The sequence below is a fragment of the Mesorhizobium sp. WSM4836 genome, from assembly GCF_055811815.1.
The window spans coordinates 1-220,742 of sequence record NZ_JBVVQF010000003.1; the positions used below are offsets into that span (position 1 = coordinate 1).

General features: G+C 62.6%; 225 protein-coding genes, 2 tRNA genes and 7 pseudogenes (1 of these 234 running past the window's edge). 122 read left to right on the plus strand and 112 right to left on the minus strand.

The window, feature by feature from the left end; genetic code table 11:
* Positions 1-104 (plus strand): annotated as a pseudogene (locus tag AC0L2P_RS04140) (IS110 family transposase); the annotation flags it as partial.
* Between the two features lie 285 nt (positions 105-389).
* On the opposite strand, the gene AC0L2P_RS04145 reads toward AC0L2P_RS04140, so the two are convergent.
* The 5 genes from AC0L2P_RS04145 to AC0L2P_RS04165 form a co-directional block, all read right to left on the minus strand.
* Positions 390-686, minus strand: a complete 297-nt coding sequence (locus AC0L2P_RS04145) for an HPr family phosphocarrier protein (RefSeq protein WP_023677551.1) — start codon at positions 684-686, stop codon at positions 390-392.
* Positions 683-1,084 carry a PTS sugar transporter subunit IIA gene (locus AC0L2P_RS04150; protein ID WP_473499986.1) on the minus strand — a complete coding sequence of 134 codons (402 nt, stop codon included), beginning with the start codon at positions 1,082-1,084 and terminating at the stop codon, positions 683-685. Before AC0L2P_RS04150 ends, AC0L2P_RS04145 begins: the two co-directional genes overlap by 4 nt.
* A gap of 164 nt (positions 1,085-1,248) precedes the next feature.
* Positions 1,249-1,695, minus strand: a complete 447-nt coding sequence (locus AC0L2P_RS04155; protein WP_473499987.1) for an HPr kinase/phosphorylase — start codon at positions 1,693-1,695, stop codon at positions 1,249-1,251.
* A gap of 31 nt (positions 1,696-1,726) precedes the next feature.
* Complete coding sequence (locus tag AC0L2P_RS04160; protein WP_473499988.1) at positions 1,727-3,511, minus strand: stimulus-sensing domain-containing protein; 1,785 nt, start codon at positions 3,509-3,511, stop codon at positions 1,727-1,729.
* 141 nt (positions 3,512-3,652) lie between these two features.
* Positions 3,653-4,354, minus strand: coding sequence for a response regulator transcription factor (locus AC0L2P_RS04165; protein WP_473499989.1), 702 nt, complete (start codon positions 4,352-4,354; stop codon positions 3,653-3,655).
* Between the two features lie 342 nt (positions 4,355-4,696).
* Here AC0L2P_RS04165 and AC0L2P_RS04170 point away from each other — a divergent pair, with 342 nt between their 5' ends.
* From AC0L2P_RS04170 to AC0L2P_RS04180, 3 genes are all read left to right on the plus strand, one after another.
* On the plus strand, positions 4,697-6,307 hold the full coding sequence (locus AC0L2P_RS04170; RefSeq protein WP_473499990.1) for a phosphoenolpyruvate carboxykinase: 1,611 nt from the start codon (positions 4,697-4,699) through the stop codon (positions 6,305-6,307).
* A 79-nt stretch (positions 6,308-6,386) separates the two neighbouring features.
* Positions 6,387-6,824: an alternative ribosome rescue aminoacyl-tRNA hydrolase ArfB gene (gene arfB, locus AC0L2P_RS04175; protein WP_473499991.1), complete on the plus strand. Its 438-nt coding sequence runs from the start codon at positions 6,387-6,389 to the stop codon at positions 6,822-6,824.
* 131 nt (positions 6,825-6,955) lie between these two features.
* A complete protein-coding gene (locus tag AC0L2P_RS04180) occupies positions 6,956-7,573 on the plus strand; it encodes an alpha-ketoglutarate-dependent dioxygenase AlkB family protein (protein WP_473499992.1) in 618 nt (205 codons plus the stop codon).
* Positions 7,574-7,766: 193 nt separating this feature from the next.
* On the opposite strand, the gene AC0L2P_RS04185 is transcribed toward AC0L2P_RS04180, so the two are convergent.
* The 12 genes from AC0L2P_RS04185 to hisB all read right to left on the minus strand — a co-directional run bounded on the left by AC0L2P_RS04185 (position 7,767) and on the right by hisB (position 15,688).
* A complete protein-coding gene (locus tag AC0L2P_RS04185) occupies positions 7,767-8,069 on the minus strand; it encodes a GtrA family protein (protein ID WP_473499993.1) in 303 nt (100 codons plus the stop codon).
* A 66-nt stretch (positions 8,070-8,135) separates the two neighbouring features.
* Positions 8,136-8,828, minus strand: coding sequence for a class I SAM-dependent methyltransferase (locus tag AC0L2P_RS04190; RefSeq protein ID WP_473500309.1), 693 nt, complete (start codon positions 8,826-8,828; stop codon positions 8,136-8,138).
* On the minus strand, positions 8,828-9,868 hold the full coding sequence (locus tag AC0L2P_RS04195; protein ID WP_473499994.1) for a glycosyltransferase family 2 protein: 1,041 nt from the start codon (positions 9,866-9,868) through the stop codon (positions 8,828-8,830). The genes AC0L2P_RS04190 and AC0L2P_RS04195 overlap by 1 nt, the downstream gene beginning before the upstream one ends.
* 78 nt (positions 9,869-9,946) lie before the next feature.
* A complete protein-coding gene (gene coaA, locus AC0L2P_RS04200; protein WP_473499995.1) occupies positions 9,947-10,906 on the minus strand; it encodes a type I pantothenate kinase in 960 nt (319 codons plus the stop codon).
* An 18-nt stretch (positions 10,907-10,924) separates the two neighbouring features.
* Positions 10,925-11,251, minus strand: a complete 327-nt coding sequence (locus tag AC0L2P_RS04205; protein ID WP_473499996.1) for a phosphoribosyl-ATP diphosphatase — start codon at positions 11,249-11,251, stop codon at positions 10,925-10,927.
* 36 nt (positions 11,252-11,287) lie between these two features.
* A complete protein-coding gene (gene hisF / locus AC0L2P_RS04210) occupies positions 11,288-12,082 on the minus strand; it encodes an imidazole glycerol phosphate synthase subunit HisF (protein ID WP_473500310.1) in 795 nt (264 codons plus the stop codon).
* Entirely contained in the window at positions 12,079-12,915 is an 837-nt protein-coding gene (locus tag AC0L2P_RS04215) for an arginase family protein (protein WP_473499997.1), read from the minus strand. Before AC0L2P_RS04215 ends, hisF begins: the two co-directional genes overlap by 4 nt.
* A gap of 3 nt (positions 12,916-12,918) precedes the next feature.
* Complete coding sequence (gene hisA, locus AC0L2P_RS04220) at positions 12,919-13,662, minus strand: 1-(5-phosphoribosyl)-5-[(5-phosphoribosylamino)methylideneamino]imidazole-4-carboxamide isomerase (RefSeq protein WP_473499998.1); 744 nt, start codon at positions 13,660-13,662, stop codon at positions 12,919-12,921.
* Between the two features lie 2 nt (positions 13,663-13,664).
* Positions 13,665-13,955 (minus strand): DUF1330 domain-containing protein, encoded by a 291-nt coding sequence (locus AC0L2P_RS04225; RefSeq protein WP_352717187.1) that lies wholly within the window; start codon positions 13,953-13,955, stop codon positions 13,665-13,667.
* Positions 13,956-13,958: 3 nt separating this feature from the next.
* Positions 13,959-14,609 (minus strand): imidazole glycerol phosphate synthase subunit HisH, encoded by a 651-nt coding sequence (hisH, locus tag AC0L2P_RS04230; RefSeq protein WP_473499999.1) that lies wholly within the window; start codon positions 14,607-14,609, stop codon positions 13,959-13,961.
* 1 nt (position 14,610) lies between these two features.
* Positions 14,611-15,084, minus strand: coding sequence for a DUF2628 domain-containing protein (locus tag AC0L2P_RS04235; protein WP_473500000.1), 474 nt, complete (start codon positions 15,082-15,084; stop codon positions 14,611-14,613).
* Between the two features lie 4 nt (positions 15,085-15,088).
* A complete protein-coding gene (gene hisB / locus AC0L2P_RS04240; protein ID WP_473500001.1) occupies positions 15,089-15,688 on the minus strand; it encodes an imidazoleglycerol-phosphate dehydratase HisB in 600 nt (199 codons plus the stop codon).
* A gap of 225 nt (positions 15,689-15,913) precedes the next feature.
* Here hisB and hslV point away from each other — a divergent pair, with 225 nt between their 5' ends.
* The 7 genes from hslV (at position 15,914) to AC0L2P_RS04275 (ending at position 20,738) form a co-directional block, all read left to right on the plus strand.
* Complete coding sequence (hslV, locus tag AC0L2P_RS04245; RefSeq protein ID WP_352490478.1) at positions 15,914-16,465, plus strand: ATP-dependent protease subunit HslV; 552 nt, start codon at positions 15,914-15,916, stop codon at positions 16,463-16,465.
* Complete coding sequence (locus tag AC0L2P_RS04250; protein ID WP_473500002.1) at positions 16,455-16,997, plus strand: GNAT family N-acetyltransferase; 543 nt, start codon at positions 16,455-16,457, stop codon at positions 16,995-16,997. Before hslV ends, AC0L2P_RS04250 begins: the two co-directional genes overlap by 11 nt.
* Before the next feature lie 4 nt (positions 16,998-17,001).
* Entirely contained in the window at positions 17,002-17,598 is a 597-nt protein-coding gene (locus tag AC0L2P_RS04255; RefSeq protein ID WP_352780865.1) for a DUF2585 domain-containing protein, read from the plus strand.
* A 4-nt stretch (positions 17,599-17,602) separates the two neighbouring features.
* Positions 17,603-18,916, plus strand: a complete 1,314-nt coding sequence (gene hslU / locus AC0L2P_RS04260) for an ATP-dependent protease ATPase subunit HslU (RefSeq protein WP_473500003.1) — start codon at positions 17,603-17,605, stop codon at positions 18,914-18,916.
* A 183-nt stretch (positions 18,917-19,099) separates the two neighbouring features.
* Positions 19,100-20,059: a DUF1402 family protein gene (locus AC0L2P_RS04265; protein ID WP_473500004.1), complete on the plus strand. Its 960-nt coding sequence runs from the start codon at positions 19,100-19,102 to the stop codon at positions 20,057-20,059.
* 121 nt (positions 20,060-20,180) lie between these two features.
* Entirely contained in the window at positions 20,181-20,438 is a 258-nt protein-coding gene (locus AC0L2P_RS04270) for a type II toxin-antitoxin system ParD family antitoxin (RefSeq protein ID WP_473500005.1), read from the plus strand.
* Positions 20,439-20,738 (plus strand): type II toxin-antitoxin system RelE/ParE family toxin, encoded by a 300-nt coding sequence (locus tag AC0L2P_RS04275; protein ID WP_473500006.1) that lies wholly within the window; start codon positions 20,439-20,441, stop codon positions 20,736-20,738.
* A 48-nt stretch (positions 20,739-20,786) separates the two neighbouring features.
* Here AC0L2P_RS04275 and AC0L2P_RS04280 read toward each other — a convergent pair whose 3' ends face one another.
* The 3 genes from AC0L2P_RS04280 to AC0L2P_RS04290 are packed head-to-tail and all read right to left on the minus strand — an operon-like array spanning position 20,787 to position 23,504.
* On the minus strand, positions 20,787-22,016 hold the full coding sequence (locus tag AC0L2P_RS04280; protein WP_473500311.1) for an NAD(P)/FAD-dependent oxidoreductase: 1,230 nt from the start codon (positions 22,014-22,016) through the stop codon (positions 20,787-20,789).
* Between the two features lie 2 nt (positions 22,017-22,018).
* Entirely contained in the window at positions 22,019-22,333 is a 315-nt protein-coding gene (locus AC0L2P_RS04285) for a MocE family 2Fe-2S type ferredoxin (protein ID WP_473500007.1), read from the minus strand.
* A gap of 40 nt (positions 22,334-22,373) precedes the next feature.
* Positions 22,374-23,504, minus strand: coding sequence for a fatty acid desaturase family protein (locus AC0L2P_RS04290; RefSeq protein WP_473500008.1), 1,131 nt, complete (start codon positions 23,502-23,504; stop codon positions 22,374-22,376).
* A gap of 133 nt (positions 23,505-23,637) precedes the next feature.
* On the opposite strand from AC0L2P_RS04290, the gene AC0L2P_RS04295 reads away from it, so the two are divergent.
* The 7 genes from AC0L2P_RS04295 (at position 23,638) to AC0L2P_RS04325 (ending at position 31,707) form a co-directional block, all read left to right on the plus strand.
* Positions 23,638-24,669, plus strand: coding sequence for a LacI family DNA-binding transcriptional regulator (locus AC0L2P_RS04295; RefSeq protein ID WP_473500009.1), 1,032 nt, complete (start codon positions 23,638-23,640; stop codon positions 24,667-24,669).
* 307 nt (positions 24,670-24,976) lie between these two features.
* Positions 24,977-25,918: a sugar ABC transporter substrate-binding protein gene (locus AC0L2P_RS04300; RefSeq protein WP_352901580.1), complete on the plus strand. Its 942-nt coding sequence runs from the start codon at positions 24,977-24,979 to the stop codon at positions 25,916-25,918.
* 114 nt (positions 25,919-26,032) lie between these two features.
* Entirely contained in the window at positions 26,033-27,109 is a 1,077-nt protein-coding gene (locus tag AC0L2P_RS04305; protein ID WP_473500010.1) for an ABC transporter permease, read from the plus strand.
* Between the two features lie 2 nt (positions 27,110-27,111).
* Entirely contained in the window at positions 27,112-27,879 is a 768-nt protein-coding gene (locus AC0L2P_RS04310) for an ATP-binding cassette domain-containing protein (RefSeq protein WP_254815918.1), read from the plus strand.
* A gap of 67 nt (positions 27,880-27,946) precedes the next feature.
* Positions 27,947-28,939, plus strand: coding sequence for an inositol 2-dehydrogenase (iolG, locus tag AC0L2P_RS04315; RefSeq protein WP_473500011.1), 993 nt, complete (start codon positions 27,947-27,949; stop codon positions 28,937-28,939).
* A gap of 373 nt (positions 28,940-29,312) precedes the next feature.
* Entirely contained in the window at positions 29,313-30,107 is a 795-nt protein-coding gene (locus AC0L2P_RS04320) for an SDR family oxidoreductase (RefSeq protein WP_473500012.1), read from the plus strand.
* A gap of 508 nt (positions 30,108-30,615) precedes the next feature.
* Positions 30,616-31,707, plus strand: coding sequence for a 3-deoxy-7-phosphoheptulonate synthase (locus AC0L2P_RS04325; RefSeq protein ID WP_473500013.1), 1,092 nt, complete (start codon positions 30,616-30,618; stop codon positions 31,705-31,707).
* A gap of 219 nt (positions 31,708-31,926) precedes the next feature.
* On the opposite strand, the gene AC0L2P_RS04330 is transcribed toward AC0L2P_RS04325, so the two are convergent.
* Entirely contained in the window at positions 31,927-33,036 is a 1,110-nt protein-coding gene (locus tag AC0L2P_RS04330; protein WP_473500014.1) for a Gfo/Idh/MocA family protein, read from the minus strand.
* Positions 33,037-33,189: 153 nt separating this feature from the next.
* On the opposite strand from AC0L2P_RS04330, the gene AC0L2P_RS04335 reads away from it, so the two are divergent.
* Positions 33,190-34,035, plus strand: a complete 846-nt coding sequence (locus AC0L2P_RS04335; RefSeq protein ID WP_473500312.1) for a MurR/RpiR family transcriptional regulator — start codon at positions 33,190-33,192, stop codon at positions 34,033-34,035.
* Here the strand turns inward: AC0L2P_RS04335 and AC0L2P_RS04340 are convergent.
* The gene (locus AC0L2P_RS04340; RefSeq protein ID WP_473500015.1) at positions 34,032-34,901 is read right to left on the minus strand and encodes an AraC family transcriptional regulator; all 870 of its coding nucleotides are present in this window, start codon (positions 34,899-34,901) and stop codon (positions 34,032-34,034) included. The two genes, AC0L2P_RS04335 and AC0L2P_RS04340, sit on opposite strands and share 4 nt — an antisense overlap.
* A 157-nt stretch (positions 34,902-35,058) precedes the next feature.
* On the opposite strand from AC0L2P_RS04340, the gene AC0L2P_RS04345 reads away from it, so the two are divergent.
* From AC0L2P_RS04345 to phnN, 9 genes are all read left to right on the plus strand, one after another.
* The gene (locus AC0L2P_RS04345; RefSeq protein WP_473500016.1) at positions 35,059-35,787 is read left to right on the plus strand and encodes an SDR family oxidoreductase; all 729 of its coding nucleotides are present in this window, start codon (positions 35,059-35,061) and stop codon (positions 35,785-35,787) included.
* Positions 35,788-35,987: 200 nt separating this feature from the next.
* Positions 35,988-37,922: a bifunctional 5-dehydro-2-deoxygluconokinase/5-dehydro-2-deoxyphosphogluconate aldolase gene (locus AC0L2P_RS04350; RefSeq protein WP_473500017.1), complete on the plus strand. Its 1,935-nt coding sequence runs from the start codon at positions 35,988-35,990 to the stop codon at positions 37,920-37,922.
* A 35-nt stretch (positions 37,923-37,957) separates the two neighbouring features.
* Positions 37,958-39,802, plus strand: coding sequence for a 3D-(3,5/4)-trihydroxycyclohexane-1,2-dione acylhydrolase (decyclizing) (iolD, locus tag AC0L2P_RS04355; RefSeq protein WP_473500018.1), 1,845 nt, complete (start codon positions 37,958-37,960; stop codon positions 39,800-39,802).
* 46 nt (positions 39,803-39,848) lie between these two features.
* Positions 39,849-40,766 carry a myo-inosose-2 dehydratase gene (gene iolE, locus AC0L2P_RS04360; RefSeq protein WP_473500019.1) on the plus strand — a complete coding sequence of 306 codons (918 nt, stop codon included), beginning with the start codon at positions 39,849-39,851 and terminating at the stop codon, positions 40,764-40,766.
* A gap of 44 nt (positions 40,767-40,810) precedes the next feature.
* Positions 40,811-41,029 carry a DUF3329 domain-containing protein gene (locus tag AC0L2P_RS04365; RefSeq protein ID WP_473500020.1) on the plus strand — a complete coding sequence of 73 codons (219 nt, stop codon included), beginning with the start codon at positions 40,811-40,813 and terminating at the stop codon, positions 41,027-41,029.
* Between the two features lie 2 nt (positions 41,030-41,031).
* Complete coding sequence (gene iolB / locus AC0L2P_RS04370) at positions 41,032-41,844, plus strand: 5-deoxy-glucuronate isomerase (protein ID WP_473500021.1); 813 nt, start codon at positions 41,032-41,034, stop codon at positions 41,842-41,844.
* A 146-nt stretch (positions 41,845-41,990) separates the two neighbouring features.
* On the plus strand, positions 41,991-42,698 hold the full coding sequence (locus AC0L2P_RS04375) for a DUF1045 domain-containing protein (RefSeq protein WP_473500022.1): 708 nt from the start codon (positions 41,991-41,993) through the stop codon (positions 42,696-42,698).
* 80 nt (positions 42,699-42,778) lie between these two features.
* A complete protein-coding gene (locus AC0L2P_RS04380; RefSeq protein WP_473500023.1) occupies positions 42,779-43,918 on the plus strand; it encodes an alpha-D-ribose 1-methylphosphonate 5-triphosphate diphosphatase in 1,140 nt (379 codons plus the stop codon).
* Complete coding sequence (gene phnN, locus AC0L2P_RS04385; RefSeq protein WP_473500024.1) at positions 43,915-44,544, plus strand: phosphonate metabolism protein/1,5-bisphosphokinase (PRPP-forming) PhnN; 630 nt, start codon at positions 43,915-43,917, stop codon at positions 44,542-44,544. Before AC0L2P_RS04380 ends, phnN begins: the two co-directional genes overlap by 4 nt.
* Positions 44,545-44,625: 81 nt before the next feature.
* Here the strand turns inward: phnN and AC0L2P_RS04390 are convergent, their stop codons facing one another.
* From AC0L2P_RS04390 to AC0L2P_RS04405, 4 genes are all read right to left on the minus strand, one after another.
* Positions 44,626-45,150: a DUF2231 domain-containing protein gene (locus AC0L2P_RS04390; protein ID WP_473500313.1), complete on the minus strand. Its 525-nt coding sequence runs from the start codon at positions 45,148-45,150 to the stop codon at positions 44,626-44,628.
* A 142-nt stretch (positions 45,151-45,292) separates the two neighbouring features.
* On the minus strand, positions 45,293-46,297 hold the full coding sequence (locus AC0L2P_RS04395) for an ABC transporter permease (RefSeq protein ID WP_473500025.1): 1,005 nt from the start codon (positions 46,295-46,297) through the stop codon (positions 45,293-45,295).
* Positions 46,298-46,320: 23 nt separating this feature from the next.
* On the minus strand, positions 46,321-47,865 hold the full coding sequence (locus AC0L2P_RS04400) for a sugar ABC transporter ATP-binding protein (protein WP_473500026.1): 1,545 nt from the start codon (positions 47,863-47,865) through the stop codon (positions 46,321-46,323).
* Between the two features lie 112 nt (positions 47,866-47,977).
* The gene (locus tag AC0L2P_RS04405) at positions 47,978-48,940 is read right to left on the minus strand and encodes a sugar-binding protein (protein ID WP_473500027.1); all 963 of its coding nucleotides are present in this window, start codon (positions 48,938-48,940) and stop codon (positions 47,978-47,980) included.
* 454 nt (positions 48,941-49,394) lie between these two features.
* Between AC0L2P_RS04405 and AC0L2P_RS04410 the strand changes: the two genes are divergently transcribed.
* The gene (locus AC0L2P_RS04410) at positions 49,395-50,501 is read left to right on the plus strand and encodes a LacI family DNA-binding transcriptional regulator (protein ID WP_473500028.1); all 1,107 of its coding nucleotides are present in this window, start codon (positions 49,395-49,397) and stop codon (positions 50,499-50,501) included.
* 68 nt (positions 50,502-50,569) lie between these two features.
* Entirely contained in the window at positions 50,570-51,712 is a 1,143-nt protein-coding gene (locus tag AC0L2P_RS04415; protein ID WP_473500029.1) for an alpha-hydroxy acid oxidase, read from the plus strand.
* Positions 51,713-51,835: 123 nt separating this feature from the next.
* Here AC0L2P_RS04415 and AC0L2P_RS04420 read toward each other — a convergent pair whose 3' ends face one another.
* Together AC0L2P_RS04420 and AC0L2P_RS04425 are read right to left on the minus strand one after the other, a co-directional pair.
* Complete coding sequence (locus AC0L2P_RS04420; protein WP_473500030.1) at positions 51,836-52,084, minus strand: hypothetical protein; 249 nt, start codon at positions 52,082-52,084, stop codon at positions 51,836-51,838.
* A gap of 155 nt (positions 52,085-52,239) precedes the next feature.
* A complete protein-coding gene (locus tag AC0L2P_RS04425; protein WP_473500314.1) occupies positions 52,240-53,139 on the minus strand; it encodes an AraC family transcriptional regulator in 900 nt (299 codons plus the stop codon).
* A 170-nt stretch (positions 53,140-53,309) separates the two neighbouring features.
* Between AC0L2P_RS04425 and AC0L2P_RS04430 the strand changes: the two genes are divergently transcribed.
* Positions 53,310-54,269 carry an aldo/keto reductase gene (locus AC0L2P_RS04430; RefSeq protein ID WP_473500031.1) on the plus strand — a complete coding sequence of 320 codons (960 nt, stop codon included), beginning with the start codon at positions 53,310-53,312 and terminating at the stop codon, positions 54,267-54,269.
* A gap of 322 nt (positions 54,270-54,591) precedes the next feature.
* Here AC0L2P_RS04430 and AC0L2P_RS04435 read toward each other — a convergent pair.
* Both AC0L2P_RS04435 and AC0L2P_RS04440 read right to left on the minus strand, forming a co-directional pair.
* Positions 54,592-54,668: transfer RNA gene (locus AC0L2P_RS04435), tRNA-Arg, on the minus strand.
* Positions 54,669-54,991: 323 nt separating this feature from the next.
* The gene (locus AC0L2P_RS04440) at positions 54,992-56,479 is read right to left on the minus strand and encodes an ATP-binding protein (RefSeq protein ID WP_473500032.1); all 1,488 of its coding nucleotides are present in this window, start codon (positions 56,477-56,479) and stop codon (positions 54,992-54,994) included.
* A gap of 334 nt (positions 56,480-56,813) precedes the next feature.
* Between AC0L2P_RS04440 and rpmH the strand changes: the two genes are divergently transcribed.
* The 5 genes from rpmH (at position 56,814) to yihA (ending at position 60,601) form a co-directional block, all read left to right on the plus strand.
* Positions 56,814-56,948 (plus strand): 50S ribosomal protein L34, encoded by a 135-nt coding sequence (gene rpmH / locus AC0L2P_RS04445; protein ID WP_008833937.1) that lies wholly within the window; start codon positions 56,814-56,816, stop codon positions 56,946-56,948.
* A gap of 23 nt (positions 56,949-56,971) precedes the next feature.
* Positions 56,972-57,325: a ribonuclease P protein component gene (rnpA, locus tag AC0L2P_RS04450; RefSeq protein ID WP_473500033.1), complete on the plus strand. Its 354-nt coding sequence runs from the start codon at positions 56,972-56,974 to the stop codon at positions 57,323-57,325.
* 13 nt (positions 57,326-57,338) lie between these two features.
* Positions 57,339-59,162, plus strand: a complete 1,824-nt coding sequence (gene yidC, locus AC0L2P_RS04455; protein WP_473500034.1) for a membrane protein insertase YidC — start codon at positions 57,339-57,341, stop codon at positions 59,160-59,162.
* 144 nt (positions 59,163-59,306) lie between these two features.
* The gene (locus tag AC0L2P_RS04460; protein ID WP_473500035.1) at positions 59,307-59,945 is read left to right on the plus strand and encodes a CatB-related O-acetyltransferase; all 639 of its coding nucleotides are present in this window, start codon (positions 59,307-59,309) and stop codon (positions 59,943-59,945) included.
* Positions 59,942-60,601, plus strand: a complete 660-nt coding sequence (gene yihA / locus AC0L2P_RS04465) for a ribosome biogenesis GTP-binding protein YihA/YsxC (protein WP_473500036.1) — start codon at positions 59,942-59,944, stop codon at positions 60,599-60,601. The genes AC0L2P_RS04460 and yihA overlap by 4 nt, the downstream gene beginning before the upstream one ends.
* A gap of 21 nt (positions 60,602-60,622) precedes the next feature.
* Here yihA and AC0L2P_RS04470 read toward each other — a convergent pair whose 3' ends face one another.
* Positions 60,623-61,372 carry a TetR/AcrR family transcriptional regulator gene (locus AC0L2P_RS04470; RefSeq protein ID WP_473500037.1) on the minus strand — a complete coding sequence of 250 codons (750 nt, stop codon included), beginning with the start codon at positions 61,370-61,372 and terminating at the stop codon, positions 60,623-60,625.
* A 142-nt stretch (positions 61,373-61,514) separates the two neighbouring features.
* Here AC0L2P_RS04470 and AC0L2P_RS04475 point away from each other — a divergent pair, with 142 nt between their 5' ends.
* Together AC0L2P_RS04475 and AC0L2P_RS04480 are read left to right on the plus strand one after the other, a co-directional pair.
* The gene (locus tag AC0L2P_RS04475; protein WP_473500038.1) at positions 61,515-62,693 is read left to right on the plus strand and encodes an HlyD family secretion protein; all 1,179 of its coding nucleotides are present in this window, start codon (positions 61,515-61,517) and stop codon (positions 62,691-62,693) included.
* 22 nt (positions 62,694-62,715) lie between these two features.
* The gene (locus AC0L2P_RS04480) at positions 62,716-64,314 is read left to right on the plus strand and encodes a DHA2 family efflux MFS transporter permease subunit (RefSeq protein WP_473500039.1); all 1,599 of its coding nucleotides are present in this window, start codon (positions 62,716-62,718) and stop codon (positions 64,312-64,314) included.
* Between the two features lie 213 nt (positions 64,315-64,527).
* Here AC0L2P_RS04480 and msrB read toward each other — a convergent pair whose 3' ends face one another.
* The 4 genes from msrB to AC0L2P_RS04500 form a co-directional block, all read right to left on the minus strand.
* Entirely contained in the window at positions 64,528-65,028 is a 501-nt protein-coding gene (gene msrB, locus AC0L2P_RS04485) for a peptide-methionine (R)-S-oxide reductase MsrB (protein WP_473500040.1), read from the minus strand.
* A gap of 176 nt (positions 65,029-65,204) precedes the next feature.
* Positions 65,205-65,762 (minus strand): fasciclin domain-containing protein, encoded by a 558-nt coding sequence (locus AC0L2P_RS04490; protein ID WP_352565646.1) that lies wholly within the window; start codon positions 65,760-65,762, stop codon positions 65,205-65,207.
* Between the two features lie 203 nt (positions 65,763-65,965).
* A complete protein-coding gene (locus tag AC0L2P_RS04495) occupies positions 65,966-66,664 on the minus strand; it encodes an anti-sigma factor (protein WP_473500041.1) in 699 nt (232 codons plus the stop codon).
* Positions 66,661-67,200 carry a sigma-70 family RNA polymerase sigma factor gene (locus AC0L2P_RS04500; protein ID WP_473500042.1) on the minus strand — a complete coding sequence of 180 codons (540 nt, stop codon included), beginning with the start codon at positions 67,198-67,200 and terminating at the stop codon, positions 66,661-66,663. Before AC0L2P_RS04500 ends, AC0L2P_RS04495 begins: the two co-directional genes overlap by 4 nt.
* Before the next feature lie 126 nt (positions 67,201-67,326).
* Here AC0L2P_RS04500 and AC0L2P_RS04505 point away from each other — a divergent pair, with 126 nt between their 5' ends.
* Both AC0L2P_RS04505 and argB read left to right on the plus strand, forming a co-directional pair.
* On the plus strand, positions 67,327-68,823 hold the full coding sequence (locus AC0L2P_RS04505; protein WP_473500043.1) for an amidase: 1,497 nt from the start codon (positions 67,327-67,329) through the stop codon (positions 68,821-68,823).
* A gap of 155 nt (positions 68,824-68,978) precedes the next feature.
* Positions 68,979-69,872, plus strand: a complete 894-nt coding sequence (gene argB, locus AC0L2P_RS04510) for an acetylglutamate kinase (RefSeq protein WP_473500044.1) — start codon at positions 68,979-68,981, stop codon at positions 69,870-69,872.
* A gap of 212 nt (positions 69,873-70,084) precedes the next feature.
* Here the strand turns inward: argB and AC0L2P_RS04515 are convergent, their stop codons facing one another.
* Positions 70,085-70,561, minus strand: coding sequence for an Lrp/AsnC family transcriptional regulator (locus AC0L2P_RS04515; protein WP_473500045.1), 477 nt, complete (start codon positions 70,559-70,561; stop codon positions 70,085-70,087).
* Positions 70,562-70,699: 138 nt separating this feature from the next.
* Between AC0L2P_RS04515 and phhA the strand changes: the two genes are divergently transcribed.
* A complete protein-coding gene (phhA, locus tag AC0L2P_RS04520) occupies positions 70,700-71,533 on the plus strand; it encodes a phenylalanine 4-monooxygenase (protein WP_473500046.1) in 834 nt (277 codons plus the stop codon).
* Here the strand turns inward: phhA and AC0L2P_RS04525 are convergent.
* Complete coding sequence (locus AC0L2P_RS04525; protein ID WP_473500047.1) at positions 71,528-72,028, minus strand: MarR family winged helix-turn-helix transcriptional regulator; 501 nt, start codon at positions 72,026-72,028, stop codon at positions 71,528-71,530. The two genes, phhA and AC0L2P_RS04525, sit on opposite strands and share 6 nt — an antisense overlap.
* Before the next feature lie 92 nt (positions 72,029-72,120).
* Between AC0L2P_RS04525 and AC0L2P_RS04530 the strand changes: the two genes are divergently transcribed.
* Positions 72,121-72,276: a hypothetical protein gene (locus AC0L2P_RS04530; RefSeq protein ID WP_473500048.1), complete on the plus strand. Its 156-nt coding sequence runs from the start codon at positions 72,121-72,123 to the stop codon at positions 72,274-72,276.
* Between the two features lie 70 nt (positions 72,277-72,346).
* On the opposite strand, the gene AC0L2P_RS04535 is transcribed toward AC0L2P_RS04530, so the two are convergent.
* Positions 72,347-73,108 (minus strand): GGDEF domain-containing protein, encoded by a 762-nt coding sequence (locus AC0L2P_RS04535; RefSeq protein ID WP_473500049.1) that lies wholly within the window; start codon positions 73,106-73,108, stop codon positions 72,347-72,349.
* A gap of 161 nt (positions 73,109-73,269) precedes the next feature.
* On the opposite strand from AC0L2P_RS04535, the gene AC0L2P_RS04540 reads away from it, so the two are divergent.
* On the plus strand, positions 73,270-73,980 hold the full coding sequence (locus AC0L2P_RS04540) for a pyrimidine 5'-nucleotidase (protein WP_473500050.1): 711 nt from the start codon (positions 73,270-73,272) through the stop codon (positions 73,978-73,980).
* A 76-nt stretch (positions 73,981-74,056) separates the two neighbouring features.
* Here AC0L2P_RS04540 and AC0L2P_RS04545 read toward each other — a convergent pair whose 3' ends face one another.
* Positions 74,057-74,902, minus strand: coding sequence for an LOG family protein (locus AC0L2P_RS04545; protein ID WP_473500051.1), 846 nt, complete (start codon positions 74,900-74,902; stop codon positions 74,057-74,059).
* 145 nt (positions 74,903-75,047) lie between these two features.
* On the opposite strand from AC0L2P_RS04545, the gene dapD reads away from it, so the two are divergent.
* The 3 genes from dapD to AC0L2P_RS04560 all read left to right on the plus strand — a co-directional run bounded on the left by dapD (position 75,048) and on the right by AC0L2P_RS04560 (position 76,820).
* Complete coding sequence (gene dapD / locus AC0L2P_RS04550) at positions 75,048-75,902, plus strand: 2,3,4,5-tetrahydropyridine-2,6-dicarboxylate N-succinyltransferase (protein WP_473500052.1); 855 nt, start codon at positions 75,048-75,050, stop codon at positions 75,900-75,902.
* 30 nt (positions 75,903-75,932) lie between these two features.
* Positions 75,933-76,310 (plus strand): DUF805 domain-containing protein, encoded by a 378-nt coding sequence (locus AC0L2P_RS04555; protein WP_473500053.1) that lies wholly within the window; start codon positions 75,933-75,935, stop codon positions 76,308-76,310.
* Between the two features lie 174 nt (positions 76,311-76,484).
* Positions 76,485-76,820: a GGDEF domain-containing protein gene (locus AC0L2P_RS04560; RefSeq protein WP_473500054.1), complete on the plus strand. Its 336-nt coding sequence runs from the start codon at positions 76,485-76,487 to the stop codon at positions 76,818-76,820.
* Here AC0L2P_RS04560 and AC0L2P_RS04565 read toward each other — a convergent pair.
* Positions 76,810-77,838: a 2-dehydropantoate 2-reductase gene (locus tag AC0L2P_RS04565; protein ID WP_473500055.1), complete on the minus strand. Its 1,029-nt coding sequence runs from the start codon at positions 77,836-77,838 to the stop codon at positions 76,810-76,812. The two genes, AC0L2P_RS04560 and AC0L2P_RS04565, sit on opposite strands and share 11 nt — an antisense overlap.
* 129 nt (positions 77,839-77,967) lie before the next feature.
* Here AC0L2P_RS04565 and dapE point away from each other — a divergent pair, with 129 nt between their 5' ends.
* Positions 77,968-79,167 (plus strand): succinyl-diaminopimelate desuccinylase, encoded by a 1,200-nt coding sequence (gene dapE / locus AC0L2P_RS04570; RefSeq protein WP_473500056.1) that lies wholly within the window; start codon positions 77,968-77,970, stop codon positions 79,165-79,167.
* Between the two features lie 2 nt (positions 79,168-79,169).
* Positions 79,170-79,778 carry a transporter gene (locus AC0L2P_RS04575; RefSeq protein WP_473500057.1) on the plus strand — a complete coding sequence of 203 codons (609 nt, stop codon included), beginning with the start codon at positions 79,170-79,172 and terminating at the stop codon, positions 79,776-79,778.
* On the opposite strand, the gene truA is transcribed toward AC0L2P_RS04575, so the two are convergent.
* From truA to def, 5 genes are all read right to left on the minus strand, one after another.
* Positions 79,760-80,515, minus strand: coding sequence for a tRNA pseudouridine(38-40) synthase TruA (gene truA, locus AC0L2P_RS04580; protein WP_473500058.1), 756 nt, complete (start codon positions 80,513-80,515; stop codon positions 79,760-79,762). The genes AC0L2P_RS04575 and truA overlap by 19 nt on opposite strands.
* Before the next feature lie 18 nt (positions 80,516-80,533).
* Complete coding sequence (locus tag AC0L2P_RS04585) at positions 80,534-81,043, minus strand: GNAT family N-acetyltransferase (protein ID WP_473500059.1); 510 nt, start codon at positions 81,041-81,043, stop codon at positions 80,534-80,536.
* Positions 81,040-81,969, minus strand: a complete 930-nt coding sequence (fmt, locus tag AC0L2P_RS04590) for a methionyl-tRNA formyltransferase (protein ID WP_473500315.1) — start codon at positions 81,967-81,969, stop codon at positions 81,040-81,042. The genes AC0L2P_RS04585 and fmt overlap by 4 nt, the downstream gene beginning before the upstream one ends.
* A gap of 76 nt (positions 81,970-82,045) precedes the next feature.
* On the minus strand, positions 82,046-82,342 hold the full coding sequence (locus AC0L2P_RS04595; RefSeq protein WP_473500060.1) for a plasmid stabilization protein: 297 nt from the start codon (positions 82,340-82,342) through the stop codon (positions 82,046-82,048).
* Positions 82,343-82,355: 13 nt separating this feature from the next.
* On the minus strand, positions 82,356-82,886 hold the full coding sequence (def, locus tag AC0L2P_RS04600; protein WP_352477028.1) for a peptide deformylase: 531 nt from the start codon (positions 82,884-82,886) through the stop codon (positions 82,356-82,358).
* 103 nt (positions 82,887-82,989) lie between these two features.
* Between def and AC0L2P_RS04605 the strand changes: the two genes are divergently transcribed.
* Positions 82,990-84,252: a DNA recombination protein RmuC gene (locus AC0L2P_RS04605; protein WP_473500061.1), complete on the plus strand. Its 1,263-nt coding sequence runs from the start codon at positions 82,990-82,992 to the stop codon at positions 84,250-84,252.
* A 46-nt stretch (positions 84,253-84,298) separates the two neighbouring features.
* On the opposite strand, the gene AC0L2P_RS04610 is transcribed toward AC0L2P_RS04605, so the two are convergent.
* The 3 genes from AC0L2P_RS04610 to AC0L2P_RS04620 form a co-directional block, all read right to left on the minus strand.
* Complete coding sequence (locus AC0L2P_RS04610; protein ID WP_376702363.1) at positions 84,299-84,703, minus strand: GFA family protein; 405 nt, start codon at positions 84,701-84,703, stop codon at positions 84,299-84,301.
* A gap of 65 nt (positions 84,704-84,768) precedes the next feature.
* Positions 84,769-85,731 (minus strand): cation diffusion facilitator family transporter, encoded by a 963-nt coding sequence (locus tag AC0L2P_RS04615; RefSeq protein ID WP_473500062.1) that lies wholly within the window; start codon positions 85,729-85,731, stop codon positions 84,769-84,771.
* A gap of 124 nt (positions 85,732-85,855) precedes the next feature.
* Positions 85,856-86,665 carry a transglutaminase-like domain-containing protein gene (locus AC0L2P_RS04620; protein ID WP_473500316.1) on the minus strand — a complete coding sequence of 270 codons (810 nt, stop codon included), beginning with the start codon at positions 86,663-86,665 and terminating at the stop codon, positions 85,856-85,858.
* 215 nt (positions 86,666-86,880) lie between these two features.
* On the opposite strand from AC0L2P_RS04620, the gene AC0L2P_RS04625 reads away from it, so the two are divergent.
* The gene (locus AC0L2P_RS04625; RefSeq protein WP_013528464.1) at positions 86,881-87,006 is read left to right on the plus strand and encodes a hypothetical protein; all 126 of its coding nucleotides are present in this window, start codon (positions 86,881-86,883) and stop codon (positions 87,004-87,006) included.
* Between the two features lie 224 nt (positions 87,007-87,230).
* On the opposite strand, the gene AC0L2P_RS04630 is transcribed toward AC0L2P_RS04625, so the two are convergent.
* Positions 87,231-87,659, minus strand: coding sequence for a DUF6481 family protein (locus AC0L2P_RS04630; protein WP_473500063.1), 429 nt, complete (start codon positions 87,657-87,659; stop codon positions 87,231-87,233).
* Positions 87,660-87,889: 230 nt separating this feature from the next.
* On the opposite strand from AC0L2P_RS04630, the gene AC0L2P_RS04635 reads away from it, so the two are divergent.
* The 3 genes from AC0L2P_RS04635 to AC0L2P_RS04645 all read left to right on the plus strand — a co-directional run bounded on the left by AC0L2P_RS04635 (position 87,890) and on the right by AC0L2P_RS04645 (position 91,374).
* Entirely contained in the window at positions 87,890-88,951 is a 1,062-nt protein-coding gene (locus AC0L2P_RS04635; protein ID WP_473500064.1) for an LLM class flavin-dependent oxidoreductase, read from the plus strand.
* A 107-nt stretch (positions 88,952-89,058) separates the two neighbouring features.
* Positions 89,059-90,219: an AI-2E family transporter gene (locus AC0L2P_RS04640; protein ID WP_473500065.1), complete on the plus strand. Its 1,161-nt coding sequence runs from the start codon at positions 89,059-89,061 to the stop codon at positions 90,217-90,219.
* A 153-nt stretch (positions 90,220-90,372) separates the two neighbouring features.
* Positions 90,373-91,374 carry an LLM class flavin-dependent oxidoreductase gene (locus tag AC0L2P_RS04645; RefSeq protein WP_473500066.1) on the plus strand — a complete coding sequence of 334 codons (1,002 nt, stop codon included), beginning with the start codon at positions 90,373-90,375 and terminating at the stop codon, positions 91,372-91,374.
* 156 nt (positions 91,375-91,530) lie between these two features.
* Here the strand turns inward: AC0L2P_RS04645 and AC0L2P_RS04650 are convergent, their stop codons facing one another.
* Entirely contained in the window at positions 91,531-92,154 is a 624-nt protein-coding gene (locus AC0L2P_RS04650) for a L,D-transpeptidase (protein WP_473500067.1), read from the minus strand.
* 207 nt (positions 92,155-92,361) lie between these two features.
* Positions 92,362-93,381, minus strand: a complete 1,020-nt coding sequence (locus AC0L2P_RS04655; RefSeq protein WP_473500068.1) for a LacI family DNA-binding transcriptional regulator — start codon at positions 93,379-93,381, stop codon at positions 92,362-92,364.
* 217 nt (positions 93,382-93,598) lie between these two features.
* On the opposite strand from AC0L2P_RS04655, the gene AC0L2P_RS04660 reads away from it, so the two are divergent.
* The 3 genes from AC0L2P_RS04660 to AC0L2P_RS04670 are packed head-to-tail and all read left to right on the plus strand — an operon-like array spanning position 93,599 to position 97,454.
* Positions 93,599-95,182, plus strand: a complete 1,584-nt coding sequence (locus AC0L2P_RS04660; protein WP_473500069.1) for a sugar ABC transporter ATP-binding protein — start codon at positions 93,599-93,601, stop codon at positions 95,180-95,182.
* Complete coding sequence (locus AC0L2P_RS04665) at positions 95,179-96,492, plus strand: ABC transporter permease (protein WP_473500070.1); 1,314 nt, start codon at positions 95,179-95,181, stop codon at positions 96,490-96,492. Before AC0L2P_RS04660 ends, AC0L2P_RS04665 begins: the two co-directional genes overlap by 4 nt.
* Positions 96,489-97,454 (plus strand): substrate-binding domain-containing protein, encoded by a 966-nt coding sequence (locus AC0L2P_RS04670; protein WP_473500071.1) that lies wholly within the window; start codon positions 96,489-96,491, stop codon positions 97,452-97,454. Before AC0L2P_RS04665 ends, AC0L2P_RS04670 begins: the two co-directional genes overlap by 4 nt.
* A 69-nt stretch (positions 97,455-97,523) precedes the next feature.
* On the opposite strand, the gene AC0L2P_RS04675 is transcribed toward AC0L2P_RS04670, so the two are convergent.
* The 6 genes from AC0L2P_RS04675 to AC0L2P_RS04700 are packed head-to-tail and all read right to left on the minus strand — an operon-like array spanning position 97,524 to position 104,585.
* On the minus strand, positions 97,524-97,985 hold the full coding sequence (locus tag AC0L2P_RS04675) for a MarR family winged helix-turn-helix transcriptional regulator (RefSeq protein WP_352490575.1): 462 nt from the start codon (positions 97,983-97,985) through the stop codon (positions 97,524-97,526).
* A complete protein-coding gene (locus AC0L2P_RS04680) occupies positions 97,982-98,566 on the minus strand; it encodes an amino acid synthesis family protein (RefSeq protein WP_473500072.1) in 585 nt (194 codons plus the stop codon). The genes AC0L2P_RS04675 and AC0L2P_RS04680 overlap by 4 nt, the downstream gene beginning before the upstream one ends.
* Complete coding sequence (locus AC0L2P_RS04685) at positions 98,559-99,434, minus strand: UPF0280 family protein (RefSeq protein ID WP_473500073.1); 876 nt, start codon at positions 99,432-99,434, stop codon at positions 98,559-98,561. Before AC0L2P_RS04685 ends, AC0L2P_RS04680 begins: the two co-directional genes overlap by 8 nt.
* A complete protein-coding gene (locus AC0L2P_RS04690; protein WP_473500074.1) occupies positions 99,431-100,975 on the minus strand; it encodes a 6-hydroxynicotinate reductase in 1,545 nt (514 codons plus the stop codon). The genes AC0L2P_RS04685 and AC0L2P_RS04690 overlap by 4 nt, the downstream gene beginning before the upstream one ends.
* On the minus strand, positions 100,972-103,725 hold the full coding sequence (locus AC0L2P_RS04695) for a molybdopterin-dependent oxidoreductase (protein WP_473500075.1): 2,754 nt from the start codon (positions 103,723-103,725) through the stop codon (positions 100,972-100,974). The genes AC0L2P_RS04690 and AC0L2P_RS04695 overlap by 4 nt, the downstream gene beginning before the upstream one ends.
* On the minus strand, positions 103,725-104,585 hold the full coding sequence (locus AC0L2P_RS04700) for an FAD binding domain-containing protein (RefSeq protein WP_473500076.1): 861 nt from the start codon (positions 104,583-104,585) through the stop codon (positions 103,725-103,727). The genes AC0L2P_RS04695 and AC0L2P_RS04700 overlap by 1 nt, the downstream gene beginning before the upstream one ends.
* A gap of 271 nt (positions 104,586-104,856) precedes the next feature.
* On the opposite strand from AC0L2P_RS04700, the gene pncA reads away from it, so the two are divergent.
* Positions 104,857-105,456, plus strand: a complete 600-nt coding sequence (pncA, locus tag AC0L2P_RS04705) for a bifunctional nicotinamidase/pyrazinamidase (protein WP_473500077.1) — start codon at positions 104,857-104,859, stop codon at positions 105,454-105,456.
* A gap of 40 nt (positions 105,457-105,496) precedes the next feature.
* A complete protein-coding gene (locus AC0L2P_RS04710) occupies positions 105,497-106,924 on the plus strand; it encodes a sodium:proton antiporter (RefSeq protein ID WP_473500078.1) in 1,428 nt (475 codons plus the stop codon).
* On the opposite strand, the gene AC0L2P_RS04715 is transcribed toward AC0L2P_RS04710, so the two are convergent.
* The 8 genes from AC0L2P_RS04715 to gcvA (AC0L2P_RS04750) form a co-directional block, all read right to left on the minus strand.
* Positions 106,925-107,644 carry an ABC transporter ATP-binding protein gene (locus AC0L2P_RS04715; protein WP_473500079.1) on the minus strand — a complete coding sequence of 240 codons (720 nt, stop codon included), beginning with the start codon at positions 107,642-107,644 and terminating at the stop codon, positions 106,925-106,927. It abuts the gene before it with no gap.
* Entirely contained in the window at positions 107,637-108,365 is a 729-nt protein-coding gene (locus tag AC0L2P_RS04720; protein WP_473500080.1) for an ABC transporter ATP-binding protein, read from the minus strand. The genes AC0L2P_RS04715 and AC0L2P_RS04720 overlap by 8 nt, the downstream gene beginning before the upstream one ends.
* Complete coding sequence (locus AC0L2P_RS04725) at positions 108,362-109,324, minus strand: branched-chain amino acid ABC transporter permease (RefSeq protein ID WP_473500081.1); 963 nt, start codon at positions 109,322-109,324, stop codon at positions 108,362-108,364. The genes AC0L2P_RS04720 and AC0L2P_RS04725 overlap by 4 nt, the downstream gene beginning before the upstream one ends.
* Entirely contained in the window at positions 109,321-110,202 is an 882-nt protein-coding gene (locus AC0L2P_RS04730; protein ID WP_473500082.1) for a branched-chain amino acid ABC transporter permease, read from the minus strand. Before AC0L2P_RS04730 ends, AC0L2P_RS04725 begins: the two co-directional genes overlap by 4 nt.
* A gap of 86 nt (positions 110,203-110,288) precedes the next feature.
* A complete protein-coding gene (locus AC0L2P_RS04735) occupies positions 110,289-111,593 on the minus strand; it encodes an ABC transporter substrate-binding protein (protein ID WP_473500083.1) in 1,305 nt (434 codons plus the stop codon).
* A gap of 163 nt (positions 111,594-111,756) precedes the next feature.
* Positions 111,757-113,196 (minus strand): hypothetical protein, encoded by a 1,440-nt coding sequence (locus tag AC0L2P_RS04740; protein ID WP_473500084.1) that lies wholly within the window; start codon positions 113,194-113,196, stop codon positions 111,757-111,759.
* Between the two features lie 170 nt (positions 113,197-113,366).
* Positions 113,367-114,671: a nicotinate phosphoribosyltransferase gene (gene pncB, locus AC0L2P_RS04745; protein ID WP_473500085.1), complete on the minus strand. Its 1,305-nt coding sequence runs from the start codon at positions 114,669-114,671 to the stop codon at positions 113,367-113,369.
* Between the two features lie 192 nt (positions 114,672-114,863).
* The gene (gene gcvA / locus AC0L2P_RS04750) at positions 114,864-115,838 is read right to left on the minus strand and encodes a transcriptional regulator GcvA (RefSeq protein ID WP_473500086.1); all 975 of its coding nucleotides are present in this window, start codon (positions 115,836-115,838) and stop codon (positions 114,864-114,866) included.
* Between the two features lie 185 nt (positions 115,839-116,023).
* On the opposite strand from gcvA (AC0L2P_RS04750), the gene speB reads away from it, so the two are divergent.
* The 4 genes from speB (at position 116,024) to AC0L2P_RS04770 (ending at position 119,346) form a co-directional block, all read left to right on the plus strand.
* Positions 116,024-117,085: an agmatinase gene (gene speB / locus AC0L2P_RS04755; protein WP_473500087.1), complete on the plus strand. Its 1,062-nt coding sequence runs from the start codon at positions 116,024-116,026 to the stop codon at positions 117,083-117,085.
* Positions 117,086-117,217: 132 nt separating this feature from the next.
* On the plus strand, positions 117,218-118,027 hold the full coding sequence (locus tag AC0L2P_RS04760; RefSeq protein ID WP_473500088.1) for a transporter substrate-binding domain-containing protein: 810 nt from the start codon (positions 117,218-117,220) through the stop codon (positions 118,025-118,027).
* Positions 118,028-118,033: 6 nt separating this feature from the next.
* Positions 118,034-118,702, plus strand: a complete 669-nt coding sequence (locus AC0L2P_RS04765; protein WP_473500089.1) for an amino acid ABC transporter permease — start codon at positions 118,034-118,036, stop codon at positions 118,700-118,702.
* Positions 118,699-119,346 (plus strand): amino acid ABC transporter permease, encoded by a 648-nt coding sequence (locus tag AC0L2P_RS04770; protein WP_473500090.1) that lies wholly within the window; start codon positions 118,699-118,701, stop codon positions 119,344-119,346. Before AC0L2P_RS04765 ends, AC0L2P_RS04770 begins: the two co-directional genes overlap by 4 nt.
* A 16-nt stretch (positions 119,347-119,362) precedes the next feature.
* Here AC0L2P_RS04770 and AC0L2P_RS04775 read toward each other — a convergent pair whose 3' ends face one another.
* A complete protein-coding gene (locus tag AC0L2P_RS04775; RefSeq protein WP_473500091.1) occupies positions 119,363-120,766 on the minus strand; it encodes an MATE family efflux transporter in 1,404 nt (467 codons plus the stop codon).
* Positions 120,767-120,998: 232 nt separating this feature from the next.
* Between AC0L2P_RS04775 and AC0L2P_RS04780 the strand changes: the two genes are divergently transcribed.
* On the plus strand, positions 120,999-121,580 hold the full coding sequence (locus AC0L2P_RS04780; protein WP_473500317.1) for a histidine phosphatase family protein: 582 nt from the start codon (positions 120,999-121,001) through the stop codon (positions 121,578-121,580).
* Positions 121,581-121,594: 14 nt separating this feature from the next.
* Here AC0L2P_RS04780 and AC0L2P_RS04785 read toward each other — a convergent pair whose 3' ends face one another.
* The 9 genes from AC0L2P_RS04785 to gcvA (AC0L2P_RS04825) form a co-directional block, all read right to left on the minus strand.
* On the minus strand, positions 121,595-123,181 hold the full coding sequence (locus AC0L2P_RS04785) for an FGGY-family carbohydrate kinase (protein ID WP_473500092.1): 1,587 nt from the start codon (positions 123,179-123,181) through the stop codon (positions 121,595-121,597).
* On the minus strand, positions 123,178-123,861 hold the full coding sequence (locus tag AC0L2P_RS04790) for an HAD family hydrolase (RefSeq protein ID WP_473500093.1): 684 nt from the start codon (positions 123,859-123,861) through the stop codon (positions 123,178-123,180). The genes AC0L2P_RS04785 and AC0L2P_RS04790 overlap by 4 nt, the downstream gene beginning before the upstream one ends.
* Positions 123,862-123,876: 15 nt before the next feature.
* Positions 123,877-125,355, minus strand: a complete 1,479-nt coding sequence (locus tag AC0L2P_RS04795; protein ID WP_473500094.1) for a mannitol dehydrogenase family protein — start codon at positions 125,353-125,355, stop codon at positions 123,877-123,879.
* A 71-nt stretch (positions 125,356-125,426) separates the two neighbouring features.
* Positions 125,427-126,197 (minus strand): L-iditol 2-dehydrogenase, encoded by a 771-nt coding sequence (locus AC0L2P_RS04800; RefSeq protein ID WP_473500095.1) that lies wholly within the window; start codon positions 126,195-126,197, stop codon positions 125,427-125,429.
* On the minus strand, positions 126,194-127,198 hold the full coding sequence (locus tag AC0L2P_RS04805; protein WP_473500096.1) for an ABC transporter ATP-binding protein: 1,005 nt from the start codon (positions 127,196-127,198) through the stop codon (positions 126,194-126,196). Before AC0L2P_RS04805 ends, AC0L2P_RS04800 begins: the two co-directional genes overlap by 4 nt.
* A gap of 51 nt (positions 127,199-127,249) precedes the next feature.
* Positions 127,250-128,074: a carbohydrate ABC transporter permease gene (locus AC0L2P_RS04810; protein ID WP_292662404.1), complete on the minus strand. Its 825-nt coding sequence runs from the start codon at positions 128,072-128,074 to the stop codon at positions 127,250-127,252.
* A gap of 11 nt (positions 128,075-128,085) precedes the next feature.
* On the minus strand, positions 128,086-128,958 hold the full coding sequence (locus AC0L2P_RS04815; protein WP_473500097.1) for a carbohydrate ABC transporter permease: 873 nt from the start codon (positions 128,956-128,958) through the stop codon (positions 128,086-128,088).
* A 113-nt stretch (positions 128,959-129,071) separates the two neighbouring features.
* Entirely contained in the window at positions 129,072-130,382 is a 1,311-nt protein-coding gene (locus tag AC0L2P_RS04820; RefSeq protein ID WP_473500098.1) for an ABC transporter substrate-binding protein, read from the minus strand.
* A 213-nt stretch (positions 130,383-130,595) separates the two neighbouring features.
* Complete coding sequence (gene gcvA / locus AC0L2P_RS04825; protein WP_473500099.1) at positions 130,596-131,507, minus strand: transcriptional regulator GcvA; 912 nt, start codon at positions 131,505-131,507, stop codon at positions 130,596-130,598.
* A 110-nt stretch (positions 131,508-131,617) separates the two neighbouring features.
* Here gcvA (AC0L2P_RS04825) and AC0L2P_RS04830 point away from each other — a divergent pair, with 110 nt between their 5' ends.
* Complete coding sequence (locus tag AC0L2P_RS04830) at positions 131,618-131,803, plus strand: hypothetical protein (protein WP_473500100.1); 186 nt, start codon at positions 131,618-131,620, stop codon at positions 131,801-131,803.
* A gap of 75 nt (positions 131,804-131,878) precedes the next feature.
* On the opposite strand, the gene AC0L2P_RS04835 is transcribed toward AC0L2P_RS04830, so the two are convergent.
* On the minus strand, positions 131,879-132,838 hold the full coding sequence (locus tag AC0L2P_RS04835; RefSeq protein ID WP_473500101.1) for a sugar-binding transcriptional regulator: 960 nt from the start codon (positions 132,836-132,838) through the stop codon (positions 131,879-131,881).
* Between the two features lie 260 nt (positions 132,839-133,098).
* Between AC0L2P_RS04835 and AC0L2P_RS04840 the strand changes: the two genes are divergently transcribed.
* Positions 133,099-133,731 (plus strand): HAD family hydrolase, encoded by a 633-nt coding sequence (locus AC0L2P_RS04840; protein ID WP_473500102.1) that lies wholly within the window; start codon positions 133,099-133,101, stop codon positions 133,729-133,731.
* Between the two features lie 20 nt (positions 133,732-133,751).
* Here AC0L2P_RS04840 and AC0L2P_RS04845 read toward each other — a convergent pair whose 3' ends face one another.
* The 8 genes and pseudogenes from AC0L2P_RS04845 to ureC form a co-directional block, all read right to left on the minus strand.
* Positions 133,752-134,519, minus strand: a complete 768-nt coding sequence (locus AC0L2P_RS04845; protein WP_473500103.1) for a class II aldolase and adducin N-terminal domain-containing protein — start codon at positions 134,517-134,519, stop codon at positions 133,752-133,754.
* An 82-nt stretch (positions 134,520-134,601) separates the two neighbouring features.
* Positions 134,602-135,243, minus strand: a complete 642-nt coding sequence (gene ureG / locus AC0L2P_RS04850) for an urease accessory protein UreG (protein WP_352492195.1) — start codon at positions 135,241-135,243, stop codon at positions 134,602-134,604.
* Positions 135,240-135,680, minus strand: coding sequence for a DUF3995 domain-containing protein (locus AC0L2P_RS04855; RefSeq protein WP_473500104.1), 441 nt, complete (start codon positions 135,678-135,680; stop codon positions 135,240-135,242). The genes ureG and AC0L2P_RS04855 overlap by 4 nt, the downstream gene beginning before the upstream one ends.
* Positions 135,677-136,372: an urease accessory protein UreF gene (locus AC0L2P_RS04860; protein WP_473500105.1), complete on the minus strand. Its 696-nt coding sequence runs from the start codon at positions 136,370-136,372 to the stop codon at positions 135,677-135,679. The genes AC0L2P_RS04855 and AC0L2P_RS04860 overlap by 4 nt, the downstream gene beginning before the upstream one ends.
* Complete coding sequence (gene ureE / locus AC0L2P_RS04865; RefSeq protein WP_473500106.1) at positions 136,359-136,943, minus strand: urease accessory protein UreE; 585 nt, start codon at positions 136,941-136,943, stop codon at positions 136,359-136,361. The genes AC0L2P_RS04860 and ureE overlap by 14 nt, the downstream gene beginning before the upstream one ends.
* An 87-nt stretch (positions 136,944-137,030) precedes the next feature.
* Positions 137,031-137,281, minus strand: a pseudogene (locus AC0L2P_RS04870) (hypothetical protein); the annotation flags it as partial.
* A 39-nt stretch (positions 137,282-137,320) separates the two neighbouring features.
* Positions 137,321-137,809: a DUF29 domain-containing protein gene (locus AC0L2P_RS04875; RefSeq protein ID WP_473500107.1), complete on the minus strand. Its 489-nt coding sequence runs from the start codon at positions 137,807-137,809 to the stop codon at positions 137,321-137,323.
* Positions 137,810-137,999: 190 nt separating this feature from the next.
* Positions 138,000-139,712 (minus strand): urease subunit alpha, encoded by a 1,713-nt coding sequence (gene ureC / locus AC0L2P_RS04880; protein ID WP_473500108.1) that lies wholly within the window; start codon positions 139,710-139,712, stop codon positions 138,000-138,002.
* A 179-nt stretch (positions 139,713-139,891) separates the two neighbouring features.
* On the opposite strand from ureC, the gene AC0L2P_RS04885 reads away from it, so the two are divergent.
* Both AC0L2P_RS04885 and AC0L2P_RS04890 read left to right on the plus strand, forming a co-directional pair.
* The gene (locus AC0L2P_RS04885) at positions 139,892-140,275 is read left to right on the plus strand and encodes a hypothetical protein (protein ID WP_023677006.1); all 384 of its coding nucleotides are present in this window, start codon (positions 139,892-139,894) and stop codon (positions 140,273-140,275) included.
* Between the two features lie 126 nt (positions 140,276-140,401).
* Entirely contained in the window at positions 140,402-140,896 is a 495-nt protein-coding gene (locus AC0L2P_RS04890) for a hypothetical protein (RefSeq protein ID WP_473500109.1), read from the plus strand.
* Between the two features lie 26 nt (positions 140,897-140,922).
* Here AC0L2P_RS04890 and AC0L2P_RS04895 read toward each other — a convergent pair whose 3' ends face one another.
* From AC0L2P_RS04895 to AC0L2P_RS04910, 4 genes are read right to left on the minus strand one after another with little or no spacing between them, the layout of a single operon-like run.
* Positions 140,923-141,228: an urease subunit beta gene (locus AC0L2P_RS04895; RefSeq protein ID WP_254815823.1), complete on the minus strand. Its 306-nt coding sequence runs from the start codon at positions 141,226-141,228 to the stop codon at positions 140,923-140,925.
* 29 nt (positions 141,229-141,257) lie between these two features.
* Positions 141,258-141,512: a DUF1272 domain-containing protein gene (locus AC0L2P_RS04900; protein WP_473500110.1), complete on the minus strand. Its 255-nt coding sequence runs from the start codon at positions 141,510-141,512 to the stop codon at positions 141,258-141,260.
* Between the two features lie 19 nt (positions 141,513-141,531).
* The gene (locus AC0L2P_RS04905) at positions 141,532-141,834 is read right to left on the minus strand and encodes an urease subunit gamma (protein WP_023677011.1); all 303 of its coding nucleotides are present in this window, start codon (positions 141,832-141,834) and stop codon (positions 141,532-141,534) included.
* A 28-nt stretch (positions 141,835-141,862) separates the two neighbouring features.
* Positions 141,863-142,705, minus strand: a complete 843-nt coding sequence (locus AC0L2P_RS04910; protein WP_473500111.1) for an urease accessory protein UreD — start codon at positions 142,703-142,705, stop codon at positions 141,863-141,865.
* A gap of 201 nt (positions 142,706-142,906) precedes the next feature.
* Here AC0L2P_RS04910 and AC0L2P_RS04915 point away from each other — a divergent pair, with 201 nt between their 5' ends.
* From AC0L2P_RS04915 to AC0L2P_RS04930, 4 genes are all read left to right on the plus strand, one after another.
* Entirely contained in the window at positions 142,907-143,161 is a 255-nt protein-coding gene (locus AC0L2P_RS04915) for an acyl carrier protein (RefSeq protein WP_023677013.1), read from the plus strand.
* Between the two features lie 4 nt (positions 143,162-143,165).
* Positions 143,166-144,374, plus strand: coding sequence for a beta-ketoacyl-[acyl-carrier-protein] synthase family protein (locus AC0L2P_RS04920; RefSeq protein WP_473500112.1), 1,209 nt, complete (start codon positions 143,166-143,168; stop codon positions 144,372-144,374).
* Positions 144,375-144,508: 134 nt separating this feature from the next.
* Entirely contained in the window at positions 144,509-145,213 is a 705-nt protein-coding gene (locus AC0L2P_RS04925) for a glutathione S-transferase family protein (RefSeq protein ID WP_473500113.1), read from the plus strand.
* Between the two features lie 124 nt (positions 145,214-145,337).
* Positions 145,338-145,646, plus strand: a complete 309-nt coding sequence (locus AC0L2P_RS04930) for a hypothetical protein (protein WP_473500114.1) — start codon at positions 145,338-145,340, stop codon at positions 145,644-145,646.
* A gap of 43 nt (positions 145,647-145,689) precedes the next feature.
* On the opposite strand, the gene AC0L2P_RS04935 is transcribed toward AC0L2P_RS04930, so the two are convergent.
* The gene (locus AC0L2P_RS04935; protein ID WP_473500115.1) at positions 145,690-146,310 is read right to left on the minus strand and encodes a nucleoside triphosphate hydrolase; all 621 of its coding nucleotides are present in this window, start codon (positions 146,308-146,310) and stop codon (positions 145,690-145,692) included.
* Positions 146,311-146,653: 343 nt separating this feature from the next.
* The gene (locus AC0L2P_RS04940; RefSeq protein ID WP_473500116.1) at positions 146,654-147,760 is read right to left on the minus strand and encodes a hypothetical protein; all 1,107 of its coding nucleotides are present in this window, start codon (positions 147,758-147,760) and stop codon (positions 146,654-146,656) included.
* A 250-nt stretch (positions 147,761-148,010) separates the two neighbouring features.
* Here AC0L2P_RS04940 and AC0L2P_RS04945 point away from each other — a divergent pair, with 250 nt between their 5' ends.
* A complete protein-coding gene (locus tag AC0L2P_RS04945) occupies positions 148,011-148,904 on the plus strand; it encodes a D-alanyl-D-alanine carboxypeptidase family protein (protein ID WP_473500117.1) in 894 nt (297 codons plus the stop codon).
* A gap of 37 nt (positions 148,905-148,941) precedes the next feature.
* Here the strand turns inward: AC0L2P_RS04945 and AC0L2P_RS04950 are convergent, their stop codons facing one another.
* Positions 148,942-149,748 carry an AraC family transcriptional regulator gene (locus AC0L2P_RS04950; RefSeq protein WP_473500118.1) on the minus strand — a complete coding sequence of 269 codons (807 nt, stop codon included), beginning with the start codon at positions 149,746-149,748 and terminating at the stop codon, positions 148,942-148,944.
* Positions 149,749-149,911: 163 nt separating this feature from the next.
* Here AC0L2P_RS04950 and AC0L2P_RS04955 point away from each other — a divergent pair, with 163 nt between their 5' ends.
* The 4 genes from AC0L2P_RS04955 (at position 149,912) to AC0L2P_RS04970 (ending at position 153,187) form a co-directional block, all read left to right on the plus strand.
* Positions 149,912-150,832 (plus strand): zinc-binding dehydrogenase, encoded by a 921-nt coding sequence (locus AC0L2P_RS04955; RefSeq protein WP_473500119.1) that lies wholly within the window; start codon positions 149,912-149,914, stop codon positions 150,830-150,832.
* A gap of 162 nt (positions 150,833-150,994) precedes the next feature.
* A tRNA-Arg gene (locus tag AC0L2P_RS04960) sits at positions 150,995-151,071 on the plus strand.
* 96 nt (positions 151,072-151,167) lie between these two features.
* Positions 151,168-151,890 (plus strand): recombinase family protein, encoded by a 723-nt coding sequence (locus AC0L2P_RS04965; RefSeq protein ID WP_473500120.1) that lies wholly within the window; start codon positions 151,168-151,170, stop codon positions 151,888-151,890.
* Between the two features lie 436 nt (positions 151,891-152,326).
* A complete protein-coding gene (locus tag AC0L2P_RS04970; protein WP_473500121.1) occupies positions 152,327-153,187 on the plus strand; it encodes an adenylate/guanylate cyclase domain-containing protein in 861 nt (286 codons plus the stop codon).
* A gap of 1,032 nt (positions 153,188-154,219) precedes the next feature.
* Here the strand turns inward: AC0L2P_RS04970 and AC0L2P_RS04975 are convergent.
* From AC0L2P_RS04975 to AC0L2P_RS04985, 3 genes are all read right to left on the minus strand, one after another.
* Complete coding sequence (locus AC0L2P_RS04975; RefSeq protein WP_473500122.1) at positions 154,220-154,513, minus strand: hypothetical protein; 294 nt, start codon at positions 154,511-154,513, stop codon at positions 154,220-154,222.
* A gap of 264 nt (positions 154,514-154,777) precedes the next feature.
* Positions 154,778-155,119, minus strand: a complete 342-nt coding sequence (locus tag AC0L2P_RS04980) for a hypothetical protein (protein WP_473500123.1) — start codon at positions 155,117-155,119, stop codon at positions 154,778-154,780.
* Complete coding sequence (locus tag AC0L2P_RS04985; protein ID WP_473500124.1) at positions 155,116-155,493, minus strand: CBS domain-containing protein; 378 nt, start codon at positions 155,491-155,493, stop codon at positions 155,116-155,118. Before AC0L2P_RS04985 ends, AC0L2P_RS04980 begins: the two co-directional genes overlap by 4 nt.
* A gap of 291 nt (positions 155,494-155,784) precedes the next feature.
* Between AC0L2P_RS04985 and AC0L2P_RS04990 the strand changes: the two genes are divergently transcribed.
* The 8 genes and pseudogenes from AC0L2P_RS04990 to AC0L2P_RS05025 form a co-directional block, all read left to right on the plus strand.
* Positions 155,785-158,250, plus strand: coding sequence for a phosphoketolase family protein (locus tag AC0L2P_RS04990; RefSeq protein ID WP_473500125.1), 2,466 nt, complete (start codon positions 155,785-155,787; stop codon positions 158,248-158,250).
* Positions 158,251-158,293: 43 nt separating this feature from the next.
* Positions 158,294-159,310, plus strand: coding sequence for a class I fructose-bisphosphate aldolase (locus AC0L2P_RS04995; protein ID WP_473500126.1), 1,017 nt, complete (start codon positions 158,294-158,296; stop codon positions 159,308-159,310).
* A 90-nt stretch (positions 159,311-159,400) separates the two neighbouring features.
* A pseudogene (locus AC0L2P_RS05000) lies at positions 159,401-159,601 on the plus strand (phosphoketolase family protein); the annotation flags it as partial.
* Positions 159,602-159,651: 50 nt separating this feature from the next.
* Positions 159,652-160,221, plus strand: a complete 570-nt coding sequence (locus AC0L2P_RS05005; protein WP_473500127.1) for a histidine phosphatase family protein — start codon at positions 159,652-159,654, stop codon at positions 160,219-160,221.
* A gap of 82 nt (positions 160,222-160,303) precedes the next feature.
* A complete protein-coding gene (locus AC0L2P_RS05010; RefSeq protein ID WP_473500128.1) occupies positions 160,304-164,215 on the plus strand; it encodes a GH36-type glycosyl hydrolase domain-containing protein in 3,912 nt (1,303 codons plus the stop codon).
* A gap of 547 nt (positions 164,216-164,762) precedes the next feature.
* A complete protein-coding gene (locus tag AC0L2P_RS05015; RefSeq protein ID WP_473500129.1) occupies positions 164,763-165,728 on the plus strand; it encodes a phosphate acetyltransferase in 966 nt (321 codons plus the stop codon).
* 5 nt (positions 165,729-165,733) lie between these two features.
* Positions 165,734-166,939 carry an acetate/propionate family kinase gene (locus AC0L2P_RS05020; RefSeq protein WP_473500318.1) on the plus strand — a complete coding sequence of 402 codons (1,206 nt, stop codon included), beginning with the start codon at positions 165,734-165,736 and terminating at the stop codon, positions 166,937-166,939.
* Positions 166,940-167,043: 104 nt separating this feature from the next.
* Positions 167,044-167,453, plus strand: a pseudogene (locus tag AC0L2P_RS05025) (BON domain-containing protein); the annotation flags it as partial.
* Between the two features lie 11 nt (positions 167,454-167,464).
* Here AC0L2P_RS05025 and AC0L2P_RS05030 read toward each other — a convergent pair.
* Positions 167,465-168,791, minus strand: a pseudogene (locus tag AC0L2P_RS05030) (glucoamylase family protein).
* 870 nt (positions 168,792-169,661) lie between these two features.
* On the opposite strand from AC0L2P_RS05030, the gene AC0L2P_RS05035 reads away from it, so the two are divergent.
* The 7 genes from AC0L2P_RS05035 to AC0L2P_RS05065 all read left to right on the plus strand — a co-directional run bounded on the left by AC0L2P_RS05035 (position 169,662) and on the right by AC0L2P_RS05065 (position 176,592).
* Positions 169,662-170,060 (plus strand): GFA family protein, encoded by a 399-nt coding sequence (locus AC0L2P_RS05035; RefSeq protein ID WP_473500130.1) that lies wholly within the window; start codon positions 169,662-169,664, stop codon positions 170,058-170,060.
* Between the two features lie 56 nt (positions 170,061-170,116).
* Positions 170,117-170,443 carry a DUF1330 domain-containing protein gene (locus tag AC0L2P_RS05040; RefSeq protein ID WP_473500131.1) on the plus strand — a complete coding sequence of 109 codons (327 nt, stop codon included), beginning with the start codon at positions 170,117-170,119 and terminating at the stop codon, positions 170,441-170,443.
* Between the two features lie 62 nt (positions 170,444-170,505).
* On the plus strand, positions 170,506-171,732 hold the full coding sequence (locus AC0L2P_RS05045; RefSeq protein WP_473500132.1) for an IS91 family transposase: 1,227 nt from the start codon (positions 170,506-170,508) through the stop codon (positions 171,730-171,732).
* 981 nt (positions 171,733-172,713) lie between these two features.
* Positions 172,714-173,973, plus strand: coding sequence for an MFS transporter (locus tag AC0L2P_RS05050; RefSeq protein ID WP_473500133.1), 1,260 nt, complete (start codon positions 172,714-172,716; stop codon positions 173,971-173,973).
* Between the two features lie 136 nt (positions 173,974-174,109).
* Positions 174,110-174,649, plus strand: coding sequence for a hypothetical protein (locus tag AC0L2P_RS05055; RefSeq protein ID WP_473500134.1), 540 nt, complete (start codon positions 174,110-174,112; stop codon positions 174,647-174,649).
* A gap of 42 nt (positions 174,650-174,691) precedes the next feature.
* Positions 174,692-176,197, plus strand: a complete 1,506-nt coding sequence (locus tag AC0L2P_RS05060; RefSeq protein ID WP_473500135.1) for a restriction endonuclease — start codon at positions 174,692-174,694, stop codon at positions 176,195-176,197.
* Between the two features lie 161 nt (positions 176,198-176,358).
* On the plus strand, positions 176,359-176,592 hold the full coding sequence (locus AC0L2P_RS05065; RefSeq protein ID WP_473500136.1) for a hypothetical protein: 234 nt from the start codon (positions 176,359-176,361) through the stop codon (positions 176,590-176,592).
* 85 nt (positions 176,593-176,677) lie between these two features.
* Here the strand turns inward: AC0L2P_RS05065 and AC0L2P_RS05070 are convergent, their stop codons facing one another.
* Genes AC0L2P_RS05070 through AC0L2P_RS05080 form a run of 3 tightly spaced genes read right to left on the minus strand, consistent with a single transcriptional unit; the run spans position 176,678 to position 178,911 of the window.
* On the minus strand, positions 176,678-176,992 hold the full coding sequence (locus AC0L2P_RS05070) for a hypothetical protein (protein WP_473500137.1): 315 nt from the start codon (positions 176,990-176,992) through the stop codon (positions 176,678-176,680).
* Between the two features lie 36 nt (positions 176,993-177,028).
* Positions 177,029-178,363 carry a cytochrome P450 gene (locus AC0L2P_RS05075; protein WP_473500138.1) on the minus strand — a complete coding sequence of 445 codons (1,335 nt, stop codon included), beginning with the start codon at positions 178,361-178,363 and terminating at the stop codon, positions 177,029-177,031.
* Between the two features lie 26 nt (positions 178,364-178,389).
* Positions 178,390-178,911: a metallophosphoesterase family protein gene (locus AC0L2P_RS05080; RefSeq protein WP_473500139.1), complete on the minus strand. Its 522-nt coding sequence runs from the start codon at positions 178,909-178,911 to the stop codon at positions 178,390-178,392.
* A gap of 210 nt (positions 178,912-179,121) precedes the next feature.
* Here AC0L2P_RS05080 and AC0L2P_RS05085 point away from each other — a divergent pair, with 210 nt between their 5' ends.
* The 5 genes from AC0L2P_RS05085 to AC0L2P_RS05105 all read left to right on the plus strand — a co-directional run bounded on the left by AC0L2P_RS05085 (position 179,122) and on the right by AC0L2P_RS05105 (position 181,700).
* Complete coding sequence (locus AC0L2P_RS05085) at positions 179,122-179,451, plus strand: hypothetical protein (protein ID WP_473500140.1); 330 nt, start codon at positions 179,122-179,124, stop codon at positions 179,449-179,451.
* A 95-nt stretch (positions 179,452-179,546) separates the two neighbouring features.
* Positions 179,547-180,095: a DNA-3-methyladenine glycosylase gene (locus AC0L2P_RS05090; protein WP_473500141.1), complete on the plus strand. Its 549-nt coding sequence runs from the start codon at positions 179,547-179,549 to the stop codon at positions 180,093-180,095.
* Positions 180,096-180,382: 287 nt separating this feature from the next.
* Positions 180,383-181,057: a Crp/Fnr family transcriptional regulator gene (locus tag AC0L2P_RS05095; protein WP_473500320.1), complete on the plus strand. Its 675-nt coding sequence runs from the start codon at positions 180,383-180,385 to the stop codon at positions 181,055-181,057.
* Positions 181,054-181,314 (plus strand): hypothetical protein, encoded by a 261-nt coding sequence (locus tag AC0L2P_RS05100; RefSeq protein ID WP_473500142.1) that lies wholly within the window; start codon positions 181,054-181,056, stop codon positions 181,312-181,314. Before AC0L2P_RS05095 ends, AC0L2P_RS05100 begins: the two co-directional genes overlap by 4 nt.
* Positions 181,315-181,412: 98 nt before the next feature.
* The gene (locus AC0L2P_RS05105) at positions 181,413-181,700 is read left to right on the plus strand and encodes a hypothetical protein (RefSeq protein WP_473500143.1); all 288 of its coding nucleotides are present in this window, start codon (positions 181,413-181,415) and stop codon (positions 181,698-181,700) included.
* 122 nt (positions 181,701-181,822) lie between these two features.
* Here the strand turns inward: AC0L2P_RS05105 and AC0L2P_RS05110 are convergent, their stop codons facing one another.
* Entirely contained in the window at positions 181,823-182,083 is a 261-nt protein-coding gene (locus tag AC0L2P_RS05110; RefSeq protein WP_473500144.1) for a DUF3606 domain-containing protein, read from the minus strand.
* A 169-nt stretch (positions 182,084-182,252) separates the two neighbouring features.
* On the opposite strand from AC0L2P_RS05110, the gene AC0L2P_RS05115 reads away from it, so the two are divergent.
* From AC0L2P_RS05115 to cyoD, 6 genes are all read left to right on the plus strand, one after another.
* Positions 182,253-182,765, plus strand: coding sequence for an EF-hand domain-containing protein (locus AC0L2P_RS05115; protein WP_473500145.1), 513 nt, complete (start codon positions 182,253-182,255; stop codon positions 182,763-182,765).
* A gap of 171 nt (positions 182,766-182,936) precedes the next feature.
* Complete coding sequence (locus AC0L2P_RS05120; RefSeq protein ID WP_473500146.1) at positions 182,937-183,278, plus strand: antibiotic biosynthesis monooxygenase family protein; 342 nt, start codon at positions 182,937-182,939, stop codon at positions 183,276-183,278.
* A gap of 857 nt (positions 183,279-184,135) precedes the next feature.
* Complete coding sequence (gene cyoA, locus AC0L2P_RS05125; protein WP_473500147.1) at positions 184,136-184,996, plus strand: ubiquinol oxidase subunit II; 861 nt, start codon at positions 184,136-184,138, stop codon at positions 184,994-184,996.
* Positions 184,997-184,998: 2 nt separating this feature from the next.
* On the plus strand, positions 184,999-187,005 hold the full coding sequence (gene cyoB, locus AC0L2P_RS05130) for a cytochrome o ubiquinol oxidase subunit I (protein ID WP_473500148.1): 2,007 nt from the start codon (positions 184,999-185,001) through the stop codon (positions 187,003-187,005).
* Positions 187,002-187,655, plus strand: coding sequence for a cytochrome o ubiquinol oxidase subunit III (gene cyoC, locus AC0L2P_RS05135; RefSeq protein WP_473500149.1), 654 nt, complete (start codon positions 187,002-187,004; stop codon positions 187,653-187,655). The genes cyoB and cyoC overlap by 4 nt, the downstream gene beginning before the upstream one ends.
* Positions 187,652-188,080, plus strand: coding sequence for a cytochrome o ubiquinol oxidase subunit IV (cyoD, locus tag AC0L2P_RS05140; RefSeq protein ID WP_473500150.1), 429 nt, complete (start codon positions 187,652-187,654; stop codon positions 188,078-188,080). Before cyoC ends, cyoD begins: the two co-directional genes overlap by 4 nt.
* 55 nt (positions 188,081-188,135) lie before the next feature.
* Here cyoD and AC0L2P_RS05145 read toward each other — a convergent pair whose 3' ends face one another.
* A complete protein-coding gene (locus AC0L2P_RS05145) occupies positions 188,136-188,603 on the minus strand; it encodes a YbhB/YbcL family Raf kinase inhibitor-like protein (protein ID WP_473500151.1) in 468 nt (155 codons plus the stop codon).
* A 166-nt stretch (positions 188,604-188,769) separates the two neighbouring features.
* Here AC0L2P_RS05145 and AC0L2P_RS05150 point away from each other — a divergent pair, with 166 nt between their 5' ends.
* Together AC0L2P_RS05150 and AC0L2P_RS05155 are read left to right on the plus strand one after the other, a co-directional pair.
* Entirely contained in the window at positions 188,770-189,933 is a 1,164-nt protein-coding gene (locus AC0L2P_RS05150; protein WP_473500152.1) for a DUF3182 family protein, read from the plus strand.
* Positions 189,934-190,092: 159 nt separating this feature from the next.
* Positions 190,093-190,314 carry a hypothetical protein gene (locus tag AC0L2P_RS05155; RefSeq protein ID WP_473500153.1) on the plus strand — a complete coding sequence of 74 codons (222 nt, stop codon included), beginning with the start codon at positions 190,093-190,095 and terminating at the stop codon, positions 190,312-190,314.
* Positions 190,315-190,355: 41 nt separating this feature from the next.
* Here the strand turns inward: AC0L2P_RS05155 and AC0L2P_RS05160 are convergent, their stop codons facing one another.
* Positions 190,356-190,679 carry a hypothetical protein gene (locus AC0L2P_RS05160; RefSeq protein ID WP_473500154.1) on the minus strand — a complete coding sequence of 108 codons (324 nt, stop codon included), beginning with the start codon at positions 190,677-190,679 and terminating at the stop codon, positions 190,356-190,358.
* Between the two features lie 111 nt (positions 190,680-190,790).
* Positions 190,791-191,228 carry an Lrp/AsnC family transcriptional regulator gene (locus AC0L2P_RS05165; protein WP_473500155.1) on the minus strand — a complete coding sequence of 146 codons (438 nt, stop codon included), beginning with the start codon at positions 191,226-191,228 and terminating at the stop codon, positions 190,791-190,793.
* 129 nt (positions 191,229-191,357) lie between these two features.
* Here AC0L2P_RS05165 and rocF point away from each other — a divergent pair, with 129 nt between their 5' ends.
* Positions 191,358-192,278, plus strand: a complete 921-nt coding sequence (rocF, locus tag AC0L2P_RS05170; protein WP_473500156.1) for an arginase — start codon at positions 191,358-191,360, stop codon at positions 192,276-192,278.
* 3 nt (positions 192,279-192,281) lie between these two features.
* Positions 192,282-193,349 carry an ornithine cyclodeaminase gene (locus AC0L2P_RS05175; protein WP_473500157.1) on the plus strand — a complete coding sequence of 356 codons (1,068 nt, stop codon included), beginning with the start codon at positions 192,282-192,284 and terminating at the stop codon, positions 193,347-193,349.
* A 16-nt stretch (positions 193,350-193,365) separates the two neighbouring features.
* On the opposite strand, the gene AC0L2P_RS05180 is transcribed toward AC0L2P_RS05175, so the two are convergent.
* Complete coding sequence (locus AC0L2P_RS05180) at positions 193,366-193,527, minus strand: hypothetical protein (RefSeq protein WP_473500158.1); 162 nt, start codon at positions 193,525-193,527, stop codon at positions 193,366-193,368.
* A 271-nt stretch (positions 193,528-193,798) separates the two neighbouring features.
* Between AC0L2P_RS05180 and AC0L2P_RS05185 the strand changes: the two genes are divergently transcribed.
* From AC0L2P_RS05185 to AC0L2P_RS05200, 4 genes are all read left to right on the plus strand, one after another.
* Entirely contained in the window at positions 193,799-195,748 is a 1,950-nt protein-coding gene (locus tag AC0L2P_RS05185; RefSeq protein WP_473500159.1) for a PrkA family serine protein kinase, read from the plus strand.
* Positions 195,749-195,767: 19 nt separating this feature from the next.
* Complete coding sequence (locus tag AC0L2P_RS05190; protein WP_473500160.1) at positions 195,768-197,090, plus strand: YeaH/YhbH family protein; 1,323 nt, start codon at positions 195,768-195,770, stop codon at positions 197,088-197,090.
* Positions 197,090-198,628, plus strand: coding sequence for a SpoVR family protein (locus tag AC0L2P_RS05195; protein WP_473500161.1), 1,539 nt, complete (start codon positions 197,090-197,092; stop codon positions 198,626-198,628). Before AC0L2P_RS05190 ends, AC0L2P_RS05195 begins: the two co-directional genes overlap by 1 nt.
* Positions 198,629-198,722: 94 nt before the next feature.
* On the plus strand, positions 198,723-199,214 hold the full coding sequence (locus tag AC0L2P_RS05200) for a DUF1772 domain-containing protein (protein WP_473500162.1): 492 nt from the start codon (positions 198,723-198,725) through the stop codon (positions 199,212-199,214).
* Between the two features lie 85 nt (positions 199,215-199,299).
* Here the strand turns inward: AC0L2P_RS05200 and AC0L2P_RS05205 are convergent, their stop codons facing one another.
* On the minus strand, positions 199,300-199,545 hold the full coding sequence (locus AC0L2P_RS05205) for a hypothetical protein (protein ID WP_473500163.1): 246 nt from the start codon (positions 199,543-199,545) through the stop codon (positions 199,300-199,302).
* A gap of 44 nt (positions 199,546-199,589) precedes the next feature.
* Positions 199,590-201,590: a protein-L-isoaspartate(D-aspartate) O-methyltransferase gene (locus AC0L2P_RS05210; RefSeq protein WP_473500164.1), complete on the minus strand. Its 2,001-nt coding sequence runs from the start codon at positions 201,588-201,590 to the stop codon at positions 199,590-199,592.
* A 297-nt stretch (positions 201,591-201,887) separates the two neighbouring features.
* On the opposite strand from AC0L2P_RS05210, the gene AC0L2P_RS05215 reads away from it, so the two are divergent.
* Positions 201,888-204,299: a phosphoketolase family protein gene (locus AC0L2P_RS05215; protein WP_473500165.1), complete on the plus strand. Its 2,412-nt coding sequence runs from the start codon at positions 201,888-201,890 to the stop codon at positions 204,297-204,299.
* Positions 204,299-205,501, plus strand: coding sequence for an acetate/propionate family kinase (locus tag AC0L2P_RS05220; protein ID WP_473500166.1), 1,203 nt, complete (start codon positions 204,299-204,301; stop codon positions 205,499-205,501). Before AC0L2P_RS05215 ends, AC0L2P_RS05220 begins: the two co-directional genes overlap by 1 nt.
* Positions 205,502-205,534: 33 nt before the next feature.
* Here AC0L2P_RS05220 and AC0L2P_RS05225 read toward each other — a convergent pair.
* Together AC0L2P_RS05225 and AC0L2P_RS05230 are read right to left on the minus strand one after the other, a co-directional pair.
* Positions 205,535-206,612 (minus strand): annotated as a pseudogene (locus AC0L2P_RS05225) (sensor histidine kinase).
* Between the two features lie 130 nt (positions 206,613-206,742).
* Positions 206,743-206,958: a KTSC domain-containing protein gene (locus AC0L2P_RS05230; protein WP_473500167.1), complete on the minus strand. Its 216-nt coding sequence runs from the start codon at positions 206,956-206,958 to the stop codon at positions 206,743-206,745.
* A 127-nt stretch (positions 206,959-207,085) separates the two neighbouring features.
* On the opposite strand from AC0L2P_RS05230, the gene AC0L2P_RS05235 reads away from it, so the two are divergent.
* Complete coding sequence (locus AC0L2P_RS05235; protein WP_473500168.1) at positions 207,086-207,724, plus strand: alpha-ketoglutarate-dependent dioxygenase AlkB; 639 nt, start codon at positions 207,086-207,088, stop codon at positions 207,722-207,724.
* Positions 207,725-207,743: 19 nt separating this feature from the next.
* Here AC0L2P_RS05235 and AC0L2P_RS05240 read toward each other — a convergent pair whose 3' ends face one another.
* Entirely contained in the window at positions 207,744-208,208 is a 465-nt protein-coding gene (locus AC0L2P_RS05240) for an NUDIX hydrolase (RefSeq protein WP_473500169.1), read from the minus strand.
* 125 nt (positions 208,209-208,333) lie between these two features.
* On the opposite strand from AC0L2P_RS05240, the gene ku reads away from it, so the two are divergent.
* From ku to AC0L2P_RS05260, 4 genes are all read left to right on the plus strand, one after another.
* On the plus strand, positions 208,334-209,167 hold the full coding sequence (gene ku, locus AC0L2P_RS05245) for a non-homologous end joining protein Ku (RefSeq protein WP_473500170.1): 834 nt from the start codon (positions 208,334-208,336) through the stop codon (positions 209,165-209,167).
* Positions 209,168-209,260: 93 nt separating this feature from the next.
* Entirely contained in the window at positions 209,261-210,661 is a 1,401-nt protein-coding gene (locus AC0L2P_RS05250; RefSeq protein WP_473500171.1) for a PAS domain S-box protein, read from the plus strand.
* Positions 210,662-210,735: 74 nt separating this feature from the next.
* Positions 210,736-211,107 carry an avidin/streptavidin family protein gene (locus AC0L2P_RS05255; protein WP_473500172.1) on the plus strand — a complete coding sequence of 124 codons (372 nt, stop codon included), beginning with the start codon at positions 210,736-210,738 and terminating at the stop codon, positions 211,105-211,107.
* 130 nt (positions 211,108-211,237) lie between these two features.
* A complete protein-coding gene (locus AC0L2P_RS05260) occupies positions 211,238-211,654 on the plus strand; it encodes an HD domain-containing protein (protein WP_473500173.1) in 417 nt (138 codons plus the stop codon).
* A 31-nt stretch (positions 211,655-211,685) separates the two neighbouring features.
* Here the strand turns inward: AC0L2P_RS05260 and AC0L2P_RS05265 are convergent, their stop codons facing one another.
* The 3 genes from AC0L2P_RS05265 to AC0L2P_RS05275 form a co-directional block, all read right to left on the minus strand.
* Positions 211,686-212,027, minus strand: a complete 342-nt coding sequence (locus tag AC0L2P_RS05265) for a DUF427 domain-containing protein (RefSeq protein ID WP_473500174.1) — start codon at positions 212,025-212,027, stop codon at positions 211,686-211,688.
* Positions 212,028-212,159: 132 nt separating this feature from the next.
* Positions 212,160-212,459: an alpha/beta fold hydrolase gene (locus AC0L2P_RS05270; RefSeq protein WP_473500175.1), complete on the minus strand. Its 300-nt coding sequence runs from the start codon at positions 212,457-212,459 to the stop codon at positions 212,160-212,162.
* A complete protein-coding gene (locus AC0L2P_RS05275; RefSeq protein ID WP_473500176.1) occupies positions 212,456-213,061 on the minus strand; it encodes an alpha/beta fold hydrolase in 606 nt (201 codons plus the stop codon). Before AC0L2P_RS05275 ends, AC0L2P_RS05270 begins: the two co-directional genes overlap by 4 nt.
* 243 nt (positions 213,062-213,304) lie before the next feature.
* Here AC0L2P_RS05275 and AC0L2P_RS05280 point away from each other — a divergent pair, with 243 nt between their 5' ends.
* From AC0L2P_RS05280 to AC0L2P_RS05300, 5 genes are all read left to right on the plus strand, one after another.
* Positions 213,305-214,120, plus strand: a complete 816-nt coding sequence (locus AC0L2P_RS05280; RefSeq protein ID WP_473500177.1) for an endonuclease/exonuclease/phosphatase family protein — start codon at positions 213,305-213,307, stop codon at positions 214,118-214,120.
* Between the two features lie 63 nt (positions 214,121-214,183).
* Positions 214,184-215,584, plus strand: coding sequence for a phospholipase D-like domain-containing protein (locus AC0L2P_RS05285; RefSeq protein WP_473500178.1), 1,401 nt, complete (start codon positions 214,184-214,186; stop codon positions 215,582-215,584).
* Between the two features lie 496 nt (positions 215,585-216,080).
* Positions 216,081-216,383 carry a hypothetical protein gene (locus AC0L2P_RS05290; RefSeq protein WP_473500179.1) on the plus strand — a complete coding sequence of 101 codons (303 nt, stop codon included), beginning with the start codon at positions 216,081-216,083 and terminating at the stop codon, positions 216,381-216,383.
* 163 nt (positions 216,384-216,546) lie between these two features.
* Positions 216,547-217,518, plus strand: a complete 972-nt coding sequence (locus AC0L2P_RS05295; protein ID WP_473500180.1) for an SDR family oxidoreductase — start codon at positions 216,547-216,549, stop codon at positions 217,516-217,518.
* Between the two features lie 4 nt (positions 217,519-217,522).
* Positions 217,523-219,238 carry an HAD family hydrolase gene (locus tag AC0L2P_RS05300; RefSeq protein ID WP_473500181.1) on the plus strand — a complete coding sequence of 572 codons (1,716 nt, stop codon included), beginning with the start codon at positions 217,523-217,525 and terminating at the stop codon, positions 219,236-219,238.
* A gap of 146 nt (positions 219,239-219,384) precedes the next feature.
* Here AC0L2P_RS05300 and AC0L2P_RS05305 read toward each other — a convergent pair.
* Positions 219,385-220,742, minus strand: a pseudogene (locus AC0L2P_RS05305) (xanthine dehydrogenase family protein molybdopterin-binding subunit); it runs 921 nt beyond the window's last position.

Sequence of the window (220,742 nt, forward strand, 5' to 3'; positions counted from 1 at the left end):
GAAAACCCGCAAAGGTCGCCATCACCGCATTGATGCGAAAGCTCATCATCCTCGCAAACGCTCTCCTCAAGGCGCAGAGAAAATGGGCCCCTAAAACCCCTTGATCAAAACGGATACTTTAGATTCTTGCTTTATGCATGTCGTTATCGCAAAACCGCTGCACACTTGCGCGACATGCATTAAGACCTCAGATCGGCAACAGCTTCAAAGCCAGAAATAAAAAAACCCGCCTCGACGGCGGGTCGATGGAGCCAATTAGCACCATACTCAAATTAGTAGCATAGCTGCCGGCACAAAGCAAGAACAAAATACGCTAGGGTCGCACAAATGCGATTTCCTTCACCGCCGCAAGGCTCAAACATGCCGAGCAGGCGCCATCGGCGAAGCCGTCAGCATTCCTCGCCGAAACGGGAAGCAACCAGTTGCTCCAGCGCATCGATGACCTCTTCCGCCTCCGGGCCGGTGGCGGTGACGCGGATCGAGTAGCCGGGGCTCGCCGCCAGCATCATCAGGCCCATGATGGAGGTGCCGCCGACCTTGACGCCGTCCTTCTCGACCTGGACCGTGGCGTTGAAGCCGCTGGCGATTTGAACGAATTTGGCCGAGGCGCGCGCGTGCAGTCCGCGCTGGTTGACGATCGGAAAGTCGCGAACGATCTTGTCCTTTTCCGGCAACAGCGCGCTCATTTGCTGCTCAGGAGTTGACTGGCGACATTGATGTATTTGCGGCCGGCAGCCTGCGCCTCATCCAGCGCGGCCGTCATGTTGTCGCCTTTGCGGATGCTGGACAGCTTGATCAGCATCGGCAGGTTCATGCCGGCAATGACCTCGATGCGGCCGGATTCCATCACGGAAATGGCGAGGTTGGAGGGCGTGCCGCCGAACATGTCGGTCAAAACGATGACGCCCGATCCCGTATCGACGCGGCCGACCGCGTCGATGATGTCGCGGCGGCGCTGTTCCATATCGTCGTCGGCACCGATCGCCACGGTCTCGAAATTGTCTTGTGGCCCGACGACGTGTTCCACGGCATTGCGGAACTCGGCGGCCAGTTGACCGTGCGTTACAAGCACGAGTCCGATCATTCTTTGGTGGCTCCCGTCATCGCCGCTTCACAGGCGCATTTTATGCTCGCCGACCATTCCAGGCGGCGGGAGCGCTATCTTGTCGACGCAAGGCCCGTTGACAAGCCCAAAATTGCGCCGGCCCAAGCCAATTTGACGCATTGCAGCAAAAAATCGAAAACGGATCACAGGAAAGGCGCAATCGACAGGCGCGACATCACTGCCGACAAGGCCGCCGCGACATTGCGCCCGGCAAGATCGATGCGCGGCACTGGTACGCCGACAACGAGTTCGCTGCAGTCTTCCTGGAAGCGGGCCATTTTGCCGGCTGGCACCAGCCTGATAACGAGGTCGATCACGCAGCTTGGCTCGAACCGTATCGGTTTGGGGCCGAATCCCGGCACCTCGACGAGGCCGGCTATGCTGGCTGGTGCGCGGCAGACCAGCCGCCCCTCGCAATCGGCGGCATAGAGCTGGTCATCGCCGATCAGCCGCGAAAACAGCCCGCGCTGGCTGCAATGATCGATCAAGGCCAGCGCCAGCGTCGTCTTGCCCAAGCCGGACGGTCCGGTGATGAGAATGCCGCGATCACCTATCAGGATCGCGGTGCCGTGAATGTTTTCAGGCTGCACGATCGGACCAGGCGTGATTGGAATTCATCGGTCAGCCTTCGGCTGGCAGGGTCACCACGAAACGCGCGCCCTTGATCTCGCCAGGCTTGGTGCCCGGGATGTTCTCGGCGCTCAGCGTGCCGCCATGGGCTTCGACGATCTGCCTGGATATGGACAGGCCAAGGCCCGAGTTCTGGCCGAACGCCTCGCCGGCCGGCCGGTCGGTGTAGAACCGCTCGAAAATGCGATCGATGTTATCGGCCCGGATGCCGGGCCCATTGTCGTCGACGGTGACGATGTTGAACTTGCCGGCGGGTGCCAGCGATATGGTGATGTGGCCACGTTCCTCGGGGACGAACGAGCGGGCATTCTCGATCAGGTTGGTGATCACCTGGCCGATCCTCAGATCATGGCCGACGACGAAGTAGCCTTTCACGCCCTGCGGCAGTTTGGCGACCTTGAATTCGATCTCGACCGCCTTCTTGTTGCGCGTGGCCTCGCGCGAGACGGCGACCAGATCAGTGATGAACTTCTTCAGGTCGACGGTTCCCGCGTCTTCCCGCGCCAGCTCGGCATCGAGACGGGAGGCATCGGAAATATCGGTGATCAGGCGGTCAAGCCGCCTCACATCGTGCTGGATGATATCCATCAGCCGGCTGCGCGAATTGTCGTTTTTGGCCAGCGGCAATGTTTCCACCGCGCTGCGCAGCGATGTCAGCGGATTCTTCAACTCGTGCGACACATCCGCGGCAAAACTTTCGATCGCTTCGATGCGGGCGTAGAGCGCATTGGTCATGTCGCGCACGGCGATCGACAGATTGCCGATCTCGTCCTGGCGGTCGGAGAAGTCGGGGATTTCCTCACGGTTCTTGACGCCGCGGCGAACCCTGACCGCCGCCGCCGAAAGCCGACGCAGCGGGTTGGCGATGGTGGAGGCCAGCAGCATCGACAGGATGGCGGTAACCAGGGCGGCGATGCCGAACACGCGCAGGATCGCCTTGCGCTCGGCCGCGACGATCTTGTCGATGTCGCCGCCTTCGGTCGACAGCATCAGCACGCCGAGAACGGCACGGAAGCGCTGGATCGGCACCGCCACGGAAACGATCTGCTCGCCCTGCTCCGAGATCCGCACGATCGTCGACGGACTACCGGTAAGCGCCTTGACCACTTCCGGAAACGCGGCACCATTGCCGCCCGGCTGCTCGCGATAGACCGGCAGCTGCTTGTTGCGGAAGAAATCGAAGACGAATTTCTGGATGCGCTCCAGAAGGTCCGGCTGCTCCTCTTCGACCGGCGGCAGGTCGTAGCGAAGGATCTGGCCGCGCGAATAGAGATGGCGGGAATCGAGCAGCAGGTTGGCATCGCGGTCGTAAATGCGGGCACGTGTGCGCGTCGGCGAGATCAATCGCCTGAGCACCGGTGCCACGCGCTCCGGATTGATCGGGAAATCGAGGTTGTCGAGCTGATCGGAGCCCGGGCCGAGGCTTTCGCCGGCCTGCAATTCGAGCAGCTTCTCCGGATCGATGCTGATCGAATCGGTCTCGACCGTCGCCGAGGCGGCGATCGCGCCGGCGATGATCTCGCCCTGGGTCATCAGGCTCTCGACACGGGCGTCGATCAGCCCGTCGCGAAAGGTGTTGAGGTAGAGAATGCCGGTGACCAGGACGGCAAGGCCGGCAAGGTTGAGAAAGAGGATGCGCCGCGTCAGGCTGGAAAAGATGTGATGGCCGAGAAACCGGCGCATCGGCACCGTGATTTTCGACACGAAGGCGGGCAGAATCCGCGGCGGGCGCCTGGCGGCGCCCGACCGTCTCACTCGCTCTACTTCCACTGCCATCGAATAGCAGCTCCCGCTTAGTAATTAGTGAGTAGGCAATAGGGAATAGAGAAATGGCTGGGTGAGATCGCGACGAAGCTGAGGGGCCGTTCGCACCATTCAAAACTGACTACCGACTATTCCCTACTGCCTATTGCCTATTTACGCTTCGCGGAACCGATATCCGACTCCGTAAAGGGTTTCGATCATTTCGAAGTCATCATCGACGGCCTTGAACTTCTTACGGAGTCGCTTGATGTGACTGTCGATGGTGCGGTCATCGACATAGACCTGTTCATCATAAGCCGAATCCATCAGCGCATCACGGCTTTTTACGACGCCCGGGCGCTGGGCCAGGGAATGCAGGATGAGGAACTCGGTGACGGTAAGCGTCACCGGCTCGCCCTTCCAGGTGCAGGTGTGGCGCTCCTGGTCCATGACAAGCTGGCCGCGCTCAAGCGACCGAGCCTGCTGGTTGGGCGCCTTGGTCGCCGCCTCGCGGGTGCTGGCGCGGCGCAGCACGGCGCGGACGCGCTCGACCAGAAGACGCTGCGAGAAGGGTTTGCGGATGAAGTCGTCGGCGCCCATCTTGAGGCCGAACAGTTCATCGATCTCGTCGTCCTTGGAGGTCAGGAAGATCACCGGCAGGTCGGATTTCTGACGCATCCGGCGCAGCAGCTCCATGCCGTCCATGCGCGGCATCTTTATGTCTAGGATGGCGAGGTTCGGCGGGCGCGCCGCCAGTCCCTCCAGCGCCGACGCCCCATCCGTGTAGGTTTCGACCCGATAACCCTCGGATTCGAGGGCGATCGAAACCGAAGTCAGAATGTTGCGATCGTCGTCGACAAGCGCGATTGTTGCCATTTCAAGCGGCTCCCTCATGAGCTGTCCCTTCTTTCGTCGAGAAGGGGCTTTTGCAGGACAAATTAGGTACAAAATGTGGCATAGACGCTATCCGCTGTCACGCGCGGCATGCCGGCGGCCACAATTGTACCTCGACACGGATTGGACGAATGAACATCGCCAATCCTTTGGGCAACCATCAGTGTTTTTGCACATATAAACGATTTAAACAACTTTCAAAATATTTAAATCGATTAATGATTTGATATCATTCGTCTTTTCTGGTTTTGACGTTTTTAGCTCCTGAAATGGGGGTTCCGGAATTCGCCGGTAAAGACGCGGTAAATCGAAGAAGGGACACCCATGTCGGAAGCCGGCAAACGCAATCCTGCATGTGCGATCGATCGGATCGGCCTGAGAACCACGGGCGTGGTGCGCTATAATTTCGGCGCGGCCGCGCTCTACGAGGAGGCAATCCGCCGTGGCGAGGCCCGACTCACCGCGCATGGCGCGCTTGCCGCCGAGACCGGGCAGCACACCGGCCGCTCGCCCAGGGACAAATTCGTGGTGCGCGACGAAAGCACGGCGCCGCATGTGTGGTGGGACAACAACAAGGCGATTTCGCCGATCCAGTTCGATACGCTGCTCGCCGATTTTCGCGCCCACGCGGCTGGAAAGGACCTTTACGTACAGGACCTGATCGGCGGCGCCGACGAGGAGTTGAAGCTGCCGACCAGGGTGATCACGGAGCTTGCCTGGCACTCCTTGTTCATCCGCAATCTGCTGATCCGGCCGGCAGCCGCCGAACTCGAGCATTTCATGCCCGATTTGACGATCATCGACCTGCCGTCGTTCCGCGCCGATCCCGCCCGCCACGGCACCCGCGGCGAAACGGTGATTGCCGTCGATCTTTCGCGCATGATCGTGTTGATTGGCGGCACCTCCTATGCCGGCGAGATGAAGAAGTCGGTGTTCACCGTGCTCAACTATCTGCTGCCGGCAAAAGGCGTGATGCCGATGCATTGCTCGGCCAATGAAGGACCCGCCGGCGACGCGGCCGTTTTCTTCGGCCTTTCCGGGACCGGCAAGACGACGTTGTCGGCCGACCCGTCGCGCACGCTCGTCGGCGACGACGAGCATGGCTGGGGACCGCACGGCATCTTCAATTTCGAAGGCGGCTGCTATGCCAAGACGATCAAGCTTTCGGCCGAAGCCGAGCCGGAGATCTTCGCCACCACCCAGCGCTTCGGCACGGTGCTGGAGAATGTGGCGCTCGACGCATGCCGCGTGCCAGATTTCGACGACGGCGGGCTGACCGAAAACACACGCTGCGCCTACCCGCTCCACTTCATTCCCAACGCCAGCAAGACGGGGCGCGCCAACCACCCGAAGAATATCATCATGCTGACCGCCGACGCGTTCGGCGTGATGCCGCCGATCGCGCGGCTGACCCCGGCGCAGGCCATGTACCATTTCCTGTCCGGCTATACCGCCAAGGTGGCAGGGACCGAGAAGGGCGTTACCGAACCCGAAGCGACATTTTCGACATGCTTCGGCGCACCGTTCATGCCGCGGCATCCGTCGGAATACGGCAATCTGCTGCGCGAGCTCATCGCCCGCCACGGCGTCGATTGCTGGCTGGTCAACACCGGCTGGACCGGCGGCGCCTACGGCACCGGCAGGCGGATGCCGATCAAGGCAACGCGGGCGCTGCTTGCGGCAGCGCTCGACGGCTCGTTGAAAGCGGCCGGCTTCCGGACCGACGCCAATTTCGGTTTCGACGTCCCGGTGACGGTTGTCGGCGTCGACCGCGCCATTCTCGATCCGAGATCGACCTGGATCGACAAGCCTGCCTATGACCGGCAGGCGGCAAGGCTGGTCGGCATGTTCGTCGATAATTTCGAAAAGTTCGAACCCCATGTCGACGCCACCGTGCTCGGCGCCGCACCACGCATGCAGGTCGCGGCTGAATAGCCGTCGCCCCTGGTGATGCTTCAAGGCCCGGCTTCGATCGGGCCTTTTCTTTTTTCGCCCGTCGCGCCATGACTGCGGCATGAACGCCGACGAAAAAATCATCATCACCGACGATGCGGTGATTAGTCCCGGCGACCTGCACGAGGACTTCATCCGTTCGTCGGGTCCGGGCGGCCAGAACGTCAACAAGGTGGCGACGGCGGTGCAATTGCGCTTCGATGCCGCCAATGCGCCGGGCCTGTCGGAGCGGGTGCGCGAACGGACCATCAAGCTCGCCGGCCAGCGCGCCACCAAGGACGGCGTCATCGTCATCGAAGCCGGACGCTTCCGCACGCAGGAGCAGAACCGGGCGGACGCCCGGGCGCGGCTGACGGCACTGGTGGCCAAGGCCGCCGAACCGCCGCCGCCGCCGCGCAAGAAGACCAGGCCGTCCAAGGGCGCGGTCGAAAGACGGCTGAAGACCAAGGCGGGTCGCGGCTCGATCAAGAAGATGCGCGGCCGGGTCGAGGATGACTGACAGCCGAAGCGGCTTTGGATTCCAGATCGCGGGTTAAAGCGCGCAGCCAGCGTCGGAGGCGGCTTTCGGGTCGCCGTTTTCGTTCGACGGTGGCATTCTGATGTCTCCAGACCAACGGATCAAGCGACGCGATGCTCGTACTGCCCAAAGGCGTCCGCCATATGCCCGGCTATCTGTCGCGCGCCATGCAGGAGGCGCTGGTGGAAAATATCCGGAAAGTCGTGGAGGAAGCCCCGCTGTTCGTGCCGGTAATGCCGCGTACCGGCAAGGAGATGAGCGTGCGCATGAGCAATTGCGGCCCGCTGGGCTGGGTCACCGACAAGGAGCAAGGCTATGGCTATCAGCCGACCCACCCGCTGACCGGAAGGCCTTGGCCGCCGATCCCGGAGATGCTGCTCGAACTGTGGCGGGACGTGTCCGGCTATGCGCACCCGCCGCAGGCCTGCCTGGTCAATTTCTATTCGCAGGATGCCAAGATGGGCCTTCATCAGGACCGCGACGAGAGTGATTTCTCCGCGCCTGTCGTGTCGGTGTCGCTCGGCGACGATTGCCTGTTCCGGGTCGGCCAGACGACGCGCGACGGAGCCACCAAATCATTCAGGCTGAAGAGCGGCGACGTCGTCGTGCTCGGCGGCGAAGGGCGGCTTTGCTTTCACGGCGTCGACCGTATCTACCTGTCGACCTCGGCATTGCTCAGGCATGGCGGCCGCATCAATCTGACGCTGCGGCGGGTGACGATGCCGAAATAGGCTGTCCGGGTGGCCGGTGGCCCCGGCGGACTAATCGTCGCCCGTTCCGCAAACCGAGACCAGCACTGGCGAATATCCAGTGGCGAAGCATCACGTAATTGACGAGTGGGATTACGAGGCATGTCGGCACGATCGGAATCTGCGCCTGCAAGCCCAAAGCGCGTTGCGTTCGACCGGCCTCATGCGACGCGCTTTAAGTTCTTGTTTTGATGCATGTCGTTGTCGCAAAACCGCTGCACACTTTTGCGCGACATGCATCAGAACCCCGGACAGCACGGCGGGCAGAACAAAGGACACCGCCAAGCCAGCGAGTGTGAGCACGAAAAAAACGGGGCGCCTCGAAGCGGTGCGCCCCGTTGGAAGCGAAGGTAAAATACTTGTGGCCGGCGTAGGAGAAGAGAGCGGCGACGACGTAAGAGAGCACCGAGCCCGAAGCGGGCCGCATCAATGGCGTTTCCCCCATCGAAAACGCTGCGGCGAGTAGCGCGTAGAGCATGGTAGCGGCAAGCCGATAATCAGAAAACGTGCCGGCCGTCTAGCAATTCGGGGTCCGAAACCGGCGTCAGACACGGCCGCTGCACATATATTGCGCCCCCAGCGGCAGGTGCGCGACCCAGCCCTCGACTTTGCGCGCGATGGAATTTGCAAAAGGAAAGATCAGAAAATGCCTGCTTTCGACCTCAGTCAGGCCGGCTGTCTCCATGAGATGCCCGGTTTGGCGGCGACTGATCAGGACAGCATTTTCATCGAAGGGGCAGCGGAAGACGGCCAGGCGTGTCAATGGATTGAACGGGTTGTGCTCGATCACCGAGACGACGCCGCCGGGCCGGACGACGCGTCGCATCTCCGAAACAAAGCTCGGCCAATGTTCAGGCGGCACATGATGGACGACACAAACCGCGAATGCGACGTCGAATGTGCCATCGGCATAGGGCAGCAGAGGAGCCGTGTAATCGGCATACGTGGCCCAGGGGTTTTCCTCACGCGCCCGGCCGATGGATTCCCGCGAAATGTCACAGCCATGAAGGTCTGAAAAAAGCGGCTTCACGTAGGGATGCAGTGCGCCGACCCCACAGCCAACGTCAAGCGCCCGAACGCAACCGTCACGCCTTGTGATACCACGCTCCGCGATCAGGTCGGCAAGGAGGACTGACTTGGCCTGCAGGAAGAAATCATGCTTCAGCCCGGAGAAGCTGATCGAGTCGTCGACCGTCCTGTTATAGGTGGTGCGATATTGATCAAAGAGTTCGGCCATCAACCAAATCTTCTGTCGCGTGATGCCGACAACATTGCCTCGGTGTTTCGATTGTCGACCTCCGCCCGGAGCGCGTCCTCGAAGCCAGTAAGGCGATCAATGACATAGAGCGGCCGGCGCTTGATCTCGGAGTGGATCCCGCCGACATAGAGGCCGACGATACCGGTCATGAACAGGTTGATCCCGGACAAGAAGGAAACAATAACAACTGTCGACGTCCAGCCTTGGACAACACCGAAACTGAATGCCCAGGAAGCCACGGCGAAGAGCCCGAGCAGCGCAGCCACCCCCGAGATAGCGAGCCCGGCCCAGAGCGCCATACGCAATGGTTTTTCCGAAAAGCCGATGATCCCGTGGACAGCCAGGCGGAGCATCTTCCAGAAAGGATACTTTGTTTCACCTGCGGCGCGCGCCGGCCGCTCGAATGAAACGGACGTCTGCTTGAATCCCATCCAACCGAACATGCCGCGCACGAAACGGTTGCGCTCCGGCATCTGCTTGAAGGTGTCGAGAGCCTTGCGGCCGATCAGTCGGAAATCGCCAACATCGCGCGGAATGTCGACGGAGGTCATCTTCTCCATCAGCCGGTAGAAGATGCTGGCTGTCAGCCGTTTGAACCGCGTTTCGCCTTCGCGCCGCATACGCCTCGCATAGACGATTTCATAGCCCTCCTTCCACTTTTCGACCAGTTGGAGAACGACTTCAGGGGGATCCTGGAGGTCGGCATCCATGACCACCACGGCGTCGCCGGCAGCCGCGTCCATGCCGGCCGTAATTGCAATCTGGTGCCCGAAATTGCGCGACAGTTCGATCAGCCGGAAGCGTGGCTCGTCGGCAACCATCCCACGCAGGTAGATCACACTTGTGTCGGTACTGCCGTCGTCGACGAAGATAGCCTCTGCCGGTGCGTCCAGCGCGTCGAGCAGGGCGACTATTCGCCGGATAAGGAGTGGAAGAACCGCTTCCTCGTTGAGGATCGGAATGACCAAAGAATAGCGGGGCTGCGTCCCACGAACTCCGGTACTGCTCGCGTTGATCACAAACTGCTCCCGACAGATCCGCTGGAATTGCCCATCGAATACTAGCCAGGATAGCCTAAGGCGCCGTTAACCGCGCCGTCACAGTTTCCTGAGCGCCACTTCCTCAACCAGATGGTTGGCGCCCTTGCGCAGGATGAGATCGGCGCGGGCGCGGGTCGGCAATATATTCTCGCGCAAATTCTTCAGGTTGATGTTGGTCCACAGGCCCTCGGCGATGGCGCGGGCCGCATCCTCGGAAAGTTGCGAATAGCGGTGGAAGAAGGAGGCCGGGTCGCGGAAGGCTGTTTCGCGCAGCCGCATGAAGCGGGCGATATACCAGTGATGGATCAGCGCCTCCCCGGCATCGATATAGATGGCGAAGTCGAAGAAATCCGACAGGAAAGGCACGATCTTGCCGTCCTTCGGCAGCTTGCCCGGCTGCAGCACGTTGATGCCTTCGAAAATCAGGATGTCGGGCCGGTCGATGGTCTGGAACTCGCCCGGGATGACGTCATAGGTCAGGTGCGAATAGACCGGCGCGCGGACATTGCGCTGCGCCGATTTGATGCCGGACAGGAAGCGCAGCAACGCGCCGACGTCGTAGCTGTCGGGAAAGCCCTTGCGCTCCATCAGATTGTTGCGGCGCAGGACTTCGTTCGGCAGCAGGAAACCGTCGGTGGTGACCAGGTCGACCTTGGGACTCGACGGCCAGCGCGCCAGCAGCTCCTTTAGCACGCGCGCCGTGGTCGATTTGCCGACCGCCACGGAACCGGCAATGCCGATGATGAACGGTGTCTTGGCCACGTCCAGCGCGTTGAAGAAGGCCTGGCGTTGCTTGAATAGGAGTTGACTGGCTTCGACATGGGCCGACAACAGCCGCGACATCGAAAGGTAGATGCGCTCGACCTCGTGGAGATCGACCGGATCGTTCAATGACCGCAGACGGTGGATCTCGTCCGCGGTCAGCGTCATCGGCGTATCGGCGCGGAACCGCGACCATTGCTCCGCCGAGAAGAACCGATAGGGTGAATACTTCTCGGTAGGAGCGAGTTGGTCCATCGAGTTCCTCCGCAGCGATCAGCCCCGGTCCAGCCGAGACGCCTTTTCGGCGATGCCCGAACGACCGGTGCGGCGTTCAAGCTCGTTGAGCACATCGCTCAGCGGAATGCCCGCTACGCCAAGAACGACAAGCCAATGATAAATGAGATCGGCGCTTTCCGAAACAAGCGCGTCCCTATCGGCGCCGACTGCTGCGATCACCGTTTCGACCGCCTCTTCGCCGAGTTTCTGCGCTGCCTTGCTCATGCCGCGCTGAAAGAGCTTGGCCGTCCACGAATCCGGATCGCCGGAACGTGCGCGTTCGCCAATGATCTTCTCCAGATCGGAGAGCGAGAACTCAGTCATGACGGCGTTTACAGCCTCTTTTTAGCCGGAAAGGCTCTAGGACCGATTACCGGGCGAGTCCAGCCGCATCGGCAGTCCGGCCTGAGCCATATGCAGCTTGGCCTCGGCGATGCTGTAGGTGCCGAAATGGAAGATCGACGCCGCCAGCACCGCGCCGGCATGGCCGTCCCGAATGCCTTCGACCAAGTGGTCAAGCGTGCCGACGCCGCCGGAAGCGATGACCGGCACGCGTACGGCGTCGGCGACCGCACGGGTTAGGGCTATGTCGTAGCCGGCCTTGGTGCCGTCACGGTCCATCGATGTCAGCAGGATCTCGCCGGCGCCGAGATCGACCACTCGCCGAGCGAACTCGACGGCATCGATGCCGGTCTTCTCGCGGCCGCCATGGGTGAAGATCTCCCAGCGATCCCCCTCGCTCGCAGCGGACACTTTCTTGGCATCGATGGCAACGACGATGCACTGGTTGCCGAATTTGTCGGCAGCCTCGGCGACAAAATTTGGGGTCTTCACCGCCGCCGTATTGATCGACACCTTGTCGGCGCCGGCCAGAAGCAGCTTCCTGATGTCGGCGACCTGACGGACGCCACCGCCAACGGTCAGCGGCATGAAACATTGTTCGGCGGTGCGGGCGATGACATCGAAAATGGTCTCGCGGTTTTCCGACGAGGCGGTGATGTCGAGAAAGCAGAGCTCGTCGGCGCCGGCCGCGTCATAGGCCTTTGCCGCTTCGACGGGATCGCCGGCATCGACCAGATCGACGAAATTGACGCCCTTGACGACGCGGCCGTTCTTGACGTCGAGACAGGGGATGACGCGGGCTTTCAGCATCAGATCCTCTCGATCTCCGCAAGAAAGTCGACGAGCATTTGGCCGACGACGGGCGGAACCTCGGCCTGGGAATCAAAGGCCGGGTCGTAGGCCGAGAGCGTCACGCCGACGATCGGGATTGACCTGGCCAGTGCGCAGGCAAGCTGCCGTAGCTGTTCCGGGCTCGGGCCGCCCGGATGCGCGTAGCGGTTCACCTGCAACACAGCCGGATCTAGAACATCCAGGTCAAGATGCAGATGTGCTTGGACGGCCCCTGCCGCTGTGAGCTTTCCGACTCTATCGAGTGCACCGGCACATTCGATGCGCACGATCGGCAAAGTTTCCAGCAGGCGCTTTTCGTCGGGATCGAGGTCGCGGGCATCGACCAGCATGCAGCGCGCCGGGTCTATCGGCCGGAACCCCGGAATCGCTGCCGCCATCGGACGCCAGCAGAGCCCGAGCGTCGCCGCCAGCGCCATGCCGTCGAGAAAGCCGTAGGCGGACGTCTCCGGCGTGTTGAGATCGCCATGCTGGTCGATCCAGATGATCGAATCCGCAACTTCGCCGGCGACCGCACCGGCGGCGGTCAGGCAATTTCCAGCAAGGATAATGGGGAAGCGTCCTCCATCGCGGGCGAGGTTAACCTTGGTCGCGACGGCGTTGCAGACGGCGAAGCCGGTTGCAATTTCGCGCCCCTGCTCGTCTCCGACCTTGCCGATATCTTCGACGGCGACGTCATGGCCAGCCACGGTCAGGGCTTCGACGAGCCCACGGCCGATGATGGCGTCCGGCCCCTGGCCACACCCTTCATGATAGCGCCCGCTGTCATAGGGGGCGAGGATAATCGAGACCTTCACGTTTCACGCCCCTGCCATCGGCTTGCCGCGCAGGATCGCCAGTGCCTCGGCCGGATCGATGCGGCCGTCGTAGAGCGCACGGCCGGAGATCGCGCCTTCGAGCTTCTGCGCATCGGGCGTGGTCATGCGCACGATGTCGGCGATCGAGGCGAGCCCGCCCGAGGCGATAACCGGGATCGACACCGCCTCGGCGAGGTCGATGGTGGCGTCCCAGTTGATGCCGGTCAGCACCCCGTCGCGGTCGATATCGGTGTAGATGATGGCAGCAACGCCGGCGCCTTCGAATTTCCTCGCCAGTTCGATGACGCCGAGGCTCGAGGCCTCGGCCCAGCCTTCGACCGCGACCTTGCCGCCCTTGGCGTCGATGCCGACGGCGATCTTGCCTGGGAACGCCTTGCACGCCTGCCTGACCAGATCCGGATCGCGCACCGCCACGGTGCCAAGAATGACGCGGGCCAGCCCACGGTCGAGCCAGTCCTCGATCTGCGCCAGGGTGCGGATGCCGCCGCCGAGCTGCACCGGATTGCTCGTCGCCTTGAGGATGGCGCCGACCGCGGCGCTGTTGACGCTCTGGCCCTTGAAGGCGCCGTTGAGGTCGACGACGTGCAGCCATTCGAAGCCCTGCTCTTCGAAGGCGCTCGCCTGAGCCGCCGGATCGTCATTGTAGATCGTCGCGGTCGCCATGTCGCCATGCTTGAGGCGCACGCATTTGCCGTCCTTGAGGTCTATCGCCGGAAACAGAATCACCTTCAGGCGCCTTCGACGATGACAAAGTGGCCGGTCGAGCCGGCGAGCCTGTACTTCAAGGCCTCCTGGTATTCAGGTGAGCCGTAGCATTCCATCGCCTTTTCGTAGGATTCGAATTCCACCAGCACGTGGCGATTGCCTGTCGGTCCTTCCGGGCTGGTATACCGCCCGGCGCGCACCGGGAACTTTGCGCCGTATTTCGCGAAAGCCGCGGCATTGGCCTCGATGTACTGCTTGTAGATCTCGGGATCGTGGACATCGACCATTGCCATCCAATAGCCCTTCTTGCTCATGGTTCAGGGCCTCCAGCCTAGGAAATTGGTGATCAGCGCCAGGCCCAGCGCCTGGCTCTTCTCGGGGTGGAATTGCGTTCCGGCCAGGTTGTCCCGGGCGACAGCGGCCGTTACCGGGCCGCCATAGTCGGCAACCGCCAGCACCTCATCCTCCTTGCGTGCATCGAGATGGTAGGAGTGGACGAAATAGGCGTGCAGTCCCTTGCCGCCTGTCGCAATGCCGGAAAACAGCGGATGCTTGCGCTTCAGGTCAATCGTGTTCCAGCCGATCTGCGGGATCTTCAGTGTCGGATCGGCCGGCGTGATCTCCTTGACGTCGCCGGCGATCCAGCCAAAGCCCTTCGTGACGGTCTTTTCCAGGCCCCGCTCCGACATCAGCTGCATGCCGACGCAGATGCCGAGGAACGGCCGAGCTTTGGCGATCGCGACCTCCTCGACCGCTTCCCACATGCCGGCGACCGCGCGCAGTCCAGCGGCGCAATCGGCATAGGCGCCGACGCCCGGCAGGACGATGCGGTCGGCGGTCCTGACCCGCTCGGCATCGGCGATGAGTTCGATCGCGGCGGCAATGCCGGCTTCATGCGCGGCACGTTCGAACGCCTTGGTGGCCGAGCGCAGATTGCCCGACCCGTAATCGATGATCGCGACCCGCATCTCAGGGCTTTCCCGGAATATGGTTCAGCCCCAGCGCCAGGCCCATCTGCGCCGGCCGGGCATGTGCCGCGTCCGGAACGATGCGCTGCACCGTCGGTTGTTCATCCGACTGGGCATCGGCTTCCACCACATAGCGGATGTCGGCGTCGTCGAGCCTGTCGGCCTCGACCACGCCCCATTCATGCCAGCCGCGACGGCGCAGGGCTGCGATCCGCAAGCCCTGCCCTTCCAGTCCGACAAAGAGCATGACAAGCAGGGATAAAAGCGAGCCGGTTGTTTCGAGGCCCAGCCTTTCGCCCAGCATCGACAGCAGGCCCATGGCGACAAACGCCAACGCGGCCTCGACCCACAGCCGTTGCCAGGCCAGCCACAGCGGCGGCACCAGGAAGCCGAGCCAGGCAAAGCCATCGCGGACAAAGATGGCGTCCACTTTTTGGCTGCGGCCTGGCGGCTCCATCACGACATAGATGGCCATGGCGCTACCCTTTCAGGGACCCCTTGGTGGAGGGAACCGCGTCCGGCTGGCGCGGGTCGCGCTCAAGTGCCGAACGCAACACACGCGCCACGGCCTTGAAGCAGGTCTCGGCGATGTGGTGGTTGTTGGCGCCGTAATGATTGGTGACATGCAGCGTGATGCCGGCATTCTGCGCCAGCGCGTGGAAGAATTCGCGCACCAGCTCGGTGTCGAACGTACCGATCTTCGGCGACGAGAAGGAAACATTCCAGACCAGAAAAGGCCGGCCGGAGACATCGATCGCCGCCCGCGTCAGTGTCTCGTCCATGGCGAGATCGATCGAGGCGTAGCGCATGATGCCGCGCCGCTCGCCCAATGCCTTGGCCAGCGCCTGGCCGAGCGCGATGCCCGTATCCTCGACCGTGTGGTGGTCGTCTATGTGCAGGTCGCCCGTGGCCTTCACGGTCATGTCGATCAGCGAATGGCGCGACAACTGGTCCAGCATATGGTCGAAGAAGCCGACGCCCGTCGAAATGGCGGATTTGCCCGAGCCTTCGACCTGAACCGACACGGCGATGTCGGTTTCCCTGGTCTTGCGGCTTATCTCGGCGGAACGGGGCGCCATGACCTCATCCTTATCTCAGATTTGCACGATTCAGGCGTTCACATGCCTGAAAACGAAAGCCTTCTAGCAGCATGATCCGGCGATTGCCAGTTACCGCTGCGGAGCACTATCCGGCCCGGCGGATGGCCGGTTTGCAATCGTCCGGCCTATGCATACATATGGCCGATCAAGTCACTCGTAACGCGCCGATCGCCTTGATGGGATCGGTGCTGATCGGAGCAGAAAATGTCGAATGAACTGACCATGCATGCCACGACCATCCTGACCGTGCGCAAGGGCGGCAAGGTGGTGATCGCCGGCGACGGCCAGGTCAGCCTCGGCCAGACCATCATGAAAGGCAACGCCAAGAAGGTGCGCCGCATCGGCAAAAGCGGCAACGTCATCGCCGGTTTCGCCGGCGCCACCGCCGATGCCTTCACTCTGCTCGAGCGGCTCGAAGCCAAGCTCGAACAATATCCCGACCAGCTGACACGCGCCTGCGTGGAGCTCGCCAAGGACTGGCGCACCGACCGCTATTTGCGGCGGCTGGAAGCGATGATGCTGGTGGCCGACAAGTCGGTGTCGCTGGCGCTGACCGGCACCGGCGACGTGCTGGAGCCCGAATTTGGCGTCATGGCCATCGGCTCCGGCGGCAATTACGCGCTGGCAGCGGCACGCGCGCTGATGGATAGCGACAAGGGCGCAGAGGAGATCGCCCGCAAGGCAATGCAGATCGCGTCAGACATTTGCGTTTACACCAACAACAGCTTCGTCGTCGAAACCCTCGATGCCGCCTGAGCGGAGCCTCCGCTACGGTTTTCGGCCGGTGACCGAGAGGGACCTGCCGATGATCGCCGGCTGGCTTGCCGAGCCGCATGTTGCCGAGTGGTGGGACGATCCCGAGACCGAGATTGCGGAGATTCGCGAGCATATCGACAGCATTTCGGTCGAGCCGCTGATTATCGAGCTCGACGGCAAACCCATCGGCTATCTGCAGTGCTACGATCCGCATCTGGAGGACGGCCATCCCTATAGCGACCAGCCGTTCGGCACGCTCGGCATCGACCTGTCGATCGGCGTGCCGGAGCTTGTCGGGGTCGGCCACGGCTCGGCTGTCGTCCGGCAGTTCGTCGGTCAGCTTTTCGAGGAAGGTGCGCCGCGCGTCATCATCGACCCGGACCCCGCCAATGCACGGGCTATCCGTGCCTATGAAAAGGCTGGGTTCAGGGCTATCGATTGCAGGAAGTCGGAATATGGCGATGCCGTGCTGATGGCGATTGATGCCCCGGAGGGTGATATCGAACAGGGTGACGCAGAAGAGGGGCAATAGCGGCATGAGCGTATCCAGCGACAAAACCGTCTCGGCCTACGAAGACAGCTGGCGAATGGGGCTTCTGCTGGTTCTCGGCCTGGTCATCTTCCAGGCCGGGGCCCTCTACGGCATGGGGCGGACGCCGATCTGCACCTGCGGCTACGTCAAGCTGTGGCACGGCATCGTGCAGAGCTCGGAGAATTCCCAGCATATTTCCGACTGGTACAGCTTCTCGCACATCATTCACGGCTTCCTGTTCTATGCGCTGGCGTGGTTCCTTTTCCCGCGCTCGCCGATCGGGCTCAGGCTGGCCTTTGCAGTGGTGATAGAGGGCGGCTGGGAGCTGCTCGAGAACAGCCCTTTCATCATCGATCGCTACCGCGCCGGCACGATCTCGCTCGACTATTATGGCGACAGCATCATCAATTCAGTGTCGGACACGCTGGCCATGGTGCTGGGGTTTGTCATGGCGCGAAGGCTTCCTATATGGGTGATCGTGACCCTCGCCCTCATCTTCGAATTCGGTGTCGGCTATCTCATCCGGGACAATCTGACACTCAACGTGATCATGCTGCTGCATCCGTTCGAGTCCATTCGGCAGTGGCAAAGTGGAATTTAGTGACATGAGCACCTTCTCTCCCCGCGAAATCGTTTCGGAACTTGACCGCTTCATCATCGGCCAGAAAGACGCCAAGCGTGCCGTGGCGATTGCCTTGCGCAACCGCTGGCGCCGCCAGCAGCTCGAAGGCCAGATGCGCGAAGAGGTGATGCCGAAGAACATCCTGATGATCGGCCCGACCGGCGTCGGCAAGACCGAGATTTCACGCCGCCTGGCACGCCTTGCCGGTGCGCCTTTCGTCAAGGTCGAAGCCACCAAGTTTACGGAGGTCGGCTATGTCGGCCGCGATGTCGAGCAGATCATCCGCGATCTGGTCGAGATCGCCATCGGGCTGGTGCGCGAGAAGATGCGCGAGGACGTCAAGGCGCGTGCCCACATCAACGCCGAGGAACGGGTGCTCGAAGCGCTTGTCGGCAAGACGGCGAGCCCGGCCACCCGTGACAGTTTCCGCAAGAAGCTGCGCGACGGCGAGCTCGACAACAAGGAGATCGAGATCGAAGTGGCCGATACCGGCAATGGCGGCATGCCCGGTTTCGAGATCCCCGGCATGCCGGGCGCCAATATCGGCGTGCTCAATATCAACGACATGCTGTCGAAGGCGATGGGCGGCAAGAAGACCAAGTTGCGCAAGACGACGGTCAAGGAGTCCTACGGGCTGTTGATCAGCGACGAGTCCGACAAGCTGCTCGACCAGGACGAGGTGGTGCGCAGGGCGCTCGAATCGACGGAGAATGACGGCATCGTCTTCCTCGACGAGATCGACAAGATCGCCTCGCGCGAAGGCGGCATCGGCGCTGGTGTTTCGCGTGAAGGCGTGCAGCGCGACCTGCTGCCGCTGGTCGAAGGCACCACGGTCGCGACCAAATACGGACCGGTGAAGACCGACCACATCCTGTTCATCGCCTCGGGCGCGTTCCACGTCGCCAAGCCCTCCGACCTGCTGCCCGAACTGCAGGGCCGGCTGCCGATCCGCGTCGAGCTGCGGGCGCTGGAGAAGGATGATTTCGTCCGCATCCTCACCGAGACGGAAGCCAGCCTGATCAAGCAGTATATCGCGCTGATGAAGACCGAAGGCGTCGACCTGGTCTTCACCGACGACGCGATTGACTCGTTGGCTGGCATCGCCGTCGACCTCAACGCCAGCGTCGAGAACATCGGCGCCAGGCGGCTGCAGACGGTGATGGAGCGGGTGCTGGACGAGATCTCCTATGACGCACCGGACCGCAACGGCACCGCGGTGACCGTCGATGCCGCCTATGTCGAGAAGCATGTCGGCGACCTCTCCAGAAACACGGATTTGTCGCGTTTCATCCTGTAGGAGACGCTCCATCCTCGAAGAGGCCGGGGAATTGCTCCCGGCCTCCGCCTAATTTGGTCCGGCATTCCCGATGTGTGGCCAAATGGAAGCATCCGGCAAGCTTTCGTCCCGTCAGGTGCAGGCGCCTCTCGACTCCCGGTGGAGCATTACCTAGTTTGCCGGCGATTATTTGGGCGGCGGCGCATGAAAAAACTGATCCTCGTCATTTTGGGGCTGACGCTGGCGGCAGCCATGTTCGCCGCGCAAGCGGCAACGATGGTGCCGCCGGGCAACCGCAACACCGAGCAGCCCGACATACCGGGCGCATCGAGCCGGCGCACCCAGGCGACCAACACCACCTTCCAGGCGAAATACCGCAAGGTCTTTGCGCTGCTCCAGAACGATGCCGAACTGCGCGGCAAGATCACGCAGGCAGCCGCGGCCTATGGCATCGACCCGATGCATATCGTCGGCGCCATCGTCGGCGAGCATACCTACAATGTCGATGCCTATGACCGGCTGCAGACCTATTACGTCAAAGCGATCTCGTATCTGTCGAGCAAGCTCTCCTTTGCCTATGATGGCGAGGACATCACCGATTTCGTGCAACGGCCGCAATTTGCGAAATGCGCAGGGAAGTCCGACAGCTACGATCTGTGGGAGTGCCGCGAACAGGTGTGGAACCGATCGTTCCGCGGCAAAACCGTCAACGGCGAGAGCTTTCCCAACGACCGCTTCGGCGCCACTTTCTTCCAGCCTTATTATGCCGGCCAGACTTTTGGCCTCGGCCAGCTCAATCCGCTGACGGCACTGCAGATGAGCGACCTCGTGCACAAGGTTTCCGGCCTGCCGCAGCTCGACGTCGGCGACCCGAACGCGGTCTACAAGACCATCATGGATCCTGACCTGACACTGCCTTATGTCGCGGCGACGATCAGGAAGTCGATCGACGCCTATAGAAGCATTGCCGGCTTCGACATCTCAGGCAATCCCGGCATCACGTCGACGCTCTACAATGTCGGCAATCCCGAACAGCGCGCCTATGCGCTGAAAGCCGAGAACGACAAGCGCCGCGCTGCGGGCGAGCCGGAAAAGCTGCCTGAGGAAAATTACTATGGGTGGCTGGTCAACGACAAGCTGCCGGAGCTGAAGGCGCTGTTTTAGGGCGAGCAAAGGACGCTCTCGGGCTCGTCCGAGCTTAGGGGCACGATAATATCAACTGGCACATTTTAGTTGGCCGACTTATCATAAACTGATATAATCCGATAAGTCGGGAAAGATGACCATGCCGTCAAGCTACAACATTGGCTCTCGTTATGAGACGCTGGTGCGCGAACTGGTCGCGAGCGGCCGCTATGCCAGCGCCAGCGAAGTTCTGCGTGATAGTTTGCGATTGCTGGAGGAGCGCGAGGAGCAGCGGAAAGCCAAGCTTGCCGCGCTTCGTGAGGACATCCGGGCCGGTGTCGAAAGCGGCACCGGTATTCCCGCCAACGAAATTTTTGACAGGCTGGAAGCCAAGTACAGCGGCAAAAGCCGCAAATAGATGGCGGTCATATTCGCGCCTGCCGCCGCACAAGACATTGAGCAAATTGGCGATTATATTCACGCCGAGAACCCTGCCGCTGCCATGCGCTTCATCGTAGCCCTCAGGGAACGGTGTGGCCGTATTGCCGACGCGCCGCGCGGCGGCGCTCCCCGCCCTGACCTCTGGCCCGGCTTACGGTCGGTTGTTTTCCGGAATCACGTGATTTTCTATACTGTTGAAGGCGATGCCGTGCGCATCGAGCGTATCTTCCATGGCGCCCGCGACATCGAAGCCATTTTTGACGAAGGGAATAGCTGACGGGCAAGGCAACTGCCGGCGCAAGGTGCCGACAGCCGCGCCCTCAGTTCAAGCCGCCAGCAGCGACTTTAGCTTGACGGTCTGCGAGCCCAGCGCTTCCGGCGCCGGCTTTGCCTGCTTTGCAATCAGCATCTCGGCCAGTCTTATGTCGCGCGCGACCGCGTTGCCGGGGCCGATCCCGCTTGCCGCAACCAGCCTGCCGTCCTCGGCGAGATGGAACAGGATGAAAGCGCCGTCGCCGAGATCACGGCGAACGATGCTGCGGCCTTCGTCCGACAGGCCTGATATCTGCAAGGTCAGGCCGTACTGATCCGACCAGAACCACGGCACCGCCGCATGGGCCTCGCCGGCGCCAAGCATGTTTTTTGCGGCGAGCGCGCCCTGCTCCTGCGCATTGCGCCAGGCTTCGAGCCGCACGCGCCGGCCGCCATAAATGGCGAGCGGAAACGAACAGCAATCGCCGGCGGCAAAGATGTCCGGGTCGCTGGTGCGAAGCTCGGCGTCGACGGCGATACCATTGTCGATGGTCAGCCCCGCCTCCGCGGCAAGTCCGGTCACCGGCATGGCGCCGATGCCGATCACGGCAAGATCGGCGACAATGTCGTGTCCACCGGCAAGCCCGATGCGCACTTCCGCGCCATTATCGGCGATCGTGGCGATGGCCTCGCCGCACAGGATTTTCACGCCTTCGGCTTCATGCGCCTGATGGATGACCTCGGCGATCTCGGCCGGCACGCCGCGCATCAGAATGCGCGGCTGCGCCTCGATGACTGTGACCTCCGCACCCAGTCTGCGTGCCGCCGCGGCAAGCTCAAGTCCGATAAAGCCGCCGCCAATGATGGCGATGCGATTGCCGCCGCTGAGATGGGCGCGAATGGCCAGCGCGTCGTTGAAGGTCCGGAGGTAGACGCAGCGCCCGCCAAGGCCCGGCATCGGCAGCTTGCGCGGCACCGACCCGGTCGCCAGCAGGAGCTTGTCGTAGGAAAGGGCCGAACCGTCCGCGAGGCGCACGACATGCGCCGCGCGGTCGATCGCCACCGCCTGAACCGAACGGACATGCCTGATCGATCTTTCGGCCAGGATCGCCTCGCTGGCAATCGCCTTGATCAGGGGCGCGGCGGCGACCATCGCGTCTTTCGAGAGCGGCGGCCGCTCATAGGGCAGATGCGGCTCGTCGCCGACCAGCGTCACCGGCCCATTATAGCCGAGCTCGCGCAGCGCCAGGGCGGCGCGCCCGCCGCATTCGCCAGCGCCAATAATGACCATTCCCTTCGTCATCATCAACCGATCCGGACAAGGACTTTGCCGGCGTCGAGTTTGACCGGATAGGTCCTTAGATCAACACAGACCGGCGCGCCCCTGGCACCCCCAGTCTTGTAGTTGAAGCGGCCATTATGCTTCGGGCACTCGATGATGTCGTCCATCACCAGCCCATCGGCCAGATGCACCTTCTCATGCGTGCAAAGCCCGTCGGTGGCGAAATACTCGTCGTCGGGGCTGCGATAAATGGCGAAGGTGCGGCCGCCGTGGTCGAAGCGCATCACGTCCTCTTCGTCGATGTCCCCGGCGTCACAGGCCTCGACCCAGTCGCTCATTTGCGCCTTCCCCGATTCTTGGTGCCCCGGCGTGGGCTTGTCATTCAGCAGCCATCGCAACAGCAGCGCTATCGCGGTGGAAATCCTCGCGATAGGGCCTCGCCGTCGGCGGCAGTTCGCGCTTGATAAAATAATCCTCATTGCGCAGCTGGCGCAGGAAGGCCGGTATCATCTCGCGGTAGCCGGCCAGGATGGACGGCGTCGGCGCCGGCAGATCGTGCTTGATCAGTTCATGCAGCCTGGGCAGCGCATGATAGGGCACCATGGGAAACATGTGATGCTCGACGTGGTAGTTCATGTTCCAGTAGATGAAGCGGCTTATCGGGTTCATGTAGACGGTGCGGCTGTTGAGCCGGTGATCGGTGACGTTTTCAGCCAGGCCGCCATGCTGCAGCAGGCCGACCATGACATGATGCCAGGCACCGTAAAGCCTGGGCAGACCGACCAGCATCAGCGGCAGGAACGAGCCGGTATAAACCGCCAGTGCGACGGCGGCGGCATAGATCGCCGTCCAGATGCGGGCAATGCGGATTGCCTTCGGCCGCTCCTGCTCGGGAATGAAGGTTCTTTCGGCCGGGCTGATGATACCGGCTGCATTGCGCAGCATGTCGCTCATCGCATGCCAGGCGTCGAGAATGCCGACGAAGTTGAGCACGACGCGCAGCAGATCGGGCGGCCGCATCACCGAGATCTCAGGATCGCGGCCGACGATGATGGTATCGGTATGATGGCGCGTATGGCTCCAGCGCCAGGTCACCGGATTGCGCATGATCATGAAGCAGGCGACCTGGTAGACAACGTCGTTCATCCACTGCGTCCTGAATGCGGTGCCGTGGCCGCATTCGTGCCAGCGAGAATCGGTGGAGGAGCCGTAGAGGACGCCGTAGACGAAGAAGAACGGCACGCACCACCAACTGCCCCAGAACCAGGCCGCGCCGGCGCCGCTCAGGATCAGAGCGCCGAGCCAGATGGTGGTATCGCGGATCGCCGGGCCGTCGGAGCGCTGCATCAGCTCCTTCATCTGCTTGCGCGGCCCGTCGGTGTGATACCACTCGGCCGCCGCCAGCCCGCTCTCGACGGCTAGCTTCGCGTCGCGGCCGATCAGGCTGTAGTCGCGTCGGGACGCTGCTGCGGAGGTCGTGTTCCCGGTTCGGAGTCCAATATCCACCATGGCGGAGGCCTCGATTGTGTTCTGCCACGTTCAAAATAACGCCGAGCCCTGATAGGCTCAATATCACAAAGATAGTTTCTATCATTTTCCATCAGAATGGTGTAAAGGAGCCGGACAGTAGAGCGAGGCAGCAATGGCGAAACGGCCGACGATCACCGACCTGGCACGCATTTCGGGGGTCAGCGTTGCCACCGTCGACCGGGTGCTGAACAACCGCTTGCCGGTGCGCGAGGAAACCGCACGCCGCGTCTATGAGGCCGCGATCAGCATCGGCTATCACGCAGCCGGATTGATCAAGCAGCGGATGCGCCATGAATTGCCGGAGTACCGGCTCGGGTTCCTGCTGTTGCGGCGGGAGGACGTGTTCTACAGTGAATTTGCCCGCGAGCTTGAACTGGCGGTATCGCAGTCGCCTCGCTTTCGTGGCGTGGCGACCATCGACTTCGCCGCTTCGCTGGCGCCGGACGAGATCGTCGAGCGGATGCGCAAGCTGGCCGCCAAATCCAGGGCCGTCGCCCTGGTCGGGCCTGATCACCCGACGCTGACGGTCGCCGTCGAGGCGCTCAAAGCCAATGGCGTGCCGGTATTCTCCCTGCTTTCCGACTTTGCGTCCGGTATTCGTGAGGGCTATGTCGGCCTGGACAATCGCAAGGTCGGCCGCACCGCTGCCTGGATGATCTCGAAGGCCGCAAACAGACCTGGCAAGGTTGCCCTCTTCGTCGGTAGTCATCGCTTCCATGGTCACGAGCTTCGCGAGATCGGCTTTCGCTCCTTCTTTCGCGAGCAGGCGCCGGAATTCACTCTCCTCGAGACCTTGGTCAATCTGGAAGCGAACCAGATCACGCATGATGCAATGATCGAGCTTCTGGCCCGCCACCCCGATCTCGCCGGTTGCTATGTCGCCGGCGGCGGCATGGAAGGCGCGATCTCGGCGCTGAGGGAGGCAAAGCCGGCTGAGATGCCGGCGGTCGTCTGCAACGAGATCACGCCCGACTCCCGCGCTGCGCTGGCGGATAATTTCCTGACGATGGTGATCTCGACCCCACTGGCAGCGCTGTGCCGCGAGCTTGTCGGGCTGATGGCGCATGCGATCGAGACCGGCGCCGCGAATGCGCCGGGCCAGACCTTTCTGCCCTTCGACATTTATCTGCCGGAAAACATCTGACGTCGCGGTCATGGCGGCAGACATGATGTAATCTATCAGAACGCTTTCAGGCCTCGCTTGCCTGAGCGCCCGTTTAAAAGCGCTCGAAATGCCGAAAATCCATTCCTCATGGCGAAATCTCGCTTGACGCCCACGCGAAATGGAATAAATATTTCACCAACTGAGCATTTTGGTTCTTTCGTTCCGGAAGATCTGTTTCAGGCAAATGCCTCCGGAACTAAAATGGCAATCGGGAGAGAATTCCCTGCGAGATCGGGGATTCCGGGTAGATCGGTGCAGCCGGACACCAATGTGGAGGAGAAATAAAATGAAAAAACTGCTTTTGGGCGTCGCGTTTGCGGCGCTGATGAGTTCGTCCGCCTTTGCTGCGAAGATCGGCGTGTCGATGGCGTTGTTCGACGACAATTTTCTCACCGTGCTGCGCAACGGCATGATCGAGCAGGCCAAGGGCATGGACGGCGTCGAGCTGCAGGTGGAGGATGCGCAGAACGACGTCGCCAAGCAACTCGACCAGATCAAGAACTTCGCCGCCTCGGGCGTCGACGCCATCATCGTCAACCCGGTCGACACCTCGGCCACCCAGGCGATGTCGGACGCAGCCGCCGCTGCCAAAATTCCACTGGTCTATGTCAATCGCGAGCCGGTCAACGTCGACACGCTGCCGGAAAACCAGGCTTTCGTCGCCTCGAACGAAGCCGATTCCGGCACGCTAGAGACCAAGGAGGTCTGCCGCCTGTTCAAGGAAGCCGGCAAGAAAGAGGCCAACGTCTATGTGATCATGGGCGAGCTGTCGAACCAGGCCGCGGTGCAGCGCACCAAGGACATTGACGACGTGATCGCCACGCCGGAGTGCAGCTTCATCAAGATCATCGACAAGCAGACGTCGAACTGGAAGCGCGAAGAAGCGCAGAACCTGATGACCAACTGGCTGTCGACCGGCAAGCCGTTCGACGGCGTCATCGCCAATAATGACGAAAGCGCCATCGGCGCCATCCAGGCGATGAAGGCCGCCAACATCGACATGAAGTCGGTTGTCGTCGGCGGCGTCGACGCTACCCAGGATGCGCTTGCGGCGATGCAGGCGGGCGACCTCGATGCGACGGTGTTCCAGGACGCAGCCGGCCAGGGCGCCGGCGCGCTTGACGCCGCGCTCAAGCTGGCGAAGGGCGAGAAGGTCGAGCACAAGGTCTACATACCGTTCCAGCTGGTCACGCCGGCAAATATCGACAAGTTTCTGAAGAAGAACTGAGGCGGACCTGTCCGATACGGAGCGGCGCGCCAAAGTAAGACAGCGCCGCTCCGCTTTTTCCCTCTCGGCCTGAACAGCGCCGAGCGGGGACCGTGGCTGACGGAGGAAGCACGATTGGCACAGACATCTCACGGCGTCGGCGGGCTCAGCTATGATGCGAAGCGGCGCGCATGGCCGGCCGAATTCAACGTCTTCCTGGCGCTCGTCATCCTGGTCGGCGCTTTCGAGCTGATCGGCCGGGTTTTCCTGGGCGACAGCTTCCTGTTCAATACCCGCGACAATATCGATGCGACCTTCAACGAAGCGCGCCTGCAGATCATCATCCTGCAGGTGTCGATCGTCGGCATCATTGCCATCGGCGTGACGCAGGTGATCATTACCGGCGGCATCGACCTGTCCTCGGGTTCGATCGTCGGCGCCACGGCAATGATCGCCATGAGCTTTGCCCAGGTGGCGACCGTCAACGGCAACCCGAACCCCAAGGCAATGTTCATCGCCCAGGGCTGGACCGACCTGCCGGTGATCGTGCCGGTGCTGGTCGCGATCGGCTGCGGTCTGCTGGCCGGCCTGGTCAACGGTGCGTTGATCGCCTACACCCGCATCCCACCGTTCATCGCCACGCTTGGTATGATGGTCACCGCGCGCGGCATCGCCAAATGGTGGTCGAAGGGGCAGCCGATCTCGTTTCCGACCGAGAGTTTCGCCGCCATCGGCAAGGGGCTGATGCCGGTCATCATTTTCATATCGCTGGCAGTGCTGTTCCAGCTGATCCTGAGCTACACCAAATATGGCAAGCATTGTTATGCAATCGGCTCGAACGAGGATGCCGCGCGCATGTCCGGCATCAACATCGCCAACCACAAGATCCTCGTCTACGTCATTGCCGGCGTGCTTGCCGCGCTCGCCGCCGTGGTGCTGAGCTCGAAAAATCTCACCGCCCAGGCCGGCATGGGTGTGATGTACGAGCTCGACGCGATCGCCATGGCGGTTATCGGCGGCGTCTCGCTGTCGGGCGGCCGCGGTTCGATTATCGGGACGGTGATCGGCTCGCTGATCTTCGGCGTCATCATCTCCGGATTCACCTTTCTGCGCCTCGACGCCTATTATCAGGAGATGGTCAAGGGCGTGATCATCGTCGGCGCAGTCGTTCTCGACCAGTGGCGCCAACGCCTGCGGGCAATGAGGGCTTGATCATGTCGGACATCGTGCTGAAAACCGAGAACCTGACCAAGTATTATGGCGGCGTCCATGCGCTGGAGGGTGCCAACTTCGAACTGCGCAAGGGCGAGCATGTCGCCATCATGGGCGACAACGGCGCCGGCAAATCGACCTTCGTGCGCCAGATTACCGGCGTCGAGCAGCGCACCAGCGGCAGGATGTGGTTCGACGGCAAGGAAGTGAATTTCGCCGGGCCGATCGAAGCCCGCGAGGCGGGCATCGAGACGGTGTTCCAGAACCTGGCGTTGGCCGACGACCTCGATGTGCCGTCGAACCTGTTCCTCGGCCGCGAGCGGGTGCTGTTCAATCTAGGACCCTTCTCGATCCTCGATCGCAAGTTCATGCGCAAGGCGACCGAGGCCGCCCTGGTCCGCACCGCCGTCAAGATTCCCAATCTTTCCAACACCATCCGCCATATGTCGGGCGGCCAGCGGCAGTGCGTGGCGATCGCCAGAACCGCGACCTTTGCCTCCAAGCTCATCATCATGGACGAGCCGACGGCGGCACTCGGCGTGCAGGAGACGATGCAGGTCGAAAACATCATCCGCACGCTGAAGGAGAATGGCGAGCCGCTGATCCTGATCTCTCACAATATGCGCCAGGTGTTCGATCTGGTCGACCGCATCGTGGTTTTCCGGCGGGGCCGCATCGTCGCCAATTTGCGCAAGCAGGACACCGACGGCAACGATATCGTCTCCTATATCACCGGCGCCAAGACCGGGCAGGCAGAACTTGCGGCGTAACGGCCAACGTCGTGCTACGGGCGCTGACACGGCTTCTCCTTCCAACCATTCTCAAAGGAAATTCTTCATGCCTCTTCGCTTTGCTCTTCTCGGTGCCGGCCGTATCGGCAAGGTCCATGCTCGCGCCGTCGGTTCCAATCCTGAGGCTAAGCTGGTTGCAGTTGCCGACGCCTTCGAGAAGGCGGCGACCGATCTGGCCGGCGCCTATGGCGCCGAAGTGCGCAGCATCGATGCCATCGAGAAGGCCGGCGACATCGATGCGGTCATCATCTGCACGCCGACCGACACTCATGCCGATCTGATCGAACGCTTCGCCAAAGCGGGTAAAGCGATCTTCTGCGAAAAGCCGATCGACCTCGACGCCGCCAGGGTGGAACAATGCCTGGCCGTCGTCGATAAGGCCGGCGCCACCCTGATGGTCGGCTTCAACCGCCGCTTCGATCCGCATTTTGCCGCCGTGCGCAAGGCGATCGACGACGGTGCGATCGGCACCGTCGAAATGGTGACCATCACCTCGCGCGATCCCGGCCCGCCGCCGCTCGACTATATCGGCCGCTCGGGCGGCATCTTCCGCGACATGACCATTCATGATTTCGACATGGCGCGCTTCCTGCTCGGCGAGGAGCCGGTGGCGGTCAGCGCGCATGCTTCGGTGCTGGTCGACAAGAAGATCGGCGAGGCCGGCGATTTCGACAGCGTCAGCGTCATCCTCGAAACTGCCTCCGGCAAGCAATGCGTCATCTCCAACTCGCGCCGCGCCACCTATGGCTACGACCAGCGCATCGAGGTGCATGGCTCAAAGGGCATGATTGCGGCCGAGAACCAGCGGCCGGTGTCGATCGAACTGGCCAATGAGAAAGGCTATACGCGGCCGCCGCTGCACGATTTCTTCATGACCCGTTATCTCGACGCCTATGCCAACGAGATCGCTGCCTTCATCGCGGCGGCGACGTCAGGCAAGAAGGCGGCGCCGAGCGGCAAGGACGGGCTGGTGGCGCTCAGGCTGGCAGATGCGGCGCTGAAATCTGCCAAGGAAGGCCGAACAGTGCGCGTCGACTAGTTCACGGGCGAGTGTTTTGAGGAGGTCAGGTTGTCGGTCGCAGGGTTTGGTGACTAGCCGGAACATCCATCACGTCGTCATCCTATGGCGAAGCAAGGAGCGAAGCGACGCGGCGCAGACCATAGGATCCATGCCGTTACATCCGAGCGATGCTAACGGTGCAGAATTCTGCTCCGCTGCTTTCTTCGGCCGGGGTCACGGCATGGATCCTAGGGTCTTCGCGACGGAGCTTCGCTCCTGCTTCGCCCTAGGATGACGATGCTGAGGAGCTTCGACCAGGTTCTCAACGTTGCCAGAAGGCACTGAAGAAACCGATCGTGACGTCAATGAATCTTTGGAAGTCATTAGTAATTCAAAATACAGGAGCAAGGCGATGAACGGTTCAGCCGGTCGCAATTCCGAAACACGCGCCATCGTCACCGGCGGCGCGCAAGGCATTGGCTTTGCCGTCGCCGAAGCGCTGGCCGATGAGGGCTGCCGGGCGCTGGCGCTGATCGGCCGCTCGCAGGAGAAGGGCGACAAGGCTGTCGCCGCTCTCAAGCGCGCAGGCGTCGATGCCATCTTCATCAGCGCCGACGTTTCAAAGGTGGCCGACTGCAAGCGCGCCATCCAAACCGCGATTGGCCATTTCGGCACCGTCAACGCGCTGGTCAACGCCGCCGCCACTTCGGCCCGCGGCTCGCTGGTCGAGACCTCCGAGGATCTGTTCGACCAGATATTCCAGACCAATGTGCGCGGCCCGTTTTTTCTGATGCAGGGGATGGTGGCGCATCTGCTGGCGCGCCAGGCACCTGGGTCAATCGTCAACGTGCTGTCGATGTCGGCGCATTGCGGCCAGTCGTTCCTGGCGCCCTATTCGTCGAGCAAGGGCGCGCTGGCGACGCTGACCAAGAATGTCGCCAGTGCCTATCGCGGCAATCGCATCCGCTGCAATGCGGTGCTGCCCGGCTGGATGGACACCGAGGGCGAGGCGATCGTGCAGAAGAAATGGCATGACGCGCCGGATGACTGGTTGGAAAAGGCCGAAGCCGCGCAGCCGATGGGCCAATTGGTGAAGCCGGCGCAGCTTGCCCGGCTGATCAGCTACATGATCAGTCCGCAGTCCGGCGTCATGACCGGGTCGCTGGTCGACTACGACCAGAGCATCGCCGGGGCGTCGCCGGAATAACGCCGGCAAGTCTAGCGGAACGCCGCCCATCCATTTCGTCATCCACGGGCGGAGCAAGGAGCGCAGCCACGCGGCGCAGACCCGAGGATCCATGCCGTGACATTAGGCGTCGCTACAATCCAGAATTCAGTTCCGCAGCACTCCTTGGCCAAGGCAACGGCATGGATCCCAGGGTCTCAGCGACGGAGCTTCGCTCCTGCTTCGCCCAAGGATGACGAAGTCAGGGGGGCTTCGGGCTATCCCGGATTGGTGGCAACAGGCCTCCAACCCGTCAGTCCTCTGTGAGCACTACACCTAGCACTATCAGGCACGTGACAAGCGCCTCCGCATCGACTATATCAGCCCTCATGATCAACCCGACCGCCACGTATTGGTACTTTATGAGCTCGCTGGCGGCGGGAGGATTGCGCTCGATCTGAAGATTGCAGCAACAACATCCGAACAGCCGCCAGACCTGGCGGCTTTTTTGTTTCAGCCGGCAGGTCTCCCCAATCAGGAGCAGGAAGCCGTGTTAACCACCACAGACGATCTTCGGGTCAAAGAAATCAGGGAACTGAGTACGCCGGACGAGGTGATGCGGGAGATACCGCGCACGCTGACGGCGACACGGACCGTTGCCGCGTCACGCAACGCCATCCACGCCATGCTGAGCGGAACCGATGACCGGTTGCTTGTCGTCGTCGGCCCGTGTTCGATCCACGATCCGGTCGCGGCCGTTGACTATGCCAGCCGTCTGGCGGCGCTGCGTGAAAGCCTGTCGGATCGGCTGGAGATCGTCATGCGCGTTTATTTCGAGAAGCCGCGCACGACGGTCGGCTGGAAGGGCCTGATCAACGATCCCGACCTCGACGGCAGCTTCAATATCGACAAGGGGCTGCGGATGGCCCGCAACGTGCTCTCGGCGGTCAACAATCTCGGCCTTCCGGCGGCGACGGAATTCCTCGACATGGCCACCCCGCAATACATTGCCGATCTCGTCGCCTGGGGCGCGATCGGCGCGCGCACGACCGAGAGCCAGATCCATCGCGAACTGGCGTCAGGCCTGTCCTGCCCGGTCGGCTTCAAGAACGGCACCGACGGCAATCTCAGGATCGCCGCCGAAGCGGTGAAATCCGCCGCCCAGCCGCATCATTTCATGGCGGTGACAAAAGGCGGGCGCAGCGCCATCGCGACGACCACCGGCAACGAGGACTGCCACGTCATCCTGCGCGGCGGTATTGTCCCTAATTATGATGCGGCCAGCATTGCCGCTGCCTGCGCGGAGCTCGGCCGGATCGGCGTGGCGCCGCGGCTGATGATCGATGTCAGCCACGCCAACAGCAGCAAGAAGCCGGAAAACCAGCCAGGGGTCGCCGCCGACGTGGCTGGCCAGGTCGCGGCAGGCGACGAGCGCATCATCGGCCTCATGATCGAGAGCAACCTGGTCGCCGGCCGGCAGGACGTCGCGCCCGGCAAGCCGCTCGTCTATGGCCAGAGCATCACCGATGGCTGTATCGACTGGGCAACCACCGAGACGGTGCTGCTCGGTCTTGCCGATGCCGTCGAGCGGCGCCGGTCAGCACGACGGAGCATGATAGACAGCCGACAGGGAGCTGCCTGAGAAAGCTCGCGCCTCCCTTCTCCCCTTGTGGGAGAAGGTGGCCGAACGAAGCTCGGTCGGATGAGGGGTGTTGGACGGATCGCTGCTTTCAAATCGTATTTGCCTGAATTGACTAGACATTTTTGACGTGGCGTTTCTTCCAGCACCCCTCATCCGTCTCGGCGCTGCGCGCCGATCCACCTTCTCCCACAAGGGGAGAAGGGGAGACCAGCGCCGGCGCTACCGCACCTCCATCCAGCGCTGTTCAGCGAACGAGCGCGCCATCGCGTGCACGGTGCGCTCGATCTCCAGGCCTTCGTCGAAGTCGATGATCCGCGCCGGCTTGCCGGCAAGCCGCGTCAACAGCTCCCGGCATTCGATAATCTTGAGATCATTGAAGCCGAGGCCATGGCCGGGCGCCGGCAGGAAGGCGTCATAAGGCCTATGATGCGGCGCCACCAGGATGGTGCGGTAGCCTTGCTCGGACGGCCGGTCGGCTGTCAGATAGAGTTGGAACTCATTCATCCGCTCCTGGTCGTACAGGATCGAGCCGTCGGAGCCGAAGATCTGGATGGCGATCCGGCCCTTGCGGCCCCAGGCCGAACGGTTGACCAGCAGCGTGCCGGCGATGCCGTTTTCGAGATGCATCAGGATGCTGGCGATGTCGTAGGTTTCCACCGCGCGGCGCCCGCCGGAGGCGACGCGGCGGTCGGCATAGGGTCTGGCCATGTCGCACATGACGCGGGCAACGCGGCCGAACAGTACGGTAATGAGCGACAGCGGATGCACGGCGAAATCGTCGAGCGCGCCGTAACCGGACGCCGCCTCGTGCTTCCAGAAGAACAGCGCCTCCGGATCGGCCATGAAGTCCTCGTCCATCTCGATACGCAGATGGTTGACCTTGCCGATGATCTTCTCGTCGAGCAGCGCGCCGATATGACGGATCGCGGGATTTTGGATGTAGTTATAGCCCAGCGCGGCAACCTTGCCGGACTTTTGGGCGGCCGCAGCCATCGCTTGCGCCTCCGCAAAACTTGGCGCCATCGGTTTTTCACACCACAGATGCTTGCCGGCTTCGAGGATGGCGATGGCCATTTCCGGGTGGAACTGGTTTGGCGTGGTCAGCGAGACGACATCGACATCCGGATCGTCAACGACGGCACGCCAGTCACCGGACGCCTTGGCGAAGCCGAATTCGCTGGCACGGCGTTTGGCAAGGTCCTCGTTGACCTCGCCCAGATGGACCAGCCTTGGCTTGGCCACATCGGGAAAGACGGTGCCGACCGAGTTCCAGGCAATGGCGTGGCACTTGCCCATGAAGCCCGTGCCGATAAGACCTACCCCGACCATCTGCATTGCCTCCCTGTGTGCAAACTTATGTGGATGAATTAGTCCATTTTGTTTGCAAATGGAACGCTTGTCTCATTTTTTATGGTGTTCTTGCACGCGCCCGCTATGATGGGGCACAGAGGGAACCAGACGATGAGCCTGGGCGGAGCGACGATGGACGAACGGGTGCCTCGCGATTTCGAAACGCTGCGGGCGACGATCCTGGAGCGGCGTCAGAGCCTGCCGAAACGTATCGCCCAGATCGCCGCCTATGCGCTCGACAACCCCGATGATATCGCCTTCGGCACCGCTGCCAGCATCGCCGCTTCCGCCGGTGTCCAGCCTTCGACCCTGATCCGCTTTGCCCAGCAGCTTGGCTTTGACGGTTTCACCAGCCTGCAGCTGGTGTTTCGCGAGCGCCTGCGCGAGCGCAACTCATCCTATGATGAAAGGCTGGCGGCATTGCGCGCCAAGGCCGAGGAAGGCGCCGGCCACCGCGCGATTTTCGACGGTTTTGTCGCCGCGGCCAGCACCTCGCTCAACGACATTTCGCGCACGCTGAACGAAGATCATTTCGAAGATGCGATCGCCGTGCTGGCCAAGGCGGAAACCATTTACGTGCTGGCCAAGCGGCGCTCCTACCCGGTCGCCTCCTATATCGCCTATGCATTGGGCAAGCTCAGGATTCGCAACCAGCTGATCGAATCTGCCGCCGGCCTGAGCGCGGAGATGATCGGCTTTGCCTCTCCAAGGGACGCCGTCATCGCCATCAGCTTTTCGCCCTATGCCCCGGCCACCATCGAGGAGGCGCGCGTCATTTCGGAGCAAGGCGTACCGATCGTGGCGATTACCGACAGCTCTTTTTCGCCGCTCGCCCAATTCGCCAGGGTCTGGTTCGAGGTCGCCGAGGCCGATTTCGCCGGCTTCCGCTCGCTGTCGGCGACGATGGCTTTGGCCATGGCGCTGACCGTCGCCGTTGGCGAGAAGCGGCGCGACAGCGGCCGCAAGCGCAAGGCCTAGACCCCCTCTATTGCCGTTTCGCCTTCTGTCAAAAGCCGCGCTGCGTCGCGGGCGGGCGGCGATCCGAACTGGCGGGCATACTCCCGGCTGAACTGGGAAGCACTCTCATAGCCGACAGCGAAGGCGACACGCGCCACGTTGCCCGGCTGGGCAATCAGCAGATGGCGGGCTTCCAGCAAGCGGATTTGCTTTTGATACTGGATTGGGCTCATGGCCGTCGCCGCCTTGAAGTGACGATAAAACGCAGCGCTGCTCATATGGGCGATTTCGGCCAGATCGCCGACCCGGACCGGCTGACGGGAATGCGAACGGATCCAGGCGATCGCCTGGCCAATCCGGGACAGATGGCCATCGGCGCGCGCAAGCTCACGAAGCTTTCCGCCTTGCGGGCCTTGCAGGAGCCGAAACAGCATCTCCCGCTCGAGCATGGTTGCGAGCACGGCAATCTCAGCTGGCCGGTCAAGCAGCCGCATCATCCGACGGAGCGCGTCGAGCAGGTCGTCATCAACGGGAGAGGTGGAGAAACTGTCGCCGCCGAGGACCGGCCCGTGCTCGACGAGGAGCGCGGCGACGGCTTGCAGGTCAAGGGTCAAGCCAATGGCCAGATAAGGACGCGCCGCGCTCGCTTCGACTATCTGGCTGATGGTGGGCGTCTCGACAGTGTAGATGAAATAGCTGGCCGGCTTGTAACGAAGAGCCCGGTCGCCGATCAGGACCGTTTTCGCGCCCTGCAATACGAATAAGATCCCCGACCCCCACACCCCTGGCAATGGCGGCGTGGCAACTTCGCTGCGGCCGATCGAAACGCGGGGAACCGCCGTTCTTGTTCGTCGCCCGCGCGCATGGCGGCTGGCGATCTCGATCAACTCCTGCAGCGCTTCGCTCATTGCGCCAGCATCGCGCATTCGCACCGGCCGCGCAACAGCGTGAGAGGATTAGGCAAGAGCCGGAGAATTTCTGGCACGCGGCGCCCGCTGCGCCGCGCCATTTGTGGGGTCTTCCACAAGAAAAATGGAGACCGATATGAGAACATCGAAAACGGCGCTGGTGACCGGCGCCAACAAGGGTATAGGCCGCGAAATCGCCCGGCGACTGGCGACCATGGGCTTCAAGGTCTGGCTCGGCGCCAGGAGCGCCGAACGCGGCATGACGGCGGCGCAGGCATTGCGCGCCGAAGGCCTCGACGTAGAGTGGCTTGAGCTGGACGTAACGCGGGATGACAGCGTGAAGGCGGCAGCCGACGCGTTCGGGCAGGCCAGCCCCTGCCTCGACGTGCTGGTGAACAACGCCGGCGTCGCCATCAATTACGACCTGCCGCCGAGCCAGCAGGGGATCGCCGACATCCAGGCCACTTACGACGTCAATGTCTTCGGCCCGATCCGCGTGACCCAGGCATTCCTGCCGCTGCTGCTGGCAGCACCTGCTGCCCGGATCGTAATGGTGAGCAGCTCCACCGGATCCATCAGCCGGGCGCTCGATCCCGCCACCGCGAACCACGCCGTCAACATGATGGGCTACGGCAGCTCCAAGACAGCCTTGAACGCCATCACCGTGGCCTTCGCCAGGGAGCTCGCGCCCCAAGACATCAAGGTCAACGCCGCGGCGCCCGGCTACACCGCCACCGATCTCAACGGGTATAAAGGTCACCGCACGGTGCAGCAGGCGGCCGAGATCGTCATTCACCTGGCGACCCTGGACGCCGATGGCCCGACCGCCGGGTACTTCAACGATGATGGCCCGCTTCCTTGGTAAATCAGCTGGTTTCAGTGGTAGACCCTTGACGTTCGTCTGACTTCAAAGTTTCTGAACGCGCGAGCCTTGCACAGCACTTTTCAGCCTTGGGAACGCTCGTTCCATATTGACTATGGATTGGAATTATTATTTCATATTGCCGGCGCCACGCTGCCGCTCGCGCGTGTTACCCAAGACAACAAAGCCGATGGGAGGTTCGAATGGGCGAAGCCGTGGAAGCGAGACATGCGCCGCTCGACGTCATCACGATCGGCCGCGCTTCCGTCGATCTCTATGGCCAGCAGATCGGCTCGCGCCTCGAGGACATTACTTCCTTTGCCAAATCGGTCGGCGGCTGTCCGGCCAACATCGCGGTCGGCACTGCCAGGCTCGGCCTGCGCTCGGCGCTGCTCACCCGCGTCGGCAATGAGCAGATGGGCCGCTTCATCCGCGAGCAACTGACCCGCGAGGGCGTTTCGGTCCAAGGCCTCAAGACCGATCCGGAGCGGCTGACCGCCCTGGTGTTGCTGTCGGTCGAGGATGAAGGCGTCTCGCCGATGATCTTCTATCGCAGCGACTGCGCCGACATGGCGCTTTCGGAGGACGACATCGACGAAGCGTTCATTGCTTCGGCACGCGCGGTCGTCGTCACCGGCACGCATTTTTCGCGACCCAACAGCGACGCCGCCCAGCGCAAGGCGATCAGTGTCATGAAAGCCAGGGGCGGCAAGGTGGTGTTCGACATCGACTACCGCCCTAACCTGTGGGGTCTCGCCGGCCACGCCGAAGGCTTCGAGCGCTATGTGAAATCCGACCGCGTCTCGGCCCAGTTGAAGACGGTGCTGCCCGACTGTGACCTCATCGTCGGCACCGAAGAGGAGATCATGATCGCCTCCGGCGCAGACGATTGCCTGAGCGCGCTGAAAACCATCCGCTCGCTGTCGGCGGCAACCATCGTGCTGAAGCGCGGCGCCATGGGTTGCATCGTCTATGACGGGCCGATCAGCGACGACCTCGAGGACGGTGTCGTCGGCAAGGGGTTTCCGATCGAGGTCTACAATGTGCTCGGTGCCGGCGACGCCTTCATGTCGGGCTTCCTGCGCGGCTGGCTCGGCGAGGAAAGCCTGGCGACGGCGGCGACCTGGGCCAATGCTTGCGGCGCCTTTGCCGTGTCGCGGCTGCTCTGCGCACCGGAATACCCGACTTTCGAGGAATTGCAGTTCTTCCTGAAAAACGGCAGCAAGCATCTGGCGCTGCGCAAGGACGAGGCGATCAACCACATCCATTGGGCGACCACACGTCGGCGCGACATCCCCTCGCTGATGGCGTTCGCCTGCGACCACCGCGTCCAGCTGGAGGATGTCGCGGCAAAAGCCGGCGCCGATCCGTCGCGAATCCCGGCTTTCAAGGTGCTGACGGTCAAGGCTGCGGCCAAGGCCGCGGCCCGCCGCGGCGGCTACGGAATGCTGCTCGACGAAAAATACGGACGCGAGGCGATGTTCGAATTCGCCCACCATTCCTTCGCCTGGCTCGGCCGGCCGGTCGAGCTGCCGGGTTCGCGGCCGCTTCGCTTCGAGTTCTCGCAGGACATAGGTTCGCAACTGACCGAATGGCCGGTCGACCACTGCATCAAGTGCCTGTGCTTCTATCATCCCGACGATCCGGCGGCGCTGAAGAGCGAACAGCAGCAGAAGCTGCGCGCTTTGTTCGAGGCCGCGCGGAAAGTGGGCAGAGAACTTCTGGTCGAGATCATCGCCGGCAAGCACGGCAAGCTCGACGACATGACGATACCGCGCGCGCTCGAGGAACTCTACGCACTCGGCATCAAGCCCGACTGGTGGAAGCTCGAACCACAGGCATCGGCTGGCGCCTGGGCAAAGATCGAGGCGGTGATCCTGAAGCACGATCCGTGGTGCCGCGGCGTTGTGCTGCTCGGTTTGGAAGCGCCGCAGGACGAGCTGGAAGCGGCTTTTGCTGCAACCGCCAAGGCGCCCATCGTCAAGGGTTTCGCCGTCGGCCGCACCATCTTCATCAACGCGGCCGAACAATGGCTTGCCGGCAAGATGTCGGACGATGAGGCGGTTGCCGACATGGCGTCGCGTTTCGAGAGACTGACCGAGGCATGGCTTGCCGCGCGCGGCCGCAAAGCAGCATAAGAAGGCGCGGCAACAAGGACTGCGGAGGAACCGACATGACCAAGACAATCCGCCTGACGATGGCGCAGGCGCTGACCCGCTTTCTTGCCCGACAGATGACCGAGATCGGCGGCAAGAAAGTTCCGATCTTCGGTGGCGTCTGGGCGATCTTCGGCCACGGCAACGTGGCCGGCGTCGGCGAGGCGCTTTACCAAGTGCGCGACGAGCTGCCGACCTTCCGCGCCCATAATGAGCAGGCAATGGCGCATGCGGCGATCGCCTACGCCAAGGCCAATTTCCGCCGCCGCTTCATGGCTGCGACCAGTTCGATCGGCCCCGGCGCGCTCAACATGGTGACCGCTGCGGCACTTGCGCATGTAAACAGGTTGCCTGTCCTGTTTCTGCCCGGCGACGTCTTCGCCAATCGCATTCCGGATCCCGTCCTGCAGCAGGCCGAGGATTTTTCCGACGGCACGGCGACGGTCAATGACTGTCTCCGGCCGGTGTCGCGCTATTTCGACCGCGTCACGCGGCCTGAGCAGATCGTGCCGGCGCTCAACCGCGCCATGCAGGTGCTGACCGATCCCGCCGAATGCGGCCCGGTGACGCTGGCGCTGTGCCAGGATGTGCAGGCCGAGGCCTTTGACTACCCCGAGCGTTTCTTTGCCGAGCGGCTCTGGAGGCCGCGTCGGCAGCGCCCGGACCGCAATGAACTGGCTGCCGCGATCGTGGCGCTCAAAGCGGCGCAAAAGCCGCTGGTGATTGCCGGCGGCGGCGTACTCTATTCACAGGCGACCGAGGAACTGGCCAAACTAGTGCAAGGCGCCGGCATTCCGGTTTGTGAGACACAAGGCGGCAAATCCTCGCTGCCGGACGATCACCCACTGAACATGGGCGCGGTCGGCGTCACCGGCACTTCGGCGGCCAACAGGCTGGCCGAAGAGGCCGACGTCGTGCTTGCCGTCGGTACCAGGCTGCAGGATTTCACCACTGGCTCCTGGGCGTTGTTCAAGAATTCCGGCAAGACCATGATCGGGCTCAACGTCCAGCCTTTCGACGCCGGAAAGCACCAGGCGCTGCCGCTGGTCGCCGATGCGGCGGAAGGGCTCGCAGAACTCGGCGAGGCGCTGAAGGGCTGGAAGGTGCCTGCCGCCTGGACCGACAATGCGATCAAGGACAAAAAGGATTGGCAGGCGGAGGCGGGCAAGGTGACTGCGTCGACCAATGCCGCCTATCCGTCCGACGCGCAGGTGATCGGTGCCGTACAGCGCGCCATGGGCTCCGGCGTGATATTGCTCCATGCCGCCGGCGGCCTGCCAGGCGAATTGCACAAGCTCTGGCAGGCGGGCGCGCCCGGCTCCTACCACGCCGAATACGGCTTCTCGACCATGGGCTACGAAATCGCCGGCGGGCTCGGCGTCAAGATGGCCAAGCCGGACGAGGAAGTCGTGGTGATGATCGGCGACGGCTCCTATCTGATGCTCAATTCCGAGATCGCGACGTCGGTGATGCTCGGCCTCAAGCTGACCATCGTGCTGCTCGACAATCGCGGCTATGGCTGCATCAACCGGCTGCAGATGGCGACCGGCGGCGCCAACTTCAACAATCTGCTGAAGGACGCTCGTCACGAGACCTTGCCCGAGATCGACTTCGCCGCGCATGCTGCGAGCATGGGTGCGATTGCCGAAAAAGTGGCGTCGATCGCCGGGCTGGAAACGGCGCTGGCGCAAGCGAAGAAGAATACGCGAACGACCGTGCTGGTCATCGACACCGACCCGCTGGTTTCGACCGAGGCCGGTGGAAGCTGGTGGGATGTCGCAGTGCCGGAAGTCTCGGCACGGCCGCAAGTGAACGCGGCGCGCAGGAAATATGAGGAAGCGCTGAGCGGGCGGGTTCTTTGAGCTATCCGCCAACGCCGCCCCGAATGTCAGAAATCGGAGTGACGACTTGAAAGCCAAACTGGGCATGTCCCCCATTGCATGGTGGAACGACGATCTTGCCGAACTCAGCGATGATGTGTCGCTAGAGGAGTGCCTGCGCCAGTCGCGCTCGGCTGGCTTTACCGGCATGGAAATGGGCCGCCGCTTTCCCAACGATCCGGAGATCATGCTGCCGATCCTGAAAGAGGCCGACGTGACGCTTTGCGGCGGCTGGTTCTCCGGGACGCTGGTCGATGAAGACATGGCGATGAACAAAGATCGCATCCAGCCGATGATCGACCTGTTCAAGGCGGTGAATGCGCCCTGTATCGTCTATGGTGAAGTCGGCCGCTCCATCCAGGGCGACCGCTCCAAGCCGCTCGCCAGCAAGCCGAGGCTTTCGGACGATGAGATGAAAGCCTACGCGAAGCGGCTCACGCAGTTCGGAGAATGGTGTGCCGAGCAAGGCATGCCGCTCTCCTATCACCATCACATGGCGGCAGTAGTGGAGACGGAGCCAGAGCTCGACGCCTTCATGCGCTATTCGGGAGAAGGCATTCCTTTGCTGCTCGACGCGGGTCACCTGGCCTTTGCCGGCGGCGATGTACTGCGCGCTATTGATAACCACCACCGGCGCATCAACCACGTGCATGTGAAAGACGTGCGCATGGAGGTGATCGATAAGCTGGATCGTAGCAGGCAATCCTTCCTCGATGCGGTGGCGCTTGGTGCCTTCACCGTGCCGGGAGATGGCTCGCTGGACTTTGGTGCCATCGTCCAGAGGCTCGCCGACCATGGCTATGAAGGCTGGTTCGTGGTCGAGGCCGAGCAGGATCCGAAGAAGAACCCGCCGCTCAAGATGGCGCAGGTCGGCTACAAGGAATTGATGCGGGTGATGACGGCGGCCGGCTACACGGTCGAGACACAGGGCTTTCCCAATGCTTGAGGGTTCGCGAGGAAAGGTGCTGATCCGGTGCCGGGGGTGATCCGATGAAAGACTCCGAGCACCCGTTTTTCAGGCCGCTGTGGCGCCGCCTTGCCGTTGTCGCGGTCTGCCTGGTCTGGTCGGCGATCGAATTCGCTACGGGCACACCGTTCTGGGGCGTGATCGCGCTCGGCTTCGCCGGCTATGCCGTCTGGCACTTTTTCTACCTCTACAAGCCGGCCGACGAGGACAAGCCATCGGTAGACGCCAAACCAAAGGAATGACCATGTCGAAGCTGCTCGTCAAAGCCAATAAGGGCCACGGCCGCATCGCTCATGTGACGCCGCAAAACGCCGGCTGGACCTATGTCGGCTTCGATCTGCATCGGCTGAGGCCCGGCGAGAGCGCTTCCGGGCAAACCGCGGATCGCGAGCTCTGCCTGGTGTTCGTCACCGGCAAGGGTAAGGCCAAGGCCGGCGGCAAGGAACTCGGCCTGCTCGGTGAACGCATGTCGCCCTTCGAAGGCAAGCCGTGGTCGGTCTATGTGCCGCAGGGGTTGGAGTGGTCGGTGCGCGCCGATACCGATCTCGAACTTGCCGTCTGCTCGGCGCCAGGACTGGGCGGCGGTCTGCCGGTCCGTGTCATCGGACCTGACGATCTCGGCCAGGAGGTTCGCGGCAAAGGAACCAACACGCGCTACGTCACCAACATCCTGCCGGAGGGCAAGCCGGCCGATTCCCTGCTAGTGGTCGAGGTCATCACGCCCGGCGGCCACACATCGAGCTATCCGCCGCACAAGCACGACCAGGACAATCTGCCGGCCGAATCCTATCTCGAGGAAACCTATTACCACCGCCTCAACCCGCCGCAGGGCTTTGCTTTCCAGCGCGTCTACACCGATGTCGACGAGAACGGCGCTCGTTCGCTCGACGAGGCGATGGCGATCGAGGACGGCGACGTCGTGCTGGTCCCCAGGGGTTATCACCCCTGCGCCGCCTGCCACGGCTATGATCTTTATTATCTCAACGTCATGGCCGGACCGAAGCGGACGTGGAAATTCTACAACGCGCCCGAGCACGAATGGCTGATGAAGGCCTGACCACTTCCCCTTCGCCCCAACCGCTGGTCCAAGCGAAAAATCGTCGGCTAACGACCGGCTGTGTAGTTTTGTTACCGAAAACGCCGCAAAGTTTCGTCAATTCGTCATGGAAATCACCTATGGCAGCGGGCTGACGAGGACTTTCGATGCGCTACGCTATCTATTTCACTCCCCGACACGACGAACCGCTGGCACGGATCGCCGCCAACTGGCTCGGCCGCGACCCGTTCGGTGCCGCCACAAAGCCGGTCGAGGCGGTGGCCGAGTTGTCGGCGGCGGAAGTTGCCTTCCATACCGCCTCGGCGCGCCGCTATGGCTTTCATGCGACGCTGAAGGCGCCTTTCCGCTTGGCTTCCAACGAGACGGAAGCCTCGCTTCGCGCCGCACTCGACGATTTTGCCGAGGCGACCCCGGTGGTTACGATCCCGCGGCTGATCGTCAGCCGGATCGACGGCTTTTTCGCGCTGGTGCCGGAAGCGCCGCTGCCGGCGCTCAACCGCTTCGCCGACGACGTGGTGCGCGACTTCGACCGCTTTCGCGCGCCGTTGACTGAAGCCGAGATCGAACGGCGCAGCCCCGATTCGCTGAAGCCCGACGAGTTCCGCAATCTCTGCCAGTGGGGCTACCCCTATGTCTTCGAGACCTTTCGTTTCCACATGACGTTGTCTGGCCGGGTCTCGTCACAGGAAAGCCCTCGTCTTCGCCTAGCAATCGACAGCCTGTTTGCGGACGTGCTGCAACGGCCGGTGCCGGTGGACGCGCTGACGCTGTTTGTGGAAACTGAGCCGGGCGCGCCGTTCATGGTGCTGTCGCATCACGCGCTCGGGCGCCGCCCGGCCAGACGAAGTGCCTGAGATGATCATTCGCTTTAACCGCCTTGTGCGACGCCAATTCATTTTCAATTGGCTGCAAAATGCTCCGAGGACTGCCTGAAATGACCGCCGAGACCGTTCTTGACAATGCCCGCATCGTGCTCGCCGACCGGATCGTCGAAGGCTCGATCGTGCTGCGCGACGGCATGATCGCCGACATTGCTCCCGGCGCTGGCCGCAGCGGCGAGGACATGGGCGGCGATTTCATCATCCCTGGCCTGGTCGAACTCCACACCGACCATCTCGAAGGCCATTACGCGCCGCGGCCGAAAGTGCGCTGGAACCCGATCGCCGCTGTGCTCGCCCATGACGCGCAGGTGGCCACCGCCGGCATCACCACCGTGCTCGATGCCTTGCGTGTCGGCATGGACGAGGATGCCGACCTGACGGCCGCCGACATACGCAAGCTGGCCGACGCGATTGAAGACAGCGTGCAGCAGGACCGGCTCCGGGCCGACCATTTCCTCCATCTGCGCTGCGAGGTCTCGGCGCCGGACTGCCTCACGGCCTTCGCCAATTTCGACGGCGACGAGCGGGTCAGGCTGGCATCGCTGATGGACCATGCGCCGGGACAGCGCCAGTTCGTCAATTTGGAAACCTACGCCTATTACTACCAGCGCAAGCTGAAGCTGACCGACCGCGATTTCCAGAAGTTCTGCGAAAAGCGAATGGCGGAATCGGCGAGGAACTCGAGCCCGAACCGCAGCTTCATCGCCGCTGCCTGCAAGGAGCGCGGCATCGTGCTGGCCAGCCATGACGACGCAACCGTCGGCCATGTCGACGAAGCGATCGGGCAAGGTGTGCGCGTCGCCGAGTTCCCGACCACCGAGGAGGCGGCACGGGCTTCAAAAGAGGCAGGGCTCGGCGTATTGATGGGCGCGCCGAACGTGATGCGCGGCGCCTCGCATTCGGGCAATGTGTCGGCTCGCACGCTGGCCGGCGACGGCCTGCTCGATATCCTGTCATCGGACTACATTCCGTTCAGCCTGATCCAGTCGGCCTTCTTCCTCGGCGACGTGGTCGAGGGCATTTCCTTGCCACAGGCGGTGGCGATGGTCTCGAAGAACCCGGCCGAGGCGGTCGGTCTCACCGATCGCGGCGTCATCGAGCCCGGCCGGCGCGCCGATCTGGTTCGCGTGCGCGTCGATGACCATGTTCCGGTCGTCCGCACGGTCTGGCGGCAGGGACGACGGGTCGCATGATGGCGTCGGCATCGGTCGAGCGTGAATTGTCCGCCGCGGGATTTCCGATCCGCGACGGTGTCTTCGTCGCCGTCGTCGGGCCGAGCGGTGCCGGCAAGGACACGGTGATCGGCTACGCGCGCGCCGTGTTTGCCGACGAGAGCCGGCTGGAGTTCGTGCGCCGGGTCATCACCCGGCCGAGCGATGCGGCCACCGAGGATCACGACACGCTCGCCGACGCGGCCTTCCTCGAAGCCGAAGCGGATGGCGCCTTCGCCATTTCCTGGGAGGCACATGGCCTGCGCTATGGCATCCCGGCCGAAGTCGATTGGTCGGTCTCCAACGGCCGTGTCGCGGTCGCTAACGTCTCGCGCGCGATCATCCCGGCGTTGCGGGAGCGCTACGCCAATCTGGCTATCGTCGAGATCACGGCTACACCGGAGATTCTGGCCGAGCGGCTGGCCTTGCGCGGGCGCGAGTCGCGCGGCGAAGTGCTGGCACGGCTGGCGCGCAATGCCAATGTGGCGCTATCCGGACCGGGTGTCACCTCGATCGACAATAGCGGCCCTCGCGACGCCGCCGGCGACCGCTTCGCCGAGGTGCTGCGCAAGGCCATGGCCTTCTCCGACACGTCGGGCCGTATCTAAAGTAGCGCCCATCCGATGCACTCGGGATGGGCTTTATTTTTCCAACCGATATTGGAATCCGGTATCCAGGTCTATTATGGCTCAGGCGGCGTGCCGGTCCCGACCTGCGTGGCGAGCGTCAGTCGTTGCCGAAGGCCGCGCCTGCGCATCGGCTGGTGTATCCAGAACTGCAACGTGATGCCGATACACCATCTCCCAACCCTTCCAGCCGGTAAACAGCAGTATGCAGACCACTATGAACGACAACAGCGCGCCCCATGGTCGGACTGCCGCTTCGGCGCCTTGGGCATAGCGAAGATAGAAATTGATCAGCGCCACAACGACCGCGTTCAGATTGCCCAGCATGTGATACCAGGCGTCGGACAAGGCGCGAATGCGCGGCTCGTTGAGGAAGTCGATAAACCCGGCTGTCGCACCGAGAAGCGCCATTACGATGGCTGCCCCGATCAGCCACATCGATGCCCGTGCCCAGAAGACATCGGCAGTTCCCCAGAAAACCAGGTCGGTGACAAAGGCACCGACAAGAAACGCGACAGGAAAAGGTATAAGCATCGGGTGGAGAGGGTGAGTTCCTACCTTTGCGGTACTTACTGGATTCGTGGGCATGGGACGCCTCCGCGTAGCAAAGCTTAAATAAACGCTCAGATACGGGTTTCGTTCCAAATAGAGACCGACCTGAACTGCTGTCGCGAAGCTCAGGCTGACTCTTTCACGCCACCCGCCATGGCAGTTGGCGTATTTCATCCAGCTATTTTTGCGTTATTCCGGCAGCACCCGCCACGCCCTTACGGGTAGCTTCCAGCATCCGCCGCCGCGCCCTGAACACGCCCCATTGCTGGTCGACCAGCACGCCGATGAGGATCACCCCGCCCATCACGGCGAAGTTGAGCGAGGACGGGATGCCGAGCAGGTTGACGAGGTTCTGCAGCTCCTGCAGCAGCACCGTGCCGAGGAGGACGCCGATCAGCGAGCCTTCGCCGCCGCGCAGCGAGAAGCCGCCGAGCACCGCGGCCGCGATGGCATAGAGCTCGTAGAACTGGCCGTGGCTCGCCGGCGAGATCGAGCGTGTGTACATGGCGAAATAGATAGCCGACAGCGCCGTCAGCACGCCGCAGATGACATAGGCGGCCATGACGATGCGGCCGGTGCGGATGCCGGAATATTTTGCCGCTTCCTCGTTCTTGCCGATGGCGTAGAGATAGCGGCCGAACACTGAGCGGTGCAGTACCACCCACATCACGACGGCGATGACGATCAGCGCGAAAAAGCTGTTCGGCACGCCCCACGACCGGCCGGCGGTCAGGAATTCCAGCTCCGGAAAGTTCTGGCCGAAGGCGAAACCGGCGGTGCCGTCGGCGGTGTAGAAGCGCGCCACGCCGCGATAGATCAGCAGGCCGCATAGCGTGACGACGAAAGGCTGCAGTTTGAGCCTTGTGATCAACCAGCCATGCACCAGCCCAATGACGGCGCCAAGCGCGATGATCAATACGAAGGCAAGCGGCCAGTCCAGCTCGCGCACGGCGATGAAGTCAATGAAAAGCGTCCCCAGCAGCGCAACCACCGAGCCGACCGACAATTCGATGCCGCCGGTGATGATGACGAAGGCCTGGCCGATCGACAGGATGCCGAACAGCCCGATTAGGTTCGAGGTGTTGGCGAGATTGATCGGCAGCAGAAAGCGCGGGTTGATGATCGCCACCACCGCGCCGACCACCAGGATCAGGATCAGCAGGCCGAGATCTTTCTTGCTCATCGTCTTCTCCCAGTGCCTGCGAATTACTTCGGCTGCTTGCCGACGGCCAGCAGCAGCACGTTTTCCTGGCTGAACCGGTCCTTGTCGAGAATGCCGGAGATCTGGCCCTCATGCATGACGGCGATCCGGTCGGAAACGCCGATCACCTCCTCCATGTCGCTGGAGATCATCAGCACGGCGACGCCGGCATCGGCCAGCGCCCGCATCAGCCCGTAGATCTCGGCCTTGGCGCCGATGTCGATACCGCGCGTCGGTTCGTCGAGGATCATCACCTTCGGCTTCATCGCCAGCCACTTGGCCAGCACGACCTTTTGCTGGTTGCCGCCCGACAGCGTGCCGGTACGCGTCTGCACGGAGGGCGCCCTGATGCCGAGATCCGTCTTCTGCTTCTCGGCGGTGCCGGCCTCGGCGCTGGCCGAGACCAGGGAGCGCCGCGAATGCGCCGGCAGATTGGGCAGCGAGATGTTCTGCGCGATCGACAGGTCGAGCAGGATGCCGGTTAGCTTGCGATCCTCGGGGACGAGGAAAATACCGTTGGCCACTGCGTCGGCAGCCGAACCAAGAACCAGATCTTTTGCGTCAAGCTTCAACGAACCGCCAAAGCTCTTGTCGATGCCGAACAGCACGCGCGCCAGTTCCGTCCGGCCGGAGCCGACGAGGCCGGCGAGACCGAGGATCTCGCCATGCCTGACGTCGAGGTCGACCGGCCGGTCGGGATAGGCGGCGGTGCGAATGGCCTTGACCGACAGCGCGACCGAGCCCGGCGGGCGCGCCGATTCCGCGGCCTTCTCGCGCTCCTTCAGCATGCGGCCGATCATCAGCTTGACCATCTGGTCGTGATTGATGGCGCTCTTCGGCAAGGTGCCGGCGAGCATGCCGTCCCTGAGCACGACGACGCGGTCGGCGACGCGCTCGACCTCGTGAAGGCGGTGCGAGATGAAAATGACGCTGATGCCGTCTGCCTTCAGCGCCTTGATGACGCCGAGCAGCTTGTCGGTTTCTGCGATCGGCAGGCTGGACGTCGGTTCGTCAAGGATAACCAGCCTCGCCTCGATCGACAGCGCCTTGGCGATCTCGACCATTTGCTGCTGCGCCAGCGACAGCGCCGACACCGGCGTATCGGCCGAGAAATTGGCGCCCACGCGTTTGAGCAGCGGCGCCGCCAACGCGCGCAGCATGGCGCGGTCGACGAGTTTGAGCGGGCCGGCGCGCAGCGGTTCGCGGCCGAAGAAGATGTTGGCGGCCACGTCGAGGTTTTCGAAGAGGTTCAATTCCTGGTGGACGAAGGCGATACCAGAACCGATGCTGGCCTCGACGGTCAGGCTGTCATGGGCGACGCCGTCGACGGTGATGGTGCCGGTGTCCGGCCTGGTGACGCCGCCGAGGATCTTCATCAACGTCGATTTGCCGGCGCCGTTTTCGCCGACCAGGCCGATGACCTCGCCGGGCCTGACCTCGATCGAGAACCCGTCCAGCGCGACGACGCCGGGATAGGTCTTGCGCACACCGTCGAGGCTCAGGAACGGAGCGTCCGTGGATGCAACGATGGATGGGTCGGAATAATTCATCACGCCTGACAGCAGCCGGTGAGCCGTTTGGTCTCAGACTGACGGGCCTCGCGAAGCCCGTCAATAGAACGCCGGCTCAAGGCGAACCTTGAGCCGGCGCAACCTAATTCGCTCACTTTCCAGACATCGCCTTGAGGCTGGCGGCGTAGGCGTCGACATCGTCCTTGCCGATGATCTTGGTCGGGATGATGATCAGACCATCGGCGGGAATGCCCGACTTGTCGCCCTCGAGATAGGCAGCCATCAGCTTCATGCCCTGATAGGCCCATTCGAAGGGTTGCTGCACGACGGTGGCGGCCACGGTGCCTTCCTTGACGCCGCCCAGCGTGATCGGATCGTCGTCGAAGCCGACGACGGTGATCTGGCCGAGCTTGCCGGCGTCGCGCAGCGCTTCATAGATGCGCGGCGTGTTGTAGGAATAGAAGCCGACCATGCAGGTGACGTCGGGGCTGGCGACCAGCGCGTCCTCGACGTTCTTCTTGGCGCGAGCCTGATCGATGTCGTCGCCACGCACGTCGACCAATTCGATCTTGGTGCCTGCGAGGCCGTCCTTCATGCCCTGAATACGTTCCTTGGCATTGTCGGCGCCGAGCAGGCCAACGAAGCCGAGACACTTGCCGCCGTCAGGCATTGCCTTCTTGGCGATCTCTGCCGCCTGCTTGCCGGCATCGACATTGGACGAGCCGATATAGGCGACACGCTTGGTCTGCGGTGCGTCGCTGTCGGTGGTGAACAACGCCGTTTCCGAGGCGATCTTGTTCAGCCCGTCGGTCGACGTCTTGGGATCGACGGCCGAGACCATGATCGCCTTCACGCCGGCCGTCACCAGATCGTCCATCAGGCGCTGCTGGATGGCGACCGAGGACTGCTCCGGATATTTGAGTTCCAGATTGTAATTGGGCAGTTCGGCTTGAGCCTTCTTGACGCCGGCTTCGGCCGCCTTCCAGAAATCGGAAGCGCCGTTGACGACGAAGGCCAGTGTCGGCTTGTCGTCGGCCCGCGCGATTGCGCTGACAGACAGGCCGAGCAGCAGGGCCGCAGCCGCGACGGACGCATTTCGTATTACAGATTTCATGTTCAACCTCCCATTTGACTCAGTGATTTTCGCTGATGATGAACTTGCCGGCGCGGTTTGGACGCCCTCCTCCTCAAGGGTTCCGGCAGCGAAGAACGACGCCATTCCAGCCGCGATCATCGACTTTAGAGACTCGTTCGCCGTTCGTAAATAGTCCGATTTGTCTGACATTTCCCGGAACGGCAGGCGAGCTTCGGCTGACGGGAACCGTTCGATACCAGGCCGGCTTGCGTTCCGAACATGCGCGGTCCGATGTCGCCCGAGCATGATGGATTGACGTTATAGAGATGCCGGATATTAGTAAAGAGTATTAGTTTGATCGGAATTCTCGCCAGCAAGGAGAGGCCTTTCCAGTCCCTGCCATTTCGAATTGGCGACTAGATCGCCTACTAAGGCCGATTATATTTATTAGCAGCGCTTTGCCTTATAAATGCGAGATTCGAGGACCAGTGACATGAACGAACCACTTCGGGATGCGGTCCTTCAGGGTACCAGACGGCGCAAGCTGTCCGGGGAAAACTCCAAGGGCCGGGTTACCATGACCGACATCGCCAAGGCCGCCGGCTGTTCGCAGGCGACGGTTTCGTTCGTGCTCAACAACACGCCGGGCATCAGGCTGTCGCAGCAAACGCGCGAGCGGGTGATCGAGGCGGCGCGGGCCCTCGGTTATGCGCCGCCGGTGTTTTCCGCCCTGCGAGCCCCGGTTGCCGCATTTGACGGGGTGGATGGCGTCATCGGCTTCGCCGTCGATCAGTTGGCGACCAGCCCGGAGGCGGTCGTCGCCATCGAAGGGGCGCGGCAAGCCTCGTGGAACGCCGGCAATGTGCTGCTGGTGGCGCAGACCATGGGCGACGAGGTGATGGAGCCCAGGGCCATCGCGGCGCTGACCAAGCGGGGCATTTCGGCACTGATCTACATGACCATCTTCACCCGAGAGATCGTCGCGCCGGACTATCTCTACGGCCTCGACATTCCGGTCATCCTGCTCAACTGCTACACAGCCGACTATGCCTTCCCCGCCGTGGTGCCGAGCGAGATCGCCGGCGGGCAGAGCGCGGCCCGACACCTGATCAGCCATGGCCACAGACGTATCGCCACCATCACCGGCGAGCCCTGGATGCAGGCGGCGCAGGACCGCCTGAAGGGCTACCGCCGGGCGCTGGCGACGGCCGACATCCCGTTCGACCCGGCGCTGGTCGTCGAAGGCGATTGGTCGGCGAGCGCCGGCTATGCCGCGACCGTCAAGCTCTTGGCGGTGAAGGACCGGCCAACCGCCATCTTCTGCCAGAACGATCGCACCGCGATCGGCTGCTACGAGGCGCTGAAGGAGGCCGGCCTGCGCATCCCCGGAGATATTTCGGTGATCGGTTATGACGACGAGGAGATCGCGCGGCATCTGTTCCCGCCGCTGACGACGTCGATCCTGCCGCATATGGCGATGGGACAATGGGCGATCGAGCAGCTGGAAGCCCCCGCGCCACCCGGTCGCGGCCGCTATGCCGTCACCAAGCTCGAATGTCCGCTGGTGGAGCGGGAATCGGTTGGCGCTGTGGCGGGCTGAGGCGAGGCCGCGGCGATCGACAATGGCACAGGCTTGACATCGGGCCCGGCATATACCCGATTGATTTCATGAGATTGCAAAGCTGCTATAATTTTCAGGACTTCCGCCGGCTGGCCAGACAGCGCCTGCCAGGCCCGATCTTCAACTATATCGATGGCGGCGCGGACGACGAGACGACGCTGCGGCGCAACACGGCGGCTTTCGAGGACTGCGATCTCGTCCCCAACGTCCTTGCCGGCGTCGGACAGGTCGACATGTCGGTCACCGTCATGGGCCAGAAGCTGGCGATGCCGGTCTACTGTTCGCCGACGGCTCTCCAGCGGCTGTTTCACCATAGCGGCGAGCGCGCCGTCGCCGCGGCGGCGGAAAAATTCGGCACGATGTTCGGCGTCTCGTCGCTCGGCACGGTCAGCCTGGAGGAAGTCCGCAAGCACAGGACGCCGCAGGTCTATCAGTTCTATTTCCACAGGGATCGGGGCCTGAACCGCGCCATGATGGAGCGCGCCAAGGCGTCCGGCGTCGAGGTGATGATGTTGACGGTCGACAGCGTCACCGGCGGAAACCGCGAGCGTGACCTGCGGACCGGCTTTTCGATCCCCTTTCGGCTTACGCTCGGCGGCATGATGCAGTTTGCGATCAAGCCGAGATGGGCCATCGACTATTTGACGCACGAGAAGTTCAGCCTGCCGCAGCTGGACGGGCATATCGATCTCGGCGGCGGCGCGCTTTCCATCAGCCGCTATTTCACGGAACTCCTCGACCCATCGCTGGATTGGAAGGACGTCGAAGACATGGTCCGCTTCTGGAACGGCCAGTTTTGCCTCAAGGGGATCATGAGCGTGGCCGATGCCAGAAACGCCGTCGATATCGGCTGCACCGGCATCGTCCTTTCAAATCATGCAGGCAGGCAGCTGGACGGCTCGCGCAGCCCCTTCGACCAGCTGTCGGAGATCGTCGACGCGGTGGGCGACAAGATCGACGTGATCATCGACAGCGGCGTCCAGCGCGGCACGCATGTGCTGAAAGCCCTGTCGTTGGGTGCCAAGGCCGTCGGTGTCGGGCGCTACTATCTCTTCCCGCTGGCAGCCGCCGGACAGGCCGGCGTCGAGCGGGCGCTCGGCCTGATGCGAACCGAGATCGAACGCGGCATGCGGCTGATGGGATGCAGGTCGATAGCAGAGCTTTCCAGGGCGAATGTGCGGTTTAGGTGAGGCGGCGGGGAAGTGGCGCACGGCGTAAGCTTTTCGAAGTGCGAACACTATACCGATCGGCCGCCGCTCCTGCCGTCCGTGTCGAAGACGGCCTCGCCGGAAACAGCATCCGTATATCCGCCTTCAAGCTGCTGCTGCGTGTAACGCGCTGTTAACGCCGTTCGCGGCTGACAGGATGTTCGCCGCAGTTGAAAGGTGTAGCCTGCGTCGCGCCGTCAATTGCGGAGGCGAAAAATGAATTTGCTTCGGATTGCGCTCTTGTGCACGGCCATGATCGGACTTGGTTTGACGGGCGTTCGCGCTGAGGATCGGCCCGTGTCGCCGAACAACGAAGCCGCCAAAGCGCAGCCGCCCGTTCATTGTGAAGGCCAAAACTGTCTCCCGCCGGCGAACGATCCTGTGGAGGAATGCACCGGCCAGAATTGCACGCCAGTTCCGCCACTGAACCAGGTCCAGAGGTTAAGCAGGCCGACTGAGCAGCTTTAGCCGACCACCGCTCTTTTGGCAGGTATGGCGCCCAGCTGAACTCAAGCTACCACTGCCAGGCCCGGCGAAGCACGCAAGCGGGCTATGTCGCGCGCCGGTGGTTCTCCAAAGTGGCGGCGATATTCGCGACTGAACTGCGACGGGCTTTCGTAACCCACGCGGAAGGCGGCGGTCGTGACGTCAATGTCCTGGACCAGCATCAGGCTGCGCGCGTCCTGCAGCCTGAGCTGCTTCTGGAATTGCAGCGGCGTCATCGCCGTCACGGCGCGAAAATGCTCGTGCAGGCTCGACGGACTCATGCCTACTTCCGCGGCAAGCCGCTCGATGCTGTACCGTTCCCGGAAGTTCTTCCCGATCCAGGCGATGGCGCGGCCGACCTGGGCTACCCGACCCTGGCTGGAGGTGATGTGGCGCATCCTGGCGCCGTCCGGACCGGCAAGCAGGTGATAGAGAATTTCCTGCTCGGCAAGCGGCCCGAGCACGGGCAGCGCTGCCGGATCGTCGAGCAGGCGCAGCAGGCGTAGCGCCGCATCGAGCAGACCAGCGCCGGCGTCGGACACCGTCTTGCCTATGGGCGGAGAGGGCGCTCCCGGCGGCGGCGGCACGCGCAACGCCAGGTCCCCCAGCATGACCGGATCGAAATCGAGGTACAGGCAGAGATAGGGCTTGTCAGGCGTCGCCTCGACCACCTGGCCGGTCACCGGCAGGTCGTAGGTCACGACCCCATAGCGCCCCGGTGCATATCTGAACAGGCGGTCGCCCAGCGTGACCTCCTTGTGGCCCTGCGCAACGAGGCACAGTTGCGGCCGGTAAACATTCGGCATCGGCATCGTCACCGTGGAGGATCGCACAAGCGTCACACGTTCGATGGGGGTGGCGTGGAAGCCATCCTTCGAGACGTGCCGGGCAATCACGGCCGCGATTTCAGTCAGTGTTTCCATGAATCTGACCATCGCACGCGCGCGGAAGCGCGGCAATGCAAACCGCAGCTTCTGGAGGATTAGGCAGGAATCCCGGCGCATCAGGCTAACGGTTCGGCGTCGCCGCGCATCATAGTATCGGCAGCGCCTGGGTCACAGCAACCTAGCAGCAGAACAAGTATGGAGCGAACATGACAATCGATTATCCGAAGATCCCCACGGTCGCACTGGGGACCTGGGCTTGGGGCGACAGTGGCGAGACTGGCGACGGCTACTTCGGCAGCCCCCTGACCCGGGCTGGCCTGGAAGAGGTCGCGGACAAGGCGCATGCGGCCGGCTTCAACCTGTGGGATACCGCGGCAGTGTACGGCATGGGCCGTTCAGAAACCGTACTCGGGGAGGTGCTGAAGCGCTACGCCCGCAGCGAGTACCAGCTCTCCACGAAGTTCACCCCGCAGGCCGCGGGGACCAGCGATGATCCGGTGGCGAACATGCTGGAGCAGAGTCTGGCCCGGCTCGGTACTGACTACATCGACCTCTACTGGATTCACAATCCAGCCGATGTAGCGCGGTGGACTCCGCACCTGATCCCGTTGCTGAAGAGGGGGAAGGTTAAACATGTCGGCGTCTCGAATCATAACCTGAGCGAAATCGAGCTCGCCAACCAGATTCTCGGAGAAGCCGGGTTTCGGGTCGAAGCCATCCAGAACCACTATAGCCTCCTCTACCGCAGCTCTGAGCGTGCAGGCATTCTGGACTACTGCCGCAAGCACGGCACCCCGTTCTTCGCCTATATGGTGCTTGAACAGGGCGCCCTGAGCGGCAAATACAGCCCGGAGAACCCGCTGCCGGAAGGCAGCAGCCGGGCGCAGACTTACAATGGCATGCTGCCTCAGCTGAAGGCGCTGACGGACGGGCTCGCCTCGATCGGCCAGAAGCAGGGTGCCGCAGTTCCCGACGTTGCGACCGCTTGGGCTATCGCCACGGGCACGACACCCATCATCGGCGTCACCAAGCCCAACTACATCGATGGTCTGGTCCGGGCCACCAGCATGACGCTCTCCCGCGACGATATTGAAGAGCTGGAAGCTCTCGCTGACGCCGCTAACGTGAACACCCGCGGTTGGTGGGAAAAAGAGATGCAGCTCTAAAACTTCGCCCCGCGAGCGCCAGCAGCGGTTCGAACGGGCCACAGAGAAGCCGAAGGACGAGACGTGGCACTGACGCGCACGGCGTTGCCGATCACGCCGACAGGGCGCATCTGAACCTTAGATCCGGTTGGCGCGTGCGCGCTCCTCAAGCTTCGCCCGAGCCTCAATTCACCTTTTCAGACCCCGGACCCGTCCAGCCTTCAACCGGATGCCTTTCGGTGTCGCTGTTATGGCCTTTGGCTACCATGATCTTCCCGTCGCCAAAGCTGGGAAGATACCAGCGAGGCGCGGACGGCCAACCTCTTGCATTTCTTGGAGAAAATGGCGCGCCCGAAGAGATTCGAACTCCTGACCCCCAGATTCGTAGTCTGGTGCTCTATCCAGCTGAGCTACGGGCGCGCAACAGGCCATGCTTTGCATAGCCGGCGATCCGATCCTGGCGACCGGCCGCGAATGTGAGCTGTTCCCTAGCGACTGAATTTGCGAAAAGCAAGCCGATCCTGGCCAAAAGTTTTGCCGTCATGCTTTGCCGGCATGCGCCGGCCGGCGAAGGCAGGATCACTTCACGCGGCGGCCGAGCCGATAGGTCCGTAGTCTTGGATCAGTCATTTGCCATCGGAACGGTCCGTAACGAAACGAGCCGTTGCACGGCGGCCGAGCCGATGGCTCATAGTCTCGCACCAACCCTTTGCGGATTGAAACGATCGTAACGAAACGGCCCGTTACGCTGGGCGGCGCAGCCCATTGCGAGCCTGGTCGAGCCGGACCGGCTGGTCGGGAATGGTGACGGCGAATGTGGTGCGGCCGCCGATGCTTTCGACCAGCTCCACCGTGCCGCCATGGGCGCGGATCAATTCATGGGCGATCGCCAGGCCAAGGCCGGTGCCGCCGCTGCGGGCCGAGCCGCGAAATGCCGCGAACAGGTTTTCTCGCGCCTTTGGCGGCAGGCCGGGGCCGGTATCGGTGACGACGATGCGGCTGACGCTGCCGATGCGCTCGGCCGATATGGTCAAGCGACGCACCACGGCGCTCTCGGTGTCGGCCGCCATCGCCTGCACAGCGTTGCGGCAAAGATTGGTGAGTACGCGGAATAGCTGGTCGGAATCGGCATCGACCTCGAGCACCGGATCGACGGCGTTGACGAATTCGATGCCGCATTCGATTTCGAGCAGGCCCTGGACGTCCTCGACCAGCTGGCGCAGCCGCAGCCTGCGGCGCGACGGTGGCGGCTCCTGGGTGCGGCCATAGGCCAGCACGCCCTCCGAGTAGGACACCGCACGGTCGAGCGCGCGCAGCAGTTTTGGCGCGAAGGCCTGCACGGTCGGGTCCTTGACCTGGCGCAGGCGATCCGACATCAGCTGCGCCGAGGCGAGGATGTTGCGCATGTCGTGGTTGATCTTCGACACGGCCAGGCCGAGATCGGCCAGGTGCTTCTGCTCGGTCAGCATCTTTTGCAGCCGCTCCTGCATCTGCGACAGCTCGCGTTCGGCGACGCCGATCTCATCGGCCCGGGCGGCGGGGTGAATGATGCGGCCGGGATCGTCGGGCGCCTCGGAAAAGGACAGCATCGAGCGTGTCATCGTCCTGATCGGGCCTATCATGATTAGGTCTATCGCGGCGTAGACCAGCATGGCGGTGAACAGCGAGATCAGCAGCGAGACGAAGGCGACGTTGCGCGAATAGATCAGCATGGCATTGCGCAGGCGGTAGTCGGGCATGATCAGCTCGAATTCCTTGTCGCTGTCGCCGACCGGCCCAAAAACGCGCAGCATGCGGTTGCCGCCGAAAAACAGCGTGTCCAACGCGCCGGTCATGCCCTTGATCATGCCGACATTGGCGATGTCGATATGCTCGTCGACCTGCGGCGGCATCTCGGCCACGACCAGAAGCCGCGAGACGCCGCCGTCGCGCACCGCGATCGCCTTGGCGCCGATCGCCATCAGCACGTCGTTCTGGGCGGCACGCGACAGCGAGGCGGGTTCGCCCTGCACTAGGACGATGGAAACCGCGGCGGCGGTGCTCAGCCTCTCCTTCAGCCAACTCAGCCTATAGCTGGCGATCCAGGGCACGAAGATGAGGATTTCGGCCAAGAGCACGAAGACGATGGTGAGCAGCAGCAGCTTGGTCGACAAGCCGCGCGCCAACGGCACCCTGCGGGTGGCGGCCTTCGCCTGGGCGATGCTGTCCTCGGTTGCTGGGACTTCACTCATGCTCGTCGTCACGGCTGCCTGTCATCACGGCTGCTTGTCTCAAGGACCGCTTGTCTTCACGATCGCTTGATCGGGTGAGATTAGGCGATTGCGGCTTTTTTGCCAAATTCATCCTTGGTCGAAGCCGGACAAAGGGCCGCAAGACCTCTCTGCGAGCCCGGCAACACCGGCCCCACGCGCTGGATTGACTTCCAAAACCCTTCTTTCTATAAGCCCGCTCACGCTCGGGCCATTCGTCCCGGCGCGGTTTCGATCGCGCCAAAACCGGCCCGGCAAAGCTCCTGTTACAAAGTGACAGAATCAAGAAGGGCCGCACCCCGCGGTATTTAAACAAATGAAGCGTACTTACCAGCCGTCCAAACTCGTCCGCAAACGCAGGCACGGTTTCCGCGCCCGCATGGCCACCAAGGGTGGCCGCGGCGTCGTCGCAGCCCGCCGCAACCGCGGCCGCAAGCGTCTCAGCGCCTGAGCACCAAGCGAGAGACAAGATCGTTGCCCGCAACCGGCAAGCCAACGGGTCCCCATCCCAAGCGGCTTCTGAAGCGCGCGGAATTCCTGGCCGTCCGCCGCGGCGAAAAGCGCCGCGGGCGGCTTTTCCTCGTCGAGGTTCTAGGCCGCGGCGACAGCGAGGCGCCGCGCGTCGGCTATACCGTCACCAGGAAGGTCGGCAACGCCGTCGTTCGCAACCGCATCCGGCGGCGGCTGAAAGAGGCCGTGCGCACGCATGCCGCGGATGACATGGTGCCGGGCAATGATTATGTCATCGTCGGGCGCGAAGACGTGCTTACCACTCCGTTCGGCCAGTTGAAGGCCGAACTCTCCCGCAGACTGCGTGGAACACGATAGGCCAAGGGCTTCGATGGAAAACAACCGCAATTTCTTCATCACCATCGCACTGTCGGTGCTGATCCTGGCGCTTTGGCAATATTTCTACGTAATGCCGCGCAGCGAGATGCAGCGCGAAGCCGCCCGCATCGAAGAACAGCGCGTGGCGGAGCAGAAGAAGGCCGCCCAAGGCACCAGCCCGGGCGCCAGCGAAACACCGGTGCAGCCGGGCGCCATTCCGAGCGCGCCTGGCGGCGACGCGGTGACGCCGGCCGGCCGCGACCAGGCGATTGCCTCAACCAGCCGCGTCAAGATCGACACGCCGAGCCTCGAAGGCTCGATCAACCTCACCGGCGCGCGCCTCGATGATCTCAAGCTCAAGCACTACACGGAGACGGTCGACAAGACCTCGCCCGAGATCGCGTTGCTCAACCCGGCGTCCCTGCCAAATGGCTATTTCGCCGAGATCGGCTTTTCCGGCACACCGGATGTCGGCAGGCTGCCCGGCCCAGACACCGTCTGGCAGACCGACGGCAATGCGACGCTGACACCGGCGACACCGGTCACGCTGACCTTCACCAACGACAAGGGCCTGACCTTCAAGCGCACCTTCTCGGTCGACAGCCAATATATGTTCACCGTGTCCGACACGGTCCAGAACGGCGGCTCGGCGCCCGCGACGTTGTCGAACTATGGCCGCGTCACCCGTTTCGACAAACCGGCTATCGCCAGCACCTATGTGCTGCACGAGGGCCTGATCGGCGTTACCGGCAGCGAAGGCCTGCAAGAGTACAAATACTCCAAGGTCGAATCGGAAAGAGAATTCAAGCCAGGCAAGTCGACCGACGGCTGGCTCGGCATCACCGATAAATACTGGGCGGTGACCCTGGTGCCGCCAGGCGGCCGCGAATTTCAGCCCAAATTCTCTTATTTCGAGTTCAAGAGCGGGCCCCACCCGCATAGTTACCAGTCCGATTTCCTGTCCGATCCGGTCACGATCGCTCCCGGGCAGTCAACGACCGTGGAGTCGGAGATATTCGCCGGTGCCAAGGAAGTTTCGACGATCAACGCCTATGAAAAGGACCGTCATATTCGCCAGTTCGACCTGCTGATCGACTGGGGCTGGTTCTATTTCATCACCAAGCCGATGTTCTGGCTGATCGACACGCTTTACAAATTCTTCGGCAATTTCGGGCTGGCGATCCTCGCCACCACCGTCATCGTCAAGGCGCTGTTCTTCCCGCTCGCCAACAAGTCCTATGCATCGATGGCGAACATGAAGAAGGTGCAGCCAAAGATGCTCGAGATCCGCGAGAAATACGCGGACGACAAGATGAAGCAGCAGCAGGCGATGATGGAGCTCTACAAGACCGAGAAGATCAATCCACTCGCCGGCTGCTGGCCGGTGGCGTTGCAGATCCCGGTGTTCTTTTCGCTTTACAAAGTGCTCTACATCACCATCGAGATGCGGCACGCGCCGTTCTTCGGCTGGATCCAGGATCTGGCGGCGCCGGACCCGACATCGATCTTCAATCTGTTCGGGCTGATCCCGATCACCTTGCCGCATATGCTGATGATCGGCGTCTGGCCGCTGATCATGGGCGTGACAATGTTCCTGCAGATGCGCATGAACCCGACGCCGCCGGACCCGACGCAGGCGGCGATCTTCACCTGGATGCCCGTGATCTTCACCTTCATGATGGCGGGTTTTCCGGCCGGTCTGGTCATCTACTGGGCCTGGAACAACACGTTGTCGATCCTGCAGCAGGGCGTGATCATGAAGCGGCAAGGCGCCAAGATCGAATTGTGGGACAATCTGGTCGCGCTGTTCCGCAAGAAACCATCGCCGGCGGAATAGCCGGCGCTCCGATGATGCGAAACCAGAAAGCCCCGGTTCGTCCGGGGCTTTTTGCACAAGCTGCCGGCCCGGATTAAGCGATTGGTACTGCCGGACGGATCGCGCTATTTTGACCTGGCTGGCAGTTGCTCGACGGAGCTCGACATGACCGGACCCAATCCATCGATCAAGCATCCGATCCTGCTGCACACGCGCGTCGGCTTTCTGAAACCGATGGTGACGGGGCCAAATATCGAGATCGGCGACTTCACCTATTATGACGACCCTGACGGACCCGACAAATTCGCCGAAAAATGCGTGCTGCACCATTACCCGTTCATCGGCGACAGGTTGGTCATCGGCAAGTTCTGTGCGATTGCCGAGGGTGCGCGCTTCATCATGAACGGCGCCAATCACGCCATGTCCGGCTTTTCGACCTATCCGTTCAACATCTTTGGTCATGGCTGGGAGGAAGGCTTCGACCCGGCAACGTGGTCGAAGGAGGTGCGTGGCGACACAATCGTCGGCAATGACGTCTGGATCGGCATGGAAGCGGTGATGCTGCCGGGCGTCAAGATCGGCGACCGCGCCATTGTCGCGGCAAAGTCGGTGGTGACGCACGATGTGCCGGCCTATGCGATCGTCGCCGGCAATCCGGCCAAGCTGGTAAAGATGCGCTTCGATGACGGAATTATCCGGCGGCTGCTGGCACTGGCGTGGTGGCACTGGCCGGTTGAAAAGATCAGCCGCAATCTCGATGCCATTCGCGGCAGCAACATTTTTCTTCTGGAGACAGCGGTTTGAACGCGTTGAGCAAGACCACGATCGGCATCGAATTGTTCACGCGAGCCTGGATCTTCATCCGCGGCGTGCCGGCGATGAAATTCCTGCCGCCGGAGGGTCCACCCGAGATCGCCTTTGCCGGCCGCTCCAATGTCGGCAAATCGTCGCTGATCAACGCGCTGGTCAACCAGAAGGGGCTGGCGCGCACCTCCAACACGCCGGGCCGGACGCAAGAGCTCAATTATTTCGTGCCGGGCGGATTTTCGGGAGAGGGCGCCGATCTGCCGCCGATGGCGCTGGTCGACATGCCGGGCTATGGCTACGCCGCGGCGCCGAAGGAAAAGGTCGACGAATGGACGAAGCTCGTCTTCGACTATCTGAAGGGCCGGGTGACGCTGAAGCGCGTCTACGTGCTGATCGATGCCCGCCATGGCATCAAGGCCAAGGACGACGAGGTGCTGTCGCTGCTCGACAAGACGGCGGTGTCCTATCAGATCGTGCTGACCAAGACCGACAAGATCAAGGCGGCCGGGGTGCCGCGGCTGATCGAGGAGACGCTGGCGAAAATCAAGAAACGCCCGGCGGCCTTTCCCTTCGTGCTCGCCACGTCGTCGGAAAAGAGCGAGGGCCTCGAGGAATTGCGTGCGGCGATCGTGCTCGCCGCCAACGGCGGATAGGCAACGGACTCCGACGGCTGGTCAGGCGGGGCTGGAGGCCCGTTCCTGCTCCGCAAGCTGTTCGGTGCCGTAGGCCTTCAGGAACACGTCGACGCCCGACCTGACGATATGTTCGATCTCGGCAGCACTTGGCGCCTTGGTGCGATAGGCGAATATGCACTGGCGGAAAAGACCGGCCAGGCACAGCTCGGTGAACTGATAGGCGGCAAGCTCGACGTCGTCGATCTTCAGCAGGCCGCGTTCGATAGCCATGTTGAGGAAAACGACGACCCTGTCATGGCCGCGCTTCGGGCCGCGTTCGTAGAACCGGGCGCCAAGCTCCGGAATCCGTTCCGACGCGCCGATCACCGTCCGCTGCGCCAGGATGACCCTCGCCGAAGTGATCTTCATGGACAGCACGATGCCGAACTTCACCAGCGTCTGGCGAAGGTCGCCGATCTGGTCGAGCACCTCGTACATGTTCTTGAAGATCGTGCCGCGCTCTTCCTCGATCAGCGCTTCGAACAGCTCTTCCTTGTTGGCGAAGTAGACATAGATGGTGCCCTTGGACACGCCGGCCTCGCGGGTGATGTCGTTCATCGACGCGGCTTCGAAACCCTTGTCGATGAAGACACGGCGCGCACCGTCGATGATCTGACTGCGCTTGACCGGGTCTTGTCCCGCGGCCGGGCGCCCGCGTGGCAGACTGTCCAGCAGATCGCACTGGTCCTTGCCAGCGCTGGGCAATGAGCCTGATTCAGGCACAGCAGCGGCCTTGGGGGCATCGGCCATAATCGCACCTTCGTAAGATAATTCGAACCATCCGGTTCGATTGCTCTTGATATGGGCCTCTTTACGCGCTAAGTCAACGTCGAGATCGAACCGAACGGTTCAGTCTGACGAAATTCAGCGCCAGTTAATTTAGAGAGATATCATGTCCTCGAACGCGCCCACCAGTGCCGAAGTCCGCCCTTTCCCCAGTGCCAAGGTCCAGCCTGCGATCGAAGCGCCGGAAGCCCCTCTCAAGCCCGCCGACGTCCCCCCGCTGGCTCCCGCCAAGAAGAAGCGCTCGATGCGCTCCATGTTGTTGCCCATCATTGGCCTGGCCCTGCTGGGCGCCGGCGCCTGGTATGGCTATGATTACTGGACCGACGGCCGTTTCATGATCACGACCGACGACGCCTATGTCCAGGCCGACACGGCGTTCATCTCGCCAAAAATCTCGGGATATGTCGACCAGGTCAAAGTGACCGAGAACCAGCAGGTGAAGGCCGGCGACCCGCTGCTGATCGTCGATGACGGTGACTACAAGATAGCCGTTGCCCAGGCCGAGGCGCAGATCGCCACGTTGAGCAAGACGCTCGAGCGCATCGATGCCCAGACCGAGGCGGCTCGCGCCTCGCTCAAGCAGGCGCAGGCGCAGAAGATCGCCGACCAGGCCGCGGCCGACAATGCGAAGCGGGTTCAGGTTCGTGCCGCCCAGTTGCTCAAGACCCGCGTCGGTACGCAGGCCCAGTTGGACGATGCCCAGACCGCGGTCGAGCAAGCCAATGCCGCACTAGCCGGCGCCGACGCGCAGATCGCGGCGGCTCAGGCCAATATCGGCGTGCTCCAGGCGCAGCGCGCGGAATCTGCCAGCTCGCTGGCCTCGCTGCAGCTTGCCCACGACAAGGCGGTGCGGGACCTGTCCTTCACCGTCCTGCGCGCACCCTATGACGGCGTGGTCGGCAACCGCTCGGTCGAGCAGGGCGACCTGATCAGCCCTGGACAGAAGCTTGCCGTCATCGTGCCAATGGACAAGCTCTACATCGTCGCCAATTTCAAGGAGACGCAGCTTGCCCGGCTGGTGCCTGGTGAAAAGGTCAGGGTGTCGGTCGACGCGATCGACGGCCAGGACTTCGAGGGTACCGTGTCGTCGCTGGCGCCGGCTTCGGGAGCAGTGTTCTCGCTGCTGCCGCCGGAGAACGCCACAGGCAATTTCACCAAGGTGGTGCAGCGCGTTCCGGTTCGCATCGATGTGCCCGCGGATGTGCTGAGGACGGGTAAGCTGCGCGCCGGCCTGAGCGTCGTCGTCGCCGTCGACAGCCGCACGGCGCCTTCGGCATCGAAGTAAAGCGGAACCGGGAGCAAAGGTCATGGCGACCGCAACCCTAACTGCGGGATCGGTGCCGGCGCCAGCCAGGCCGGTGCCGACCGACCAGATATCGACACGCCGCGTCATCGCCTTCCTGGCAATGGTGTTCGGCATGTTCATGGCCATCCTGGACATCCAGATCGTCTCGGCCTCGCTGGCCGAGATCCAAGCGGGCCTGAGCGCCAGTTCGGACGAGATTCCGTGGGTGCAGACGGCCTATCTGATTGCCGAGGTTGTGATGATCCCGCTGTCGGGCTTCCTCAGCCGGATGCTGTCGACGCGGGTGCTGTTCACGATCTCGGCGGCAGGTTTTACCGCGGCCAGCGCGCTGGCGGCGACCGCAACCAATATCGACCAGATGATCGTCTACCGTGCCGTGCAGGGCTTCATCGGCGGCGGCATGATCCCGAGCGTCTTTGCAGCCGCCTTCACCATCTTCCCGCCGTCCCGCCGCGCCGTCGTTTCGCCGATGATCGGCCTGGTGGCGACGCTGGCGCCGACCATCGGCCCGACTGTCGGCGGCTATATCAGCCATGCCATGTCCTGGCATTGGCTGTTCCTGGTCAATGTCGTGCCCGGCATTCTGGTGACAACGGCCGCTTGGTCGCTGATCGACTTCGACAAACCCAATCTCAAGCTGTTCAGCAAGTTCGACTGGTGGGGGCTTGCCGGCATGGCCGCCTTCCTGGGCTGCATGGAATATGTGCTGGAGGAAGGTCCCAACAACGACTGGCTGCAAGATCAGGCGGTGTTCATCTGCGCTGTTATAATGAGCTTCGGCGCGGTGCTGTTCTTCTGGCGCGTGTTCACCGCCGAGGAGCCGATTGTCGATCTGAGGGCTTTCAGTAATATCAATTTCGCCTTCGGTTCGCTGTTCTCCTTCGTCGTCGGCATCGGCCTCTACGGTCTGACCTATCTTTATCCGGTGTTCCTCGGGCGCATCCGCGGCTACGATTCGATGATGATCGGCGAGGCGCTGTTCGTCAGCGGCCTGGCCATGTTCTTCACCGCGCCGATCTCCGGCATCCTGTCGAACAAGATGGACCCGCGCATCATGATGATGATCGGCTTCTTCGGCTTTGCCACCGGGACGTGGTGGATGACGCATCTCACCGCCGACTGGGATTTTTATGAGCTGCTGATCCCGCAGATCCTGCGCGGTTGCTCGATGATGCTCTGTATGGTGCCGATCAACAACATTGCGCTCGGAACCCTGCCGCCGGAGCGGCTGAAGAATGCGTCGGGCCTGTTCAACCTGACCCGCAATCTCGGCGGCGCCGTCGGCCTGGCCGTCATCAACACAGTGCTGATCGACCGTAATGCGTTCCACTACGCCAGGCTCTCCGAGCACGTGCAATGGGGCAGTGCCGCGGCGCAGCAGAAGCTGCAGAACATGACGCTTAACTTCGAGCAGACCGCCGGGCTCGACGCCTCCAAGGCGGCCATCTCCAAACTGTCAGGCATGGTCCAGCAGCAGGCATCGCTGCTGTCGTTCATGGACGTATTCTTCATGCTGACGGTTTTGTTTGCGACGCTTGGGCTCTTCACCCTGGTGATCCGCAAGCCAGGCGCTCAGGGCGGCGGTGGCGGAGGCCATTGAGGCGCGCTGGATCCCCGCCTGGCGCCCTCGCGCATGACCCCGAAAAGCGATTTTCGGGGTCATGCGCAAAAATCAACCATTACGAAGTCTTGGAGCGGCGGACATTCCACCGCTCCAACTTTTTGTTTGAGCATCTGATTTTCCCAAAACCGCTTCGCACTTTTGGGTCCGATGCTCTAGCGCGCTCCGACAAAGTCAGGCGCGCAGCCATCCTCAGGCCGTCGCCGGCTTGAAAGTCAAGGCGACGCCATTGATGCAGTGTCGCAGCCCGGTTGGCGGCGGACCGTCGTCGAAGACGTGGCCGAGATGGCCACCGCAGCGGCGACAATGGACCTCGGTGCGGGTCATGCCCAACGACCTGTCCACGGTCTTGCCGACAGAATTCGGGATTTCCTGCCAGAAGCTCGGCCAGCCGGTGCCGGAATCGAACTTGGTCTCTGACGAATAGACCGGCAGGTCGCAGCCGGCGCAAGCGAAGATGCCTTTGCGGTGCTCGTTGAGCAGCGGACTGGTGCCCGGATATTCCGTGCCCTCCTTGCGCAGCACATTGAAGGCCGCGTCGGACAGGATGGCGCGCCACTCGGCCTCGGGCTTGGTAACCTCGAAAGTCTCGGCTGCGCGTGCATCCTGGGCTCCGCCCATGCGCAGCGCGGTGGCGCCTGCGACCACGCCAATGGCTGCCGCACCACTCAAAAGAAGCTCGCGACGGTTCATGGCCATTCCTCCTGTTACTGCTTGTGCCAAATTCGACCGCCACACGGAAATCAAAAGCCGGTGACGATCGCTGTCCTCAAAACGGGGGACTCCGCGCCTATCCACATCTTGCGTGAACGGCGCGGAGTGTGCGCAGGGAGGCCCTTAGCAATATCTTCGCCGGCAGCCTGCGTTTGTTACATCTTCGGCAGGAGAACCTTGTCGACGACGTGGATGACGCCGTTGGACTGCTCGACATCGGCGATCGTCACATTGGCGACGTTGCCGTTCTCGTCGGTCACTGTGACCTTGCCGCCGTCGGCCTTGAGCGACAGTTCGCAACCACCGACCGTCTTGACCTTGTGGGTGCCGCCGTCATCCTTGACCATCTTGGCGACGTCGGCGGCCATCGCTTTGGCGCCGATGACATGGCAGGTCAGGATCTTGACGAGTTTGTCCTTGTTTTCAGGCTTGAGCAGCGTCTCCACCGTGCCGGCCGGAAGGGCCGCAAAAGCCTCGTTGGTCGGCGCGAATACGGTGAAGGGGCCGGCGCTCTGCAGCGTATCGACCAGGCCGCCTGCCTTGACGGCAGCGACCAGCGTCGTGTGGTCCTTCGAGTTGACCGCATTTTCGACGATGTTTTTCTGGGCATACATGGCGGCGCCGCCGACCATCGGATTTTGGGCATAGGCAATGGTGGCGAGCGCGGAAATGGCGACCGTGCCGGCAAGCAAAAGGGTGGCGAATTTACGCATGATTTCAATCTCCTTGGTTATCGTTCCCCTCATTCGGGAACGCAAGGAGATACGCGGCAGAAATGCCTGAGTTTCGCTCTCTCCGCAAAGATATTGTGTCGCTGCAATTTGCCACAGCGCGGATCTGTCGCCGCCAACAAGCTTTGCAGGCGTTTAGATCGCGGGAGATAGATTTCAGGTCTGCTTCCAGAGCCAAGAAGCGGTCAGACGCTCTTCAGATCGCCTGTTGCGACTACCGGTCCTGTCGGCTGGCCGGTGGGCGAACCGCCGGCTGGCTCGACGCTGACCGCAAGCACGGCGCCTTGCGCCAATCTTTCCTGGACGGCGGGCGGGACGGCCAGATGCACGCTCGCACCGGCCGGGATGACACCCATCGACACCGGCGCATTCTTGCCTTCGATCATCCACAGCTCGAAATCCTTGCCGGCGGCACGCTCGCCGGAAACGTGGGAAAGACCGATCTCTTGACGGGCGGCATCGTAGACGACGAGATATTTGACGTCGCTGCCTTCGGCCGCCAGCGAGGCGACAAGCCGCGGCGGTTCGGTGGGCGGGCGGAAGTAAGGCACGGCTATGTAGATCGCCAGCGCCGCAATGGCGGCCGCCGCAAGACCGCGCCAGAAGCCAAGGCTCGACCACAGGCCGGCGCGCGGCTCCGCTGCGAACAGCCGGCGGTCCAATGCTTCCTTGACCCTGATCGGAGGCTCTGTCTCCGGATAGGCGGCGGCCATCGGCGAAAGATGCGCCTCCCAGCTATCGACAAGGCGCGCGAAGGCGGCGTCCGCATCGATGCGGCGCGACGCGATCTCGCGTTCGTCGGCGGCCAGCACGCCAAGGACGTATTCGGCGGCGAACAGGTCGTCGCCCCCACCTTCCGGTCCATTGTCGTCTGCCAGCGTCATCTTTCCAGGCATTCTCTCAGTTTCAACAGGCTGCGCCGCAGCCAGGTCCGCATCGTGTTCAGCGGCACGCCATAGCGCTCCGCCAGTTCGGCATAGCTTTTGCCATCCAGATAGGCGCCCCGGACGGCCGCCGCCCTGTCCTTTTCCAATTCATCGAGACAATGGTAGATGCGTCCGGACTCGCCGCCCGCCACGGCCATGGCCTCCGGCCCCGGCGCCGGATCGGCCACGTCGAGCGCGGCATCGATATAGGCGGCCGGCTCTCGCCGCGCCCTGATCCGATCGATCGCATGATTGCGCGCGATGGCCACCAGCCAGGAGATCGGGCTCAGATCCGAAACGGCGAAACGGTCCGCCTTCGTCCATATCTTGACGAAGACCTCCTGAAGCGCCTCTTCTGCATCTCCCCGGTCCTTCAATACACGAAGGCAGACGCCGAAAAGTTTCGCGCTGGTCTGCCGGTAGAGCAGATCGAACGCAGCCCGGTCCTTAATCGAGGTCCGGACAATCAGGTCGCTGATGTCCTGTGGCGTCATCGGGCGCCAAATTAGGCGATTGCAATGTATTTGCAACGACTGAAATGGTCTGGGCGCACCGGCAGCGTCGGCGTCGATTGCCAAGGAAATCGCCGCCCGCTAGCTTGCCATGAGCGGAGGGCGACCATGTCGATTGAGCGGGTTCTGTGGGAGCATGACGCAACCGGCCAGGCCGCACTCGTGCACAAGGGGGAGATCACACCGCAAGATCTCGTCGATGCGGCGATCGCCCGGGCCGAGGCCACCCGGCCGGAGATCAACGCCATCGCCGAACCGCTTTATGAGGCGGCGCGGGCGCGGGCGAAAACCGTCGACCGCAAGCTGCCGCTTGCCGGAGTGCCCTTTGCGCTGAAGGACCTCGGCGTCGCCATGAAGGGCGTGCCGACGCATGGCGGCAGCCGCATCCCAGCCTACACCCCCGATTTCAACTCGGTGATGACGGAACGCTATCTGGCCGCGGGCCTGATCCCGATCGCCACCAGCACCGCACCCGAACACGGGCTGAGGCTGGTGACCGAGTCAGTGGCTTACGGCGCCACCCGCAATCCATGGAACACCGCGCACACGACCGGTGGTTCCTCCGGCGGTTCGGCTGCGCTGGTCGCGGCCGGCGTCGTGCCGGTGGCGCATGCCTCGGATGGCGGCGGCTCGATCAGGGTGCCTGCGGCCTGTACCGGGCTGGTCGGGCTGAAAACCTCGCGCGGCCGCGTGCCCTTGACGCCACTCGTCACCGAAAGCTGGTACGGCTTCGTCGTCGACCATGCGTTGGCCCGCTCGGTGCGCGACACGGCCCTGCTGCTCGACCTGACCCACGGGCCCGACCCGCTGTCGCCCTACGCCGCACCGTCGCCGAACGGCAGTTTCGCTGCGGCGGCCGGGCGCGATCCGGGCAAGCTCAAGCTCGCCTTCTATCGAAAATCGCCGCTCGGCCTGCCGATATCGGAAGAGACGTTGAAAGCTCTGGATGCGGCGATTGCGCTAGCACGTGAAGGCGGGCACAGCGTCGAGGAGATCGACCTGCTCTATATCGATCGCGATTTCATCGCCGATTTCGCCAGAACCGTCGCCGCGGCGGTGGCCGGCACGATGCGTGGCGAGGCCTTGCGCGTCGGCCGCTCCATCTCAGGTGACATCGAACGCGCCACCCGCGTGATGAGCCGGTTCGGTGAAATCCTCTCGGCCGGCGAAATCTATGCCGGCCTGCAGCGGCTGCACGCCGCCTCGCGCCGGCTTATCACCGAAACCGCGCACTATGATGCAGTGCTGATGCCTGTCATCGCGCACCCGCCGCTCGCCTGCGGCTCCATGGACCCGAAAGGCGCCGACGAATTCATCGAGAATGTCCTGGACAGACTGCGCCTCGCCGGCCTGCTGAAGTTCAAGCCGCTATTCGGCCAACTGATGGACAAGAGCCTCTGGTTCACCCACTGGCCGGCGATCCAGAACGTCAGCGGGCAACCGTCGATCACGCTTCCGGTCTACGTCACCGATGCCGGCCTGCCGCTCGGCGTCCAGGCCGCCGGCCGCCCCGGTGACGAGGAAACGCTTTTGTCGTTCGCCGCGCAGATGGAAAAAATCTCGGGCTGGCTGGGACGGCGGGCGCCGCTGCAGGTGCCGGCATAGACCATGATCCCGAAAGGTGGGAACCGGATTTCGGACAAGATCATGGTCAAACAAATAGTAGTACGATTTGATCGATCATGACAGCAAAGCCGTTTGCCCGCTCGTCCAATTCCCGCTAAGACGCCGCCGTTCATGCCAAGCTGGGAACCACGCCGATGACGGACGTTGCCGCCACCGCCGAAATGCAGGCCGCGCTGCTTTCGAGAGCGCTGCCATATATGCAGCGCTACGAGAACAAGACGGTCGTGGTGAAATATGGCGGCCATGCGATGGGCGACGTCGCGCTCGGCAAGGCATTCGCCCGCGATATCGCGCTTTTGAAACAATCCGGCGTCAACCCGATCGTGGTGCATGGCGGCGGGCCGCAGATCGGCGCCATGCTCAGCAAGATGGGCATCGAATCCAAATTCGAGGGCGGCTTGCGCGTCACCGACCAGAAGACCGTCGAAATTGTCGAGATGGTGCTGGCCGGGTCGATCAACAAGGAGATCGTCGCGCTGATCAATGCCGAGGGGGAGTGGGCGATCGGGCTGTGCGGCAAGGACGGCAACATGGTGTTTGCCGAAAAGGCGCGCAAGACCATGATCGATCCGGATTCCAACATCGAGCGGGTGCTCGACCTGGGCTTCGTCGGTGAACCTGTCGAGGTCGACCGCACATTGCTCGACCTCCTGGCACGATCCGAGATGATCCCGGTGCTGGCGCCGGTGGCGCCCGGCCGCGACGGCCATACCTACAACATCAACGCCGATACTTTTGCCGGCGCCATCGCCGGTGCCTGCCAGGCGAGCCGGCTGCTGTTCCTCACCGACGTGCCCGGCGTCCTCGACAAGGACAAGAAGCTGATCGACGAGTTGACCGTGGCCGAGGCCAAGGCCCTGATCAAGGACGGTACGGTCTCGGGCGGCATGATCCCCAAGGTTGAGACCTGCATCGAGGCAATCGAGCGCGGCGTTGCAGGCGTCGTCATCCTTAACGGCAAGACGCCGCATGCGGTGCTGCTTGAGCTGTTCACCGAACACGGCGCCGGCACGCTGATCGTGCCGTGAGGCCGGGTGTCTGAGGGGCTCAAGCGATTGGCGAAATAGCGGTCCGGGACCTACGCGACAGGCGTTCGACAACCATCGATTCCTCTTCCTCGTCTTGCGGCGCGCCCCAGAATTCGGCGAGCGTCGGGGCGTGTTTGCTAGCGGACCGGACACGCGGCGGCAGATGGTCGTCGGACAGACGACTGCCTGGTGCAGCCTTTCCGCAGAAATGCCTATCGTCTGAGATGTGCAAGCGGGACATGGCCAGGCCCCTTGATGTTCTGCAGCACAAGCTGGGTGTGGACATCGCGCACGCCTTCGAGCCGCATCAGCCGGTGCATGACGAAGGCATTGAGCTCGTCGACCGACGGCACCATCACGTGCAGCAGGAAATCATGGTCGCCGGTCATGGTCCAGCATGAGGACACCTCGTCCATGCGCTGGACGGCGGCAATGAAGCTTTCCGGCGAGCCGTCGCTGTGGCTGGTCAGGCGCACCTGGATGAACACCTCGACCATCAGCCCGACGGCGCGGCGGCTGAGCACCGCGGCGAAGCCCTTGATGATGCCCGCCTGCTGAAGAGCCTCGAAGCGCCGCGCGCAAGGTGTCGTCGACAGGCCGATCTGCTGCGCCAGTTCCGATACCGGCTTGCGCCCGTCGCGCTGCAGGATATCGAGCATCTTGATCTCGAATTCGTCAAATTGAGGCATTTTCACTCTCCCAGAGCTCGATCGTGGAGTCTTTTACCTCCAACCTCGCATTTGAGCCACCATCAAAGCTGATTTGCCTCGCACCATCAGGCTAGAATTTGCAGCAACCCGCTGATCATGATTCCAGGGAGAGCAGCCATGACCATGAACGTTGCCGACTATGCCCACGAATGCGCGGCGCGAGGCCTTCGCGGCGATTATTCGGTCTGCCGTGCCGATTTCACCGTGGCGCAGGGCTACAATTATAGCGACGAAGAACAGGCGGTGTGGCGCACGCTGTGCGACCGCCAGACGAAGCTGACCGGGAAGCTCGCCCATCATTCCTATCTCGATGGCGTTGCGGCGCTCGGCCTTCTCGACAAGATCCCGGATTTCGGTGAGGTCAGCGAGAAGCTGCGCAAGCTCACCGGCTGGGAGATCGTCGCCGTGCCGGGGCTTATTCCCGCCCAGCCGTTTTTCGACCACCTCGCCAACCGCCGCTTCCCGGTCACCAACTGGCTGCGAACCCAAAAGGAGCTCGACTACATTGTCGAGCCGGACATGTTCCACGATTTCTTCGGTCACGTGCCGATCCTGACGCAGCCGGTCTTTGCCGACTTCATGCAGATGTATGGCAAGAAGGCCGACAGCGTGATTGCGCTCGGCGGCGACGAGATGATCACCAGGCTTTACTGGTACACCGTCGAATACGGGCTGATGCGCGAACCCGGCCAGCCGCTGAAGGCTTTCGGCGCCGGGCTGATGTCATCCTTCACCGAGCTTCAGTTCGCGGTCGAAGGCGGCGAGGCGCACCATGTCCCCTTCGACCTGGAAACCGTAATGCGCACCGGCTACGAGATCGACAAGTTCCAGCGGGCCTATTTCGTGCTGCCATCGTTCGACGCCCTGCGTGACGCTTTCGATACCGCCGATCTTGCGGCGATCGTGGCGCGTCGCAAAGGCGAGCCAGCGCTCGACCCGGCGAGCCTATAGGCTGTCGGCTGTTTCCAACGCCTCGGCCTTCAGCCGGGCCAGTTGGTCGCGCTGAAGGTCGAGCGACGCCGTAACGAAGCGCAGGATCGTGGCGAGCTCCGTGTCGCTAAATGTGGCGATCATCTTTTCTCCCTGCTGCGCGATCGCGCCATAATAGCGCGCCGATAGTTCTCGCGTGAGTTCCGTCGCCTCTATGACCACCTTGCGCCTGTCCTCGAGGCTGCGCGTTCGTGTCAGCAGGCCGCGCGCCTCCAGCCGGTCGATCAGCGCGGTGACCGCAGCCGGCGTCAACCCTGTTGCGGCCGCGACCTCGCCAGCCGATCGCGGGCCGCCATAGAGCAGCGCCAGGCAATGGCGTTCCGCGATACTCAGCCCAAGCCTATCGCCCACTGCCTCGTCATAAGCCTGCGTCGCGTCCTGCCAGCCCATAATGGCAAGGCTGATGGCGGTCTTCATGTCGGCCCGATTCATGCTTGACGAGTTTATTTCGATCATCTAACTATCAATCTGCCTAACATTATAGCCATTATAGTAATATGCTGCATCAGGCGCAAGGCAAGGCCCATGCGGCTTGCAAAGAGTGAAAAATGAACCAGACCCCAACAGGCGGCCCACTCACACCGGCCGAGGAGTTCAGATACGCCAAGCTGGCGATGGAGTGGTATGGCTGGGGCTCTCGCATCGCTCTGGTCGCACTGGCGGCCGCCGCCCTGCTATTCCGCATCGCCATCTTCGGATTTTGACAGTCTGGCCTCGGCGCGGGTTGAATGCAGACAGGGTGGAATTCTACCGGCAGAAGCTTTCGGGCCGAGCTCAGGCGGCTTCGGAAATATCGCGGTCGACGATCGACAGATTGCGGCCGCGATGCTTGGCCTCGTAAAGTCGCTGGTCGGCGGCGCGCATCAGCTCCGACACTGCGGCGTCCCTGCCGCAGGTGATGCCGCCAATACTGACTGTCAGCGGAACCGTTCGTTCGTCGACGGGCCGGAACCGGATACGCTCGACCTCACGCCGGATGCGCTCGGCGACGCGCCTGGCCTCGTGTTCGGTGGCACCAATCAGAAGGGCGCAGAATTCCTCACCGCCGATGCGCCCAAGTACGTCGCCGCTACGCACGCCACGCTCTATCGCGTTTGCAATCAGGAGCAGCGCATCGTCGCCGATCAGATGGCCGTAGCTGTCGTTGATGGTCTTGAAATGGTCGGCATCGATGATCAGCAATGCCCCGCGATCGGATTTACGCCGGGAGCCGTCGAGGGCGGCAAAGAAACTTTCGCGGTTGAGCATTCCGGTCATGTCGTCGCGGCTCGCCTTTTCCGCCAAGCGCCTGTGCGCGGCAGCGAGTTGGGCATGGGCTCGGGCGAGCTCGCGATGCGCGCTCTTCAACCTTTCGCCCTGCCAGAACGTATACGCGCCGACGCCCCAGGCAAGGGCCAGCGGGCAGACGGTGGATGTCAGCCAGATGGTGCGATTGATCGGAAAACCCATTGCCGGCACGACGATCAGCGTCAGCAAAAGCGAGACCGCGACAGAGGCGAAAGCGAGGGCGGCAGACTTCAGAACTATGCGATTCATCGCTTGCTCCCACTGGTCCGTCTTGGTCCCAGCAAGCGCTGAATGTCACCTTTCGGCGATGCCTAAGATTTTAATCATCGCGCCATTTTCACCACCCAGAGCGCGCATAGGTTGTGGATAAACCTCCTGTTAGAAAGATCGTTTCGTGCCATAAGGACGGTATGACCACGCTTCCCGACCCCGCCCGCTTTGCCCATGTCACCGACTGGGTGTTCGATCTCGACAACACGCTTTACCCGCATCATTCGAATCTGTTCTCGCAGATCGATGTGAAGATGACCGCCTATGTCGGAGAATTGCTGACGCTGCCGCGCGAGGAAGCACGCAAGCTGCAAAAGGAGCTGTACCGCGAATACGGCACGACGCTGAACGGATTGATGACGCGCCACGGCATCGACCCCGATGATTTCCTCGAGAAGGTCCACGACATCGATTATTCCTGGCTGGTGCCAGATCCCGTCCTCGGCACCGCCATACGCCAGCTTCCCGGCCGTAAATTCATTTTCACCAACGGCGATCGCCGGCACGCCGAACGCACCGCGCGGCAGTTAGGCATTCTTGAGCATTTCGACGATATTTTCGATATCGTCGCAGCTGGACTGAACCCCAAGCCGGCGCGGCAATCCTACGAGAAATTTGCCGAACTCCACGCCGTTGCCGGGCAAAATGCGGTGATGTTCGAAGACCTCGCCCGCAACCTGTCGGTACCGAAATCGCTGGGCATGACCACGGTGCTGGTGGTGCCGCGCAATTTCGAGCCGACCTTCTCGGAAATTTGGGAACGTGACCCGGCCAACGAGGACGATGTGGACTTCGTCACCGACGATCTCGCCGGCTTTCTCACGGCGATACTCGTAAGAGTAGGGGAGTAGGGGAGTAGGGGAAATTGGTTTGGAAAGCGGAGACTGCAAACGCCTTATTGTCCTACTGCCCTACTGCCCTACTCCCCTACTCCCCTAAGTCATAGAAGCGGCTGACGATTGCCCAAGCCTCGTCGGCGGTGTCGACGAAATCGATGATATCCTGGTCGCCGGGCGTGATCGTGCCTTGCTCGGCGAGGAAATCGAGGTCGATTGCCCTTGCCCAGAAAGCCTTGCCGAACAGAATGACCGGCACGCGTTCCATGCGGCCGGTCTGGATCAGGGTCAGCGTTTCGAAGAACTCGTCCATCGTGCCGAAGCCGCCGGGAAATACCGCGACGGCCTTGGCACGCATGACGAAATGCATCTTGCGGACCGCGAAATAGTGGAAGTTGAAGCAGAGTTCCGGCGTCACGTAGGCGTTTGGCGCCTGCTCGTGCGGCAGCACGATGTTGAGACCGATCGACGGCGCGCCAACATCGTCGGCGCCGCGATTGCCGGCCTCCATGACACCCGGCCCGCCGCCGGTCACCACCACGAATTCGCGATAGTACGAGGTGGCCGACTGCTGTGAGCAGAGGCGGGCGAATTTGCGCGCCTCGTCGTAATATTTGCTGTTTTGCTCGAGGTTCTTCTTCTGCGTCTCGTTCTTGGCCGCCCAGGCTTCGCCGCCGGGCTCGGGAATGCGGGCGCCGCCGAACAGGATGACGGTCGATTGGATGCCGCGCTCGGCCAGGATCATCTCCGGTTTCAGCAGTTCGAGCTGCAGCCTGACCGCGCGCAACTCGCGCCGCGTCATGAAGTCGGGATCGTTCCAGGCCAGCCGATATGTCTCCGCGCGCGTTTGCGGCGTGTCCGGCACGCTTCTCGACCGCTCCAGATCCTCGTCCGAATGCGGCAGCGGCGTCCATCCCGCCTTTTCCATGGGAGTCATATTTGCTTTACCCGTCCAATCATTCACTTGCGCCGTCCCGTGACGCTGCCGCGATTGACCCTCCCCAAGCCTTCACATAGGGTCCGCGCGACTTTCAAACAGGTTAAGGCGCCGGCCCTTAACAGCTTGGTAATGGAGCGAATTCATGTCGAAGCCCGATCTCGCGAGCCTCGAAGAGATTATCGAGAACGCCTTCGAGGAACGCGACACGATTTCGACCGCAACCCGCGGCGAGACGCGTGAGGCCATCCAATCGGCGCTCGACCTGCTCGACCGGGGCGTCGCCCGCGTCGCCGAGCGGCAGGCCGACGGCAAATGGCACGTCAACCAGTGGCTGAAGAAAGCGGTGCTGCTGTCTTTCCGGCTCACCCGGATGGAGATCATAAAGGGCGGTCCCGGTCAGGCGGTATGGTGGGACAAGGTGCCCTCGAAATTCGACGGCTGGAGCGCCGTCGATTTCGAGAAGGCCGGCTTCCGCGCCGTGCCGTCGTCGATCGTGCGCCGCTCCGCCTATGTCGCGCCCGGCGCCGTGCTGATGCCGTCCTTCGTCAATGTCGGCGCCTATGTCGACAGCGGCACCATGGTCGACACCTGGGCTTCGGTCGGCTCCTGTGCCCAGATCGGCAAGAATGTGCATCTGTCGGGCGGCGTCGGCATCGGCGGCGTGCTGGAGCCGATGCAGGCGGGTCCCACCATCATCGAGGACAATTGCTTCATCGGCGCCCGTTCCGAAGTGGTCGAAGGCTGCATCGTGCGCGAAGGCTCGGTGCTCGGCATGGGCGTCTTCATCGGCCAGTCGACCAAGATCGTCGACCGCGCCACCGGCGAGGTGTTTTACGGCGAGGTGCCGCCTAATTCCGTCGTCGTCGCCGGCTCGCTGCCGGGCAAACCTTTTGCAAACGACGAGCCCGGCCCCAGCCTCTACTGCGCCGTCATCGTCAAGCGGGTCGACGCCAGGACCCGTTCCAAGACCTCGATCAACGAATTGCTTCGCGATTGATCTTTCTCAACGAATACGGACGGAATTCGCTTGTCTGACAGATCAGACCTTATTTGGCTTTTCTTCAAAGCTTCGGGCCGCGTCAGCCGCGCGGCCTATTTTCTTGGAGGACTGCTGGTGGCCATCATACAGGCCTTCCCGCTCTACCGTTTCACGCTGGTGCCGGAAGGCACCACCGAGAGCAACATGTGGTCGTTCATTTTCCTCATCGCCTTCATTGCCTCGCTTTGGTCGAACGTGGTGCTGGCGGTGAAGCGATTGCACGACCTCGACAAGCCGGGCGTTGCGGCGCTAGTGCTGTTCGTGCCGGTTGTCTCGATCGTCGCTTTCCTCGTGCTTTGCCTGTTTCCGGGGCAACCCGGCCCCAACCGCTACGGCAAGCGCACCAACGCACCGGCCGAATCCTGAGCGCCATCGGGTATTTCGTCATGCGCTATTTCGCGAAGCGGCGGAGCGGGTGGTTCTGAAAGCCCTGTTTTGCGCCGGATGCTCTAAGCGAATGTTAATCACCCTGGCCCAGCATGCCGGCGAAGACTGTGTCGGCCGGCACGGGGCGCTCGACTGGAAAGCGCCGTCGGCGACGTGCTGCTGCGCAAGGTGGCCGAACGATTGAAGCGTGGCTTCAGTCCGGGGGACGTGGTCTTCCGTATCGGCGGCGACGAATTCGTCATCCTTTTGCCCGCAACCTCGGAGATCGAGGCCACCTACCTGGCAAAGCGGGCCATCGAAAAGGTCTCGGTGCCTTTCGACCTCGGGGTCGGCTCCGCCATCCATGTCGGCTTGAGCGTCGGCAGCGCATTCGCACCCGCCGACGGCGGCGATCCGGAAATCCTGCTCACCTGTTCCGACCATGCGCTCTACGAAGCCAAGCGCACCGGCAAGGGCCGTTACTGGGCACCTGTGCGGGCTACGATCTGAGCGTCGCGACGGTTTCCGGCGTCAGGCCGGGCGATCCGCGCCTCTCCTGCTCGGCCGCGCGCACCAGTGCCGTGACATGCTTCAGCAAAGGCGCCGGCGTGCCGGCCTTCTCGGCCAAACGCAGGGCCGCGCCTTGCAATTCGCCGATCTCCGTCGGCCGGCGGCGCTGAAGGTCATCCCACATCGAGGAACGCGCGGCCGAATCGATGGCAAGCATCCGCCGCGCCAAGACCTTGAACAGCCAGTCGGGCAAGCGAAGCACTTTCGGCAGCAGTGCCGGACGCAGGCCGGCGACGCGAGCGGGTTCGATGCCTGTCACCGTCATTGCCGCCAACGCTTCGTCGATCTGGCCGGCCAGGATCAGCCGCCAGCGGCGATCGGCAAGCTCTGCCGCCAGCGGCAGGCCGGAAAGCGCCACCAGCGCGTTGTTGAGGTTGAGCAGCAGCTTGCCCCATAGCACCGCTTCGATGTCACCATGTGTGGCGACGTCAAACCCGTCGACGTCGAGCAGTTCGTCAAGGCCTGTCGGACCCTGTTCCATCATCACCTTGCCGCGGCTGGCGCGGTGCAGACGAAGCGGCAATTCGCCCTCCGGCGATTGGACCACGTTGAACGGCACCATGCCCGCGAGCACCCGCCGGGCGGTGAGAAGGGCTCGCAATTTATCGGCATTGTCGACGCCGTTCTGCAGACTGAGTATCACCGCATCCGGTCGGGCATGGGCCGCAATAAGCCCGGCCATGTCTTGCGTCGCGCCGCTCTTGACCGTTACCAGGACGACATCGGCACCGGGGAATGCCGCGGCAGGATCGGTGGTGACCGACAATGCCTCCGGCTTGACGGAACGGTCGCGGCCATCAGGGTCGGTGATGCGCAATCCACCTTTTTGCAGGGACTGCTCAATGCGCGGTCGCGCCAGCAGAACCACCTTCCGCCCGGCAAGTGCCAGGCAGCCGCCGGCATAGCAGCCGATACTGCCGGCACCGGCGATTGCGATTGTCTTGCCACGCGTGACCATGCGATGGCCCTGTCCTGGTCGAGAGGCCTTGCCGCAACTATACGGCATGAAAACCATAATGTCGGCGGCATGGCTGGCCCTTATGTCTGGCCGTGACAGGCCTTGCGCTTTCGACTATCGCTTTTGCCCATGACGCTGCCTACCGATCCGGCCAGAAATCTGGCTGCTCTCATCCGCTGCGCTTCCGTGACACCCGCCGAAGGCGGTGTGCTGAGCGCGCTGGAAGAAATGTTGAAGCCGCTCGGCTTTGCCGTCGAGCGCCCGGTGTTTTCCGAATCCGGCACACCTGACATCGAGAACCTTTACGCACGGCGTTCCGGCAACGGCCCGCATCTGATGTTTGCCGGCCATACCGATGTGGTGCCGGTGGGCGATGAAACAGCCTGGACGCACCTGCCCTTTGCTGCCGATATCGCCAATGGCGAGATGTTCGGCCGCGGCGCCGTCGACATGAAGGGCGGCATCGCTTGTTTCGTCGCAGCGGTAGCGCGGCACATCGCGCAGAAGGGCGGCCCGAAAGGGTCGGTCTCGCTGCTGATCACCGGCGATGAGGAAGGGCCGGCGATCAACGGCACGACGAAGCTGCTCGAATGGGCGGCTGCCAAGGGCGAAAAATGGCATGCTGCGATCGTCGGCGAGCCAACCAATCCCGACGCGCTCGGCGACATGATCAAGATCGGCCGGCGCGGCTCGCTGTCGGGCACGGTCGTCGTCAACGGCCGCCAGGGCCACGCCGCCTATCCGCAGCTAGCCGACAATCCGGTGCGCGGCCTGGTGACGCTGGTCGACGCCTTGCTGCATCCCGTCTTCGACAACGGAACAAGGGATTTCCAGCCGACCAATCTTGAGGTGACCTCCATCGATGTCGGCAATCCTGCCACCAACGTCATCCCGGCGAAGGCAGCAGCTACCTTCAATATCCGCTTCAACGACACATGGACCGCCGAGACGATCCAGGCCGAGATCCACAACCGCCTCGACCGGGCGGCGAAACGCAAGAAATATCGCGCCGGCAAGAAGTCGCCGGTCGACTACGAGATCGCTTGGCGCGACGGGCCGAGCCATGTTTTCCTGACACGCGACGACAGGTTGATCGAGACGCTTGGCGGCTCGATCAAGGCGGTGACCGGCAGGAACCCGGCGCTCTCCACCTCGGGCGGCACCTCCGATGCACGCTTCATCAAGGATTATTGTCCGGTGGTCGAATTCGGCCTTGTAGGCAAGACCATGCACATGGTCGACGAACGCGTGGCGATTGCCGACCTTGAGACGTTGACGCAGATTTATCTGCGCTTCGTTGAAGACTGGTTTGCGCGGGACATATCCTAGTGATGCTTTCAGCGGATGAAACCTACGCTTCGCTTGCCGGTGCCTGGCGGCTGATGCTCGGCAAGGCCGACGGATTTCGCCTGCTCGACCTTTCGGCGGACGGTTTCTGGAACTCCTTTTTTGCTATCGTCGTCGCGGCCCCGGCACTGATCGTCGGCTGGGTCGGTATTGCCAACGAGATCGGCGACCCCAATGCATTCGTCGGCCGTTTCAGCATGTTGATCCGCCTGGCCACTGTCGACATCGGCGCATGGGTGCTGCCACTCATAGGCCTCGCCCTGGTGGCGCCGCGGGTCGGTGTCGGCGGCCGTTTCGTGCATTATGTCGTGGCCAGCAACTGGGCCTCGGCGATCATCGCCTGGATGATGCTGCCGGCGGCGTTGATCCGGCTTTTCCTGACGTCGGCCAACGAAGTCTCCGGACTGGTGTCGCTGCTGCTGTTCGCGCTGTCAATGGTACTGACCTGGCGGATGACCAATGTCGCGATCGGCAGGGGTGCGGCTGTCGGCAGCGCTGTTTTTGCCGGTATGTTCGTGGCGTCGCTGATCGTCCTGTTCGGCCTGCAGGCGCTGCTCGGGATCAGCGTGCCGGATCAGCCAGGCGTCGGATAATCGACGCCAACGAGAAACAGCCCGTCGGGCGGCGCCACCTGACCGCAGGCCGCACGGTCGCGCGCCTCGAGCGCCGCCTTGAGGTCGGCGATGGTCCAGCCGCCTTCGCCGACACGTTTGAGCGAGCCGACCATCGAGCGCACCTGGTTGTGCAGGAATGACCGCGCCGAAGCGCGGACCTCAATCAAATCGCCCGACCGGCTGACCTCCAGCCGGTCGAGCGTGCGGACCGGGCTGGTGGCCTGGCACTGGGTCGAGCGGAAGGTTGTGAAATCATGCCGGCCAAGCAGCACCTTTGCCGCTTCGTGCATGGCACCGGCGTCGAGCTGCTTCGGTACCCACCAGATCTTGCCCTTGTCGAGCGCCGCCGGCGCGCGGCGGTTGACCATGCGGTAGAGGTAATGGCGACCGATCGCCGAGAAACGCGCATCGAAGCTATCCGGCACGATGGCGGCCTTCAGGATGGCGATGCGCGCCTTGGCCGCTTGCAGATGCGCGTTGACGGCGTCGCGCACCTTCTCGCTGGGCCATGCCTTGATCAGATCGACATGCGCCACCTGAGCGGTCGCATGGACGCCGGCATCGGTGCGGCCGGCGGCGCGCAGCGAAACCTGCTCACCACAGAACTTCTCGATCGCCTGCTCGATCGCCTGCTGCACCGAAGGCTGGTTGGCCTGGCGCTGCCAGCCGGCGAAGAGACTGCCGTCATATTCGATGTCGAGGCGAAAACGCGGCATTCCCGGATCGAGGCGAAATCAGGCGGCGAGGGCTGAGCCGAAAGCCGAGGCGTAGACCAGCCTGCCAGTTTCCGGCGCCTCGCCCCAGGCAAGCGCCTGCAGAGCCTCGCTTTGATACTCGCTCTCGAATTTCGCGGCAAGGGCGCGGGTGTAGCCGAAACGTCCATAGTAAGCCGGATCACCGAGCACCACGGCGAGCGTCTCGCCAGTAGCCTTCAGGCGGATATGCGCCTCGCGGACCAGGGCACCGCCGATGCCGGTGCCGTGGAACGACGGCTCGACCGCCAGAGGCGCCAAAGCCACCGCCGGAAAGCTCTTGCCGCCATTCTGCACGAAGAGCCGTGAAAACAGGATATGGCCGACTACCTGCCCGTCTTCGTCCGCCACCAGTTCGACGACGGCATCACCGCCGGTGACCAGCGCGTCGACCAGTCCGGCCTCCGTCTGCTGGCCGAATGCGTGTTCTTCGACAAGGCGGATCGCCTCGCGGTCCCGCGGCGTCGCCGCCCGTATGGACATCATGCTCATGACAGTTTCATTCCTTCTTCGAGCTTGGCCCCGCGCAGAAACTCCTGCGCGGCAATGGGCCTTCCGCCCGCACGTTGAACTTCGACCAGCCTGATCGCGCCTGACCCGCAGGCGACCGTCAGCCGGTCATCGAGAATTCCTCCCGGTTCGCCGGCGCCTTGCGAGAGCGTCGAGCGAAGCAGTTTCAGCCGTTCCACGCGGCCGCCGATTTCGGCCTCGCACCATGCACCGGGAAAGGGCGACAGGCCGCGAACCTGGTTGTGCACGTCGCCGGCAGGTCGCAGCCAGTCTATGCGAGTCTCCGATTTATCGATTTTCTTGGCGTAGGTCACCCCCACCTCCGCCTGTGCGGTAAATGTCAGCGTATTCCGCTCCAGCCGTTCGAGCGCTTGCACCATCAGCGCAGCACCCAAGACCATCAGCCGGTGGTGCAGATCGCCGGCCGTCATGTCGGGTCCAATGGCGCATTTTTCAACCATTGCCACCGGCCCGGTGTCGAGGCCTTCCTCCATCCGCATCACCATCATTCCCGTCTCGGTATCGCCGGCCGTGATGGCGCGCTGGATAGGGGCAGCGCCACGCCAGCGCGGCAACAGCGATGCGTGACCGTTGAGGCAACCGAGCCGCGGCGCCTCGATAATGGGTTTGGGCAGAAGCAGCCCGTAGGCGACGACCACGGCGACGTCGGCACGCAAGGCGCGGAACGCCTCCTGCTCCGCCTCGCTCTTCAGCGACACCGGCGTGCGAACCTCGACCCCCAACCGATCCGCCTCGCGCTGCACCGGCGACGGCGTCAGCTCAAGCCCGCGCCGGCCGCCGGCGCGCGGCGGCTGCGTGTAGACGGCTGCCAATTCATGCCCTGCCCCCGCAATCGCCCGCAAGGTCGGCACCGAGAATTCAGGCGTACCCATAAAGATGACACGCAGGGGCATTTTGTTCCGGGATCCGATCTAGTCGTCCGCCAAGTCGGTCAGGCGCCCGCTTCAAACGGGTTTACGAGCTTCAGGTCAAGCCCGTCGAAGTCGCGGACATTGCAGGTCGGCGACCAAAGTCGCCTTTCCTCTCTGCCTCAATTTCGTCCGTGATCTTGCCGAATTCGTCGTCAATTGCGTTTTCGGCGGCGAATGCCCCGCGGATGACGTCCCATGGCGAAAGACCCGGTATCAGCCCAGCTTGCCTTTCGGCGGTCATGCCTTTCAACAAAAGGTCGATCGCCTTGCCCGACAAGCTCTGGCCGCCCTTCTGCGCGGCCTGTTCGATTTCATGCTTCAAGGATTCGGGAATATTTCTGATCAGCATATCGACCATCGCCTTACCCCACCATCTTGCCCGGCGCCTTGTCTCTGGCGAGCTTTTTGAACTTCTTGACCACCATGTCGCGCTTCAGTTTTGAGATGTGATCGATGAACAGTACGCCGTTGAGATGGTCGATCTCGTGCTGCAGGCAGGTCGCCATCAGCCCTTCGGCCTCGATCTCCTGCAGCTTGCCGTCGCGATCGAGATATTTCACCCGCACCGCCGCCGGCCGCTCGACCTCGGCATAATAATCGGGGATCGACAGGCAGCCTTCCTCATAGACCGAACGCTGGTCGGAGCTTTCGAGGATTTCGGGATTGATGAAGACGTGTGGTGCCGGCGTCTCGTCCTCCTTGGCGAGGTCGATCACCAGCATGCGCAAGGGTTCGCCAACCTGGATCGCCGCGAGGCCGATGCCGGGCGCGTCATACATGGTGTCCAGCATGTCGCCGGCCAGTTTGCGCAGATCGCCGTCGACACGCTCGACCGGTTTTGAAACCTGGCGCAGGACGGGATCGGGGAGGATGATAAGCGGCTTGATCGACATGGCGTCTCACCTAAGACCTCGCAGGAAAAGCGTCAACCGGGACGCCTTTGGGTCGTTCACGTTTTGATCTGTGCCGGCACACCGAATCATCTATGCTGTCGGCATGAACGATCTGGCCACCATCCTGTCCGAACCTGTCGCCCGCCTCGGCGCCACCACGATCACGCTCGGCCATGCCCTGGGTTTCGGCGCAATGCTGTTCCTCGGCCTGTTCGTGGCGCTCGTCGTTGCGCTCTGGCGATCGGCCAAGGCGCGTGCGGTGGCGGCCGCCGAAGCCGCCGACCATGCCCGCGACGCCGAGGTGCGGATGGCCGGCATCTTGGCAAGCCAGGCGGAAATGCAGGGCCGCATGGGCGCCATCGCGGAAGTGTTCGGCGCGCGCCAGGCGGAACTGACACAGTCGATTGGCCAGCGTCTCGATGCCATGACCGGCCGCCTGGGCCAGACCATGACCGAGCAGACGAGATCGACACATGAAAGCCTCGCCAAGTTGCAAGAGCGGCTGGCGGTCATCGATATCGCGCAAGGCAACATCCAGTCGCTGGCCGGCCAGGTCGTGCAATTGCAGGCGATCCTTTCCAACAAGCAGACGCGCGGCGCCTTCGGGCAGTCGCGCATGGAAGCAATCGTCGCCGACGGATTGCCGCACGGCGCCTATGAATTCCAGGCCACCTTGTCGAATGGCAGCCGGCCCGACTGCCTGGTGAAGATGCCGAACGGCGCACCGTCGCTTGCCATTGATGCAAAGTTTCCGCTCGAGGCCTGGAATGCCATCCGTGCCGCCGAAGGCGCCGACCTGCAGAAGTCCGCCGCTCAGGCTTTCCGCCGCGACATCGAGGTGCATGTCCGCGACATCGCCGAAAAATACCTGATCCAGGGCGAGACGCAGGATACCGCCTTCATGTTCGTGCCTTCGGAATCGGTGTTCGCCGAGATCCATGAGAATTTCGAGGCCATTGTCCAAAAGGCGCATCGCTCACGGATCGTCATCGTCTCGCCGTCGCTTTTGATGCTGTCGATCCAGGTTATCCAGGCAATTCTCAAGGATGCCCGCATGCGCGAGCAGGCGCACCTCATCCAGGGCGAGGTTATCCGGCTGATGGAAGACGTCTCTCGGCTCGACGATCGGGTGCGCAAATTGCAGACGCATTTCGGCCAATCGGCCAAGGATATCGAGGACATCCTGGTCTCGACATCGAAGGTGACTAGGCGCGGACAAAAGATCGAGGCGTTGGAGTTTGGCGTGCAGCCGGCGGAGGACACTGCTGGTTCGAATGGCAGCGGAGCAAAAGCGGAAAGCAGCCCGCGTGTCGCCGATTCGAAAACGGGACAATTGAGGCTGAGGGTCGTCGAAGGCGACGATTGAGAGCTATGCTGGAACCCGGAGCCGATCGCTTCGCCTGGGTCCGGCGCTACTGCTCCTCGATGATGGTCGTGCCTTCGAATTCCGGCAGCCAATGCAGCGCCGAGCGATGCCAGATCTGCTTTCTCGGCACCAGTTGATCGCGCTGCCGCGCCGTGCCGACTCTGATGCCGTAAACCTTCGGTCCCGCGCCCGCCGATGTGGCGTAGAGATGCGAGCCGCACTCGCCGCAAAATGCCTGGGCGCGCTTGGCGCCGCTCGAACCGGTCTTGATGTAGATCTTCGGCGTGCCCTTGGTGATCCTGTAATTGTCCTCGGACGCCGGCACGGTGACGCGAAAGGCCGTTCCGGTTAGCTTCTGACAATCGATGCAGTGACAAATGGTGGTCTTCTCCGGATCGACCTCAGCCTCGTAAGTTATGGCGCCGCAATGACACCCGCCGTCGATTTTCATCTTCGTTCCTCCCGAGCTTTGGCCCGCAATCATAACCGGGACTGCCCGATGGCGCAGCCATTTCCTCAGGCCGGTTCCCCTCCGGACGCCGCCAAGGCCTTACTCCGGCGTTCCCAGGTGCCGGTGGTCTGCGGCTTGACGAAGAGCCGTGTGAGCTCCGGCATCTCTGCCCTCAGCCGCGTCTCTAGGCGTTCGACGCAGGTCTCTATCTCGGGCGCCGACAAATGGTCCTCGAACTCGATGCTTAGAGCGGCGACGATCTCGTGCGGACCCATATGCAGCGTCAGCGCGCCATTCGCCCGTTGCACCGCCGGATCCTGCTGGACGATGGCCAGCACCTTTGTTCGCACCTCGGGCGAGGCAGGCTCACCGAGCAGCAGGCTTTTGCTTTCGCGCGCCAGGAAGATCGCGGTCGCGCCCAGGATGAGCGCGATACCGATCGACGCGGCGCCGTCTAGCTTCGGCATGTCCAGCCGTTCCGCCGCCAATATGCCGGCGAAGGCGACAACGAGGCCGAGAAGTGCCGCGCTGTCCTCGAAGAGTACCGTGTAGACACTCGGATCCTTGCTGAGCTGCACCGCCTCGAGCCAGCCGTGGCTGCCTTTTTGGTGACGGAACTCCTTCAGCGCCACTAGCCAAGAGGTGCCTTCGAAGAGGAAGGAAAGGCCAAGGACAGCGTAGTTTACCTTGGCGTTGGCGATCGGCTCCGGCGTCATGATGTGCGTCACGCCTTCGTAGAACGATATGCCGGCGCCCAGTGCAAAGACGAGGAGCGCAACGATGAAGCTCCAGAAGTACAGCTCGCGGCCATGGCCGAGCGGATGCGTGCGATCGGCCGGGCGCGCGGCACGGTGCATACCGTAAAGCAGCAGGCTGCCATTGCCGGTATCGACCAGCGAATGGACGCCTTCCGACAGCATTGCCGAGCTGCCGGTGGACAAGGCAGCGGCGAATTTGGTCAGTGCGATCGCAAGATTTCCGGCGAGCGCCGCATAGATCACTTTTTTCGACCCGCCATGCGCCGCCATGGTGTGCCGCCTTGGTTGATGCGCCGAGATTGGCGGAGCGCCCGCCCACGCTCCACAGCTCCCACAACGCCCGAAGCGTCGAGTTGTTCAAAAGTGCAGTCGTTCAAACGGGCGGCGCGCGGGGCTATTCGACGATCTCGTCCGTCCAGACCTTGAAGCCAGCCAGCGCGCCCGGCCCGAAAATGTGGGTCAGCGGCACATCGGCGGCATCGCGTCCGGAGGCAATCAGGATCCGGCCGATGCGCGGCGCGTTGTTGCGCGGGTCGAACGCGTGCCAGCGGCCGCCGAGATAGACCTCCATCCAGGCGGCGAAATCCATGTCAGACCACGGCTTCGGCAGGCCGATATCGCTGATATAGCCGGTGCAGTAGCGGGTCGGAATGTTCAGGGCGCGGCAGAAGGCAACAGCGAGGTGAGCAAAGTCGCGGCACACACCGCTCTGCTCGCGATAGGCTTCGGCAGCGGTGCGTGTCGGCCGTGCATTGAAATAATTGAAGACGATGTGGTTATGGACGAAGTCGCAGACGGCCTGAACGCGCGGAACGCCGAGCGGCGTGCTGCCGAACAGCCGCCACGCTTCATTCGCCAGCACGTCGCTCTCGCAATATCGGCTGGGCAGCAGGAACAGCAGCGTCTCCGACGGCAGATCGCGCACCTCGTGCTGCCACGCCGTCAAGTCGCGCGTCTCGAAGGAGCCGGGGTCGCGGATGACCGCGTCCGTGCCGAACGCAAAGCGCCCGGCCGGCGCAACGAAACGGTTGCACCAATTGCCGAAACTATCGCGGTAGCTTTCGATCGAGACCGGCGGGTTCGACGTCAGGAAGTCCGGCCGTTCGAGATCGGATGCGCGCGAATAATGGACGTTGAGCATCGCGATCAGCGGTGTTTCCTGCGGGAAATCGAAGCTCATCTGGCAACCGATGTGAATCCGCATTGTCGTCCTGACCGGCCTGCCTGACCACCAGCCGGCGAAACGCAAGGGCTGATGCTGCAGTGCGAAAAAGACCATGGCACGGACCGCTGCGGTTTACGAGGGAATTAGAAACCGGTTGACAGCCATCGGCCAGGGCGACTGCACGGCAGCGGCCTCTTGCAGTCGAGCGTTTTCTCTTGTTTCACTTCGCCAGACATCAACTGGAGGAACGAATCATGGCTAAAGGTGCGATGAAGGCAGGCAAGGAAGCCCGCAAGCCGAAGAAGGACGCCAAGAAACCGGCGCCGGCGCCGGCCCTGAAGGCACCGCCGGTGAAGGCGATGAAGCTGAAGGACAAGTAAGCCGCAGCTACCGTTTCGGCTTATTCGACGGCCGCAAACGCGGCGGTATGATTGTTCATCAAGCGCACGCGCATCCCTCGATGATCGTCCTGCATCGCGCTAATCGTCGGCGGCATCATGGGACTGAAGCTCGCGGCTTGAGTCGCCACGGACAAACAAACACGTTCGGGGCCGCTGCAAGGCGGCCCCAAATCTTGAATTCGGCTGATCAGCGCCGGAAAGCGCTATCGCGCGGAGAAGCCGGGCGGCGTCCTGCCGGTGCGTTGCTTGCGCGCGGCATAGCGCGCATCACGCTTGGCCTTGCGTTCAGCCTCGTCAGCAAGAAAACGGGCGATGCGCTCGTTCTCTTCAGCTTCCCGGATCTTGGCTTCCGCCTGTGCGGCTTCTTCGGCGGCAATCCGTGCCGCTTCGGCAGCTGCCTCGCGCTCGGCCTTTTCGGCCGCTTCGCACGCCAGCTTTTCCTGCTTCAGCCTGGCCTTTTCGGCCTCGCGTATCGCACGGGCCTCGAGGATCGCCTTGCGTTCGGCCTGTCGTGCCAGCACCGCAGGATCGTCTGCCGCCGGCTTTGACTTGAAGCGCTCCAGAAGCGCTTTTTTTGCCTCGTTCGCGGCATTGCGCCGCTCGAAAATGTCTTTTTCCCTGTAGATAGCCAAGTCCACTTCCCTGGAGTCAATTTGCGAGGCTTACATACGCGCGAAAACCGAGAGTTCAAGCGCCAAAACGGTATGCCAGCCATGAAATTCTGATCTGTTGCAGCCGGGAGACGCCATTTCGATTGAATTCGACTGAAAGCCACCCGCACTGTTCACCATCCAGGCATCTGGCGGGGCGGCGGACTGATCGCTACCTGTAGCGCCAGGACAAAACGCTGGGATGACACACTATGGAACTCGGTCTCTACACCTTCGCCGACGTCAGCCCCGAACCGGGTCCCGGTGCGATCGGTGCGCATGAGCGGCTGCGCAACCTGATCGAGGAGATCGAGCTCGCCGATCAGGTCGGACTGGACGTCTTTGGTCTCGGCGAGCACCACCGTCCCGACTACGCCGCCTCCGCTCCGGTGGTGGCACTAGCGGCGGCGGCCGAACGAACCAAGCGCATAAGGCTGACCAGCGCTGTCACCGTGCTGTCCTCCGACGATCCGGTTCGCGTCTTCCAGCAGTTTGCCACCCTCGATCTTCTGTCCGGCGGCCGGGCCGAGATCATGGCCGGGCGCGGCTCGTTCATCGAATCCTTTCCGCTGTTCGGCTACGATCTCGAAGATTATGACGAGCTCTTCGCCGAGAAGCTCGACCTGCTGCTCGCCATCCGCGATCATGTCAGGGTTACTTGGTCGGGCAGTCTGCGCGCGCCGATCAACGATCGCGGCGTCTATCCCCGGCCCCTGCAGGACAAATTGCCGATCTGGATCGCGATCGGCGGCACACCGCAATCGGCGGGCCGGGCTGGCGTGCTCGGGTTGCCGCTGGCGCTGGCGATCATCGGTGGCGAGCCGGCGCGGTTCGCACCGCTGTTCGACATCTATAGGGATGCGGCCAGGCGGGCCGGCAACGATCCGGCGAGCCTTGCCACCAGCCTCAACGTGCACGGCTTCATCGCCGAGACCACGGACCAGGCAGCCGGCGATTTCTACGGGCCGCAGGCCGAGGTGATGAACCGCATCGGCCGTGAGCGCGGCTGGGGGCCGACTTCGCGGGCGCATTTCGACCAATCGCGCGGCCCAAACGGCGCGCTGTTCGTCGGCAATCCAGAACAGGTGGCCGAGAAGATCATTGCCCAGCACAGGATGTTCGGCAACGACCGCTTCCTGCTGCAAATGGCGATCGGCACCATGCCGCACGCCAAAGTCATGAAGGCTATCGAACTCTACGGCACCGAGGTGGCGCCGATCGTGCGCCGGGAAACTGCGAAGGCCGTTCCCGCCGTGGCGGCGCCGGTTGCCTGATGCAAGGCCGCTAGCGGCCTTGCCGGTGACGTCGGCTAACGGAACCTTGAAGCCATAGAGGCGTTTTCAACGTCCACACCAATCGCGGTGTGCCGCCGAGGGTCAGAATGAAAGCCGAACCCGCCGCTTCGGGCGCAAGCGCTGCCGAAAGCCCGGATCCGCGCGTCGAGGCGCGGGCGGATGCGCATCTGATGCGTTCGCTGCTCCTCGGCATCTTCATCCTGATGGCAATCTACGCGCTTTATTTTGCCCGCGCCTTCTTCATGCCAGTCATTCTGGCTTTCCTGCTGGCGCTGACGCTAACGCCGATCGTTCGCTTCCTGCGCAAGCATGGCATGCCCGATGTCATTTCGGCGACACTGCTGGTGCTGCTTTCGTTCTGCCTCGTCGCCGTCGCGGGATATCTGCTCAGCGGCCCGGTCATCGACCTCATCAACAACACCTCGACGATCGGCCAGCAGCTTACCGAACGTCTGGCACAACTGCGCCGTCCGTTCGAACGGATCTTGGAGATTTCGCGCCAGATCGAGGGCCTGACACAGACATCCCAGGAGCCGGGCGTTCAGAGAGTGGCGATGGCGCCGTCCGGTATTCTCTCGCAAGCCGCCGGCAATGTGCTGTCGGCCGGCACCAGCGTCGTCATTGTCTTCGTCCTGTCGCTGTTCCTGCTCGCCTCCGGCACGATGTTCTATGAAAAGATCGTCCAGTCCTTCCCCAGTCTCAGCGAAAAGAAGCGGGCACTGCGCGTCGTCTATGACGTCGAACGTGAAATCTCGCACTATCTGCTTACTGTCACGGTCATCAATACATGTCTCGGCGTGGTCATCGGGCTCGGTTTGTGGGCACTCGGCGTGCCCAACGCGCAGGTCTGGGGCGCGGCAGCGGCTCTGCTCAATTTCTTGCCCTATATCGGGGCGCTGACCACCATCACGCTGGTTACGATCATCGCGCTGATCAGCTTCGACACGATTTCCTACGCGCTGCTGGCGCCAGCCTTCGTCCTTATGTGCGATGTCGTCGAAGGCCAGTTCGTGACGCCGACGGTGGTCGGCCGCCGTCTCGAGATCAACGCCGTGGCAATCCTCATCGCCATCGCCTTCTGGTCGTGGCTATGGGGTTTCGTCGGTGCGCTGCTGGCGGTGCCGCTGCTGGTCGTCATCAAGGTGTTTTGCGATCATTTCGACGGTCTCAGCCATGTCGGCAATTTCCTGGCGGCGCAACACACGGCGGTGATCGAGGACGAAGAGATTCCCGAGGTGAAAAAGTAGCGGCTTAAAGGGCCAAAGCGCCCCGATCGCTGCCGATCACGACCTTGCATCGGTCGCACGTCCGTTGTGCCCGAAGTGCTCCATCAACATTTTGAATTTGCCGCCTCGGCAACGGCTTCCTACATCCCTTCGGCCCACAGGAAACCCGCGCCGATGACCGTTCTTTCCGTTCTCGACCTGTCGCCGATCGTCGAAGGCAGCAACGCTTCGCAGTCACTCGCCAATTCGCTCGATCTCGCCCGCCATGCCGAGCGGCTGGGTTACCGGCGTTACTGGCTGGCGGAGCACCACAATATGCCCGGCATCGCCAGCGCCGCCACCTCGGTCGTCATTGCCCATGTCGCCGGCGGCACCAGGACGATACGCGTCGGCGCCGGCGGCATCATGCTGCCCAATCATTCGCCGCTGGTCATTGCCGAGCAATTCGGCACGCTCAATGCCCTGCATCCCGGTCGCATCGATCTCGGCCTCGGCCGGGCGCCCGGCACCGACATGGCCACCGCACGGGCGCTGCGCCGCAACCTCGACGCCGGCGCCGACAATTTCCCGCAGGACGTCGTCGAACTGATGGGGTACTTCCAGCCGGCCGAAGAGGGTCAACGCATCCGCGCGGTGCCGGGCGAAGGCGAAAAGGTGCCGATCTGGATTCTCGGCTCCAGCTTCTACGGCGCGCAGCTTGCCGCCATGCTCGGCCTGCCCTACGCCTTCGCTTCGCATTTTGCGCCGGCCGAGCTCGACCATGCGCTGGAGATCTACCGCTCGCGCTTCCAGCCGTCGGAGCAGCTCGACAAGCCGTATGTGATGCTCGGCCTCAACGTCTTCGCCGCTTCTTCCGATGCCGAGGCGCGGCTGTTGTTCACCTCGCTGCAGCAGGCCTTCGTCAATCTGCGCACCGGCCGGCCCGGCCGATTGCCGCCGCCGGTCGAAGGATATGAGTGCGACCTCGATCCGATGGCCAAGACCATGCTCGGACAGGCGCTTTCCTGCGCCGTCGTCGGCTCTCCCGAAACGGTCAGGCAAGGCATCGACGCATTCGTGCGCCGCACCGGCGCCGACGAACTGATGGTCACGGCGCAGATTTTCGACCATGCGGTGCGGGTGCGCTCGTTCGAGATCCTGGCCGACGTTCACAAATTGCTGTCGGAAGCTGCCTGAGAGTTGGTTCGCCACTTGGCAGTGTTGCGGTTAAGGCCGGCCTCAGGCAGGGAACATCGCGAACAGGTGTGCGAAGACATCGCGAACAGTTCGCGCGCTTTACGCGGAGGTTTTCGATCCGTCAAGCTCGTCTGTCAGACGGAAACGCGGGGTCTACTAAATGACGATCACCTTGGTGCCGATTGTGGAGCGGTTATAGAGATCGATGATGTCCTGGTTCATGAGGCGAATGCAGCCCGCCGACACAGCTTTGCCGATGGACCACCATTCAGGGCTACCGTGCAGGCGATATCCAGTGTCACCTTTCTCGTTGAAAAGATAGAGCGCCCGCGCCCCGAGCGGGTTCATGAGTCCGCCCTCCATATGAGCCGGTATGATGCGGCCCCGCTTCTGCTCGCGCACGATCATCGCAGACGGCGCGCTCCAATCCGGCCATTCGCGCTTCCTCGCAACGTGAGCGGTGCCATGCCACTCGAAGCCCGCCTTGCCGACGCCGATTCCGTAGCGCAGCGCCTGACCGTCTCCTAACACGTAGTAGAGGAATTTCGCTCCTGTATCGACAATGATGGTGCCAGGCGCCTCTTCAGTCGCATAAGGCACTGTCTGCCGAAGGAACTTTTGGTCAACCTTGTAGATCGGAACCGGCGGAACGCGAAAACCGGCGTCGGTGAGACCGCCATAGGCCGAGGGAGAAGTCTTTAATGGACCGCCGGTGGTGCAGCCGAAGAATGCGACCATCCCAGCAAGCACCAGCCCGATTAGGATCGATTTCACGCACATGCCTCAAGCCGGCGCCCGTGCGGGCGATCAGCCGCATCTCGTCATATTCCTAATCCGACATGCTTCGATTGCCAAGATTTTCCTGCTTGTCGGCGGGCTGATTGCTGGCCACTTGGCTCGATCGGCGCCGCGTCCTTCAATTGCTCGGTTTTCGAACGACGAACGCCCGTAGCGGCTGCGAAGGGTCGGCAGGACAGAGCCCAAGCGCTACGCGCTGACGCTCTGCGCAGTTGCACCTAGCGGACGGCATGAATTGCGGATCATCAAGCGTCCCTTGAGTGTCAGCTTGCGCGGCGGGGCATCCCTGTTTCCGGCGAGCCGGTCGAGCAGCAGATTGGCCGCCTGTTCGCCAATCGCCTGCACCGGCTGTGCGACCGTGGTCAATTGCGGCCGGAACACATCCGACCACGGAAAATCGTCGAAGCAGGCGACCGAAATATCCTCCGGACAGGACAGGCCGATATCGCGAATGGCCTTCATGGTGCCGATCACCATCGGGTTGTTGGCCGAAAAGATGGCGCTCGGCCGGTCGTGCAGCGAAAGCAACTGCATGGTGGCGTTGTAGCCATCGACTTCGTGGAAATTGCCGAAGCGGACGAGCTCGGGCTCGGCCGGCAGGCCGGCGGCCTGAAGGGCCTCGCGATATCCCGCCATGCGGTCATGCATCGGCGAGATATCGAAAGAGCCGGAGATGTAGCCGATGCGCCGATGGCCGAGATCGATCAAATAGGTGATGGCGTCGAATACCGCGCGCTGATTGTCGAGAACGATGGCATCGGTGTCGACCCCCTGGCAAACACGGTCGAGCAGCACGACGGGCACATTGGCGTCGTCGACAATCCGTTTGAGGATCGCGCCGTCGCCGACACGCGCGACGATCAGCCCGTCGACCATGCGGTCGAGCAGCAGCCTGATCTGATCGTCCTGCGTGTTCAGGTGCTCGTCGGTGCAGCACAGCATGACGGCGTAGCCGGCCCTGTCGAAAGCCTGCTGGATCACAGAAACCACGTCGGTAAAGAACGGATTGGTGATGTGTGGGACGGTGAGCCCAATGGTGCGTGTGGTGCCCATCTTGAGGCTGCGGGCGATGGCATTGCGCTTGTAGCCGATGTCGCGGATCGCCTGTTCGATGCGCTGGCTGAGCTCGGGGCTGACGGTCGCGGTGCCGTTGATCAGCGCCGACACGGTGGCCACGGAAACACGCGCGGCCTCGGCCACATGAAGCATGGTCGGAGCAGTGAATTTGCGCTGCCTTTTTCGTCCTGACGCTGTCATTTTCGAAACGTTTCACCACTCCACGGCAGCAATACGTACGGAATCTTATGATTTTGCGCAAGAATCGAAATGCAACAATCTCAGGCCTCAGATATTGCCTTGACATGATCGAAACGTTTAGATTAGCGTTTGAGGTGTTCAGTGACGACGGAGGGAGGCCGTCCTTGTCATGCAGCACGGCAATTCCATCCCTGCGCAAGGCGTTATGGCGGACGGCTTGGCTATCGTGCTGAGGGCCGAGCACATCTCCAAGTCCTTCGGCGGTATCGCAGCACTTGTCGATGTCGGCTTCGAGCTGCGGCGCAGCGAGGTCCATGCGCTGATGGGCGAGAACGGCGCCGGCAAATCGACGCTGATGAAGATCCTGTCCGGCGTCTATACGGACTATAACGGAACGGTCCGTATCGATGACTATCCGGTGCGCTTTGCCGGCGTCCGCGAAGCCGAGCGCGCCGGCATCGCCATCATCCACCAGGAGCTGAACCTCGTTCCCGAACTTAGCGTCGCCGACAATATCTTTCTCGGCCGCGAGAAGCTGATCGCCGGGCTGATCGTCGACCGCAAGGCGAGCAGCCGCGCCGCCGGCGCGCTGTTGCAAAGGCTCGGCATCGAGCTCGATCCGGATGCGCGCGTCGGTGCCTTGCGCGTCGGCGAACAGCAGCTGGTCGAGATCGCCAAGGCGCTGTCGATGTCGGCGCGCATTCTGATCATGGACGAGCCGACCTCGGCGCTTTCGCCGGCCGAATGCCAGCGGCTGTTCCGCATCATCCGCCAGCTCGCCAATAGCGGCGTGGCGATCGTCTACATTTCGCACCGCATCGACGAAGTCATGCATCTGGCCAGCCGGGTCACGGTGTTCCGCGATGGACGTCATGTCCTGACGCAGGCGATGGACAAGCTCGACGAAGACGCCATTATTTCAGCGATGGTCGGGCGAAACCTGCTTGCCTCCTCCCAGGAGCACCGCATCCCCGGTGGCAACACCGTCCTTTCCGTCAGCGAGCTATCGCTGTCGAAGCCCAATCGCCATGGCTGGCGCACCGTGCTCGACGGCGTCAGCTTCGATCTTGCCGCAGGAGAAATCCTCGGTATCGGCGGGCTGCTGGGCTCGGGCCGCACCGAAATCCTGGAAACGATCTTCGGGTCCAGCGGCGGGCGTGCCGGCGGTGAGATCAGGCTCGATGGCGAGGCAGTAGAAATCCGGTCGCCGCGCGATGCGCGCCGCCTCGGCATCGCCCTGGTCACAGAAGACCGCAAGACGCAAGGCCTGCATCTCGAGGCCTCGATCACCGACAATGTCGCGCTGCCGCTGGTCGGCGCGCTGGCGCGGTTCGGCCTGCGCTCGTTGGCCGGCGAGCAAGGGCTGGCACGGGACGCTGTCAAGGCGCTCGGCATTCGCTGCGAGACCGTCGAGCAGCCGGCCGGCACGCTGTCCGGCGGCAACCAGCAGAAGGTCGTCATAGGCAAATGGCTGGCGACGAGGCCGCGGGTGCTGCTGCTCGACGAGCCGACGCGCGGCATCGATGTCGGCGCCAAGCGGGAAATCTACGATCTCATCTTCAAGCTGGCGCGAGACGGGCTGGCGATCGCCGTCATCAGCTCGGAATTGCCGGAGCTGCTGCATCTTTCCGACCGTATCCTGGTCATGGCCGACGGCCGCCAGACGGGAATGCTGTCCCGCGCGCAAGCCAGCGAAGAGGCCATCATGCGGCTTGCGGCGCCGCGACGGACCATGACGAGGCCTGCCGCATGAGCATTTTGCATATCCTGTCCCGGACGAAACTCTATTGGGGCCTGATCGCCATTTTCCTGATCGGCGTGCTCGGCTCGCCGATCAGCTCCAAAGGCAACAACATCTTTCTGTCCTACGGCAACCTGCTCGATGTGCTGCGCCAGGTGTCGACCACCGGGCTGATTGCCACCGGCATGACGGCGGTGATCATCACCGGCGGTATCGACCTTTCCGTCGGCTCGCTGATGGCGATCTGCACGGTCGTCTGTGCCATGCTGCTGACGGTCCCCGGCGTGACGCCGGCGGTGGTGCTGGGGTTGCCGACAGTTGCTGTGGCAGCCCTTTGCCTCGGCATTCTCGTCACTCGTTTCATCCTGCTGAACATCGAAAAATCCCGCGCCGGCGCGCAGGCCACGCACGACATCAGGTTGGACAGCGTTCGCGGGCTGGTGACGCCCGGCATTGTCGGGGTGATCCTGTGCAGTCTGGTGCTGTGGTTCCTGCTGCCGCAGGTAGGCTCAAAATTCGGCGTGCTCGGCGTGCTGCTGGTGGCGCCTTGCGTCGGCCTGCTGTTCGGCGCGCTCAACGGCTTCATTATCGTCGCCGGGCGGCTGCAGCCCTTCATCGTGACGCTGGCGATGATGGTTACTGCGCTCGGCATCGCCCGGCTGACCGCCGGCCAGAACAATGCCGTGCTGCCGGTCTATACCGGGTCGAACGCCACGGCCGATTTCGAAATGCTGCGCTCGCTGGTGTTCGGCGTGATCCCGATGCCGGGCCTGTTCTTCCTCGGCGCCATCCTGATCTACGGCGCCGTGCTGCGCTTCACCCCGTTCGGCCGCTATGTCTACGCAATCGGCGGCAATGAGGAGGCGGCGCGGCTGTCGGGCATCGCCGCAGGCCGCGTGAAGATCGCCACCTATGCCGTGTCAGGGCTGCTGGCCGGCATCGCGGCGGTGCTCTATGTCGCGCAGTACCGGCAAGGCAAGCCGGACGCCGGCGCCGGGCTGGAGCTCGACGCGATCGCCGCCGTGGTCATCGGCGGCACCAGCCTGATGGGCGGACGCGGCAGCCTCACCGGGACGTTCTGCGGCGTGCTGATCTTCGGGCTGCTCTCCAACATCCTGCAGCTGCACAACATCAATTCGAACCTTCAGCTGGTGCTGAAGGGGATGATCATCATCGGTACCGTGCTCGTACAGGAGCGCAATGCCGGTGATCTTCTCTTCTATCTGCGACTGCCCGGTGGGCAAGCGCACAAGGAAACGGCCGCGGCAAAGCGGCCGTCGCAAGAGACCGCGTCTCTGAATATTGGAGGAAACAAGAAATGAAACGACGTGAATTGTTGAAGCTCGCCGGGCTGACAGCGGCACTCCTGACCACGACCGCCATGCTTGCCGGCGGTGCCGATGCGCAGGACAAGAAGTGGAAGATCGGCTTCTCGCAGGTGACGACCATCGAACCCTGGCGCGCCCAGTTCAACAAGGACATCCTGGCCGAAGCGGCCAAGCATCCGGAAGTCGAGCTGATCATCACCGACGGCGAGGACAAGACCGAGAAGCAGGTCGCCGACGTCGAGAACCTGATCCGTCAGGAGGTCGATGCGCTCTTGGTATCACCGAAAGAATCCGCCGGCCTGACCGGTGTCGTGCAGCAGGCGATCGATGCCAAGATCCCGGTGTTTGTGCTCGACCGCAACGTCGAAACCAACGACTACACGCAGTTCGTCGGCGGCGATAACAAGCTGATCGGCCGGGCTGCCGGTGAATATGCCGTGGAGCTGCTTGGCGGCAAGGGCAAGGCCGCCGGCAACGTCGTCGAGATCTGGGGCGGCATGGGCACCCAGCCGGCACACGACCGCCATGACGGCTTCCATGAATTCACCGACAAGGAGCCAGGCATAAAATACCTGCTCGACCAGCAGTCGGGCGACTGGAAGCAGGACCAGGCCTACAACATCATGGCGACCGCGCTGCGCAACAACGAGAAGATCGATCTTGTCTACGGCCACAATGATCCGATGGCCTATGGCGCCTATCTTGCCGCCAAGGACGCCGGACGTGAGAAGGACATCAAGTTCATCGGCATCGACGGCCTGCCCAATGAAGGGGTGCAGCTGGTCGCCAATGGCGAGCTGACGGCGACGTTCACTTATGTGACGCCGGGCGCCGAAGGGCTGCGGCAGGCGATCAAGTTCCTGAACGGCGAGAAGGTGGAAAAGACCATCACCCTGCCGACGCAGAAGATCACCAAGGAAAATGCTGCCCAGATCCTGAAGGACAACGGCCTCTGAGACGAGGTTTTCCTGCCGGGCGTTCTTCGCCCGGCAGGAACAACAACCAAACGCTCGGCAGATGGCAGCTCAAGCCAGCTTGGCCAGCAGTTTCATGAAAATGGCCGCCTCCCTGGCGGAAAGCGGCGCCAGCGTTTCCTGCGTAATCTCGCGGGCAAGCGGAATCAGCCGCTCGATCGCGTCGCGCCCCTCGGCCGTCAGACTGACCAGCAGACGCCGTTTGTCGACTTCGTGCTTGCTAAGTTCGACAAAGCCACGCGCTTTCAGCCGGTCGATGACGCCCTTCACGGTCGCCGCATCCATGGCGATCAGGCTGCCAAGCTGGTTCTGCGAGGTCTCGCCGACGTCGCGCAATTTGGCCAGAGCGGCAAATTGCGGCGGCGTCAGATCGGCGATGTGTGCGGCGAAGATCGAGACATGGCGCTGATGCGCCTTGCGCAGAATGAAGCCCACCTGCTCCTGCAAGCGATAGTCGTTTTCGTCAGGCTCCTCGGCCTCGACCAGCTTGAGCAGATTGTCCTCGGCGCTCACCGCAGCCCATCCCATGCCTTGATGTCCTTGGCCGCCAGCCCGCCCATGCGGTCGTGCACGCGCGGGCCGCAGGTCATGGCGAGGCAAAACAGGATCTCGTCGGGGCGCGGACCATCGCTGATGCCGATTTCCATGGCGTCGAAATGGCTGCGCACATAGGCGGCGTTGATGTGGCCGAGCGGCACATCGAGCCGCGCGCCGAAGGCGCCGACCTTCTTTGCCGACGGCACGATCGCCTTGGCATCGCCGAGCCGCTCGCGCATGGCATAGCCGCCCGGCACATGCCACAGCGCGCCATGCTCCAGCTCGCCCGCCATGCCGACGATGGCGCCCTTGCCGTAGCCCTCGATCTGTTTGACGTCGCCGCCCAGTGCGGCAATGAGCCTGTCGGAGAGCAGCAGCCCGAGCGGCTTCAGATCCTCCATGGCGCTCTGCAGTTCCTCGACGTAACGGCCGGCGAACGGGTTCTTCACCACAGCCATGGCCGCGGCGCGGCGCCGCGGTACCAGCGCCACCGGCCCACCTTCGTGAAAAATCTCTTCGGTCAGCACGGCGATCTTGCGGATCGGAAACTCAGGCATGAGCAACTTCCCTCTCTAAAACTTTGTTGGCGAGCGCCATCGGACCTGCGATGCGCACCTGACCGCCGAGGAAAAGCGCCGCGGCGGCAATCAGGCCGCGCCGCCGAAACTCCTCTGCAACGGCAAATCCGCCTTCCAGCGCAATAGCGATTTCAGCGGCGGAAAGCGGCCCCACGCCCTGCGTCACCAAACGGTCGCCGAGATCGCTGTCAGGTGCGAGATCGCGCGCCCGTACGCGCCTAACGGCCGGATGACCGGGCAGGTCGACGGCGTTGGCGATCAAGGTCGCGGCGGCATCGGTTTCAGCACCCGTTCGCGCCAGCACCGTGACCGCGTCGGCGATGCCCAGCGAAAAGGAGCGGCCGCGCCAGCCGCTTGTCGCGACACCGCGAATCCCGTCTTCGGCGCGGATCGTGAGACGATCTGCCAACCCATGACCTGTCCCGGCAATGGCAAGCGTCATCGACTGCCCGTGGCCGAGATAGATCGCGCTGTCGCCGCCATTGTTGACATAGGCGCGCTCGAGCCGATGGCCGGCAAGCAGCGAACCAAGCACTTCGTCGGCTACCGAACCGGCGACGGCAGCCATCGGCGTGATGAATTGTTTCGCTAGCGGAACGACCGCCGCTTCCATGCGACGTGCCGTCGGGCCTGCGAAAGCACGGGGCTGCGAGGAGGCCGGGCAGCGCAGTTCGGGCAACTCTTCGACCAGTTCGGGCAGGATTGTCTGGAAGCGCGTTACCGCCTGGCGATATGCGGCGCGGCATTCACTCGCCTCGCCGAATGCCTCAACGATCAGATCGATTGGCCCATGGTTGAGGTGAAGCCGCCGGCCGTCCTTGAGCCAATGCACCTGCGGGCCGTTCATCGCCCGGCCCCGTTTGCGGCCGCGCGACGCAACTGCGCCAGCGGCGGCCAGGGATTGTCGCGGGGTGCGGCCGTGCCGCGGCGCGGGTTGAGATACTCGCCGCCCTTGGCCAGGATATCGTCGACGCTGCGTATTTCGGCTTCGTAGCCGCCGAGCCTGACATAATCGTCGCGGCGCATGGTGAACTCGATCGGCGCCACCAGCGCCGGCGTCGGGACATAGCCGAAGGCGCCTTCCGGCACGCGGGTGACGTCGACCATCAGCGTGATGCCGCCGCCCGGCCAGACATAGACCGGCGCGCCGCCGACCGTCACATAGGTCTTGAGGCCCTGCACCGAGCGGGTCAGATTGACCGGGTTCTCGGTGACGCCGGCGCGCAGCGAGCCGCCGGCGCCGCCGACGAAAAGCACGGTGCAGAGCGCCGGCTCGCAATTGTCCTCGATCAGTTCAACCGACTTCCGCAGCCGCTCCGGGAAGGGTTTCTGCACCGGCTTCAATTCGTCGTCGAGCTCGTAGTAGGCGAATTGCTCGCCGGTGGTCGAGACCATCAGCAGCGACATGCCGGGGCGCGCACCCTTTTTGGCGTTCCATTCACCAAGGATCGACAGCGGGTCGGAAATGCTGGTGCCGCCCCAGCCGAGGCCGGGCTCCGATACCTTGAAATAACGGCCCGGCGTAGAACGGCGGCCGATGATCTTGATGCCGGTGTCCTGCCAGCCAAGCACCTTGCCGGCCTGATGCTCGGAGACAACGCCGGTGATGTGGTCATCGACCACCACCACCTCGTCGACATGGCCGCGCCACTGGGTGGCGAACATGCCGATCGTAGCCGAACCGCAGCCGACGCGCATGCGCTGCTCGAGCTTGCCGTCGATGACCGGCGGCTTGCCGGCTTCGACGATGACGGTGGCGCCGCCGTCGATGACGAGCTCGACCGGCTTGCGGTTGCACAGGCTGAGCATGGCGTCACAGGTGGCGCGCCCTTCAGCCTTCGAGCCGCCAGTCAAATGATGCACGCCGCCCAGCGACAGCATCTGCGAGCCGTATTCGCCGGTGGTAACATGGCCGATCGCTTCGCCTTGGGCACGGACCGTTGCCGTTTCGGGGCCGATATGACGGTCGGTGTCGATCTTCACCTTGACGCCGCAATAGGAGAAGATGCCCTCGGTGACGACGGTGACCAGATCGACGCCTTCGACCTCCTGGCTGACGATGAAGGGCGCCGGCTTGTAGTCGGGATAGGTGGTGCCGGCGCCGATCGCGGTGACGAAGCGGCGGCCGGTGTTGACCAGTTCGCCGTCCCAGCCATTGCCTTCCTCGGCAAAGGGCACGACCGCGCCGCCTGTCTCGGCCGCGTGGTTGAGGATGGTCAGCGGATCCATCCGCACGATCCTGCCGCCAACATTGCCGTAGCGATCGCAGGCGCCGGTGCGGCCATCGGCGATATAGCACATGACTGGACAGGCATCGCAGCGGATCTTCTCGGCCACCAGCTTCTCGCCGGGATCGTGTGTCTCGAAGCGTTCGGCAAGCTCGCTCATCGGCGCGCCTCCTTGTCGAGGATGGCGGCGCGGATGCGGGTCGGCGTCGCCGGAATTTTGGTGACCAGCACACCGGTTGCATGGCGGATGGCGTTGAGGATCGCCGGCGCTGTCGGGATCAGCACATGCTCGCCCAAACCCTTGGCGCCGAAGGGTCCTTCCGGGTCCGGAACTTCTATCAGTATCGTCTCGATCGGCGGCACGTCGCCGATGGTCGGGATCAGATAGTCGTGCAAATTCTCGGTGCGGCCGGGGATATACTCCTCCATCAGCGCCATGCCGATGCCCTGGGCGATGCCACCCTCGATCTGGCCCTCTGCCAGCAAAGGGTTGATGGCCCTTCCGACATCGTGCGCGGCGGTGATTCTTATCAGCTTCACGGTGCCGAGCCTGAGGTCGACCTCCAGTTCGGCGATCTGCGCGCCATAGCCATAGACGGCATAAGGCTTGCCCTGGCCCTTGGCATCGAGCGGCTGTGTCGGCGGATCGTAGCTTTCCTCGGCCCGGAAGACGAAGCCTTCGGCATCGGCCTTCAGCGAGGAAAGATCGATGCGGCGCATCGCTTCGCCTTCCCCGATGCTCAGGCTTGTGCCGTCCAGCGCAATCGCCGCCTTTTCCGAGACATTGGCGAAACGCAAGATCTCCTCGCGCAAGGCGCGGCCGGCCTTTTCGGCGGCCTTGCCAGTGACGAAGGTCTGGCGCGAGGCCGAGGTCTTGCCGGCGTCGGGGGTGAACGCCGTATCGGCGCCTTTCAGCCGCAACTTCTCCAATGGCAGACCCAACGCGTCGGCGCAGATCTGCGCGATGACGGTGTTCGAACCCTGCCCGATATCGACCGCCCCCTGATGCAGGACGACTTCGCCCGACATCGAGATGCCGACCTTGATGGTCGACGGATTGGGCAGCGAGGTGTTGCCGCAGCCGTACCAGCAAGAGGCGACGCCGACGCCGCGTTTTTTGATGGTGCTACCGGCATTGAACGCTTCGGCATCACGAAGGGCACGCTGCCACTGTGAGCGGAGGGCCTCCAGGCAGTCGGCGATGCCGACGCCCGACTCGAGCCGCTGCCCGGTAACTGTTTCGGATCCGTTCCGAAGGCAATTCTTCAGGCGAAAGTCGAGCCGGTCTATGCCGAGCTTGTCGGCCAACTCGTCATAGAGGGTCTCCAGCATGATCGTCGCCTGCGGCACGCCGAAACCGCGAAAGGCGCCGGCAATCGGGCCATTGGTGTGGATGGCGCGGCCTTCGGCGCGATAGTTCCGCGTCGCATAGGGACCGGAGGCGTGCACCGGCACGCGGTTCGCGACCGTCGGCCCCCAGCTGGCATAGGCGCCGGTATTGAAATCGCCGGCGAAGACCATGCCGGTGATGCGGCCGTCGCCATTGGCGCCGATGCTCGCTCTCATCCGAGCGGGATGGCGCTTGGTGGTCGAGATCATCGATTCGGTACGGGTATAGGCGAGCGCCGCAGGCCGGCCGGTTTTCATGGCGACGAGGCCGATGAGCGGTTGCAGCGAGACGTCGAGCTTGGAGCCGAAGCCGCCGCCGGTGGCGGTCGGTACGATGCGCACCTTTTCCGGGGCAAGGCCGAGCACTTTTGCCGTGTCGTCACGGTCCATATAGGGCGCCTGCGTGCAGGCGACGACGACCAGCGTGTCGCCGTCCATGAAGGCATAGCCGGCTTCCGGTTCGATATAGGCATGCTCAACATAGGAGGTGTCGATGGCGCCGGAAACGACGAAAGCCGCACCGGCAAGCGCGGCTTCCGGGTCGCCACGCTCGACGAAGCCGGAGGTGAGCAGGTTCGACGGCCGGTTTTCATGGACCAGTGGCGCACCGCCGGCCTGCGCTTCGCCAGTTTCCAGAAAATGCGGCAATTCGGTCCAACTGACAGGAAAATCGGCAAGGTCGAGATCGAGGATAGCCTCGCATTCGCCGGCAACCAGCGCCACCGCCTCGCCGCGAAAACGCGAAATCCCTTCGGCCAGCGCCGGCTGGTCGGCGAAGGGCGCGATGACGCCGAAACAATTCTTTCCCGGGATATCGGCAGCGGTGAAGACGCCGACAATGCCGGGACGGGATTTCACCCAGCCATCGAGATCGCCGAAGCTGAAGGCCGCGTGATAATGCGGCGAGCGGACGACCAGCACCGACAGCGCGTCGGCCGGGAATGAATCGCCGCCGAATTTTTCGCCGCCGGTGACTTTCGGAAGGCCATCGAGGCGGATCGGGGAGGAGCCGACGGCATGGCCCGAGGATGGCATGCGCTGATCGAGACCGTCGGCGTGGCGCCAAGCATCCATCACCGCGGCGACGATCTTGCGGTAGCCGGTACAGCGGCAGAGCACGCCGCCCAGCGCATCCTGCGTTTCGGCCTCGCTCGGGCAAGGCGTCCTGTCCAGGAGTGCCGTTGCCGCGACCAGCAGGCCGGGCGTGCAGGCGCCGCATTGCGCCGCGCCATGGCTGAGGAAAGAAGCCTGCAGCGCCGACAGCCGACCATTGGCGAGGCCTTCGACGGTCGTCACCACGGTGCCGGAGGCGGACGCCGCAGGCATCAGGCAGGCGCAGACCGGCTCGCCGTCGACCAGCACGGTGCAGGCGCCGCAATCGCCGGCATCGCAGCCGACCTTGGTGCCGGTCAGCCGCAGCTCGTCGCGCAACACCGCGGACAGCCGCCGCACCGGCGGCACGCAAACGCTGACGGCGGCGCCGTTGACTTCGAAGGCGATTTCGGCGCGCTCCATGCCCATCAGGCTACCGCCCTTTCGCCGGGATCAGCACCCACCGCACCAAGCACGGCGCGGGCGACGATCTCGCGCGCCGCATCCAGCCGATATTCGGCGCTGCCGCGTACGTCGGTAATCGGCGACAGCTCGTCCATCAGCGCGGATTGGATCGCAGTGACAAGCGCGTGGCCCACGGGCCGGCCGCGCAGCGCCGCTTCGACACCCGCCAGGCGCCTGGCGACAAGCGAGCAGGACCCGACGGCGACTGCCGCGTCCCTGACGACACCGTCTTCGACGGCCAGGCGTGCGGCGGCCATGGCGATGGAGATGACGAGATAACGCCGCGCGCCAAGTTTCACGAAGGCGGAGCTGCCGGCGGTCGCAGGTTTGGGAATGCGGATTGCCGTGACCATTTCGCCCGGCTGCAGTGCGGTGCGACGGTTGCCGAGGATGAATTCTGCAAGGGGCAGATGCCGGGTCGCCACCGCGGAACGCAGTTCGACTTCGGCGTCGAGCACCAGCAGCGCCGGCACGCCGTCGGCGGCCGGCGAGGCATTGCAAAGATTGCCGGCAATCGAGGCAACGTTCTGGATCTGCACCGAGCCGACTTCCCGCGCCGCCTGCTTCAGCGCGTCGAAGGCCGTCGGCAGCGGACGGAGGACGAGATCGGTCCAGGTAGCGCGGGCGCCGATGAGCCAATAGTTCTCGGCTTCGGCAATGCCGCGCAATGCCGCCAGGCCATTGATGTCGAGGACATTGTCGCGGAAGGGCTTGCTGCCCTGTGCCGGATAGAAGTCAGTGCCGCCGGCAAGGATGCGCCATTGCCCTTCGCCCAGCAAAGCGAGGGCGTCGTCGACCGTGGCGGGTTTTGCGTAACGGATCACGCTTTGCCTTCCCAGAATGGGCTTCCCGAGAGGGGATCCTGCCGAAAGATTTTCCCGAGCATGCGAGGCAGGAAATTCATTCGTATGCAAATGATATCAAGCCGGCGGGAATTGTCAAAGCCAGAGTTTGCACGGCTGTTGGCACCGGTGCGCCCGGAACGCATTTGTTATGCCATGAGAGGTTGACGCAGCCGGCCATCTGGTCAAGTTTCTGCGTCCGGTCACCTTTTCATTGGAGCCTAAGCTCAAGACCAGAAGATAAGGAGGCTCCATGGCCGACGAAGCGCTTGTCATCATCGACCTGCAGAACGATTTCTGCCCGGGTGGCGCCCTGGAAGTGGCCGGTGGCGACGAAATCGTGCCGTTGGTCAATGATCTGATCCGGCGGACCGAGCACGTCCTGCTGACTCAGGACTGGCATCCTGCCGGCCATTCGAGCTTTGCCTCCAGCTACCCCGGCAAGCGCCCGTTCGAAACGATCGACATGCCTTATGGCGAGCAGACGCTGTGGCCGGATCACTGCATCCAGGGCAGCCTGGGTTCGGACTTCCATTCAGGCCTGGCCTGGAGCAAGGCCGAGCTGGTGATCCGCAAGGGGTTTCGTCCTGCGATCGACAGCTATTCGGCATTCTTCGAGAACGACCGGACGACGCCGACCGGCCTTGCCGGCTATCTCCGGGAGCGGAATATCGATGCGCTGACCCTGGTCGGCCTGGCGACGGATTTCTGCGTCGCCTTTTCGGCGCTCGACGCGGTCAAGCTCGGTTTCGCGACGTCCGTGCGGCTCGACGCCTGCCGCGGCATCGATCTCAACGGCTCCATGGAGAGGATGCTGGGCCGGATGCGCGATGCCGGCGTGGCACTGATTTGAACGCCACCCAGCCGAACCTGACAGACTTTTGAGGGGCTTCATGCGGTTTGCGGCGTTGACGGCAAGTGCTGCACTTATTGCCGCAATCCTTTCTCCGGGAGCGGTTCTCGCGGCCGAAGCGCACGAATTGCCGGGCGCCGTCATGTCGCTGTGGTGGGGGCTGCCGTTTGCCGGACTGTTGCTTTGCATCGCGACCGGCCCGCTGCTGTTCCATCATGCCTGGGAGCACCATTACGGCAAGATCGCTGCCTTCTGGGCAGCGTTGGTGATCGGGCCGCTGGCCATCGCCTTCGGCATCCCGTCGGCCACCCAGGCGGTGCTGCATGCGCTGCTCACCGAATACATGTCGTTCATCATCCTGTTGTTTGCGCTGTTCACCATTTCGGGCGGTATCTTCGTTGCCGGCAACATACACGGCACGCCGCTGGTCAATGCTGGGCTGTTGCTGGGCGGCGCGGTGCTTGCCTCGGTCATCGGCACAACCGGCGCCTCGATGATCCTGATCAGGCCGCTCATCCGCGCCAACGACAACCGGCGCTTCAACGCCCATGTCGTCATCTTCTTCATCTTCCTGGTGTCCAACATCGGCGGGTCGCTGACGCCGCTGGGCGATCCGCCGCTGTTCGTCGGCTTCCTGCGCGGCGTCGATTTCTTCTGGACGACAGTTCACCTGCTGCCCGAGACGCTGTTCGTCGCCGGCGTAGTGGTGGCGGTTTTCCTGGCGATCGACATCATCCTGCATCACCGGGAGGAAGGCGCGCCGAAGATCAAGGATCCGACGCCCGACAGCAAGGTGCGCATTCGCGGCCTGGCCAACATCCCGCTGCTGGCGGGGGTGATCGCCGCGATCCTGATTTCCGCTGCCTGGAAGCCGGGGGTGAGCTTCGCTTTCCAGGGCGTCAGCTTCGAGCTGCAGAACCTGGTGCGCGACGCCGCCATCCTGATACTGGCCTTCACTTCGCTTGTCGTCTCGCCGAAGGAGTTTCGCGGCGCAAACGCCTTCAACTGGGGCCCGATTGCCGAGGTGGCGAAGCTGTTCGCCAGCATCTTCATCTGCATCGTGCCGGTCGTCGCCATATTGCGGGCCGGCCTCGACGGCGCGTTGGCGCCGCTGGTGCTGCTGGTCAGTTCGCCGACCGGCGCGCCCGACAACCTTGCCTATTTCTGGCTGACCGGAGCGCTGTCGTCCTTCCTCGACAATGCGCCGACCTATCTGGTGTTCTTCGAACTGGCCGGCGGCGATGCTCAGCATCTGATGACCGAGCTCGCCTCGACGCTGGCGGCGATCTCGGCAGGCGCGGTGTTCATGGGCGCCAACACCTATATCGGCAACGCGCCGAATTTCATGGTCTATGCCATTGCCCGGCATCGCGGCATCAAGATGCCGAGCTTCTTTGGCTATATGGCATGGTCGGGTGCCGTGCTGATCCCGACATTCCTGCTTGCCGGTTTGCTGTTCTTTGCCTGATCACCCGACGCCGACATAGCGGCGGACCGCCGAGGGATCGGCACGCAATTCCTCGACATCGACCGTCTCGCGGTTGCGGCCGTTTTCGATGAAGCAAACGCGGTCTGCGACCGACAGCACGGCATCGACGCGCTGCTCGACAAGAATTGTCGATACGCCAAGCGCTCGCAGTTTCGATACGGTTTCGCGGATCTTGGCGATCATCGACGGCATCAGCCCTTCGGTCGGTTCGTCGAGCAGGAGCACCTGCGGTTCCAGACACAGGGCGCGGGCCATGGCCAGCATCTGCTGCTCGCCGCCGGACAGCGTGCCGGAACGCTGTCTGAGGCGCTGGCGCAGCAACGGAAAGAGATCGAGCACGTTGTCGCGCGTCGCCTTGCTCTTGTTGCGGGCCATCAGGCCGATCTCGATGTTTTCCGCCACCGTCATCTCGGCGAATAGTCGCCGGCCCTGCGGCACATAGGCGACGCCGGCCTTGGGCACCTCATGCGCCGGCAGGCCGGTCAATTCCCGGCCTTCGAGCCGGATCGAGCCGGCGCTTGCCGGCACCAGGCCCATGATCGCCTTCAGCGTCGTTGTCTTGCCGGCACCGTTACGGCCGAACAGGCAGAGCACCTCGCCCTCGTTCAACACGAGATCGAGGCCATAGAGCACCTGGACCTCGCCATAGAAGCAATCAAGCCCGGAGACCGTCAGTGCCTTGAACTGGGCCTTAGCCATGGGTCGTCCCCAGATAGGCGTCCTGCACCGCGGCATTGGCGCGGATCTGTTCGGGCGTGCCTTCGGCTAAAATCCTGCCGGAATTGAAGACGGTGATGCGGTCGGCGAGTTGCATGACCACCGGCATGTTGTGCTCGATCAAAAGCACGGTGGCGCTATCGGCGATCTCGCGCACCAGCTCGATGAAATTGTCGATCTCACTCTCGGCCAGCCCCTGCGTCGGTTCGTCGAGGATCAGCAGGCGCGGCTTCAGCGCCAGCCCCATCGCCACTTCCAACAGGCGCTGATGGCCGTAGGACAATTGCCCGGCCGGCATTTGCGCCCGATCGGCAAGGCCGGTGCGCTCGAGCGCCGCCATAACACCGGTGTGAACCGCGCCTTTCGAACGGCCGTCGGTCAGCGTGCGCTGTACCGGCAGGGCGACATTGTCGTAGGCGCTGAGATTGGCAAAGACGCTGGTGATCTGGAACGTATAGGCGATGCCAAGGCGAGCCCTGGCGTAGGCAGGCAGGCTGGTGATATCGGCGCCGTCGAAGGTGATCGTGCCCGAAGAGGGCTGGATGCGGCCGCTGACCAGGCTGACGAAGGTGGTCTTGCCGGCACCGTTGGGGCCGATGACGGCGCAGATCTCGCCCGGCATCAGCGCGAAGTCGACGCCGTGGACGGCACGCAAGCCGCCGAAACTGCGGGACAGGCCTTTGGTGGTCAGCAGCGGCATCATGGCAGCCAGCCCAGCCAGCGCTGGCGGATGCTGCCGAGAATGCCTTTCGGGAAGAACAGCACCAGCAGGATCAGCGCTATGCCGACGATCAGCAGGTAGGCGGAGGTGTAGCCGCTAGCGATGTCGATGACGTAGTACATGAACAGCGTGCCGAGCAGGGGCCCTAGCGTGGTGGCAGCACCCCCCAGCAGCACCCAGAGCAGCGGCAGGATGGAATATTGTACCGAGGCGAAGCTCGATCCGACATAGCCGAACAGCAGCGCATGAGCGGCGCCCGAAGCTGCGCAGATTGTGCCGGAGATGACGACGGCGGCGAGCTTGTTGGAAAACGTATTGTAGCCAAGCATCTTGGTCCGCTCCTCGTTCTCGCGGATGGCGACCAGCACGCGGCCGTAGCCGGAGCGGACTATCGCCAGGCTTATGAGCAGCACGATCGAGAACAGTGCCAGCGCGCTCATATAGCGCACGGTCGGCTTGGTGAGGTCGAGCGACGTGCTGCCCAGGACAAGCACCCGCATCGGCTGCGGCACGACCATGCCCTGGTCGCCGCCGGTCCAGGCGGCCAAATAGAGGATGAGGAGATAGAATACCTGCGCGAACATCATGGTGACGATCATGAAAGCGACGCCGGAGGTTCGCAGCGCCAGCAGCCCTATCACCAGCGCAAGCAGCGCGCCGCAGGCAAGCCCGGCTGCGAAGGCTGCCGGCATGCTCCAGCCGAGATGGATGACGGCAAGCCCGGCGCCATAGAGCCCGGCCGAAAAGAACATGGCGTGGCCGAGGCTGAGCAGCCCGACATAGCCGAACAGCAGATTGTAGCCTATGGCGAAGACCGCCAGCACCATGATGCGGGCGAGCAGGCCGTGATGGTATTCCGGCAGGACGAAGCTAAGCCCGAAAAGCAGGGCGATGACGCCGAGATGCAGCGCGTAGGGCTTTGCCGGAGAAGCATCCTTCATCGGGATGCCGTCCCGAACAGGCCCTGCGGCCGGAACACCAGCACCATGGCGACAAGCAAGGTGGCGATGATCTTGGCCAGCGTGGGCGAGAAGAATACCGAGATGATGCCGTCGGACAGGCCAATCAGCACCGCGGCGACCACCGTGCCGCGCAACGAGCCGAGGCCGCCGATGATGACGACGATGAACGAGAGCAGCAGCGGGTCCTGCCCCATCAGATAATGCGCCTGGCTGATCGGCACGATCAGCACGGCGGCCACAGCCGCAAGCATGGCGCCGAGCGCGAAGACGCCGGCATAGACTCTGGTCACCGGAATGCCGAAGGCCTGCGCGGTCTCGCTGTCATATTGCGTGGCGCGCATGATGAGGCCGATCTTCGTGCGCGTCAGCACCAGCCAGGTCGCGACCAGCAGCAGCGCCGAGGCGGCGATGATCGACAGCTTGTAGCCGGAATAGCCGAACCACGGCAGAAGGATGCGGTAGCTGAACGGCGGCTCCACCGGACGCGCCTCCGGGCCGTAGAAGGTCAGCGCCAGTTGCTGGATGATGTACAGCATGCCGATGGTGGCGACGATGGTGGCTTCCGGATTGTAGTTGAGCCGGCGCAGCACAAGCCGTTCGGCGACGAACGCGATCAGGCCGACGATCAGAGGCGCCAGCACCAGGGCGGCCAGGAAGCCAAGCGCCGGATGGCCGGATATCGCCGTAGAGATCGCCCAGGCAAGCACCGCGCCCAGCATGAAGAACTCGCCATGCGCGACATTGACGACGCGCATGACGCCGAACACCAGCGACAGGCCAAGCGCCGTCAGCGCCAGCACGGCGGAGGTGACGAAGCCTTCGAGGGCGGCGAGGAGCAAGTGAGGTCCGAAGTGCATCGGCTAAGCACCGGCGGATGCGCGAAGCACCCGCCTCTGGCCAGAGGGGGGTGTCTTGGCGCTCACGCTTGCTGCAGCAGCCAAGCTCACAGCGCCTGCGTGGTGTAATCCCCTTCCGGCTCGTAGAGGCCGTCCTCGATCTTGGTCTTGTGGACGACATTCAGCCGGCCGCCTTCGACCTTGGAGATGTTCTGGATACCAAAACACTGGTGGATCTTGCCGTTGAAGGTTTTCGGTCCCTGCGGATGCTCGGGCCCCTCGGCGAACTCGGTCAGGGCCTCGGTCGCCTCGACCAGCTTGGCGCGGTCTTCCGGGCCCTTGTAGCCGGCGTCTTCCATCGCCTTCTTGACGACGTAGAGCGTTTCCCAGCAGCCGAACATATGCGCGGCGGTGGAGACGTCCTTGGGGTCGCCGACAGCGGCACCATTGTCGTCAATGCCGACGGCGGCGCGGTAGGCTTTCTGTGCAGGGGAGTCATCGGGCTGCGCATAGCGCGGCGAGCCTTCCCAGAAATGGCTGCCGTCGAGGAATTCGAGGCCGGGGCTGTTGATGTCGGTGGCTTCGAGCGAATCGATGAAGCCGAACAGCTGCGGCCGATTGGAGCCGTAGAACTCGCCGAGCTCCTTGACGAAGGTGAGCACCGCCGGGCCGACCATGACGTGGTAGATCACCTCGGTCTCCGCGGGGATCTGCGGGAAATATTTGGTGAAGGAGGATTCCGTCGGCGGAATTGCGATCTGGGCGATAACCTCGGCGCCCTGCGCCTTCAGGGCCGGCGGAAGGTAGTCGCGATGATCGTAGCCGAAGGCGAAATCGGGGAAGATCTGCGTCACCTTTTTGCCGGCATTGGCGGCAATCCACGGCGCCATCGACTGGATCTGGCTCTTCACATCGGTGATGCCGGGCTGGAAGACGTAGCGGTTCAATTTGGTCGAGGCGACGTGGTGGCCTTCGCTAACGACGAAATAGGGGATCTTGGCCTCGCCGGCGGCCGGTGCCGAGCCGATGACGACATGCGAAAACAGCGTGCCGTAGACGATGTCGGTCTTGTGCTGGGAGGCGAACTTGCCGACGACTTCGGCGCCCCGGCCGGGATCGGTGCCGTCGTCCTCGATGATTACCTCGACCTGCCGGCCGTTGATGCCGCCAGCGTCGTTGATCGCCTTGACGGCGGCCGCCGTGGTCTTCTCGTACCAGCGGCCATAGGCGGCGCCGATACCGGTGCGGTGGCATTGGAAGCCGATCTTTACCGGTGCGGAGCTTTGCGCCTGGCTGTAGCGCACGAACCCAGGCGCGACGGCAAGACCGGCGCCCGCGGCAAGGCCCTTGAGCGCGGTGCGGCGGGTGAGAGCGGGTCTGGAGAGATCGAAAAACCCATTCTTGTCAGTCACGGCAGTTCCCCTTCTTTTTGAGCTTTGACCAATGGCTGTAGCGAGGCGGGCCACTCTTGTTAAGAGGACCGAAAATTGCATGTGTACAAACTAAATCACCAAAGCTCTGACGTGGCAAGCGAGCTTTCCCCAAGGTTCGACTGACGGTCATCGCGCACCTCGTTCATCCGGCGCTCGGTGTCGCAAGCAGCCACAAGCCGAGGACGGTATAGGCGATCATCAGCACGGTGAGCGGGAACTGGCTGAGCGCGGCGCGTGCGGGAACCGGATGCAGCCGCCAGGCCAAGCCATGGGCGACAAGCACAGCGAGCATGTGGCCGGGTATGATGACGCCGGCCTGGAGGTTCCACAGCCACCACGCCGAACCGGCGCCGGCGACGACGCCGGCTTCAATTGGCAAGTCGGCGGTACCGAACAGGTTCCAGCCCAGCGCAAACGGGTCGGAAAGAGCGGCGACCGCATATTGGCCGTCGACCAGCAGCGCCGTCAGATAGTGCGCGAAGTGGTAGGCGAGTGCGATCGGCACAATTGACCAGACCAAAAGCCCGGCGGCGTGACCGAGCGAATGTTTGCTGCCGGCAAGGCGCTGGCCAAGCAAGACGGCAAGCGCGAACATGGCCGCAAGCACGGCAAAGGTCAGCAAAATGCCGAAACTGCCGATGCCGATCAAAGCGGTGCGTCCAAGAAATTCCAGCGGATTGATGCCGAACGAGCTCAGCCAGAAGAAGGTTTTCGACAGGCCGTCGAAGGACACCGACGACAGCGCGAGCAGCAGGAAAGCGACGCCGCTGAGCGGCAGCGGCGCGGCACCGAGCAGCTTGGCGCCCGGCCAGCAGAGTTTGAGCCGGCCGTCCGCGTTGCGCTCGACGATGGCGAAGCGCGCCAACATCGAAAAGAACACGGTCAGGAACTCACCGCGCCGGCTCCAGTCGCGGTAGCCGAAGACCTGCATAGCGCCGAAACTCAGCGGCCAGTAGAGGCCGGCGGCCAAGGCCAGCCGCGCCGGGTCGTCGGGCGCAGGGTCGATCAGCTCGAACCAGGCGAAGGCTAAGAACAGCAGGAAAGCCGGCCAATAGCCGAGCCAGTGGGGGAGCCGCCGCAGCTGCGTTCTGCCGGACAGGCGCGAGGCGACGCGGCACGGCCCGTACCAGGGGTTGGCCCACGACCAGAGATCGCCCGCGAGCCCCTGCAACAGAGCCAGGCCAACCCAGAGCAATGTCCATACGGTCAGCGGCAGCGGGTTGGAGAGCGGATCGCGACTGCCGAACAAGCCGGCGGCAATGAGAATTGCAAAGCCGACAAAGGATACCAGGCTGACGGCAGTCCGCGCGCCGTCGCCGAAGGCGAAAAGCGGCAGGCGTTTGCGCCAGAAGCGGTCGAGCGCGGCGGGCGGTAGTAGAGCCAGGATCAGGAAGCTGGCGGCAACGGCGAGCGCGCCACCGGCGACGTAGTAGCCGGTGGGAAGGAGCAGAACGTGGCCGCGGTCGGAGGCGTGGGCGAAGGCGGGCGTGGGCAGGAATGCCAGGGAAGCGACGAGGCCGGGAAAGGGCCTGATTGCAGAAATGCAGCGCTCTACGGCGCCCCCCTCTGTGCTGCCGGACATCTCCCCCACTTGGGGGGAGATCGGCGGTTCCGCCGTCGGTTCTCCTTTTGCAACTTTAGCGATTGGCGAAAGCAGCAATGAGAGCGCAATCTCCCCCCAAGTGGGGGAGATGTCCGGCAGGACAGAGGGGGGCGCGAAGGAACTCATACTATGCAAGAGTTCCCCCACCCTCACACCTTGACCAATTGCTCCACGCGGTCCTTTTGGCCGAATATCCTGAGATAGCGCTCGATCTCTTTCTCGTCGCCTGTCGACTTGGCCGGATTGTCGGACAGCTTGACCGCCGGCCTGCCGTTGGCTTCGGTGACCTTGCAGACCAGCGAGATGGCGTCCAGCCGGTTGGTCTCGGTCGGCGCGCAGCCCTCGAAATCGTTGGTCAGGTTGGTGCCCCAGCCGAAGGACATGCGCACCTTGCCGCGGAAGTGGCGGTAGGTCTCCTCGATGGTCTCGACCTCGAGCCCGTCGGAAAAGATGAGCAGCTTCTGCTTGGGGTCCTTGCCCTTTTCGCGCCACCAGGAAATGATCTTCTCGCCGCCTTCGATCGGCGGCGCGCTGTCGGGGCGGAAGCCGGTCCAGTCGGCGACCCAGTCCGGTGCATCGCGCAGGAACGCCGCGGTGCCGAAGGTGTCCGGCAGTACGATCAGCAGGTTGCCGCCGTAGTAGCGCTGCCAGTCCTGCAGCACGTTGTAGGGCGACTGTTTCAATTCCTTTTCCGAATTGGTGAGCGCGGCGAACACCATCGGCAGTTCATGCGCGTTGGTGCCGAGCGCCTCGAGATCGTTGTCCATGGCGAGCAGCACATTGGAGGTGCCGGTGAAGGCCTCGCCGATGCCCTCCTTCAACGCTTCGACGCACCAGCGCTGCCACAGGAAGGAATGGCGGCGGCGGGTGCCGAAATCCGAGATGCGGATGCCGGGCAGCGCCTTCAGCCGCTCGGTCTTGGCCCACATCTTGGCCTTAGCGCGGGCATAGAGCACGTCGAGCGCGAACGGCCCAAACGCCCGCATGGCCGCGCGAGATCGAAGTTCATTGATAATTGCCAGCGCCGGGATCTCCCACAGCGTCGTATACATCCACGGACCGCTGAAGGTGAGTTCGTATTGGCCGTCGTGCTTGGAAAGCTCATATTCGGGCAGCCGGAAATTTTCCAGCCAGGCGAGGAATTCCGGTTCAAAAATCTGCTTGCGGCCATAGAAGGTGTTGCCGCCGAGCCAGATCATCTCTTTCTTCGAGAAACGCAAGGTGCGGGCATGGTCGAGCTGCTCACGCAGCTCCGTCTCGTCGATCTCCTCGGCAAGGCGGACCGAGGTGGTTCGGTTGATCAGTGAAAAGGTGGCGTCGACCTTGGGATACATGCCCCAGATCATCTGCAGCATCAGAAGCTTGTAGAAATCGGTGTCGAGCAAGCTACGGACGATCGGGTCGAGCTTCCAGGTGTGGTTGTAGACGCGCCGCGCTATATCGGTCTTTGCCATCGCTCAATGCGCCTTCGCTGCTCGATCTAGCTTTTGTCTAGCGCAATTCCGGACGGAAAACCGCTGCGCACCTTTCCTGGAATTGCTCCAAATGCCTCTTAGCATCGAATTTTTGAACGCGCCTCCCGCTTTGCGGGCTGGCCCGACAAAAAGAAGCCCCTGCGGCAAGCGGCGCCTACGGAAGTTTCGGCCTCAGGATGCCGTCTTGGCGCCGACCACCTTGAGCGCCGGACGCTTGCGGCGAATGCCGATGCGGCCTGCCACCGGCGCGTCGGCGCGGCGGTCGGCCTGCTCTTTCTCGGCAAACAGCCAGTCGATGAACAATTGCACGATCGTCGCCGACCTCATCTCGTTGCGGCAGACGACGTAGAAATCGTCGACCGCCGGCACGGAAAGGCTGAACGGCGCGACAAGCAGGCCCCTGGCGAGCAGTCCGCTTGCGGTCACCGTATCGCCAAGCGCCACGCCATGGCCGTGAACCGCGGCTTCGGTCGCCATGCGCGCGTCGCCAAGATGGTGGCGGCGGCCGCGCTCCAGGTCGAGTGCGTCGGCCGCGGCCAGCCAGGTGTGCCATTCGCGGCCGTCGTCGCCATGCAGCAAGACGTGATCGGCGAGGTCGCGGACGGTGCGGATCGGGCGGTTGTTGATCAGCGTCGGACTGACCACCGGGAATAGTTCGAGACCCGACCATTTGCGCATCCAGCAATCGGTCCAGCTGCCGTCGCCATAATGCACGCAGATATCGACATGCGGGGCACGGATGTCCTTGGCGTCGTTGGATGGAATCAGCGTCAGCCTTATATCGGGATATTGCGAGGTGAAGCTGCCCAGCCGCGGGATCATCCATAGCAACAGCAGCGCCGGCACGCAGGATACCGACAGCGCGCCGGTGCTGGCGGGCCTCGTCATGCGCTGGGTGGCGGCGGCGATGCCGTCGAAGGCTGTCGACACGGCAGGCAGCAATTCGGCGCCGTGCGGCGTCAGCTTCATCCGCTGGCCGGCCCGCTCGAACAGCTTGACGCCCAATGATTGCTCGAGCGCCTTGATCTGATGGCTGATGGCGCCGTGGGTGACGTTGAGCTCAGCCGCCGCCTTGGTCAGCGAGGCGTGGCGCGCCGTCGCCTCGAAGGCGCGCAGCGGGTTGAGCGGGGGCAAACGCTTGGCCATTTGGAACCTGAACTCTGTGAGATTTTCTCACAACAAACACCCTAACAATATCAATTGATTTTTCAATGCAGCTACAGGACACTTTGCCCAAGCATTGCACCAAGACGTGAAATCTGCAGACAGCCCAACGGCCGTGGCTATCGGGGCCGCCGACGGCGCGCTGCACCCGGCCATGGAGGACCGACATGGGTTACGACCGCGGCAAGCTCGAAGCGTTGCGCCGCAAATATGGCGAGAGCCATGGCGGCGAAATGTTCGACCCGAAATTCCAGCGTGTCGCCGACAAGATCTTCTCCAAGACCGGCACGCGGCTGGCGCCCTATTCCGGCATCCCGACCTTCCTCGCGGCGCCCTATCGTGAAATCGCCGCCGACAATCCGGATTTCGGCGATCTGCAGGTGGCGATGATCGGCGTGCCGATGGATCTTGGCGTCACCAATCGGCCGGGCGCCCGTTTCGGGCCGAGGGCGCTGCGCGCCATCGAGCGCATCGGCCCCTATAATCATGTGCTGGAATGCGCGCCGACGCATGAGCTGAAGGTCGCCGACATCGGCGACGTGCCATTCCAGAGCCGCTACCGGCTGGAGACCAGCCATGATGACATCGAACGCCGCACCAACCAGATCGTCGACGCAGGGATTCTCCCGCTTTCAGTCGGTGGCGACCATTCGATCAGCCACCCGATCCTGAAGGCTGTCGGCAAGAAGGCGCCGGTGGGCATGATCCATATCGACGCGCATTGCGATACCAGTGGCCTGTTCGACATGACCAAGTTCCACCATGGCGGTCCGTTCCGCAACGCGGTGCTGGACGGCGTGCTCGACCCGAGCCGCACCATCCAGATCGGCATTCGCGGCTCGGCCGAGTACCTTTGGGAGTTCACCTATGAGTCCGGCATGACCGTGGTGCATGCCGAAGAGGTGACCGGCCTCGGCATCCCCGCCATCATCGAGAAGGCGCGCAGGATAGTCGGCGACGGCCCGACCTATGTCTCGTTCGACATCGACAGCGTCGATCCGGCTTTCGCGCCGGGCACCGGCACACCGGAAGTCGGCGGGCTGACGACACGCGAAGTGCTCGAGCTGCTGCGCGGCCTGAAGGGCCTCAACATCGTCGGCGGCGACGTCGTCGAGGTGGCTCCGCAGTACGACCCTACCACCAACACGGCGCACGCCGGCGCGCAGGTGCTGTTCGAGATCCTCAGCCTGATGGTCTTCAGCCCGGCAATCACCGACAAGGCAGGCTGACACGCTCGACCATGATCCCGAAAATGGGAACCGGTTCTCGGAGAGGATCATGGTCCACGAGAGAATCCAAAGGCGACCGCCGCGCTGGAGCCGACGGTTGCACTCAAACAAGCTTCCAGCAGGGGAATGACAATGACACTTCACATGAAGCTTCAATCAACCATCGCCGCCGTGCTGATGCTCGGCGCGACCGGCCTCGGTTTCACGACCCAGGCCGCCAATGCCGACGCGATCGACGACATCGCCAAGGCCGGCGCCATCAATGTCGGGATTTTTTCCGATTTCCCGCCCTTCTCCTCGGCCAGCGCCGATATGAGCATCAAGGGCTACGACATCGACGTCGCGCAATCGATCGCCGACCAGCTCAAGGTCAAGCTCAATCTGGTCAGCGTGACTGGCCAGAACCGCATCCCGTATCTTACCGACAAGCGCGTCGACCTGCTGATGAGCGTCGGCTATTCCAAGGAACGTGAGCAGGTGATCGATTTCGCCGCCGCCTACGCGCCTTACTATATCGCCGTCATCGGCCCGGCAGCACTTTCGGTCAAAGGCAAGGAAGACCTTGCCGACAAGTCGATCGCCGTCAATCGCGGCACGCTGGAAGACACCTCGCTGACCGAGGCGGCACCCGCCTCGGCCGACATCCGTCGCTTCGACAACTACAATTCCGTCATCCAGGCCTTCATCTCTGGTCAGACCCAGCTGATGGTGGTCGGCAACGATGTCGGCGCCCAGGTGCTCGCCCGCCAGGAGGCGCTGAAGCCGGAGCAGAAATTCCAGCTTCTCACCTCGCCTTCGCATATCGGCCTCAACAAGAAGGAAGACCGCCTGAAGCAGGCGATTAACGACGCGGTTGCCAAGATGCTGGCCGACGGCAAACTGGACGAAAGCTCGAAGGCCTGGCTGAAGACACCGCTCGACCCCGCCAATCTCAAGGATTGATCGCCGGTGACCTATAGCCTCGACTTCGGCTGGCTTGCCGGGGCAACAGGGGCGATCGCGCGCGGCGCGGCCACGACGATCCTGTTGATCGCTGTGACCACGCTGGCGGGAACGTTGCTCAGCATCCTCGGCGCGGCAGGGCGGCGAAATGGCCCGCTGCTGCTCAAGCGGGCGATCGGCGTCTATGTCGAGGTGATCCGCAACACGCCGTTCCTAGTGCAGCTGTTCTTCATCTTCTTCGGGCTGCCCAGCATCGGCGTCAGGCTCAATCCGGTGCTGGCAGCCATGCTGGCGATGACGCTCAACATGGCCGCCTATACGATCGAGATCGTTGGCGCCGGGCTCGACGCGGTGCCGCCGGGGCAGACGGAAGCGGCTCTCGCCCTTGGGTTCAGGCCGCGCCAGGTCTTCATCAAGATCGTTCTGCCGCAGGCGCTCAAGGTGATCTATCCGGCGCTGACCAGCCAGATCGTCATCATGATGCTGGAATCCGCGGTGGTGTCGCAGATCGCGGTGCGCGAGCTGACCTACGAAGCCGACATGCTGCAGGCGCGCACGTTCCGGGCTTTCGAGACCTATTTCGTGGTGACGATGGTCTATCTCATCCTGTCGATCGGGCTGCGCCGGCTGCTGGTCGGCGGCGGGCGCCGGGTTCTCGGAGCCGGTGTGTCATGATCGAATTCACCTTCTGGGACATCTTGCGCAACCTGCTGCTGGCGGCGCGCTGGACGGTGCTGTTGTCGTTGGCTGCGTTTATGGGCGGCGTCGTGGTCGGCATGATCGTGCTGTTCTTCCGCATCGCCAAGAATAAATGGACGCGGTGGCTTGCCTCCGGCTACATCGCGCTTTTCCAGGGCACGCCGCTGCTGATGCAGCTATTCCTGATGTTCTTCGGCTTGCCGATGCTGGGCTTGCGCATCGAGCCGTGGACCGCGGCGGTGGTTGGCCTGACCTTCTTCGCCAGCGCCTATCTCGCCGAGATCTGGCGCGGCGGTGTCGACGCACTGCCGCGCGGCCAGTGGGACGCCGGCGCCAGCCTCGGCCTGCACTATTTGCAGGAGCTTAGGCTGATCATCTTGCCGCAGGCGTTTTCGATCACCCGCGCGCCGACCGTCGGCTTCCTGGTGCAGCTGATCAAGTCGACCGCGCTGACCTCGATCATCGGTTTCGAAGAGCTGGTGAGGACATCCAACGCGATCAACAATGCGACGTTCGAACCGTTCAAAGTCTATGGCCTGGTGGCGATGATCTTCTTCGTCATGTGCTTCCCGCTGACGCAATACGCACGTTCGCTCGAGCAGCGGGCGGCGGCCCGCTGAGCGGGCGAGCAGCAATTCAACGCCCGAATACCAGAGGCGGCGCTATACGGTCGCGCAGCAGCCAGCGCACCAGCAGGAGCGCCGCCACCACCGCCAGTCCCGACGACAGGCCGATCCAGATGCCGACGCCGTTGAAGCCGAAATGGAAGGCCAGCAGCACGCCAAGCGGGAGGCCGATACCCCAATAGCCGATCGCGGCATAGATCATCGGCACCTTGGTGTCGTGTAGGCCGCGTAGCATGCCGCTGGCGACCGCCTGCGCGCCGTCGAAAACCTGGAACAGCGCGGCAAAGGCGAGGAACGAGACGGCAAGCGCGACCACGTCGGCATTAGCCGGATTGCCCAGATCGATGAAGGCGCCGATCAGGAGATGCGGCCACAGGATCATCACCAGCCCCATCAGCGCCATGAAGGAGACACCGACGACATAGGCGGTCCAGCCAGCCCGGCTGACACCTTCCGGATTACGGGCGCCGTGGGCAAGTCCGACGCGCACCGTCACCGCCTGGTTGAGGCCAAGCGGCACCATAAAGGTGATCGAGGCGATCTGGATGGCAATCGCATGGGCGGCAAGCGAAGCCGCATCGATCAGGCCCATGAGAAAGGCCGCCGCGTTGAAGATCGTCACCTCGAACGCCAGCAGGCCGGCGATCGGCAGGCCGAGCCGCAGCAGGCCCTTGAAGCGCGGCCAGTCAGCCCGCCAGAAGCGTCCGAACAGACGATAGCGCCGAAATTTCTTCTCAAGCATCACCACCGCCGCCATGCCGGCGAACATAAGCGTGCTGGACAGCGTGGTGGCGAGACCGGAGCCGGCGATACCCATCGATTGGATGCCGAGATTGCCGAACATGAACAGCCAGTTGAAGAAGGCATTGCAGGCGACGGCAACGAAAACGATGATCAGTGCCCAGCCCGGCCGCTCCAGCGCCGAAATAAACGAGCGCAGGACGATGTAGCCGAAAAAGGGCAGCACCGCCCATTCAAGCCAGCGCAGATAGATGCCGGCCTGGTGCGCCAGTGCCGGCTCCTGACCCATGGCCAGCAACACGCCCTCGCCGTGCCAGAGAAGGACCCAGATCGGAAGGCAGATGAGGATCGCCAGCCACAGTCCCTGGCGCACGGTGCGGCGCAGGTCGCGCACCGAGTGGCGGCGACGGCCGAGCTCGGTCGCCATCATCGGCGAGGTCGCCAGCATCAGACCGAGCCCGAAGATCAGCGGCATGAAATAGAGGTTGGCACCAAGCGCACCGCTGGCCAGCGTGTCCGGCCCCAGCCGCCCCATCATCATGACGTCGGTAGCCGTCATCGCGGTCTGGCCGAGATTGGTCAGTACCATCGGCCAGGCGAGCGCCAGCATCGCCCTGATTTCCCGACGCCAAAGGTTTTCCGGCGCGCAAGCGTCGGCTTCGATCGCAGACATTCCAGTTTTCCGCCTATCCGATTGCGGCACGTCGGCAAGAGCCGGAAGCCGCGTCTCAGCGCGGAAACCGCCACGATCGGCCGGATTCCGCATTACGACGGGTTTGTCTACGAAATGGGCACCGGTGGCAAGAGGCTGACTTGCGGAAGGGTTAAGCCAGTAGGTTCAATGCGGGCTGTTGGAGAGGCTGTGGAAGCCGCTATGGTCACGGCAGATCCATTTGAAAGGCACGCTGATGAGCGCGTTTCCCGAAATCTATCTGGTTCGGCATGGCGAGACGGAATGGAGTGCGTCCGGAAAACATACCGGCCGGACCGACATACCGCTGACGCCGGCCGGCGAAGACGCTGCGAGGCGGGTCGCTGAGCGGCTCGAGGGCCTGTCCTTCTCGGCGGTGTGGTCGAGCCCCTCGCAGCGTGCCTTCAACACCTGTGCGCTGGCCGGCTTCGGCGCGTCAGGCGTGAAAAAGGATGATCTGGCGGAGTGGGATTACGGTGCCTATGAGGGGTTGACCACCAAGCAAATCCTCGCCGAGCGTCCCGGCTGGCGGCTCTTTGGCGACGGCTGCCCGCGCGGCGAGTCGGCCGCGGATGTCGGCTCGAGGGCGGACCGGATCGTCAGCCAATTGCGCGAGGCGGACGGCAATGTCCTGCTGTTTTCAAGCTCGCATTTCCTGCGGGTGCTAGTAGCGCGCTGGCTCGGCCTTCCGCCGCAAGCCGGTGCGCTGTTCGTGCTGGATACCGCCAGCGTGAGTGTGCTTGGTTATGAGCACCATCTTGACGAGCCGGTTATCCGGCGCTGGAACCAGAGATAGCGACCGATCCCGATTTATCGGATCGCGTCCAGCGCCTGCCTTTGCCGATGCATCTCGAGAAACACGCGATAGTCGCGGTCGAACCGACCGGCGGCAGCCGGATTGGGCACGCGCGTCTTACCACCCTGCTGCATGGCAACGCAGGCAGCGTTCAAATCAGGGAAAAGCCTGGCGGCGGTGGCGGCAATCATGCCGGTGCCGAGCAGCACCGCTTCGTCCGCCAGCGGCTCGACCACCGTGCAGCCGGTAGCGTCGGCATAGAGCTCCATCAACAGAGGGTTCTTGGTGTGGCCGCCGGTGACGTGCAGCGTGTCGATCAGGTAGCCGTTTTCGTTCAGCGCTTCCAGCACATGGCGGACGCCAAGCCCGATGCTGACGGCGGTGCGCCAGTACAGCTTGCACAGGCTGTCGAAGGAGGAATCCAGCGTCAGCCCGCTGATGACGCCGACGGCATGCGGGTCGGCAAGCGGCGAGCGGTTGCCGTGGAAATCGGGCAGCACATGCAGCCTTGCGGCGAGGTTGTCGCCTTCGGTGGCGCGCAGCTCGGCAACGCGGCGGGCGATCCTGGCATGCATGGCGGCGTCCGGCTCGCCGCCGGCGCCATGCCAGCGGATGATGTGGTCCAGCAGCGCGCCGGTGGCCGACTGGCCGCCTTCCGACAGCCACAGGCCGGGAAGGGCGGCGCCATAATACGGTCCCCAGACACCGGCGAAAGGCTGCGGATCGGGCGACATCGCCATGACGCAACTCGACGTACCGGCAATCAGGGCCAGATGGCGGCCGATGTTCGTCGCGTCGCCAGCGAAGCCGCCGAGCACGCCAAGCGCGCCGGCATAGGCATCGATGACGCCGGCGCCGACCCGGCATTTTTCGGTGAGGCCAAGCTCCGCCGCGGCTTGCGCGCCGAGCGGGCCAATATCGGCACCGACCGGGCTTGCCTTTTCCGGCAGATTGCCGTGCTCGAAAAGATCGCCGAGCCCGACGGCTTCGAAGAAGTCGCGCCGCCAGCCGGTCGCTTCATGGGCGAGATAGGTCCATTTGGCGGTCAGCGTGCATTGTGAACGGGCGAGCGAGCCGCTTGCCTTCCAGGTGAGGAAGTCGGTGAGGTCGAATAGATAGCCGGCTTCGTTCCATGTTCCAGGCAGGTTGCGCTTCAGCCACATCAGCTTCGGCGTCTCCATTTCCGGCGACATGACGCCGCCGATATAATCGAGCACGGCATGGCTGCTTTCGGTGCATTCGTCGGCCTCGGCAATGGCGCGATGGTCGAGCCAGACGATGGTGTCCCAACGCCTTTCACCAGTGACGGACACGCTGAGCTGGGCGCCATGCCGGTCCCGCACAACCAGCGAGCAGGTGGCATCAAAGGAGATGCCGACGATATCCTCGGCCCTCACGCCCGCCTTTTCGCGGGCAGCGCGGACGGCCATGCACACCGCCGACCAGATATCCTGCGAATCGTGCTCGGCGTGATCGGCTTTCGGCTGTTTCATGGCGATCGGGTGCTCGGCGCGGCCGAGCGAGGCGCCAGCGGTGTCGAGAATGCCGGCACGGGCGCTTCCGGTGCCGACATCGACCGCGCAAACGAAACTGTTGGTCAAGGTGTTCTTGCTCTCGCTCCCAGGCCTGCAATCAGATCGTGCAATTGCAGCATGTCAGCGAATATAAAGTCCGGCTCACTCGACGCAAGCCGTGCTTTCAGTGCCGGGTTGCCGGTGTGCGAGCCGCCGGTGAAGGCAAGGACGCGCATGCCGGCCGCCCGCGCCGCTTCGATGCCGGCCGGGCTATCCTCGACGACGAGGCAGTTTTGCGCGGCCGCCCCCATTTTATCGGCTGCATGGAGAAAGAGATCGGGCGCCGGTTTGCCCCGCGCCACCATGGCGGCGCTGAACAGATGCGGCTCCAGCAACCCAAGCAACCCCGTAACCTGGAGCGCATAGCGGATCCGCTCCAGCGTGCCGGAGGAGGCGACGCAGCACGGCACCCCGAGCTTCGGCAGGACCTGTGCGATGCCTGGCACCGGTTTCAGCTCCCGGCGGAACTTGCGCATCAGTTCGGAGCGCATCTCGATCAGATGCTGGTCGGTGAGATCGAGCCCGAAGTCGCTTGCGAGGATTTCGCGGACGCTCTTCATGCTCTTGCCGAGGAAGTGTTCGTAGGCAATGTCCTCGCTGACATTGCCGCCGGCAAGCGCGATCATCTCCAGCAATGCCGCCATCGACAGCATCTCGCTATCCACCAGCACGCCGTCACAGTCGAAAATGACCAGTTCAGGCGCCATCGCGCTGGATCGGCTTCAGAGGTCGCCGGCGAGATAGCGCGTCAGTGTCGCGCGCGCGCCGTCCGCCCACAGCGATTTGAGCGCATGGGCGAACGCTTCGGCGAACGCCGGCGAGCGGCCGACATCGCCATAGATGTCTTCCATGGCAAGCCAGGCGGCAGGCATCTCCCTGGCCGCCTTGGCGGTCGCCTGCAGCCGGCCCCAGTTCGGGTCGTTGGGCTCGGTGACGGCACCGGAATCCGTCGTGCCGAAGCAGTAGCGACACCAGAGTGCCGATTCCAGCGCCAGGCCGGTGACGCTCTTGCCGGCCTTCAGCCGGTCGGCGATGGTCGGAATGATGAATTTCGGCTGGCGGTTGGAGCCGTCGAGGCAAAGCCGGCGTATGGTGTCGCCGATCTTCGGATTGGAGAATCGGTGCTCGATAAGCTGGTAATAGTCCTCCAGCACGGTGTCCGGCACCGGCGGCACCATCGGGATGATCTCGTCATGCTCGAGCTTGTCGAGGAAGCCGCGGACCAGCGGCTCCTGCATCGCCTCATGGACGAAATGGATGTCCATCAGCCCGGCCGGATAGGCGATGGTCGCATGGCCGCCATTGAGGATGCGGATCTTCATCAGCTCATAAGGCGCGACGTCGCTGACGAACTGCACGCCGACCTGTTCCAGCGGCGGGCGGCCGTCGGTGAAACGGTCCTCCAGCACCCATTGCTTGAACGGCTCGCAAAACACCGGCCAATTGTCGTCGATGTCGAATTCGCTGGAGAGAATGCCGCGCTCGCGGTCGGTGGTTGCCGGCGTGATGCGGTCGACCATGCCGTTGGGAAAGGCGACGTTTTCGCTCACCCAGTTCGCCAGATCCTCGTCGATCAGCCGCGCCAGGCCGATAACGCCATCCGAGGTGACGTGGCCGTTATGGGGGATGTTGTCGCAGGACATGATTGTGAAGGGCACGATGCCGTCGGCGCGGCGGCGCAGCAGCCCGGCGAGGATGAGCCCAAAAACAGTCTTCGGCGTCGCCCCCGGCGCAGCGTCGGCGACGATATCAGGATGCGTCGGATTGAACACGCCGGAAGCCGGATCGATGAAATAGCCGCCCTCGGTGATGGTCAGGGAAACGATCTTGATCGCCGGATCGGCAAGCTGCTCGACAATTGCGGTCGCGTCGCCCGGCATCAGGAAGTCGATCATGACACCGGTGACGCGCGCGCTCATATGGCCGCTGTCCTGCTCGACCACGGTGGTCAGCCAGTCCTGCTCCTGCAGCTTGCCGCGGCCGACCTTCTCGCCCTCGAAGACGCCGGCGCCAACAATGGCCCAGTCGTGGCCGATGCCCGAATTGAACAGGTCGTCGAGATAGACGGCCTGGTGCGAGCGATGGAAATTGCCGACGCCGAAATGCACGATGCCGGCCTTGAGCGCGGCGCGATCGTATTTCGGGCCGGCGACCTTGGGCGGCAGCTTGGCGAGGTTGGAAGAAGAGAGTTTCACGGACATCTGCTTTTACCCTTTAGCGGGACGGCTCTTCCCCCCGTGGAGGAGACGGGGAGAAGAGCGCCTTCGCCCCCTCAACTCATCCACTGGCCGCCATCGACATTATAGGTCTGGGCAACGATGTATTCGGCCTCGTCGCTGGCCAGGAACACCGCCATACCGGTGAGGTCTTGCGCCGTGCCCATGCGGCCATAAGGCACGGCTTCGCCGACAAGCCTCTTCTTCTCGCCCCTCGGCCGGTTCTCGAACTTGGCGAACAAGGCATCGACATGGTCCCAGTGCTCGCCGTCGACGACACCCGGTGCGATGGCATTGACGTTGATGCCGTGCTTGATCAGGTCGAGCCCTGCCGACTGGGTGAGCGAGATGACCGCCGCCTTGGTAGCGCAGTAGACGGCAACCAGCGCCTCGCCGCGGCGCCCGGCCTGGCTCGCCATGTTGATGATCTTGCCGCCCTTGCCGCGGGCAATCATCGCACGGGCGGCGGCCTGCAACGTAAACAGCGTGCCTGCAACGTTGACCGAGAACAATTTGTCATAGCTTGCCTTAGTGATTTCGACGATCGGCGCCAGGTCGAACAAGGCAGCGTTGTTGATCAGGATATCGAGGCCGCCAGCCCTGGTTTCGACCGCCTTGACGGCCGCATCGATAGACGCGAGATCGGTGACGTCCAGCTTCACCGCATAGGCATTGCCGCCGATTTCCGAAGCCGTCTTTTCGGCGGCCTCGAGATTGATGTCGCCGATCGCGACCGTCGCCCCTTCGCTCACATAGGTTTCGGCAAATGCCCTGCCGATGCCGCGCGCCGATCCGGTGATCAGCGCCGATTTACCCCGGAGCCTCATTGCAGCATCGCTTTCCCATCGGCGCCGAAGCGATGTAGCTTGGCCTTGTCCGGCGTCAGATAGATCGTGTCGCCGTGATGGACAGGCAATTCGCCGTCGGCACGCACCGTCAGCGGCCCGACACCATCCGCCTGGACGTGCAAGAACGTGTCGGAGCCGAGATGCTCGGCAACGCCGACCGTCGCCTTCCAGTCGCCCAACGTCTTCGAAATGTTCATATGTTCCGGACGGATACCGACTGTCCTGGCGCCATAGTTGGCGGCCGGCGCGCCTTCGATCAGGTTCATCTTCGGCGAACCGATAAAACCGGCGACAAACAGATTCTTCGGCGTCTTGTAGAGCTCCATCGGCGAGCCTACCTGCTCGATGTTGCCGGCATTGAGCACGACGATCTTGTCGGCCATGGTCATCGCTTCGATCTGGTCGTGGGTGACGTAGACCATGGTTGTCTTGAGCTGGTGGTGCAGCTCGCTGATCTCCAGCCGCATGGTGCCGCGCAGCGCTGCGTCGAGATTGGACAACGGCTCGTCGAAGAGGAAGGCCGATGGCTGGCGCACGATGGCGCGGCCGATGGCGACGCGCTGGCGCTGGCCGCCTGAGAGCTGGCCGGGGCGGCGATCGAGATAGTTAGTGAGATTCAAGATCCGCGCGGCGTCCTTCACCTTCTTGTCGATGGTGGCTTTGTCCTCGCCCGCCATCTTCAGCGGGAAAGCGATGTTCTTGGCCACCGTCATGTGCGGGTAGAGCGCATAGGACTGGAACACCATGGCCAGCTTGCGCTTGGCCGGCGCCTCACCGGTGACGTCGCGGCCATCGATATTGATGGTGCCGCCGCTGGTGTCCTCCAGGCCAGCGATCAGACGCAACAGCGTTGACTTGCCGCAGCCTGACGGGCCGACGAAGACGACGAACTCGCCGTTCTCGATGACCAGGTCGAGGCCGGGAATGATGGACGTCGCCCCGAAGGATTTGGAGACGTTCTTGAGCGTGATGTTTCCCATGGTTTCCTCCCCCGAAGGGCTATTTCGTCGTTTTCTGTCAGGCAGTTTCCGTTACTTCACCGCCCCGAACGTCAGGCCGCGCACCAGCTGCTTCTGGCTGAACCAGCCCATGATCAGGATCGGCGCGATCGCCAGTGTCGAGGCGGCCGAAAGCTTGGCCCAGAACAGCCCCTGCGGACTGGAGAAAGAGCTGATGAAGGCGGTGAGCGGCGCTGCCTCGGTGGTGGTCAGCCGGATCGTCCAGAATGCCTCGTTCCAGGCGAGAATGATGTTGAGCAGCATGGTCGAGGCGATGCCCGGCACTGCCATCGGCGTCAGCACATAAATGATCTCGTTCCAGAGCGATGCGCCGTCCATGCGCGCCGCTTCCAGGATCTCGCCCGGGATCTCGCGGAAATAGGTGTAGAGCATCCAGACCACGATCGGCAGGTTAATCAGCATCAGCATGACCATCAGGCCGATGCGGCTGTCGAGCAGTCCGGTGTCGCGGAAGATCAGATAGATCGGAAACAGCACGGCGACAGCCGGCATCATCTTGGTGGAAAGCATCCACATCAGGATGTCCTTGGTGCGTTTGCCCGGCGAAAACGCCATCGACCAAGCCGCCGGTATGGCGACGAGCAGAGCCAGGACAGTCGAGCCGACCGATAGGAACACCGAATTCAGGAAGAACTTGAAATAGCCGTTCTGCGCCTGGACCTCGGAATAGCTCTCCGTGGTGCCCGACGGGAACAAGTTGAAGCCCTGGATGGCCTCCTGCTCCGACTTGAACGAGGTGATGATTGTATAGAGAATCGGGAAGAAGATCAGCAGCGCGACGATCCAGGCGGCCGCGGTCGCAATCGTCTTGTGCTGGGTGGTGACTGCACGTGCCATCTTATCCTCCCCTATTTGTCCAGGTTCTTGCCGACGGCGCGCATGGCGAAGAAGGCGACGATGTTGGCGAGAATGACTGCGATGATACCGCCGGCGGACGCCTGGCCGATTTTGAACTCCAGCAATGCCTTCTGGTAGACGAGGAAGGGCAGGTTGGTGGAGGCATATCCCGGGCCGCCATTGGTGGTGACGAGGATCTCGGCATAGACCGACAGAAGGAAGATCGTCTGGATCAGGATGACCACGGTTATGGCGCGCGACATATGCGGCAGCGTCAAATAGATGAAGCGGCTGATGAAGCCGGCGCCGTCCATCTCAGCGGCCTCCTTCTGCTCGCCGTCGAGCGACTGAAGCGCGGTCAACAGGATCAGCGTCGCAAACGGCAGCCACTGCCAGGCGACGATGATGATGACCGCCGTGAGTGGATGCTGCCCGAACCAGTCGATCGGCTGCCCGCCGAAGAAGCGCGCAATATCGGCGAAGACACCGTATTGCGGATGCATGATCATGTTCTTCCAGACCAGTGCCGCCACCGGTGGCATGACGAAGAAGGGCGAGATGACGAGAATCCGGACGAAGCCCTGTCCCCACATCGGCTGATCGAGCAGAAGGGCCAGCAGGATGCCGCCGATCACCGTGATCAAAAGCACACTGACGACGATGGTAAGCGTATTGAGGATCGACTGCAGGAATGCCGGGTTGGAATAGAACAGCGCGTAGTTCGAAAACCCGACGAAGCCGTCGCGCATCGGATTGAGCGGATTGTACTGCTGGAAGGAGAACCACAGCGTGAATGCCAGCGGCACAATCATCCAAACAAGCAGCAGCACCACGGATGGCGCCATCATGAAACGGGCAAGCGAACGGGTCTGCTGAGTAGCCATGACGGTCACCCTTCGAGGTCGGCCAATTTTTCAGCGGTGTGAAAGCTGGCCGCCCGAACTGGGATTCGGGCGGCCGTTGCCGGTCGCCATTGGCAACCGGCACCGGGAGGAACCTACTTGATGTAACCGCCCTCGGTCATCGTCGCGGTGGTCGCGTCCTGCGCCTGCTTCAAGGCATCGTCGACGCTCGACTGGCCGGCAAGTGCCGCCGAGAAGAGCTGGCCAACGGTGGTGCCGAGACCCTGGAACTCAGGGATAGCGACGAACTGGACGCCAACATAAGGCACCGGCTTGACGGTCGGGTGCGTCGGATCGGCGGCGTTGATCGAGTCCAGCGTCATCTTGGCGAACGGTGCCGCCTTCTGGTATTCGGGATTGGCATAGAGCGAGGTGCGCGTTCCCGGCGGAACATTGGCCCAGCCTTCCTTCGAGGCGACGAGCTCGGCATAGTGCTTGCTGGTTGCCCAGGATACGAACTTTTGAGCGGCGTCGGCCTTCTGCGTGCCGGCGGGAATGGCAAGCGACCAGGCCCACAGCCAATTGCCGCGCTTGCCGAGGCCATTGTCCGGTGCCAGCGCGTAGCCGACTTTGTCGGCGACGGTGGAGTTCTTCGGGTCGGAGACGAAGGAGGCAGCGACAGTGGCGTCGATCCACATGCCGCATTTGCCCTGCTGGAATAGCGCCAGGTTTTCGTTGAAGCCGTTGGACGACGCGCCCTCGGGGCCGTCGGCCTTCATCAGATCGACATAGAACTGCAGCGTGTTCTTCCATTCGGGCTGGTCGAATTGGGGCTTCCAGTTCTCGTCGAACCAGCGCGCGCCGAACGAATTCGACATGGCGGTCAGGAAGGCCATGTTCTCGCCCCAGCCGGCCTTGCCGCGCAGGCAGACGCCATTCACGCCGTTGGCGCGGTCGGTCATCTTGTCGGCGGCCTGCTTGATGAAGTCCCAGGTCGGTGCGTCGGGCATCTTCAAGCCCGCCTTTTCCATCAGGTCCTTGCGGTACATGACGAAAGAGCTTTCGCCGTAGAAGGGCGCGGCGTAGAGCTTGCCGTCGACCGACAGGCCGCCGGCTATGGCCGGGATGATGTCCTTGACATCGTAATCATCGCCGAGCTTGTCGAGCGGCAAAAGCCAGTTCTGCTTGGCCCAGATCGGCACTTCGTAGGTGCCGATTGTCATCACGTCGTACTGGCCACCCTTGGTGGCAATGTCGGTGGTGACGCGCTCACGCAGGACGTTTTCCTCGAGCGTGACCCACTGCAGCTGGATGTCGGGATTCTTGGCGGTGAAGTCATCGGTCAGCTTCTGCATGCGGACCATGTCGCCATTGTTGACCGTGGCGATCGTAATGGATTCGGCATGCGCGGCGAAAGCAAACGCGCTGACCGAGAACAGGCCTAGGGTGAACGTGCGAAGTTTCATCAAAATTCCTCCCATAAACCAAGATGAGCATTTGCCTTGGTTGTGAGCAATTACTCACTTGCTGTGATTTATGTCAAGACGGATTCGTTGCTGCAGCGCAGCACGCCGGTCTGGTGCAGCGGCAAGCCTGGGACGTTCGCGGCATGCCTGACGAAGGATTCGGCCGGGCTGATTGGGCCTGGAGCTTTGCTGTCGGGCTGGCTGGGATTCAGCCTACTGGCAAGCGATCTCGCTCAGGATCCAATCGCGAAAGGCGCGGATCTTCGGCACGTTGCGCCGCGCTGTCGGATAGACCAGCCAATAGGCATGGCCGTCATCACCAACCAGATCAAAGGGCTGGATCAGGCGGCCGTCGGCAAGTTCGGTCTTGAATAGCGCCTTGGTGACGATCGCCACGCCGTGGCCGGCAATCGCGGCATTGGCCTCATAGGCCTGTGCGCCCATGCTGGTGCCGGGGCGCTTGGCCAACTCTTCGACCGGCAGGCCGGCGGCGGCAAACCAGTCCCGCCACCAGATGTCGCCCGGGTCGAGGATCGGCAGCCGCAGCAGGTCGGCCGGCTCCTTGACGCCGCCGATGCTGGCAGCGAGCTTTGGACTAAGGACCGGCGTGAAATCGGCCCTGAAAAGCATATGGGTCTCGACGCCCGGCCAGTTGCCGCCGCCGGAGCGGATAGCGATATCGACATCCTCCCTGGCAAAGTCGACAACCCTGTTCGAAGTATCGACGCGCACCGCCAGCGAAGGATGCGCGACCTGGAAAGAACCGAGATGCTGCGCCAGCCAATTGGAGGCAAAGGTCAGCAGCGTCGAAACGCAAAGTACGCCGTCGGCGCCGGTGCGCGCGGCGGCATAGGCGCCGCTCAACAGCGCGAACGCTTCGCTTACCGCGGGCGCCAGGCGTTGGCCGGGTTCGGTCAGCACGATCTGTTTTGGCTGGCGCAGGAACAAGGGCGCGCCGATGCGCTCCTCCAGAAGCTTGATCTGATAGCTTGCCGCCGCCTGCGTCATGCCAAGCTCCTGGGCGGCCTTGGTGAAGGAGAGATGCCGCGCCACCGCCTCGAACACCCGGATCGCCTGAAGCGGAGGAAGCTGCGAAACCAGCTGTCGTGAATTGAGCTCCGGCATAAGCCCTCCTTATGGGCAATGATCGACGTTTGATTGGCGGCACCGGCCGGTCCTACCGATATTCCGTGTTGAAGATCAATTACGCCTAGAGATAGCGAAGGCTGACGATCATGACCACAATACAGGAAAAGCTGCTTCTTGCTCCAGCCCACGGCTGGTTTTCACGGCTGGCGCGGGGGTGGGCAAGGCACGCGGCGCGCAAACGCGCCTATCTCGACGTCCGGGAACTGCCGCCGCATCTGCAGCGCGACATGGGCTTCCTCGACGGCAACGATCCTTGCGGCCGGCACCAGTAGTGTCGCTCGTTTTATCGGTGGTTCAGCTGCGTTTCGATTTCACATGATCGTTTCCGACCGCCAGCGGCTCGGAGATCATGAGCCCGCCAACAGGGCGGCGGCGGTCCGCTCATCGGTGATCAGGCCGTTGACCAGCCGTCGGTTGACGGCGGCGAAGATGCCCGGCAGCTTGCGGGCGCCCATGGCAAGCGCGATCACCAGCGACTTTTCGCGCGACGGCAGCGGTGCCGACGAGACCCGATCGTTGGTGATGCCGTCGATCATGCGGCCGTCGCGGTCGAACACCCAGCCGACGATCTCGGCGACGCCGCCGGCCTTCTGCAGCGCCTTCAATTCACCCTCCGAAATGAAGCCGTCCTCGTAAAGCGGCGCCTTCGGGCCGAGATCGCCGATGCCGACAAAGGTGACGTCGGCCTCGGCCGCGAGCGCCAGCGTCGGCTGGATCATCGGCTGGCTGAGCAGCATCTCGCGCTCGTCGGGCGAGGAGGCGATGACCGGCAAAGGCATCGGAAACGAGCGCGCCTTGACCCTGTCGGCCATGGTGAAGATGACATTGTAGAAGGCGGCCGAACCGTCCGGCGAGATGTTGCCGGTCAGCGATACCACCTTGTGCTGCGGGCATTCCATCGGCGGCAGCTGCTCGATCGCGGCCTTCAGCGTGCGGCCGGTGCCGATCGCCATGACGATTGGTGTGGGCGACCGCAGCCGCCGCTCGATCTCGGCCGCCGCCGTCTCGGCGACGCCGATGACGGTGGAGGACGAAGACGGGTCGCTCGGCACCACCTCGACCAGATCAAGCGCAAAGCGCGATTTCAGCCGTGCCGCAAGGTCGAGGCAATTGGCGATCGGATGGTCGACGCGCACCTTGATCAGCCCTTCGGAGACTGCGAGCGACACCAGCCGCTGCGCCGTCTGCCGCGAGATGCCAAGCGTGGCGGCGATCTGGTCCTGGGTGTTGCCGGCAACGTAATAGAGCCAGCCGGCGCGCGCCGCGTCGTCCAGCCTGTTGCCGCCGCTATCCTGCCGCGAATTCAAGGTCCTGCCTCCCAGCTCCGCCGAGCATAAGAGGCGGGCCGCCATAGTTTCGCAGGGAATGAACTTATGTGCAATTGCCTATTGTGAGAGCAATTGCCTAGGGTCTGGAACTCGGCGTTTCGAGCGAAGTGAAGGGATCGACCCAGTCTCGCTGCAACAGCAAGGCTGTCGAGTAGCACCAATCCCGGTTCTAGCGGGGACGCGGCGGTTTATCTCCCACGCTAAACGCTTTAAGGGATTTTTTGAGAATGGAGCCTTGCATGACGCCGAAAGCGGTTTTCTGGGATATGGACGGCACGCTGGTCGACAGCGAGCCGCTGCACGAGGCGGCGCTGATTGCGGCGCTGCACAGCGTCGGCATCGCACCGCCGGCCGACCTGCATGAGCGGGTGCTCGGCATCGCCGCATGGCCGGTCTACGAAATGCTGCGCGACGAGTTCGGCCTCGACCTGCCTTTCGACGACTGGATCGTGCGCAAATACGATCACTATCTGCCGATGGCCGAAACGCTGACGCCACGCAGCGGCGCGATCGAGATTTTCAACGAGCTGCGCGCGCTTGGCGTGCCGCAAGCGGTGGTGTCCAACTCGGACAGGCTGATCGTCGATGCCAATCTGCGCGCCGTCGGCCTCGTCTATCCCGGCATGAAGACGGTCAGCCGCAACGACGTGCGTGAAGGCAAGCCGCATGCCGAACCTTTCCTGCGCGCCGCCTGGTTGGCCGAGGTCGATCCGGCCGAGGCCGTGGCGGTCGACGATAGCGTGACCGGCGCCACGGCGGGGCTGGCGGCGGGAATGAAGACGATCTTCTGGCCAGAAGTGCCCATGGAGGGGCCGCCGGGGGCGATTGTCATCAACAGCGCCGACGAATTGCGAGCCAAGCTCGGGCTTTAAGCCAGGCCCGGCTGGACCGCTCAACTCCGGTAGGCAGGCTCCTGCTCGTCGAGGATAGCCTTCAGTTCGGAGAGGTGGCGTTCGGCCTGGCCGGGATAGTCTTCCTGTTCCCTTGCCGCTTTTTCGGCGATCTCATCCGACAGTACCCGCAGCGGCCGGCCGGTCCACAGCGCCTTGATGTAGGTTTCGGCGGCGCGCTCGAAATAGAACATGCGGTTGAAGGTATCGGCGACGCTGTCGCCGATGACAAGCACGCCATGGTTGCCCATCACCATGACCTTGATCTTCGGGTCGACAAGAAGCTGCGAGCAGCGCTCGCCCTCTTCCTCGAAGGCCAGCCCGCCATAATGAGCGTCGACGACATGGCGGTTGAAGAAGATCGCCGAGTTCTGGTCGATCGGCGGAAGCGTCGAGTCGGCGAGCGAGGCAAGCACGGTGGCGTGGATCGAGTGGACATGCATGACGCAGCGCGCATGACGGACGTTGCGATGGATGGCGCCGTGCAGGCCCCATGCCGTCGGGTCGGGCCCATTCGGGCCTGTCAACGTGTCGGGATCATTGGCGTCGATCAGAAGCAGGTCACTCGCCTTGATGCGCGAGAAATGCACCTGGTTGGGGTTCATCAGGAATTGGGAGCCATCGTCGTTGACCGCCAGCGAAAAATGATTGGCCACCGCCTCATGCATGTTAAGCCGCGCCGTCCAGCGAAAGGCGCAAGCCAGATCGACGCGCTCCTCATAGAAGGGCAGGTTGGTCAGAACTTCCTTCTGCAGGCGCGTAATGCTCATCGTAGACCTCCGTGAAATGGAGCGAGCATGCCGCGCGGCTGGAACACGCGCAACCGGTTTCGTTTGGTGCAGGCGAGCGCCGTTATGCCGCCGTGCTGGTGGCCGTGCCTACCCTGAGCCCGCCATGTTCGACGATGAAATCGATCACTTCCTGCAGCCCCTTGCCGCGCGACAGGTCGGTGAAGCCGAACGGCCGCTTGCCGCGCATGCGGGCAGCGTCGCGTTCCATGATGTCGAGATTGACGTTCACATAAGGCGCAAGGTCGCTCTTGTTGATGACCAGGAAATCGGACCGGGTGATCGCCGGACCGCCCTTGCGCGGGATCTCCTCTCCCTGACAAACCGAGATGACATAGAGCGTCAGATCGGCAAGATCCGGCGAGAAGGTGGCGGCGAGATTGTCGCCGCCCGATTCGATGAAGACGATGTCGAGATCGGGGAATTTTCTGGTCATCTCGGCGATCGCCTGCAGATTGATCGAGGCGTCCTCGCGGATGGCAGTATGCGGACAGCCGCCGGTCTCGACGCCGACGATGCGATCCTCGGGCAGTGCCTGCAGCCGAGCCAGCATCATGGCGTCTTCCTTAGTGTAGATGTCATTGGTGACGACGGCGATCGAGAACTCGTCACGCAGCGCCTTGCAGAGCTTTTCGGTGAGCGTCGTCTTGCCCGAGCCGACCGGACCGCCAATGCCGATGCGAAGAGGACCGTTGGGCGATATCATGCGGGGAACTCCGTGAAGGCAAGAACAGCAAAGCCAAGCCCGATCAGCAGGCACAGCGGCGAATAATAACGCAGATCGAGCCGCGCGAAAGGTTGTTCGGGCGTCAGCCGGCGCCACCAGGGCGTGAAGCCGGCAATGCCACGCGCCAGGAAAACCAGCGCGATTAGCAGTGACGTGGCGGCAAGCCCGGCCTTGGGAAAGGGCGTGACAAAGATGCCCTCGAGCGCCATCGGCCACAGCGTCGCCAGGCCGAGACATGCGGCGACGGCGAAGCTGGCGAAGGGTGCCGGCATTTCGTCGACGCCGTGAAAGCCGATGACGGCGCGGGCGCAGGACGCGCCATCCCTGCCCGGCCAGATGCCGCCAATGCCCCAATAGACATGCAGCGCGGTGATCAGCAGCAGGACCAGCGAGAGGGCGAAAGCGAGGACGATCATGAGCGGAACAGCCGCGAATACTGGGTCTCGTGCTTCATCGCCATGATATCCGAGACGAACGCGCAGCCGCCGAGATCGTCGAGCGTCGAGCCGGCAGCGCGGGCGGCAGTCGCCAGGGCCAGCGGCTCGAAGCCGGCGACCAGCGTCATCGCGGCACTCTGGCCGATAACACCGAGCCTGATCGCGGCCTGGACAAGGTTGGAGAAGAAGGCCTGCAGGAAAGCGGCCAGGGCGTCCTGCAGCGTAATTCCGTGGCCGCCGGCAACGGCGCCGACGGCAACGCAATAGGCACATTCGGCCGGCAGGCGATCCAGCACCTGGCACGGCCAGGCGGAGGCCGCCTTCAGGAAAGCGGCGCCCTGCAGCATCGTCTCGGCATGGCGCTCGCGGGACCCCGCCAAGGCCTCGGCGAGTGCTGCAATCTCGTCGAGGTCGCCGGCTTCGCGCGACCTGCGCCAGCTTTCGGCAAACAGCACCGCATCGTTCCAGCCCGAACCCATCTCGACCAGCGTCTCCAGCCACGCGGCGAGGTCTTTGCTGTCGGCAACCAGCCCGGCATGCACGGCTTGTTCCAGGCCATGGCTATAGGAAAAACCGCCGACCGGAAAAGACGGCGACAGCCACGCCATTAGCCGCAACAAAGCAATGTTGGAAGGCTGGGCAACATTGGAAGGCTGGTCAGTCACGGTCATGGTCGTGCGAATGGCTGTGGGAATGCGATTCGCTATGCCTATGGGAATGCGCTTCGGCGTGGCTGTGCCCATGCGCTTCGGCATGAGCGTGGCCGTGGCCGCCATGCCCGGAATAGGCGCCGCGCACCGGCTTGAACGGCTCGGAAATCTCGCTCACCGTCGCGCCCAATCCCTCCAGCATCGCCTTGATGACATGGTCGCGCAGAACGAGGATGCGGTCAGCCTCAATGCTAGCTGCGAGGTGGCGGTTGCCGATGTGCCAGGCAAGCTCGGCCAGATGGACAGGGTCCCTGGCCCGGATATCGTAGAGCGGCTCCTCGGCCGCGATGATCTCGATGTGGCGGCCATCCTCCAGCACCAGCCGGTCACCCTGGTTCAGGGTTACCGGTTCGGGCAGGTCGACCAGTACCTTGTCGTTACGGACCGTGTCGATGGCGCGACGGCGCAGATGCCGCTCGTCATGGGCAAGCACCGCACTGTCGTATGGTGTGGTGGTTCCGGCCTCGCCTGCGGCCAGCACGGAGACGGCGCGCGGGAATCTGGTGAAGTCGGTGCGGATATCAAGCTTCATGTGAGGCTGCCTTTCGCAAAAAGCCTAGACCATCCTGTCCGCCGCCCCAATGGCGCTCAGACGGTCGTGTCGAAGAGCCGCAGGATGAACGAACAGGTATTTGCCGAACGTCCAATTCTCGACTGGAACAGGCCGAACTCCCAGCACCAGAAATGCACCAGCAAAAGCACCGACGCGACCCAGGCCAGATGCACGGAATAAGCCCGGTATTGGCCGGGATGTTGGACGATGCGGGCCAGCCCCGACAAAAGACGCGTAACGCCGAGACCGACCACCATGCCCATGACGATACGGATATGCGGGATAATGTCGCGGGCGGAGACTAGTTGTTGCTCCATAGGCAGTCAGTAAGGCTGTTCAACGCTGGGAGCGATGGTTCATTCGCGAACAAGCTGGTCTGACGTCCATGGAGCGCCGGGGAAAAAATCCTGATCCAGCACGTCTGCAATCTGATAGGGACAATCGGCAGGAAAGTCCATTTCGTGCAACCCCGTCTCGTCAGCCGCATTTAGCCTCGCCATCTTGAATTCCCGCATAAGCTGTTGTCCCGGATAGCCCTTCAAGCTTGGGCTTTCTTTAAGTAGGTCTTCGATCCGAAGGCGCTGCTCGCGGATTGTCAACAACCATCCCGTTTTGCGTTTGGCGCGCTGAAATTCCCATTTGAGAAGATGCAGCAGCAAAGTGCCTAGTCTCTTCGAAATTTCCCTCTTGTCGCTCCTCCCCAAGCTCTCGATCTCCTCGGCAAGATTCTCGCGGTCGAGATCGGACAGACGACCTTCGCGTAAAAGCGCGCCCTGCTCGGCGCACCACTGAGCATAATCGGCCTCGTAAGGCGTCAATTGCTGTTTTCGAAAAATCTTGTTCATGCAGCGTATAGTGCTCCAAAGGCGCAAGATTTCCAAGTTGGGAGCGACGAATTGAGCCTATCAGGCGATCCACAGAGCCCTTTCTGGCGCTAGGATTGACAAACCGTGCGAGGCTTTGCGCGAGCGGTTGCCAAAACGCATGCGCTTTCCAATCGGGCATATCTGCCCAAACTTCGATGACACTCTCCGGTCAAAACAGAAAATACCGTTGCGCCATTGGCAGCACGGTGGCCGGCTCGCAGGTGAGCAACTCGCCGTCGGCGCGGACCTCATAGGTTTCGGGGTCGACCTCGACATGCGGCGTGGCGTCGTTGAGCACCATCGAGTGCTTGCCGATGCCGCCGCGGGTGTTCTCGACGGCCACCATCTGCTTGTCGACGCCGAGCCTGCCGCGCAGGCCGGAATCGAGCGCGGCCTTCGAAACGAAGGTCACCGACGAATTGCTCATCGCCTTGCCATAGGCGCCGAACATCGGCCGGTAATGCATCGGCTGCGGCGTCGGGATCGAGGCGTTGGGATCGCCCATCGGGGCGGCGGCGATCATGCCGCCGATCAGCACCATGTCCGGCTTGACGCCGAAGAACGCCGGATTCCACAGCACGAGATCGGCCCGTTTTCCAACTGCCACCGAGCCGATGTCCTTCGACAGGCCATGCGCGATGGCCGGATTGATGGTGTATTTGGCGATGTAGCGGCGGACGCGGAAATTGTCGTTGTCGCCGGTCTCCTGCGGCAGCGAACCGCGCTGGCGCTTCATCTTGTCGGCGGTCTGCCAGCAGCGGATCGCCACTTCGCCGACGCGACCCATGGCCTGGCTGTCCGACGAGATGATCGAAAAAGCGCCGATGTCGTGCAGAATGTCTTCGGCGGCGATGGTTTCCTTGCGGATGCGGCTTTCGGCAAAGGCGATGTCTTCGGGGATCGAGGGCGACAGGTGATGACAGACCATCAGCATGTCGAGGTGCTCGGCCAGGGTGTTAACCGTGTAGGGACGGGTCGGGTTGGTAGAGGACGGGATGACGTTGCGCAGGCCGCAGACCTTGATGATATCAGGCGCGTGGCCGCCGCCGGCGCCCTCGGTGTGGAAGGCGTGGATGGTGCGGCCCTTGATCGCCGCGACCGTGTTTTCGACGAAGCCGGACTCGTTCAGCGTGTCGGTGTGGATCATCACCTGCACGTCGTAATCGTCGGCGACCGACAGGCAGCAGTCGATCGCAGCCGGTGTCGTGCCCCAGTCCTCATGCAGCTTCAGCGAGCAGGCGCCGGCGAGCACCATCTCTTCGAGCGCGGCGGGCAGCGACGCGTTGCCCTTGCCCGACAGGCCGATATTCATCGGGAAGGCATCGAAAGACTGGATCATGCGCGCCATATGCCACGGCCCAGGCGTGCAGGTGGTGGCCAGCGTGCCGTGCGCCGGGCCGGTGCCGCCGCCGAGCATGGTGGTGATGCCCGACATCAGCGCTTCCTCGATCTGCTGCGGGCAGATGAAGTGGATATGCGCGTCGAAGCCGCCGGCGGTCAGGATCTTGCCCTCGCCGGCGATGATCTCGGTGCCAGGGCCGATGATGATGGTGACGCCGCCCTGAGTATCCGGATTGCCGGCCTTGCCGATCGCGGCGACACGGCCGTCCCTGAGGCCGATATCGGCCTTGACAATGCCGGCGGCGGCATCGACGACTAGCGCATTGGTGATGACGGTGTCGACCGCGCCTTGCGCGCGCGAAACCTGGCTCTGGCCCATGCCGTCGCGGATGACCTTGCCGCCGCCGAATTTCACCTCTTCGCCGTGAAGGGTGAGATCTTTTTCGACTTCGATGAACAGTTCGGTGTCGGCGAGCCGGACCTTGTCGCCGACGGTCGGGCCGTACATCTGCGCATAGGCGGCGCGGGTGATTTTAGCCATCAGCAATTGCCCCCGAAATACCGCCCGAAAATACCGCTTGTTGAAGGCGGTCCCCACATTGCCGCCATCCTATGGTCACGCAATGACCCGCTGAGCGACACTTTCCGATCCCATTTAGCGTTTGAGGTGGCCGGGCCACCCCAAAACGACCATTTGCCAATCGATGGAAAGGAACATCCATGCGCAAAACGACCCTTCTGGCAGCCGCCGCCACGCTGGTGCTCGCAACAGCCGCCAGCGCCCAGCAACAGCCTGCGCAGCAGCCCAGTCCGGCGCCGGCCGCGCCTGCTCCAGCCGCGCCCGGGGCGCAGCCGCAGGCGCCCACCATCCAGGCGATCAACGTCGTCGATATCAAGGATCTGCCGGCCGACACTCAAGCCAAGGTCAACGAGGTGATCGCCAAGCGCAGCGATGCCGATCTGCAGAAACTGCGCGGCTCGATCGACGCGACACCGCAGGTCAAGTCCGCGCTCGAAGCCAAGGGGCTCACCTCGGCGCAGGTGATCGCCGCCAGCATGAGTACCAATGGCGCGCTGACGCTGATCACCAAGAAAGCGAGCTGACGAGACGAGGCGGCGGGCCGGCGCCCGGTCGGCCCGCCGCATCGCAAAGGGAACCTTCACGGGGGACGTTACGTTTCGGTCCTGTCGCCCTGACACAAGCCTCGAAAAGGACCCTGAGAACGAGCGATGGCGATCACCACCTTCTCCGACACCAGATGGCTGCATGGGATTGCCGCGACCGCATTTCTGGCAGCCAGCATTCCGCACGCCGCGCTGAACGCGCAGAGCCTCGATAGCGCCGAGACCGTCAACCGGATCGTCGGCTCGGAGGTCGGCCAGGAAGAGACCAAGACAAATGCGGAAGCCAGCAAGGTCAGTTCGGCGATCGACCGCACGCGTGAGAACATCGCTGCCGTGCGCAAGACATCCAAGCTCGACAAGGTCGATATCGTGTTTCTTACCGACGCCGCGCGCACCGAAGGCGGCCCGCCGCCGGCGATAGAAAACAAGGTCAGGCAACATCGGGATGACATTGCCGAGCTGCGCAAGGAGATCGAGGCGAACGCATTGCTGTTCAACGCCATCGACTCGCGGCGAGTGCAGACCGAGGACGTTCTGGCGGTGGAATTCGACGATCCGGGAAAGGTCGTCATCTATGCAGCGGCCAAGCCGCCCGGCTGAGTCGAAACTGCTCGACACCTTCGATCTCACAGCTTGCCCATGATCTTCTGCTGAAACCCGTAGACCTCGCGCTTGCCGCCGAGCGGCACCAGGGTGACGTCGCGCTCCTGCCCCGGCTCGAAGCGCATGGCGGTGCCGGCAGCGATGTCGAGACGCATGCCCCGCGCCTTATCGCGATCGAATCTCAGCCCCTCATTGGTCTCGAAAAAATGATAATGGCTGCCGACCTGGATCGGCCGGTCGCCGCTGTTGGCCACCTTCATGGTGACCGTCGGCAGTCCCTTGTTCAGCTCTATCTCGCCGCTTGCCGTGATGATTTCGCCGGGGATCATTGATTGCCTTCCGTTTCACGGTCGCCGGATCAGGCGGCCTTGCGGGGATCGCAGCCTTCGGGCTTCAGCACACGTCTGGTGGAGGCCGGATATTTATTCAGCAGCGCTGCCGGACGGATCGGGCGGGCCGAGAAATTGCCGCCGCAATTCGGACAGGCGCCGCCGAGCACGTTTTGTGCGCAGTCGGCGCAGAAGGTGCATTCGAAGGTGCAGATCACCGCATCCGTCGCATCGGGCGGCAGGTCCTTGTCGCAGCATTCGCAGTTGGGACGCAGCTCAAGCATTTTCCTCTCCTTGGCGGTGTTATCTGATCGGCTCGTGCACGGTCACCAGCTTGGTGCCGTCTGGAAACGTCGCCTCGACCTGCACATCGTGGATCATTTCGGCAATGCCTTCCATCACCTGGGCCCGGGTCACGACATGGGCGCCGGCCTCCATCAGCTCGGCGACCGCGCGCCCGTCGCGGGCACCCTCGACGACGAAATCGGTTATCAGCGCGATAGCTTCCGGGTGGTTGAGCTTGACGCCGCGTTCGAGCCGCTTGCGGGCCACGATCGCCGCCATGGCGATCAGCAGCTTGTCTTTCTCCCTCGGCGTCAGATTCATGCTTCTTCCTGCAGTGGCATAATCGAAATCAGAGTGACCATAATTTGGGCAGGCCCGCCCGCCCGTTGAGCAATTCGATAAGCGGCACCAGCCGCTTGCGGAGCTGGTAGCCGTCCTCAGCGAACAGCCTCGCAAGAAGCTTGCCAGATTTCCGCACACTCCAGAAACTGACGCCGCCCGGGCCGCCGACCATGCCCCGGGCCGGATCGAGCAAAGCTTCTGCCCGCGGCGACACCATCAGCAGCGTCGCCACGGCGACGGCACCCCCGGCAACTGCCATGCGGTTCAAGGTGGCCGCAATGTCGGGCCCGATGCGGAACTCCTCGGCATGGACCAGCTTCCCGTCCTGGCGGACACGCCAGCGGTCATGGAAATGGCCTTGCGCTGCCCGTTCACCCATGGCCAGACGGCCGAAGACGGTAGCCTCCAGGATCAGCGCCTCGGCTCCGGCGGCAAGCTCCACGTCAAGCGTGCGGGCAAAAGCCGAGCGGTCGAAGACGATGGTTTCCTGCGGCAGCCAGGCAATATGGCCGTTTTCGCCGACGGTCAGCTGCACCCGCACTTCGGCGCGGTCGGATGCGGCGCGGTAGATTTTCTCGCAGGCCTGCGTCGTTATGGTTGCGGAGGCGCCGGCACCGACATCGACCTCCCAGGCGAGACGGTCGCCACCGGTCAGCCCGCCGGCAGTGTTGATCAGGACGGCTTCGAGCGGATCGGCCGAGACCGCCGGCATGCGGATCTTGGCCGAGCCGTCCTGGTACAGGCGCCGGAGACGCGTGCGGCCTCCGTTCCAGTCGCAGCCAAGCCGCGCAACGCCGGCGACGCGCTGGGCTGGCGGCACTGAGGTCAGGCTATATGCGATCGTATCCACGACACCAACGTTAAGCACTGCGGCGGCTTTGTCGATATATAGCTTGTTGCTTGACAGCGTTTCGGTTTCTATAGAGGGAGCCACCTTGGTACGGTCACCGGCGCCCGGCGGGGTAAAAGGTGACGATGATGACGTAATCGAGGACAAAAGGGGCGCTGATCAGTTGGCGTCGGGAAACGACAGAGTTGGGGAAGAAACCGAATGGCTGACCAGCTGGCAAACGATATCATCGCCAAGATCAAGGCTCATGCCGAGCCGGGCGGCGAGGAAATCACCACCAGTACCGAACTGACCGCCCTTGGCATCCATTCGCTGGAACTGACGGAAATCATCTTCGATCTCGAGGAAGAGTATGGCATCGAAATCGAGATGAACACGGTCGATGCGTGGAGCAATCTGAAGAATGTCGGCGACATGGTCGAGGCGGTTCGCGCGCTGATCGCGAAAAAAGCCTGACTGAATGCACAAGCGCATCGTCATCACGGGCATCGGCGGATTATGCGGCCTCGGCACCAATGCACCGGCAATCTGGAATGAGATGCGCGCCGGCCGTTCGGCAATCGGTGCGATCGTCAATTCCGAGCTGCATGACCTCAAGGTCAGGGTCGGCTGCGAAATCAAAACGCTTCCCGATCACGGCATCGACCGTAAGCAGGTCGTGTCGATGGACCGCTTCAGTCTTCTGGCGACGATCGCCGCGCGGGAGGCGGCACAGCAGGCGGGATTGAACCCGCACGCGGCCAACACCTACCGGATGGGCACCATCGTCGGCGTCGGCGTCTGCGGCTGGGAGGCAATCGAAGAGAGCTATCGCGCCATCCTGCTCGAAGGCAAGAACCGCGCCGGCATCTTCACCGTGCCGAAAGTAATGCCGGGAGCTGCCGCCGGCCACGTCAGCATGAATCTTGGTCTGCGCGGGCCGGTGTTCGGCATCACCTCTGCCTGTTCATCATCCAACCACGCCATTGCCTCGGCTGTCGACCAGATCAGGCTCGGCCGTGCCGACGTCATGGTCGCCGGCGGCACCGATGCGCCGCTGGTCTGGGGCATCCTCAAGGGCTGGGAGGCCCTGCGGGTCTTGTCGCCGGACACCTGCCGGCCGTTTTCGGCCGACCGCCAAGGGCTCGTGCTCGGCGAAGGCGCCGGCATGGTGGTGCTGGAAACCTATGAGCATGCGATGGCGCGCGGCGCCGCCATCCTTGCCGAAATCGCCGGCGTCGGCCTGTCCGCCGACGCCTCCGACATCGTCGCGCCGACTATCGAAGGGCCGGAGGCGGCGATGCGCTTTTGCCTGGTCGACGCCGGGCTCAATCCGGAGGATGTCGACTATCTCAACGCGCATGGCACCGGCACTAAGGCCAACGACCAGATCGAGACGGCGGCGATCAAACGCGTGTTCGGCGGCCATGCCTACAAGCTTTCGGTGTCCTCGACCAAATCGATGCACGCCCACTGCCTCGGCGCGTCCGGCGCGCTGGAAATGATCGCCTGCGTGATGGCGATCCGCGAAGGCATCGTGCCGCCGACCGCCAATTACCGGGAAGCCGACGCCGACTGCGATCTCGACATCACGCCGAACGTGGCGCGCGAGCGCGCGGTACGCACCGCGATCAGCAACAGCTTCGCGTTCGGCGGCACCAATGCGGTGCTGGCGGTCAAGGCCGTCTGAACCGCACCCCTTGCAGGCCTTCACCGGGGCCGGCGAAACTTTCCATGCGCATATTGATGCGCCAGGCGTCGCGCCTAACTCTCTGCGACCCGCCACGACCGTGCGCTCGGCGCGGTCCCCGACCAGGAGTTTCGATGACCGATCTGTCCGCGTTTCCGATCGCCACGCGCTGGCCGGCGAGCCACCCCGACCGCATCCAGCTCTATTCGTTTCCGACGCCGAACGGGGTGAAGATATCGATCGCGCTGGAGGAGCTTGGCCTGCCTTACGAGCCGCATGCCGTCGACATCGGCAAGAACGAGAGCTGGACGCCGGAATTCCTGTCTTTGAACCCGAACGGCAAGATACCGGCGATGATCGACCCGGACGGCCCGGGCGGAAAGCCGATCGGCCTGTTCGAATCCGGCGCCATCCTGCTTTACCTCAGCGACAAGACCGGCAAGCTGGTTCCGACAGACGCAACGCTGCGTTACGAGACGATCCAGTGGGTGTTCTTCCAGATGGCTTCGATCGGCCCGATGTTCGGTCAAGTCGGGTTCTTCCACAAATTCGCCGGCCGCGAAATCGCCGACAAGCGCCCGCTGGAACGTTATCGCGACGAGTCGCGACGGCTGATCGGCGTCCTCGAAACCAGGCTCAAGGGCCGCAGCTGGATCATGGGCGACGATTACACCATCGCCGACATTTCGATGCTTGGGTGGGTGCGCAATCTGATCGGCTTTTACGACGCACGGGAACTCGTCGGTTTCGACGATTTCCCCGGCGTGGGCGCATGGCTGGAGCGCGGCCTTGCCCGGCCGGCGGTGCAGAGGGGCCTCACCATTCCGGCCAGGCGCTGATCTTACGCCGATTCCGCTCGGCTATTTTGCTTTGGTCCGGGATTTTGAGCCGCTCTTGCCGACTACGGAAGCGGCAAGCGACGCCGCACCTTTGGCGGTCGCAAGCACGGCACCAGCAGCGACGTTGGCCGTCGTTTTGACGGTGCGCATTGCGCTGCCTGCGATCGACCCTCTGCTGCTTGCCGGCTTTTTAGGGCTGGCAGCTTTGGGAGCCGCGGCCTTGCTCGCAGCAGGCACCACCTTCTTCGGCGCTGCCTTGCCAAAGCTGGGCTTTGCAGCCTCGTTCGAGCGAGCGGCCGCTGCCGGGCCGGCGCTGGTTTTCGCTCGGGTTGCTTTTGATCGTGTTGTCCTGCCCTTGGCGGGCGCGGGCTTTCTTGCCATGGTTTCCATCGAACCGTTCCCTCACGCGGCACTATTGCCGTGTCGGGGATAACGGCCTGAAAGTGTTAAGGTTCCGGCCGAAAAGTCCTTATAGATCAGGCCTGCTCACCGACCACCAGGTCGGCGGGCCGCCGCCGGGCAAGCACGCGATCGATGTTCGGCATGTCGTTGGAAGCGATCCAGGCGCGCGCGTCCTCGTCGGAGCGGCCGTGCTCGTGCCATCGCTCCAGCAGTCGGCGCTCGAGCTCGGCGCGCGGCACATCGACAAAGATCGAGAAGTCGAACAGCGGCGCCAGCCGCGTCCAGGGTTCTTCGTCGAGCAGCAGATAATTGCCTTCGACCAGGATGAATTTGGTCCCTGCGGCGATGATCGCAGCGGCGGCGCGCGACAGCTCCATGCTGCGGTCGAAGACCGGGATCGCGATATCCGGCTCGCCGGCGCGGATGCGCTTGAGCACCGCTTCGAAGCCGGCAAAATCAAAGGTTTCCGGGGCACCTTTTCGCGCGCGAAGGCCGCGCCGCTCGAGCACGACATCGTCGTAATGGAAGCCGTCCATCGGCACGACTTCCGCCGTGCCTTCCGGCAGCAGGTCGTGCAAGCCTGCCGACAATGTCGATTTGCCCGCGCCGGGCGGACCGGCAATGGCAACGACGAAGCGCGGCGCCTTGCCGGCGCGCTTGAAGATGGTGGCGGCGAGATGAGCGATTTCTGACATTGGGCCCTTCTGGCAGGTCGACCGCATCTTGGCGATAGTTCGCGGAAATTTCAAATCCTGGATTAGTTTCCTCGCGCAGGGATTTTGACCGTCCGTTGGCAAATCGCAAAGCTTTGAGATTGGCCGAAACGATCGTCCCTTTCGTCATCCTGGGGCGGAGCAAGGAGCGAAGCGACGCAGCGCAGACCCCAGGATCCATGCCGTGACATCAGGGCGCCTCAGCGGCGCAGAATTCTGTTCCGCCGCATTCCTGGACGACGGTCGCGGCATGGATCCCAGGGTCTCCGCGACGTCGCTTCGCTCCTGCTCCGCCCAGGGATGACGAAGGTGGGGAGGCGAGCTCTCAGACTGGGACGGATTGGCCGATCCGCAGGAAATCGCTGTCGAAGCCAATGTCGCGGACGGCGTCGTCAGCGGCCAGGATGCGCATGCGGCCCGGCGAGGTCGTGACGTCGCGCGGCGGCTCGCCGGATGGCCATGGCAATGCGCCGATGACATGGCGGAACGAAACGCTACGCCGTTCGGAAAGGGCAAAGGCGGTCGCCACGCCTTCGCGCTTCAGCCAGTTGTCACTGAGCGACGCGGCATGGCCGACGGCCGTGCGGCCGTCCTCGATGCCGAGCACGCCGCGGTGGCGGCCGCTCCAGGGTGCATAGTCGCGCCCGCCATTGCTGACCCACAGCATGGTCACCGGCAGTTCGGCCGGGTTCTTCAGCACCAGCACGAGATCGGCTTCCGCCTGGCGCGCCAGCGCGGTCCAGCCCGGCCCGCCATGATCGGCCTCGACCAGCGTGACGAAATCCTCACACAGCTGGTCCATGCGATAGGCGGTCAGGTCGATCGTGCCGCCGTCGGCGGCGGGAAAGCGCGTCAGGTCGGTGCTGCGCGCCGGGTAGGCGAGCAAAGAGCGGCCGCGGGCCGGATCGGGTTCCAGCGCCTCCTCAGGCGTTGCGGCAAGGCGCTTTGGCGAGAAGGCCAGCCTGCCGCCGGCCGTCATTACCGTCATCGGATGGTGGGCGACGGGAATGGCGCCTGCGCCGCCGGAAAAGACGTGCTCCTGATAGAGAAACGGATGCCCGTCGCGCAAGGTCAGTATCTTGTCGACGGTTGCGTCCATGACCGGGCGCTGCAGCCGGAAAACGGCGCGCCAGCCATCGGCCGTTGCCGCGCTGGCGACGACATCCCAGCGACTATTCGCCGGCCAACCATGCAAAGGTGCCGCTTCGACGTCGCTGGTCGAGAACGGCGCGCAGAGGAAATCGCCGGACAGGTGGACCGTCCCTTCAGGCAGGTCTTTCGGCAGCGTCTCGCGCGGCTCGCCGACCCAGGGTGCCCGATGCAGCGGCTTCAGCCGGCGGCCATCGCTATCGATCGCCATGTCGGCGAGATGGCCGACGGCCAGATCGACCGATACCGAAATGCCCTTTGCCGTGATCGTGACCGTATCCATGTGCACCTACCAATCCTCCCGGCCCCGATTCTGCCAGCCCGATTCAGCCGGCCCGATTCAGCCGGCGCAGCAAAGCCCATTCGCCGCCGGTTGCGCAAGCGCGGTGGCGGCGATTCACATAGGACCGCGCCACGTCGGCCTGTGGACAGGGCACCATTCCAGAGCTCGACCGATATTAACCAAATGGACTGTGCCTTTGCGTTAAGATAGCTTCGCCTCGTCTCAGAAACAGCCTGCCTTCGGAACCGACTTGTCCGCCTTCCGCTTCTTTTCGCTCCTCCACAAATGCGTCGCTGTGCTGGCGCTGCTGCTATTTGCTGCCGGCTGCACGACGGTGGCGCCGCCCGACAGTGTGCTGGCGGTGCCGGCCCCGCCGCAGAAATATGCCGCCATGGTCGTCGATGCCGGTACCGGCAAGACGCTGTTCGAGGTCAATTCGACGGCGCCGCGCTATCCGGCGTCACTGACCAAGATGATGACGCTCTACCTTCTGTTCGAGGCGCTGGATTCAGGCCGCATCAGCAAGGAGACGCAAATTCCGATGTCGGACAACGCCGCCCGGCAGCCGCCGACCAAGCTGCGGTTCAGGCGCGGCGAGACCATCGATGTCGATTCGGCGATCCGCGCCATCGTCGTCAAATCGGCCAATGACGTGGCGGTCGCCGTTGCCGAATATCTCGGCGGCAGCGAACAGGCGTTCGCCGGCATGATGACCGCCAAGGCGCGCCAGAGCGGCATGAGCAGCACCGTTTTCCGCAATGCCTCGGGCCTGCCGGACGGCGACCAGCACACGAGCGCGCGCGACATGGCGGTGCTCGGCATGGCGCTGCACGCCCGCTTCCCGCAGCATTTCCACTATTTCTCGGAAAGCGACTTCATGTTCCGCGGCAGGCTGGTGCGCGGCCACAACGACATGCTCGGCCGGGTGCGCGGCGTCGACGGCATCAAGACCGGCTACATCAGGGCTTCCGGATTCAACATCGTCACCTCCTATAATGCGGACGGGCACAGGCTGATCGTCGTGGTGATGGGTGCCGACAGCGCGCGCCAGCGCAACGACCATGTCGAGGCGCTGATCCAGCGCAGCCTGTCGACGGCGACTGCGAGTGCGACGACGCGGCTGCTATATGCCGAGCAGCAGTGACGGCTGACGTCCGGCGAGCGGCGGATCAAGGCGCTTGTCAGGCAAGAAACGCGGAACCGCCGTTTTGCGCGATACTGCTGAGATACTTTGCCGGCGGTTTGCCAAGCGCCTTCTTGAACATACTGATGAAGGCGGTGACCGATTCATAGCCGAGATCGGCCGAAACCTGCTGCACGCTGGCGCCGGAGGCCAGCTCTCGCAATGCGACGATCAGGTGCAATTGCTGGCGCCAGCGCCCGAAGGTCAGCCCCGTCTCTTTCACCACGAGACGTGCGAGACTGCTCTCGCTGAGTGCGACGCGACTGGCCCATTGCGCCAGGGTGCTGCGATCGGCGGGATCTTGCGCCAGCGCCGCGGCGATGCGCCTCAAGCGCGGCTCGGCCGAGATCGGCAAATGTAGCTGCTGGACAGGCATGCGCGGCAGCTCGGTGAGCAGAACCCTGGTCAGGAGCTCGCTCCTCGTGTCGTCGTCCTCACCGCGATCCGCCAGCTCGATAATGAGCTCGCGCAGCAACGGCGAGATCGAAAGCGTGCAGCACCGGTCCGGCAGCTCGGCAGGGCCCGGCTCGATATAGACGAAGAAAATCTGGGCATTAGCGGTCGCGATATTGCTGTGCTCCATGTCGCCCGGAATCCAAACCGCGCAATGCGGCGGCACCATCCACAGCCCGCTGGGGACGCGACATGTGACGCCACCGTCCAGCGCGAAGACGAGCTGGCCTTTGCGGTGGCGGTGGTCCGGCACCTCCGCCCTGGTCTCGGTGACGTCGACGCGCACGGCGATTGCCGGGGCGTGGACATCATCCGGATCGAAAGGCCAGGGGTAGCGGAGCGGCTGTCTCATAATGATTGATTTTAGCGATCAAATGCCAAGATATCTAAATTACTCAAACAGGAAAGTCGATAGTTTAGGTCTCAAGATGAGGAACTCAGGAGGCGGCAGGGGCTTTCAGGCCCGGCGCACGAAAACAGGCTGGCGTCCGCCAGGCGGCAGGAAGGTACGAACCATGCTCGGCTTAATCACATCTTCCGACAGCGCCACCGGGTTGAAATTCGCCGAGCTTGGCGAGCCCGAGCCCGCCCCGCACGAGGCGCTGGTCTCGGTCCGGGCAGTCTCGCTGAACCGCGGCGAACTGCGCCTGCTCAATATCCGCCCGAACGGCTGGGTGCCTGGCCAGGACGTCGCCGGAATTGTCGAGCGCGCCGCGGCCGACGGCTCCGGCCCGGCCGTCGGCACCCGGGTGGCGGCGCTGGTCGACGAGGCCGGGTGGGCAGAACGTGTCGCCGTTCCAACCGACCACCTCGCCGTCCTGCCGGACCAGGTCAGCTTCGTCGCCGCCGCCACCGTTCCGGTCGCCGGCACCACCGCGCTGCGGACCCTGCGCCTCGGCGGCGACCTGGCCGGCCAGCGGGTCCTGATTACCGGCGCAAGCGGCGCGGTCGGCCGTTTCCAGATCCAGATCGCCCGCCAGCATGGCGCGTCGGTGACGGCGGTCGCCGCCGCCCGGCATGCCGAAGATCTCCGCGGCATCGGAGCCGAGCGGGTGGTCGAAACGATCGAGCTCGCCGAAGGACTGTTCTCGCTGATTACCGAGTCGGTCGGCAGCGATAGCCTCGCCCACGCCATCGAACGGGTGGCGCCCGGCGGGACCGTCGTCATGTTCGGCTCGAGCAGCGGCGAACTCACGCCGATCGGCTTCCGCCAGTTCGTTCCGGGCCACGAAGGCGCACGGCTGCAGAACTTCGCCTACTACGCGTCCGGTCCGCAGGTAGGCGCCGACATCGCCTCGCTGCTCGCGCTGATCGCAGCCAGCCGGCTCGAAACGCGCGTGGTCCTGACCGTGCCGTGGCGGGACGTAGGCGGGGCTCTGGACGCGCTGCGGCAGCGCAGCATCAGCGGCAAGGCAGTGCTTACCATGACCGAATGAGCAGGCGGTGGCGCCGGACGGGACGATGTCTATCCCTGGAGGCTGCACGGGTAACTTGAGCCTGCCCGCGATTGCCCGTTGAAGCGCGGCCCGGCTTCCGCTAAGAAGCCGTGGCTGGCCGGTTTACCGGCTGGTTCGTTTTTGGGATCACCGATTCTGAAGGCACCCGTAGCTCAGCTGGATAGAGCGCTGCCCTCCGAAGGCAGAGGTCACAGGTTCGAATCCTGTCGGGTGCGCCAGTAACCACTGATTTTACTAGCTAAATTGCCGTGAGATGGTCGGGTCATCGCTCGCGGACGGTTCCGGGCAACACCAGGGCAACACATTTCAGATATTTGAAGACGGCCCTAATGGCTCAACCGAGTGAGCAAACAGCAAACGGTGGTTTGCGGTTTGAACACCCGGGGGAAGTCTCCATCAAGAGCGCCGTCGCCTACTATCGAGTCTCCACTCAACGACAAGGTCGATCAGGACTCGGGCTTGAAGCTCAACGAACCGCCGTCTCGCGCTTCGCTGGGATCGAGGGCATCGCCCTGTTCTCCGAGTTTACCGAGGTCGAAACCGGCAAGGGTGCCGATGCGTTCGATCGACGGCCACAGCTTGCCGCAGCGCTGGCCACAGCGCGCGAGGCGAAGTGTCCGGTGCTTGTGGCAAAGCTTGATCGCCTTTCGCGCGATGTCGCCTTCATTGCCGGGCTGATGGCCCGACGCGTGCCATTCATCGTGGCCGAACTCGGCGCCAATGCGGATCCTTTCATGCTGCATCTCTACGCCGCGCTGGCGGAGAAAGAGCGCCGGCAGATCTCGGAACGAACCCGAGCCGCCCTCGCCTCGCGCAAGTCGCAGGGAACGAAGCTCGGCAATCCCGCCAGCGCAGGCCAGGCAGCGGCAACGGGACGCGACGTTCAGACGCGTGCCGCCGATCGCTTTGCTGAAACCGTCATGCCGATCATCGGGTCATTGCAGAGAGCAGGCATCACTAGCCTGCGCGGGCATTGCAATCGCTTTGAACAACCGCGGGGTGCGGACCGCTCGCGGCGGCATCTGGCAGGTGTCTAACGTGCGCAATGTCTTGGGCCGAGTGGCCACGCCGACCGCCTGGGACGTTTTATAAACGGGAACAACGGTTGTGCCACCTTGCGTGTCGGGCGCGACCCGAACCAGTCTCAGCCGCGCTCGACCGGGAACTACTTTGTGCACAGCATCATTTCCTTGGGGCGCTCATTCGGACGCGCGCGCCACTTACAGGCGGTTTTCCACACGGCCATCGGGCATGAAATGAGCTCAACGATCTTGGGGTTCAACGCTTCGGTCACTAGCAGCGCCAGATGCACGGCAAGGTATGATTTCCCTTCCACAACAGGAGTCGGGGCGACCAACAGCCGTAGCCGGCTCACGGTGCGCCCTGGAACGAGATGACTAAGGCAGAAACCCCTCCTCTCGAACGCAGGCTCGTTGCCATCCTGGCAGCTGACGTGGTGGGCTCTCCCGCCTCATGCACGACGATGAGGAGCGCACGCTTGCCACACTGACCGCTCACCGAGCCATCATCGACGAATTGATCGCCAATAGCCGCGGCGAGATCGCTGGCACGGCCGGCGATAGCGTGCTCGCCGAATTCGCGAGCGTCGTCGACGCCGTGCATTGCGCGGTGTCGATCCAACAGGCGCTCGCCAAGGCCAACGAGTCTCTGCCCCAGGGAAGCCGTATGCTGTTCCGCATCGGCATCAATGTCGGCGACGTGATGGTCAAGGACGGCGACATTTTTGGCGACGGCGTCAACGTCGCGGCGCGGCTTGAAAGCATGGCCGAGCCGGGCGGCATCTGTGTGGCGCGCGGCGTGCGCGATCATGTGCGCGACCGCATGGAGTACAACTTCGAGGATCTCGGCGAGCACAGGGTCAAGAACATCGCTCGCCCGGTCCGTGTCTTCCGCGTCTCATTCGATCCCAACGGAACGACGGAGCCGGCGGTCACCGAACCGCCTAATTCTGACCTGCGGGCGCAATCGACAAGTGGCAACGGCAACGGCCAGTCCGACGGCGTCGAGCCGGTCGAGCTTGCATTCTGGCAATCGGTCGAGGCGAGTGACCCAAAGGAATACAAGGCTTATCTTGAGCAATTTCCGGATGGCGCATTCGCGGCACTGGCCAAAGCGCGACTGGCTGGCCCGTCTGGCTCATCGCACTTGGCCGACCAAACAGTGGAGCTCGAGTTCTGGAGCTCAATCAAGGACACCGACGTTAGGGAAAACTTTGAGGCCTATCTCGAAAAGTATCCCGATGGAGAGTTCAAGAGCCTGGCAGAGATTCGGCACAAGGCCCTGACAGACGCCAAGACCGATCAGGTCGTCTGAATGAGTTCGCCCAGCGTCGTGGCAAGATTGTGCCAATGAGACGGTTCAGCGGATGGACCCGTGGCCGCCTGGACGATTCAAAGCCTGAGTGACTACAAAATGACCGTGACGGCGCATTGCCCATGAGAAACTTGCCATGCCCAAAGCGCTCGGCTCTCTACTTATGATCGCCTTCGTATCGGGTTGTACATCGACCGGGTCCACCCCCCCGAGCTGGCAAAGCAGATACCCCAATTGCAACGCGCCCTTCTGGTCATGGTGCGTTGCCGAAAACAATCGCTAGAGCATAGAAGGACGGCGGCGTCATTTGTTCCGTAGCCTCACGCCAGCACCGCCGCCGTTCTTGGCAATCAACTCGACTCCGGCAGCTTAGAGGGCTGCGCGGAACTGTACCTTTTGCCTGTGTTATCAGGAAAAGGACCACCGGCAGCTTCAATCATCACTCGCGAGACAGCCGGTGCCAGGGAAAGCATTTTGGCGAGGGTCGGCGATACCGGGCCCGGCGCGACCTCCTCAATAGTTGGAGTTGGGCGAGCCTTACGGCGACCCGCGTGCCGGGGCGCGGATGCGTCGCCGGCTGGCTGCTACAGGTGAAATGGCGGGCCCGGCTGCGTGGGATTAGCTTTTTGGCGAGCAGCCGGGCTTATCAGGTCTGAAGCGTTAGAAGCAGGCCCGGTATATGCCCACCCAATGTCGAATAGAAAGTGAATATTAGTTAAGCGCGGCTTGACGTCCTGCCCATTCGTGACCCTTCTTATTCCGTGACGGTATCGTGTCACGAAACACCGCGACAGCCTAGCCTTCCTGAGTGGGACGAGAACCATTCGCCGGGGTAGTCCTGCCGGATCAACCAGCAACCCACTCTGGTGGCGTGGCTTTGGTCAGAACACGCATTTTTTGTATCTATAGTTACCAAACCTCGGATCAAGGCGCTCAAAGTGAGTTGCGTCGATGATGCGGAATGACCAGGAAAACTTCCTGGATACGAGAGCGTCAGAACAGCTCAATAGGGCGGAGAAGCCGTCGTTCGCCTCACCGATTTGCGAGATCGTGCAGATGCCCCGGCCCCTTTGCCTTGTTGCCCGAAATGATGAATCCGCCGTCATTCGCAAAGTTCCGGTCCTTGAACTGGATTTTCTCGCCGATCTTTTCGAAGACCCCCGCGCAGTCGCTGCTTTCCCAGACCCATGCGCCTTGCAAAACCTCGACAGCATCCGCCCGTGCTCCGGCTCCGCTAGCGGCGAACAGTGCCGATCCCAGTAGCAGTCCTGCCTTCCAGCGATTACACCGCCGTCTCAGCGCTTGCATGACGAGGAGGTGCACCATGGATCTCCAAAGTCGGGGGCCAAATTCGCAATTCGGGTGGAAAGGGGAAGCCTCGAGTCGAACCGGGCGACGCGGTGAGCTGCGAGCCACCGTCGCGGGTGTCTGGAAAGACGGCCATTTCACAGTCCAAATCCGCAGCGGCGGTCAGCGCCTGACGCTGCCGGGCGTGTCCGTCGCTGGTTCATCGCCAGACGCTGCCAATACCGTCGTTCCGACATTCCCGATGAAACAATATGTCAAAGCCAAGAACAAAGTCCCGCGATACTAGCGTATTTGTAAGTAATATGCTTGCCCTGCCGATCGCAGTTGCTCCAGGGTTTTCCCGGCGCAGCTTCCAGACCAATCGCCCCCGATCGGTTTGGCCTTCCCGAGTATGGTTATTGTACCCGCCTGGTTCTCCGGCGTGGCATAGACCGCCACGCCGTCTGCATCGATTCTCGACAGATAGTATGCGCGATCGATGCCGTTAAGCTCGCATCGAACCAGGAATGGAAAATCGGCAAACGATGCTTCGGCCGCGCGTGTTTCAGAACTTTGGATGGTCATATATTGCGATAGCGCAAGGATGGCGAAAACCGTCAGTCCGACGCCCCTGCGCGCCTTCACACGAAGGTACTTCCGAGTCGCGACGTGTGCCATTGACGAGAACTCCTCTGCTGCGGTTTTACTCTGTTGCCAAATCCACCCAGGTTGGCCCGGGTTTCGAACTCGCCGACTCTCCAGGCGTTGCCCTTGACGTAACTCCTTGCTCGCGCATCACTCGTCGGAAGCGGTCCGTCGCGCGTCACAATAGGCCCGGAACCGAGTTCCGAACGGCGCAAAAGATCGCCCTCGCTGATGAGACCAACCAATCGCCCGTCATCATCGATTACCGGAAGTCCGCTGACACGACGGGCGAGCATGACCTTGGCGGCCTGCCTGACGCTGTTGTCGGGCGAGACCGTCGCAATCTTCGTTGTCATTACATCTTGGGCATTCATCTCACCCTCCATGGCGAATGGGGTCGAGCTGTCACGCAGCGGTCATTTCCGGAACTTCACCCGCGAGGGGTTCCGCCGAGATCATTGGGCCGCGGAAACCGGCATGCAAGATAGCAGGCGATGATATTACACGGTGTTACATGCGCCGTACTGAGTGTTGGACTATGCTGGCCAAGGCGGTCTCGGAACTGAGAACGGACCCGCCCAGCTGGATGAAACGTGAGACTTGGATCCGGCCCCGCTGACCGGCTCGCGTGAACGGCGGCGCCAATCTGGAGAGAGGAGTGACCCATGGCTTCAACCAGAGCGGCAACATTGCAGAAAAGACCCCTCGGTACGAGATCGGTAGCGGCTGGGCCCCTCGCAGTCGACGAGCTTTGGTCGATGGACGCCTATTGGCGGGCATCCAACTACCTGTCGGTCGGCCAGATCTACCTGCTCGACAATCCGCTGTTGAAAGAGAAGCTCAAGCGCGAGCACATCAAGCCACGGCTACTCGGTCACTGGGGCACATCGCCCGGGCTGAACATGCTGTACGTGCACCTTAACCGCGTCATCAACCGCGACGACCTCAGCATGATCTACATCATCGGGCCGGGTCATGGCGGACCGTCGCTCGTTGCTCACGCCTACCTCGAGGGCACCTACAGCGAGGTGTATCCGAACATCAGTGAAGACGTAGAAGGCATAAAGAGGCTGTTCAAGCAATTCAGCTTTCCCGGCGGCATTCCCAGTCACGTTGCCCCAGAGACGCCAGGCAGCATCCACGAAGGAGGCGAACTGGGCTACGCGTTGAGCCATGCTTACGGCGCAGCCTTCGACAATCCGGACCTGATCGTCGCTTGTGTCGTCGGTGACGGAGAGGCGGAGACCGGACCCCTCGCCACTGGCTGGCATGGCAACAAATTCCTGAACCCGGCACGCGATGGCTGCGTGCTGCCGATCCTCCACCTCAACGGGTACAAGATCGCTAACCCGTGTTTCCTTGCGCGCATTCCCAAAGAGGAATTGCAAAAGTTGTTCGTAGGCATGGGCTACACGCCATACTTCGTCGAGGGCGACGATCCCATGGACGTGCACCAGCAATTGGCTCGTACCCTTGACACCGCAGTGGCCGAGATCAAGCGGATATGGGCCGAGGCTCGCGAGAAGCGCAACCTGAAACGACCTGCCTGGCCGATGATCGTTTTTCGCACGCCGAAGGGATGGACCTGTCCGGAAGAGATCGATGGCAAGAAGTGCGAGGATTACTGGCGCTCACACCAGGTGCCGATGGGCGACATGGACAAGCCCGAGCACATCCGGATTCTCGAAGGCTGGATGAAGAGCTACCGGCCAGAGGAACTGTTCGATGATCGTGGTCGGCTGAACTCGGAACTGGCATTGCTCGCACCGAAAGGTCAACGCCGCATGAGCGACAACCCGCACGCCAATGGCGGGCTGCTTCTGCACGACCTCAAGATGCCCGATTTCCGGGACTACGCTGTCAAAGTGCCCAGCCCGGGTGCAACCACAGCCGAGTCCGCGCGCGCAATGGGCCAGTTTCTGCGCGACGTCATGAAGCTCAACATTGAAGACAAGAACTTCCGCCTGTTCAGCCCGGATGAGAATAACTCCAACCGCTGGCAGGACGTGCTCGAGGTCACCAATCGCTGCTACATGGCTGAAATCTATCCCGAGGACGACCACCTCTCGCCCGACGGGCGTGTGATGGAGGTACTCAGCGAGCACCAGTGCCAAGGCTGGCTAGAGGGTTACCTCCTGACTGGCCGCCACGGCTTCTTCTCATGCTACGAAGCCTTCATCCACATCATCGACTCGATGTTCAACCAGCACGCCAAGTGGCTGAAGGTGTGCAACCATATCCCGTGGCGACGCCCGATAGCCTCGCTAAACTACTTCCTCAGCTCCCATGTCTGGCGGCAGGACCACAATGGTTTCAGCCATCAGGATCCGGGCTTCATCGATCACGTCGTGAACAAGAGGGCCGAAGTCATCCGGATCTATTTGCCGCCGGACGCCAACACGCTTCTGTCGGTGACGGATCACTGCTTGCGTAGCCGAAACTACGTCAATGTCGTGGTCGCCGGTAAACAACCGGCTCCGCAATGGCTGACCATGGACCAAGCGGTAAAGCATTGCGCCGAGGGTCTTGGCATTTGGGAGTGGGCAAGCAACGACAAGGGCGACGAACCCGACGTCGTCATGGCGTGCTGCGGCGATGTTCCGACCCTTGAAACTCTGGCTGCGGTGGAACTGATCCGCAAGCACCTGCCGGAGTTGAAGGTCCGTGTCGTCAATGTGGTGAACCTGATGAAACTCCAGCCACAGAGCGAGCATCCGCATGGGCTGTCAGATCGCGATTTCGATGCGCTGTTCACCAAGGACAAGCCGATCATCTTCGCCTTCCATGGCTACCCCTGGCTCATCCATCGGCTGACCTACCGCCGTACCAACCATGGCAACCTGCATGTTCGCGGCTACAAGGAAGAGGGCACCACGAGCACCCCCTTCGACATGGTCGTGTTGAACGACCTTGATCGCTTCCATCTGGTGGAGGACGTGATCGACCGGCTGCCGCAACTGGGACCCCGCGCTGCGTATCTCAAACAGGCAATCCACGAAAAACTGATCGAGCATAAGCAGTACATTGATAAGTTCGGTGATGACATGCCGGAGATCAGTGGTTGGAAGTGGGGCCCGAAGGGCAAGACCGGTGCCTCTGGGAGAACTTCAACGGAAGGGGACAATCTCTAAACTGTGTCCGCACGAGCGCGATGACAGCAGATGGGAGGTCTAGGTGAGCCACGATTTGGGAAGCATCGCGGCGGCGCTGGTCGCCAAGGGGAAAGGTATTCTCGCGGCAGACGAGACCGTGACCACTTTGACCAAGCGGTTCGATGCGCTCGGAATCCAGTCCAACGAACAAAGTCGGCGCACTTACCGTGAAATGCTCTTCACCTTCACGGGCGCCGACGAATTCATCAGCGGCGTCATCATGCACGACGAGACGATCCGGCAGATGAGCTCCGACGGGAGACCGTTTGCTCAGGTCCTCTCCAGCCAGGGGATTCTTCCTGGCATCAAGGTCGACACCGGCGCGACGCTTCTCGCCGGCTCTCCCGACGAAAAGATCACCGAAGGGCTGGATGGGCTCCGGGATCGCCTCGCCGAGTACTGCGGTATGGGCGCCCGATTCGCGAAGTGGCGCGCCGTCATTCGCATTGCAGACGCGTTGCCGAGCGCCGCGTGCGTAAATGCCAACGCACACGCCTTGGGGCGATACGCGGCGCTCTGTCAGGAGCAGCGTCTCGTGCCGATCGTCGAACCGGAAGTGTTGATAGACGGATCGCATACAATCGAGCGCTGCGAGCAGGTGACAGACGCGGTCCTGCACGCCGTATTCGATGCGCTCTTCGAGCAGCGTGTCGTGCTCGAATCCATGCTGCTCAAGCCCAACATGGTGATCGCGGGCGAGGAGTGCGCTAGTCCGGCTCCCGTAGAGGAGGTCGCTGTCGCCACGCTCCGCTGCTTGCGCCAGCACGTCCCCGCGGCGGTGCCCGGCATCGTGTTCCTGTCAGGTGGCCAGGACAACCTGTCGGCTACCGCCCACCTCAACGCGATTAACCGACTCCCCGGGCCGAAGCCCTGGAAGATCAGTTTCTCCTACGGGCGCGCACTCCAGGAGCCGGCGCTGGAGGCGTGGCATGGGCGTGACGAGCAGCTGAAGACAGGCCAGCAGGCCCTTTACCGCAGGGCTCGCTGTAACGGCGCGGCTAGCCTCGGGACGTACACTGATAAGATGGAGGCGGCATGAGCGGGACCTCGTGGTCCGCGGCATCGCGATTAGTCGAACGACGACTGACGCGCCCGATCTGCGCACGCCGACGCCGGTCGGAGCGGACGCGATATGTACGTCGTGAACGACCTCGACCGCTTCGATGAGGTAGGCGACGTCATCAACCGCCTCCCTCGGCTGGGAGCTCGAGCCGCCTACTTCAAGCAGGCGATCCGCCGCAAGCTGAGCGAACACAAGGAGCACATCCCTCTAGGCGGCGACGACTTGGCCAAAATCGCGGGCTGGACGTGGGAACAGGCAGCGGCCTAGGAGAGAGCGATCGAGGGAGGCTGACAAGGTCTAAGCCAGGAGGGCTGGACGTGAAAGTCTTTGTGATTAGGCATGGGGAGACCGAGTGGAGCCTGAGCGGGCAACACACGGGTACAACAGAAATCCCCCTAACCGACAACGGACGCCGGCAGGCGGAACGGATACGGTCAGTGTTGGCTAGGCAGGCGTTCGGGCTCGTTCTGGTAAATCCGCTGCAGCGTGCACGGGAGACCTGTGACCTGGCGGGCCTCGGCGACAGGGCCATCATCGACCCAAGCTTGATCGAGTGGAATTACGGCGAATACGAGGGGCTGACGGCCCAGCAAATCCAGGCGAGAAGGCCGGACTGGTTGATATTCCGGGATGGGTGCCCGGGCGGCGAGACGCCGATGCACGTGGGCTCTCGTGTGGATCAAGTTCTGGACCAGGCGCGGGCCGCGGATGGCGACGTTGCCCTGTTCGCGCATGGGCACGTACTGCGCGTGCTTGCGGCGCGTTGGATTGGACTGCCACCACAGGCCGGACAGCATTTTCTCCTGAATACGGGCACGTTTAGCGTTCTCGCCTACTACCACGAGATTCCCGCGGTGAGGATCTGGAATGGACATGTCGCCGATTAGTCTCTCCGGAGAGCTGTCGGCATCGGCAACCGCGACAGTCTGCTTGCCAAGCCGGTGTTGTCGTTTAGGTGAGAAATAGCTGATGGTGAAACCAATTCACGGCTACAGCGCCTCGGAGGCGACGAGACACAATAGCGCTCCTGACATGATGGGCCTGGGGCCCGCCGTCGCGTTACTCTCCAACGGTCGCTACAGCATCATGGTCACTGCTGCAGGTGCCGGTTGGGGGACCTGGCGGGACCTTGACGTTACTCGTTGGCGAGAGGATGTCACACGAGATTGTTGGGGACAATTTTGCTACGTCCGAGACACCGCCCACAACACGCTGTGGTCCACTGGCAAGCAACCGCTTGCCCGACACGCAGATATCTACGAGCACAACTTTCTCGGAGACAGGGCAGAGTTCCGCTGTCGTGCCGAAGAAATCGAAGTCGAGTGGGCGATATGCGTCGCACCAGATGCCGACGCAGAAGTGCGAGCGCTGACGATCGTCAACCATAGCAAGGAGGCACGCACCCTAGAACTGACCAGCTATTCCGAGGTCTGCCTGAACAACCGCCGAGCGGACAGGGCACACCCAGCGTTTGCCAAGCTCTTCGTGGAAACGCAGTACGACAAAGCGACGGGCGCCTTGTTTGCGCGTCGCAGGCCGCGCGACGCGAAAGAAAAACCAGTCTGGGCGGTCCATGTGTCGTCTTCGAGTCAACAATCCTCCCAAGCGGTCGAGTATGAGACCGATAGGCTGAAATTTCTTGGCCGTGGCCGTACGCCGGCAAACCCCATAGTATTTGATGCGAGCGTAGCGCTTTCAGGAACGACCGGCCCTGTTCTCGATCCGATTTTCGCCCTGAGAAGGACGGTCAATCTGGCAGCGGGCGCTGTGGCCCGTGTGGCCTTTGTGACGGGTGCCGGCGACAGCCCGTCCGTTCGGGCTATCGCGGGGCGATACTCAAGCATCGATGCAGTCGATCGCACATTCCGCGACGCTTGCGAGAATTATCAAGCCGAACTCCAGGACTTGGGGGTGACTCCCGACAGGATCGCCCTGTTCAACCGGCTGATTGGCAATATTGCATTTCCAAATCCGGCTCTGCAGCAGGCCGCTGCTTTCAGCGAAGATCACCTCCTGGACCGGACCGCTCTCTGGTCTCACGGGATTTCCGGTGACCTTCCGATTGTCGTGGTTCTCGTCCACGGCGACGGGGGTGAGGCACTCATTCACGAAGTAACAAAGGCTCACGACTTCAGCCGGCGCCGAGGTCTGCAATTTGACCTTGTCCTGCTGGACGAGCGTGGCTCTGGTGACGCCGAGCGATTGGTCGAGAAACTGCAGGCCGGCTCGATGATCAAAGTACTGGGCAAACCGGGAGGGATCTATGCCTTGTCCGCCGCCACAGCCTCGGACGATCATATGGCGACGATCGCCGCGGCTGCACGTGTAGTCCTGTCTGGCGACCTGGGTCCACTGGCCAGCCAGATTGATCGGCAACACCTAGTCAGGATGCCGCCACTGCTGGTGCCGACGTCTCAAGCGAGCGAGGCACCCACGGCGCCGACCGAAATTCCAGCGCAGGAACTGTTGTATTGGAACGGATTCGGGGGGTTCACCACTGACGGACGCGAATACGTCATTGTGGTCGACGGCTTCAATTCGCCAGTGCCGGCCTTGCCGCCAGCGCCTTGGACCAACGTCATCGCAAACCCGGATTTTGGCTGCCTCACGACCGAAGCTGGGCTCGGATACACTTGGTCAGGAAACAGCCAGATGAACAGGCTGACGCCTTGGTCAAACGACCCGGTATCAGATATGCCCAGCGAGGTCGTTTACTTGCGGGACGAAGAGACTGGCGAGGTTTGGACACCGACGCCCTTGCCACTTGGACTTCGAGCTGTGGTGACCGTTCGTCATGGCCAGGGCTACAGCCACTACGAGAGTCACAGCCGGCACCTACATCAGAAATTGTCGGTCCATGTCCCGCCAAGGGATGAAATCAAGATCGTACATCTTGAACTGACCAACGAAGGCTCCGGCCCGCGCCGACTATCGGCAACGTATTTCGCCGAATGGGTTCTGGGGACACAACGTGAAGACGCTGCCGCGCAGGTCGTCTGCGAGCGCGACGTCGAATCGGGAGCCATCGTAGCGCGGAACGCGTGGTCCGGTGATTTTGCCGGAAGATTGGCATTTGTGGCGGCCAGCCAAGCCGCGAATTCAGTCACCGCTGATCGCACCGAGTTTCTTGGCGAATACGGTTCTGTGTTTCGGCCGGCCGCTTTGGAGCGGGCTCGTCTAGCCGAAAGGTTTGGGCCAGGGCGCGATCCCTGCGCTGCACTGATGGTGGACATCTCCTTGGCACCTGGCGAGAGCAAAGACGTCATCTTTGTCCTAGGCGAGGCGTCCGGCGTCGGCCAGGTCCGCAGACTCGTTCGCGAACATGCCAGTCCAGAACGTGCGCGCAAGAGTTTCGTCGCCGTGTCTCGCCAGTGGGACGATATCTTGAATGTGGTGCAAGTCTCGACGCCGGACGTCGGATTTAACGTGATGCTGAACCACTGGCTGCTGTACCAGGTCCTGGTTTGCCGCGTCTGGGCACGCACTTCCAACTATCAGTCCGGCGGCGCCTATGGGTTCAGGGACCAGCTTCAGGACGTAATGGCGTTGGTCCATTGCGCGCCGGGCGAGACCCGCAGGCATATCCTGCGATCGGCAGCGCGTCAGTTCAGGGAGGGTGACGTCCAGCACTGGTGGCACCCTCCATCCGGCGCCGGAGTGCGCACGCGCATCACCGACGATCTGTATTTCCTGCCATTTGTTGTTCATCACTACGTTTCGGCCACGGGCGACGTCCAACTACTCGATGAGCGGGTGCCGTTCATCGAAGCGCCGATACTAAAAAAGCGCCAGGAAGAGGCTTTCGACAGGCCGCCTACGAGCGAAGAGACAGGCACCATCTACGAACATTGCGTTCGAGCACTGGAACATGGGTTTCGACTGGGTACTCACGGTTTGCCGTTTATGGGAACAGGCGACTGGAACGACGGCATGAACAAGGTCGGCGCAAAAGGCAGGGGTGAAAGCGTCTGGAACGGCTGGTTCTTTGTTACAGTCCTTAAGTCATTCGCCGCGATTTCGGCCTCACGTGGAGATGAGAGTCGCGTCGCGTGGTGCCGCGAACGAGCCGAAACGCTGCGCACGGCGCTGGAAGCCAACGCCTGGGACGGCGCCTGGTACCGCCGAGCATATTTCGACAATGGCACACCGCTTGGGTCGTCTCTGAACGACGAATGCCAGATCGATGCCATTCCGCAGGCTTGGGCTGTTATCTCCGGCGGGGCCGATATGGACAGGGCTTCGAAGGCGATGAGCTCGGTCTATGAAAGGCTCGTGCGCCGGCAGGACAAGGTGATCGCGCTGTTCGACCCTCCATTTGACAAGGGCTCGCTGCACCCCGGCTACATCAAGGGCTACGGTCCCGGCATCCGTGAGAATGGCGGTCAATACACGCATGCAGCCACATGGGTCGTTTGGGCGGCTGCGTTGCAGGGGGACGGCGACCGTGCTTTTGATCTCTGGAATTTGATAAATCCGATCTGCCACGCGGCCACGCGGGATCAGGTCGAACGTTACATGGCGGAGCCATATGTGGTCAGCGCCGATGTATATGGCGCGCCGCCGCATTCGGGACGCGGCGGCTGGACCTGGTACACCGGTTCGGCCAGCTGGTTATATCGAGTTGCGCTGGAGGCCATTCTTGGGCTTCGACGGGAAGGTCGCATCCTTCGGTTTGAGCCGTGCGTTCCCGCAAGCTGGCCGGCTTACGAATTGAGCTATAGGTATGGATCGGCGACGTACCTAATCCGTTTCGATAACTCGAGGGTCATCGGCCGGGGCGTGCAGTCAGTGATGTTGGATGGGACCGTTTTGGCAGACAAAAACGTGCTGCTTGACGACGACGGCTGTGCCCATGACGTACGCGTCGTAGTTGGCAAGTAGTTGCTCGGAATTGCTTAGAACGGCTTCGATGCGCCTTCCATGCTCGCAAGGTGGACGAAGACATCGACCGACAAAGGAGTGATGTGTGATGTGGGTAATGATAATCACATTTCTTTTTTACAGTGATGTTGACCGCGGTTACTTTTCGCCTGCCATTGAAAGTGTTGAATTCTCGAGTAGGGTAACTTGTGAAGCGGCAAAGGCAGCTTACCTTGGCGATCTTGAACCAATCTCCGATGAACTGAACGCTGCAATAGTAAGCAAACGGGACGTCGGCGACTGGAGAGGACCGGGTGGGGTAGTTATAGCGGCGGTTTGTGTCGTGAAATGACCCTCCGCGTGTTCATCCGCGTCGATGTTGCTTTTCGACCCGGCACGCAGCCGGTGGGGCGGATAGTCCTTCCCGAGATCGGCAAGCGGCGACAATCCTTGCATGGGCGATGGGCCGATAGCGTGATGCGAGCGGAGCCCGAGCCACCTCGGATAGGAGGAATGACGTTCGAGGTCGCTGGGCCAACGCGGTGAAACTCCTGGAAAGGAAGACTGAATGCCCGGCGATGCGCACGATATGGCCCAGCAGTCGTCGTCGAAATACGACCGCTTGATCGTTTCGGCCCGGGCCGAGGCGCCCGCAATCACCATCGTCGCTCATCCCTGCGACGAGACCTCGCTTCGAGGCGCGATCGAGGCCGCTGACATGGGGTTGATTGTTCCGATGCTGGTCGGGCCGGAGTCGAGGATAAGGACAGTCGCGAGCGAGCATGGTCTCGATATCACCGGTCGCAAGATCGTTGATGCGCCGCACAGCCAGGCCTCCGCAGCCCGTGCGGTCGACCTGGTCCGAGAGGGCAAGGGCGAGCTCCTGATGAAGGGAAGCCTCCATACCGACGAGCTGATGCGCGAGGTCACAGCGTCCGCGACTGGCTTGCGCACGGAGCGCCGTATAAGCCATGTCTTCGTCATGGACGTGCCGGGGCACCCCGAGACCCTGTTCATCACCGACGCCGCGATCAACATATTCCCGGACCTAGACGTCAAGCGCGACATCGTGCAGAACGCCATCGACCTCTGGACGACGACCGGCCTCGGCGAGCCGCGCGTCGCGATCCTTTCGGCGGTCGAGACCGTAACAACCAAGATCCCCTCGACGATCGACGCCGCAGCCCTCTGCAAGATGGCCGAGCGCGGCCAGATCACCGGAGGCCTGCTTGACGGCCCTCTCGCTTTCGACAACGCGATCGACCCCGAGGCAGCCCGTATCAAGGGCATTGCCTCACCGGTGGCGGGCCGGGCGCAGATTCTGGTCGTGCCTGATCTCGAAGCCGGCAATATGCTCGCCAAGAATCTCTCCTTCCTGGCCCATGCCGACTGCGCTGGTCTTGTTCTGGGGGCGCGGGTGCCGATCGTCCTCACGTCGCGGGCAGATTCGGTGCGCAGTCGTCTCGCCTCTTGCGCTGTCGCTTCGCTCTATGCGGCGGCTCGTAGGCGAGTGGTTCAGGTACCGGCGGTATGAGCGACATTGATGCGATCCTCGTCGTCAACGCAGGATCCTCGAGCCTGAAGTTCCAGATATTCGGGATCGAGGGCGCCGGCCTCGTACATCAGGTCCGCGGTCATATTGACGGTATAGGCACAAGGCCCCGCCTCCAAGTCGTCGCTGCCGACGGACAAGAACTCGTCGACCGAAACTATCCCACCGCCGAAATCCCCGACCTGCCGGCCGCCATCGGTCAGGCCCGCAATTGGCTTCGCACCCTCAGGGGTTTTGAATTGCGTGCCATCGGCCACCGCGTCGTGCACGGCGGTCCCGACTACTCCGGGCCGGTACTCATAAATGAGGCGGTGCTGCGTCGGCTCGCGGCCTATCAGGAACTCGCACCGCTGCATCAGCCGAACAATCTCGCGCCCATACGTATGATGATGGAAATCGACCCGGCCATACCGCAGGTTGCCTGTTTCGACACCGCCTTTCATCGGGGTCATGCTACGCACGCCGACTTCTACGCGCTCCCGCGAGGCCTCTATGATGAGGGCGTGCGCCGCTATGGCTTCCACGGTCTTTCCTATGAGTACATTGCCGAGCGGCTGCCTGAGATTGCGCCTGAAGTCGCCCGAGGGCGCACGATCGTGGCTCATCTCGGCAGCGGCGCCTCTATGTGTGCGCTTCTTGCAGGGCAAAGCGTCGAGAGCACAATGGGCTTCACGGCGCTCGACGGCTTGCCCATGGGCACGCGCCCCGGCCAGCTCGATCCAGGCGTCGTGCTCTACCTCATCTCGCAGAAGGGCATGAGCGTGCAGTCCGTTGCCGACCTCCTCTACCGCGAGTCCGGTCTGAAGGGTCTTTCCGGGATTTCGAGCGACATGCGCGAGTTGCTGGCGAGTGACGACCAGCGTGCAGCGTTTGCCGTCGACCATTTCGTTCATCGTTGCGGCCTCAATGTGGGCTTGCTTGCAGCCGCCCTCGGCGGCGTCGATGCCTTCGTCTTCACCGCGGGCATCGGCGAAAACTCCGCCACCATCCGTTCCCGTATCGCCGGACGGCTTGCCTGGCTCGGCGCCGATCTCGACCCCGCCGCCAACGAAGCCGGCGCCACGCTGATCTCGACTCCTGCCAGCCGTGTCGCGCTGTTCGTCATCCCGACTGATGAGGAGCTGATGATCGCGCGACACACGCACGACACGGTCGACCTTCAACTCAACACTCGATCCGAACGAGGACATTGATGACACTCCGTCCGTCATCGTGGGCGTCGGCGTCGTCAAGGCTGCACTCGAGAGCACAGCTCGCTCATGGCGGCCGGGGGGCCGCTCGCAACGCGAGTCGCTTCGACGTAATGAGCCGCGACCTGTTTGTGGTGGAAGAGGATGCGCCTCTTTCGCGGGTGGCCTCACTGATGGAAGAGCACGGCATCAAACGCCTTCCGGTGATGCGAGACGGGGCGCTAGTCGGGATGTCAGCCGCGCCAATCTTCTACACGCGATAGTTGCGGCTCGGCCAGATGAGACTGCTCGCGGAGACGAAGCGATCCGCCGCAGCATAATGGCGCGCCTCAAGGAGAATACCGGGCTGGAGGGCAAGGACGTGACAGCGACCGTCAGCGGTGGGACGGTCCATCTCTGGGGGGCGGTCGACACGGAAGACTGCCGCCATGCGGCGCGTGTAGTCGCGGAAGGCGTGCGGGGGGTGAGCTACGTGATCGAGCATTTTCCGCAGAGCGAACCACCGAAGCGTTCTTGAGAGTACGACCCTCAATCAGATCCTTGCGACAGCCATCCTCCCGAAAAGCCTGCACGGCGCAAGCCGGTCAGGATCGGCGGGCAGCGGCGCATGATATTCCAGAGCAAGCCCGTTCGATAGTTTTCGATCATCAGCACCACCGGCCCCTGGTCGATGCCAAAATGATGCGGCGTGACCCACCATCCCGTGGGACTGTCGGCGACTGTGAATGACTGATTGAAAGACGGCTTGAATCCGTAAAGGCGCGTCATGCCCAGGTTCATCCGGGCAAAGTTGCGGACGGTCGGAACGACGATCTCCGGCGCGAATGGCAGCGAGGCTATCACGACCCATGGCGCGACTGTTCCGTCGTCGGGACCAAATGGAGCGCCGCGGGCTGCATAGTCGAAAAACTGCCGCTCGACGCCCCCGACGGTTTGCGTGATCCATCCGGGTCCATCGCAAGCGGTGAATCCCCAGCAATATTGGCCGTAGCCAGCAAAGCCCATCGGGTTTCGAATTGCATATTCCTGCTGCGCGAACGTCGCGCGCCGGCTGTTCTCGAAGTAGTCGCTATCATGGTGATTCGTCGCGGATGCCGCGAAAGTCCACCCACATGTGTGACAGCTGATGAGTAAAGAGCGGCCCCGAATAGAGCAGCTCGCACCCGTAGATGTTCGTCCATTCGTAGGTTGCGGTGTAAGCGGAATAGCTCTCGCGCTGCAACGGATGCGTTGGCGAGCCCAGGCCAAGAATGTAGAGTAGCAAAGCCTCGTCGTAGCCGTGCCAGCGATGCGGGATGAACCCGGTTTCCGGGCGCCAGCCGTGCGTCAGGGAGACATCACCGTTGCAAGCCCATTCCCAGTCGGCTCGCTCGTAAAGCGTCGTGGCGAGGTGGCGGATTTCAGCTTCGTCCGGAGTGTCCTGATCGAAATAGGTAGCAACCGTGAGCGCGCCTGCGAATAGGAACGCCGAGTCGATGGTAGACAACTCGCATTGCCAAACCCGGCGGCCCGTTTCAATATCCAGGAAGTGGTAGAAGAAGCCTTTGTAGCCGGACGCGTCCGGCTCCCGCCCCTGAGAACACTCCAGCAGGTACCGCAATCGCCTGCGGGCAATCTTTGCCGCGAATTTGCGTATGACGACGCCGCGCTCCACGATGACAGGAATCGTAGCCAAGGCCATGCCGATTGCCGCTATGCTGGCCGGGGCGTTTGGCTCCGTCTTGTCGCGCACCAGACCATTGTCCGGGTTCGTCTCATGCAGGTAGTACAACAAGGTAGTGAATTGCAGTCGACCTAGAGCCCAGTCGGTCGGCGACCTATCGAAGACTGTATCGGTCGAAAGCGTTTCGGGCATTGTCGTTGGCCGAGTGTCGCGGCCACCCCCATCGGTCCGATTATTCTTCCCGAGGTGCAAGCAGCTCCGCACCACAAATACAGAATATCAGATTAGCGGAAACTAGTCAGCGGCTTGCATACGACGCGACTGGAACGCGGATGTCTCTCGCGCCGACCTGCAGATTCTGCTCCGGCGGGCCGCCCTGACGTTGAGAAACATGGAGGGCCTGACGCTCGACTCCGATGTCGCCTTTCTGGCAACCGAGATGAACCTGCCGCGGGCCGAAGTCCTTCAAAAGATCATCGGCGATTGGTTGATCAGCGGTGGCCGGCTAGTCCGTCAGCGACCCGCCAGGCTAAACCTGACTGGGCCTCGCCAGACCATCGGCGGGCCCTTTTGATTCGCGACAGGTGAACCTCGCCGCCTTTTGCGCGTTTGGTGGTCATCTCACATCTGTTTGGGAAGTGGTTCTCAATTTCACGGATAGTTTGGCGGCCTGAACCCAACGATCGTTATGCCGCAACCACGGTTGCAGGTCGTGCCAGTGCGAGCGGACGCGCTGATAAGTCCACAGTTTGCGGCTGCAGGCTGACTCAAAATCACCCCGACGAGCTGCCCAGTTACGATGGCGAACGCCGCCAAGAATGCGAGCCGTGCAAACAGCGTGCCCAGGGAAGAGCGCCTCATTGCTACACCCCCACGCCAAGTCCGCTTCAGCAGGCTTGTAAGACCTCGGCGTTCGTAGTCGGAGCAGGGAAGGTGAGGGCGTCGACAGCCTCCGAATAGCAGAGGGGTACGATCCCGACGTTGCGGGCTCGTAAACCGCGCAGGCTTGCCAACCACCTCTCGCCAAGGTCAGGTTCGACTTCTTTTCAATCGGAGTCGGCCATGATTGCTGGTGGGTGCCTGTGTGGCGCTGTCCGTTACGAGACGGACGCTGAACCGATCACGGCCCGTCTATGTTGGTGTAGACTGTGCCAGTACATTGCCACTGGGAATGCCGCTGTCAGCGTGTGCTTCCCGCCTGCCGGGCTTTCTGTTGTCGGTGAAATGCATGACTGCGATAGCGGAACCAGGATGCATCGGCGCTTCTGCCCGTCTTGTGGGACCCATCTATTCAGCGAGGCGGAATCGCGCCCACATCTGATATTCGTTCGAGCAGGTACGCTGGACGACCCGGAGATTGCCAGACCAGCTGCCACGATCTGGACGGCGCAAGCTCCTTCGTGGGCTTGCCTCGACGCAAGTCTGCCGAGCTGGGAAGGTCAGCCTCCGCCAGTCGCCTGAACGGAGCCCAACTTAGATGCCGTGCAGTACGTTCACGTGCAATGATGTTCTGGACTATGAGGAAGGTGTCGACGAGATGCGATTTGCCGTCGAGAATTGAGGGTGTCAACGCCATGGCCGCATACTTCATTGCAGACATCGAAGTGAAGGATGCAGCAGCATTCGAGGAATACCGGCGCGAAGTACCGGCGTTCGAGCAAAAGTGCGTCGAGGGGGGGACATTCAAGATCCTTGAGGGCGAGTGGAACACGCATCGGCTGGTCGTCGTCGAGTTTCCGGACATGCCTACGTTGTTCCGATGGTACAACTCGCCGGAGTACGCACCTCTCAAGATTATACGACATCAATCTGCCAAGAGCCGGGCGATAGCGATAGAAGGGTGATTGCCCCGCCCGCGGCGGCTCGTAGTCGAAGCAGGCGAAGGTGAGGAAGGCGTCGGCGCTATGTGAGCTGTCGTCATGGCGGGGCCGGTCCTTCCAGACGCCATGGTCGTCACGTTGCCGACATCTTCCGCACTGCCGGGTCCGCCTACCGGGCCGCCCATGCAGGGCATCTAAGCCTGCAGCAGCTCAAGGTCATGTCGGCGATCGAGCACTGCCGCACCGCAGCCCTCGGCGGGCATGTCGAAGCCTGCGAGGACTGCGGCGAGTGGCGCATCGCCTACAACTCCTGCCGCAACCGGCATTGCCCGAAGTGCCAGGGCGCGGCCGCGCGGACATGGCTTGCCGAGCGCGAGGCCGACCTGCTGCCGGTCGGCTACTTCCATGTCGTGTTCACCCTGCCTGCCGAGGTCGGCGACATCGCCTTCCACAACAAGGCGCTGGTCTATGACCTGCTGTTCAAGGCGGCATCGGAGACGATGCTGACGATCGCGGCGGATCCGAAGCATCTCGGCGCGCGCATCGGCATCACCGCCGTGCTCCATACCTGGGGCTCGGCGATGACACACCATCCGCACGTGCACATGATCGTGCCGGGCGGTGGCATCTCGCCGGACAGCAGCCGGTGGATATCGTCGCGTCCGCCCTTCCTGCTGCCGGTGCGCGTGCTCGGCAAGCTATTCCGCCGCCTGTTCCTCTCCGGGTTGGTCGCGCTGCACGACGCCGGCCGGCTCGCCTTCTTCGGCGCAATTGCTCATCTCGCGGAACGGCGGGCATTCCTGCGCCACCTGTCGCCGGTCCGCAAGAAGCGCTGGGTGGTCTACGCCAAGGCGCCCTTCGCCGGACCGGAGGCGGTGCTCGCCTACCTGTCGCGCTACACTCACCGGGTCGCGATCTCGAACAGCCGCCTCATCCGCCTCGACGAGAGCGGCGTCACCTTCCGCTACAAGGACTATCGTCGCAAAGGCGCCGACCGGCAGCAGGTCATGACGCTCGCGATCGACGAGTTCATCCGTCGGTTCCTGCTCCACATCCTGCCGCGCGGCTTGCATCGCATCCGGCACTATGGCCTACTTGCCAGCAGTTCCCGCAACACGAGCCTCGCACTCGCCCGCCAACTGCTCGCAGCGGCGCCTCCCGTCACGAACGATCCTCCGGCGGAACCGGACGACTTCCGGCCGCCATGCCCCTGCTGCGGCGGGCGTATGATCATCATTGAGGTGTTCGAACGGTGCAGGCAGCCGCGCGGACCGCCGGGCGCACGGACGACGAACCGGGAGACCGCCCCATGACCCGGCATGGCCCGTTTGGCCGCACGACCGCGCTACGCCGGCGCGGGTCAACGGAAACGCATGTGCGCTTCGCCGTGGCGCCGGTCTCCCGGTACCCAAACCCCACCGTTGTCATCGCGACAGGCTCACCGACCTGGCCGGAAAACTACTTCCTCGACGCCCTGACAGCACCGCCCGCGGACGTTCGCGACAGGCGCTCGCACACCTCGAAACACAAATCCCCATAGCTCACAGCCTGCTGCCCGCGGATTCCTGCATGAGAGGCTTTCGTACGCCTGACGGCACCCGAAACCCTTCAGCATCTCGGCCATTGAAGTCTCTATCGTCATTTCCCGAAAGCAGACAATTCGGCCAGCTGGCTTGTTGTCCGGGCTGACCCGTCGCGGACGTTGTCGACGTCCGGTCACTAGGCACCCGCTTACCGTAACGTACTGTGCAATCAGGTCCTCAGGTGCAAAACTCTCGTGCTGCGGGCTGCTCCGCAGCGACGAAAATCAAGCTATGAAAATGCGACCCCTCGGGATTTTACTGCGCACCCAGGGCCGAGTGAGGGGATACTGACCTATGCTTGGCAACCTCCAACAGTGCGAAAGACGAACTCGGTCCACTCTGACGCGACGTGACGCGGCATCGGCTGCGGCCATGCCCTTCGGTGAGGTGAGATATGTCGATCACTACAATAAGGCGGCAGGACGAGCTCTATTCTGTGGAGATGGTGGTCCCCGGAGTCGGTTTCATTGCGGCTCTAGTTACGTCACCCCGGCGTCAAGGGACACGTATTTTCTCTAACGCTGAGCGGGAGGTAATAGCGCGAGTCAAGGCGCAAGATCTGGCCCTGGAGTTTGCAGACGAGATCACCGATTTTGAAGGTAAGCTCCGGTCCCTTAACTGGAAACTGTAGCCTGGAAAGCAAGCTAATGTAGGTCTCACGCGCGACATTGGTCGGCCGGCGGCCAGTAAGGCATTGGGCACTGTTGGAAGATGCTGGGTTACCTCTTACCTCTCCGCTACCGCCCCATCCTGTCGCTTCTTCGTGGGACCGGGTTCCTGCTTGCAGCGACAGGGTTGCATAGCTTGCTCTTGCCGCTGCGAGGGCAAGCGGAGGGGTTCTCGACCGTGTCGCTTGGTTTGCTCGGAACAGCCTGGGCAGGCGGCTTCGTCGCCGGCTGCATCTTCGCACCTCGGGTTGTCCGCCGGATCGGGCACGTCCGCGCGTTCGGCACCTTTGCGGCATCGGGTACCGTCATCGCCCTGCTGACTGGTTTGATAATTGAGCAATACGTCTGGATCGCCCTGCGCGCCTTCACCGGCTTCATGATGGCCGGCGCCTATATGGTCATCGAGAGCTGGTTGAACGAAAAGACGACCAATGAGAGCCGCGGCACCGTCTTCGGCCTCTACATGATCGTGTCTTATGTCTCGATCGTGGCCGGCCAGATGATCGTCGCCATAGGCGATGTGAGGGACGCCTCGCTGTTCATGGTCGCCGGAATCTTCTTCTCTCTCGCGTTGATCCCGACCGCAGTATCATCTGCATCGACGCCAAAACCGCTAGAGGATGTCACTCTCGATCTGAAAGGTCTCTTTGCCACTTCCCCGCTCGCCCTGATCGGTTGCCTCCTGACTGGCATGGCCAATGGAGCCTGGGGGACGCTCGGAGCTGTCTATGGTGCCCGCATCGGAATTGGCAACGCGGGTATCGCACTGATGGCAAGCGTGGTTGTGATCTCCGGTGCCGCTCTGCAGTTTCCCGCAGGTCGGCTGTCCGACATCATCGACCGCCGCTGTGTCCTCGCCGGCGCGGCGGTCGGAGCGGCCGCATTCGGACTTCTCATCTTCGTGCTCCAGCCACGATCGGCCGTACTCGTGGTCGTCACCACCGCCGGCTACGGGGGCCTCGCCTACACCCTCTATTCGGTCGCAGTGGCACATGCCAACGACCACGCCCGCCCGGACGAGTTCGTCAAGGTGTCGAGCGGTCTGCTGCTATTCTATGGGTTCGGCACGATTGTCGGGCCGGTGCTGGGAGCCGCGCTGATGGCCAAGATGCGGCCGGAGAGCTTGTTCCTCGCTACGGCTCTCCCTCACGCATTGCTCGCCGCATACGCGCTTTTGCGCATCAGCCGCCGCGCTCCGGTCCAACTGGCGGCCAAGGAGGCATTCAGGACGCGGCCGCCTGAGCAGGCGGTGACGCCCGAATCGCTGCGGCTCGATACACGAATCGTCCCGGCACCAGAGTGAACAAGATCGGGCTGGGCGGGGCAAGGCAGCTAAACAGAAACGCCCACGCCGGGACCGAAGCCGCGGTGTATTTGCAATGGTCGTCGTAGAGCCACACCCCAGAGGAACGGTGCTGCGAGGACCTAATCAAAATCGCATGTCGGTGCGCTCGAGAAGACAAGCACGTTCGTTCGCCGAAAGGCGGGGCTTCGACAGCTTCCATTGGAGCGTCGAGTGTCCAGGTAAGGCCGCCCTTCTGAACGAAGCGCTGCAGCGCAACCCGAGTTTCGCCAATGCGCGGGTCATTTTGGCCCTCGCGTACGGGTACGCCGGGCTTGCGGAAGAGGGCTATCGGCAGCTGGAGATCGCCACACGATTGAGCCCGCGCGACTACCTTCAGGCCGCGAACCTTTCCACCGAGGGACTGTGCCATCTGGTCGCACACCGCTATGACGACGCAGTTGTCGCCGAGCGGCGCGCTGTCCAGCTCCGGCCCGAGTTCGGCACCGCCTGGCGCACGCTCGCCGCAGCAGCGGGCCTCGTCGGGGACCTGGAGCTAGCGCGACAGAGCCTCGCTGAGTGCAAACGTCTGCAGCCAAACGTCAGTATCGCTTGGGTCGAGAAATACTATCTAATGATCCGTATTGAGGACCGCTCCAGGTATATCGCTGGCCTACGTCGTGCGGGCCTCGAATAGTTCAGGCCAGATAGTGGCCGTCCTGCCGCCGATCTCAGCGAGGTGGTGAGAAACAACGGCAACTTTCCCACCCGTTTCCGACATATGGAAGATGGCGAGGAACGACTGCAGCGGGTCAGATCACGTCAATGCGGCGAGCGTCGCCAGACGATCGGGCGCGGCTTGCGTCTTTGCGTCAACCAGCAGGGCGAACGGTTGCGTGGGTTCGAAGTCAACACGCTGACCGTCATCGCCACCGAAAGCTATGAGGAGTTCGCCGAGAACCTACAAAAGGAGATCGAGAAGGACACCGGCATCAAGTTCGGAATCGTAGCGGAGCATCAATTCGCGAACATTCCGCTCGTCATCGAAACACCCACCACTCCGCAAGGCCTTGCTGAACCGGTGGAGTCGTTTGTTTCAGAACGAGAAGAGCCACGGCCGCAAACTGTCATCGGCTTTGAAAAATCGGTCGTCATTTTCGCATTTTTGCGGGACAAAGGTTATCTAGACCGCAGTGGCCGGGTGCAGGACTCACTGCGCGCCGCATTAAAAGACGAATTACTCACTCTGCCGACCGGTTTCGAGAGTTATCTCAACCCGGTTTCGACAATTCTTCGAAAGCTCGCCGGCAAGCTCGATATCAAAAATGCGGACGAGCGCGTTATCGTAAAGACGCGGAAAGCCTTCCTGGAGAGCACCGAGTTCCAAGCGCTCTGGGACCGGATCAAACACAAGACCACTTATCGCGTTCACTTCGACAATGAAAAGCTGATCGCGGACTGCGCTAAGGCGATTGCCAACGGCCCGCCGGTTTCCAAGGCTCGCGTTAGGATCAGGAAGGCCGATCTTTCCATCGGGCAGGGCGGCGTCGAGGCGAAGGAGCGCGACAAGAACAGCGGCATGATCGCCGTGATCGAGGAAGGCGACATCGCATTGCCCGACGTTCTGACCGATCTTCAAGACCGCACGCAGCTCACCCGCAAAAGCATTGTCCGAATCCTAGTCGAGTGCGGACGTTTGACTGATTTCAAGCGCAACCCACAGGCTTTTATTGAGATTGCGGGCGAAGTGATCAACCGCACCAAGCGCTTGGCGCTCGTCGATGGGATCAAATACCAGAAGGTAGGCGACGAGCACTATTACGCTCTGGAGCTTTTCCAGCAGGAAGAGCTAACAGGCTATCTGAAAAACATGCTGAAGGACGCAGCGAAATCCGTCTTCGAGCACGTCGTCTATGATTCCGGCAGCGTCGAGCGGACCTTCGCGGAGCAACTTGAGAAGAACGAATCGGTTAAGATTTACGCCAAGCTCCCGGCATGGTTCAAAGTTCCGACACCGCTAGGCACCTACAACCCGGATTGGGCAGTGCTGGTCGAAGTTAGCGGCGAGGAGCGCCTCTACTTCGTGGTTGAGACCAAGGGCAGTCTGTTCACCGACGACCTTCGCGACAACGAAGCGGCGAAGGTCATGTGTGGCGAGGCACATTTTAACGCCTTGGCCACAGGCCCTGACCCCGCGCGATATTTGAAGGCGACCAAGATAGACGACCTAATAGAGCAATGTTGATGGGGCGGTCGGGTGTGCCAATCTTTCAGGCAATCGGCAATATCTGAGCCGGCATCACCCTACCTCGCCCGATTTTAGGGCGCCTTCATCTCGGCGATCGGCTGGAACCCAATCCACTTCGAACGATTTCTTCGTCAGCAGATATCGAAGGGAGCGCCGCCATGCCCGCACCGCCCGAAATGGATGTCGTCCTCGAACATCTGCCTTTGCGGATCGGCGCCTATGTGCCCGACGACTTGCTGGAGGACTGGTTTGCGCCGGGAACCGGCATGAACCCGGTGAGCAAGGAAGCGCTTGCCGCCGCGAAGAATTACGGCTGGCGCTTCGAATGCGAGTTCAAGCACTACCCGGAGCGCAAGGAGGGCGTGTTCTGGAAGTGGGTGCCGGCGATCTGATCCGGCGCTGGAACGATTCGTCGTTTCCCGGAAGTATCTTTTGTTTTGACGCAATTCCCGACGGAAACCCGTTTCCTGGAATTGCTCAGCCTCCGCCTATCGGCGTCGTCACCTTGCCGGTTCCGCCGCATTCGGGGCAAATTCGGCCGTCGATCATCCCTGACCCTGCACAGCGGCGGCAAATGTTCTCGCCGGCGCCGGGGATGCCTGCCGGGACTTCTTCCGGGTTGGTCTGGGCGGTCTGCCAAGGCTTGCCCCGCAGCTTGTTTCTCAGCCGGGCGGCCCAGCCTTCGTCGACCTCAAGCGGCCTGCTGCTGTCGTCCGGCAGGCCTTCGCCGGATTGGCCGATGGTTTCATTGCGCGGCCGGTCGTTCGCGCCTGTCGTGATCTTCTGAGCCATTACGTTCGCCTTTACGCCTTGCAATTTTCGAACGCCTCAGCTGCGCAGAGGTTCCGGTTGCGGCGGGCAGCCTTTCAGCCGGTTTTTCGCCGCACATGATCTATCCTGAACCCGGATTTCGGCCGCGCCGGCATGCGTGCGAGCGAGCGAGACCGTCATATCCTGGTCGGGCACCTGGTAGACCATCGAGCGCGTCAGCAGGCGAACCGCTTCCATGATCAGCGCGACGGTGACGGCTTCGCCGGGGCAGCGATGGGTGCTCGCCGGATCGCCGCCGCCATGCGGGATGAAGTCGAAGCCGTGCGTTTTCCAGCTCAGGCCGCGCTCGGGGATAAACCGGTCCGGCTCGGCAAACAGGCGCGGATCATGGTTGGTGCCGTGCAGGTCGAGCAGCACCCAGTCGCCTTCGTGGAAACGGTAGCCCTTCCATTCGAACATGTGGCGCGCGCGGCCGCCGATGAACGGGAAGAACGGATAGAGCCGGCGAACCTCCTCGGCGAAGGCTTCCAGCCCGTCGTCGTCGCCGGAGGCGAACTTGTCGTGCCATTGGCGGTGATGGTGAAGCGCCAGCGCCGCGAAGATGATGAAGCGGCCGATGGCGACTACCGGCCGGATGATGTTGATGATCTCGACCGTGGCACTGGCAAGATCGAGCGGCTTTCCCGGCATCGACATGGTCGCTGACCAAGCGGACCGGGCTGTTTGCCGGCAAATTAAGCGCGCCGCTGCGGACGCGCTGTACGAGTTCGCCGACATAACGTTCGGTCCGGCGCCGCCGCCACAGCGCCAGCATGGTCGACGGCCCAATGCCGCCGGCGTTCTCGACCATGCCGCTGAGCTCGCGGCAGAGTTCGGCGCGATCCTTGTCGGCGGGATGCCGGCCCAATCCGCCGCCGCCTGGGTCAGGACGAGGTTTACGGCGTCGAACAGCACGATCTGGCCGCGCCACTGCCAGCCTTCCAGCTGGTCGAGCCAGGCTCGACGGAACGCTACGCGGAGCCCCTCGGTCTGGTTGCCGTCCAACAAGATCGACAGGAACAGCGCCTTGCGGTGGCGGCGGGCGGCGCCGTCGAGCGTCTGGACGCTGCCCTTGTCCTGCAGCAGCCTCAGCGTGGTCTGCGGCATGGCGCCAATTCGGGTGAAGTGATCGCCGCCATAAAACATCTCGGCAGCCTCGGCACCACGCACGCAGATTGCCGGCCGCAGCATCAGGCGCGTGGCAAAGATGTCGGTGTTCATGCGCCGGCAGCGAGCCGAAATGAAATCATAGCCCTCGCGCAGCAGGGCCAGGGTGGTGTCGAACGCGGCGCGCGGAATGGGTTTTGCGGCACGATTGCCGCCGTCGGCATCGATCAGTTCACGTCTGTTCATGGCGTGCTCCCTGGCGTTGAAATTCATTAGCCTTGAAAGCTTTGCCGCGCCGCCCTTCGGCCACGGCTGGCAAGAATGGTGGGAAGCGTGACCGGACGAAAAGCCCAGCGGTCGACGCCGACGTCATACTGCCGCGTGACCGGGGTGAGCCGGCCGTGGGAATGGCCATGCAGGTCGATCGATTTCCTGCCGATCTGGTTCCAGGTGCGAAAAGGGTAGTGGCAAAGGATCAGCAGACTGCCGTCGAGCGTCAGCTCCTTGTAGTGTTGCGTGCTCGCCCAACCCGTGGCGTCGATGGTGGCCGCAGCATCGTTGTTGCCGATGATCAAATGCTTGCTGCCATGAAGCGCCGACAGCAGCGACGACACGAATGCGGCCGATCCCCTGGCAAAATCGCCGAGGTGCCAGACCTCGTCGTCCGGCCCGACAGTCTCGTTCCACAACGCGATGAGCGCCCGGTCATGCTCGGCCAGCGAGCCGAACGGACGGCGATCGATGCGCAAAATGCGCGGGTCGCTGAAATGCGTGTCGGCGGTGAAGTAGATCATGCGCTGGAGCCTGTTTCGAACTGCCGATCTGGCGCGTGGCGCACCAGGTCCATCTTGCCGTCCCCGATGCTTGCTCAACCCGCTCGACCGCCGGTTGTTCCTGTATGCAGGCTCAGGCGTTCCGCTTGTTGGAACTTTGAAACGGGGGGAACTTTGAAATGAGACGCAGGTTAGGATGCTTGACGCCGCTGCTCTGAAAGGACCTCGATGATGACTGACGCAGCACCTCTTGGGCGAAGCCCGGCTCAGGCGCGGGGCGATATCGATGCCGGGCGCGAAGGGGATAAGACACCGGGCATCGACCCAGCCGCTGCTCCCGTGGAGACCGACGCGGAATCCGCCGGCAACGCTCCGGCAAGAGATCCGTCTCCGCCCCGTGAAGCGCCGGAGTTTACCAACCAGGCGAGCTATGCCAATGCGATGCGCCCGCTGCAGGACGAGCCCGACGTCCAGCCGCGCAGATACGGGCCGGTGCTGGTGATTGCCGTCATCGTCGTGCTGGCCGCGGCAGTTTTCATCGGCGCAGCCATGCTGCGCTGAATAGCGTCCATCCGAGAGCAGTGGCTGGACATTTTGTGTCCGGTCCGGGAACTTGCTGACGCGCCAGGTTCAGGCGCAATCGAGTCTGCTGCACGTTGACCACGACCCATCAATTCTTTGCCCGTGACGCCACCATCGTGGCGCGCGACATGATCGGCGCCACGCTGCTCTTGCACGGCGTTGGCGGCATCGTCGTCGAGACCGAGGCCTATCGGCCCGATGACCCGGCTTCGCATGCTTTCGGTGGCAGGACGGTGCGCAATGGCGCCATGTTCGGCGCCCCGGGCAGCGCCTATGTCTACCGCTCCTATGGCCTGCACTGGTGCCTCAATGCCGTCTGCCTGCCCGGCAGTGCCGTGCTCATCCGCGCCATCAAACCGCAATCCGGGCTGGAGGTGATGCGGGCCAATCGCGGCGTTGACGATCCCCGGCTGCTTTGTTCGGGACCGGGTCGCCTTTGCCAGGCGCTGGCAATCGACAAATCCCATGACGGGCTGCCGCTGGACGTGCCGCCATTCGAATTCAGGCAGCCGGGCGACGCCAGCGCCATTCTCACAGGCCGCCGGATCGGCATTTCCAAGGCTGTCGATGCGGAGTGGCGGTTCGGCCTGCGCGGCTCGGATTATCTGAGCCGCAGGTTTTGACGCCCGCGCGAGCCGAGCAGCTGGGCGACGGGGGCCACTGCGTACCGACAGGCCTTTGATTTATCTCCGGGACTCTCCGGCTCGAAAGGCGTAGCATGCTTCATCGGCGATAAACGTTCAGGGCATCGCCGGCTGTGAGCGAGCATCATGCTTCCGCCCCAATTCGGGAGGGAGCCATGAGCAGCCCCAACACCTCGAAAATCGGCCTCGCCTACGTAGAAGACCGCGATCGCGGGCAGCCAGTTCATCGCCCAGAAACTGCCTATAGAAACGAACTGCTGCGGCGCATGTCTCCGGCCGACCTGCAATTACTCAGCCCTCACCTCCACAGCAGCATTCTGCCATTGAGGACCCAGCTCGAAACCGCAAACGCCCCGATCGAGGCCGTCTATTTCTTTGAGGCGGGGATCGGCTCGGTGGTGGCGAAGCTGCGGCCGGAGGTCGACGCCGAGGTTCGCGTCATCGGCTTTGAGGGCATGACCGGCTCGGCGCTGGTCATGGGGGGCGATCGCTCCCAGCATGACTGTTACATTCAGGTGGAGGCCGAGGTTCTCAGCATGGACGCCGAGCCATTCACAAAGGCGCTTTCAGACAGCCCGACGCTGCGGCTTTTTCTGCTGCGCTATGTGCATTACGCGCATATCCAGACCTGCTACACCGCGCTCGCCAATGCCCGTTTGAAACTTGAGGAACGGCTGGCGAGATGGCTGGTCATGTGCGACGATCGGACAGAAGGCGACCGGTTGCCGATTACCCATGAATTCCTGTCGGTCATGTTGGGCGTAAGACGGCCGGGCGTCACCGTGGCCCTTCAACTGCTGGAAGGCCGCGGCCTGATCAGGTCAAATCGTGGCGAGGTCATTATCCGCGACCGCGCTGGTCTCATCATCTTGGCAAACGGCTCTTACGGACAGCCGGAGGCGGAGTATGCCCGCTTGATCGGTGAGCCGGCATTCCCATGATCTCAAGGCAATGGTCGCTTCATACCCCACAGGCCCTGGCACGACAGGACCGGGCTTCGTACCAGGACGTCCTCACTGGCGTCGTCGCTCGATATGAGATCGCCGTGTCGTTGCAGGACAGGGTCGTTGAAGGCGACCGGCGACTAGGCTTTTCTGCCGAGCTCGACGAAAAGTTCCTCGGATCGCTGCTCACCTCGTTGGCCAAGGCACGTGCAGCCTTGAACCGCGACGCCTGGCGAGGCCGCCGCGACCTATGACCAACGGCGCTCACCCGCGAGCGCGATGCCGTTCGGAATGGTTAGAACCGTACATTAGAAAAATGGAACATAAGTGAGGGGAAGACATTGTTGACGCCATGGACAAGAAAGCTGGCGACAATCTTCCTGAATGGCTCCTACCCGAGAACCCGGTCGCCGCAGGCAATGCCGAGACCGGGATTTCGAAACAGACCGGGCAGAAAAGTAGACGTTCTCGAACGGCGGTCACGCGAGGCGACCCTGGCCGAAATTTGATCAAGGAACTGGAAGAAGCTGACGCCGTCGAGCGCCCGCCATCGGCCATTCCGTTGCTCCTGGTTCTCTATGTGCTCTCGATGTGGGCTTTGGCCGGGTATGCCATCCTTCGTCGGCGGCATTTTCTATAGACGCCTATCGCTTCCGCTCTGATCAGCCGGTTTGGGCAGCCCTCGACGGCCGCCGCGCTGAAAATCGTGCAGCCGGGCGCAATCAGTCGGTCCCTCCCATGGAAAGACCGGTCAGCCACGCATCACTCGTTGTCGAGATGCATGGGCGTTGTCTGCTGGCGGGCTTCCCTGGTCACCTCGTCGGCTCCGGCAGGTGAAATCCCTCGCAACGCCTTCGCTGCTTCGGTCAGGCGCCCGCGATCATTGCCGAAGCTCTTGATCAGCTGGCGGACCTGGTCGGCGGTGATGCCGTTCAGTTGGGCAAAATGCTCGACTTCACGGTCGTCTTCCGCGGAAACGCGATCGCGGTCGCGGAAATCCCGCTTGCTCTTATCGTCGGCCATTTTTTCCTCCTGGTGGAGCTTCGCATCAATGGCAACGTGGGCAAGCGGCTTTCGTTGCCCCGACCAGGCGGACTTTTGCGCCGTCGTGGCGACTGACCAGGAACCATGAGGCGAGCAGCCGGTTTGGCTTGGATGCAGCAGCCACCAATTCATACCGATGGAGATTACGATGACGCTCGCAAGCAAAACCACTGTAGTTGCCGCGGCACTGGCCATGCTGGCCGCGCCGGCATTCGGCCAGACGAGCCCACCTGCGCCCGCAGCGCCGGCACCTGATCATGGCGCCGAACAATCGCCCGCAATGAGCGGGCAGAGCCAGGATGCCATGCGCGCCATGATGCGCCAGATGCTGACGGAGATGCTGGAAGAGAGAATGCAGGAAGATCGCGCGCCCCGGGCAGAACGGCGAGGTCATTGGCGTCACGACTACAGGATGGGCCCGCCTGAGCGAGGATGGGAGATGGGAGGGCGCGGCGGCATTGGACGCGGCATGCATGGCGCGAGGATGCGAATGATGTTCGCCATAGTAGATGCGGACGGCGATGGCGCGCTTTCTCGGAGCGAAGTCCAGGATTTCGTCGGCCGGATATTCAACGCCGTCGACGAGGACGGTGACGACAGCGTCGACATGCAGGAAATCCGGTCCTTCTTCCACGGAGCAGGCGCCGAAGACCAGGAGTAAGTCTTCTACCGGTCGGCAGGAGGCCTGTCTGGGGCAGCGCGAGCTATGTCGGCCGGGGAGGATGAAAAGTCGCTGGCAGCGGGATACCAGGCTGCCAGCCGGGGAGATGCGGTCCTTGGCTGGCCTTGGAACGCCGGCGGACCAATCAGACCAGCAGGAATTCGTTTGGCCATGACAGAGAACACTACAGAGAAAACCCCGACCATCGCTCGTACCTGGCGCGGCAGAACCGTGCCTGAAAAGGCGGATGCCTATGAGAGTTACAATTACGAGGCCGGCATCAAGCCGCTGATCGAAAAGGCCCTGGGCGTGCAGACCTTTCGCGAGGACACGCCGACCCATTCGGAATTCGTGACGATTTCCTATTGGGAAAACGTCGAGGCCATGGCGGCATTCACCGGCGGCGATCCGACAAAAATCCACCATCTGGAGCGGGACGAAGAGTTTCTGATCGAGCTGCCGTCGAGGGTTCAGGTGCTGCGCATCCGCTCCAGTCACGGCCGACTGGGATAGGCCACGCGGAGCGCCGCCCGATTCGGCCCGGTTTAGGAAATCGCTTCGAATCGATTTCGGTGATGTGCCCGCGGCCGAGATTTGCGGTGTGGCGCTTGTCGCCTTGAAGGCGATGTTGGTGGGATGGGCGACCGTCGTTGCCGCCCGATCCTCGTTCAGCACCTCGAGCCGCTATCTTTCGCCAACGATAGATGCGGCTCGGCTCGTAGCACGAGATGAACAGCGACCCGTCCGGCGCCAAGGCGACGCCGGCCTCGGCTCCCGCTAGGCAGGAGAGCCGCCCTTGCGGCCCTGGTGCGCATCGCGTCGCCGCCGGACTGCAACCAAACGCTGCGATGGATCTGGCTTTTCGGGAACCTTCGCGACGAACATACGTTCGGTTGGCGCAACCATTCAGAGTAGCGTCAGTGGGCAGCGTCACTGGATTCAGCGCCGAGTCCCAAGGAGCGGACCAAATGGACCAACCATGGGCGCGGCCATGAACCGGTTTACCGCCTTGGCATTCGCCACGTTTGTGGCGATAACTTCGATCTGGGTACTGTTTCTGGTTTCTTAGGATTTGGCTCCGGCCTCTTGGGATTTGCCGCTGGTTTGCTAGGATTTGGAGGGGTTCTCGACAGGTCGACCGCTCAACGATGACGTCCGCCGCATGTGGTTCTGCCAGCCGGAGCCGCCTGCGTGAAGAAACTGTCGCCAGGAGCACACCGCTGCTGCAGCTCGGGGGCACGCATTCGGGGTTAGCAGTCACGCTGCCTGCAACGTTCCAATCGGTTTTCAGGAAACGGCGAGATCTCATGTTGCCGAAGGCGATCGTTCGAAATTGTGCCTCCATCCGTCCTGGCCGAGTCGGCGCGACGATGCTTGTTGCCGCGCTGCTTGCCGGCTGCCAGGGCGGCGTGCTCGACCCGCAAGGGCCGGTCGGCGCCGCGCAGCGCACGATCCTGCTCAATTCGGTCGCCATCATGATGGCCATCGTCATCCCGACGATCGTGGCGACGCTCGGTTTTGCCTGGTGGTTCCGGGAGACCAATACAAGAGCGCGGTATCTGCCGGAATGGGCCTATTCCGGACGCATCGAACTGGTGGTCTGGTCGATCCCCATCCTCGTCATCCTGTTTCTGAGCGGCATCATCTGGATAGGGTCGCATGACCTCGATCCAATGAAGCCGCTGGATTCCCAGCAAAAGCCGCTTGAGGTGCAGGTCGTCTCGCTCGACTGGAAATGGCTGTTCATCTACCCCGAGCAGAATGTCGCGAGCATCAACCAGCTTGTGGTGCCGGCGGCCAGGCCGGTGCATTTCTCGCTCACCTCGGCAAGCGTCATGAATGCGTTCTTCGTGCCTCAGCTCGGCGGCATGATCTACACGATGAACGGCATGACGACGCAGCTTCACCTGCAGGCGGATCAGCCGGGCGAATTCTATGGGCGGTCGGCCCATTTCAGCGGCGACGGTTTTCCAGACATGCAGTTCGTGCTGCATGCCGTCGCGGCGGACGCCTTCGATGCGTTCGTCAATTCGGCGCGAAGCCAGGGACAGGCACTCGACAAGGCCAGCTACCAGGAACTGGCCAGACAGAGCCTGGACGTGCCGCCTTCGACGTATCGCTCGGTCGACCCGGACCTTTTCCATGAAATCGTGACGCAGAGCGTTCCGCCGGCGCCCGGTCCCCAGGCCGGTCGAGCCGAGCCGAGCGTATCGCCCAAGACAGGAGGCTGACAATGCTCGGAAAATTGAGCTGGGACGTCATTCCGTTCGATCAGCCTCTGCCGATGATCGCCTCGGCGGTCGTCGCCCTGGCAATCCTCGGCGTGCTGGCCTGGGTCTTCCTGGCCGGCCATTTCCCCTATCTGTGGCGCGAATGGATCACCAGCGTCGATCACAAGCGGATTGGCGTGATGTACGTGCTGCTGGCGCTATTGATGCTGCTCCGCGGCTTCAGCGACGCCGTCATGATGCGGTCCCAGCAGGCCCTCGCCTTCCAGGCGCCCGGCTATCTGCCGCCCGATCACTTCAACCAGGTCTTTTCCGCCCACGGCACCATCATGATCTTTTTCGGGGCGATGCCGTTCGTCATCGGGCTGATGAACCTGGTCGTGCCGCTGCAGCTCGGCGTCCGCGACGTTGCCTTTCCGACGCTCAACTCGGTGAGTTTCTGGCTCACCGCCACCGGTGCGCTGCTGGTCAACATCTCGCTGGTGATCGGCGAATTCGCGCGCACCGGATGGCTGCCCTACCCGCCGCTCAGCGAGACCGCCTACTCGCCGGGCGTCGGCGTCGACTATTATCTGTGGGCAGTGCAGATAGCGGGCGTTGGAACGCTGCTCACCGGCATCAATTTCGTCACCACGATCCTGAAGATGCGGGCGCCCGGCATGAGTTACCTCAGCATGCCGATGTTCTGCTGGACCTCACTCGCCGCCAGCCTGCTCATCGTCGCGGCATTCCCGATCCTCACCGCCACGCTCGCGATGCTGACGCTCGACCGCTATTTCGGCTTTCATTTCTTCACCAACGAAGCCGGCGGCAACATGCTGATGTTCGTGAACCTGATCTGGGCCTGGGGCCATCCCGAGGTCTACATCCTCGTCCTGCCGGCGTTCGGCATCTTCTCGGAGGTCATCTCCACCTTCTCCAGCAAGCCGCTGTTCGGCTACCGTTCGATGGTGGCAGCGACGCTGTTCATCTGCATCGTCTCCTTCATGGTGTGGCTGCACCACTTCTTCACCATGGGCGCCGGCGCCGACGTCAACGCCGCGTTCGGCATCGCCACCAGCATCATCGCTGTCGGTACCGGCGTGAAGATATACAACTGGATGTTCACCATGTATGGCGGCCGCATCCGCTTCGCGACGCCGATGCTGTGGTCGCTTGGCTTCATGGTGACGTTCGTCATCGGCGGCATGACGGGCGTGTTGCTGGCCGTGCCACCGGCCGATTTCCTGCTCCACAACAGCCTGTTCCTGGTGGCGCATTTCCACAACGTCATCATCGGCGGTGTGCTGTTCGGCGCCTTCGCTGGATATACCTACTGGTTTCCCAAGGCATTAGGTTTCCGGCTGCACGAGGGCTGGGGCAAGCTGGCCTTCTGGCTGACGCTGATCGGGTTCTACGCCACCTTCGTGCCGCTCTACGCTGTCGGCCTGCTCGGCATGACCCGCCGCATGCAGCATTTCGACGTGCCGGCCTGGTATCCCTGGGTGCTGGTTGCCGGCGCCGGCATGTTAATCACCACCGCCGGCGTGGTCGCGCAGATCGTACAGCTCGTCGTCAGCATCCGGCAGCGCGCGGCGCTTCGAGATGCCACCGGGGATCCCTGGGACGGGCGCTCGCTGGAATGGGCCACGCCCTCGCCGCCGCCGGTCTTCAACTTCGCCGCGCTTCCGCATGTCGAGGGCGAAGAGCCCTACTGGAGCATCAAGCAGCGGGCACGCGAGCAAAACCGGCTGCGCGACGAGCCTGACTACGAGCCGATCGAGATGCCGCGCAACAGTCCCACCGGTTTCATCTGCGCCTTCTTTGCGACCGTGATGGGCTTCGCCCTTATCTGGCACATCTGGTGGATGGTGGCGCTCGGCGCGCTCGGTGCTTTCGCCACCTTCGTCGTATTCGCGTGGCGCGACTTTCCCGAATACGTCATTCCTGCCGCCGAAGTCGCCCGGATCGACCGCGCCAACCGAAGTGCCCGCCGCGAGGCGCTGGCCACTTACACGGGGCCAAGGCCATGACCGCAATCGATGTTCGCGAGCGTGATCCTTACCGCCTCGGCCATCGCGGGCACGGCCATGCCCCCGGTCATGGCGACGGCGGCCCGGCACCGATCCGGATCGTCGTCGGCTACGGCTTCTGGATCTTCCTTCTGAGCGACATCGTGATGTTCTCGGCCTTCTTCGCGGCCTATTCCGTGCTGGCGGGCAAGACGGCGGGCGGACCAAGCGGAGCCGAGCTGTTCGACCTGCGCAACGTCGCGATCGAGACGGCCGCTTTGCTGTTGTCGAGCTTTACCTGCGGTCTCGCCAGCCTCGCCGTGACAGCGCGGCGAAGCTCCTGGTTCTACGTCGCGATGGCTGTCACCTTCGTGCTCGGCGCCACCTTCATCCTGCTCGAGTTGCGCGAGTTCGCGCATATGGTTGCCAGCGGCGCCGGACCGACGCGCAGCGCTTTCCTGTCGGCGTTCTTCACGCTGGTGGGATGCCATGGCCTTCACGTCACGGCGGGGCTGCTGTGGCTGCTCACGATGATGGCACAGATCTTCGCCAAGGGATTCCGCGACGATATTCTTCGGCGTTTCATGTGCTTCAGCCTGTTCTGGCACGCCCTCGACATCATCTGGGTCGCCCTGTTCACGGTGGTCTATCTCCTGGGAGCAAGTCGATGAGCAATGCTGACGATCGCCACGCGCAACGGCGCGACACCGATGGCCTGGAGCGCTACGACATCGATACGGCGCCGGGTGACGAATACCTCGGCGACGCCGAGGTCGGATCCGGGTTACGCGGCTATGTGATCGGCCTCGGGCTGGCAACGCTGCTGACCATCGCCTCGTTCTGGTTGCCCGGAGCGAACCTGATATGGGCACCCGGCATTCCGGTGGCGCTGGTCGTGCTGGCGATCGCCCAGATGGGCGTGCATCTCGTCTTCTTCCTGCACATCACTACGGGGCCGGACAACACCAACAACGCCCTGGCGCTTGCCTTCGGCGTGCTGATTGTAGTTCTGGTGATCGGCGGCTCGATCTGGATCATGGCCAATCTCGACCACAATTTGATGCCGATGAACGCGAACATGAACATGAACCGCTGATTTTAGCGATTATTCCGGCCGTTCGCCGCAGTTCATGCGACAGCGAGCTCCGGTCTCAAGCCCGTTCGAATGTGCCGACGAGCTCGGCCTCTCCCAGGACGTGCGGCGCGGCCTCCTTCAGCACGTCGTCGACGGCAGCCTTCTCGCCGAGACCCAGCGTCTCGACGTCGACGGCAAGAAGCCGGAAATGGTAATGATGAAGCCCGTGCCCGGGTGGCGGCTGGGGACCGTCATAATGAGGATTGCCGAAATCATTGACACCGTGCCCGAGGCTCTCGGTCTTGGCCCCGGCGGTCGTCCCTTCGGGAAGAAAATTGCGCCGTGCGTCGATGTCGTAGACCGCCCAGTGGCGGAACGTGCCCGAAGGGGCGTCGGGGTCCTCGACGGCCAGGACGAAGCTTTTGGTTCTTTGCGGGGCGTCCGTCCACTCCAATGGTGGGGAAACGTTGCCGCCGTCGCGGGAATAGCGCGGCGGTATTTTTTTGCCATCTGCAAAGGCAGGGCTTTTGAGCGTGAAGGCCATGGTCTCGATCTCCCTGGCTGAGGTTCCCGCATAACAACCGCGAGCCGCCGATGTTCCGGGCCGCCACCCGGTCAAAACCCGCAGCCGGCCGTCGGCCGGAACATTCGCCGCGGAAACGGGTTTTTCGGTTCGGACGCATCGCGGCGGAAACGGCAATGGGCGCGACATGACCGGGCTAAGCGGTAAGCAACCAAGCGGGACGAAAGGTGTTGTGGTCGTATTCTCCGCGCCGGGCGGCGAGACCATCTACGCGCACGAATGGGAAACCGTCGCTGCCGTCGCGCGCACGATTGCAGCGTTGAAGGGATTTTCCTTCCGCGAGGGCCTGCGTGACGGCGGCGGTGACAGCGGCGGGCTGTATTTCGTGCCGGACGACAGCCTGCTTGCTGCCGACGCGGCCCAACTGGGCATCAACGGGCCCGACGACCTCTTCGGCGGGGTGGTGCCCTGGCGCCTCGCAACCACCAAGGCCATAACCCACGAGCTGGTGGACGGATCGGCGGCACGGCCAAAAGAATGGCCCGCCGGCTTCGGCAGCGCCGTCGCCACGGCCGTACTGCCCGGCTACACTGCATTTTCACGCCACGACGCGCTGCGCGCAGCGCAACGTCTGCTGGAGCTCGGGCTGGTCCGGTTCAAGCCACCGCGCGCTTCGCGGGGCCGCGACCAGCACACCGCCGCGACGGTCGGCGAGGTCGAAAGGCTGCTGGACCAGTATCCATCCTCTGATCTGAGCGAATACGGCCTTGTTCTCGAAACGCAGCTTCGCGACATCGTCACGCTGAGCGTCGGCAGAACCACGATCGACGAATTGTCGATCAGCTATTACGGCACCCAGCGGACGACGACCGACAATGACGGACAGCCCGTTTACGGCGGATCCGACCTGGTCGTCGTGCGCGGCGGATGGGAGGCGCTGGATGGGCTGCGACTTTCTCCGGCGCTGGGTTTGGCCGTGGCGCAGGCGAGAACCTATGACGCAGCGATGAATGGTTATCCCGGATTCTTCGCCTCGCGACGCAATTACGACATCGGCCAAGGTGTCGATTCCTCGGGCATCTGGCGATCGGGTGTGCTGGAAGCCAGTTGGCGGATCGGTGGCAGCAGCAGCGCCGAGCTGGCAGCAATGGACGCCATGAAGCGCGACCCCGATATGCAGATCGTGCATGTCTCCGCCGTCAAGCAATTCGGCAACACTGCAAAATTGCCACTGAACGCTGAAATCCACTTCGCGGGAGAGGACCCCGAGGAGGGTCAAATCACGCGTTATACCGTCGTCACCCAGGCGATCCGAGGGCCTGTCGGGAAAACCGGCGGGTTGTCGTTCTAGTCGGCCTAGTCGAGACCTTTGCCCCTGGGCCTCGCCCTCCCGTTGGGCTGTCCCGGGGCCGCTGGCCGCGCGCATGCAATCAAGCGAAACACGCTTCTGGCAAGGAACATCCGTCGATCACCCGAGTTGTTTTTGGGCAGCCCAAGAAAGTCAGAAAGCATGCCGACCGCATACGACAAACGACAGGATCCGGAAGGCCTCTGGGAGGTCTATGACAGCGAGAGCGACGAAGCGGTCGTGGTCGACGGGTTGCCGCTTTCCGGTCTCGACGAAAGCGAAGCCGATGAAGCGATTGAAAAGCTCAATCGCGGCGTGCTGACGTCGGACAACATCGCCGAGACAGCTCGGTCAGGGTGGCCTCCGACCAAGGATGGATTGTGATGACGGCCTGAGGGATGTCACCGGGGCGACCAGTCGCGGATCTACGACGAGGCCTTGACCCCGAGCTTGCGGGCTTTGTCCTCGAAGTCGTCGCGAATGTCCTCGATCGTCGGCAGATGCAGCCGCCGCAGCTGGGCGTGCAACTTTTTGGCAGCGTCGGAATTCAAGTCGCGCTTGAAATTGGTCGCGACCTCCTCGGCCGTACCGTAACGACGATAGCGCTCTATCTCGGTCTTCGTAGCCTGCTGGACATGTTCGAGCGTCTTGCGCTCGGCATCGGATTTTCCGCCCGGTTTGGCCCGCATGACCGGATCGAAGGCTTTGCTGATAAGGAATTCGACGAGTTCCTGCTGGGCGTCAGCCATGATTGGTTCTCCCTCGAAGAAGGCCTGTCCGAGCCTAACCGCGGCGCCAATTGAAGGTTCCGCGGCTCCGGATTTCGTTGCCGCTACAGGTCAAGGCGGTTTCCTCTAAGCTCACAGCCGCGCCTTGGTGGTGCGTGGCGTTGCCAGGAGCAGGCTTGTTTCGCTGCCGGTAATTCCGGGGATCAGGCGGATACGTCTCAGCACCGCGTCGAACTCGCTCAGGGTCTGGGTTCCGAGTTCTATCACCAGATCCCAGCGACCATTGGTGGTGTGGATGGTCGAGACCTCGGAGAAGCCGCCCAGCGCCCGGATGACGCGATCGGCGGCATGGCCTTCGATCTCGATCATCATGATGCCACGCACGCGCTGATCGACCGCGTCGGCGCGCAGAATGACGGTGTAGCCGACGATGACGCCGTCCCGTTCAAGCCGTTCGATCCGGGACCTTACCGTTGCCCGGGAGACACTCAGGCTGATGGCAAGATCGGAAATGCTGCGCCGGGCGTCGTGCCGCAAAGAGGTGATGATCTGCTCGTCGAGCTGGTCCATGATTGCTCACAACGGAAGTAGATGGTGCCACTATGGTAAGGCACTTCGGCAAATTTGCCAAATTGACATGTTCATTCTGCCAGCGATGCCGGCTTCAATAAAGGCATCGTAATTCGGTGGGGTATGGGCATGCATTGCACGATCGTTGGGGCGCCGATCCAGGCGGGTTCGGGCCGCATGGGCTGCGAGATGGGGCCGAGCGCGCTGCGCACGGCCGGCCTGGCCGGCGCACTGACCGAACTCGGCCATACGCTGACCGACCTCGGAACCATCGTCCCTGCCGACGTGCGCCCTGTCGTACACGGCAACGCTGCGGTGAAGGCGCTGCCGGAAATTGCAGCCTGGACGGAAGTGATCAGCGAAACCGCCTATGCCGCCAGCGCCGACGCGATGCCGATCTTTCTGGGCGGCGACCACAGCATGTCGGCCGGCACGCTCGCCGGCATTGCCCGCCGAGCGGCGAATGCCGGCCGGCCGCTCTTCGTGCTGTGGCTCGATGCGCACCCCGATTTTCATACGCTCGATACGACGACCAGCGGCAATTTGCATGGTGTGCCACTGGCCTATGCCAGCGGGCAGCCCGGCTTCGAAGACTATTTCCCCCGCCTTGCGGCGCAGGTGGACCCGGCTCGCATATGCACGCTGGGGATCCGCAGCGTGGACCTGGCGGAACGGGAAGCGTTGCGCAGAGCCGGCGTGACGGTCCATGACATGCGTTCGATCGACGAGCACGGCATTGCACAACTGCTTCGCGCCTTTCTCGAACGGGTGAGCGCCGCCAACGGCATGCTGCACGTCAGCCTCGACGTCGATTTTCTCGACCCGTCGATCGCCCCGGCCGTGGGCACTACCGTTCCAGGCGGCGCCACCTTCCGCGAGGCGCATCTGGCGATGGAAATGCTGCATGACAGCGGCCTCGTCACCAGCCTCGACCTCGTCGAGCTCAACCCTTTTCTCGACGAGCGCGGCCGCACCGCCACGCTTTTGGTCGACCTGACCGCGAGCCTGATGGGCCGGCGGATCATGGATCGCCCGACGAGGGGGTTCTGAGCCATGACCGTCAATTTGAACATCGTCCCGTTCGTCAGCGTCGACCGTATGATGAAGCTGGTGCTTGCCATCGGCATCGAGCGCTTCCTGGTCGAGCTTGCCGCCTATATCGAAGAGGATTTCAGGCGCTGGGAGCTGTTCGACAAGACGCCGCGCGTCGCCTCGCACAGCGTTGACGGCGTCATCGAGCTGATGCCGACCAGCGACGGGCGGCTCTACGGGTTCAAATACGTCAACGGGCATCCGAAGAACACGCGTGACGGCCGCCAGACCGTGACCGCTTTCGGCGTGCTTGCCGATGTCGGCAACGGCTATCCGATGCTGCTTTCGGAAATGACCATCCTGACGGCGCTCAGAACCGCCGCAAGCTCGGCCGTCGCGGCGAAATACCTCGCTCCCGAGGCCGCCAGGTGCATGGCGATCATCGGCAATGGCGCGCAATCGGAATTCCAGGCCCTTGCCTTCAAGGCGCTGCTTGGCGTCGACAGGCTGCGGCTCTACGATATCGACCCGGCGGCCTCGACCAAATGCATGAAGAACCTTGCCGGCATGGGTTTCGACATCAAGCTCTGCGCGTCGGCGCAGGAAGCCGTTGAAGGTGCAGAGATCATCACCACGGTTACCGCCGACAAGCGCTCGGCAACAATCCTGACCGACAACATGGTTGGATCCGGCGTGCACATCAACGCGGTGGGCGGCGACTGCCCGGGCAAGACCGAGCTGCATCGCGACATTCTGCTGCGCTCGGACATTTTCGTCGAGTATCCGCCGCAGACACGCATCGAAGGGGAGAGCCAGCAGCTCGATGCGGATCATCCGGTCACCGAATTGTGGCAGGTGATGACAGGAAAGGCACTTGGCCGGACGGACGCAAGACAGATCACATTGTTTGATTCCGTCGGCTTTGCAATCGAGGATTTTTCCGCGCTGCGCTACGTCCGCGATCAGCTTCAGCGGACCGGTCTTTATGAGGAACTAGACCTTCTGGCCGATCCCGATGAGCCGCGCGACCTATTCGGCATGCTGCTGCGGGCCGAAAAAGCGACCGGGCTGGCGGCTGCCGGCAGCTGAGCTGCGATCCCGTCGGTCAGTCTTTCTTTTCCTCATACAGGCGCTCCGTGGCGCGCTCGCTTTCCCTGCGCTCTGCCGGGCCGCGACGGTGCTGCGTGAGCAGGGCATAGGCGATCAGGATTGCCAGAAGCAGTGGACCGCCTGCAACAACGAGCAACCATATATTATTCTCAAACATCCAGCCGTCTCCTTTCCCTCACAACCGGGAAGGACCCGAACCGTTCCTCCGTCTCGTTGGGGGTCGTCAGCGGGGCGTGGTGCAATTCAGGATTTTATGCCTCGGGGAGGACGTTGCACGCCTTGTCTGCACTCAGGATGTCCTTATCTAGACTCTTATCCTTCGATCACATGCACTCTCGGCGAAGTGAAGGGAACCACAAGGGCTTTCTGACATTTGGTTGTTCAAGAGACAAACGTGCAGCCACACCGGCTCCGGGGCTAGGAATACCATGCGTGAGAATCAATCCGACGTCTTCGATCTGTTTTCCGAGGTTTACAAGAATGCGGCTCAGGAGGAGATAAGCCTCCAGCAATATCTGCTTGCCTGCCGCGAGGACAAGTCGATGTACGCCTCGGCACCCGAACGGATGGTCGAGGCGATCGGCGAGCCGACCTTTGTCGATACCAGCAAGGACGAGCGGCTCGGCCGTATTTTTTCGAACCGGACGATCAAGATCTATCCAACCTTCGCCGACTTTTACGGCATGGAGGATACGATCGAGCGTATCGCCGGTTATTTCCGCTATGCCTCGCAAGGGCTGGAGGAACGCAAGCAGATCCTCTATCTGCTCGGCCCGGTCGGCGGCGGCAAGTCCTCGCTGGCGGAGCAGCTGAAAAGGCTGATGGAGCAGCGTCCGATCTATACGCTGAAGGTCGGCGGCCAGGTCAGCCCGGTCTTCGAATCGCCGCTCGGGCTGTTCGACCCCGACCGCATGGGCGACCTTTTGGAGGACAAATACGGCATCGCCCGGCGGCGGCTAAACGGCCTGATCTCGCCCTGGGCGGCCAAGCGCCTCGACGAATTGTCCGGCGACATCTCCAAATTCAGCGTCGTCAAGCTGATGCCGTCCAGGCTGCGCCAGATCGGCATTGCCAAGACCGAGCCGGGCGACGAGAACAACCAGGACGTTTCGGCCCTGGTCGGCAAGGTCGACATCAGGCAGCTGGAAAACTTCAGCCAGTCCGATCCAGACGCCTATTCCCATAGCGGCGGGCTGAACCGGACGACGCAAGGGCTGCTCGAATTCGTCGAGATGTTCAAGGCGCCGATCAAGGTGCTGCATCCGCTGCTGACCGCCACCCAGGAAGGCAGCTACAACGGCACCGAGAATTTCGGCGCTTTCCCCTATCAGGGCATTATCGTTGCCCATTCCAACGAATCGGAATGGCTGCAGTTCAAAAACAACAAGAACAACGAGGCGTTCCTCGACCGTATTCTGGTGGTCAAGGTGCCGTATTGCCTGCGCGTCACCGAAGAGCGGCAGATCTACGAAAAGCTGTTGCGCGAAAGCGAATTGGCTAACAGCCCCTGCGCTCCGGAAGTGCTCGATATCCTCAGCCGGTTCACTGTTTCGACCCGCCTGGCCGAACACGACAATTCGCCTCTCTACACCAAGATGCGCGTCTATGACGGCGAGAACCTCAAGGAAACCGATCCCAAGGCGAAGTCGGTCCAGGAGTACCGAAACGCAGCCGGCGTCGACGAAGGCATGACCGGCGTCAGCACCCGCTTCGCCTTCAAGATCCTGTCGCAGACCTTCAATTACGACACCGAAGAGGTGGCGGCCGATCCGGTGCATCTGATGTACATCCTGGAAGAGGCGATCAAGCGCGAGCAGTTCCCGAAGGAGACCGAGGCGGACTATCTCGATTTCATAAAGTCGGAGCTGGCCACCCGTTATGCCGAGTTCATCGGCCACGAGATCCAGAAGGCCTATCTGGAATCCTACAGCGAATACGGCCAGAACCTGTTCGACCGCTATATCGCCTACGCCGATGCCTGGATCGAGGATCAGGACTACAAGGATACCGATACCGGCCAGATCCTCAATCGCGAGGTCTTGGACAACGAACTGTCGCAGGTCGAAAAGCCGGCCGGCATCGCCAATCCCAAGGACTTCCGCAACGAAGTGGTGAAGTTCACGCTGCGCGCGCGCGCCAGAAACCATGGCCGCAACCCCTCATGGACAAGCTATGAGAAGCTGCGCGAAGTCATCGAGAAGCGGATGTTCGGGCAGGTCGAGGACCTGCTGCCGGTGATCAGCTTCGGCTCCAAGCAGGACAGCGTGACGGAGAAGCGGCATACCGAATTCGTGCAGCGGATGATCCAGCGCGGCTACACCGAGCGCCAGGTCCGCCGGCTGGTGGACTGGTACATGCGGGTGAACAAGGCGGGTTGAAGCCAGCCCGGGGTAACATATGCCGATCTTCATTGATCGCCGACTGAACCCGAAGGACAAAAGCCTCGGCAATCGGCAGCGTTTCCTGCGGCGGGCGCGCGAAGAGTTGAAGCGCACCATCCGCGATCAGATCCGCGCCGGCAAGATCGCCGACGTGGACGCCGAGCATGCCGTTTCGATGCCGGCGCGGGGTACCGGCGAGCCGAGCTTCAACGATGCCAAGAACAGCGGCAGCCGCCAGCACGTCCTGCCCGGCAACAAGCATTTCTCCCCAGGCGACCGGCTGCCCAAGCCCGGCCAGGGCGGCGGCATGGGGTCCGCCCCCGGGAGAACCGAATCGGAGGACGACTTCCGTTTCGTGCTGTCGCGCGAAGAGGTGCTCGACCTCTTTTTCGAAGACCTCGAGCTGCCTGACATGGTCAAGCTCAACCTCAAGGAGATCCTCGCTTTCAAGCCGCGCCGGGCCGGCTTTGCCGCGACCGGTTCGCCGACCAACATCAATGTCGGGCGCACGATGCGCAACAGCCATGGCCGCCGCATAGCGCTCAGGCGCCCCAAGCAGGAGGAACTCGACGCAATCGCGCAAGAGATCGCGTCGCTGGAGGCGAAGCCGCAAAACGCCGAGCTGCGCAAGCGCATCGTGGCGCTGCAGGAAGAGCTTGAGCGGCTGGAGCGCCGCCGCAGGCGGATCGCCTTTGTCGATCCGGTCGATATCCGCTTCAACCGCTTCGACGCCCAGCCGGTGCCGAACGCCAATGCGGTGATGTTCTGCCTGATGGACGTGTCCGGTTCGATGGGCGAACGCGAGAAGGATCTGGCCAAGCGCTTCTTCGTGCTGCTGCACCTATTCCTGAAACGGCGCTATGACCGGACCGAGGTGGTCTTCATCCGCCACACCCACGAGGCGCAGGAGGTCGACGAGGAAACCTTCTTCTACAACACCCAGAGCGGCGGCACGGTGGTTTCCACGGCGCTCGAGGAGATGCACCGCATCGTCGAGCAACGCTATCCCAGCCGCGAATGGAACATTTATGTCGCCCAGGCTTCGGACGGCGACAATTTCGTCACCGATTCCGAGCGCTGCATCGCCCTGCTCGACGAACAGATCATGCGGCTCTGCCAGTATTTCGCGTATGTCGAGATCCTCGACGAACGCGAGAGCCACATCTTCGGCGCTACCGACAACGGCACGTCGCTGTGGCGTGCATACAGTGCGGTCAAGCTGAGATGGTCGAACTTCCAGATGAGCCGCATCGCGACCCCGGCCGACATCTACCCGGTTTTCCGCCGGCTCTTCGCCAGACAGCCGGGCTATCAAAAGAGCGGTGAAAGAGGGGGCTGATGGCGAGCAGATCCGGGCTGCTGTTTTCCGGTTCCGACTGGGATTTCAGGACGCTGTCGCGCGCCTACGAGACCATCGAGGCGATCGCCACCGAAGAGCTCCGCCTCGACATCTATCCGGTGCAGATGGAGATCATCTCGTCCGAACAGATGCTCGACGCTTACTCGTCCGTCGGCATGCCGCTGATGTACCGGCACTGGTCCTTCGGCAAGCACTACCTCTACCAGGAACTGCTGTATCGCAAAGGCGGACGGGGGCTCGCCTATGAACTCGTCATCAACTCCAATCCCTGCATCGTCTATCTGATGGAAGAAAACACCATGGCCCTGCAGGCCCTGGTGACGGCGCACGCGGCACTCGGCCACAACCATTTCTTCAAGAACAATTATCTGTTCCGGCAGTGGACGGACGCCGGCGCCATCCTCAGCTATCTGGACTTTGCCAAGGGCTACATTGCGCGCTGTGAGGAGCGGCATGGCGTCGGTGCGGTGGAAGAGATCCTCGATGCCGCACATGCGCTGATGGAACAGGGCGTGTTCAGATATCACCGGCCGCCGAAACTGTCGTCGGAAAAGCAGCGCGAGGGCCTTCGCGAGCGCCTGGAATACGAGGAGCGTTCCTACAACGATCTGTGGCGCACGCTGCCGCCGTCCAAGGACGGCACCAAGGTCCGCGAGACGGACACCATGGCGGAGCGCAAGAAATCGCTCAAGCTGCCCGAGGAAAACCTGCTTTATTTCCTGGAGAAGAACAGCCTGATCCTGGAACCCTGGCAGCGCGAGGTCATCCGGATCGTCCGCGTCATCGCGCAGTATTTCTATCCCCAGCGCCAAACGCAGGTGATGAACGAGGGCTGCGCCACCTTCGTGCATTACACGCTGATGAACCTTTTGTTCGATCGCGGCCTGATCGGCGAAGGTGCCATGCTGGAAATCCTGCGCAACCATTCGAACGTGATCTTCCAGCCGGGGTTCGACGATCCGCGCTTTTCCGGTATCAACCCTTACGCGCTGGGCCTCGACATGATGCAGGACATCCAGCGCATCTCGACCGCGCCGACGGCCGAGGACCGCGACTGGTTCCCCGATATCGCCGGCAACGGCGACTGGCGCCAGACCTTGCTGGACGCCTGGGCCAACCATCGCGACGAGTCTTTCATCCGCCAGTATCTGAGCCCTACCCTGATACGGAAATGGCGGTTCTTCGTGCTTGCCGATGCGGCCAACGACCCCCATTACGAAGTCGCCTCGATACACAATGAGCGCGGCTACGAGAGCATCCGCGGCGCACTCGCCCACAGCTACGACATCGGCGCCAGCCGGCCGGACATCCAGGTGGTGGACTTGGACTTGCTCGGCGACCGGCATCTGCGCCTGCAGCACAAGGTCAAGGACGGGATCGTGCTGGAAGGCGGCAGCCGCGACGCCACGCTGCGCCACATCCGCAGGCTCTGGGGCTATGAGGTAAGCATGGTCGCGGTCGACGCGCAGACCGGCGCCACGCTCCACGAACGGTCGACCAGCCAGATCGGGGAATGACCGAACAGCCTGCCGGCGACGTCGGGTGTCGCCTTTACCGGATCACCAACGAACCTATCTACGCACGCACCTTGGCATGATCGGGAGCAGGAACATGCGCGCATTGATGATCGCCACTCTTCTTCTGGTCGCCATCTCGATGGCGCTCTCGCTCGCGCACGCTTTGGAATTGCCCGGCAAGTTGCGCCTCAAGGAGGCTACCTACAAATCAGTGCAGGCGATCTACTATCCCGGCTTCACGATCGGCGGGTTCGCCGAGATCGGCGGCATCCTTGCACTCGCCGTCCTGCTCTACCTGACCCACTATCCAAGCGCCCGATTCTGGTGGACCTTGGCAGCGCTTGTCTTCTTGCTGGCGGAGCATGCGACCTATTGGTTGGTCACGCATCCTGTCAATAATTTCTGGGTGCAAGACGTCGCCATGCCGAAATCAGTCGCGACGTTTTTTTCAATGTTCTCTCGAAAGCAGACCGGCGACTGGAGAGATTTGCGCAACATCTGGGAGACTTCGCATGTCGCCAGGGCAGGCCTGGCGATGCTGAGCCTTGTCTCGATTGCTGTCGCCGCGACGTTTTTTGCCGAATAGGCCCAGGGATCAAGACGGCGCTGCATCCGTCAGATCAGAGAACGGACCGGCGCCGTATTGTCTTAACGTCAAGCGATGGCACCGTTCAGCGGTCGGCGCGATGCTTGTTGTGGGCGCTTTCCTGGTGCTCGCCGCCGATGATGTTGCGATCGTCGGGATCGGCAATATCCTTCGGGTCCGATCTGAGTTCGGCACCGCGCCGGAACGCCTCGCGCTCTTGCCTGGTCTTTTTCAAATCCGCTTTGGCGTCGAAATCCTTGCCGGCGTTTTTCGTGTTCTCGCGCTCTTCGATGACGCGCAATTGCTGCTCATGCGTCTTTTTTCCGGCCATCGGTGACCTCCTTCTTTCTATTTCCGCTTCCCAGGTCCAATCTGCTAGAGCCCGAAAGGATAGGTCTCGGGAAGGCCTGCCCCCGCATGTTCCGGCCCAAGCGGCGTCACTGCACTGGTTTCGTCGAACCAGACGAAAGCATCGAACTGGCGGGCGAGCGAGGCGTCCGCATAGTGGCTGTGGAGCTCGGTTTCAGGCCGGTAGATAACGCCGATAAAGCGTTCCAGCCGGCGCTCCAGAAGCCGTTGGCGCAGCGTGTCGTCACGCTCGAAGTCGAGCAGGAAAGGCGAGACGCCGCTGTCATGACAAAGCCGCTCATAGCTATCGTTGTGGGAAGGCCGAACCGATTTCACTTCCATGTCGCCGTCCCAGTCGGTGGCCGCGGCCACCGTGCCGGAATGCGTACCGAACCCGATCAACGCAACCTCGTCGCCAAAACGCTGGCGGCAGAGCTGGCCGATGTTCACTTCGTCCCTGACGATCCCCATCTCTGTATAGCGGGCATCGCCGATGTGGGAATTATGTGCCCATACCACCGCTTTGGCGTTCGAGCCGCGGGCCTGCAGCAGGTGCTCCAGCGTTTCGAACATGTGGGTGTCGCGCAGGTTCCAGGATTGCGCGCCACCATAATACATGGTGCGGTAATAGCGCTCGGCGGAGGCGACCAGGCGGGCGTTCTGGGTGGCGTCGAGGAAATCGATGCCGTCCTGCTGGGCATAGTCGAGCTCTCTGGCAAGCAGTTCCCGGCATTGCTCGAGCACCGCCTTCTCGCATTTCTGGTAACCGGAGGTGAGCGCGACACGGCCATAGGTGGCCGGGTCGTTCTGCCACGGCGTCAGGCAGCCATAGCGCTCGCGCGCGATCCTTGCCGCCTGCGGATCGACACGGTCGAGATATTGCAGGACCGCCGCGATGGATCCGCCCATATTGTAAATGTCGAGGCCATAGAACCCGGCCCACCGGGAGAATATGCTGATCCGCTCATTATGGCCTCGCATCCAGTCGACGAAGGCGGCGACATCGGTGTTGCGCCACATCCAGGTGGGAAAGCGCTGGAACGGCGGCGCGGCGTCGGGCCGCGGCGGCCTATGGCGGACATAGCGGTCGATCGCCCCCGCATCAGGCCAGTCGGCCTCGACCGCGACTATGGTGAAGCCATGGTTCTCGATCAGCCTGCGAGTGATCGCGGCGCGCGCACAGTAGAACTCCGACGTACCGTGGCTGGCTTCGCCGAGCAGGACGACGCGGCGGTCGGCAAACCGGTCGAACAGCGCACCGAAGGCCGGATCGTCGAAATCCGGAAGCGGTTCGGCTGCGGCCGCTATCATCTGCGGCAGGCTGGTCCTGCGCTGATGCCGGTGCGGAAGATCGGCCGCTATCTGGCTGTCGCTGCCTGGCTCGCCCCAGCCTTGCTCCCCGATCAGCGGAACAAACCGCACGCCGCCGAAATCCTCCTCGGTGTAGGTTGCGGCGCCGGTGCGGATGACTTTGAGCAGGCGCTGCGAGTCGAGTTCGTCGCCGACCGGGATGACAAGCCGCCCGCCGACGTCGAGCTGTTCCTGCAGGGCGAGCGGTGCGCCGGGGCCAGCGGCGGCAACCAGGATCGCATCGAAGGGTGCCGCCTCTGGCCAGCCTTTGGTGCCGTCGCCGGTGCGGACTTCGATATTGTCGTAGCCAAGCTTTTTGAACCGTTGCCTCGCCGTTTCAGCCAACGCGGCGTGGCGTTCGATCGTATAGACGCGTTCGACGATACGGCTCATTACGGCAGCCGCATAACCTGAGCCGGTGCCGACCTCGAGAACGTGGCCACCGGCTCCGACCTCCGCCATTTCGATCATGAACGCAACGATATAGGGCTGCGATATCGTCTGACCTTCGGCGATCGGCAGAGGGCCGTCCTCATAGGCGAATTCTTGAAAACCGGGATCGACGAAGGCCTCGCGCGGCACCTCGCGCATCGCTTGCAGGACATTGCGGTCGCGAATGCCACGGCGACTCAGGTGGATATCGACCATTTGGTTGCGGGCATGGGAGAGATCGAGCATCTTTCTGCTTCTCCTAGGGCTTCCGCCACCCAAGCTGCTCAGCGGCACTTTGGTCGGTCGTTATCGCGGGCCTCGGCAGTCCACTTGGATTTCATGCATATGGTGCATCTTCCTAACCTTTGGCATGCCTCGAGGTTCCCCCAAAAGACCGACCCGCTTTTTGTCTGGCGTCGCGGTTTGCAGGATCGGCAAGCGGGCGCTGGCCGCGCCGGCCAAACTTATTTTGATGCAGATCATTTCTCTGATGCGATGCCGCCCCTATTTGTCGGCGGGCAAACGCATTCTGGAGACGCTTCCATGAACGACGAGGCTCACAAGACAACGCATGAGATCGGCCTTGATCATGTCGATCTCATGGACCGCTACTGGCGCGCCGCGAATTATGTTTCGGTTGGCCAGATCTATCTGCTCGCCAATCCGCTCTTGCGCGAGCCCTTGCGGCCCGAGCACATCAAGCCGCGGCTGCTCGGCCATTGGGGCACGACGCCCGGCCTTAATTTCATCTATGTGCATCTGAACCGGATTATCCGTGAACGTGGTCTCGATGTTCTGTTCATCTGCGGTCCGGGTCACGGCGGCCCGGCAATGGTCGCGAACACCTGGCTCGAGGGCACCTACAGCGAGATCTATCCCGAGGTCGGCAGGGATGAAGACGGCCTGCGAAAGCTGTTCCGGCAGTTCTCGTTTCCCGGCGGAGTGCCGAGCCATGCGGCTCCGGAGACGCCCGGCTCGATCCACGAAGGCGGAGAGCTCGGCTATGCGCTGGTCCATGCCTTCGGCGCCGCCTTCGACAATCCGAACCTTGTGGTTGCCTGCGTCGTCGGCGACGGCGAAGCCGAGACCGGCCCGCTCGCCGCGGCCTGGCATTCCAACAAGTTCCTGAACCCCGCATCCGACGGTGCCGTCCTGCCGATCCTGCATCTCAACGGCTACAAGATCGCCAGCCCGACGATCCTCGGCCGCATGGAAGACGAGGCGTTGCGCAGCCTGTTCCTCGGCTACGGCTACGAAACCTTCTTCGTGGAAGGCCATGAGCCTGCCGCGATGCATCGGGAGATGGCCCGCACGCTCGATACCGTGCTCGACCGGATCCACTCCATCCAGGAGCCTGCACGAGCCGCCGGCTGGAAGGGAGAGCGGCCGCTGTGGCCGATGATCGTGCTGCGCAGCCCCAAGGGGTGGACCGGCCCGAAAGAGGTCGACGGCAGACGAGTCGAGGATTTCTGGCGTTCTCACCAGGTACCGGTGTCGAACGCGCGCGGCGACGCGGCGCACCGCCAGATCCTGGAAGACTGGATGCGCAGCTACGAACCGGAGACGCTGTTTGACGAAGACGGGCATCTCCTGGCGGAACTCGCGGCGCTGGCGCCTACGGGGCCAAGACGCATGGGTGCAATCCCCTACGCCAATGGCGGACTGCTGAAACAGGACCTCGTGCTTCCCGACTGGAAAGACCTGGCGCTCGACGTACCGCGTCCCGGCGGTACCGTCGGAGAGGCGACGCGGACCGTCGGAAGCTATCTTCGCGACGTGATCCGCTTGAACGCCGACGCCAGGAATTTCCGGCTGATGGGACCCGACGAGACGTCCTCCAACCGCCTTGACGACGTGTTCGAGGTTACGGACCGGGTCTGGATGGAGCGGATCGAGCCCTACGACGTCCATCTTTCACGCGACGGCCGCGTCATGGAAGTGCTCAGCGAGCATCTTTGCCAAGGCTGGCTGGAGGGCTATCTGCTGACCGGCCGCCACGGCCTGTTCTCGTGCTACGAGGCGTTCGTCCACATCGTCGATTCCATGGTCAACCAGCATGCCAAATGGCTGAAGACCTCCGGCGAACTTGCCTGGCGCAAGCCGATCGCCTCGCTGAACTACCTGCTGACCTCGCATGTCTGGCGGCAGGATCACAACGGCTTCAGCCATCAGGACCCGGGCTTTGCCGATTTCGTCGCCAACAAGAAGGCCGATACGGTAAGGCTATATTTCCCTCCCGATGCCAACACGCTGCTGTGGATCACCGACCATTGCCTGAAGACCTACAATCGCATCAACGTCATCGTCGCCGGCAAGCAGCCGGCGCCGCAATGGCTGTCCGCCGAAGACGCGGAAGCCCACTGCAAGGCCGGTGCGGGCATCTGGGAATGGGCCGGGACGGTTGCCAAGGGCGAAGATCCGGACGTGGTCCTGGCCTGCGCAGGCGACGTGCCGACACTGGAGACGCTTGCCGCAGCCGACATGCTGCGCTCGGGCATTCCGGACCTGAAGATCCGCGTCGTCAATGTCGTCGACTTGATGATATTGCAGTCGAATTCCGAGCATCCGCATGGCTTTGCCGATGACAGATTCGACGCACTGTTCACCAGGGCCAAGCCGGTCATCTTCGCCTATCACGGCTACCCCTATCTCATTCACCGTCTGACCTATCGGCGCGCTAACCACGACAACATTCATGTGCATGGCTTTCGCGAGGAAGGCACGACGACGACGCCATTCGATATGGTGGTGCTCAACCAGCTCGACCGCTATCATCTGGCGCTCGCAGCGATCGCGCGCGTGCCGGGGCTGGCCGAGCGGGGGAAGGATCTGGCCGCGGCGCTGCATAGGAAATTGGCTGAGCACAAGGCCTATGTCCGCGAACACGGCGAGGACATGGCCGACATCCAGAAATGGTCCTGGCCACAGGACAGCGCGACGAGGGCCGGCGATTGATGCGACGATCGATCCTTGCGTTGAATGCCGGCTCGTCGAGCATCAAGTTCGGACTTTACGACCTCGCAGCGTCCACCGAGCTGGATCTTGCCTCGCGCGGTTCGCTGGATCTGGGCGATGCGCCAAGGCTGACCGCGAAAGCCGCCGATGGGGAGCTGCAGTGCGATCGGCCACTTGCCGCAGACGCATCACGCAACATGAGCCCCGATATAGCCATCGGCCAGATGCTGCAATGGATCGAGAACGAACTTGGCGGACGGAAACTGATCGCCGCCGGCCATCGCATCGTCCATGGCGGACGCGAGTTCGTCGACCCTGTCCGCCTGACGCCGGGAGCTATCGAGGCTCTCGACCGGCTGACCCCGCTAGCGCCACTTCACCAGCCGCGCAATCTCGCACCAATCCGCACGCTTGCCGCGCTGCGGCCCGACCTGCCGCAGGTCGGATGCTTCGACACGGCCTTCCATCGGACCATCGAGCCTCTGGTCAGCCGTTTCGCGCTGCCGCGCAACTATGAGGCAGACGGCGTCCACCGCTACGGCTTTCACGGGCTTTCCTACGAATATGTCGCCGGCCGGCTCAAGCAGATATCGCCCGATCTGGCGGCGAAAAGAACCATAGTCGCCCATCTCGGCAACGGGGCGAGCCTGTGTGCCATGCGCGACGGAAAAAGCGTCGATACGACGATGGGCTTTTCGGCGCTTGACGGCCTGGTCATGGGCACACGCTGCGGCGCAATCGATCCGGGCGTGCTTTTGTACCTGCTGCTGGAAAGAGGCGTTTCGGGAGAGGCCCTGCAAGACATGCTCTACGAGGAATCCGGCCTGCTCGGCGTGTCCGGCATTTCCGGCGACATGCGCACGCTGGAGGCCAGCGACGACCGCCGGGCTCGCGAAGCGGTGGAGCTCTTCGCCTTCCGCGCCGCCAGGGAAGTTGCCGCCCTCGCCAACACGCTGGGCGGGCTGGAATGCCTGGCGTTCACCGGCGGCATCGGCGAGCATTCTGCCCCGGCCCGCAAAGCCATTTGCGAGAGGCTTGGCTGGCTCGGCGTGGCGATCGACGAAGCCGCCAACAGATCCCATGAAGCGCTCATAAGCCAGGCGGATAGCAAGGTCGAAGTCCGCGTCATCGCAACCGACGAAGAAGGTGTCATCGCCCGCCACACGCGCAAGGTGATGGAGGGGCTCGGCGGATGGCCTTGAATGGCGGCGCCTACGACGGCAATGTTCGACCGGCTACGTCGCGAGCGCGGCCGATCTGTTGAACACGATGGTCACCCGCGTTCCTTTGCCGGGGGCGGAATCCACCTCGAACCTGGCTTTGGCATTTTCGGTCAGCGATTGAGCGACCAATGCTCCGAGCTTGCCGGGTTTCGGCCAGGTCTCGCCTTCGGGCAGGCCAATGCCGTCATCGGCGACTACGATGCGAAAACCGTCGCCATCGATGACGCTGCGCAGCGTGATCGTTCCGCCTTCGCGACCCGGAAAGGCGTGTTTCAGCGCATTCGTCAAAAGCTCATTGACCACTAGACCCGTTGGCATCGCCACGTTGATGGACACGGGATAGGTGTCGACCTTCATGTCCAGCCGGATGCCTTGCATGGCGTGCGACGTCATCACGGCGGAAGCGATCTGGCTGAGATAGACGCCGAGGTCCACTTCGGCCTTCTGTTCGTCCACCGACAGCGTCTGATAGAGAATTGCGAGCGCATCGACGCGGCCGGCGAGGCGCTCGAAACGTTTCTGATCGGGTGACGCCGCGCTGCGGGCCTCCAACCTGATGAGAGCCGTGATCATTTGGAGATTGTTCTTCATCCGATGCTGCAACTCGCGCAGCAGCGTGTCCTTTTCCCGGATGCGTTGTTCGAACGCTTCGCTGTCGCTTGCCTTGTGTGCGGTGACATCGACAAGAGCGACCAGTCGAAAGGACCGTCGCCCGCGCTCGCCCTCGATAAGGTTCGAATACACATCGACGATGACCGGCGCTGTGCCGTCACGTTGCATGCTGAACGTTCCCGCCCGGTCGATGTCCTCGACGATGGCCTGGGCCAGTGGCCGGTCCTTGTGTTCGCCCAAGCCTTCTCCGCTCAGTGCAGCCCAGTTGCAGCGCTCCAGCTCTGCAACAGAAACGCCTGACAATTTCTGGAACTCGGAATTGACATAGACGTTCATCGCCGTCCAAATCGGAAATTGCGATCGCAATCGGCAGCTGGTCGAGGAACCTCTTGTAGCTGTCACTGTCCAGGGCGCCCGCCAGGTCGAGCGTGTCGAGCAATTGCTGGAGCTGCTCGGTTTTTTCGACTTCGGCGGACATTCCAACCTTTCGATATCTTCGGGTAGGACCATGATCAATATCAGGTCACTCGCCAACTGCGAAGTCCGCTCATTTGCCGTGCGGCTACGAGTGGCAGACAGCCGAGATCATGATTGAGAAGTCTGAAGGCTCAGCTCGAATGGCTCTGCTGGACCAGATGGAATTTATACCGGTCGCGAATATGCGCGTTGAAGAACCGGCCCTTCGACGAGGATTTGCGGAACGCGGCGTGGACCTGCGGCGGAACGTCCTCGTAATCATAGCGGTTTCCGCTCGGGACGAACCACACCGAGAGCACCCTCGTCGCCGGTTGATAGTCGATGTTTCTGATCGCAGTTGAAGGCATCTCGACAGGTCCAATGCTCGGCAGTGCTCCAGCCACTCCATTATATGAATAACCCTGTGCGGAGAGCGGGGTTCCTTCCTGCCGAAGCAGCCTTGCCGCTACGGGCCGGCTTCACCAAATACGGCTGATGCCAACGCTCAAGACATCGGCTGCAGCCCGCCAGGGCGATCTCTTTGCCGCCACCGAGGACCTGCCGGAAGGATTTCGCTACCAGCCCGAACTGATCACGCCGGACGAAGAAGCAACGTTGGCGAGCCAGCTCGCAAGCCTGCCATTTCAGGCCTTCGACTTTCACGGCCATCTGGCAAACCGCCGGGTCGTCGGCTTCGGGCTGCGTTACGACTACGACCGGCGCGAAGTCGTCGAGGCACCGCCGATACCTGGCTTTCTGCTGCCGCTCAGGGAAAAGGTTGCAGCCTTTGCCCGCTTTCCGGCCGAAAGCTTCGTGCAGGTGCTGATCAACGAGTACCGGCCAGGCGCCGGTATCGGCTGGCACCGCGACAAGCCTCATTTCGAGACGGTCGCCGGCGTTTCGCTGCTGGCCGCCTGCAGCTTTCGCCTGCGCCGGAAAAACGGCACGCAATGGGATCGCAAGACCGTCACCGTCGAGCCCAGATCGGCCTATCTGATGACGGGTGCCGCGCGCAACGAATGGGAGCACAGCATTCCGCCGGTTACCGAGCACCGCTATTCGATCACGTTGCGCACGCTGCGCGCTCAAATTCGCTTGGGACGGCGCGGTGAGGCAAGCCAGGCGCAACCCTGAAGTACTGAGCCGATACGGTTCATCGGTCGCCATGCCGACTGGCAAAATCCGCCAGCATGGCGCGCTGGCCTTTCAGGATCTTGAGGTTGGCTTCAGGCAGGGAGAACCAGCCCGCTCTGTCGACTTCGGCAAATTCCTTCATCGAGCCGGACCTTGGCGGCCATTCCATGACGAAGGTGTTGCTGCTTATGGCGTCGCTGTCGAAGTCCGCTTCGACGCACCAAGCGATGACGAGCTTGCCGCCCGGCTGCCGGTAGCTGCCAAGGTGCTCGAAAACTCCATCGATGGCGACGCCGAGTTCCTCTTCGGCCTCGCGTTTTGCCGCCGCCAGCTCGTCCTCGTTCTCGTGCACCAGGCCCTTCGGGATCGACCACGCGCCATCGTCCTTCTTCGCCCAGAATGGGCCGCCCGGATGCACCAGCAACACCTGAAGTGAACCTCTGCTTTGGCGATAAATGAGCAACCCCGCGCTGCGTTTGGCCATTCCGCTATTCCCCTGACGAAAATGAAACGAACGTTCTCGTTCCGGCCAGCATGTGGAGCAGCCTGCCACGGCGGAACGATTTCCGCTCGCAGCCGTTCCGTCCGTTCGGCAAATGAGTGATTGATATGGCGACGCCCCGAGCTGCCTGGAAGGGCTTTATGAAAGTCGGATCGGTTTCCTGTGGCGTCAAGATCATCGGCGCCGTCAGCGAGGCCGAGAAAGTGCATTTCAGGATCCTGAATCGCAAGGACGGTCTCCCGGTCAAGAGCGCTTACATCGACGAGGAGACCGGCGACACGGTGGAGGCTGCCGACCAGGTAAAGGGCTATGAGGTGGAGAAGGGCGAATTCATCCGTATTGAGCCGGACGAAATCAAGAAACTGAAGATGGTGTCGCAGCACACGCTCGAGATCGGCGAGTTTGTGCCCACCGCCGAAATCGACGCACGCTACCTCGAAAAGCCCTATTATCTGGTCCCGGCCGATGCGCCCTCCACGGAGGCTTTCGCGGTGATCCGGGACGCCATGGCCAGGAAGAAAGTGGCAGCCCGGTCCTGCGTCGTGCTGTACCAGCGTGGCCGAGAGGTACTGATCCAGCCGCTGGGCAAGGGCATGGTGATGACGGAATTGCGCAATCACAATGAAGTGGTCGCGACGGACGCGGTGTTTGAAGGGCTGAAGGCTCGCAAGGTCGATCCCGAGATGCTGGAAATCGCGCAATTGCTGATCGACAAGAAGCCCGCCAAATTCGATCCGTCGAAGTTCGAAGACACCTATGAACAGGCGCTGGTTGCGATGATCGAAGCCAAGCGCAAAGGCAAGACACCGCCCAAGCCGGCACCCGCGCCGAGGACGAACGTCGTCAATCTCGCCGATGTTCTGCGTAAGAGCCTGGCGCAGGAGGGCGGCAAGGCTCCGAACAAAAGTCCGAGGGCGGCGGCGAAACGCAAATCGGCCTGAATGTCCGAAAGCAGATCGAACGGAACCGAAAACACGCGCGCGCATTTAGATGACGTAGCAATCCGTCGGCAAGCCAAGCGGAGCGGGGGACAGGTGGACGTCGTTGAACTAAGGACTGGCGGAATCCCGCAAGTTTCCTCCGCCGATCTGATGCAGGCGTTGCCTGTCGCTGTCTACACCACCGACAAACAAGGCTACATCACCTTCTTCAACGAAGCCGCTGCCGATCTCTGGGGATATCGTCCAGTTATCGGCCAGGACCGCTGGTGCGGATCATGGAAGCTTCGCCACATGGATGGGCGGCCGATGGTGCACGACGGATGTCCGCTGGCCGTTGCCTTGCTGGAGGAGCGGGACGTTCGTGGGGGCCGGGCGATCGCCGAGCGGCCGGACGGTCAGTTCATCCCGTTCAGCGCGCATCCGGTCCTGCTTCGCAATGCGACCGGCGAGGTCATCGGCGCCATCAACACCTTGCTCGACCTGCGCACCCAGGCACTGGCTGACGACGCCGGCATAAGGCTCGCTGCCATCGTCGAATCCTCGATGGACGCGATCGTGTCGAAAGACCTGAACGGCATTATCACTAGCTGGAACGACGCCGCACAACGCCTGTTCGGCTACACGCCCGCCGAGGCGATCGGCCGCCCGGTGACGATCCTCATCCCGCCCGACCACCTGGATGAGGAAGCCATGATCATCAGCCGCATTCGCGCCGGCGAACGGATTCCTTCATACGAGACTATCCGGCAGCGCAAGGACGGCACCCTGGTACCGGTTTCGCTCACCATTTCGCCGATACGCGACGGCATCGGGCGTATCGTCGGGGCCTCCAAGATCGCGCGCGACATCAGCCCGCATAAGGAGAGCGAACGGCGCATCCGCACCCTCATGCGCGAAGTCAACCATCGCGTCAAAAACCAATATTCGGTGATTGTCTCGATGATCCGCGAGACCAGCAAGCTGGCGGGTACGCCAGAGGCTTTCCTTTCCCAAGTCCGGGAACGCATCATGGGACTTTCGGAATCGCACGATCTGCTGGTCGATGCCGAATGGCGCGGCGCGACTATCGGCGAATTGATCCATGCCCAAACCAAGGCGTTCACGCCACCGGCCCGTCTGTCGATGAGCGGGCCGATGATCATGCTGCAGCCCAACGCGGTGCAATATCTCGGTATTGCGTTTCACGAGCTGGCCACCAATTCGGTAAAGCACGGAGCGCTGTCGCATCATGACGGACGGGTCGAGGTCGAATGGACCGTGACGCCAGCCGCCGATGGCAGCGATGGTTTCCGCCTTGTCTGGCGGGAACTGGACGGACCGTTGGTGGATGAAAACACGCGACGCGGTTTCGGAACGGTCGTGCTCAAGCGCGTCACGCCGCAGGCGCTCAGCGGCACCGGCCGCCTTGATTTTGAGAGGCATGGCATCATCTGGACGCTGGAAGCGCCGCTGCGCTTCGTGCAGATGTCGATGGTCGGCATCGCGGCTGATTGAAGGCCGCACCTCGGCCGCGGCTTGGCGGCCGTGTGGGAACGCAATCCCTTTGGTAGCAATCAGGAGGAGCAGCAATGAGTTGGCTGGGCACCTGGCGGAACCAGTACGGGTCGGTCGTCGAACTGACCAGCGAAGAGGGCGGACGGATCGGCGGCACCTTCAGGACGGCGCTGGAGGACAGCGCCTTCTTCGGCATGACGGTGCCGCTGTTCGGAGCCTGCCATGGAGACGTCATCGGATTCACCTGCGCGGCCGAAGGGCGGGCCGGAGCCGCGGCGGTGAGCTATACCGGAATCCTCAGGAACGGGAAGCTGGAGATGCTGTGGCACACCGTTGCGGACGCCGCTTTGTCGGCGGAAAAGGAAGGTGCCCCGGCCCGTGCCAGGAAACTCCCCGCCTGGCGCGCGTTTGGAACCAGCCTCGACAGTTTTGAACGCATCTCCTGACAAGTCGCGCCGCTGTGACGGCATTCAGCTCGCAAGCGAGGCAGGAAGGGTCCCGCAGTGCATCGGAACTCGCGCTAACGATGGCGCGTTGGTGCGCCAGGACATGCGCTGTTGCTTACGGGGTCTACCAATGAGCGTGCTTTATCGCGCAGCAAAAATCGCCGAACAGGCCCATGCCGGACAGGCGGACAAGACAGGGCGGCCTTACATCGAACATTGCCGCCGGGTCGTCGATGCCGTCGAAACGCTCGACCAGAAGGCCATCGCCTATCTTCACGACATCATCGAAAAAGGCGACGGCTGGAACCGCGACCGGCTTGAGGCGGCCGGGTTCGGGCCGTCCATCGTATCTGCCGTGGACGCCATGACGCGATTGCCGAACGAGGATGATGCCGCTTTCGTTCGCAGGGCCGCGGCCAATCCGTTGGCGTTGCCTGTCAAGCGCGCCGATCTTGCCGACAATCTATGGCAGGCGCGGCAGATCGGGGCCTCGACAGCGAAATACGAAGACGGCCTGCGCATTCTCAGAGAAGAGTTCGCGAGCTGACGGAAGGCTGGCGCATGTCGCCGATTTGGACCTATTCGGTGACGTGCGGCGTATGCCGCTTGTCCTCCGCGGGATCGGCCTCGATCCGCGCCCGGCCGGGATCGAACGCGCCGTGGCGGGCGATCGCCAATGCCGGGGTGTCGGGCGTCTCGTAGGCCCACATGAAGTCTTCTGCCGACGAACCGACCGCATGAACACGCCAATAGCTTGCCGTACCCTTCAGCGGGCTGTGGCTCGTCGTGTTCGTCTTCTCCAGAAGGTCGAAATAGATGTCCTCGAACGGTATGTAGAAGACAGGATCATGATCGCCTTCGTAGAGCAGCTTTGCCCGCTCGCTCGACGCAATAATGGCGTCGGAGAACCGAACGGTCACGGTTCCATCGAACGGGACAATCCTGAGCGGACCTGGCCGGGGGGCGGAATTTGCGGCTAAGGACTGCATTCGACTTCTCCGTTGACTGCGCTGCCTTCCCGAAACGTACCATCGCCCATCAGGGTTCCAGCTCTACGCCTCTCCTCTTCCGAAACTGTCGAGGAATCTCACAAGGTGATCGGCAACGCGCTCGGGTGCTTCGCGCGTCGGAAAGTGGCCGATGCCAGCTAGAAGCTGGCGCTCATAATGGGCCGTGAAGTGTCGCTCCTTGTCTTCGGACGATTGCGGCAGCACAACGCTGTCGGCATCGCCGTGGATCGTCAGAGTAGGCGCGGGAATAGACTTGGCGGAAATCTGGCGGCGGGCAAGGTCGGCGTAGCGCGGATCGGGATCGGCTTCGCCCCAGCGAACCCTGTAGGCGTGCAACGTCACGTCGGCCCAATCGGGATTAACGAAGGAAGCGGCAACGCTGTCGAGAGCTCTTCCTCGAACCAGCCGGGCGGGCTCCAGCTCTCCCATTGGAAATGCGCGAACGCCTTGCCTTGCTGGCGAACGACCTCGGCGCCGCGATGCGTTGCCATGAACCATTGGTACCAGAATGCCCTGACCTGGCCCAGCGGCGGCGTCGCGAGTTCGCCCGGCTGCCAGCCAAGCGACAATGCCGCGCAGCATCGTATCCTTTCGGGAAATACCGAGGCGAGCAGATAAGCGATACGAGCGCCCCAATCGTGGCCGACGACCGCAAAGCGGCCGAGGCCAAGGGCGTCGGCGAAATCGATCACGTCCTGGGCCATGGCGGCAATTTCACCGGATCGCATGGTCTCGTCCGACAGGAAGGCGGTTTTGCCGAACCCACGCAGCCACGGCGCAAAGGTACGGAAGCCGGCACGATGCAGGACAGGCGCAATGCGCGCGAAGGTGGTTGCGTCGTCCGGCCAGCCGTGGAGGAGCAGAACGGGCGCGCCGGCTTCAGGGCCACCGGCGATGTATGCGATGCGCAGCAACGGCGTGGTGCAGATGGCGGGTGTTTCCATGATCCGGCAATCCCGTTTCGATCATGCCGAATGGCGTCAGATCGACTTCGGCGCAAGTTTGCTGAACCTCGCGCGGCCGCGATTGTTCCATGACATAGGGCAGACTGCCAATGGAAGCTCACCGCTGCTCGCAGTGAAGAGGACCAACAGGAACGGTTTTGCAAGGTCGTCGTTGTTTCAGACCTCCGCACGCGGCATAATCGCAATGGCCGCTACTCACCGACTCAACGGCAAATGGATCAGATGCTGGATCGATCGCCCAACCTTCCAAGGTCGCTTGGCGCTGCGCTGCGAAGGGAAGTGCCGCGGTTTGCGGCCCCCGGCAATGAAATTTCGTGCACCACGGTCGCATCCTACAATGTGCATAAATGCGTCGGCACCGACGGCAGGTTCGATCCGGAGCGTGTCGCGGCCGTGGTTAGGGAACTCGACGCCGATATCATTGCTTTGCAGGAGGCCGACGAAAGAACCGGAAGCAGGCAGGGATTGCTGGATCTCGCAGCGATCGAGCGGGACAGCGATCTCGTCCCCACCCATGTCCCGGAAAACCGCCGCAGCCATGGCTGGCACGGAAATCTGATCCTGGCACGCCGCGGCGTGGTCGAAAGCGTGAACCAGATCCGGCTGCCCGGCCTCGAGCCGCGCGGTGCGGTCATCGTGGACCTGGAGCTGAAGGGCGTTTCGCTCAGGATCATAGCCGCACATTTTGGCTTGCTGCGGCGGTCGCGCTCGCAGCAAGCCAACGCACTGGTCGAAGCCACGCACCCGGTTCTGCGGCCAACAATCCTGCTTGGCGACCTCAACGAATGGCGCGTCCGCAACAGGTCTTCGCTGCTGCCCCTGCTGCCGCATTTCGGTCCTATCGATGCGGTTCTGCCGAGCTTTCCGTCGCGCTTTCCGCTATTTGCGCTCGACCGCATCCTGGCCAGGCCGCCGCACCTGATTTCCAGCATCGAGGTGCACAAGACGCCGCTGGCGCAGCGGGCTTCCGACCATCTGCCGATCAAGGCCCGGCTGAACCTGGACGCCATACGGCAGCCGCGACTGCAACCAGAATGAACCTGAAGGGTTGTTAGTCAGATTTCAGACGGTTTGCTTCGCTGATGTTTGCCGGTGCACTTCATGGATACAGCCATTTCGCGGTTTGCCCGGGACAAGATCGCGGCAGGCAATAGCGGGCTGCTGCTGATCGCCGACAATTATGACGCGTTTGCCGCGCGAATCCTTGCCGCGCGCAGTGCCACAAGCAGCCTCGACCTGATGTACTACCTCTGGCACGACGACCATAGCGGCCGTCTACTGATGCAGGAGGTCGTCAAGGCGGCGGAGCGCGGTGTCCGCGTCCGCATGCTGCTGGACGATATAAATCCGCGCAATAGCGACGCCGCTTACCTGGCGCTCAACAGCTACAAGAACATCGAGTTGCGGCTGTTCAACCCCAGCGGCATGAGGAACGGCAGCATCTTTCGCTCGCTGGAGATGGTCGCACGGCTGTTTGCGATGACCCGCCGCATGCACAACAAGGCCTGGATCGCCGATGAGGGCTTGGCCATCGTCGGCGGAAGGAACATCGGCGATGCCTATTTCGACGCTGCGGAGACGAATTTCCGCGATCTCGACCTGTTGCTTCTCGGTCCTGCCGTAGGGCAGACGATGCAGATATTCGAGGCGTTCTGGAATTGCGACGCGGCAAAGCCGATCCAGCTGCTCAACCCGGCTGCGGCGGGCTCGCGCGCCGATTTCCTCGACAATCTCGGCGCGACCGCGGGCGGCCAGCTTTTGGACAGCGTCGGTGCCTGGCGCACGATCACGGAGTTCATTGCAGCGCACAGCGACGTCTGCTGGACGAAAGGCGTTCGCGTCATTTCCGATCCACCGGAAAAGGTGCGCGGCAAGAGGCGCAGGAACTGGCTGACCAAGGAGCTGCTTCCCGCTATCGCGGCGACTAGGCAGCGTCTCGAAATTGTCTCGCCCTATTTCATCCCCAGCCGCACCGGGTTGGCCATCCTGTCGAAGCTGGTGGACCGTGGCGCCGAAGTTGCGATCCTGACCAACTCGCTCGCCGCGACGGACGTCGCCGCCGTGCACGGCGCCTATGCCAAATACCGCCGCAAGCTGCTTAAAAAGCGTGTCCGGCTTTTCGAATTGCAGCCCTTCGACCGCCAGGCCAACATCTCCGTTTTCGGCTCGAAGGGAGCCAGCCTCCACACCAAAGCCTTCACCGTCGACGATACGCTGGGGTTTGTCGGTTCCTTCAATTTCGATCCGCGTTCGGTGTCGTTGAATGCGGAAATGGGCGTGCTTTTCCACGATACCAATCTGGTGATGAAGTTGCGCCGGCAGTTCGAGCACGAAAAGTCGCCTCAGACGAGCTACCAGCTGATCCTGGACAAAGGCGCCTTGCGGTGGCTCGGCATGGCGGATGGGGAGATCCGGCGATATTCGCGTGAACCGGAGGCCAGTCTCTATCGGCGCATCGTTGCAACGCTGGTTGGATACCTGCCGATCGAATCGCAATTGTAGAGGCGACGGATTCGTCGGAACCGGACTTTTTGTCGGAACGGAACACTTCATCGGAACGGAAGCCTGGGACCACGAGTTGTAACCCGTGTCCGGAGCATGCCGATGAAGACCACGATATACCGTTTTCTTGCTGAGCTCTTGCCGTTCTGGATGGCGCCTAAACGTAAAATGCGCGTCGGCCGCGCCGCTGAGTGGCCGGCACGACCGGCTGCTGCCGATGACGATGTTCGACCGTCAGGCGATCCGAATCGAGCAACACCGGCGCGGCGGCGCAACACGTCCTGAGGTCGGGATGCGTTCAAATTAGATCCCGCTCCAACTGTCTGGCTGGCCGCATTTCTGCGACGTCAGTGATCCCGTTTGGCTGCAGAAGCTCTAGCTCTCCCGCGATCACGATATCGTCAAGTATCGTTATTCGAAATCCGGCGTTACCAAGCATCCATTTTGCGCCACATACGTTAATGTGCGCTACATGTTGCCGCTATAGGTGAGCGCCATGAGTGATAGTGCGCTAGAATTCTTGCAGGACTGGATCCACGAAAACGTTCATGTACCGTCGCCTCCGATCAAGCTTGAAAAGGAGGCGGAAATCCTCGCTAGGGAATGCAAGGAAGAGGCGGCCGACGCCGGCGTACCCATAGAAGACATCGAGGAAGAGGTTGGCGACCTCAAGGATCTGCTCGTCGCCAAGCTTGAAGACGCAGCCGAGGACGAGGCCAGGCAACTCAACGGCCGTGGCCGCGAGTTCAAGAGAGCGGCTCAAGCCGGCAGTCGGGCGACTTGGCAGAAGCGTTTGTGACGCAGAAAGCGGCCGGCGCACCTATACGGGGGGACGCGTGAGCCGCCCAATAGCGATGCTCGCCCGTCCCAGCATCGTCGCCGCCGGGCTCAAGGAATGACGGGGGTCGCATAAACCTTTTCGCCGGACACGCGTTGTTGGGTTTCAAGCCAGGGAGATCACCATGCAGATGAAATCGGAAATCGCCGGCGAGGCCGGCAAGCAACGGCACATCCAGCGCCGGATCGACGAGAAGGACAAGTCCAAATCCAATGGCAAGCAAAAAGGCGCCATGCAGGCCGGTGCCCGCAAATATCCCGAGCCGCCCTTCCCCGAGCAGCACCAGCCGAAGCCGGGGCATGAATGGGCGATCGAGCCAGCGCCGCTTTACGATGCGCCATTTTATATCGGATCGAAAAAGCTCGACGGCAAAGTGACCGTCATTACCGGCGGCGATTCAGGCATCGGCCGTGCGGTGGCCGTGCTCTATGCGCGTGAAGGCGCCGATGTGGCGATCGTCTATCTCTCGGAGGACAAGGATGCCGAAGAGACCAAAAGGGCCGTCGAAGCCGAAGGTCGGCGCTGCATCCTGATCAAGGCCGATGTCAGCGAACGCGACCACTGCCACAACGCGGTGGCTGAGATCGTAGAGGCGTTTGGGCGCATCGACGTGCTGGTCAACAACGCCGCTTTCCAGATCCACTCCAGCGATTTCAGCGAGCTGACCGAGGAGCATTTCGACACGACGCTGAAAACCAACCTCTACGGCTATTTCCACATGGCGCAGGAGGCCGTGCCGCACATGAAACTTGGTTCGGCGATCATCAATACCGGTTCAGTGACCGGCATCGAGGGCTCGAAGCAACTGGTCGATTACTCCATGACCAAGGGCGGCATTCATGCCTTCACCCGCGCACTCTCGGGCAACCTTGTCGAGAAGGGCATAAGGGTGAACGCCGTGGCGCCAGGCCCGGTTTGGACTCCGCTCAACCCCTCGGACAAGGAAGCCGGCGATGTTTCGAAATTTGGCGCCGACACGCCGATGAAACGGCCGGCCCAGCCGGAGGAGATCGCGCCCGCCTACGTGTTCCTCGCCTCGCCGCACTGCTCGAGCTACATCACCGGCGAGATATTGCCGATCGTGGGCGGCTACTGACGGCATGTATTTCATTGCTCTGGCCACTGATTATGACGGCACGCTGGCGCATGAAGGGATCGTTGCCGAGAAGACGCTTGCGGCGCTTGAACGCTTCAAGAAGAGCGGCCGCAAGCTCATTCTCGTCACCGGGCGCGAGTTGCCCGACCTTAAACGCGTCTTTCCCGAAGTCGCGATCTTCGACAAGGTGGTCGCGGAAAATGGCGCGCTGATCTACACGCCGGCCAGCGAGGAGGAGCGGGCGATATCTCCGCCGCCCACCCCCGAGTTCATCGCCATACTCAGGAAACGCGGCGTCAAACCGCTTTCGGTCGGACGCTCGATCGTCGCAACCTGGGAACCGCATCAGGCTACCGCGCTCAAGGTCATCAAGAAATTGGGGCTGGAGCTGGAAATCATCTTCAACAAGGGCGCGGTGATGATCCTGCCCAGCGGCATCAACAAGGCGACCGGGCTGACAGCCGCGCTTCAGGACCTCAGATTGTCGCCGCACAACGTCGTCGGTGTCGGCGACGCTGAAAACGACCACGCCTTCCTGCGTGCCTGCGGCCTCAGCGTCGCCGTCGACAACGCACTGCCGGCGGTCAAGGATACGGCGGATCTCGTGACACGCGGCGCGCGCGGAAAGGGCGTCGAGGAACTGATCGCCAAGGTAGTCGAGCGCGATCGCGAGCTTGTGCCGGACCGCGACGGCATTGTGCTTGGCTCGGAGGATGGTAAGGAGGTGTATCTGTCACCAACCGATACGGTGCTGATCGCCGGCAGTTCGGGTATCGGCAAATCGACCCTAGCGACCGCACTGACGGAGCGGTTCGTCGAGAGAAAGTTTCAGTTCTGCATTTTCGATCCGGAAGGCGACTATGACGGCCTCGAAGGCGCCGTCCGGCTGGGCGACGGCTCGAATGCGCCGACGAAGACGGAGCTGCTCGACCTCCTTGAGAAGCCGGACAACAATTTGGTGGTCAACGGCCTGGCGCTGCGCGTAAACGAGCGGCCGGACTTCTTTGCCGACCTGCTGCCGGGCCTTGGCGGTGTTCGCTTCCGCACGGCACGACCACACTGGCTGATCATCGACGAGGCGCATCACCTGTTGCCGAAACGGCGCGACGACACGCCAATGGTGCTGGCCATGGAATTGCCGGGCACGATCCTGATCACCGTTCATCCGGACGCGATCTCAACCGAAGCATTGCGGCTGGTCACCGCCGTCATCGCACTCGGCCCCAAGGCGAAAAAGGTCATCAAGACGTTCTGTCGGGAGACCGGCACCGAACCGCCAAAGGACAAGGACCTGAACTCTCCAAAAGACGAGCGTGTGCTGTTCTGGCGGCCGCAGGCGCACAAGAAGCCTGCCATGGTCGAGGTGGTCGAGCCGCGCCAGTCGCTCAAGCGCCATAGCCGCAAATATGCCGAGGGCCAGCTCGACGAGAAGGGCAGCTTCTATTTCCGCGGCCCCGACAATGCGATGAACCTTCGCGCCCATAATCTGATGATCTTCGCCCAGATCGCCGAGGGCATCGACGACAGGACCTGGGAACATCATTTGCGCGCTGGCGACTATTCCGAATGGTTTCGCCACCAGATCAAGGACAAGGAACTGGCACGCGAAACCGCCGAAGCGGAGAAAGACGGCACACTTTCGGCGCAGGAGAGCCGCAACCACGTCCTCGACGCCGTGCGCCGCCGTTATACCGCGCCCGCCACCGCGCCGAAGGAATAGATGCAAACAGCGCCTAGAGCGGGATGCGTTCAAATTGAACCGTGCATCCCGCTCTATCTATTTGTTTAGCCGCATTTCTGCGACGCCAAGTGAGCCCACTTGGCTGCAAAATGCTAGCCGGTCCCAAGCCGGTTGGGTTGGACAGGTCAGACGATCAGATGATCGATCCTGACCGGCAGGTCCCGGATGCGCTTGCCGGTGGCGTGATAGACCGCGCTCGCGACCGCGGCCGCGGTTCCGACATTGCCGAGTTCCCCCAGGCCCTTGACGCCGGCCGGGTTCACCTCGTGGTCGATCTCCGGAACCAGGATCACTTCCAGCTGCTTCACGTCGGCGTTGACCGGTACGAGATAATCCTGCAGGTCGCGATTGACGTAGCGAGCATAACGCCTGTCGATTTCCGTCGCTTCGTGCAGGGCCTGGCCGATGCCCCAGATCATGCCGCCCATCAGCTGGCTGCGGGCGGTGCGGGTGTTCATAATGCGCCCGGCAGCAAAGGCGCCGACGATGCGCGGCACCCTGATTTCGCACGTATGGCGGTTGATGCGCACTTCGACAATTCGGCGCCAAAGGCATATTTCACCGAATCCTTGTCCTGGTCGCCGCCGTGGAACTCCGATTGCCCGACATAAAGCTTCTTCAGCGCCTCCGGTGACGATCCCTTTGGCGCGAACTCGGCATATTCCTCGATCGCACCGATCTGCATCGCCTTGAAGACGTCCGCCAGCTTAGCCGACTTACCGTTGGCCGCGACGATTTTCTCTTGTCTCATTTCGAGCTTGGCGTTGCCGGAACCGGCAAGCGGTCCGCCCTCGGCGACGGCCGCGGCGAAGAGCTTTGCGCGGACGGCATTGCAGGCTTTCAGCACTGCCGAGCACACGCTTGCCGTCGAAATCGACCCGCCGGACACCGGCGCCGGCGGCAATGCGCTGTCGCCCATTTCGACGCTGACCTTGTCCATTTCTATCCCGAGCCGTTCGGCCGCCATCTGCCCTGCCACCGTGCGCACGCCGGTGCCGATCTCATGCGAGCCGCATTGGACGCGAACCTCGCCGTCCGTGGTCAGCCGGACGCGGGCAGCGCATGGCGCGGCCGCCGTCGGATAGATGGCGGTGGCACAGCCCATGCCGACCAGCCAGTCGCCGTCACGCATCGCGCCAACCGCGGCCTCGCGCTTTGACCAGCCGAAGGCCTCGGCGGCCTGGTCGTAGCATTTCACGAGCGAGCGACTGGAGAACGGCTTGCCGCCGATCGGCTCCTTTTGCGGCTCGTTGATGCGGCGGAACTCGATCGGGTCCATGCCGAGCGCCACCGCCATCTCGTCCATGGCATTTTCCAGCGCATAGACATAGGGCGTCTCGGGCGGCGAACGCATGTAGCCAGGCGTGTTGCGATCGGCATGCACCAGCGAGACGTGCGTCAGCACGGAGCCGTAATCGTACATGCGGCCGGTGGCCGAAGTGCCCCCGACGACATAGGAATCAGGCCGCGAGGTCACTTCCCA

What these genes read in the sequence shown, in the direction of transcription:
- AC0L2P_RS04275 (WP_473500006.1), top strand. Translation starts at nt 20,439, where the DNA reads ATGGCGGTCATATTCGCGCCTGCCGCCGCACAAGACATTGAGCAAATT.
- cyoA (WP_473500147.1), top strand. Translation starts at nt 184,136, where the DNA reads ATGCTTGTTGCCGCGCTGCTTGCCGGCTGCCAGGGCGGCGTGCTCGAC.
- AC0L2P_RS04695 (WP_473500075.1), bottom strand. Translation starts at nt 103,725, where the DNA reads ATGGGCATGGAGCGCGCCGAAATCGCCTTCGAAGTCAACGGCGCCGCC.
- AC0L2P_RS04575 (WP_473500057.1), top strand. Translation starts at nt 79,170, where the DNA reads ATGCTTTCAGCGGATGAAACCTACGCTTCGCTTGCCGGTGCCTGGCGG.
- AC0L2P_RS04585 (WP_473500059.1), bottom strand. Translation starts at nt 81,043, where the DNA reads ATGAGCATGATGTCCATACGGGCGGCGACGCCGCGGGACCGCGAGGCG.
- AC0L2P_RS04610 (WP_376702363.1), bottom strand. Translation starts at nt 84,703, where the DNA reads ATGAAAATCGACGGCGGGTGTCATTGCGGCGCCATAACTTACGAGGCT.
- AC0L2P_RS05075 (WP_473500138.1), bottom strand. Translation starts at nt 178,363, where the DNA reads ATGAACAGACGTGAACTGATCGATGCCGACGGCGGCAATCGTGCCGCA.
- AC0L2P_RS04915 (WP_023677013.1), top strand. Translation starts at nt 142,907, where the DNA reads ATGGCTGACCAGCTGGCAAACGATATCATCGCCAAGATCAAGGCTCAT.
- AC0L2P_RS05200 (WP_473500162.1), top strand. Translation starts at nt 198,723, where the DNA reads ATGCGCGCATTGATGATCGCCACTCTTCTTCTGGTCGCCATCTCGATG.
- AC0L2P_RS04730 (WP_473500082.1), bottom strand. Translation starts at nt 110,202, where the DNA reads ATGCACTTCGGACCTCACTTGCTCCTCGCCGCCCTCGAAGGCTTCGTC.
- AC0L2P_RS04540 (WP_473500050.1), top strand. Translation starts at nt 73,270, where the DNA reads ATGACCACGCTTCCCGACCCCGCCCGCTTTGCCCATGTCACCGACTGG.
- AC0L2P_RS04685 (WP_473500073.1), bottom strand. Translation starts at nt 99,434, where the DNA reads ATGAACGGCCCGCAGGTGCATTGGCTCAAGGACGGCCGGCGGCTTCAC.
- AC0L2P_RS05105 (WP_473500143.1), top strand. Translation starts at nt 181,413, where the DNA reads ATGGACAAGAAAGCTGGCGACAATCTTCCTGAATGGCTCCTACCCGAG.
- AC0L2P_RS04405 (WP_473500027.1), bottom strand. Translation starts at nt 48,940, where the DNA reads ATGAAATCTGTAATACGAAATGCGTCCGTCGCGGCTGCGGCCCTGCTG.
- AC0L2P_RS04395 (WP_473500025.1), bottom strand. Translation starts at nt 46,297, where the DNA reads ATGAGCAAGAAAGATCTCGGCCTGCTGATCCTGATCCTGGTGGTCGGC.
- AC0L2P_RS05155 (WP_473500153.1), top strand. Translation starts at nt 190,093, where the DNA reads ATGCCGACCGCATACGACAAACGACAGGATCCGGAAGGCCTCTGGGAG.
- AC0L2P_RS04790 (WP_473500093.1), bottom strand. Translation starts at nt 123,861, where the DNA reads ATGGCGCCTGAACTGGTCATTTTCGACTGTGACGGCGTGCTGGTGGAT.
- AC0L2P_RS04860 (WP_473500105.1), bottom strand. Translation starts at nt 136,372, where the DNA reads ATGACCGTGACTGACCAGCCTTCCAATGTTGCCCAGCCTTCCAACATT.
- AC0L2P_RS04380 (WP_473500023.1), top strand. Translation starts at nt 42,779, where the DNA reads ATGACCGCCGAGACCGTTCTTGACAATGCCCGCATCGTGCTCGCCGAC.
- AC0L2P_RS04285 (WP_473500007.1), bottom strand. Translation starts at nt 22,333, where the DNA reads ATGAGCGACTGGGTCGAGGCCTGTGACGCCGGGGACATCGACGAAGAG.
- AC0L2P_RS05150 (WP_473500152.1), top strand. Translation starts at nt 188,770, where the DNA reads ATGACCGGGCTAAGCGGTAAGCAACCAAGCGGGACGAAAGGTGTTGTG.
- AC0L2P_RS04410 (WP_473500028.1), top strand. Translation starts at nt 49,395, where the DNA reads ATGAACGAACCACTTCGGGATGCGGTCCTTCAGGGTACCAGACGGCGC.
- AC0L2P_RS04205 (WP_473499996.1), bottom strand. Translation starts at nt 11,251, where the DNA reads ATGACTGAGTTCTCGCTCTCCGATCTGGAGAAGATCATTGGCGAACGC.
- AC0L2P_RS04505 (WP_473500043.1), top strand. Translation starts at nt 67,327, where the DNA reads ATGTCGATTGAGCGGGTTCTGTGGGAGCATGACGCAACCGGCCAGGCC.
- pncB (WP_473500085.1), bottom strand. Translation starts at nt 114,671, where the DNA reads ATGGCAAAGACCGATATAGCGCGGCGCGTCTACAACCACACCTGGAAG.
- gcvA (WP_473500086.1), bottom strand. Translation starts at nt 115,838, where the DNA reads ATGGCCAAGCGTTTGCCCCCGCTCAACCCGCTGCGCGCCTTCGAGGCG.
- AC0L2P_RS05190 (WP_473500160.1), top strand. Translation starts at nt 195,768, where the DNA reads ATGCCGATCTTCATTGATCGCCGACTGAACCCGAAGGACAAAAGCCTC.
- AC0L2P_RS04725 (WP_473500081.1), bottom strand. Translation starts at nt 109,324, where the DNA reads ATGAAGGATGCTTCTCCGGCAAAGCCCTACGCGCTGCATCTCGGCGTC.
- AC0L2P_RS05100 (WP_473500142.1), top strand. Translation starts at nt 181,054, where the DNA reads ATGATCTCAAGGCAATGGTCGCTTCATACCCCACAGGCCCTGGCACGA.
- AC0L2P_RS04645 (WP_473500066.1), top strand. Translation starts at nt 90,373, where the DNA reads ATGACCGTTCTTTCCGTTCTCGACCTGTCGCCGATCGTCGAAGGCAGC.
- AC0L2P_RS05015 (WP_473500129.1), top strand. Translation starts at nt 164,763, where the DNA reads ATGCCCGGCGATGCGCACGATATGGCCCAGCAGTCGTCGTCGAAATAC.
- AC0L2P_RS04955 (WP_473500119.1), top strand. Translation starts at nt 149,912, where the DNA reads ATGCTCGGCTTAATCACATCTTCCGACAGCGCCACCGGGTTGAAATTC.
- AC0L2P_RS05240 (WP_473500169.1), bottom strand. Translation starts at nt 208,208, where the DNA reads ATGGCCAAACGCAGCGCGGGGTTGCTCATTTATCGCCAAAGCAGAGGT.
- iolD (WP_473500018.1), top strand. Translation starts at nt 37,958, where the DNA reads ATGACCAAGACAATCCGCCTGACGATGGCGCAGGCGCTGACCCGCTTT.
- AC0L2P_RS04415 (WP_473500029.1), top strand. Translation starts at nt 50,570, where the DNA reads ATGAGATTGCAAAGCTGCTATAATTTTCAGGACTTCCGCCGGCTGGCC.
- AC0L2P_RS04390 (WP_473500313.1), bottom strand. Translation starts at nt 45,150, where the DNA reads ATGCCCACGAATCCAGTAAGTACCGCAAAGGTAGGAACTCACCCTCTC.
- AC0L2P_RS04185 (WP_473499993.1), bottom strand. Translation starts at nt 8,069, where the DNA reads ATGCTCTACGCGCTACTCGCCGCAGCGTTTTCGATGGGGGAAACGCCA.
- hslU (WP_473500003.1), top strand. Translation starts at nt 17,603, where the DNA reads ATGAGCACCTTCTCTCCCCGCGAAATCGTTTCGGAACTTGACCGCTTC.
- AC0L2P_RS04800 (WP_473500095.1), bottom strand. Translation starts at nt 126,197, where the DNA reads ATGAGGCTCCGGGGTAAATCGGCGCTGATCACCGGATCGGCGCGCGGC.
- AC0L2P_RS05300 (WP_473500181.1), top strand. Translation starts at nt 217,523, where the DNA reads ATGTATTTCATTGCTCTGGCCACTGATTATGACGGCACGCTGGCGCAT.
- AC0L2P_RS05260 (WP_473500173.1), top strand. Translation starts at nt 211,238, where the DNA reads ATGAGCGTGCTTTATCGCGCAGCAAAAATCGCCGAACAGGCCCATGCC.
- AC0L2P_RS05290 (WP_473500179.1), top strand. Translation starts at nt 216,081, where the DNA reads ATGAGTGATAGTGCGCTAGAATTCTTGCAGGACTGGATCCACGAAAAC.
- truA (WP_473500058.1), bottom strand. Translation starts at nt 80,515, where the DNA reads ATGCCGCGTTTTCGCCTCGACATCGAATATGACGGCAGTCTCTTCGCC.
- cyoC (WP_473500149.1), top strand. Translation starts at nt 187,002, where the DNA reads ATGACCGCAATCGATGTTCGCGAGCGTGATCCTTACCGCCTCGGCCAT.
- hisB (WP_473500001.1), bottom strand. Translation starts at nt 15,688, where the DNA reads ATGGCGCCCCGTTCCGCCGAGATAAGCCGCAAGACCAGGGAAACCGAC.
- AC0L2P_RS04805 (WP_473500096.1), bottom strand. Translation starts at nt 127,198, where the DNA reads ATGGGAAACATCACGCTCAAGAACGTCTCCAAATCCTTCGGGGCGACG.
- hisH (WP_473499999.1), bottom strand. Translation starts at nt 14,609, where the DNA reads ATGCGGGTCGCGATCATCGATTACGGGTCGGGCAATCTGCGCTCGGCC.
- AC0L2P_RS04320 (WP_473500012.1), top strand. Translation starts at nt 29,313, where the DNA reads ATGAACGGTTCAGCCGGTCGCAATTCCGAAACACGCGCCATCGTCACC.
- phnN (WP_473500024.1), top strand. Translation starts at nt 43,915, where the DNA reads ATGATGGCGTCGGCATCGGTCGAGCGTGAATTGTCCGCCGCGGGATTT.
- AC0L2P_RS04470 (WP_473500037.1), bottom strand. Translation starts at nt 61,372, where the DNA reads ATGGCCGATGCCCCCAAGGCCGCTGCTGTGCCTGAATCAGGCTCATTG.
- AC0L2P_RS05160 (WP_473500154.1), bottom strand. Translation starts at nt 190,679, where the DNA reads ATGGCTGACGCCCAGCAGGAACTCGTCGAATTCCTTATCAGCAAAGCC.
- AC0L2P_RS04345 (WP_473500016.1), top strand. Translation starts at nt 35,059, where the DNA reads ATGAGAACATCGAAAACGGCGCTGGTGACCGGCGCCAACAAGGGTATA.
- AC0L2P_RS05085 (WP_473500140.1), top strand. Translation starts at nt 179,122, where the DNA reads ATGACTGACGCAGCACCTCTTGGGCGAAGCCCGGCTCAGGCGCGGGGC.
- AC0L2P_RS04920 (WP_473500112.1), top strand. Translation starts at nt 143,166, where the DNA reads ATGCACAAGCGCATCGTCATCACGGGCATCGGCGGATTATGCGGCCTC.
- AC0L2P_RS04145 (WP_023677551.1), bottom strand. Translation starts at nt 686, where the DNA reads ATGAGCGCGCTGTTGCCGGAAAAGGACAAGATCGTTCGCGACTTTCCG.
- AC0L2P_RS04975 (WP_473500122.1), bottom strand. Translation starts at nt 154,513, where the DNA reads ATGGTGCACCTCCTCGTCATGCAAGCGCTGAGACGGCGGTGTAATCGC.
- AC0L2P_RS05035 (WP_473500130.1), top strand. Translation starts at nt 169,662, where the DNA reads ATGATTGCTGGTGGGTGCCTGTGTGGCGCTGTCCGTTACGAGACGGAC.
- AC0L2P_RS04440 (WP_473500032.1), bottom strand. Translation starts at nt 56,479, where the DNA reads ATGAGTGAAGTCCCAGCAACCGAGGACAGCATCGCCCAGGCGAAGGCC.
- AC0L2P_RS04255 (WP_352780865.1), top strand. Translation starts at nt 17,002, where the DNA reads ATGAGCGTATCCAGCGACAAAACCGTCTCGGCCTACGAAGACAGCTGG.
- AC0L2P_RS04460 (WP_473500035.1), top strand. Translation starts at nt 59,307, where the DNA reads ATGACCGGACCCAATCCATCGATCAAGCATCCGATCCTGCTGCACACG.
- AC0L2P_RS04620 (WP_473500316.1), bottom strand. Translation starts at nt 86,665, where the DNA reads ATGCGGATTCACATCGGTTGCCAGATGAGCTTCGATTTCCCGCAGGAA.
- AC0L2P_RS04895 (WP_254815823.1), bottom strand. Translation starts at nt 141,228, where the DNA reads ATGATCCCCGGCGAAATCATCACGGCAAGCGGCGAGATAGAGCTGAAC.
- iolB (WP_473500021.1), top strand. Translation starts at nt 41,032, where the DNA reads ATGTCGAAGCTGCTCGTCAAAGCCAATAAGGGCCACGGCCGCATCGCT.
- AC0L2P_RS04985 (WP_473500124.1), bottom strand. Translation starts at nt 155,493, where the DNA reads ATGAATGCCCAAGATGTAATGACAACGAAGATTGCGACGGTCTCGCCC.
- AC0L2P_RS04650 (WP_473500067.1), bottom strand. Translation starts at nt 92,154, where the DNA reads ATGTGCGTGAAATCGATCCTAATCGGGCTGGTGCTTGCTGGGATGGTC.
- AC0L2P_RS04235 (WP_473500000.1), bottom strand. Translation starts at nt 15,084, where the DNA reads ATGGCCATCTATGTCGTGATGGAGCCGCCAGGCCGCAGCCAAAAAGTG.
- AC0L2P_RS04335 (WP_473500312.1), top strand. Translation starts at nt 33,190, where the DNA reads ATGGACGAACGGGTGCCTCGCGATTTCGAAACGCTGCGGGCGACGATC.
- AC0L2P_RS05275 (WP_473500176.1), bottom strand. Translation starts at nt 213,061, where the DNA reads ATGGAAACACCCGCCATCTGCACCACGCCGTTGCTGCGCATCGCATAC.
- AC0L2P_RS05080 (WP_473500139.1), bottom strand. Translation starts at nt 178,911, where the DNA reads ATGATCTACTTCACCGCCGACACGCATTTCAGCGACCCGCGCATTTTG.
- AC0L2P_RS05185 (WP_473500159.1), top strand. Translation starts at nt 193,799, where the DNA reads ATGCGTGAGAATCAATCCGACGTCTTCGATCTGTTTTCCGAGGTTTAC.
- dapE (WP_473500056.1), top strand. Translation starts at nt 77,968, where the DNA reads ATGACGCTGCCTACCGATCCGGCCAGAAATCTGGCTGCTCTCATCCGC.
- AC0L2P_RS04490 (WP_352565646.1), bottom strand. Translation starts at nt 65,762, where the DNA reads ATGCGTAAATTCGCCACCCTTTTGCTTGCCGGCACGGTCGCCATTTCC.
- coaA (WP_473499995.1), bottom strand. Translation starts at nt 10,906, where the DNA reads ATGGACCAACTCGCTCCTACCGAGAAGTATTCACCCTATCGGTTCTTC.
- AC0L2P_RS04475 (WP_473500038.1), top strand. Translation starts at nt 61,515, where the DNA reads ATGTCCTCGAACGCGCCCACCAGTGCCGAAGTCCGCCCTTTCCCCAGT.
- yidC (WP_473500034.1), top strand. Translation starts at nt 57,339, where the DNA reads ATGGAAAACAACCGCAATTTCTTCATCACCATCGCACTGTCGGTGCTG.
- AC0L2P_RS04905 (WP_023677011.1), bottom strand. Translation starts at nt 141,834, where the DNA reads ATGAATCTGACGCCGAGGGAGAAAGACAAGCTGCTGATCGCCATGGCG.
- AC0L2P_RS04480 (WP_473500039.1), top strand. Translation starts at nt 62,716, where the DNA reads ATGGCGACCGCAACCCTAACTGCGGGATCGGTGCCGGCGCCAGCCAGG.
- AC0L2P_RS05120 (WP_473500146.1), top strand. Translation starts at nt 182,937, where the DNA reads ATGACAGAGAACACTACAGAGAAAACCCCGACCATCGCTCGTACCTGG.
- AC0L2P_RS04500 (WP_473500042.1), bottom strand. Translation starts at nt 67,200, where the DNA reads ATGACGCCACAGGACATCAGCGACCTGATTGTCCGGACCTCGATTAAG.
- AC0L2P_RS04495 (WP_473500041.1), bottom strand. Translation starts at nt 66,664, where the DNA reads ATGACGCTGGCAGACGACAATGGACCGGAAGGTGGGGGCGACGACCTG.
- AC0L2P_RS04720 (WP_473500080.1), bottom strand. Translation starts at nt 108,365, where the DNA reads ATGATGCCGCTGCTGACCACCAAAGGCCTGTCCCGCAGTTTCGGCGGC.
- AC0L2P_RS04770 (WP_473500090.1), top strand. Translation starts at nt 118,699, where the DNA reads ATGATCGAATTCACCTTCTGGGACATCTTGCGCAACCTGCTGCTGGCG.
- AC0L2P_RS04950 (WP_473500118.1), bottom strand. Translation starts at nt 149,748, where the DNA reads ATGAGACAGCCGCTCCGCTACCCCTGGCCTTTCGATCCGGATGATGTC.
- AC0L2P_RS04815 (WP_473500097.1), bottom strand. Translation starts at nt 128,958, where the DNA reads ATGGCTACTCAGCAGACCCGTTCGCTTGCCCGTTTCATGATGGCGCCA.
- ureG (WP_352492195.1), bottom strand. Translation starts at nt 135,243, where the DNA reads ATGATATCGCCCAACGGTCCTCTTCGCATCGGCATTGGCGGTCCGGTC.
- AC0L2P_RS04925 (WP_473500113.1), top strand. Translation starts at nt 144,509, where the DNA reads ATGACCGATCTGTCCGCGTTTCCGATCGCCACGCGCTGGCCGGCGAGC.
- ureE (WP_473500106.1), bottom strand. Translation starts at nt 136,943, where the DNA reads ATGAAGCTTGATATCCGCACCGACTTCACCAGATTCCCGCGCGCCGTC.
- gcvA (WP_473500099.1), bottom strand. Translation starts at nt 131,507, where the DNA reads ATGCCGGAGCTCAATTCACGACAGCTGGTTTCGCAGCTTCCTCCGCTT.
- AC0L2P_RS04830 (WP_473500100.1), top strand. Translation starts at nt 131,618, where the DNA reads ATGACCACAATACAGGAAAAGCTGCTTCTTGCTCCAGCCCACGGCTGG.
- AC0L2P_RS04565 (WP_473500055.1), bottom strand. Translation starts at nt 77,838, where the DNA reads ATGGTCACGCGTGGCAAGACAATCGCAATCGCCGGTGCCGGCAGTATC.
- AC0L2P_RS04625 (WP_013528464.1), top strand. Translation starts at nt 86,881, where the DNA reads ATGGCTAAAGGTGCGATGAAGGCAGGCAAGGAAGCCCGCAAGCCGAAG.
- AC0L2P_RS04655 (WP_473500068.1), bottom strand. Translation starts at nt 93,381, where the DNA reads ATGCTTCATGTGGCCGAGGCCGCGCGTGTTTCCGTGGCCACCGTGTCG.
- AC0L2P_RS04820 (WP_473500098.1), bottom strand. Translation starts at nt 130,382, where the DNA reads ATGAAACTTCGCACGTTCACCCTAGGCCTGTTCTCGGTCAGCGCGTTT.
- AC0L2P_RS04300 (WP_352901580.1), top strand. Translation starts at nt 24,977, where the DNA reads ATGAAAAAACTGCTTTTGGGCGTCGCGTTTGCGGCGCTGATGAGTTCG.
- AC0L2P_RS04350 (WP_473500017.1), top strand. Translation starts at nt 35,988, where the DNA reads ATGGGCGAAGCCGTGGAAGCGAGACATGCGCCGCTCGACGTCATCACG.
- AC0L2P_RS04760 (WP_473500088.1), top strand. Translation starts at nt 117,218, where the DNA reads ATGACACTTCACATGAAGCTTCAATCAACCATCGCCGCCGTGCTGATG.
- AC0L2P_RS04940 (WP_473500116.1), bottom strand. Translation starts at nt 147,760, where the DNA reads ATGGATACGGTCACGATCACGGCAAAGGGCATTTCGGTATCGGTCGAT.
- AC0L2P_RS04190 (WP_473500309.1), bottom strand. Translation starts at nt 8,828, where the DNA reads ATGGCCGAACTCTTTGATCAATATCGCACCACCTATAACAGGACGGTC.
- AC0L2P_RS05235 (WP_473500168.1), top strand. Translation starts at nt 207,086, where the DNA reads ATGCCAACGCTCAAGACATCGGCTGCAGCCCGCCAGGGCGATCTCTTT.
- AC0L2P_RS04990 (WP_473500125.1), top strand. Translation starts at nt 155,785, where the DNA reads ATGGCTTCAACCAGAGCGGCAACATTGCAGAAAAGACCCCTCGGTACG.
- AC0L2P_RS05220 (WP_473500166.1), top strand. Translation starts at nt 204,299, where the DNA reads ATGCGACGATCGATCCTTGCGTTGAATGCCGGCTCGTCGAGCATCAAG.
- def (WP_352477028.1), bottom strand. Translation starts at nt 82,886, where the DNA reads ATGTCGATCAAGCCGCTTATCATCCTCCCCGATCCCGTCCTGCGCCAG.
- AC0L2P_RS04935 (WP_473500115.1), bottom strand. Translation starts at nt 146,310, where the DNA reads ATGTCAGAAATCGCTCATCTCGCCGCCACCATCTTCAAGCGCGCCGGC.
- rpmH (WP_008833937.1), top strand. Translation starts at nt 56,814, where the DNA reads ATGAAGCGTACTTACCAGCCGTCCAAACTCGTCCGCAAACGCAGGCAC.
- AC0L2P_RS04640 (WP_473500065.1), top strand. Translation starts at nt 89,059, where the DNA reads ATGAAAGCCGAACCCGCCGCTTCGGGCGCAAGCGCTGCCGAAAGCCCG.
- cyoB (WP_473500148.1), top strand. Translation starts at nt 184,999, where the DNA reads ATGCTCGGAAAATTGAGCTGGGACGTCATTCCGTTCGATCAGCCTCTG.
- AC0L2P_RS04250 (WP_473500002.1), top strand. Translation starts at nt 16,455, where the DNA reads ATGCCGCCTGAGCGGAGCCTCCGCTACGGTTTTCGGCCGGTGACCGAG.
- AC0L2P_RS04375 (WP_473500022.1), top strand. Translation starts at nt 41,991, where the DNA reads ATGCGCTACGCTATCTATTTCACTCCCCGACACGACGAACCGCTGGCA.
- AC0L2P_RS05115 (WP_473500145.1), top strand. Translation starts at nt 182,253, where the DNA reads ATGACGCTCGCAAGCAAAACCACTGTAGTTGCCGCGGCACTGGCCATG.
- speB (WP_473500087.1), top strand. Translation starts at nt 116,024, where the DNA reads ATGGGTTACGACCGCGGCAAGCTCGAAGCGTTGCGCCGCAAATATGGC.
- AC0L2P_RS05230 (WP_473500167.1), bottom strand. Translation starts at nt 206,958, where the DNA reads ATGCCTTCAACTGCGATCAGAAACATCGACTATCAACCGGCGACGAGG.
- AC0L2P_RS05040 (WP_473500131.1), top strand. Translation starts at nt 170,117, where the DNA reads ATGAGGAAGGTGTCGACGAGATGCGATTTGCCGTCGAGAATTGAGGGT.
- AC0L2P_RS04615 (WP_473500062.1), bottom strand. Translation starts at nt 85,731, where the DNA reads ATGGCGGCGCATGGCGGGTCGAAAAAAGTGATCTATGCGGCGCTCGCC.
- ureC (WP_473500108.1), bottom strand. Translation starts at nt 139,712, where the DNA reads ATGGCTAAAATCACCCGCGCCGCCTATGCGCAGATGTACGGCCCGACC.
- AC0L2P_RS04595 (WP_473500060.1), bottom strand. Translation starts at nt 82,342, where the DNA reads ATGCTGATCAGAAATATTCCCGAATCCTTGAAGCATGAAATCGAACAG.
- AC0L2P_RS04225 (WP_352717187.1), bottom strand. Translation starts at nt 13,955, where the DNA reads ATGAGCAAGAAGGGCTATTGGATGGCAATGGTCGATGTCCACGATCCC.
- pncA (WP_473500077.1), top strand. Translation starts at nt 104,857, where the DNA reads ATGGCCGACGAAGCGCTTGTCATCATCGACCTGCAGAACGATTTCTGC.
- AC0L2P_RS04845 (WP_473500103.1), bottom strand. Translation starts at nt 134,519, where the DNA reads ATGAGCATTACGCGCCTGCAGAAGGAAGTTCTGACCAACCTGCCCTTC.
- AC0L2P_RS04775 (WP_473500091.1), bottom strand. Translation starts at nt 120,766, where the DNA reads ATGTCTGCGATCGAAGCCGACGCTTGCGCGCCGGAAAACCTTTGGCGT.
- AC0L2P_RS04330 (WP_473500014.1), bottom strand. Translation starts at nt 33,036, where the DNA reads ATGGTCGGGGTAGGTCTTATCGGCACGGGCTTCATGGGCAAGTGCCAC.
- AC0L2P_RS04890 (WP_473500109.1), top strand. Translation starts at nt 140,402, where the DNA reads ATGGCGATCACCACCTTCTCCGACACCAGATGGCTGCATGGGATTGCC.
- AC0L2P_RS04605 (WP_473500061.1), top strand. Translation starts at nt 82,990, where the DNA reads ATGAACGATCTGGCCACCATCCTGTCCGAACCTGTCGCCCGCCTCGGC.
- dapD (WP_473500052.1), top strand. Translation starts at nt 75,048, where the DNA reads ATGTCGAAGCCCGATCTCGCGAGCCTCGAAGAGATTATCGAGAACGCC.
- AC0L2P_RS04545 (WP_473500051.1), bottom strand. Translation starts at nt 74,902, where the DNA reads ATGACTCCCATGGAAAAGGCGGGATGGACGCCGCTGCCGCATTCGGAC.
- AC0L2P_RS04970 (WP_473500121.1), top strand. Translation starts at nt 152,327, where the DNA reads ATGCACGACGATGAGGAGCGCACGCTTGCCACACTGACCGCTCACCGA.
- AC0L2P_RS04740 (WP_473500084.1), bottom strand. Translation starts at nt 113,196, where the DNA reads ATGTCCGGCAGCACAGAGGGGGGCGCCGTAGAGCGCTGCATTTCTGCA.
- AC0L2P_RS04270 (WP_473500005.1), top strand. Translation starts at nt 20,181, where the DNA reads ATGCCGTCAAGCTACAACATTGGCTCTCGTTATGAGACGCTGGTGCGC.
- AC0L2P_RS05175 (WP_473500157.1), top strand. Translation starts at nt 192,282, where the DNA reads ATGACCGTCAATTTGAACATCGTCCCGTTCGTCAGCGTCGACCGTATG.
- AC0L2P_RS04160 (WP_473499988.1), bottom strand. Translation starts at nt 3,511, where the DNA reads ATGGCAGTGGAAGTAGAGCGAGTGAGACGGTCGGGCGCCGCCAGGCGC.
- AC0L2P_RS05110 (WP_473500144.1), bottom strand. Translation starts at nt 182,083, where the DNA reads ATGGCCGACGATAAGAGCAAGCGGGATTTCCGCGACCGCGATCGCGTT.
- AC0L2P_RS04295 (WP_473500009.1), top strand. Translation starts at nt 23,638, where the DNA reads ATGGCGAAACGGCCGACGATCACCGACCTGGCACGCATTTCGGGGGTC.
- cyoD (WP_473500150.1), top strand. Translation starts at nt 187,652, where the DNA reads ATGAGCAATGCTGACGATCGCCACGCGCAACGGCGCGACACCGATGGC.
- AC0L2P_RS04265 (WP_473500004.1), top strand. Translation starts at nt 19,100, where the DNA reads ATGAAAAAACTGATCCTCGTCATTTTGGGGCTGACGCTGGCGGCAGCC.
- msrB (WP_473500040.1), bottom strand. Translation starts at nt 65,028, where the DNA reads ATGAACCGTCGCGAGCTTCTTTTGAGTGGTGCGGCAGCCATTGGCGTG.
- AC0L2P_RS04795 (WP_473500094.1), bottom strand. Translation starts at nt 125,355, where the DNA reads ATGTCCGTGAAACTCTCTTCTTCCAACCTCGCCAAGCTGCCGCCCAAG.
- AC0L2P_RS04525 (WP_473500047.1), bottom strand. Translation starts at nt 72,028, where the DNA reads ATGATCGAAATAAACTCGTCAAGCATGAATCGGGCCGACATGAAGACC.
- AC0L2P_RS05255 (WP_473500172.1), top strand. Translation starts at nt 210,736, where the DNA reads ATGAGTTGGCTGGGCACCTGGCGGAACCAGTACGGGTCGGTCGTCGAA.
- AC0L2P_RS05215 (WP_473500165.1), top strand. Translation starts at nt 201,888, where the DNA reads ATGAACGACGAGGCTCACAAGACAACGCATGAGATCGGCCTTGATCAT.
- AC0L2P_RS04515 (WP_473500045.1), bottom strand. Translation starts at nt 70,561, where the DNA reads ATGCCTCAATTTGACGAATTCGAGATCAAGATGCTCGATATCCTGCAG.
- AC0L2P_RS05165 (WP_473500155.1), bottom strand. Translation starts at nt 191,228, where the DNA reads ATGGACCAGCTCGACGAGCAGATCATCACCTCTTTGCGGCACGACGCC.
- AC0L2P_RS04310 (WP_254815918.1), top strand. Translation starts at nt 27,112, where the DNA reads ATGTCGGACATCGTGCTGAAAACCGAGAACCTGACCAAGTATTATGGC.
- AC0L2P_RS04290 (WP_473500008.1), bottom strand. Translation starts at nt 23,504, where the DNA reads ATGGTGGATATTGGACTCCGAACCGGGAACACGACCTCCGCAGCAGCG.
- AC0L2P_RS05145 (WP_473500151.1), bottom strand. Translation starts at nt 188,603, where the DNA reads ATGGCCTTCACGCTCAAAAGCCCTGCCTTTGCAGATGGCAAAAAAATA.
- AC0L2P_RS05295 (WP_473500180.1), top strand. Translation starts at nt 216,547, where the DNA reads ATGCAGATGAAATCGGAAATCGCCGGCGAGGCCGGCAAGCAACGGCAC.
- AC0L2P_RS04165 (WP_473499989.1), bottom strand. Translation starts at nt 4,354, where the DNA reads ATGGCAACAATCGCGCTTGTCGACGACGATCGCAACATTCTGACTTCG.
- AC0L2P_RS04530 (WP_473500048.1), top strand. Translation starts at nt 72,121, where the DNA reads ATGAACCAGACCCCAACAGGCGGCCCACTCACACCGGCCGAGGAGTTC.
- AC0L2P_RS04715 (WP_473500079.1), bottom strand. Translation starts at nt 107,644, where the DNA reads ATGGCTAAGGCCCAGTTCAAGGCACTGACGGTCTCCGGGCTTGATTGC.
- AC0L2P_RS04665 (WP_473500070.1), top strand. Translation starts at nt 95,179, where the DNA reads ATGAGCATTTTGCATATCCTGTCCCGGACGAAACTCTATTGGGGCCTG.
- iolG (WP_473500011.1), top strand. Translation starts at nt 27,947, where the DNA reads ATGCCTCTTCGCTTTGCTCTTCTCGGTGCCGGCCGTATCGGCAAGGTC.
- AC0L2P_RS05050 (WP_473500133.1), top strand. Translation starts at nt 172,714, where the DNA reads ATGCTGGGTTACCTCTTACCTCTCCGCTACCGCCCCATCCTGTCGCTT.
- AC0L2P_RS05285 (WP_473500178.1), top strand. Translation starts at nt 214,184, where the DNA reads ATGGATACAGCCATTTCGCGGTTTGCCCGGGACAAGATCGCGGCAGGC.
- AC0L2P_RS04690 (WP_473500074.1), bottom strand. Translation starts at nt 100,975, where the DNA reads ATGAGCGAGCTTGCCGAACGCTTCGAGACACACGATCCCGGCGAGAAG.
- ku (WP_473500170.1), top strand. Translation starts at nt 208,334, where the DNA reads ATGGCGACGCCCCGAGCTGCCTGGAAGGGCTTTATGAAAGTCGGATCG.
- AC0L2P_RS04855 (WP_473500104.1), bottom strand. Translation starts at nt 135,680, where the DNA reads ATGATCGTCCTCGCTTTCGCCCTCTCGCTGGTCCTGCTGCTGATCACC.
- AC0L2P_RS05095 (WP_473500320.1), top strand. Translation starts at nt 180,383, where the DNA reads ATGTCTCCGGCCGACCTGCAATTACTCAGCCCTCACCTCCACAGCAGC.
- hslV (WP_352490478.1), top strand. Translation starts at nt 15,914, where the DNA reads ATGTCGAATGAACTGACCATGCATGCCACGACCATCCTGACCGTGCGC.
- AC0L2P_RS05065 (WP_473500136.1), top strand. Translation starts at nt 176,359, where the DNA reads ATGCCCGCACCGCCCGAAATGGATGTCGTCCTCGAACATCTGCCTTTG.
- AC0L2P_RS04885 (WP_023677006.1), top strand. Translation starts at nt 139,892, where the DNA reads ATGCGCAAAACGACCCTTCTGGCAGCCGCCGCCACGCTGGTGCTCGCA.
- AC0L2P_RS05010 (WP_473500128.1), top strand. Translation starts at nt 160,304, where the DNA reads ATGGTGAAACCAATTCACGGCTACAGCGCCTCGGAGGCGACGAGACAC.
- AC0L2P_RS04660 (WP_473500069.1), top strand. Translation starts at nt 93,599, where the DNA reads ATGCAGCACGGCAATTCCATCCCTGCGCAAGGCGTTATGGCGGACGGC.
- AC0L2P_RS04150 (WP_473499986.1), bottom strand. Translation starts at nt 1,084, where the DNA reads ATGATCGGACTCGTGCTTGTAACGCACGGTCAACTGGCCGCCGAGTTC.
- argB (WP_473500044.1), top strand. Translation starts at nt 68,979, where the DNA reads ATGACGGACGTTGCCGCCACCGCCGAAATGCAGGCCGCGCTGCTTTCG.
- AC0L2P_RS04635 (WP_473500064.1), top strand. Translation starts at nt 87,890, where the DNA reads ATGGAACTCGGTCTCTACACCTTCGCCGACGTCAGCCCCGAACCGGGT.
- AC0L2P_RS05180 (WP_473500158.1), bottom strand. Translation starts at nt 193,527, where the DNA reads ATGTTTGAGAATAATATATGGTTGCTCGTTGTTGCAGGCGGTCCACTG.
- AC0L2P_RS04170 (WP_473499990.1), top strand. Translation starts at nt 4,697, where the DNA reads ATGTCGGAAGCCGGCAAACGCAATCCTGCATGTGCGATCGATCGGATC.
- AC0L2P_RS04430 (WP_473500031.1), top strand. Translation starts at nt 53,310, where the DNA reads ATGACAATCGATTATCCGAAGATCCCCACGGTCGCACTGGGGACCTGG.
- AC0L2P_RS04535 (WP_473500049.1), bottom strand. Translation starts at nt 73,108, where the DNA reads ATGAATCGCATAGTTCTGAAGTCTGCCGCCCTCGCTTTCGCCTCTGTC.
- arfB (WP_473499991.1), top strand. Translation starts at nt 6,387, where the DNA reads ATGAACGCCGACGAAAAAATCATCATCACCGACGATGCGGTGATTAGT.
- AC0L2P_RS05210 (WP_473500164.1), bottom strand. Translation starts at nt 201,590, where the DNA reads ATGCTCGATCTCTCCCATGCCCGCAACCAAATGGTCGATATCCACCTG.
- rocF (WP_473500156.1), top strand. Translation starts at nt 191,358, where the DNA reads ATGCATTGCACGATCGTTGGGGCGCCGATCCAGGCGGGTTCGGGCCGC.
- AC0L2P_RS04365 (WP_473500020.1), top strand. Translation starts at nt 40,811, where the DNA reads ATGAAAGACTCCGAGCACCCGTTTTTCAGGCCGCTGTGGCGCCGCCTT.
- AC0L2P_RS04280 (WP_473500311.1), bottom strand. Translation starts at nt 22,016, where the DNA reads ATGACGAAGGGAATGGTCATTATTGGCGCTGGCGAATGCGGCGGGCGC.
- AC0L2P_RS05205 (WP_473500163.1), bottom strand. Translation starts at nt 199,545, where the DNA reads ATGGCCGGAAAAAAGACGCATGAGCAGCAATTGCGCGTCATCGAAGAG.
- phhA (WP_473500046.1), top strand. Translation starts at nt 70,700, where the DNA reads ATGACCATGAACGTTGCCGACTATGCCCACGAATGCGCGGCGCGAGGC.
- AC0L2P_RS04680 (WP_473500072.1), bottom strand. Translation starts at nt 98,566, where the DNA reads ATGCCTGAGTTTCCGATCCGCAAGATCGCCGTGCTGACCGAAGAGATT.
- AC0L2P_RS04670 (WP_473500071.1), top strand. Translation starts at nt 96,489, where the DNA reads ATGAAACGACGTGAATTGTTGAAGCTCGCCGGGCTGACAGCGGCACTC.
- AC0L2P_RS04180 (WP_473499992.1), top strand. Translation starts at nt 6,956, where the DNA reads ATGCTCGTACTGCCCAAAGGCGTCCGCCATATGCCCGGCTATCTGTCG.
- AC0L2P_RS04425 (WP_473500314.1), bottom strand. Translation starts at nt 53,139, where the DNA reads ATGGAAACACTGACTGAAATCGCGGCCGTGATTGCCCGGCACGTCTCG.
- AC0L2P_RS04875 (WP_473500107.1), bottom strand. Translation starts at nt 137,809, where the DNA reads ATGAACAAGATTTTTCGAAAACAGCAATTGACGCCTTACGAGGCCGAT.
- AC0L2P_RS05070 (WP_473500137.1), bottom strand. Translation starts at nt 176,992, where the DNA reads ATGGCTCAGAAGATCACGACAGGCGCGAACGACCGGCCGCGCAATGAA.
- AC0L2P_RS04810 (WP_292662404.1), bottom strand. Translation starts at nt 128,074, where the DNA reads ATGGCACGTGCAGTCACCACCCAGCACAAGACGATTGCGACCGCGGCC.
- AC0L2P_RS04900 (WP_473500110.1), bottom strand. Translation starts at nt 141,512, where the DNA reads ATGCTTGAGCTGCGTCCCAACTGCGAATGCTGCGACAAGGACCTGCCG.
- AC0L2P_RS05055 (WP_473500134.1), top strand. Translation starts at nt 174,110, where the DNA reads ATGTCGGTGCGCTCGAGAAGACAAGCACGTTCGTTCGCCGAAAGGCGG.
- AC0L2P_RS04400 (WP_473500026.1), bottom strand. Translation starts at nt 47,865, where the DNA reads ATGAATTATTCCGACCCATCCATCGTTGCATCCACGGACGCTCCGTTC.
- AC0L2P_RS05195 (WP_473500161.1), top strand. Translation starts at nt 197,090, where the DNA reads ATGGCGAGCAGATCCGGGCTGCTGTTTTCCGGTTCCGACTGGGATTTC.
- AC0L2P_RS05280 (WP_473500177.1), top strand. Translation starts at nt 213,305, where the DNA reads ATGCTGGATCGATCGCCCAACCTTCCAAGGTCGCTTGGCGCTGCGCTG.
- AC0L2P_RS04840 (WP_473500102.1), top strand. Translation starts at nt 133,099, where the DNA reads ATGACGCCGAAAGCGGTTTTCTGGGATATGGACGGCACGCTGGTCGAC.
- AC0L2P_RS04710 (WP_473500078.1), top strand. Translation starts at nt 105,497, where the DNA reads ATGCGGTTTGCGGCGTTGACGGCAAGTGCTGCACTTATTGCCGCAATC.